Consider the following 166,068-nt stretch of genomic DNA (forward strand, 5'->3'; position numbering starts at 1 on the left):
GGTCTCGTCGCCGCCCGGGAGGAGCAGCACCACCCCGCTCACCGCCGCCGGCTCCGGGCCGAGTGTCCTGCCCAGTCGGGCGCTGCGAACCGGCGTCGCTTGCTGTGCCATGACAGAACAGTGTCAGAAGCCCGGGGGGTACGACACGGGGCGGGGCGGTCACCGTTACGTATCGGCGGATTCGTACAGCGGGCGCTCTACGCGCGTAGGAGTTAGAGTGCGTAAATGACGAGCCAGACTGACCGGAGGGGGAACCCCCCGAGCCCGGACCAGATCCGCCGGGCACCCAAGGTTCTGCTGCACGACCACCTCGACGGGGGGCTGCGCCCCGGCACGATCGTCGACCTCGCCCGGGACACCGGGTACACCGCGCTCCCCGACACCGACGCGGACCGGCTGGGCGTCTGGTTCCGCGAGGCCGCCGACTCCGGTTCGCTGGAGCGGTACTTGGAGACCTTCTCGCACACCGTCGGCGTCATGCAGACCCGCGAGGCACTCACCCGGGTCGCCGCCGAGTGCGCCGAGGACCTCGCCGCGGACGGGGTCGTCTACGCCGAGGTGCGGTACGCCCCGGAGCAGCACCTGGAGAAGGGGCTGACCCTCGAAGAGGTCGTCGAGGCCGTAAACGAGGGCTTCCGTGAAGGCGAGCGCAGGGCCAGGGCCAACGGCCACAGGATCCGCGTCGGCGCCCTGCTCACCGCGATGCGGCACGCGGCCCGTGCCCTGGAGATCGCCGAACTCGCCAACCGCTACCGGGACCTCGGGGTCGTGGGCTTCGACATCGCGGGCGCCGAGGCCGGGTACCCGCCCACCCGTCATCTCGACGCCTTCGAGTACCTCAAGCGCGAGAACAACCACTTCACCATCCACGCCGGCGAGGCCTTCGGGCTGCCGTCCATCTGGCAGGCCCTGCAGTGGTGCGGCGCCGACCGGCTCGGGCACGGCGTGCGCATCATCGACGACATCCAGGTCCACGAGGACGGCACGGTCAAGCTCGGACGGCTCGCCTCCTACGTCCGGGACAAGCGGATCCCGCTGGAGCTGTGCCCCAGCTCCAATCTCCAGACCGGGGCCGCGTCGTCGTACGCCGAGCACCCGATCGGGCTGCTGCGGCGCCTGCACTTCCGGGCCACCGTGAACACCGACAACCGGCTGATGTCCGGCACCAGCATGAGCCGGGAATTCGAGCACCTTGTCGACGCGTTCGGTTATTCGCTCGACGACATGCAGTGGTTCTCCGTCAATGCGATGAAATCAGCGTTCATTCCTTTCGATGAACGACTCGCGATGATCAATGACGTCGTCAAGCCCGGATATGCCGAGCTGAAGTCCGAATGGCTGTTCCAGCAGACCGCCTCCACCAGCGGTTCTGTGGCCGAGGAGAGCTGAGCGGGAAAATCTGCGGGTGTGGAATGCGGGCGGGTGTTCACCATCCGTCCGCATTTCGATGTTTGCGGTGGGCGGGCTCCCGTGTTTACGTTCGTGGACCGCTGACATCCCGTAAACCCATTTCGAGGACGCATTTCATGAAGCAGTCTGCTGCCAAGACCCTCGGTGTCGCCGCCCTCGGTGCCGCCTTCGCCGCCGCCGGCGCGGGTGCCGCGAACGCCGCTCCGGCGGTCCCGGACGCCACTCAGGCGCTCGGCTCCGTCTCCCAGGGGCTCCCCACCGAGAACGTCACCAAGGCGCTGCCGGGCGCGGGTGAGGCGCTGACGCAGGCCCAGCCGGCGCTCGCCACGGGCGTCTCGGCCGCGCAGCCCGCCGTCGAGAAGGTGCTCTCCGACGGCCCGACCGGGCCCCTCGCCGGTCTCCTCGGCGGCCTGCCGGTCGGCCAGGTCCTGCCCGGCAGCGGCACCGGCCTCAACGGTCTGCCGATCGGCTGACCCGCCGCTCCTCGTACGCGCCGGTGGGGCGCACCCCCGAGATCTCGGGGGTGCGCCCCACCGGCGTCCGTGCACAGGGGTGTCACCAGGCGGTCTGGGCCTTGTCCTCCGAGGGGAACAGGATCCACAGGGCTATGTAGAGCAGGAACTGCGGGCCCGGCAGCAGACAGGACACCAGGAAGATCACGCGCATCGTGGTCGCGGAGGTGCCGAAGCGCCGTGCCAGCGCGGCACACACTCCGCCGATCATGCGGCCGTTGGTGGGGCGGGCGAGGCGGGACATTGCGGCTCCTTCGTGAGCGTCGGGGTCGGGTCCGGGTGACCCTCTCCAGCTGTCTTCAACGCTACGGAGACGAACGCCACAAAGCGTCGCTCTACGGTGCGATCCCGACCCTGGGAATCGTCGGGGTCCTACCCTGAGCCGGCTCCTCCTGGCGGACGGTGGTGCGCCGGTGCCGCTCGGTCCTGCGGCGTAGCGAGTGGCGCGCCGCCGGCACGATCACGAGGTGCGCGAGGGCGACGCCCGCGGTGTTCAGGAACAGGGAGTCGATGTCGACGACCTGGCCGGGGACGCTGGTCTGGAACAGCTCTATGCCCAGGGAGATCAGCGCGCCCGCGACACAGGTGCGGATCAGGGAACCGACGGGCGACGCCCACAGCCGGCCGTGCACCATCGGGAGCAGCAGACCGAGCGGGGCCAGCAGCGCGAGCCCCTCGCCGATCCGCAGGGCCGCCTCCCGCCCGCCGAGGGCGAGGTCGGCGCGGATGCCGGCGAACGGATGCAGATTGGCCGGGACGACCCAGGGCACGTCCAGCGGACGCAGCGTGAACCAGGCGACGAACGCGAGGTGTGCGACGAGGAGGACACCTCCTGCCACACGGACGCGAAGGGCGGCATTGCCGCCTACGAAGCCTTGACGCTGCACGATCCCCTAGACGCCCCGCTCGGCACGATCGGTTCCGGAACGCCCGAGGTACCCGGGTGAGGGCTGCGCCACACGGGGTGGCCGGACCCGCGTCAGCCGCCCGTCACCTCGGTCGACGGCGGCTGGTGGCTGCTCGGCTGGGAACGGACCTCGTCCGTGCAGTCGTAGCGGCGCAGCGGTGCGGTCGTGGGGCCGCCGAGGATGACGGAGCCGTCGCCCTCGGCCGCGGCCGAGTCGGAGAAGGTGCACACGACCTGGGCGAGGGCGTACGCGGAGAGCTCGGCGGGCGGGGTGCTCAGCCGGAGCGTGTCGTCGGGGTCCTTGGGGCGCGGCCCGCCGACGGTCATGCCGCCGCGGACGTACGTCTGGTAGCCGGCCTCCCGCTCGGCCGCCGACGGGGTCTCGGCGAGCTGGTCGAGGAGCCCCTGCGCGACCAGCACCCGCCGCTGGGAGTCGGCGGTCCCGTCCGGAACCCTCAGGCTCCGGTCGACCGCCACCAGCGAGGACCCGCACAGCAGGAACACCTGCACGGCAAGACCGTGCGAGGACGGCTCCGCGGCGCCCGGCTCGGACAGCGAGCACCGCACCCGTGAGGGCGCGGGACCGAAGTCGGTGGGCACCTCGGTGGGCCGGATCCCGCACCCGGCGACCAGCAGGGCGAGCAGCGGGAGCGCCAGCAGCCGCGGCACGTCCAGTCCGGCGCGCGGTGCGTCCGCCCGCCGCGTCCGTCGTCCCTCCGGGCGCATCACGCCTGTCCCTTCTTCGCCTTGTCGTCGTCCTTCTTGGCCTCCATGAGCTGTTCCGCCAGCGCCGAGGCGTCCCGGGGAAGCCGCAGCGTGAAGACGGCGCCCCCGCCGGGGGAGTTCGCCGCGGTGATCTCGCCGCCGTGGATGTGGGCGTTCTCCAGGGCGATCGAGAGGCCCAGGCCGCTGCCCTCGGAGCGCGGGCGGGAGGCGCTGGCCTTGTAGAAGCGGTCGAAGACGTGCGGGAGGACGTCCTCGGGGATGCCGGGGCCGTGGTCGCTGACCCGGATGACGATCTCGTCGTCCGCCGTGCGCACCGCCACCCGCACCGGGGAACCGCCGTGCTTGAGGGCGTTGCCGATCAGGTTGGCCAGGATCACGTCGAGGCGGCGCGGGTCGAGGCGGGCGTGCATGCCGCGCTCGGCGTCCAGCTCCACCGCGTCCAGCCACGCGCGCGCGTCGATGCACGCGGTGATCTGGTCGGCCAGGTCGACGTCGTCCAGGACCAGCCGGGCCGTGCCCGCGTCGAAGCGGGTGACCTCCATCAGGTTCTCGACCAGGTCGTTCAGCCTGCGGGTCTCGCTGACCACCAGCCGCACGGCCGGTTCGATCATCGGGTCCATCGAGCCGGACTCGGCCTCCAGCTCCTCCTCCAGGATCTCCGTCACGGCGGTCATCGCGGTGAGCGGCGTCCGCAGCTCATGGCTCATGTCCGCCACGAACCGCCGGGACGCGTCGTCGCGGGCGGACATGTCCTCGACCCGTTTCTCCAGCGCCTCGGCCGCGTAGTTGAACGTCCGTGACAGGTCCGCGAGTTCGTCGGTGCCCGACACCCTGAGCCGGGTGTCCAGCTTGCCCTCGCCGAGCCGCCGGGCGGCGACTCCCAGCCGGTGCACCGGCTTCAGTACGGTCGTCGCGGCGGCCTGCGCGAGCAGCGCGGAGCCGATCAGGGCGAGCCCGGTGGCGATCCCCAGCGACCAGGCGAGGGAGTTGAGGTCCTTGGCCTCCGGTTCGAGCGACTTGAGCATGTAACCGGTCGGGCCGCCGCCGATCACCCGGGTGCCGGCCACCAGGTACGGGGTGTCGTGGTCGACGGTCCGCTGCCAGTACAGGTGGTAGGCGTACTTGTTGGCGGAGTCGACCTTCTGCTTCTCGTTCACCGCCTCGCGCAGCGACACGGGCACGTCCTGGAGCGTGAAGCCGTCCAGGGCGCCCGAGTTGCCGTACACCGCCCTGCCGTCGGCGTCGGAGGACACGAGCAGCACGCCGAAGCGCTGGCTGCTGCCCGCCATCTGCCCCGCCGCCTGCTGGAGTTCGTCCTGCGTGGGGTTCTCCGGCAGGGCGCCCGCGCGGTTCTGCATCTCCTGCTGGAAGTCCCGCAGCACCGCGTCCTGGGCGCGGGTGAGGACCGCCTCGCGGTTGAGCCAGTAGGCGATCCCGGACGCGGACACGGCCGCGGTCAGCGCCACCAGGCCGAAGACGACGACGAGCCGCAGCCGCAGACTGGTGAAACGCAGCCCTGACCACACACCCTTACGAGCCGCGAACCAGCCGCGGAACCCCCCTTGTGCTTCGGTCACTGAGGCGTGTCCAGCCGGTAACCCACGCCCCGCACGGTACGGATGAGCGTCGGGGACGACGGCACGTCCTCGACCTTGGCGCGCAGCCGCTGGACACAGGCGTCCACCAGGCGCGAGTCACCGAGGTAGTCGTGCTCCCAGACCAGCCGCAGCAACTGCTGCCGGGACAGGGCCTGACCCGGCCGCCGGCTCAGCTCCAGGAGCAGTCTGAGCTCGGTCGGGGTGAGCTGGAGGTCCTCGCCGTTCTTCGTCACGGTCATGGCCGCGCGGTCGATGACCAGGGAGCCGAAGCTCGCCGCGTCGGTCGACTCGCGTTCCCCGCGGCGCAGCACGGCCCGGATCCGGGCGTCCAGCACCCGCCCCTGGATCGGCTTGACGACATAGTCGTCGGCGCCGGACTCCAGTCCGACGACGATGTCGATGTCGTCGTTGCGCGCGGTCAGCAAGATGATCGGCAGCTGGTCGGTGCGCCGGATGCGCCGGCACACCTCGAACCCGTCGATGCCGGGCAGCATCACATCCAGCACGATCAGGTCCGGCCGCTGCTCACGCAGCAGCTTCAGGCCGTCCTCGCCGGTGGCAGCTGTGGCAACCCGGTGGCCCTGGCGCGTGAGGCTCAGCTCCAGGGCCGTACGGATGGCGTCGTCGTCCTCGATCAGCAACAGGGAAGGCACGGGCTCATTCTGGCCCATGGAGGGGGTGCGGTACGACCTGTGGGGACAGGCAGTCCATACGGCACCCGTCCGTGGGTCCGCTGTGCAATTCCTGAGACCGGGCCCTGTGACAGGTCTGTGACAGTCGGCGGACACGGTCATGAAGGTGCGTTGGCAGAGTTCTCGGCACAGGCAAGGAACCACCGCCTGAGCAAGCCGAACACCGGAAGTCCACGACGGGGGGCGCGAGATGAACACGCTGCACAGCATCAGCACCAGCGCAGTGATCACTCGGCTGCACGACGTGAACGGGGGCCGGGGTTCCAAGGAGTCCGGTGCCGTGAGCGGGCGGGGGTGCGCTCGCGGCACCGGGCGTCAGCACACCGCGTACATGGCGGTGGTTGACACCTCCACGGGGGAATCGCACGGGGGATCGTCGTACAGGGAGGACTCGGGGGAGCGTCGCTCGCTGTCGGAGGCGGAGTTCACCGCCTACGTCCAGGAGCGCCGCGCCTCCCTGTACGCCACCGCCTACCACCTGACCGGTGACCGCTTCGAGGCCGAGGACCTGCTGCAGAGCGCGCTGTTCTCGACGTACAGGGCGTGGGACCGGATCAGCGACAAGGCCGCGGTCGGGGGCTACCTCCGCCGCACCATGACGAATCTGCACATCAGCGCGTGGCGCCGCCGCAAGCTGAACGAGTACCCGACCGAGGAACTGCCGGAGACGCCCGGCGACACGGACGCGATGCGCGGCACCGAACTGCGCGCGGTCCTGTGGCAGGCGCTCGCCCGGCTCCCCGAACTCCAGCGCACGATGCTGGTCCTCCGTTACTACGAGGGCCGCACCGACCCGGAGATCGCGGAGATCCTCGACATCAGTGTCGGCACGGTGAAGTCCAGCATCTGGCGGTCCCTGCGCCGCCTGCGCGAGGACGAGGTCCTCAGCTTCGGCCGTGACGAGGAGAACGCCTTCGGGGAGCTCGTCGCCTGAGGGTTGGGGAAAGCACAGCACGGGGGACGGGGGACCAGGGGTACCGGCTGGGGGGCCGGTACCCGTGGGGGGAACAACGGGGGAAGCACAAGAGCGGGACTGGAGGGCCGGGGGGGTCCGTCCAGTCCCGCTTTCGTGTGTGCGGTCAGCCGACCTTCATGAGCGTCGTCCCGGCCGGCGTGTCACCGACAGCGATGGCCTCGGCGGGGTCCCTGCCCTCGACGAGGTACGCGTTGGCCGTGCCTTCGGGAATGGCGCCCCCGGGATCGTCCGGGGTGTCGTCGCACTCCGCAATGCGGGCGGTGCCCAGGCGCTCGCCGACGGTGAAGTTCTTCTCCTGGGTGGGCAGATAGTCGCGGTTCTCGTACGTCACCACCCCCGCGCAGGAGCTCGCGACCTCGCCGCCCGACGAGCAGCCGACAGCCACCGTCAGCATCGCCACCGTCATGACCAGCCGTGCTCTCGTCATCAGCTTCCTTCCCGAGGTGACCGTCTTCCGGTCCTACGACGGAGAAGGCACCGTTCGCGTTCAGACCGCCGGAGTCGCCGCCGGGCGGCGGCCCGCTGCCGTGGCGGCAAGGCGGCCGAGGGCCTCGTCCTTGTCGCACGGGTGGGCGCCCAGCGCGGTCTGGCGGGCGACGATCGAGCGCTCCAGGCGCATCAGGCGCCAGCCGCGGCGCAGCAGGAACGGCACGGACTTGCGGCCCTCGCGCAGATCCCGCAGGAACCGGCGGCGGAACGTGCGCACCGGACCCCGGCTCAGGCACAGCGCGTCGCCCAGCACCCCGAGCTCCCGGCAGCGGGTGACGATCTCGGCGGCGAAGATGCCCTCCGCGATGAACAGCGGGGTCCGGCCCATCTCGACCGCCTCCTCGCCGGTGCGGGCGCTCAACGAGATGTCGTAGACCGGGATCTTCGTGCGGCCCGTGCGGCACAGTTCGACGATCGCGGCCACCGCGGCGTCCGCGTCCCACGATCCGGGGTGGTCCCAGTCGATGTCGGAACTCCCCGCCACCAGCGGCAGCGTCGGGTCGTCGCCCTCCTTGTAGAAGTCGTCGAGCCGGAGGACCGGAAGACCGGAACGGGCCGAGAGAAGGGACTTGCCGGAGCCGGAGGGGCCGCAGAGCAGCACGACTCGCGTCGGTATGGGCGGTTGGGAGCTCACGGGACACCAGTGTGAGGCATTCACCCGCTGTTCATCGACCCCGCGGGTTGGCTTTGAAGCGCGCGTCACACCTCAACTACCCTTCGTGTCGACACGCTTACCCAGTGCACGAAAAAGGTGGCAGAAACGATGGCCCGACACGCGAACCCGACCGTCCAGCGCACCCTCACCGCCCTCGCGACCGCGGGTGTCGCACTCGGCGCCGGCGCCGGGGCGGCCGCCGCGGACACCGAGCCGGTGGTCGACGTGCTGCACACCCGGCCCACCTCGCTCGGCAACATCGACCCCCAGTCAGGGCTCCGCTCCCTCACCGGCACGGTCGGCTACGTCACCGGCCCGGTCGCCGGCCTCAAGCCGAACCCGCTGGCGGGCACGGGAGTGGACCCGCTGGACAACGGGCTGGGCACCCAGCTGGCGGACTTCCAGCCGCTGACGTCGCAGGCGCTGACCGGACCGGTCGCGCAGGCGCAGTCGATCGGCAGCATGCCGGTGGTGGGGCAGGTGGCGGGACTGCTGAGCAACTGAACCGGACACACGGCCGCTTCGGCACGGAGCCGCGCCTTCCCCGGACGGAGGGAGGGCGCGGCTCCGCGGTGTCGCGGCCCGGTGTCAGTACGCGGAGCCGGACGCGCCCAGCGACCCCGTCGGGTGCCACACCGTCTTCGTCTCCAGGAACGCCGTCAGGCGGTCGATGCCCGGAGTCGCCGTCCAGTTGTCCACAGGCTGTGGACGCAGAACCCGCTTCAGGTTGTCCGCCGCCGCGATCTCCAGCTCCTTCGCGAGGACCTCGTCCGCGCCTGCCAGGTCGATCGCGTTGACGTCCTGGTGGGACGCCAGGGAGGCCGCGATCTCCGCCGTACGGCCCGAGAGGACGTTGACCACGCCTCCGGGGACGTCGGAGGTGGCCAGGACCTCGCCCAGGGAGAGGGCGGGGAGGGGGGACCTCTCCGAGGCGATCACCACCGCCGTGTTGCCCGTGGCGATCACCGGGGCGAGCACCGAGACCAGGCCCAGGAACGACGACTCCTGCGGGGCCAGGACGGCCACCACGCCCGTCGGCTCGGGGGAGGACAGGTTGAAGTACGGGCCGGCCACCGGGTTGCCGCCGCCCACCACCTGGGCGATCTTGTCGGTCCAGCCCGCGTACCAGACCCAGCGGTCGATCGTCGCCTCGACCTGCTCGGCCGCCCGGGACTTCGACAGGCCCTCGGCGTCGGCCACCTCGTGGACGAACTGCGCCCTGCGGCCCTCCAGCATCTCCGCGACCCGGTACAGGACCTGGCCGCGGTTGTAGGCGGTGGCCCCGGACCAGGCGCCGAACGCCTTGCGCGCGGCCACGACCGCGTCACGGGCGTCCTTGCGGCTCGACTGCGGCGCGTTCGCCAGCCACTTGCCCTTTGCGTCGGTCACCTCGTACACCCGGCCGCTCTCGGAACGCGGGAACTTCCCGCCGACGTACAGCTTGTAGGTCTTGAAGACGCTCAGACGGTCATTGCGCTCAGACATCGAGGTACGCCTCCAGGCCGTGGCGGCCGCCCTCGCGGCCGAAGCCCGACTCCTTGTAGCCGCCGAAGGGCGACGTCGGGTCGAACTTGTTGAACGTGTTGGACCAGACGACCCCGGCCCGGAGCTTGTTCGCCACCGCCAGGATCCGCGAACCCTTCTCCGTCCAGATGCCCGCCGAGAGGCCGTACTGGGTGTTGTTGGCCTTGGCGACGGCCTCGTCCGGGGTGCGGAAGGTGAGGACCGACAGGACCGGGCCGAAGATCTCGTCGCGGGCGATGGTGTGCGCCTGGGTGACGTTGGTGAAGAGCGTCGGGGCGAACCAGTAGCCGGAGGAGGGGAGTTCGCACTCCGGGGACCAGGGCTCGGCGCCCTCGGCCGTGCCCTGCTCGACGAGCGAGGTGATCCGCGAGAGCTGCTCGGCGGAGTTGATCGCGCCGATGTCGGTGTTCTTGTCGAGCGGGTCGCCGAGGCGGAGGGTGGACAGGCGGCGCTTGAGCGAGTCCAGCAGCTCGTCCTGGATCGACTCCTGGACCAGGAGCCGGGAGCCCGCGCAGCAGACCTGGCCCTGGTTGAAGAAGATGCCGGTGACGATCCCCTCGACGGCCTGGTCGATCGGGGCGTCGTCGAAGACGATGTTGGCGCCCTTGCCGCCCAGTTCGAGGGTGAGCTTCTTGCGGGTGCCGGCGACCGTGCGGGCGATCTCCTTGCCCACGGCCGTGGAGCCGGTGAAGGCCACCTTGTTCACGTCCGGGTGCGCGACGAGCGCGGCGCCCGTGTCGCCGTAGCCCGGAAGGATGTTGACGACTCCCCGGGGCAGGCCCGCCTGGCGGCAGATGTCCGCGAAGAACAGGGCGGACAGGGGGGTCGTCTCGGCAGGCTTGAGGACGACCGTGTTGCCGGTCGCCAGCGCCGGGGCGATCTTCCACGCCAGCATCAGGAGCGGGAAGTTCCAGGGGATGACCTGGCCGGCCACGCCGAGGGGCTTGGGCGCGGCGCCGAAACCGGCATGTTCCAGCTTGTCGGCCCAGCCCGCGTAGTAGAAGAAGTGCGCGGCGACCAGGGGCAGGTCGGCGTCGCGGGTCTCCTTGATGGGCTTGCCGTTGTCCAGGGTCTCCAGGACGGCGAGCTCGCGGCTGCGCTCCTGGATGATCCGGGCGATGCGGAACAGGTACTTGGCGCGCTCGGAGCCGGGCAGCGCGGACCACTTCTCGAAGGCCTTGCGGGCGGCCAGCACCGCCCGGTCGACGTCCGCCTCGCCCGCCTGGGCGATCTCGGACAGGACCTCCTCGGTGGACGGCGAGACGGTCTTGAAGACCTTGCCCTCGGCCGCTTCCACGAACTCGCCGTCGATGAACAGGCCGTAGGAGGGGGCGATGTCGACGACCGAGCGGGACTCGGGTGCCGGTGCGTACTCGAATGCGGATGCAGGTGCCATGGTGATCAGTCCACCGTCACGTAGTCGGGGCCGGAGTAGCGGCCGGTGGCCAGCTTCTGACGCTGCATCAGCAGGTCGTTCAGGAGCGAGGAGGCGCCGAAGCGGAACCAGTGGTTGTCCAGCCAGTCCTCGCCCGCCGTCTCGTTGACCAGTACGAGAAACTTGATGGCGTCCTTGGAGGTACGGATGCCGCCGGCCGGCTTCACGCCCACCTGGACGCCGGTCTGGGCGCGGAAGTCGCGCACCGCCTCCAGCATCAGCAGGGTGTTCGCGGGAGTGGCGTTCACCGCGACCTTGCCGGTGGACGTCTTGATGAAGTCCGCGCCCGCCAGCATGCCGAGCCAGCTCGCGCGGCGGATGTTGTCGTACGTCGACAGCTCGCCGGTCTCGAAGATGACCTTGAGCCGGGCGTCCGTACCGCAGACCTCGCGCACGGCGACGATCTCGTCGTACACCTTCAGGTATCTGCCGGAGAGGAACGCGCCGCGGTCGATGACCATGTCGACCTCGTCGGCACCGGCGGCCACGGCGTCGCGCACGTCGGCCAGCTTCACGTCCAGGGCGGCACGCCCGGCCGGGAACGCGGTGGCGACCGAGGCGACCTTCACGCCGGAACCGGCGACGGCCTCCTTGGCGACGGCCACCATGTCGGGATAGACGCAGACCGCGGCCGTGGCGGGGGCCGTCCGGTCGGTCGGGTCGGGGCGGACCGCCTTGGCGCCGAGCGCCCGGACCTTGCCCGGGGTGTCCGCGCCTTCCAGCGTCGTCAGGTCGACCATCGAGATGGCGAGGTCGATGGCGTACGCCTTCGCGGTCGTCTTGATGGAACGCGTACCGAGGGAGGCGGCTCGCGCCTCCAGGCCGACCGCGTCCACGCCGGGCAGCCCGTGAAGGAACCGGCGCAGCGAGCTGTCGGACGCGGTCACGTCCGTGAGCGGGTGTGCGGCTGATGCAGTGGTGGGCATGGTCACCAGACGAGCATATCTACGCGCGTAGCGGCTGTACACCCCGGAGTACGGGTTCTGCGGGCACCCGCAGGGCACCCGCACAGGAGCACCGACCCGGACGGCGCTTAGGATCGGCCTCATGACGACCGCACCCCCCGAGTCCAGGGACCGCATCTACCGCTCACCCATGGCGCTGATCGGCGGCTTCCTCCTCCTCGTCATCATCGGCTGGCTCGGCATCGACGCCGTCGTCTCCGGCACCGGTCGCACGCCGTGGCTCGCCCTCGCCGCGCTGATCCTCGCCGTACCGCTGGTGATCGCCTTCACCCTGCGCCCGGCCGTCTTCGCCAACGACGACCGGCTGCGCGTCCGCAACCCCTTCCGCGTGATCGTCGTGCCGTGGGGTGAGGTCGAGATGTTCCGCTCCGGTTACTCGAACGAGGTGTTCGTCAAGTCCGGCGGCAAGTACCAGCTGTGGGCGATCCCGGTCTCCCTGCGCGGCCGCAAGAAGGCGGCCCGGCAGTCGGCCCGGCAGGCCGCGGGCGGCGGCTCCGGCAGGGGCCTCGGCCTGTTCGGCGGCGGAATGCAGCCGGACGGCTTCGGCGGCCGTACGCCCGTCCCGGAGGGGCCGACCCGGGCCGAGACCGACAAGATCATGGACGATCTGCGCGAGACGCTGGAGGCGCGGGGGGCGGCGAAGACGTCCCAGGGCGAGGTTGCCGTGCGGTGGGCGTACGAGATCGTGGGACCCGCGGTGGCCGGGGCGGTGCTGCTGGCGATTCTGGTGGCTGTGGGCTGACGGCTCCCGCGGTGCGGGAGCGGTTGTCGGGCGGCTGCGGGCCCGTGGTGGCTGGTCGCGCCCCGCGGCGGAGCCGCTGATGTCACAGCCCCGCGCCCCTGAGGGACGCGGGGAACGGGGACGGGGTCAGATGCCGGCTGCCGCTGACAGGTCTCGCTTGATGGCGGTCAGGAGGTCCGTCGCCCTGGTGCGGGCCGCCGGCAGGTCGGCGTGTGCGGGGACCGGGACGACCACTTCCAGGTAGCACTTCAGCTTCGGCTCGGTGCCGCTCGGGCGGACGACGACCCGGGCGCCGGTGAGGGTGTAGCGCAGGCCGTCGGTGGGCGGGAGCTTGTCGGTGCCCTCGGTGAGGTCCTCCGCCTTGGTGATGGGCAGGCCCGCGAGTTCGGTCGGCGGGTGCTCGCGGAGCTGCTCCATCGCCCGGGCGATGACCGACAGGTCCTCCACCCGGACGGAGAGCTGGTCCGTGGCGTGCAGGCCGTGTGTCACGGCGAGGTCGTCGAGGAGGTCGAGGAGCGTGCGGCCCTGTTCCTTCAGCTCGGAGGCGAGCTCCGTGATGAGGAGGGCCGCGGTGATGCCGTCCTTGTCCCGTACGCCCTCGGGGTCCACGCAGTAGCCGAGCGCCTCTTCGTAGCCGTAGCGCAGGCCCTCCACGCGGGCGATCCACTTGAAGCCGGTGAGGGTCTCCTCGTAGGGCAGGCCCGCCTTCTCGGCGATCCTGCCGAGGAGGGAGGAGGAGACGATCGACTCGGCGAAGGTGCCCCGCGCTCCGCGGGTCACCAGGTGGGCGGCGAGGAGGGCGCCCACCTCGTCGCCCCTCAGCATGCGCCAGGTGCCGTTCTCCTCGACCGCCACCGCGCAGCGGTCCGCGTCGGGGTCGTTCGCGATGATCAGGTCCGGGTTCGTCTCCCCGGCCTTCGCGAAGGCCAGGTCCATCGCGCCCGGTTCCTCCGGGTTGGGGAAGGCGACGGTCGGGAAGTTGGGGTCCGGTTCGGCCTGTTCCGCGACGAGGTCCGGGGCGGGGAAGCCGGCGCGGGCGAAGGCGGCGAGGAGGGTGTCCTTGCCGACGCCGTGCATCGCGGTGTAGACGGTGCGGGCGGTGCGGGGGGAGTTCTCGGCGAGTACGGCGTCCGTACGGGCGAGGTAGGCGTCGAGGACGCTGTCGTCGAGGGTCTCCCAGCCGGTGTCGGGACGCGGGACGTCGTCGAGGGAGGCGATCGCGTCGATCTCCGCGGCGATCTCGGCGTCGGCGGGCGGGACGATCTGGGAGCCGTCGCCGAGGTAGACCTTGTAGCCGTTGTCGCGGGGCGGGTTGTGGCTGGCGGTGACCTCCACGCCGGCCACGGCGCCGAGGTGCCTTATCGCGAACGCGAGGACGGGGGTGGGGAGGGGGCGGGGCAGGACCGCCGCGTTCAGTCCGGCGCCGGTCATCACGGCGGCGGTGTCCCGCGCGAAGTCCTCCGACTTGTGGCGGGCGTCGTAGCCGATGACGACGAGGCCGTCGGTGCTGCCGTGCTTCTTGAGGTACGCGGCGAGGCCGGCGGCGGCCCGGATGACGACCGCGCGGTTCATGCGCATGGGGCCCGCGCCGAGTTCGCCGCGGAGGCCGGCGGTGCCGAACTGGAGGGTGCCGCTGAAACGGGCGGTGAGTTCGGTGACGTCTCCGGCCTCGATGAGCCCCGCGAGCTCGTCGCGGGTGTCCGGGTCGGGGTCCTCGGCGAGCCAGGTGCGGGCCCGGGCGATGAGATCGTCGTGCACGGTTGCGTCAGCCTCTCGTTGTGGGTCGGTGCGCGGTTTCGGGTGCGGGCCGGTGGGGGCGGGCGTTGTGCGCCCACGCGGCGGAGCCGCATATGGACACAGTCCCGCGCCCCTGGATGCCTGCGGCGGCCCGTTGCGGTCCGGCGGGGGCGGGTGTAGCGCGTGCGGTTCGGTGGGTGGGTCGGTGCCGGGGTGGGGGGTGTCCGTCCTCGGTCCGGCGGCTCGGCTGCTTTGGCGGTGCTCGGTGCCGGACGCCGGCTGCTGCGGGCGGACACCCCCCACCCCGTCCCCTCGCCGCCGTACGCGGGTGCACGAGTCCCACCCAGGGGCGCGGGGAACTGCGCGATCAGCCCCCACCGGCCCGCAGCCGCCCGACGACAACACGCGGCACCCCCTACAGCGTCAGAGCCGTCCGAGCACCTGCGCCAGCAGGGAACCCATCCGTGTCGCGCTGTCGCGGCCCGCCTGGAGGACCTCCTCGTGGTTCAGCGGCTCGCCCGTCATGCCAGCGGCGAGGTTCGTCACCAGGGAGATGCCCAAGACTTCCGCACCCGCCTCGCGCGCGGCGATCGCTTCCAGGACCGTCGACATGCCCACCAGGTCCGCGCCGATGACGCGGGCCATGCGGATCTCGGCCGGGGTCTCGTAGTGCGGGCCCGGGAACTGGGCGTAGACGCCCTCCTCCAGGGTCGGGTCGATCTCCTTGCACAGGGCGCGCAGGCGGGGGGAGTACAGGTCGGTCAGGTCGACGAAGTTGGCGCCGATGATCGGGGAGGTCGCCGTGAGGTTGAGGTGGTCGCTGATCAGGACCGGCTGGCCGGGGCGCATGCCCTCGCGGAGGCCGCCGCAGCCGTTCGTCAACACAATGGTCTTGCAGCCGGCGGCCACCGCGGTACGGACGCCGTGCGCGACGGCGGCCACCCCGCGGCCCTCGTAGTAGTGGGTGCGGCCGAGGAAGACCAGGGCCCGCTTCTCACCGATCTGGTACGAGCGGATCTTGCCGCCGTGTCCCTCCACCGCCGGCGGCGGGAAACCGGGCAGCTCGGTGACCTGGAACTCGGCGTCGGGGGCACCGAGGGCGTCCACCGCCGGTGCCCAGCCGGAGCCCATCACGAGGGCGACGTCGTGGGTCTCGGCGCCGGTCAGTTCGCGCAGGCGCGCGGCGGCGGCGTCGGCGGCGGTGTGGGGGTCGCCCTGGATGTCGTCCGGAAGAAGAGATGCGTTCACGCGGATGAGGGTAGCCGGTCTCGGCCTACGCGCGTAGATGACGGAGCTGACGGGATGGCGATCGTTGTCTTGTCGTTTCCGACCAACGGCACTCAGCAGGGGCGCTTGCGGAGTTCCATGACGTAGTCGTGGGGCGCGCCCGCGGACTCCGCCGCGTCCGCGATCTCGCCGAGGTAGCGGGCGGAGGGCAGACCGCCCTCGTAGCCGTTCAGGACGTACGTCCAGGCGTGCTCCTCACCCTCCAGGGTGTGGACCCGCATGCGTGTGCGGCGGTAGATGTCCAGGCCCACGCCTTCCCAGCGGTCCATCGACTCGTCGTCGGCGGGGGCGATCTCGTAGAGCGCTACGAACACCTGGGAGAGGGGGTCCTCGACGATCGTCGCCAGGGCGCCCTCCCAGCCCATGTGCTCGCCCCCGAAGGTCAGCCGCCACCCGTTCAGCCACCCCGTGGCGTGCATCGGCGAGTGCGGGGCGCGGCGGGTCATCAGCCGCGCGTCGAGGTTGCCGGCATAGGCGGCGTAGAGCGACATGGGTCGAGGGTACGGCAGCGTCTCTGATCAGTTTGGTGATCGCGAAGGACAGCGGAAGTCAGCTCGGCCCGCCAGTGGACCGAGCGCAGAGCGCGCCCGGCTTGCTCCTGGGCCATGCGTACGATCCGGTCGTTGACCCTCACACCCCGGGCCGGGGCGGCCGTCCAGCCCAGCCTGCGCAGCGCCATCCACGCGTTCGACGGCAGCTTCCGCCCGCCCGCATCCTCACCCGAGGCCAGCTTCTGTACATCGGCGGCATTCCAGTGCTCGGCCAGCAGTTCGGCGGCCATGCCGGACACCAGATCGGCGGCCCAGCCGACCCGCTGAGCCAGTACAGCGGCCGGTAACACCTCGCCCTTCTTCTCCACCACGCCTGTACGCAGCAGTCCACGGGCACAGGCGGTCCGGGCCGTTTCGCCCTCGCCCAACGGCAGCTTCCGACTCACCGGTCCCCCCTTTCCTGCCCGTGGTGCTGTCATCCGATCAACGACACTCACGCGAAAAGGTCACGCATTCGATCCACGCACTCTCATGCGACGTCGAGACCGGGTCCCACACGCACAACACGACACCGGCGGGCGATGCATACCTACGGATGCCGAAGGCAACAGGTAAGCCTTCCCCGGTGTCTCTCCCGTAACAGTGGCGTCTCGGGGTGCCCCCCAGGCCGTGGCACCCCGCGTCGTACGGGACAATGGAGTACGTGACTCGGATCGTGATCATCGGTGGCGGACCCGGCGGATACGAGGCGGCCCTGGTGGCCGCCCAGCTCGGCGCGGAGGTGACCGTCGTCGACTGCGACGGTCTGGGCGGAGCGTCGGTGCTGACCGACTGCGTGCCGTCGAAGACCCTTATCGCTACGGCCGAGGTCATGACGACCTTCGATTCGTCGTACGAGGAGTTGGGGATCATCGTCGCCGATGACACCCCACCTCTGGAGCAGGCCGCCCGGGTGGTGGGCGTCGACCTCGGCAAGGTCAACCGGCGTGTGAAGCGGCTCGCCCTTGCCCAGTCGCACGACATCACGGCCTCCGTGACGCGTGCCGGGGCCCGGGTGCTGCGCGGGCGTGGCCGTCTGGAGGGCATGCAGGCCCTCGACGGGTCGCGCAAGGTCGTGGTGCGGGCCGTGGACGGGAGCGAGGAGACGCTCGTCGCGGACGCCGTGCTGATCGCCACGGGTGGGCATCCCCGTGAGCTGCCCGACGCCCAGCCCGACGGCGAGCGCATTCTCAACTGGACCCAGGTCTACGACCTCGACGAGCTGCCGGAAGAGCTCATCGTGGTCGGGTCCGGTGTCACCGGTGCCGAGTTCGCCGGGGCCTACCAGGCGCTCGGGTCGAAGGTCACGCTCGTGTCGTCGCGGGACCGCGTGCTGCCGGGTGAGGACCCGGACGCGGCCGCGGTGCTCGAGGACGTCTTCCGCCGTCGGGGCATGAACGTCATGGCGCGCTCCCGTGCCCAGTCCGCCAAGCGGGTCGGGGACCGGGTCGAGGTCACGCTGGCGGACGGCCGGGTCATCACCGGCTCGCACTGTCTGATGGCCGTCGGTGCCATTCCCAACAGCGCCGGGATGGGCCTCGAGGAAGCGGGCGTCAAGCTGCGCGAGTCCGGGCACATCTGGACCGACAAGGTGTCCAGGACGACCGCTCCGGGTGTGTATGCCGCCGGTGACGTGACCGGAGTGTTCGCGCTGGCCTCCGTCGCCGCCATGCAGGGCCGTATCGCCATGTACCACTTCCTCGGCGACGCGGTGGCCCCGCTGAACCTGAAGACGGTCTCGTCGAACGTCTTCACCGACCCCGAGATCGCCACGGTCGGGTACTCGCAGTCCGACGTGGACAGCGGCAAGATCGACGCCCGGTCCGTGAAGCTGCCGCTGCTGCGCAACCCGCGCGCCAAGATGCAGGGCATCCGCGACGGCTTCGTCAAGATCTTCTGCCGGCCGGGCACCGGGATCGTCGTCGGCGGTGTCGTCGTCGCGCCGCGCGCCTCGGAACTGATCCATCCCATCTCGCTCGCGGTCGACAACAATCTGACGGTCGAGCAGATCGCGAACGCGTTCACCGTCTACCCCTCCCTTTCCGGGTCGATCGCCGAGGTGGCACGGCAGTTGCACACGCGCAAGGAGACCGAGGGAGCCTGACGGCCGAAAGCGATTCCTGCCTGGTCACAGGGAGTCGTCGACCATTCGTGCGGCATAGGCGGGGAGATTAGGCCCTATACCACTCCCCGTCCTACTGTGCGAACAACTTCGGTAATTCGGCGCATACTGCTGAAACCAGACGGTCGTTGGGGTTACTGTCAGTTTCGTGTTCGCTGCAGAACGTCGCCAATTGATCCTCGAAATGGTGCGAGCCAATGGGGCCGTGTCGCTCCGTGAGCTCGCCCGCGTCGTCCAGACCTCCGAAGTGACCGTACGGCGGGACGTGCGCGCACTGGAGGCAGAAGGACTCCTCGACCGCCGGCATGGCGGTGCGGTATTGCCGGGCGGGTTCACGCGAGAGTCCGGCTTTCCGCAGAAATCGCATCTCGCGACCGCCGAGAAGACGGCCATCGCCGATCTCGCCGCGGGTCTCGTCGAAGAAGGCGAGGCCATTGTGGTGGGGGCGGGAACCACCACACAGGAACTGGCCCGCCGGCTCGCCCGGGTTCCCGGGCTGACGGTGGTGACCAATTCCCTCCTGGTGGCCCAGGCATTGGCCCACGCCAACCGGGTGGAGGTCGTGATGACCGGCGGCACCCTGCGCGGTTCCAATTACGCCCTGGTGGGTTCGGGGGCGGAACAGTCGCTCCAGGGACTCAGGGTCTCGCGCGCCTTCCTCTCCGGGAGCGGGCTCACCGCCGAGCGCGGTCTTTCCACGTCCAACATGCTCTCCGCGTCCGTGGACCGGGCGCTGGTGCAGGCCGCGGCGGAGGTCGTGGTCCTCGCCGACCACACCAAGCTCGGCACCGACACCATGTTCCAGACCGTGCCCACGGACATCATCACCCGCCTGGTCACGGACGAGCCCCCGGCCCACGACGACCGGGCCGGCACGGAACTCCAGGCACTCGCCGACCAGGGGGTGCAGATCGCCGTGGCCGGCGCGTCGGGAGCACCGGGGGGTGATCAGGTCCCGGCGCGGCAGCAACAGCGCCGGGACGTGCCCGTACCGGGCCCCCGCCGCGGCCAGCTCCCGTCGACGGGCCCCGGCCTCCGAACGGCCACGGCCCTGAGCGACCCGACCTCGGGCGCGGAGCGGGCCCGGGTGGCGGATCTACGGCGCCGCTGAGGCGTTTCGGGGCGGCTTGAGGGACGGGGCCGTGGCCTGCGGCGGCTGTGTGGGTGGGTGCCGTGCGGGTTCGGTGGGGGCGGGTGTTGTGCGCCCACGCGGCGGAGCCGCATATGGACACAGTCCCGCGCCCCCGGATGCCGGCCTGCGAACGGCCACGGCCCTCAGCGACCCGACTGCGGGTGCGGAGCGGGCTCAGGTGGCGGATCTACGGCGCCGCTGAGGCGGCTTGAGGGGCGGGCCCGGCGGCTGAGCGGGGTGGGTGCCGTGCGGGTTCGGTGGGGGCGGGCGTTGTGCGCCCACGCGGCGGAGCCGCATATGGACACAGTCCCGCGCCCCTGAATGCCTGTGGCGGCCCGTTCCGGTCCGTCGGGGGCCATGTCGTACCACCGTCTCGGGGGACGGGGAAGCGAGGCGCCCCGCGGACCGACTGCTTCGGTTCGCGGGGCGCCTCGGGAGTCGTACGGCTGCTCAGTCCTTGATCTCGCAGATCGCGGAGCCCGAGGTGATCGAGGTCCCGACCTCCGCGGACAGGCCCTTGACGGTGCCGGCCTTGTGCGCGTTGAGCGGCTGCTCCATCTTCATCGCTTCGAGGACGACGATCAGGTCGCCCTCCTTGACCTCCTGGCCCTCCTCGACGGCGATCTTGACGATCGTGCCCTGCATCGGGGAGGCGAGGGTGTCACCGGAGGCCACCGGACCGGACTTCTTGGCCGCCCGGCGCTTGGGCTTGGCGCCCGCCGCGAGGCCGGTGCGGGCCAGGGACATGCCCAGGGAGGAGGGCAGGGAGACCTCCAGGCGCTTGCCGCCGACCTCGACGACGATCGTCTCGCGGTCGATGTCGTCCTCGGCGTCGGTGTCGGCCGGGGCCGCGAAGGGCTTGATGTCGTTGACGAACTCGGTCTCGATCCAGCGGGTGTGGACCGTGAAGGGGTCCTCGCTGCCGGTGAGCTCGGGGGCGAACGCCGGGTCGGTGACCACCTTGCGGTGGAAGGGGATGGCGGTGGCCATGCCCTCGACCTGGAACTCCTCCAGGGCGCGGGCGGCGCGCTGCAGGGCCTGTGCGCGGGTGGCGCCGGTGACGATCAGCTTGGCCAGCAGGGAGTCCCAGGCCGGGCCGATGACCGAGCCGGACTCCACGCCCGCGTCCAGGCGCACGCCGGGACCGGAGGGTGCCTCGAACCTGGTGACGGTGCCGGGGGCGGGCAGGAAGTTGCGGCCCGGGTCCTCGCCGTTGATGCGGAACTCGAAGGAGTGACCGCGCAGTTCGGGGTCGCCGTAGCCCAGTTCCTCGCCGTCGGCGATGCGGAACATCTCGCGCACCAGGTCGATGCCGGCGACCTCCTCGGTGACCGGGTGCTCGACCTGCAGACGGGTGTTGACCTCCAGGAAGGAGATGGTGCCGTCCTGGCCGACGAGGAACTCGCAGGTGCCCGCGCCCTCGTAGGCGGCCTCCTTCAGGATCGCCTTGGAGGCCCGGTACAGCTCGGCGACCTGCTCCTCGGACAGGAAGGGCGCCGGCGCCTCCTCGACCAGCTTCTGGTGGCGGCGCTGCAGGGAGCAGTCACGGGTGGAGACGACGACCACGTTGCCGTGCTTGTCGGCCAGGCACTGGGTCTCCACGTGCCGGGGCCGGTCCAGGTACCGCTCGACGAAGCACTCGCCGCGGCCGAAGGCGGCCACCGCCTCGCGCACCGCGGAGTCGTACAGCTCGGGGACCTCTTCGAGGGTGCGGGCGACCTTCAGGCCGCGGCCGCCACCGCCGAAGGCGGCCTTGATGGCGATCGGCAGGCCGTGCTCCTCGGCGAAGGCCACGACCTCGTCGGCACCGGAGACCGGGTCGGAGGTGCCGGCCACCAGGGGGGCACCGGCGCGCTGGGCGATGTGCCGGGCGGCGACCTTGTCACCCAGGTCGCGGATGGCCTGCGGGGGCGGGCCGATCCAGATCAGGCCCGCGTCCAGGACCGCCTGCGCGAACTCGGCGTTCTCGGAGAGGAAGCCGTAACCCGGATGGATGGCGTCCGCGCCCGACTCCCGCGCGGCGCCCAGGACCTTGCCGATGTCCAGGTAGCTGGTGGCCGGGGTGTCACCGCCCAGGGCGAACGCCTCATCCGCGGCGCGGACATGCAGAGCGTCCCGGTCCGGGTCGGCGTACACGGCCACGCTCGCGATACCGGCATCCCGGCAGGCCCGGGCAACGCGGACAGCGATTTCGCCACGGTTGGCGATGAGCACCTTGCGCACGATTGAGGCTCCCTCCTTGAAACAAGCCGAGTTTAGGGACTGCCGACACGGCTCTTCGACCCGTCCCCTGTGGTGACCTTCCCCACACGGAGCGTGATACGAGCATGCACGACCCGCGAAATCCCTTGTCGCACCTCGGTACGCAGGACTCCTCCCGGAAACCCTAGCCCTCCTCTGTGGTCAAGGTCTCTGTGAGAGCGTGCTGCGGACCACTCCGATTCTTTGTGGAGTCCCTACGAATGGCCCAATGATTCTTTGCCCCCGGCCCAACCCTTGTCCCACGGTTTACCCGTTAGTAGCGTTCGCGCTGTATTGAACGTACGTCGGGTATCAGGAGCGCGGCTCGAAAGTGGGTGGGGACCGGGTGATACGCAGACCGGTGGCGTGGGTCGTGGCGGTGGTCCTCCTCGCCGAGGCTCTCGGCGTGGCGGCGCTCAACTGGATCATGGGCACGCTCGTCGACGCGCAGAACATGTCGCTGGCCGGTCTGGACCCGGACGCGATGTCGATGTCCTCGAAGATCGGCGGGATCGTCTTCGGCCTCTACTTCGCACTGTGCGCGCTGGTCGCCCTGCTGGTGGCGGTCCGCGACCGGCAGCCCGCCGGGCTCGGCCGGATCCTGCTGATCAGCGCCGCCGTGGTGCACGGCCTGCTGGCCGCGGTCGCCTGGGCGCTGATCGGCTGGTCGTCGTTCCTCTTCATGCTCGTGATGCTCGGGCTGATCGTGCTCGTGCTGGTGACCTACGACGGAGGGCGGGAGCCGGCCGCGGCGGAGCCGCACGACACGCAGCCGCTCACGCCTCCGGCGGCGCCCACAACTCCGTGATGCCGACGCCCAGCTCGGCCAGCAGCCGGCGCAGCAGCGGCAGGCTGAGGCCGATCACATTGCCGTGGTCGCCGTCGATGCCCTCGATGAACGGGGCCGAACGGCCGTCCAGCGTGAACGCCCCCGCGACGTAGAGGGGTTCGCCGGAGGCGACGTACGCGGCGATCTCCTCGTCGGTCGGCTCGCCGAAGTGGACGACGGTGGAGGCGACCGCGGAGACGTACCGGCCGCTCGTCGTGTCGTAGACGCAGTGGCCGGTCTGGAGGGTGCCCGCGCGCCCGCGCATGGCCTTCCAGCGGGCCGTCGCCTCCTCGGCGTCGGCAGGCTTGCCCAGTGCCTCGCCGTCCAGGTCGAGCACCGAGTCGCAGCCGATCACCAGCGCACCCTTGACCTCGGGCTTCGCGGCTACGACGGAGGCCTTCGCCTCGGCGAGGGCGAGGGCGAGTTCGGCGGGGGTGGGGGCGGAGACGGCGTCCTCGTCGACCCCGCTCACGAGCACCTCGGGGGTGAGGCCGGCCTGCCGCAGCAGGTTCAGACGAGCGGGTGACTGGGAGGCGAGCACGAGTCGGCGGCGCGGCTGGTCGGTCATGCGGTCAGCGTAGTCCGATCAGCGCAACCCGATCACGATCATCGCGAGCACCATGGCCAGCGCCAGGAAGACGCTCAGTCGCCGAAGCATGTCCTGCGTGTCGCGCAGTTCCTTCGGCGGTTCGTTCTCGGGGTCGGACCACAGCATGGTTCCAGCGTGCGGCGATTTCGCGGGAGGCGCCTGAGTACGCGTACTCAACTTCCCGGGCTGCGGCCGGTCCGGGGGACCCGGACCGGCCGCACCCGTCCTCTAGGACGGCCAGTAGGTGCGGGTCCACGCCGTCGGACCCGGCTGGGGCAGGCGGCGGCCCGCGATCCTCGACGGGTCGGACCACGCGGCCCTGGTCTCCTCCGCGCCCGACGGCGTCTCCGTCGCCGCCGCGGCGCGGGCCCGGACCACCGCCAGGGCGGCGGCGAGCTCCTCCGGGGTGGGGTTTCCCCGTACGACCTTGATGTTCATGACGGCTCCCGGCAGGGCTAGAGGGGAATGTTGCCGTGCTTCTTCGGAGGCAGGGTCTCGCGCTTGGTGCGGAGCTGGCGCAGGCCCCTGACGACATGGCGGCGGGTGTCCGACGGCATGATCACGGAGTCGATGTAGCCGCGCTCGGCCGCGATGTAGGGGTTGAGGAGGGCGTCCTCGTACTCCTGGATCAGCCGGGCCCGGGTCGCCTCCGCGTCCCCGGCGGCCTCGGCCTCCGAGATCGTGCGGCGGTGCAGGATGTTGACCGCGCCCTGGGCGCCCATCACGGCGATCTGCGCGGTGGGCCAGGCCAGGTTGAGGTCCGCGCCGAGGTGCTTGGAGCCCATGACGTCGTAGGCGCCGCCGAAGGCCTTGCGGGTGATCACTGTGATGAGCGGGACGGTCGCTTCCGCGTAGGCGTAGATGAGCTTGGCGCCGCGGCGGATGATGCCGTCGTGCTCCTGGCCGACGCCCGGGAGGAAGCCGGGGACGTCCACGAAGGTGATCACCGGGATGTTGAAGGCGTCGCAGGTGCGGACGAAGCGGGCCGCCTTCTCGGACGCGGTGATGTCCAGGCAGCCGGCGAACTGCATCGGCTGGTTGGCGACGATGCCGACCGGGTGGCCCTCGACCCGGCCGTAGCCGGTGAGGATGTTCGGCGCGTACAGCGGCTGCGTCTCGAAGAACTCGGCGTCGTCCAGGATGTGCTCGATCACCGTGTGCATGTCGTACGGCTGGTTCGCGCTGTCCGGGACGAGCGTGTCCAGCTCGCGGTCCTCGTCGGTGATCGCGAGGTCCGCCTCCTCCGGGTAGACCGGCGGCTCGGACAGGTTGTTGGACGGCAGGTACGACAGCAGCTGCTTGACGTACTCGACGGCGTCCTTCTCGTCCCCGGCCATGTGATGGGCCACGCCGGACACCGCGTTGTGGGTGCGGGCGCCGCCCAGCTCCTCGAAGCCGACGTCCTCACCGGTGACCGTCTTGATGACGTCGGGGCCGGTGATGAACATGTGCGAGGTCTGGTCGACCATCACCGTGAAGTCGGTGATCGCCGGGGAGTACACGGCCCCGCCCGCGCAGGGACCGACGACCAGGCTGATCTGCGGGATGACACCGCTCGCGTGGGTGTTGCGGCGGAAGATCTCGCCGTACGCGCCCAGCGAGGCCACACCCTCCTGGATGCGGGCGCCGCCGGAGTCGTTGATGCCGATGACCGGACAGCCGGTCTTCAGCGCGAAGTCCATCACCTTGACGATCTTCTGGCCGTAGACCTCGCCCAGCGCGCCGCCGAAGACGGTGAAGTCCTGGGAGAACACGGCGACGGGGCGGCCGTCGACGGTGCCGTACCCGGTGACGACACCGTCGCCGTACGGGCGGTTGTTCTCCAGGCCGAAGTTGGTGGAGCGGTGGCGGGCGAACTCGTCCAGCTCGACGAAGGAGCCCTCGTCGAGGAGCAGGTCGATGCGCTCACGGGCCGTCAACTTGCCCTTGGCGTGCTGCTTCTCGACGGCACGTTCGGAGCCGGCGTGCGTCGCCTCCTGGATGCGGCGCTGGAGATCCGCGAGTTTGCCCGCGGTGGTGTGGATGTCGATCTCTTCCGGCTCGGACATCGGGATGTGGCTCCCTGCCTGCTCAAAAGGGGGGACGGTTACTCATCCGTAGAGTAGTGGTGCCCCTACGAAACAGCAGTGCGGCGTTTCACACACCTAGGGTGGCTTGCATGACGCCGCGAGATGTTTCAGGAGACGACAGCCGTTGGTCGGACCTCGACCGGCCGCCCCTCAACGCCGCCGCACTGCGACGCGGGCTGGTGCGGGAGGGCGGCCTGTGGTCCGGGATCGAGGTGGTGGCAGGTACCGGCTCCACCAACTCCGACCTGGTCGCCCTCGCCACCGCGGGCAAGGCGGCCCAGGGCGCGGTCCTCGTCGCCGAGGAGCAGACCGCGGGGCGGGGCCGGCTGGACCGGCAGTGGACCGCGCCGCCGAGGTCGGGGCTGTTCTTCTCCGTTCTGCTGACACCCGGGGACGTGCCGGTGGCCCGCTGGGGCTGGCTGCCGCTGCTGACCGGGGTGGCGGTCGCGACGGGCCTGTCGCGGGCGGCGGGCGTGGACACGGCCCTCAAGTGGCCCAACGACCTCCTGGTGACCGTGGGCGGCGAGGAACGCAAGGCCGGCGGGATCCTCGCCGAACGGGCGGGCGAGGGCGGAGTCGTCGTGGGCGTCGGCATCAACGTCACCCTCCGGGAGGACGAGCTGCCCGTCCCCACCGCGGGTTCGCTGGCGCTGGCCGGAGCGGTCAGCACCGACCGGGACCCCCTGCTGCGGGCCGTCCTGCGCTCCCTGGAGGAGTGGTACGACCGCTGGCGCGCGGCGGCGGGCGACCCGACGGTGAGCGGCCTCCAGGAGACGTATGCGGCGGGGTGCGCGACGCTGGGAAGAAGGGTGCGGGCTGAGCTGCCAGGAGATCGTTCGCTGGTGGGGGAGGCGGTGGCGGTGGATGGCGACGGCCGCTTGGTGATCGCGACGGAGGAAGGGGTGCAGCAGCCGGTGGGTGCGGGAGACATCGTGCACCTGCGACCGGCGTAGACATGGCTCAGCCAGGGGCGCGGGGAACTGCGCGACCAGCCACGACGCCCCGGCGGCCGACCGGAGAGGCAAGCCACTCACGGACCATCGGTTCCACCTGGCGGAGCGAGGACGTGAGCTGGCGCACACCTGCCGTACAGTTGAGGCCGGTCGATACCTGACCGTGACAGATCGGAAGGGCAGCAGGCGTGACCGCAGACGACACGGGCTCCGGCGCGGACGCGACCCCGCACCCGCTCGCCGTGCGTCTCGAACAGCTCATCCTCGGCGCCGAGCGGCGCTACACCCCCTTTCAGGCGGCCCGCACCGCCGGCGTCTCCATGGAGCTGGCTACCCGCTTCTGGCGGGCGATGGGCTTCGCCGACGTCGGCCAGGCCAAGGCGTTCACCGAGGCGGACGTCCTCGCGCTGCGCCGGCTCGCCGGTCTCGTCGAGGCGGGGCTGCTGAGCGAGGCCATGGCCGTACAGGTGGCGCGGTCCACCGGGCAGACCACCGCCCGGCTCGCCGAGTGGCAGATCGACTCCTTCCTGGAGGGCCTGACCGACCCCCCGGAACCGGGCATGACCCGCACCGAGGTGACGTACCCGATCATCGAGCTGCTCCTGCCCGAGCTGGAGGAGTTCCTCGTCTACGTCTGGCGCCGCCAGCTCTCCGCCTCGGCGGGCCGGGTCGTGCAGGCCGCCGACGACGAGGAGATGGTCGACCGGCGGCTGTGCGTCGGCTTCGCCGACCTCGTCGGGTTCACCCGGCTGACCCGCCGGATGGAGGAGGAGGAACTCGGCGAACTCGTCGAGGCCTTCGAGACCACCGCCGCCGACCTCGTCGCCGCGCGCGGCGGACGGCTCATCAAGACCCTCGGTGACGAGGTGCTGTACGCGGCCGACGACGCGGCCGTGGCCGCCGAGATCGCGCTGCGGCTGATCGAGACCATGGCGAACGACGAGACCATGCCCGAGCTGCGCGTCGGCATCGCCTTCGGCACGGTGACCACCCGTATGGGTGATGTCTTCGGTACGACGGTGAACCTCGCCTCCCGGCTGACCTCGATAGCTCCCCGGGACGCAGTCCTCGTCGACAGCGCCTTCGCCGAGGAGCTGATCCGGCACGGCGAGGCGCCCGCCTCCGAGGCGGAGGCGGCCGAGGCCGCGGCCACCGCCGAGAAGGAGGGCGAGGAGCCGCCGACGTACCGCTTCGCGCTCCAGCCGATGTGGCAGCGACCGGTGCGTGGACTCGGCGTCGTCGAGCCCTGGCTGCTGACCCGCCGGGACGTGGCCCCCTCCTAGCCGCCCTGCCGCACGCACAGGCCGACGATCGGCACGCACAGGCCCGGCGCGGGCGCGGGCTGGGCCGAGTGCGTGGGCCGGGGCGTGGGTGTCGACGCGGGTGGGGGCGTGGTCGCGGCTGTCGGGGGTGCGTGGGGCGGCGGTGTGCTGCTCGCCGTAGGTACCGGTGCTGGTGCCGGTGCCTGGGTGTTCAGGGCGACCGGGATCGTCGTCGGGGCCGCTGCGAGGGGCAGGGGTACGGCGGTCGCGGACCCTGCCGGGGCCGGGGACACAGCGCGTGTCGGAGTCGCGGAGATCCCGCCCATCGCCGTGGTCGACGAAGGGCTCGCCTGCGGGACGGAGCCCACGGCCGCGGCGGCGTACGTCGTCCGGTCCTTGCCGGAGCCGGAGCCGGAGCCGGAGCCGGAGCCGGTGCCTGTGCCTGTGCCCGTGTCGAGGTCCGTGTCCGTGCCGGGGGCGGCCTGGGGGTCCGGCTCCGCCGCGCCGAAAGCGCCCATTCCCGCGTCGGGGGTCAGCCGTACGAGGCTCAGGGCGCCGGCGGCCAGGGCGAGGCCGCCCGCTGCGAGCAGGACCTTGCGGGGGCGGGGCTTGCGGTGGCGGCCGCGCGGTCCGAACAGGCGGGTACCGCCGTCCTCCGCCATGCCTGTCGTCGTCATCGTCGCCGTCATGCTTCCTCCCCTGGGTGCCCGCGCCCCCTGTGCGCCAGGCGGGGCGCACGTTATGCGCTGCCGTGGGCGATGGGGGAGGAGTTGGGCGGGATGTCACTCGAACGGGGTGTCGGGCGGGCCGGCGGGAACCTTTCGCGGTGGGAGCGGGGCTGCGATGATCGGAGCGTTCTTGTTAACCCGCGTTAACCGGGAGGGTGTCATGGGTGAGGAGCGGTTCGGGGAGTTCGTGCTGGTGAGACGGCATGAGGAGGGGTATGTCGCCGAGCTGGTCCTCGACCGGCCCAAGGCGATGAACGCGGTCTCCACGGAGATGGCCCGGTCCGTCGCCGCCGCCTGCGACGCACTGGGGGGTGATCAGGGGGTGCGGGTTGTCGTGGTGAGCTCCACGCATGAGCGGGCCTTCTGTGTGGGGGCCGATCTGAAGGAACGGAACTCCTTCAGCGACGCGGATCTCGTACGGCAGCGGCCGGTGGCCCAGGGGGCGTACACGGGGGTCCTGGAGCTGCCCGTGCCGACGATCGCCGCGGTGCACGGGTTCGCGTTGGGCGGGGGGTACGAGCTCGCGCTGTCCTGCGACCTGATCGTGGCCGACCGTACGGCGGTGGTGGGGCTGCCGGAGGTGTCGGTGGGGGTGATCCCCGGGGGTGGGGGGACGCAGCTGTTGCCGCGGCGGGTGGGGGCGGCCAGGGCCGCGGAGCTGATCTTCACTGCGCGGCGGGTGGAGGCGGAGGAGGCGTACCGGCTGGGGCTGGTGGATCAGCTGGTGGAGCCGGGGGAGGACCGGGCGTCGGCCTTGTCGCTGGCGACTCGCATCGCCGCGAACTCGCCTGTGGGGCTGCGGGCGGCGAAGCGGGCGCTGCGGCTCGGGCAGGGGCTGGAGCTGCGGACCGGGCTCGAGGTGGAGGACGCGGCGTGGCGAGCGGTGGCGTTCTCGGCGGACCGGGCGGAGGGGGTGGCGGCGTTCAACGAGCACCGCGCCCCGCGGTGGCCTCCGGCGGTTTGACGGGGGTGTCTGCGGGTCCGGTGGGGGCGGGCGTCTTTGCGCAGTTCCCCGCGCCCCTGAGTGCCTGCGGCGGCCCGTGCGGCTCCGGTGGGGGTGTGTGGCGCGCGAGATCGGCCGACGGTCCGTCCTGGCGCAGGCGACTGCAACCCCTCAGGGGCGCGGGGAACTGCGCGACCAGCCACGACTCATCCGCACCCGCCCCACTACCTCACCCGGCACCCCCGTAGGCGCCCCGCTCAAGCCCAGCGCAGCGGCACCGCGGGGAACTGCGCGACCAGCCCCCACCGGCCGGCACCCGCCCGACAACCCCACCCGGCACCTCATTGGGCGCCCCGTTCTCTAACGGCCCAACCACACCCGGGCCTCCGCCCCAATCCTCCCTAGCCTGGAGTGATGGGTGAGGACATCCGGCTGGCTGCGGTCGTCGCGTTGGCTCAGGGCATGGCGGCGGCTCACGGCTCGCGGGAGGCGTGGCGGGCCGCCGCCGCTGGGGCGTGCCGTGCGCTCGGCGGGAGTTTCGCCGCCTTGTCCGTGTGGGAGCGGGAGCTCGGACGGCTCAGGGTGCTGGTGAACGTGGGGGAGCGGACCGCCGGTGAGGAGGAGTTCCCCGAGGGTGAGGCCTACCCCGTGCACCAGTTCCCGGAGATCACCGAGTTTCTGCACGAGCGGTGGGCCGGGGGCGGCGAGCCCAACGCGTGGGTGGAGACGGCGGAGGGCCCCGCGGCCGGGGGACCGCCGGGGTATGTGCACCAGCGGGTCGCCGCGCTCCGCAGGAGAGGGCGCGGGAGCTGTGTCGTCGCCCCCATCGTGCTGAACGGGCGGGCCTGGGGGGAGCTGTATGTCGCCCGGCCCACCGGTGCCCCCGTCTTCGGGCGGGAGGACGCCGACTTCGCCACCGTACTGGCCGCCGTCGTCGCCGCCGGAATCGCCCAGGCGGAGCGGCTGGAGGAGGCGAGACGGCTGGCGTTCACGGACGCGCTGACCGGGCTCGCCAATCGCCGTGCCGTCGACGCGCGGCTCGACGAGGCCATCGACCGGCACAACAGGGACGGTGTCGTCGTCAGTCTCGTCGTCTGCGATCTCAACGGGCTGAAGCGGGTCAACGACACCCGTGGGCACGCCGTGGGCGACCGGCTGCTCGAACGTTTCGGGTCGGTGCTGTCGCTGTGCGGGGCCATGCTGCCGGGTGCGCTGGCCGCGCGGCTCGGTGGGGACGAGTTCTGTCTGCTCGTCGTCGGGCCGTCCGCCGACGACGTCGTCAGGGCCGCGGACGAACTCTGCCGGCGGGCCGGTGAGCTGGAGCTGGGGGAGGGGGTGGCGTGCGGGGTGGCCTCCACCGCCGATCCCATCGGGCCGGTCCGGTCCGCCCGGCGGCTCTTCCGGCTCGCCGATGCCGCGCAGTACCGGGCGAAGGCCGAGCGTGCCGAAAGACCCGTCGTCGCGGGGCGGGGCGGGCCCGACGATCCCGTCGTACGGCTGGCCGATGCGGCTCCGTCGGGGCAGACGCCCGAGCGGCGGACGTTCCGGGGGCGGCAGCCCTGAGGCCGGTCGGCCCGGTAAGGGGCGTACCCCCTACCCAGTAGTGACATCCTGGAATTCACTGCGTACGCTCCTGAATATGGATATGCACACTGTGGTGGTGGGGACGTCCGGGGTCACCGCGTCCGACGTCCTTGCCGTGGCGCGGGACGGTGCCCGTATCGAGCTCTCCGAGGAGGCGGTCGCCGCCCTGGCCGCGGCCCGCGGGATCGTCGATGCCCTCGCGGCCAGGCCCGAGCCCGTCTACGGCGTCAGCACCGGCTTCGGCGCCCTCGCGACCCGGCACATCAGCCCGGAGCTCCGGGCGCAGTTGCAGCGCAACATCGTCCGTTCGCACGCCGCGGGAATGGGACCGCGGGTGGAGCGGGAGGTCGTACGGGCGCTGATGTTCCTGCGGCTGAAGACCGTCTGCTCGGGGCGTACGGGCGTGCGGCCCGAGGTCGCGCAGACCATGGCCGACGTGCTCAACGCCGGGATCACGCCAGTCGTCCACGAGTACGGTTCCCTCGGTTGCTCCGGTGATCTCGCGCCGCTCTCGCACTGCGCCCTCACCCTCATGGGAGAGGGGGACGCCGAGGGGCCGGACGGGGTCGTGAGGCCTGCCGGGGAACTGCTGGCCGAGCACGGGATCGCGCCCGTCGAGCTGCGGGAGAAGGAGGGCCTCGCCCTTCTCAACGGCACCGACGGCATGCTCGGGATGCTGGTCATGGCGCTCGCCGACCTGGACATGCTCTACAAGTCCGCCGACATCACCGCCGCCCTGTCGCTGGAGGCCCTGCTCGGTACCGACAAGGTGCTCGCTCCCGAACTGCACGCCATCCGGCCGCATCCGGGACAGGGCGCCTCCGCCGCCAACATGCTGGCCGTGCTGAAGGGTTCGGAGCTCACCGGGCATCACCAGGACGACGCGCCCCGCGTCCAGGACGCCTACTCCGTGCGCTGTGCCCCACAGGTCGCCGGGGCCGGGCGGGACACCATGGCGCATGCGCGGCTGGTGGCGGAGAGGGAGTTGGCGTCCGCGGTCGACAACCCCGTTGTCCTGCCGGACGGTCGCGTTGAGTCCAACGGCAACTTCCATGGCGCGCCGGTGGCTTACGTGCTCGACTTCCTCGCCATCGCCGTCGCCGACCTCGCGTCGATCGCCGAGCGGCGCACCGACCGGCTGCTCGACAAGAACCGGTCCCACGGGCTGCCGCCGTTCCTCGCCGACGACGCCGGAGTGGACTCCGGGCTGATGATCGCCCAGTACACCCAGGCCGCGCTGGTCAGCGAGTTGAAGCGGCTGGCCGTACCGGCGTCCGCGGACTCGATCCCCTCGTCCGCGATGCAGGAGGACCACGTCTCGATGGGGTGGTCGGCCGCGCGCAAGCTGCGCACCGCCGTCGACAACCTCACCCGGGTCCTCGCCGTCGAGCTCTACGCCGCCTCGCGCGCCGTCGAGCTGCGCGAGGGCCTGAGTCCGGCGCCGGCGACGCAGGCCGCCATCAGTGCCGTACGCAAGGCGGGTGTCGAGGGTCCCGGCCCGGACCGGTTCCTGTCGCCCGATCTCGCCGCGGCCGACGTGTTCGTGCGGGAGGGACGGCTGGTGTCGGCGGTGGAGGCCGTCACCGGGCCGCTGTTGTAAGGGGGCGGGCCCTGTTCGGCGTACGAGCGAACAGGGCCCTTCTGGTGGTTACTTGAGCTTGGCCAGCTGGGCGTCGATCACGGCTGTCGGCACCGGAGCCGGCTTGCCGCTGTCGAACGAGGCGAAGTTCACCGTGTAGTACGAGGAGACGGTGTTGCCGACGCGGACCACCTCGGTGTTGAGGGTGGCCGTGCCCTCGCCGTCCATGTCGGAGGCGGCGGAGAAGGCGACGGACTCGTCGCCCTTGCCGGAGGCCTTCACCGGGGCGACCTTGGTGACCTTCTGCTTCTCGCCCTCCGCGGTGATCGTGAAGCCGCCGGAGCAGGCGGCGATGGCGTCGGAGACGGACTTGACGGCCTTCTCGGCGCCGTCGCCGTCGTAGGAGGACAGGCCCACGAAGGTGATCTCGACGTCGAGGGCGTCCTCGAGCGAGGTCTTGTCCGGGGACGCGGTGGCCGTGGGAGTCTTCGTGACGGTGTAGCTCGCGCTCGCGTCCGTGTCGCCCGGCGCGAGGCCCGCCATGGCGTGGGCCAGCGGGGCGCACTCGGTCTTGTCGGTCTTCACCTCGCTCTTGGACTTCGGCAGGGAGCCGTCGTCGGCGGTGTCGACCTCGTACCCGGCGACATCGCCCTTGGCGAGGAACAGTTTCTTCAGCGCGGCCGGGCTGAGCGCCTTCGCGGCCGTGGTCGTGCTCGGTGAGACGGAGGCGCCGGCCTCCTTGGACGTACCGGACCCCTTCGAGTCGTCGTCCGAGCCTCCGCCGCATCCGGTGACGAGGGCGAGCGACAGCACGCTCACGGTCGCCGTGGCGCCTATGCGCACCCTCGATGATCTCTTCATGAGCGGACTATGAAGGGCGTGCCAAGAAACCGTCAAGCCAGTTCAAAAACCCAGCCGTTCCCGCCGTACCGAATAGACGACGAAGCCCGCACCCAGCGTGAGGAACAGGGTCCCGCCGGCGACGTACGGCGTGGTGTCGAAGCTGCCGGTGTCGGCGAGCCGGGTGTCGTCCGTGGACGTCTCCGTGTTCGCGGTCGTGACCCGTGCCTGCGTCGTGGCCTGCACGGACGGCTCTGTTCTCGCCGGGGTGTCCTGGGACGCGTTGGCGGACGGGACGAACCACAGGGCGCCCAGGAGGGTCCCCGCGGCGGTGGCGGTCAGCAACGGACGTCGAACGGATGACACGGAATATCGATCCCCTTGTGGTGCTGGCGAATTGGCCGTGTGGGGCGATGTTAGTGAAAGGCGCGGGTCACGGGAAAGTCACGGGAGCCATGGGCTTTACGCTCCGGGCATGAGCACTGAAGAGACATCACGTTTTGTACGGCTTCGGGTGGAACTCGTCGTCGAGGTCGACGACCGGGAGGCCGTGACCCGGGCCGCGCTGGCGCGGATCGCCGGGGATTCGGACATGCCGGGCGACGAGCGGGCACATGCCGAGAGCGCTGTGACGGAAGACACTGCGGAGGCCCTCGCGTACCTCGTGGACCCGTTCGACCTGGTCGGAGAGGTGCCGGGGGTCGAACTCGCCCAGGCCTCCTGGAGCAGCGAGCACATCGACTACGACCCGGATTCGCCGGACTGGGACCTCGACGACGATGATGTGGAGGAAGACGAGGAAGAAGAGGTCGTCGGCTGAGTGCGCCCGGGAAATTCGTGACCCCGGGTGGCAACCGCCGCCCGGGGTTTCGTCGTCTCAGGAGTCGCACGAACCGACAGACGCACCTTCCGTCACAGCGGACGTGGTGTGCCCCACACCTTCGGGGAAGGTGGAACGGGACGAACCGGTCGTAGCGTTTAGGTTTTATTAACGGGGACTCTCGGGGTTTCTGGGTTTCTGGGATTCGGCAACGATGGAGAAGCGTGTGATGACGGTCAGTAAGCGGCGCAGGGGCCTGACGGTCGCGTCCGCTCTGCTCGGCGGGGTGCTGATGCTCTCTGCCTGTTCCGGTGGCGATGATTCCTCGTCGGGCGGCGGCAGCGACACCTCGCAGGCCAAGGCCGACGAGGCGGCGGCCAAGAAGAGCTCCCAGGCCGAGATCAAGATCACACCCAAGGACGGCACGGACAACGCCTCCATCAACAACTCCGCCACCGTCACCGTGAGCAAGGGCACGCTCACCGACGTGACGATGACGACCACCGACGGCACGAAGGTCGCCGGCCAGCTGTCCGCGGACAAGACCAGCTGGAAGCCCGACACCCAGCTGGAGCGCTCCACGACCTACAAGGTCGCGGCCGAGGCCAAGGACACCGACGGGCTCGTCGCCCACGAGAACGCCTCGTTCACGACGGTCTCCCCGGCCAACAGCTTCATAGGCAACTTCACGCCGGAGGACGGCTCGACCGTCGGCGTGGGCATGCCGGTGTCGATCAACTTCAACAAGGAGATCACCAACAAGGCGGCCGTGCAGAAGGGCGTCACGGTCTCCTCCAGCAGCGGCCAGGAGGTCGTCTGCCACTGGTTCTCCACCGTCCGCATGGACTGCCGTCCCGACGAGTACTGGAAGGAGAACTCCACCGTCACGCTGAAGCTCGCGCTCGACGGTGTCGAGGGAGCCTCCGGTGTCTACGGCGTCCAGCAGAAGACGGTCACCTTCAAGATCGGCCGCAACCAGGTCTCGTACGTCGACGCGAAGACCAAGCAGATGAAGATCACGCACAACGGCACGGTCATCAAGACCATCCCGATCTCGGCCGGCTCGCCGGAGAACAAGACGTACGAAGGCGTCATGGTGATGTCCGAGAAGTTCAAGGAGACGCGCATGAACGGCGCGACCGTGGGCTTCACCGACGACGACGGCAAGGGCGAGTACGACATCAAGGACGTGCCGCACGCCATCCGGCTCACCAACTCCGGCACCTTCGTGCACGGCAACTACTGGGGCGCGAAGTCCGTCTTCGGCAACGTGAACACCAGCCACGGCTGCGTGGGCCTGTCCGACACCAAGGGCGCCAACGACAAGGGCACGCCGGGCTACTGGTTCTACACGAACTCGATCGTCGGTGACGTGGTGGTCGTGAAGAACACCGGCGACAAGACGGTGGCCCCGGACAACGGTCTCAACGGCTGGAACCTGAGCTGGGCGGACTGGAAGGCGGGGTCGGCGGTCTGACGTCCGACTGCTGACACGGATCGTTCGAGGGCGCTCACCCGACGGGGTGGCCGCTCTCGGCTTTTCCAGGGCTGATGACAGGTTCGTCCAGGGTCGTTCCTGGCTCCCGGACAGCCTTCTCATGCAGCTCTTATTCGGGGCTTATGGAGTCATCACGCGCCGTACCTAGCTTGCGGCCATGTTCTTCACCTACCTGAGGCGCGAACTGCGCCGCCGCAGAAAGGCGGCCCTCGTCGTCGCCTCCGGGCTCGCGCTCGGGATCGCGCTGGTCATCGTGGTCAGTTCCGTGTCGTCCGGCATGGGGAAGGCCCAGGACAAGGTCCTGCAGTCGCTGTACGGGCTGGGCACCGACATGACCGTCACCAAGGCCGCCCAGCCGCAGGCCAGTTCCTCGGACCGGCCGCGCTTCCGGTTCGACGCGCAGGACAACGGGTCCGACGCGGAGCAGAGCAGCGACCGCGTGATGGTGCAGGGGTTCCAGACCCTGTCCGCCGCCACGGTCACCAAGGTCGACGGGCAGACCGGTGTCTCGGACGCGGTCGGCGGGCTGAGTCTCCAGGTCATCAAGATCAACGGCCAGTTCACGCGCGGCCAGTTCCAGCAGAACGGCAACGGGGGCGGTGAAGGCGGCTTCGGCCGGAACGGCGGCGGCACCGGCCAGCCGCAGGGTGAAGTGCGGGGCGGCGGCGCCGACTTCGACGTCAACAACTACTCCGTCTTCGGCACCGACGTCACCAAGGCGGCCCTCGGCCCGCTGACCTCCTCCAAGATCACCAGCGGCCGTACGTTCAAGGCGACCGAGGCCGATGCCAAGGTCGCCGTGCTCGACTCCGCGTACGCCAAGGAGAAGAAGCTCAAGGTCGGTTCCACCGTCACCATCAAGAGCGTCAAGTTCAAGGTGATCGGCATCGCCACCGCGGACAGCGGGGACGCGGCGGCCAACGTCTACATCCCGCTCACCCAGGCGCAGACCCTCAGCGACTCGAAGAACAAGGTCACCACGATCTACGTCAAGGCGACCGACTCCCAGAAGATCGACGCCGTCAAGTCGACGATCCAGAAGAACATCTCGGGTACGACGGTGACGACCTCGGCGGATCTGGCGGACACGGTGTCGGGGTCGCTGTCGACGGCGTCCTCGCTCGCCACGAACGTCGGCAAGTGGCTGTCGATCGCCGTGCTGGTGGCCGCGTTCCTGGTGGCCGGTCTGCTGACTTCCTCCGCTGTCTCTCGCCGGGTGCGGGAGTTCGGCACGCTCAAGGCGCTGGGGTGGAAGTCGGGACGGGTGACCCGGCAGGTCGTCGGTGAGGCGATGGTGAACGGGCTGCTGGGCGGGGCGCTGGGCATCGCGCTGGGCCTGGCGGGCGCGTACGTCGTGACGGCCGTCAGCCCCACGCTTCAGGCGCAGTTGGGCGGTGGCGGTGGTGGCACGGGTGCTCCCGGTGGCGGAGGCGGCGGCTTCGGCGGTGGGTTCGGCCGGCAGGCGGCCGCCAAGACGCTGGACGTCTCTCTGACCGCTCCGGTCAGCCTCACGACGGTGTCGATCGCGGTCGCGCTGGCCGTGGCCGGCGGTCTCATCGCCGGGGCGTTCGGCGGCTGGCGTGCGTCCCGGCTGCGGCCGGCGGACGCGTTGCGCCGCGTCGAGTAGCGGACGTCGGCTGTGGCCTCTCGGCCGCGGCGCAGTTGGGCGAGGTCACCCCACCCGAGCCGTGCCTGCCTGCTGCCGGGTGGACGCCTGCTGTGGTGGGAGGGGCTGCCCGCGGTCACGCGGGTTCTGCCGCACCGCGGCCTCGCCGCCGGTTCCCGCATACGGGCGACGCGACCGCACCCACCCGGGGGCGCGGGGCTGTGTCGATGTGCGGCTCCGCCGCGCGGGCGCGACCAGCCCCCACCGACCCGCACCGACACCAACCCGCAGAACCCCGAACCCCACCACCCCAGGAGCCCACCATGTACGAACTCAGAAGCGTCACCAAGCGCTACTCCCGAGGCAAGGACACCGTCGACGCGCTCGCCGGTGTGGACCTCACCATCGCCGACGGGGACCGGCTCGTCATCCAGGGCCCTACCGGCGGTGGCAAGTCCACCCTGCTCCAGATGCTCGGCGCACTGGACAAGCCCACGGCGGGCGAAGTCGTCCTGGACGGCACCGACCTGGCCAAACTGTCGGAGGCCAGACTCACCAAGGTCCGCAGCGAGAACATCGGCTTCGTCTTCCAGTCCTTCAACCTCATCCCCACCCTCACCGCCCAGGAGAACGTGGAGACCGCCCTCGTACCCCTCGGTGTGAAGGCGAAGGAGCGGCGGGAGCGGGCGGCCGAGGCGCTCACCTCCGTCGGGCTCGGGGAGCGCCTGAGGCACCTGCCCTCCGAGTTGTCCGGCGGGCAGCAGCAGCGCGTCGCCATCGCCCGTGCCCTCGTCAAGCAGCCGAAGGTGCTCCTCGCCGACGAACCCACCGGCAACCTCGACGAGTCGATGCGCGACGAGATCATGGACGTACTCGAACGCATGTGGAAGGAGCTGGGGCTGACCTTCATCATGGTCACCCACGACTCCGCCATCGCGAAGAAGGCCCCCCGCCTCGCCACGATCCGCAAGGGCAGGATCACCGTGAAGGAGAACGCCGCCCCCTGACCGGGCGAGCGAGCGCGAGCAGCCTCAACTCCCCCTGAATCCGGCAGTCTTGTAACAGACTTTGCTGTCGGGGACTTGTCTATTGAGGTCGTGATCACCCCTCGGCATACTTCGAGCACCGGGGGGTGCACGTATACGCGTGCGAGTCTCCCCCCGCCCGGGTGAACGGGGAATTCACCCGGTCCTTCTGCAAGGGGGAAACTTGCGCAGACAAGTGAAAAAGGCATGCGCCGCCACGATCGCCACGGCGGCCGCGGTAGCGCTCGCGGCGGGCATGACCAGCCCGGCGTCGGCGGACGCGCAGCAGACGGCGAACGTCGCACAGGCCAACAAGGCACAGCTCTCGCCCCAGCACCGCATCACCCTGATCACCGGTGACCGCGTCGTCGTGGACGCCAAGGGCCGCGTCGTGGGCCTGGAGCCCGCCAAGGGCCGCGAGCACATACCGGTTCAGCTCCGCAAGGCCGACGGCCACACCTACGTGCTGCCGTCCGACGTCGTCCGCCTGGTGTCGAGTGGCAAGCTCGACCAGCGGCTTTTCGACATCACCGAGCTCAACAAGGCCGCCACCCGCAAGTCCCAGAGCAAGGGACTGAAGGTGATCGTCGGCTACAAGGGCGCGGCGAGCGCGGCCAAGAACGACGTCCGGGACGCGGGCACGCTCCGCCACTCCCTGACCTCCCTGAACGCCGACGCGGTGCAGACGCCGAAGGAGGACGCGCCCGAGCTGTGGGACGCGGTCACCAACGGCGACAAGACCGCCTCCGGTATCGCGCACGTCTGGCTCGACGGCGTCCGCAAGGCCAGCCTCGACAAGTCCGTGCCGCAGATCGGCGCGCCGACCGCCTGGGCCAAGGGCTACGACGGCAAGGGCGTCAAGATCGCCGTCCTGGACACCGGCGTCGACGCGACCCACCCGGACCTCAAGGACCAGGTGATCGCGGCCAAGAACTTCTCCACCTCCGCCGACGCGACCGACAAGTTCGGCCACGGCACCCACGTCGCCTCCATCGCGGCCGGTACCGGCGCGAAGTCGAACGGCAAGTACAAGGGTGTGGCGCCGGGCGCCAAGCTGCTCAACGGCAAGGTGCTCAGCGACGACGGCTACGGCGACGACTCGCAGATCCTGGCCGGCATGGAGTGGGCCGCCGAGCAGGGCGCCAACGTGGTCAACCTCAGCCTGGGCGGCGGCGACACCCCGGAGATCGACCCGTTGGAGGCGGAGGTCAACAAGCTCTCCGCCGAGAAGGGCATCCTCTTCGCCATCGCCGCCGGCAACTCGGGTCCGGAATCCGTCGGTTCGCCGGGCAGCGCGGACGCCGCGCTCACCGTCGGCGCCGTCGACGACAAGGACAAGCTGGCCGACTTCTCCAGCACCGGCCCACGCACCGGCGACGGTGCGATCAAGCCGGACGTCACCGCGCCCGGCGTCGACATCACCGCAGCCGCGGCCAAGGGCAGCCTCATCGACCAGGAGGTCGGCGAGAAGCCGCCCGGCTACCTCACCATCTCCGGTACGTCGATGGCGACCCCGCATGTCGCGGGCGCGGCGGCGATCCTCAAGCAGGAGCACCCGAACTGGGGCTACGCCGAGCTGAAGGGCGCCCTGACGGGCTCCGCCAAGGGCGGCAAGTACACCCCGTTCCAGCAGGGTTCGGGCCGCATCCAGGTCGACAAGGCCATCACGCAGTCCGTGATCGCCGACCCCGTCTCGGTGAGCTTCGGCAACCAGCAGTGGCCGCACACCGACGACAAGCCGGACACCAAGCAGGTGACGTACCGCAACCTCGGTACGAAGGACGTCACGCTGAAGCTGTCGTCGACGGCCATCAACCCGAAGGGCCAGGCCGCTCCGGCCGGCTTCTTCAAGCTGGGCGCCACCACGGTGACGGTCCCGGCGAACGGCGGCACGGCATCCGTCCCCCTCACCGTCAACACCAAGCTGGGCGGCACGCTCGACGGCGCCTACTCGGCGTATGTGACGGCGACGGGCGGCGGCCAGACCGTGCGTACGGCGGCGGCGGTGCAGCGGGAGGTCGAGTCCTACGACGTCACGCTGAACGTCCTCGACCGCGACGGCAAGCCGGCCAAGAACTACAGCGCGGACCTGTACGGCATCTCGGGCCTCGCCAACGGCAAGTGGTACTCGCCGTACGACGAGGACGGCTCGGCCACCGTGCGCGTGCCCAAGGGCGGTTACGTCCTCAACTCCGCGTACTTCGTGGACCCGGAGGACTTCAGCAAGGGCGCCGACTGGCTGGTCCAGCCGAAGCTGAACGTCACGAAGAACACGACGGTCACGCTGGACGCGCGCAAGGCCAAGCCGGTCGACATCACCGTGCCGGACACGGCCGCCAAGTCCGAGTTCGCCTCCCCCGGCTTCCAGATCGACACGCCCGACGGCGGTTACGGCTTCGGCTGGTTCCTGGACTCGTACGCGGGCTTCCGTACCGCGCACTTCGGTCCGCAGGTGACCGACGGCTCGCTCACCGAGCAGTTCGACGGCCACTGGAGCAAGGGCGCCACCGAGCAGTACGACACCGTCGCCGGCGGCAAGGTCAAGCAGTTCGCCACCGGTTACACCAAGCACTACAAGGCGAGCGAGCTGGCCAAGGTGAAGGTCGGCCTGGGCGCTGCCGCCAGCGGCAAGAAGGGCTCGATCAACGCCACGGGCTGGCTGCCCGGCTCCTTCTCCGCCTCCTCGATCGGTATCCAGCAGACCCTGCCGGGCACCCGCACCCTGCACCTGTCCACTCTCAGCGGTGTCAAGTGGGAGATGGACTTCGAGCAGTCCGGTGGCGTCGACCAGGACGGCTTCCCGGTCTCCGAGGCGTACTACACCCTCGGTGCCGCGCAGTCCTACAAGGGCGGCAAGTCGTACGGGAAGACCTTCAACACCGCGGTCTTCGGTCCGCATCTCAACGCCGACTTCGGTCTGTACCGCGACGGCAACGAGATCTTCGGCTTCCTCCCGCTGTTCGCGGACGGTCAGGGCCACGCCGGTTCCTCGGTGTTCACCTCGGTCAACACCACGCTGTACAAGAACGGCGTCAAGGTCGGCTCGAACGACGACCCGCTGTTCGGCGAGAAGACCTTCAAGGTCCCGGCCGGCCAGGCCAACTACAAGCTGACGACCTCGGTCAAGCGCAGTGTCAAGGTCGCGGCGGCCTCCACCCGGATCGACGCCAGCTGGACCTTCGCGTCCAAGAAGACGGGCAACCTCACCAAGCTGCCCGCCTCCACGGCCCGCTTCAACGCGGCCACGGGTCTGGACAGCAAGGTCGAGGCCGGCAAGACGGTCAAGATCCCGGTGACCGTCGAGGGCGCCGCCAAGGGCTCGAACCTGAAGTCCCTCGCGGTGTATGTGTCGTACGACTACGGCCAGACCTGGAAGAAGGTCACGGTCTCGGGCGGCAAGATCACCGTGAAGAACCCGGCGAAGGGGAAGGCCATCTCCTTCCACGCCAAGATCGCCGACAAGAAGGGCAACAAGTCGACGATCTCGATCTACAACGCGTACTACGGGAAGTGACCTGTAGCAGGCGGTAGGTGAAGGGCCCGTCGGAAGCACTGCTTCCGGCGGGCCTTCCGCGTACCGTCAGCCCGCCTTCAGCCCGCCGTCCAGGGCCGCAGCTTCTCCGGGTTGCGTACCGCCCAGATCCGGGTGACCCGGTCGTCCTCGACATCGAGGGCGAGGACCGCCTCGACGGTGTCGTCCACCTGGACCACCAGGCCCGGCCGGCCGTTGACCGTGCGTTCCAGGAGGGCCAGTTCGGGGGCGCCGGTGACGAGGCCGGCCAGGAAGCGGGCGATCGGCTCACCACCGTGCAGCGGCACGGGCAGGGCGGTGACGACGCCGCCGCCGTCGCTGGTCGCCACGGCGTTCGGGTCGAGGAGCCGGACGAGGGCGGCGATGTCCCTGGCCTGCCAGGCCTCCTTGAAATTCCTCACCACGCCCGCATGACGGGTCGGCGGGGCCACGGGGGGCCGCCCCTCGCGCACGCGCCGGCGGGCCGAGACCGCCAGTTGCCGGCAGGCCGCCGGGGTACGGCCCACGATCTCGGCCACGTCGGCGAACGGGTAGCGGAAGACGTCGTGCAGGACGAACGCCACCCGCTCGGCCGGAGTCATCGACTCCAGCAGCACGAGGAAGGCCATGCCGACCGACTCGTCGAGGGTGACCCGGTCGGCCGGATCCGCCGGGGTGCCGGCCCACTCCACGCTGTCCGGCAGCGGCTCCGGGAGCCACTCACCGACGTATCTCTCCCGCCGTGCCCGCGCCGAGCCGAGCACGTCCAGGCAGATGCGCCCGGCGACCGTGGTCAGCCAGCCGGCCGGCGACCTGATCGCCCGCTGCTGCTCGGGTGACATGGCGTACCAGCGGGCGTACGTCTCCTGCACGACGTCCTCGGCGTCCGCCAGGGACCCGAGGAGCCGGTACGCGAGATGGATCAGCCGACGCCGCTCACCCATGATCGCGCGCAGGGCCGGCTCGGACGGTGTGTTCATGGCGATTCCCTCCTTTGCCGGTACGACGGGACAGCGCCCCGGAATGTGACGTCCTCACATTCCACGCGGCCATCCCGTCCTACCGGTGAACAACCCGACGAGGGAGGAGCACCATGAGCGACCTGAGGACCATCGCCGACCGTGTCGAGATCCAGGCACTGCCGGGCGAGTTCACCGACGCGGGCATGATGCGGGACTACGACCGCCTGGCGGCCCTGTTCGCCGAGGACGGCGTGCTGCGGATACCCGCCGCCGACGTCGAGTTCACCGGCCCCGGGGAGATTCGCGAGGGGATCGAGCGGCTGCGGGGCGTGTGGGAGTACTTCGTGCAGACCGTGCATCCGGGAGTGGTCCGGGTCGAGGGCGACAGCGCGTACGGGCGGGCGTACATCGCGGAATTCGGGCGGATGCGCGACGGCAGCTCGCACGGCAACCACGCCCTGTACCACGACCGCTACCGGCGCACCCCGGACGGCTGGCGGTTCACCGAGCGCTCCTACGAGATCCGCTACCTCGACACCACCGCGCTCACGGGCGCCCCACCGGAGCCAGGACTGACCGTGCCCCTTCCCGCGTCCGGGCGGTGACGACCGTCGGTCTGCGCGGCGGCGACCTCCGACCCTGATCCGGCTCCCCGGAAGAGCAGCTTCCGGGGGCCGCCCGTGTTTGAGTGGCCGTATGACCACACAGACCGTCGAGTACATCCGCTACCGCATCCCGGAAGACCGCTCGGCGGAGTTCCTGTCCGCCTACACGCACGCCTCGGTGCAGCTGGCGGCGGCCCCGCAGTGTGTCGACTACGAACTGGCGCGCTGCGAGGAGGACTTCGAGCACTTCGTTCTGCGTATCACCTGGACCTCCACCGAGGACCACCTGGAGGGCTTCCGCAAGTCGGAGCTGTTCCCGGACTTCCTCGCCGAGATCCGGCCGTACATCGAGAACATCGAGGAGATGCGCCACTACACACCGACGACGGTCCGCGGCCGGGGCGCCGCCGTCCCCACCCTGTTCGCGTGGGCGGGCGGTGCGGAGGCCTTCGGCCGGCTCACCACGGTGTTCTACGAGAAGGTCCTGGCCGACGACCTCCTGGCCCCGGTGTTCGAGGGCCTGGCCCCCGAGCACGCCGAGCACGTCGCCCTGTGGCTCGCGGAGGTCTTCGGCGGGCCGACCGCCTACTCGGAGACCCAGGGCGGCCACGGACACATGGTCGCCAAACACCTGGGCCGCGACATCACCGAGCCGCAGCGCCGCCGCTGGGTGAACCTCATCCAGGACGCCGCCGACGAGGCCGGCCTGCCCACCGACCCGGAGTTCCGCTCGGCGTTCCTCGCCTACGTGGAGTGGGGCACCCGGCTCGCGGTCCACTTCTCCGGACCGGACGCCAAGCCGCCCGCGGAGCAGCCGGTGCCGCAGTGGAACTGGGGGGCGGCACCGCCGTACCAGGGCTGAGGGGCCGGGGTCAGGAGCGCGCGGACTCGCCCGCCCGGGTCGCGTCCGCGCCCCAGCTCGCCAGCAGCCGCAGCGCCTCCGCGGAGGGTGAGCCCGGTTCCGCGTGGTAGGTGATCAGGGCCTGCTCGGTGCCGTCGGACAGGGGAAACGACTCGAAGTTCAGGGTCAGTTCGCCGACCAGCGGGTGGCGGAGCTGCTTGACGCCGAAGTTCTTCTCCTTGACGTCGTGCGTGGCCCACAGACGCCTGAACTCCTCGCTCTTGACGGAGAGTTCACCCACGAGGGCGGACAGCTGCGGATCGTCCGGATGGCAGCCCGCGTCCATGCGCAGATAGCTGACCACGTCGGTCGCCTTCTGCTCCCACGGCACGAACAGCTCGCGGTACTCCGGCCGCAGGAACACCAGCCGGGCCCAGTTGCGCTCCTGCACCGGCAGCTCCGACCAGTCCCCGAAGACCGCCGCCGCCATCCGGTTCCAGGCCAGGATGTCCGAGCGCCGCCCCGAGACGTACGCCGGGACGTCCACCGAGTCCAGCAGCTGACGGATCGACCCGCGCACCTGCTCGGTCCGCGCGGTCGGCTTCTTCTTGTGCTGCTTGGGCTTCGCCAGATGCGTGAGGTGCGCGTGTTCGGCGTCGGTCAGCCGCAGCGCGCGGGCGATGGAGCCGAGGACCTCCGTCGAGACATTGCGCCCGTTGCCCTGCTCCAGGCGGGTGTAGTACGCCACGGAGACGCCCGCCAGCTGGGCCAGCTCCTCGCGGCGCAGTCCCGGCACCCTGCGGTGCCGCCCGAAGTCCGGCAGCCCCACGTCCTCCGGCTTCAGCCGGGCCCGCCGGGTGCGCAGAAACTCGCTGAGCTCGGCACGCCGGTCCAGTGAGCCGCTTCCGGGCAGTTCCTCGGCCGTGTCGGCCATGTCGTCCATGGCTTCAAGTATTCACGGTCGTACGCTCACCATCCTGTCCCCGCCAGTAGTAGGACCAGTGGACGTACGCAAAGCTGTGGCCTGGGTGGACCGTGATGCGTGGGGCACTCTGTACAGCGTGCCCGGACGGATGGACAGAAGGCAGCCGGGCACGAACCCCCTCGCTAGGAGAACCCCCGGCATGACCACTGTCGCCGCATACGCCGCCCCCGCCGCGAAGGCTCCCCTGGAGCGCACCACCATCGAGCGCCGGGCGGTCCGCGAACACGACGTCCTGATCGACATCAAGTTCGCCGGTATCTGCCACTCCGACATCCACCAGGCCCGTGAGGGCTGGGGCGAGGCCATCTTCCCGATGGTCCCGGGCCACGAGATCGCGGGCGTCGTCTCCGAGGTCGGCCCTGGCGTCACCAAGTACCAGGTCGGCGACCGTGTGGGCGTCGGCTGCATGGTCGACTCGTGCGGTGAGTGCGAGAACTGCAAGGCCGGCATCGAGCAGCACTGCACCCAGGGCAACGTCCCCACGTACAACGGCATCGGCAAGGACGGCGAGCCCACCTACGGCGGCTACTCCGAGAAGGTCGTCGTCGACGAGAACTACGTCGTCCGCATCCCCGAAGGCCTGGCCCTCGACGAGGCCGCGCCGCTGCTGTGCGCCGGCATCACCACCTACTCCCCGCTCAAGCAGTGGGGCGCGGGTCCCGGCAAGAAGGTCGCCGTGATCGGCCTGGGCGGCCTCGGCCACATGGGCGTCAAGATCGCGCACGCGCTGGGCGCCGAGGTGACCGTCCTCTCCCAGTCCCTGCGCAAGAAGGACGACGGCGTGAAGCTGGGCGCCGACCACTACTACGCGACCAGTGACGAGAACACCTTCAAGGAGCTGGCCGGCTCCTTCGACATCATCCTCTCCACGGTCTCGGCGCCTCTCGACTTCGGCGCCTACCTGAGCCTGCTCAAGACGGGCGGCGCGCTGGTCAACGTCGGCGCCCCCGAGGAGCCGATCGCTCTCAACCTCTTCTCCCTCATCGGCGGCAACAAGACCCTCGCCGGTTCGATGATCGGCGGCATCGCCGAGACCCAGGAGATGCTGGACTTCTGCGCGGAGCACAGCCTCGGCGCGGAGATCGAGCTGATCGCCGCGTCGGAGATCAACGAGGCGTACGAGCGAGTCGTCAACAGCGACGTCCGCTACCGCTTCGTGATCGACACGTCGACGATCTGACCCGCACGGTGTGAACGACGGTGTTAACGAAGGGCCCCGGTCTTGTGCCGGGGCCCTTCGGTGTGCGGTTGTTCGGTGGGGCGGCGGGGTCTTTCAGCGTGCGGCCGCCTGCTGGAACCCGTCGGCGTGCGGCCCTCCGTCCGCCCGGGGCACTTCAGCGTGCCGTTGTCCCACGGAACGTGGGAGAGGGCTTCCGCCGGAGTCAGGGTGCGCCCTCCGCCGGGGCGGATCAGTGCGCGACCCGGTCCTCCGCCGGGGCGGATCGGGCGTGCGGTCTTCCGCCGGGGTGGATCAGCGTGCGATTCCCGCCGCAGCGGGGGAGAGTCGGTGGTCCATCGGGGGTTCACTCCTGGTGGGAGAGGACGCGGACGCCCGTCAGTGGGTGGTCCTCCGTGAGGGCAGGCCGACGTGCGCCCCCCGGCGGCCGCCCGTCAGCGTACAGCCGTCCGTCTCCCCAGCAGCCACAGCAGGTACGGTCCCCCGACCAGCGAGGTCAGTGCGCCGACCGGGATCTCCAAGGGCGGCAGCAGGGTCCGGGCTAAGGCAAGCCTTACCTTAACTGTTCCCGGAGTATGGTCTGAACGAGGAGGTAGCGATGACCGTTCAGCTGAACCACACCATCGTCACCGCACGCGACAAGCACGCCTCGGCCCGCTTCCTCGCCGACATCCTGGGACTGAGGGTGGGCCCCCGCTACGGGCCCTTCGTCCCGGTGGAGATCCCCAACGGCGTGACCCTCGACTACCTGGACACGACCGACGAAATCACGCCGCAGCACTACGCGTTCCTCGTCTCCGAGGACGAGTTCGACACGATCCTCGCCCGGATCCGGAACGCGGGCCTGACGTACTGGGCGGACCCCTTCCACCACCGCCCCGGCGAGATCAACCACAACGACGGGGGCCGGGGCGCCTACTTCGACGATCCGGACGGCCACCGACTGGAAATCCTGACGCGGCCGTACGGCAGCGGGGGCTGACGTTTCCGGGCCAGGCCCCGGGCCACTGCCGTTGCCACAGCGCGGAGAGGTGCTCGGCGTCGACAGCGGGCGTCATCGGCACAGGTGGGCCGGGAGGCCGGCCTCGGCCGGGTGGGCCGGAACCGCGACTCCACTCGTTGGCGTGACGCACGAGTGGAGTCGCCGGAAAGGCCGGGCGTGGATCTGCCCTGCGCCGCGCCAGGGGTGCGCCCCCTAGCCGGTGGCGCACCCGCTGCCTGTTTGCCTTACGGAGTGCCGTTGGCCGCGAACGTCCACACCGCGCGGCTGCCGGGGCCGACCGTGAGGGTCGAGTGGCCGAGCCGCTCCACGTGCTGGTCCTTCACGGGCCGGTTGAGCGACATCTCCACCCGCTGGAAGCCCGCTTGTTCGCGCGGGACGGCGTCGAGCCGGATCGTGGTGCCGCCGCCCTGCGCGATGACGCCGCCGCCCGGCACGGTCTTGACGGCGAACCCGCCCGCCCGCAACAGCGGCACGGTGTCGGCGAGGTCGCCCTCGGTGACCGCGATGCGCACGGAGGTCACGTCACGCATCAGGTGGGTGCGGTAGTCGTCGGACAGGACGCGCTCCCGGCCGACGTCACCGGGGAAGCTCGCCGGCTCGGTGTTGCTGCGGGGATCGGCGAAGTACTCCGGCCGGTACTCCATCGCCCAGGCACCGAAGGCGTCGTACTCGGTGGTGGTGAGGATGGCGTCGAACCACGGCACGGGCACACCGTCACCCAGGTCCCGGGTCTGCAGGAACTCGATGGGGTCGGCGACCCCCTCGCTCTTCAGTCGTTCGGTGACCGTCGCCAGGTCGCCGTCCCGTTCGGTCGACAGGCCCAGCCCGGCGGAGCCGAGGGTGCCGTCCTGGCCGGCGATGTCACCGACTCCGAACAGTTCGAGATAGGTCTCGCGGCCCATCAGGTAGCGGCCGGTCCAGGTCTGTCCGCCGGTCCCGGTCGTGGTGCGGACCTGCAAGTTGGCGAAGTCCCTGAGGTAGTCGGAGTGTTCGATGGCGTCGGCGGTCTCCCGGTCGAAAACCCCGTAGGAATGGTTGTAGAACAACAGCTGCCGGTCGGACGAGGACGGGCTGTCCTCGGCCTGTGCCGTCCCCACAGCACCCCCCATCGCTCCGGCGAGGGCCACAGCGAGCACGACGATCATCCGTAATATCCGCGGAATCATCATGCGGGCGATCGTAGGTCGGGAAGGCGGCGGGCGCGGTTCTTTTCCAACAGGGCCGAAATGCTTGACAGATCCGGGGTTCGGCGAGGTGGTGGACGGGACCCCTCGTCAGGACGGGGCGGCGATACCGGTCTCCGGCTCGTCGCCGCCCGGATCCTGTGACGGCTCCTGGAGCTGCTCGCGCACGTAGTCCCAGATCACCGCGATCAGCGCGGAGACCGGTACCGCGAGCAGACTCCCCACGATTCCGGCGAGGTTGCCGCCCAACGTCACCGTCAGCAGGACCACCGCCGCGTGCAGGCCGAGCCCCCGGCTCTGGATCATGGGCTGGAACACATTGCCCTCGAGCTGCTGCACCACCACGATGATGGCCAGCACGATCAGCGCGTCCGTCAGACCGTTGGACACGAGCGCGATGAGAACCGCGACGAAACCGGCGAAGAAGGCACCGATGATCGGCACGAACGCGGAGACGAAGGTCAGCACCGCCAGCGGGAGCACCAGCGGTACCCCCAGGATCCACAGACCCAGGCCGATCAGGACGGCGTCGATCAGGCCGACGGCCGCCTGGGAACGCACGAAGGAGCCCAGCGTGTCCCAGCCGCGCGCGGCCACGGTCGGGACGTCGGTGGAGAGCCGGCCGGGCAGCTGACGGGCGAGCCACGGCAGGAACCGCGGGCCGTCCTTGAGGAAGAAGAACATCAAGAACAGCGCCAGCACGGCGGTGACCAGGCCGTTCACCACGGTGCTCACGCCCGTGACGACAGCGCCGACCATGCTGCCGAGACCGTCCTGCGCTCGGGAGACCGCGGAGTCGAAGGCCTTGTCGATCTGGGCGTCACCGATGTTCAACGGCGGCCCGGCGGCCCACTCGCGCACCTTCTGGACGCCGTCGACCACCCCGTCGGTCAACTGGCCGGACTGGGACGCCACCGGCACCGCGATCAGTGCCACGATCCCCGCGGCGACCAGCAGGAACAGCACGGTCACCGTCGACGCGGCCACAGCGGGCTTCCACCCGCGGCGCAGCAGGAAGCGGGTCGGCGGCCAGGTCAGCGTGGTCAGCAGCAGACCGATCACGAGCGGCCACACCACCGACCACATCCGGCCCAGCACCCACAGGCTCACCGCGAGCATCAGCAGTATGAGCAGCAGCTCCGCGGAGGCCCGCGCCGACGTGCGCAGCGCTGCGCGGGTTCTCGTAGAACTCAAGTTCGCAGTCACGGGGGCACCCTATGGGTACTCACGCCACACCGGCACCATGGCTGCGTCAGCGGCCGGCCGTGGAATCGCCCGGCACCCTCGCGCGTTGAGGGGGAGTGGGCAGGGGATGCCGGCGGTCGGCCGGCCGAGCGGCCCGAGCGAGCAGATATGGGAGGACAGCGATGGCTGCGCAGACACAGAGGGCCGTGCTGGCGGGCGGATGCTTCTGGGGCATGGAGGAACTGATCCGCCGGCTTCCGGGTGTCACGGCGACCCGGGTGGGATACACCGGCGGCGACGTGCCGAACGCCACGTACCGCAACCACGGCACGCACGCGGAGGCCATCGAGATCCTCTTCGACCCCGAGCAGACCGACTACCGCACGCTCCTGGAGTTCTTCTTCCAGATCCACGACCCGAGCACCAAGAACCGCCAGGGCAACGACATCGGCCTCAGCTACCGCTCGGCGATCTACTACGTGGACGACGAGCAGAAGCGGATCGCCGAGGACACGATCGCGGACGTCGACGCCTCCGGTCTGTGGCCGGGCAAGGTCGTCACCGAGGTGGAGCCGGTGGGCCCCTTCTGGGAGGCCGAGCCCGAGCACCAGGACTACCTCCAGCGCTACCCGGACGGTTACACCTGCCACTTCCCGCGGCCGGGATGGCGGCTGCCCGCCCGCGCGGAGGGCTGACCGCGAGGCGGGTCGGCGGCGCTGCTCCGCGGCCGAGACACCGTCACCGCGCTGTCACCGTGCCTCGCGCCGCCGAAGAAGATACGTCGCGGTCAGCGCGACGGCACGGTCCCCGTCGTACGACAGCTCCACGAGGGCGCGTACGGCCGTAGCGCCCGGGATGTCCGCCAGCGCCTGGGTCAGCCGGGCGCGGGCGGGCGCCTCGGTGGCCTCGTGGGAGAGGCGGTCGACGAGCCCGGTGGCGATCCGGTCCGCGGTCGCGGTGTCGCTCGCCAGCACACTCAACGCGTCGGCCGCGTCGGTGTCGTTCGGCCCCGCCACGATCATGTCGATGAGCGCGGGAACGGCATCGGCCACGCCGCGTGTCCCGAGTGCCAGTGCCGCCTGGCCGCGGACCAGGGCGTCGGGGTCCGCGAGAGCCTCACGCAGCCCGGCGGTGGACTCCTCGCCGGGAATCTCGGCCAGGGACCGGGCGGCACGGTCCCGTACCGCGGCCGACGGTGAGCCGAGGCCCTCCACCAGCAGTGCCGTGCCGCCGTCGCCGGATCGTGCCAGCGCCCATCGAAGGGCTCCGGCGACGTTCGGATCGCTCTCCCCGAGAACCGCCTCGACCAGGGCCTCCACCGGCACGCGGATCTCGTCGACCGAGGACAGGGCGGCACGCTGACGGGCGGCGGCGCTCTTCGACCCCAGCGCCCGAAGCATCACGACGACCTGGAGTACGTCCTCCCAGCCCGCGGGTTCCGCGGCATCGATCCGGCGCAGCCGCGTGAGCAACTCGGTCTCGGCGGCGATGCGTTCGCGCGTCTGACGGATGAGGTCGTCGACGAGCGCCGAGGGGGCGAAGCCGGGATCGTCGAGTGCGCGCCCGATCTCGCGCAGCGACAGTCCCAGCGACCTGAGGCTCTCGATGTGGAAGATCCGGCGGATGTCGTCGCCGGAGTACTCCCGGTAGCCGGAACCCGTACGACCCGAAGGGCGCAGCAGGCCGAGCGACTCGTAGTGCCTGAGCATGCGGGCACTGACCCGGGACCGTCGCGCCACCTCACCGATCAACACGCCCTGTCATCCCTTCTCGCCGTCCCCGCCGAGGGCCACTGCGCGCTTCGCCTCCTCGATCGCGAACTCGAACCCGGCATCAGGGTCGCGCAGCAGCCGTTCCGTGGCGAACGCGTGCGTGCGCACACGCCGGTCGGAGGCCGTCGCCGCCGCACGCAGAACCGGCAGCACGACCTCACCCAGCGCGACCAGCGCCCTGCTGAGACTCAGCTGCGTCTCCCGCTCGCCACGGCCCAACTGCGTCGCCAGTACGGCGGCCAAAGCGGACTTCTCGCCTTCCGGCACCAGCACGACCGCGGTCCGCCAGGCACTGCGCGCCACCTCGTCGTCGCCGTCGGACAGGAGCGCCCTCGTGATCGCCGGCCACGCCCGCCGGTCCCCGATCTTCGACAGCGTGTGCAACGCCTGGCTCCGCGCCTGTGCCCGCTGCGAGCCGACTTCGCGCAGGAGCGCGGGGAGCGTCACGGACACGGGGTGGCGGGTGAGGGCCCAGGTGAGCATGTCCCGGACGAAGAACTCGGGCTCGACCGCGCACCGCTCGACGAGCGTGTCGACGAACCGCGGATCCGGCGCCGTCCCGACCGCCAGCGCCGCCCGCAGCCGCACGGACGAACGAGGGTCCTCCAGCCCCTGGACCGCCCGCACCGCTTCCTGCCCCTGCTCCGTCATGGCCACCGAGACCACCTCCTCGACAAGCAGTGAAGGCCTTGTCACGGTGTCAAGGTCAATGGCGTAGGTGGGTCAGAAGTTCGTCCTCGACGGGATGATAGGGGCGTTCCTCGGGCAGCAGCCGGGTGGCGGAATCCAACTCGCCGCGTTTGACCATGGCGTGGATGTCGTGGGCGAGTGGGGTCACGTCGCGGATGGCGATCGTCCACTCGTCCGCATAGCGCCGTGAGGCCTCGCCGGAGAGGCCCAGTTGCAGGGAACGGTACGGCCGGGGCTGGAGCTGCAGATCTCGCTCCGGGTCCCACTGCACGCGAGCCGGCGCGCGCTTCAACTGACGCTGCCAGGTGGCCCGGTCGGGATGTGTGCCGCGAACGTAGCCCGACAGGCACGCGTTGGTCAGCGCCCACTCGAACCCGGCACGGCTGATCTCGACCGCGAGAACGGTCTCCTGCCCCTCCTTGGTGCCCCAGCCGCAGCGGTACATCATCCACAGGAACGACGGTTTGATCCACGTCATCCTGTCGCGCTTCCATGCGGCGGGGAAACGACCCTCCTGGACGGCGGGCAGGCCGATTTCCGGGGAGTACGCCTGGTAGACGGTGATCGTGGATTCCGAGTAGGCCGCACGGATCCTGTGTTGCGGTTCTTCCATGGCGTACAGCGTGGAGTCGGCCGGTCCACTCGGCCACTGATTTACGACTCAGCCTTGGCCACACCGATCGGGCAAGAGACACCCGTCCCGCCGATCCCGCAGTAGCCCCCCGGATTCTTGTCCAGGTACTGCTGGTGGTAGCCCTCCGCCGGATAGAAGGGTCGGCCCGCCGCGGGGAGGATCTCCGTGGCGATCGTGCGGTGGTGGCCCGAGGCTGTGAGGGCCCGCTGGTAGGCGGCGCGGGAGGCCTCGGCCGCCGCTGCCTGTTCGGGGGTGTGGGTGTGGATCGCCGAGCGGTACTGGGTGCCGACGTCGTTGCCCTGGCGGAAGCCCTGGGTGGGGTCGTGGGACTCCCAGAAGGTCTTGAGGAGGCGCTCGTACGAGATGAGGGCGGGGTCGAAGACCACGCGGACCGCCTCGGTGTGGCCGGTGAGGCCCGAGCAGACCTCCTCGTACATGGGGTTCTCGGTGTGGCCGCCCTGGTAGCCGACCAGCGTCGTCCACACTCCCACCGGGAGCTTCCAGAACGTGCGCTCGGCGCCCCAGAAGCAGCCCAGGCCGAAGTCGGCGATCCCGTAGCCCTCGGGGTAGGGGCCGAGCAGTGGGGTGCCGAGGACGGTGTGGCGGTCGGGGACCGTGTACGCCGGCTCGGAGCGGCCCTGCAGCGCCTGCTCGCGGGTGGGCAGGACGGGCGTACGGCCGAACAGCATGGCGTGGGCTCCTTCGTCGGTGCGCGTCACACAGGGGTGTCCGCACCGGGAACGTTTCCGTGCCGGGCGGCATTCCGACAAGCCCGGCGTCGGTCCGAAGGCGTCGCGCCCGCCGGATCACCCCGGTACCGCCACGGCGGCGCGGTCACTGCGTCAGCGTCGCCGGACTCCCGCCGTTCGCCTCGTACCCCGCCACCGCCAGCGCCCGGTATATCGCGAACTCCGCGGCCGGGTCGGCGGACAGGGTCCAGGGCAGGGCGCCGACGTGGCCGTCGATGTGGACCAGTTGGTTCATGGCCTCCGCCCAGCGTTCGCCGCGCACCAGGAAGAAGACCAGCAGGTGGCGGACATGGGCCAGCATCGGGTCGTCGGCGCGGGCGGAGTGGACGGCGTGCAGCGCGCCGTGGATCGCCTTGGTCACGACCTCGCTCTGGTAGAAACCGCTGACCAGATTGACCTCGGGCAGGTGCTCGAAGACCGCGAACAACGGCATCGCGGCGAGCAGCGAGCCGTGCGGGGCGCGGGCGGCCGCCGCCTCCGCGAAGCTGTACGCCAGCTCCCGCGAGCCGTGCCACTTCTCGCACCAGTAGTGCAGCGCGGCCAGATGCGCCCCCATGTGGGTCGGCGCGCGGTCCAGGATCTTCAGCCACAGCTGCTCGAACTCGGCCCGGGAGTAGCCCAGTCCGCGCGCGACGGAGAGCTCGACGATGTACGGGACCGGATCGCCGGGAGCGAGCAGCGCCGCCTCGCCGCAGGCCGCCTTCGCCTCCTCCATGATGATCCGGAAGTCGTCCGTGCCCGGGGTCGAGGTCCGCCACGCCTGCTGCACCAGGAACTCCGCGTGCACGGCCGCGCCGCCCGCGTCCTTGGGCTGCTCGGCCCGCCACACCCGCAGCCACTGCCCGCCCGGCGCCTCGCTGACCCCGCCCGGCCGCTGCCGCAGCTCCAGCGAGGCGGCCCCGGCGAAGGCCTGCACGCGCTGCCAGCGCAGCTCGCCCTCCCGCTCGGTGCCCGCCAGGAGCTGTGCGGCGGCCTTGTAGTCCTGCGTGCGCTGCACCAGGTCCAGGACGTCCAGCAGATCCTGGTCGGGGCCGGGCATGCGGATGTCCAGCTCCTCCTGCCGTACGAAGCCGTAGTCCGCCGGGTCCGCGGCGTCCGGGTGGCCGGCCGGGACCTGCTCGATCCCGCCCCGCCCGCGCCGCAGGAACGGAAGCAGCACGAAGCCCAGCAGGACCGCCGCCATCAGGACCCAGAGAATCTCCATGCCCCAAGAGTTCCAGACGCCGCCGACAATTGCCCAACCCGGTCGGTGCCCTGTGGAAAACTCCACGGACCGGCCCGGACGCCCTGTGGAAAACTCTCCGTGAGCAGGCCGGGCGCCTGGGGAAAACCCTGCCGTACGGCTGTGCCGAGCCCGCCGTCCGTCATCGGTGCTCCGGGCGGACTACCCTCGGAGCCCATGAGCGACAGGCACATCAGTCAGCACTTCGAGACCCTCGCGATCCACGCGGGCAACACCGCGGACCCCCTCACCGGCGCGGTGGTCCCGCCGATCTACCAGGTCTCGACCTACAAGCAGGACGGCGTGGGCGGTCTGCGCGGCGGCTACGAGTACAGCCGCAGCGCCAACCCGACCCGTACCGCCCTGGAGGAGAACCTCGCCGCCCTCGAAGGCGGCCGCCGGGGCCTCGCGTTCGCGTCCGGACTGGCGGCCGAGGACTGCCTGCTGCGTACGCTGCTCAGCCCCGGCGACCACGTGGTCATCCCCAACGACGCGTACGGCGGCACGTTCCGCCTCTTCGCGAAGGTCGTCGCCCGCTGGGGCGTCGAGTGGTCGGTCGCCGACACCAGCGACCCGGCCGCCGTACGGGCCGCGATCACCCCGAAGACCAAGGCCGTGTGGGTGGAGACCCCCTCCAACCCGCTGCTCGGCATCACCGACATCGCCGCCGTCGCCCAGGTCTCCCGGGACGCGGGCGCCAAGCTCGTCGTCGACAACACCTTCGCGACGCCCTACCTCCAGCAGCCGCTGGCGCTCGGCGCCGATGTCGTCGTGCACTCCCTGACCAAGTACATGGGCGGTCACTCCGACGTCGTGGGCGGCGCGCTGGTCTGCGCCGACGAGACGCTCGGCGAGGAGCTGGCGTACCACCAGAACGCGATGGGCGCGGTCGCCGGGCCCTTCGACTCCTGGCTGGTGCTGCGCGGCGCCAAGACGCTGTCGGTGCGCATGGACCGGCACAGCGACAACGCCACAAAGGTCGCCGACATGCTGACCCGGCACGCGCGCGTGACGCAGGTGCTCTACCCGGGCCTGGAGGAACACCCCGGCCACGAGGTCGCGGCCAAGCAGATGCGGTCCTTCGGCGGCATGGTCTCCTTCCGGGTCGAGGGCGGCGAGGAGGCGGCCGTCGAGGTCTGCAACCGCGCCAGGATCTTCACGCTGGGAGAGTCCCTGGGCGGCGTCGAGTCGCTGATCGAGCACCCCGGCCGGATGACGCACGCGTCCGTGGCGGGCTCGGCCCTCGAGGTGCCCGCCGACCTCGTACGCCTCTCGGTGGGCATCGAGAACGTCGACGACCTGCTGGACGACCTCCAGCAGGCGCTGGCCAAGTAGGCCCGTCTCACCAGCCCGTCATCGGTGGAGTCGTCGTGGACGGCGGCTCCACCCAGGGGCGCGCGGTCAGCGCCCACACCACGAAGGCCACACTGGCGGCGAGCAGCAGCAGCCACATGATCCGGCGCGCCGCGGACCTGCGCCGCAGCATGCGTGATCCCCGCCGCACGGCGTCCCCGCACAGATCCGCCGGCACCTGTGGCGCCCCGCGCTCCATGAGCTGCCGCACGGCGGCCTCGCGCTGGGTCCGGTTCACGGGCACCTCCCGGGCCAGGACGTCCGCCTCATGACGCCGCCACCTTCGCCCCCACCACCGCCGGTGCGGGCCCACGCGGTGGGTGCAGCAGGGTCGCCGTCGCCCGGTCGCAGATCGTGCGGATGCGTTCCGCCGGCAGGCCGAGCAGGGCCGCCGCCTGTTCCTCGGCCACACCCTCGTAGAGGCGCAGCACCAGGACCAGCCGCTCCTGGGGAGCCAGCCGGGACAACGGGCTGGACGGGTGCGTGCGGCTGCCGAGCAGAACGCCGTGGCGGCGCCACGCCCCGTGTGCGAAGCGCAGGGCGAGATACTGGCGGGCCCGGTCGTAGGGATCCTCGCCGCGCAGCCGGTCCCAGCACGCGTACGTGTGGGCGAGCGCCAGCGTCAGCAGACGTCGCGCGCGCGGGTTGTCGTGCGGCGACTCCGCCGTCAGGAGCGTCGCGGTGTGCAGCAGCCGCCCGGCCGCGCCCGCCACGAACGCCTCGAACTCCCGGGCCCGCCGCGTGCTCTGGACCACCTGCCGTTGCCGCACCGCACCTCCCCGCCTGACCCGGTCTCGAAGGACCCGGTCTCATATGAGGCCCGGCGCGGCCGTCCGGTCAAGAGGCGGGGCGCTCCACACGCGCGTGCGTGCCTCACGCGTGTCTAAGAGGACTGCGCCTCCGGTCCCGGAACGCCCTGGGCCGCCATCCGGGAGGACAGCGCGGTGTTGAAGCGCGTGAGGAGCGTGCAGAACGCCTCGCGCTCCTCCGGCGCCCAGTCGTGTGTCAGCTCGGCCATCAACTGACGCCGGGAGGAGCGCACTTCCTCCAGCCGGGACTGCCCGCGCGGGGACAGCTGGAGAACCACCGCGCGTCCGTCCTCGGGGTGCGAGGTGCGCTTGACCAGGCCGGTGTCGACGAGCGGCGCCACCTGCCGGGTGACCGTCGACGAGTCGATGCCCATGCTGGCCGCGAGCGCCTTGACGCCCATCGGACCTTCCTTGTCGAGCCGGTTGAGCAGCAGGTACGCGGCGCGGTCCATGGAGTTGCGCACCTGCCCCACCCCGCCGAGCCGGGTCTGTTCGGCACGACGGGCGAAGACCGCCACCTCGTGCTGCAGGGTGTCGAGAAGACCGGTGTCACCGACGGTCGTCATGTCCATCGACATTCCAGGTGTTGTGGGCATGGCCGGAGGCTCACTTCATGAAGGGGCAGCTGAATTGGGGGACAGAGTACGCGGCCGGGAGGCAGGCCGTACCAGCGCTGCGCAAACCCGTCTCGGACGTTGGTCACAGCGCGAACAGGCGCGTGTGAACTGCGAGACTTGAGTCATGAACTACCGCAAGGCCCACCCCGTGCCGCCGGTGACGCTCGACGACGTGCGCGGCGCGCAGAAGATGCTGTCGGGCGTGGCGCGGACGACCGCGATGGAGGGCAGCCGCCATCTGAGCCGGCTGGTGGGCGCGCCGGTGCACTTCAAGTGCGAGAACCTCCAGCGGACGGGGTCGTTCAAACTCCGCGGCGCCTACGTCCGGATCGCCGGACTGCTGCCCGAGGAGCGGGCCGCGGGCGTCGTGGCCGCGAGCGCCGGGAACCACGCGCAGGGCGTCGCGCTGGCGTCCACGCTGCTCGGTGTGAGCTCCACAGTGTTCATGCCCAAGGGCGCCCCGCTGCCGAAGATCAGCGCCACCCGGCACTACGGCGCCGAGGTGCGCCTGCACGGCCAGGTGGTCGACGAGACCATGGCCGCCGCGCAGGAGTACGCGGCCGAGACGGGCGCGGTGTTCATCCACCCCTTCGACCACCCGGACGTCATCGCCGGGCAGGGCACGGTCGGCCTGGAGATCCTGGAGCAGTGCCCGGAGGTGCGCACGATCGTCCTCGGGATCGGCGGCGGCGGACTCGCGGCCGGGGTCGCGATCGCGGTGAAGGCGCTCAGGCCCGACGTGCGGATCGTGGGCGTGCAGGCGGCGGGCGCAGCGGCGTATCCGCCCTCACTGGCGGCCGGGCACCCGGTGTCGATCGAGAACCCGGCGACGATGGCCGACGGCATGAAGGTGGGGCGGCCCGGGGACGTGCCGTTCGGGATCGTGGGCGAACTCGTGGACGAGGTCCGCACGGTGACCGAGGACGAGCTGTCCGCCGCGCTGCTGCTGTGTCTGGAGCGGGCCAAGCTGGTCGTCGAGCCCGCCGGGGCGAGCCCGGTCGCCGCCCTGCTGAGCGATCCCGGCGCCTTCGAGGGGCCGGTCGTCGCCGTGCTGTCCGGCGGCAACGTCGACCCGGTGCTGCTCCAGCGGGTCCTGCGGCACGGCATGTCCGCGCAGGGCCGCTACCTGGCCGTCCGGCTGCGGCTGACGGACCGGCCCGGAGCCCTCGCGACGCTTCTCGGGGTGTTGTCAGTGGTCGACGCTAATGTCCTGGACGTGAGCCACGTCCGGACCGATCCACGGCTCGGGCTCGCGGAGGCGGAGGTCGAGCTGCACCTGGAGACGAAGGGCCCCGAGCACTGCGCCGAGGTCGGCCGAGCCCTGCGCGAGTCGGGCTACACGGTCATCGACTGAGGTCGTTGACCGAGGCCATCGACTGAGGTCGGGACCCCTTCACCCCCCTTCAGGACACCCGATTCACTCTTTCGGGCAAGTCCATTGAGAGACGCGATACATCGCGTTATGGTGTGTCTCGTGCGACCGCTCACACCGCCCGCGGAAGAAAAAGAACGGGCGCAGGAAACCGCACAAACCTAGGCTTTCCCAAGAATCCCCGACGACGTGGAGACTGATATGCCAGACGCCATCTATGCCGAAGGCCTGGTCAAGACCTTCGGAGACGTAAAGGCTCTGGACGGCGTCGACCTCGATGTCCCGGAAGGCACCGTCCTGGGCCTCCTCGGACCGAACGGCGCGGGCAAGACGACGGCCGTCCGCTGCCTGACGACCCTGCTCAAGCCCGACCGCGGCTCGGCGGTCGTCGCCGGCATCGACGTCCTCAAGCACCCCGACGACGTACGACGCTCCATCGGACTCTCCGGCCAGTTCGCGGCGGTCGACGAATACCTCACCGGCCGCGAGAACCTCCAGATGGTCGGCCAGCTCTACCAGATGAAGGCCAAGCCGGCGAAGGCCCGCGCGACCGAACTGCTGGAGCAGTTCGACCTCGCCGACGCGGCCGACCGCCCCACCAAGACCTACTCCGGCGGTATGCGCCGCCGCCTCGACCTCGCGGCCGCCCTGGTGGTCTCACCGCCCGTCATGTTCATGGACGAGCCGACTACCGGCCTCGACCCGCGCAACCGCCAACTGCTGTGGGAGGTCATCAAACAGCTGGTCTCCGGGGGGACGACCCTGCTGCTGACCACCCAGTACCTGGAGGAGGCCGACCACCTCGCCCACGAGATCGCCGTCGTCGACCAGGGCCGTGTCATCGCCACCGGGACCTCCGACCAGCTCAAGGCCCGCACCGGCGGCGAACGCGTCGAGGTCGTCGTGCACGAGCGCGAGCACATCCAGGCCGCTTCCGAGATCCTGCGCGGCTTCGGCAAGGGTGACACCACGGTCGAGGACCACATGCGCAAGCTCACCGTGCCCGTCACCGGCGGCGCCAAGCTGCTCGCCGAGGTCATCCGCGAGCTCGACACCCGGGGCATCGAGATAGACGACATCGGCCTGCGCAGGCCCACCCTCGACGACGTCTTCCTGTCACTGACGGGACACGCGGCCGAGGTCAAGGACGAGGCGAGCGACAAGGAGACCGCCAAGTGAGCATGATGAACGACTCCCTGGTCATCGCCCGACGGAACCTGATCCGCATGACCCGGATCCCCGAGATGATCCTCTTCGGGCTGATCCAGCCCATCATGTTCGTCGTCCTCTTCACGTACGTATTCGGCGGCTCGATGAAGATCGGCGACAGCACCGACCCGGACGTCTACAAGAACTTCCTGATGGCCGGCATCTTCGCGCAGACCGTCACGTTCGCGACCGCGGGCGCCGGCGCGGGCATCGCCGACGACATGCACAAGGGGCTCATCGACCGCTTCCGCTCGCTGCCGATGGCGCGCGGCGCGGTGCTGACCGGCCGTACCGTCGCCGACCTCGTGCAGACCGCCCTGACCCTGCTGGTCCTGGCGCTGGTCGCCCTGGTCGTCGGCTGGTGTCCCGGCTCCGTGGACCCGACGAACCTGGGCAAGATCCTCGGCGGCTTCGGCCTGCTCCTCCTGCTGGGGTACGCCTTCACCTGGATCGGGGCCCTGATCGGCCTGTCCGTGCGGACCCCGGAGGCGGCCACGTCCGGAGGACTGATCTGGCTCTTCCCGGTGACGTTCATCTCGAGCGCCTTCGTGGACTCCGCCCAGATGACGCCGTGGCTGCGTCACATCGCCGAGTGGAATCCGTTCAGCGCCACCGTGCAGGCCTGCCGTCTGCTCTTCGGCGACCCCGGTCTGTCCCAGTCCGAGGCCTGGCCCATGCAGCACCCGGTCTGGGCCTCGCTGATCTACTCGGTCCTGATCATCGTCATCTTCAGAACCCTGGCGGTCCGCAAGTACCGCTCGGCCACCGCATGACAAAGCCCCCGGCGCCGCCAGGGCGCCGGGGGCCCGTCAAAGGCAGACGGTCGGCCGGGGTCAGGCGTTGTAGGGCTCGGCCTTGAGGATGGTCACGGAGGCCTTCTTGCCGTTGGGCAGTTCGTACTCCGCGTTCTCACCGACCTTGTGGCCGATCACGCCGGAGCCCAGCGGGGACTGCGGCGAGTAGGTCTCGACGTCCGAGCTCGCGTACTCGCGCGAGGCGAGCAGGAAGGTCATGGTGTCGTCCTCGTCGCCGTCGAAGGCGATCGTCACGACCATCCCGGGCGCCACCGTGCCGTCCGCGGACGCCGGGGCCTCGCCGACCTTGGCCTTCTCCAGGAGCTGGGTCAGCTGCCGGATGCGGAGCTCCTGCTTGCCCTGCTCTTCCTTGGCCGCGTGATACCCGCCGTTCTCGCGCAGGTCGCCCTCCTCGCGCGCTGCCGCGATCTTCGCGGTGACTTCCTCGCGCGCGGGACCAGACAGGTACGCCAGCTCTTCCTTGAGCTTGGTGTACGCCTCCTGCGTAAGCCAGGTGACGTCTTCGCTGGTCTGGGTCACAGGTGCTCCTCGTAGGTACTGGGAATACAAAGCATCGCCCTACCCAGAAGAATGGTCCTTCACGGATGGGCGAAACCACGAGCCTAACAATTCAGGAGCCGAAGGGGGAGGACATAAGCCATCAGAAATACGTCGACGCAGGTCAGCGTCCAGGTATCGAGGGTGACCTCAGTCGGCGTGACAGCCCAGCAGCTCGGCCGTGGTGCCCGGGGCCGTCGTGCGGAGCGTGACGACCTTGTCGATGCGGGTGGCGTCACCGTCGAAACGGAAGTCGGCCCGGCCCACCTCGGTGCCGTCCGCCGCCTGGGAGCGGACCGTGCAGTAGCCGGAGGCGCCGGAGTCCTTGCGGACCTCCAGATGCACCTGGACCGCGGAGTTCGTCGCGTCGAAGGCGATCACCTCGCCGCTGATCTTGTTCTGGCCGACGTAGTGGTACGCGAAGTAACCGATCAACGCGAGCAGCAGGGCTCCGAGCACGGCGCCGGCGATCTTGAGCTTGCGGTCGGCACGCTCGTCCGAGGAGCGGCCGTAGCGACCCTCGGGCAGCCGTGTGCTCGCCGTACTCATGATCGTCTCCCTGGAAACCGGGCCGCGGAATTAATCGCCCCCCGATTCGGTCACTATAGAAGCCGCCGTTCGCACCCGAAGACACCGGGGGCGCTGACTTACGAGGATTGAGTCTTGACTGACCAGCTGCGACTGATGGCCGTGCACGCCCACCCCGACGACGAGTCGAGCAAGGGCGCGGCCACCATGGCGAAGTACGTGTCCGAGGGGGTGGACGTGCTGGTCGTGACCTGCACGGGTGGGGAGCGCGGCTCCATCCTCAATCCGAAGCTCCAGGGCGACACGTACATCGAGGAGCACATCCACGAGGTACGCAAGAAGGAGATGGACGAGGCCCGCGAGATCCTCGGCGTCCGGCAGGAGTGGCTCGGCTTCGTCGACTCCGGCCTGCCCGAGGGCGACCCGCTGCCGCCGCTGCCCGAGGGCTGCTTCGCCCTGGAGGACGTCGACAAGGCGGCCGGTGAGCTGGTGAAGCAGATCCGCGCCTTCCGTCCCCAGGTGATCACCACCTACGACGAGAACGGCGGCTACCCGCACCCCGACCACATCATGACCCACAAGATCTCGATGGTGGCGTTCGAGGGTGCGGCGGACACCGAGAAGTTTCCCGAGTCCGAGTTCGGCCCGGCGTACCAGCCGCTCAAGCTCTACTACAACCAGGGCTTCAACCGTCCCCGCACCGAGGCGCTGCACCACGCGCTGATCGAGCGCGGCATGGAGTCGCCGTACGGGGACTGGCTCAAGCGCTGGGACGAGTCGCCGATGCGCGACCGCACTCTGACCACGCACATCCCGTGCGCGGAGTTCTTCGAGATCCGCGACAAGGCGCTGATCGCGCACGCCACCCAGATCGACCCCGACGGCGGTTGGTTCCGGGTGCCGATGGAGATCCAGAAGGAGGTCTGGCCGACGGAGGAGTACGAGCTCGCGAAGTCCCTCGTCGATACCTCCCTCCCCGAGGACGACCTCTTTGCGGGCATCCGCGACAATGCCTGACATGAGCGCAAGCGCAAGCCTGGCAATGACGCACCTCGTGACCTTCGCCAAGGAGGTCGACGAGGACAAGGTCACCCCCGGCGTCCTCGGCTTCATCGTCTTCGCGGCGATGGCCCTGGCGGTGTGGGCCCTGATGAAGTCCATGAGCAAGCACATGAACAAGGTCGACTTCAAGGAGTCCCCGGACGAGGCCTCCGCCAAGGAGACCGCCGAGAGCCCGTCCGGCAAGGCCTCACCGGCCAAGGGCTGACCCACGCGGCGGCGACGGGAGGGGACGACCGAGGCCCCTCCCGTCATCGGCCGTGCCCGGCCCGGCGACAGCAGGTCGATGGCCGTCCAGGAGCTGTGCGAGGCGGGTGTACGACGGGTGTGGCGCGCGCGTGACCCCCTGGGGGCGTGGTTACCACTCCAGGGCCGGTCCGGCACCGGCCCCCGCGGGGCCCGCAGGGCAGACCCACCGTGCGCGTCACCCCCCGCGGGGCCCGCAGGGCAGGCCCACCGTGCGCCTCACCCCCCGCCGGGCCCGCAGGGCAGACCCCCTGCGCCTCACCCCCGCGCTGGGGCCACCTCCACCCCCATCACCTCCCGTGCATGACGGTTCGGGACCATTCCCAGACGCCATGCCTGCCACCCCGTGTCCAGGTTCACCCCGCGCTCCAGCAGCAGCCCGTACGCCCCCACGTAGTCGTCCAGCTTCTCGTCCCGGGCGCCGTGCTCCCGGCGGCTCAGTTCCGCCAGCTCCTCCTGGGCGACCGCCGCGCCGATCTCCACGCCGCCCGGTGCCGCGTACGGCAGCAGGGTGCAGCGCAGGAAGCGGGCCCAGTCCTCGCCCCGCTGGTCGCCGTAGGAGGCGAACAGGGCCACCGCCTCGTCGCACAGCGCGAGGGCCTGCGGGGTACGGCCGTTACCCGCGTCCACCACCGCCAGTTCCAGGCAGGTCCACGCCTCGCCATGGGCGACGCCGATGCGCTGGAAGTCGGCGCGGGCATCCACCAGAAGCTGGCGGGCGAAGCCCGAGTTGCGCAACGAGCCGGTCTGCGCGGCCCGTTGGTCACGGGTGGCACGGGCCGAGTGGTGCCGGGCGCAGGCCAGGCCGTAGACGTCCCGCATCCGGGAGAACATCGTGCGCGAGCGCTCCAGCTCGCGGACCGCGAGGTCCAGGCTGCCTGTCTCCTCCAGCGCCTGGCCCAGGTAGTACACCGTCCACGCCTCGCCCCGCGCGTCCTCGTTGTCGCGGTGCCGGGAGGCCGCCTGGCGCAGCCCGTCCACCGCCGCCGACGGATCCCCGGCGACCAGGCGGGCCCGCGCCAGCTGGGTCAGCGCCCACGCCTCGCCTCGCGCGTCGCGGGTGCGGCCGTACAGGTCGAGGGCGGTTCTGAGTTCCGACTCCGCGCGCGGTACGTCGCCCATGCGCAGGGCCAGCTGGCCGAGCTGGAAGTGGGCCCAGGCCTCGCCGTGGACGGACTCGCCCGCGCGGTGCAGGACCAGGGAACGGGTGAGGAGGTCCAGGGACTCGGCCACCCGCCCGCGGTCGCGTTCGACGGCTGCCAGGGCGTGCATGGTCCAGGCACGGTCCGTGGCCAGTTCGGGAGGCGACTGCAGGGCCAGCGCCTCCTGGAGCCTCGCCGCCGCCTCGGTCAGCTGGCCCTGGTGGTGCAGGGTGATGCCCAGGGAGCACAGGGCACGCGCTGCCCCCGCGTCGTGATGGGCCTCCATGTAGAGATCGACCACCGAGGTCAGGGTGGTACGGGCCTTGTCCAGCTCACCCAGCTGGCGGGCGGCGATACCGGTGCGCCACTGCACCGAGCGCACCAGCAGCCCCTGGTCCACCGCCTGCGCCAACTCGCTGATCTCGCCGAGCCGGTAGAGGTCGCCGCGCAGCAGGCAGTAGTCGCACAGCGCGCCCAGAAGGTTGAGAACCGCCCCCTGGTTGACGCCCTCCGCGTGCCTGAGCGCCGCCGTGATGAAGCTCGACTCGTCGTCCAGCCAGCGCAGTGCCTCGTCGAGGGAGGTGAAACCGTGCGGGCTGAAACGGTCCGAGCGGGTCGACATGTTGCCGTCGACCAGGCGCAGCACAGAGTCGGCGAGATCGGCGTAGTTGACGATGAGGCGTTCCTGCGCGGCCGTGCGCTCGGCCGGCTCCTCCTCGTCCACCAGTCTGGCCTGGGCGAACGCGCGGACCGAGTCGTGGACGCGGTAACGGCTGCCGCGGACGTGGTCGATCAGCCCCGCCCGGGCCAGCGCCGTCAGATGCCGGGTCGCCTCCGTCTCGTCGGTGGCCAGCAGCGCGGCGGCCGCGGCGGCGCCGAGCGAGGACCGGCCGGCCAGCGCGAGCCGCCGCAGCAGCCGGCGGGCCGGCTCCGACTGGTCCGTGTAGCGCAGCCACAGAGCGCGTTCCACGGGCCCGACCGGGCCGTACGCGCCCAGATCCGCGGCGAGTTGGCGCGGGGAGCGGGGGCCCAGGGACGAGCCCGCGATGCGCAGGGCCAGGGGCAGGCCGCCGCACAGCTCCCTGATCCGGTCGGCGGACTGGGCGTCGTAGGGGCCGGTGGCGGACTGCGCGGCCGCGCCCAGGAGCTCCTCGGCGCCCGCCGCGTCCATGGCCTCGACCGTAAGCTCGTGCACCTGGGCGGCGAGGTCCGACGGCAGGCCGAGCGGCTCGCGCGCGGTGACCAGGACCAGGCTGTCGGAACGCTCCGGGACGAGCGTGCGGACCTGCTCGGGGTCCGAGGCGTCGTCCAGCACGATCGTCACGGGCAGGCCGGTCAGATGCTGGTGGTACAGCTCGCTCAGCCGCTTGACCTGCTGGTCCGGGGAGGAACGTTCACGGAACAGCAGCTGTTCGCGCGGGGCGCCGAGCCGGTTCAGCAGATGCAGCAGCGCGTCCCGGGTGGAGAGCGGGGACTCGTCCGGGTTGTCGCCGCGCAGGTCCACGACGCAGGCGCCGCGGAAGTAGTCCTTGAGATCGTGCGCCGCCCGCACGGCCAGTGCCGTACGGCCGCTGCCGGGCGGTCCGTGCAGCACGACCACCGTGGGCCGGGTCTCGGTGGTCGCGCGCGAGGCCTGCACCCACTGCCGGATACGGCCCATCTCCGTCCGCCGGTCCGCGAACTCGCCCATCCGCTCGGGAAGGTGACCGAACGACTGCTCCAGCACACTCCTCCCGCGGGCCGCCGCGCTCTTGTCGGTGCCGCGCAGCCGCGGGCCCGCCTTCTTCGGACCGGTCGACGCGCTCAGCACCCGCTGCTGGTCGAGGAAGGGCCGGATTCCCCGTACCTCCAGGGCCGTCAGCCACTGCAGCCGCAGCTGTTCCGGGCCGCCGGGCTGGCCGAGGGCGCCCGCCCGGTGGTGCGCGGCCGGCAGATGCGAGCCGGCCACCTTCACCACGGTCGCCGCCGCACCCACCACCCCTACGACCACGCCCGCGCCCAGCGCGGTGCCCGCGTCGGTGCCGAGCGCCAGGTCGGCCACGGCGGCGGCCAGCGCGGCGACCGCGGCCACCAGCAGCGGAGTCCCGGACGCCTCCTTCGCGTACCGCTGCCCGAAGCTGAGCTGACCGGCCTGCGCCTCGTCCAGCGCGCGGGTGTAGGCCTCGTACTCCTCGGCGGACGTCTGCGCCATCGCGTCCAGCGATCCCCGGGCCCGCGCGAGCAGCACGGCCCCGTCGACCCGCCCGCCCGACCGCCGCACCTCCTCCTCGACGGCCCGCCCCAACAGCCGTTCGGCTTCCGCCCGATGACTGTCCCGCATGTCACTTCCCCCTCCGGCGGACAACGGCTTTCTTGGTCAAGTGTGCTGCGGACGGGGCACGGGGGCGAGAGGGCAAAGGCGCCCCGTCGTCGTGAAGGGTTGGTGAATCGAGGCTGTGGGCTGCCTGTATGGCTATCGTGATCACAGACATCACGGGGAAAGACGGGGATCACATGACTGCGGAGAACAACGCGCCGACGGGCCCGCCGCAGGGGCCCCACCAACAGCCGCGCTGGGCCTGGTGGGTTGTCGGGATCGTCGTACCGGTCGTGGGAATCCTCGTCACGGTGCTGTTGAGCCGCCAGGGTTCGTCGAACGACGACAAGGGCGACACCGGTGCCGGCGGAGCCGGGAGCGTGCAGTCGGCGCCCACCACGCCGCAGTCCGGCAGCTCGCCGTCGTCCGACTCCGCCGAGGAGGGGCCCGCGAAGAGCGCGCCGGCCGACCGGGTGCGGTTCGGCCCGGCCGTCGTGGAGGCCGACACCACCAACTCGGGGTCGTACATCGAACTCGACACGTCCCCGCCGATCGTGTCGGGCACGGACATCAAGGGCGGCGACATCATCTTCGGGGCGTCCATCGGCGACCCGAACCTGTTCGTGCCCGGTTCCGCCTCCAACCTGGCGCCCCTGCCCGGCTCGGGGGCCGCGCCGACGGCCGAGGAGTGCGCCGAGAGCGTCGACCGCAACGGCACCTACACCGCGGAGGTGAAGCGCGGTGACCGTTTCTGCCTGCTGACCGACGGGGGCCGGGTCGCCTACCTCCGCGTCGTCACCGCACCGAGCAGCGGCACGGGAAAGCTCGACGTCACGGTGTGGGAGACGCCTGACGCCTGACTCCGGGGTACTGCGGCAGGATGGACACCATGCCGAACCGACTGGCCCACGAGACGTCCCCCTACCTTCTCCAGCACGCGGACAACCCCGTCGACTGGTGGCCCTGGTCGGCCGAGGCCTTCGAGGAGGCCCGGAAGGCCGACAAACCCGTCCTGCTGAGCGTCGGGTACGCGAGTTGCCACTGGTGTCATGTCATGGCCCACGAGTCCTTCGAGGACCGGGAGACCGCCGACTTCCTCAACGCGCACTTCGTCAACATCAAGGTCGACCGCGAGGAACGCCCCGACGTCGACGCCGTCTACATGGAGGCCGTGCAGGCCGCCACCGGGCAGGGTGGCTGGCCCATGACCGTGTTTCTGACCCCGGACGCCGAGCCCTTCTACTTCGGCACCTACTTCCCGCCCTCCCCCCGTCAGGGCATGCCCTCCTTCCGGCAGGTCCTGGAAGGGGTCCGGGCCGCCTGGACCGACCGGCGGGACGAGGTCGCCGAGGTCGCCGGGAAGATCGTGCGGGACCTCGCCGGGCGGGAGATCTCCTACGGCGACTCGCAGGCCCCCGGCGAGGAGCAGCTCGCCGCGGCGCTGCTCGGGCTGACGCGGGAGTACGACGAGCAGCGCGGCGGGTTCGGCGGGGCGCCGAAGTTCCCGCCGTCCATGGTCGTGGAGTTCCTGCTGCGGCACCACGCCCGCACCGGCGCCGAGGGCGCTCTGCAGATGGCCCGGGACACCTGTGAGCGGATGGCCCGCGGCGGTATCCACGACCAGCTCGGCGGCGGCTTCGCCCGCTACTCCGTCGACCGCGACTGGATCGTGCCGCACTTCGAGAAGATGCTGTACGACAACGCCCTGCTGTGCCGCGTCTACGCCCACCTGTGGCGGTCCACCGCCCGCGACGGAGTCGCTGATGAATGCAGCGACCTCGCCCGCCGGGTCGCGCTCGACACCGCCGACTTCATGGTGCGGGAACTGCGCACGAACGAGGGCGGGTTCGCGTCCGCCCTGGACGCCGACAGTGACGACGGGACCGGCAGGCACGTCGAGGGCGCGTACTACGTGTGGACGCCGGAGCAGTTGCGCGAGGTGCTCGGGGAGCAGGACGCCGAGGTCGCGGCGCAGTACTTCGGCGTCACCGAGGAGGGCACCTTCGAGCACGGGCAGTCCGTTCTGCAACTTCCGCAGCAGGACACCGTGTTCGACGCCGAGGCGATCGAGTCGATCAGGCGGCGGCTCCTGGACGCGCGTGCGGAGCGCCCCGCGCCCGGCCGGGACGACAAGGTCGTCGCCGCGTGGAACGGGCTCGCGATCGCCGCGCTCGCCGAGACGGGCGCCTACTTCGACCGGCCCGACCTGGTCGAGGCCGCCGTATCGGCCGCCGATCTTCTCGTGCGGGTGCATCTGGACGAGCAGGCCCGGCTGTCCCGTACCAGCAAGGACGGTCAGGTCGGGGCGAACGACGGAGTGCTGGAGGACTACGCCGATGTCGCCGAGGGCTTCCTCGCGCTCGCGTCGGTGACCGGGGAGGGGGTCTGGCTCGACTTCGCCGGGTTCCTGCTCGACCACGTGCTGACGCGGTTCACCGGGGCCGAAGGGGCGCTGTTCGACACCGCCGACGACGCCGAGCGGCTGATTCGCCGGCCGCAGGACCCGACCGACAACGCGGTGCCCTCCGGGTGGACGGCCGCGGCGGGGGCGCTGTTGTCCTACGCCGCGCAGACCGGGTCCGAGCCGCATCGCGCGGCCGCGGAGAAGGCACTCGGGGTGGTGAAGGCGCTCGGTCCCCGGGTGCCGCGGTTCATCGGGTGGGGGCTCGCGGTGGCGGAGGCATACCTCGACGGGCCGAAGGAGGTCGCGATCGTGGGGCCGGCGCTGACCGACGACGCCACAAAGGCACTGCACCGTACGGCACTTCTGGGGACCGCCCCCGGTGCCGTGGTCGCGGTGGGGACTCCGGACAGCGACGAACTCCCGCTCCTCGCCGACCGGATCCTCGTCAACGGCGAGCCCACCGCCTACGTCTGCCGGCACTTCACCTGTGAGGCGCCTACGACCGACGCGGAGGCGTTGCGGGCGGCGTTGGGCGGCTAGCCTCCGCCAGGGCGTTCGCCACGATCGCCTCCAGTTGTTCGTGGTGTGCGCCCTTCCAGTAGGCGCGGCCGCACTCCTGGCACTGTGCGAAGACGTCGTACGACCGTTCCGTGCCGCCCTCCAGCCGGTCCGCCACCTGCTCCTTGGTGGCCTCGCGGAGCAGGCCGTTGCAGGCTGTGCAGCGGGTCCAGGGGCGTAGTTCGGGGCGGAAGCGGTCCAGGACGTCGCGGAGTTGGTCCTCGGGGCGGGTGCTGTAGACGAAGGCGCCCGCCCAGAGTTCCCTGCGGTGCAGCAAGCCCCGGTCGCGGCTGAGCAGGACCCGTTTCTCGGTCGCCGAGCGGGTGGCGAGGGCGGGGTCGCCGATGTCCAGTGACTCGTACGCCGTGTCCACGCCGAGCAGGCGCAGGCGGCGGGCGAGGGTGCCGAGGTGGACGTCGAGGAGGAAGCGCAGGGGAGCGCCGGGGATCTGCTGGGGGCGGGTGACGGCCGTGATCTCCACGCGGTCGCCCGCGGCGGGGACGTAGGACCGCGGGACCTCGCGGCCGTTGACCCTGAGGGCCCCGACCTCGGTGAGCGGGACGCCGGTGGACTCGACGACGTGGCCGAGGGAGGAGACGCCGTCGGTGGTGAGGGCGGTGGGCCCCCGGCGGCGGCCGCTCGCGACGAACACGGCCAGGCCGGGGGCGAACTCGACGTGGATCTCGGGACCGTTCACCCGGTCAGGATGCCACGGCGGGGCAGTGCGGCTTCAGGGCTTTTTCGTCGGCAGGCCCTGGTCCAGGACGTCCAGGGCCTGGTCCACGAGGTCGCGCATGTCGCCCTCGAAGCCGTTCTCCGCCCAGTACATGGAGACCTCCATGAGGCCGCCGATGAGGGACATCGCGTAGACGCGGATCTGGAGGCTGTCCGCGGACAGGCCGGAGCGTTCGGCGAGGGCCTCGCGGAGCAGGCGCCCGGTCTGCGACATGCTCTCGAGCATCCGGGCGCGGACCGCGGGGACCTGGACCCCGAGGTGGGCGCGGACGCGGATCGCCTCCGGGTCCTCGGCCATGGTGCCGTCGATGGCCAGGCGCATCACGTGCCGCAGCGAGTCCATCCACGGCTCGTCAGCGGGCCGGGCGCGCAGTTCCTCGGCCAGCAGAGGGTCGTACTCGTCCGTGAGGACGATGTCCTCCTTGGTCGGGAAGTAGCGGAAGACGGTCGACGGTGAGACCTCGGCCCGCTCGGCGATCTGCTCGACGGTCGTGGCGTCGTAGCCCTGTTCCTTGATCAGCGCGTAGGTCGCGGTGCGGATCGCCTCGCGGGTCTTGATCTTCTTGCGCTCACGGAGACCCAGTTGGGGGCGGTCGGCGGGGGAGAGAGGGGAGCGTGCGGCCGTCATGGGGTTCATTGTCGGGCATCGGCCTCCTCGGCAGCCATGTCCGGGGTGGTGGGGGCCTCGGCGGGGCGGGGGGTGCCCGGCAGGAAGGCCGCGGCGAGCAGTGCGGCGACGAGGGCCGCGATCCCGCAGACCAGGAGGACGACGTCCATGCCGTGGACGTAGGCGCTGTTCGCGGAGGCCAGCAGATCGGCCGAGCCGGTGTTCTGGGCGACCATGTGTGCCGCGACCACGGACTCCCCGGCGGTGTCGGCGGCCCCGGCGGGCAGTCCGGTGACGTCGAGGCGGTCCCGGAAGGTGCCGGCGAGGAGGCTGCCGAGGAGGGCGATGCCGATCGCGCCGCCGACCTGGCGCATGGTCATCAGGAGTCCGGAGCCGCTGCCGGCGCGGTTGCGGGGCAGGGCGCTGAGGCCGCCGTTCATGGCGGGGATGAGGGAGAGGCCGAAGCCGAAGCCGGTGAGGGCGAGCCACAGCGCGACGAATCCGTAGCCGGAGTCGACGGTCGTACGGCTGCCGAGGAGCCCGGCGAAGGCCAGTACCACCAGGCCGGCGCTCACCGTGGGGCGTGCGCCGAAGCGGGCGACGATCTTGGGGGCGAGGCGGGAGGCGAGCAGCAGTCCGCCCATCATCGGCAGCAGCCGGACGCCGGTGCCGAGGGCGTCGTGGCCGAGGACGGCCTGGAGGAAGGGCGGGAGGACGAACAGCAGGCCGGTCAGGATGAAGTTCACCAGGGTCGCGGCGACGGTGTTGAAGAGGAAGCCGCGGTGGGTGAGCAGGGTCATGTCGAGCATGGGGCGCCGGACGCGCCGTTCGCGTACGACCAGCCCGGCGATCAGGACGACGGACGCCGCGAGGATGCCGAGGACCAGCGGGTCGCCCCAGCCGCGGGTGGGGGCCTCGATGATCGCGTAGACGAGGGCGCCGAGGCCGCTGACGGTGAGCGCGGCGGAGGGGGCGTCGACCTTGGGGGAGGACGGGTCGCGGGTCTCGGGGAGGAGGAAGACGCAGGCGGCGATGCCGATCGCGGCCATCGGGACGTTGACCAGGAAGACCGAGCCCCACCAGAAGTGGTTCAGCAGCCAGCCGCCGATGATCGGGCCGAGCGGCAGGCCGAGCGCGGAGGCGGCGGAGACGATGCCGACGGCCTTGGTGCGTTCGTCGGGGGCGAAGAGCGTGGGCAGCACGGAGAGCGCGAGCGGGGTGACGAGGGCGCCGCCGACGCCCATCACCGCGCGGGCGGCGATCACCGCGTTCACATCGCCGGCCAGTGCGCCGACCAGTGATCCGGCGAGGAAGATCGCGAGTCCGGTGATCAGCATGCGGCGCCGTCCGAACCGGTCGCCGAGCAGGCCCGCGGGGAGCATCAGGGCCGCGAAGACGACGACGTAGGCGTCCGCCATCCACTGCTGCGCGCCGGTGCTCGCGTCGAGGTCGGCGGCCATGGTCGGCAGCGCCACATTGAGGATCGTGAGGTCGAAGCCGAGCGTCAGCATGCTCGCGACGAGGGCGGCCAGGGCCCACCAGCGACGGGGGTCCGGAGTGAAGGTTTCCATGAAATGAGAGTAACTCTCAAAAGTTAGACACTGTCAATCGGGTTCGGCATGCAAAATCGGCATGCAAAAAGGGCCACGGCTCGGAAGCCGTGACCCTCGAAGGGCGCGGAACGGTCTACGGGTGCTGGTACGCCACCAGCGAGATGCCGATGTAGTGGACGGCGAAGGCGGCCACGGTGAGGGAGTGGAAGACCTCGTGGAAGCCGAACCAGCGCGGTGAGGGGTTCGGCCGCTTCAGGCCGTAGATCACACCGCCCGCGCTGTAGAGCAGGCCGCCGATGACGACCAGGACCAGGACCGCGACGCCGCCGGCGCGCATGAAGTCGGGCAGGAAGAAGACGGCGGCCCAGCCCATCGCGATGTAGCAGGGGGTGTAGAGCCAGCGCGGGGCGCCGACCCAGAAGACCCGGAAGAGGATGCCGGCCACGGCGGCACCCCAGATGCCCCACAGCAGCAGCCGCCCCTTGCTGCCGGGCAGGAGCAGCATGGTCAGCGGGGTGTAGGTGCCCGCGATGATCAGGAAGATGTTGGCGTGATCCAGCCGTCGCAGGACGCCGTCCATGCGGGGGCTCCAGGTGCCCCGGTGGTACAGCGCGCTCACGCCGAACAGCAGGCAGGCGGTCAGGGCGAAGATCCCGCAGGCGATCCGGCCTCTGGTGGAGTCGGCGAGGGCGGTGAGCGCCAGCCCCGCGACCAGTGCGGCCGGGAACATGCCGAGGTGCAGCCAGCCGCGCAGCTTCGGCTTGATGGGCTCGGCCAGGTGCTGGGCGTGCTGCTTGATCTGGTGGGGCAGGGAGGGCGTTTCGGCGTCGTGGGCGGGCGGCGTCATGCCCGGCATCGTACCTACGGGACCGTAGGTTACGCGTGAGTACGGCCTGACACCGGCCAAGAGTGGCCATCGTCTCACGGGAGTTGACCAGTAAAGAAACGGTCGAATGAACGCTACGTGTGCGCAAATAAACGCGCTGTGCCCAGAGAAAGCGTGGCGATCCTCACTCCGCTCACCTGTGATGCCCTCTGGACAGATGGGCGCTTCAGTCGGATGATCAAATGAGTGCGGTCGGCACCGGATGAGCGCCAAGGTCACCACCTGAAGGCACGAGAAGCATCCGGGTCGCAGCCCCCACGGGGCCTCCAAACAAAAAATCCCTCATCTAGGAGCAATCGTGGCGCGCGACATCGCGGCTCCCCCCGTCATCCCCACCCAGCACAAGGAACTGATCTCGTGGGTGAACGAGATCGCCGAACTGACCCAGCCGGACAGCGTGGTCTGGTGTGACGGATCCGAAGCGGAGTACGAGCGCCTGTGCGAGGAGCTCGTCGCGAAGGGCACCTTCAAGAAGCTCGACCCGATCAAACGCCCCAACTCCTACTACGCGGCCTCCGACCCGACCGACGTCGCGCGCGTCGAGGACCGCACCTTCATCTGCTCGGAGAAGGAGGAGGACGCGGGCCCGACGAACCACTGGAAGGCACCGGCGGAGATGCGGGACATCTTCACCGGGGACAAGGGCGTCTTCCGCGGTTCGATGAAGGGCCGGACGATGTACGTCGTCCCCTTCTGCATGGGCCCGCTCGGCTCCGACCTCTCCGCGATCGGCGTCGAGATCACCGACTCCGCCTACGTCGCGGTCTCCATGCGCACGATGACCCGCATGGGACAGCCGGTCCTCGACGAACTCGGCGAGGACGGCTTCTTCGTGAAGGCCGTCCACACCCTCGGGGCGCCGCTGGAGGAGGGCCAGGAGGACGTTCCCTGGCCGTGCAACTCCACCAAGTACATCTCGCACTTCCCGGAGTCCCGCGAGATCTGGTCCTACGGCTCGGGCTACGGCGGCAACGCCCTGCTCGGCAAGAAGTGCTACGCCCTGCGCATCGCGTCGGTGATGGCCCGCGACGAGGGCTGGCTCGCCGAGCACATGCTCATCCTCAAGCTCACCCCGCCGCAGGGCGAGTCCAAGTACGTCGCCGCCGCCTTCCCGAGCGCCTGCGGCAAGACCAACCTCGCCATGCTGGAGCCCACGATCTCCGGCTGGACCGTCGAGACCATCGGCGACGACATCGCCTGGATGCGGTTCGGCGAGGACGGCCGCCTCTACGCCATCAACCCCGAGGCCGGCTTCTTCGGCGTCGCGCCCGGCACCGGTGAGCACACCAACGCCAACGCGATGAAGACCCTGTGGGGCAACTCGGTCTTCACCAACGTGGCGTTGACGGACGACAACGACGTCTGGTGGGAGGGCATGACGGAGGAGACCCCGGCCCACCTGACGGACTGGAAGGGCAACGACTGGACGCCTTCCTCGGACGTCCCGGCCGCCCACCCCAACGCGCGCTTCACCACCCCCGCCGCGCAGTGCCCGATCATCGCGCCCGAGTGGGAGGACCCCAAGGGCGTGCCGATCTCGGCGATCCTCTTCGGCGGACGGCGCGCGAGCGCGGTGCCGCTGGTGACGGAGTCCTTCGACTGGAACCACGGCGTCTTCCTCGGCGCAAACGTGGCCTCCGAGAAGACCGCCGCCGCCGAGGGCAAGGTCGGCGAGCTGCGCCGCGACCCCTTCGCCATGCTGCCGTTCTGCGGCTACAACATGGGCGACTACATGGGGCACTGGGTCGACGTGGCCAAGGACAAGGACCAGTCGAAGCTCCCGAAGATCTACTACGTCAACTGGTTCCGCAAGAACGACGAGGGCAAGTTCGTCTGGCCCGGCTTCGGCGAGAACAGCCGTGTCCTGAAGTGGATCGTGGAGCGTCTGGAGGGCAAGGCCGAGGGCGTCGAGACCCCGATCGGCATCCTGCCGGCCAAGGACGCGCTCGACACCAAGGGCCTCGAACTGGCCGACTCCGACCTGGAGTTCCTGCTCACGGTCGACAAGGAGGTGTGGCGGGAGGAGGCGTCCCTGATTCCCGAGCACCTCAACACCTTCGGCGACCACACCCCGAAGGAGCTGTGGGACGAGTACCGGGCGCTGGTGCAGCGCCTGGGCTGATCCCCCGTAAACCCCCGCGGCCGGCCCCCGATGGGAGCCCTGACCCGTGATCGTCACGGGCCGGCCGCGGGTGGCGGCACGAGGGCCGTGCAGGCCCTGAGTCACGAAACAGCCCCGCACAACGGCGTGCGGGGCGTGCTGCCGGCTACACCCCGTGGGGGCGCCCGAGTCCAACACCTCCGGCCCGGATGTCGCGGGCGGCGGCTCCGGCCAGGCACCGTCAGCCACGGCACGGTCGGCGTCCGCCCGGCCACAGACATCGCCGGAGTCAGCTCGACTCCGGCACGGTTGACGTCAGCTCCGACTCCGGCACCGCCGGCCGCAGCCCGAGAGCGACCTTGCCGACGGCCGCCCGGGTTCGGATATCGCTGGACGTGGCCCGGCACCGCCGACGGCGGCTCGGACTCCGACATGGCGGGTGGCGGCCCCGGTACAGGCACCGCCAGCCCCGGACTTCGGCGTCCGCCCCGGCGTCGGCGTCGCCGGCGTCAGCACCGTCGAGGGCGGCTCCCGCCCCGACCCCCGCCGACGCCGGCCGCCGCCCCCACTCCACGCTCTCCCCCCGACACCGCCGCCCCCGGCCCCCACCCCACCCACGTCACGCGCTGATCCCGTTGTGGCCGCCCCGGTCCTCCAGGTACCTGGTGTGGGTTTCCTGGCGGCGGGCCTCCGTGTCGCGCAAGGCCGCCGCCAGGCGGTCCGCGTCCTTCTTCATGAGGCCGAGCTGCTGCTCCAGATGGAGTTCCGGGGACTCCGTTCCCGGGGTCATCCTCGTCCACCAGCGGGTCCGGGCGAAGCTGTCCACGGCCTCCGGAAGGTCTCGGCGCACGATCCGGGACAACGCGTGGACGCCCTCCGGATCGTGGGCCAGGAGTTCCCTGGACCAGTTGTGGTCCAGCAGCGCGGCCAGGAGTTCCGTCAGTTCACGCAGCCGGGCCGCCGCCGTGACCGACAGGTCGATGTCGGTCAGATAGGCGCGGACCTTCTCGAAGTCCCCCCGCACCTCGTCCAGTTGGGCCGACGGGTCCGGCAGGCCGGGCGGCGCGGGGCGTTCCGGCGGGGCGATCAACGCGCCCGCGCCGTAGAGCCCGGCCACGACCACGGGCCAGTAGGGACCCGCCACCCCCGCGAAGGTCAGCACCAGGCCGGCCAGGCCGCACGCGCTTCCCGCGATGTTCTTGCGGGACTCCAGATACCTACTGATAGCCACGGATCTCCTCGAAGGCACCGTCCAGTGAGCCCTGCCGGGCGTCGAAGAGGCGGCCGCCGGTCAGGTCGGCGATGTGGGCCAGCTCGGACCGGTCGGAGTCGCCGAAGAGGATGGGGAAGACCGGGATCCGCCGCCCGGCGGGGGTCAGGTTGTCCCGGTAGAAGTCGTCGAAGTCCCCGGCGTCGACGCCCGCCGTGTTCTCGCCGTCCGTCATCAGCACGATCGACGTGAACGTGTCGCGGTCGGCGTCGAGATGGCCGTACGCCTTCTCCAGCGAGGTGTAGATCGCGGTGTCGCCGTCGGCGGAGAGCGCCGAGGTGTCCTCGCGGATCGCGTCCAGGCCGGTCTGCGGATCCGACGGCTCGACCACATGCGTCCGTACGCTCTTCACCTCCGAGCCGAACGGCATCAGCGTGACCTCCTCGCGTTCGCGGAAGTCGCCGGTGAGGTCGGTGAGGGCCGTCTTGAGGCGGTCCAGGCGGTCGCCCTCCATCGAGCCCGAGGTGTCCAGGACGTACACGGTCCTCGACGGGCGGCGCAGCTCGTTCTCGTAGGAGTCGAGCAGGCCGTCGGCGACGGAACGGGTGCCCGGGAAGGGCAGTTCGCGGCGACGGGTGGTGTCCAGGCCGCTCGCCGGCGGGACCGAGGCGACGACCGGGCGGCGGTGGGTGCGCTCGGTGATCAGCCGCTGGACCTTCTCGGTGCGCAGGTCCTCCGTCACCCGGCGGACGTCCTCGCGGGTCCGTGTGCTCGTGGACTTGAGCGTGGTGAGCGGATAGTCGGCGGTGATCACGCCGTCGCGGGGGCGGATCACGGTCAGGCCCGGGATGCCCTTGAGGACGGACTCGTAGTTGAGCAGGGCGTCGACGTCGCCGCGCCGGTCGTACGTTGCGGCCAGCCAGCCCGAAGATCCCGAGGTCAGCTTCTGGCCCTTGAAGAACTCCTTCAGCCGGGGCGTGGCCTTGTCGACATCGGCGTCGGTGAGCGCCGACTGGGCGCCGGAGAGCGCGGAGGCCACCGAAACCAGGGTGGCGAAGCCGGAGTTGGAGCGGGCCGGATCGGTCATGCCGTACGTCAGTTTTCCGTCCTGGACGGCCTGCTCGACCTGCGCCCAGGTGACGTCCGCGGGCTTCCAGCCGAGCGTCCTCGCCGTCGCCGACTTCACCCCGATCGCGACCGGGCTCGACATGACGGGCGTCTCGGAGACCACCTTCGCGGCCGCCTCGGGGCGCAGCCGGAGGTAGTCGCTCGAGGACAGCCACAGGGCGTCGTACTGTCCGTCGGTCGTGCCCTTGGCCAGCATGTCCACGGCGTCCAGGGTGCCGATGTACGTCGGCCGGACCTTGATACCGGTGTCCTTCTCGACCCGGGCCAGAACCGGGGCCATGTCGCTCAGTTCGCTGGAGGCGAGGACACGGAGGGTGCCCGGCTCGGCGGGCCCGGGGACACCGGGCGTCGAGAGGCCGCTGATCCCGTCCTCCTGTGCCGTGCAGGCGGTGAGCAGGCCGAGCGCCGCTAGGCAGGCGGCCAGTGCGTGCCGTCTCATCCGAGGCCCCCCTCCAGCGCGCCCTGCGACCGGCTGCGCTCCAGGTACCCGCTGGCGTGCTGGAGTTCGGAGGTCAGTGACTCCACGGTCGCCGCCATCACCTCGGTCGCCTGCACCTTGTACGTGTCGATCGCGTCGAGGGTCCGGTAGATCTGCTGGAAGGCGGAGCGCAGGGTCTCGGCGCCGACCGCCGGGTCGGCGGCGATGCGCTGGATCTCCCCGCTCTGGGTCGCGAGCATCTCGGCGTTGCCCCGGATCAGGTCCTCGGTGGTCCCGCGCAGCGCGTTGACCTGCTCGACGACCTTCTTCTGGTTCTCGAGCGCGGAGGCCAGCATCACGGAGATGCGCAGCGCCGACACGGTGGTCGTGGCCGCCCGGTCGACGCCCTTGATCAGCTCCTCGTTGTTGCGGCGTACGACGTCCATGGCGAGGTAGCCCTGCGCGCAGACGGCGAGCTGGGTGAGCAGGTCCTGGTGCTTCTGCCGGACGGGGAAGAGGACGTCGGCGCGGAGCGAGTCGGCCGCCTCCGGATCTCCTGCGGCGGCGATGTGCCGCTCGACGGCCGTGTCCAGGGCCTCGGTCAGCACGACGTACTCCTGGAGCTTGCCCATGGTCTCCCACAGGCGGATCCGCTCGGTCTCCAACGCGGCGTTGTCACGGCGGAGTTCGTCCTGGCCGCCGCGCAGCGAGCCCACGATTCTGTTCAAGGTGCCTTGTGCAGAGGCGTACTTGGCCACGTGATCGCGCAGCCTGTTGCCGCCGGGGAGCCGGGACAGGAACCTGCGGCCCTTGGCAGCGGACAGGTCCCGGGGGTCCAGGTCCTCGACCACACGCCGCAGTTCGACGAGCGAGCCCGCCACCAGGGACTGCGCGTCCCCGCCCTTGTCCGGCAGGCTGCGCACGGTCCGCTCCAGCATCCGGTTGGACTGCGCGGCGGCGCTGCGCATCTCGCCGGCACCGAGCCCGGTGATCTCACCGACCTTGCCGGCGAACTCGGGCGAGCGGGCGTCGAGCGCCGCGAGCCCCTCGACGTACGCGGAGGCCTTCTCGGCCATGTCCGTGCGCACGGAGTCGTCGACGGGGACGAGCCCGCCGGCCTTCTCACGGGGCACTGGTGCGACGGCCTCGGGAGGCGTCAGGACGAAAGTGTCGTCGTTCATGGATGTCATGGCTGGTTCCCCCGTCATCCGCGCGCCCGTCGCGCCAGCTCGTGCAGCACCGCGGAGGTGGGCACGGGCGCCTGGCGGACGCCGGTCAGTTCCTGCTTGAGGTAGGTGGCGGCCGCGGCGAACCCGGTGGCCTCGCCCTGTGGCCGGAACCCGTGCCGGACCTCCAGCTCGCGCAACCGCCGGTCGGTGGAGAGGAGCCCGGCGAGGGCCTGGCCCTTCTCGGTCAGCGGTACGACCGTGTGGTCGCTGTTGGCCGTGGTGTCCGGGTAGAGGACGACCAGGTCGTCGGGGCGCTGCCCGTCCGCGAGGAGCGAGGCGACCTGGGACTCGTAGACCAGGACGAGCGGGTTGCCGGCGCCGCTGACGAAGTCCCGGAACGCCGCGTCCGTGCTGGACTGCTGGGCGCCCTGCACACTGACGAGCCTGTGCAGCAGGGGAGTTGTCCTTTTGACCTCCGCCTCGCTCACGACGACCTTGCCGCCGTTCGCCACACAGGAGGCGGCGGCGAGGTAGAGGGCGCCGGAGCTGGAGGTCTCCGGGTCGGTGCTGGAGAGGTAGAGGGTGCCGGTGAGCTCCCCGTACCTGTCCGCCCCCTTGAGCTGCTGCCAGGTGCGGTCCTTGCGTGCCGCATCGAGGTAGGCGGCCATCTTGAGTGTGCCGCGGTGCTCCGCGTCCAGCGTGGCCAGGCCGTTGCCCGCGAGGACCTCGGCGGCGCTCTTGTGCGCCACGACGACGAGGGGCGAGTAGAAGGGGCGGGGGAGGGTCCCCCGTACCTTGTACTTCGCGGCGAGCTCGGTGGCCGGGGCCTGGCTGGACGGGAAGGCGAGGTCGTACCCGTCGAGGTCGAGGCCCTCCATGGCCCAGGACCCGGAGGTCTCGGCCTTCACGGTGTAGCCCCTGGCGGCGAGGGCCTTCACCACGTCGGGATCGGCGAAGAACTCGGCCTTCTCCGATCCGATCACTCCCTGCACGGTCTTCGTTGCCGTGCCCTTGTCGTCCGCTTCCCGGCCCGCTACGACGGCTGCCACCACGCCGCCGATCAGCAGGACCGCGAGGACGATCCCTGCGATTCGTCTCACACGGGGAGCGTGCTCGCGGAACCCAACATTCCCCGGCGAACAGGGTGAACGGAAGGTGTAGCACCGGTCCCGACTCGGCACGGGCCGGTGAATGCGCCCCCGCAGGGGCGCGGGGAACGGCGCGACGAGCCACGACGAACCCCGCACCCGCAAGCCGACAGGAACCCCTACGGCGAACAGGCGCCCCGGTCAAGCCGACGAAGTGCGTGGCACCCGGTCCGCACGTCACTGCGGGAGCGCGCGGACCGGGGCCGATCAGGGAGCCGTAGGGCTCAGTGGGGGGCGAGTTCGCGTGGGCCGGCCAAGGCGGCGGTGTGTGCGTCCATCCGCTCCGCCGCCAGGATCGCCGCCGCCGTGTCCGCGCGGGACGCCGCCACCAGCAGCGCGCGCCCGGCCACCGCGTGGGCGCGGTGGTGCAGGTCGGTGAGGTGCGGTTCCGAGCCGACCGAGGTCAGCGACGCGCGAGCCGGTGCGCCTCCGCCCCGCAGCCGGGTCACCTGCTCGGCGAGCCGCTCGGCCGCGGTGTCCAGGTCGGCGGAGGGTGCCAGCGCACGCAGCTCGTCCGTGACGGCGAGGAGTGCGGCGAGATGGCCCGCGAGCTGGATGTCCAGCTCTTCCTCGCGGGAACGGTGGGGAAAGTCGGAGGTGGGGCCGGCCATCGTGGAGTGGACCGACTTGGTGCGGATCGGTTCGTACATGGGATGGCCTCCTGTGCAGTCAGGAAACCATCCTAGCTTAGATTTCGTCTAAAGTTGAGTTGAGTGAGTGTAAAGATCGGGTCCTCGGTTTACGGCTGCCCGTACCCGTCCAGGAAGTTCCCGATCCGTCCCACCGCGTCCCGCAGGTCCCCGACCGTCGGCAGGGTCACCACCCGGAAGTGGTCGGGCTCGGGCCAGTTGAAGCCGGAGCCCTGGACGACCATGATCTTCTCCTGGCGCAGCAGGTCCAGGACCATCCGCCGGTCGTCCTTGATCTTGAAGACCTTGGGGTCGAGCCGCGGGAAGAGGTACAGCGCCCCCTTCGGCTTCACGCAGCTCACGCCGGGGATCTGGGTCAGCAGCTCGTACGCCACGTCCCGCTGCTCGACCAGCCGCCCACCCGGCAGCACCAGGTCCTTGATCGACTGCCGTCCGCTGAGCGCGGCGACCACCCCGTGCTGTCCTGGCATGTTCGCGCACAGACGCATGTTGGCCAGGACGGTCAGGCCCTCGATGTAGGAGTCGGCGTGCGCGCGCGGGCCGGAGATCGACATCCAGCCCACCCGGTAGCCCGCCACCCGGTAGGCCTTGGACATGCCGTTGAAGGTGAGGGTGAGCAGGTCCGGGGCGATCGACGCCGTCGGGGTGTGCGTGGCGCCGTCGTAGAGGATCTTGTCGTAGATCTCGTCCGAGCAGACCAGCAGGTTGTGCCGGCGGGCGATGTCCGTCAGTCCCTTGAGCATGGTCTCGTCGTAGACCGCGCCCGTGGGGTTGTTGGGGTTGATGATGACGATCGCCTTGGTGCGGTCGGTGACCTTGCGCTCCACGTCCGCGAGATCGGGCATCCAGTCCGACTGCTCGTCGCAGCGGTAGTGGACGGCCGTACCGCCGGACAGCGACACGGCGGCCGTCCACAGCGGGTAGTCGGGGGCCGGTACGAGGACCTCGTCGCCGTCGTCGAGCAGGCCCTGCATCGCCATCACGATCAGTTCGGAGACGCCGTTGCCGATGAAGACGTGTTCGACGTCGGTCTCGATGCCGATGATCTGGTTGTGCATGACGACGGCCCGGCGCGCGGCGAGCAGGCCCTTGGCGTCGCCGTACCCGTGGGCCGTGGACACGTTCCGGAGGACGTCCTCCAGGATCTCGGGCGGCGCCTCGAACCCGAAGGCGGCGGGGTTGCCCGTGTTCAGCTTGAGGATGCGGTGCCCGGCCGCTTCCAGGCGCATCGCCTCCTCGAGAACCGGGCCCCGGATCTCGTAACAGACATTGGCGAGCTTGGTCGACTGGATCACCTGCATGTCTGGGAGCTTACGGCCCGGTAACGCTTGACGCGTCGTGTTTTCCGCCACGCGAGACGCGGCGATTTGGACTGTTATCGCCGGTAGCTGTCGCAGCTGCCACATCCGTCTCTACAATCCGTCGCCATGTCGAGGCCAGTCGAATACGAGTCCGGGGCGCCGAACGTCTATCAGCCGCGGCCCGCGGAGGCCCCGGCGTACGAGGAGTACACGGATCCCGCGGCCGCGCACGGCTGGCAGAACGCGTACGACGCGACGGCCGAGCTCCCTCGGATCGAGCGCCCCGGCCCGGAGCTCGCCGACCGGCAGCCGAGCGGTCCGCATTCCGCCGGCCGGGCCGCCCGGCGACGGGCCGCCCGCGGCGGCGGCCGGCGCTCGCGCCGGGTGGTCCTGGCCGTCGGAGCAGTGGGGGCGGCGGCGCTGGTCGCTGGGCTGTCCCTGTCGGGCTCCTCCGCCGAGTCCGGGGCGGACCCGGCGCGAGGTACCGCGTCGGCCTCCGCACAGACGGACGGCGCCACGGACCCGGCCTCCTCCACCCCACCGGCGGCTCCGGGTGCCACGGCCTCCGGCGGGGTGGCAACCGGCGCCGGCGCACCGGACGCGAGCCCGTCCTCGGACGCGTCCGAGGGCCCGCGGACGAGCGGGAGCCCGTCGGCCCGGGCCTCCTCCAGCGCCTCGCCCACCCCTTCGGCCAGCTCTGCCACGGCCGGCGCCGACGGCCCGGGGAACTCCGACGGCAAGGGACGCGGACAGGGCAGTACGAAAAAGCCCAAGTAGCCGTACGACTGGGTAAGTTGATCCCGTTGCACGGGCAGCGGGGTGTTCGCCCTGTCCCGGATGTGCAGGTGTCGTCCGTCGAGGGGCGCGGGCTCGGCACAGGTTCTTGTCCAAGTGACCACCCTTCTTCACAATGTCCATGACAAACTCACGGGCGGCCGGAAGATTTCCGGTCGCCCAAGTCGCAAGAGGGGACCCCCACATGAGAAAGCCTCTCGTCGCCGCGCTCAGCGCCCTGGCCCTGGCCGGGATAGGCGCGGCACCCGCCGTCGCCGCCGAACCCACGGCCCGGAGCGTGGGCAAGAGCGTGGACACCGACACCCCCGTCTCCGTGGTCCAGAACCTGGTCACGTCCGCCACCGACACCCTGTCCCAGGTCACGGCACCGTCGCCCCAGCTCAAGGCCGTGACCCTCGCCGGGACCGTCTCGCTCAGCAACTGTTCCGGCTCGGTCATCCGGTTCCCGAACTCCCTGGACACCGCTCCGGCACTGGTGCTCAGCAACGGGCACTGCCTCACCACCGGCTTCCCCGAGCCCGGCGAAGTGCTCACCAACCAGGCGTCCAGCCGGACCTTCGGACTGCTCAACTCGTCCGGTACCAAGGTCGCCACCCTGCGCGCCAGCAAGCTCGCCTACGGCACCATGACCGACACGGACGTCTCGATCTACCAGCTCACCAGCACGTACGCGTCGATCAAGAGCGCGTACGGCATCTCCCCGCTCACCGTGCAGGACACGCACCCGACCGCCGGGACCGCCATCACGGTGGCCTCCGGGTACTGGAAGCGGCTCTACAGCTGCAACATCGACGGGTTCGCGTACCGGCTGAAGGAGGGCGACTGGACCTGGAAGGACTCGGTCCGTTACACCTCCGCCTGCCAGACCATCGGCGGCACCTCGGGCTCGCCCGTCATCGACCAGGCCACCGGCAAGGTCGTCGCCGTCAACAACACCGGCAACGAGGACGGCGAGCGCTGCACGGAGAACAACCCGTGCGAGGTCGACGCGAACGGCAACGTCACCGTCCGCGAGGGCATCAACTACGCCCAGGAGATCTACAACATCCCGGCCTGCTTCACGACCGGCAACCAGCTCAACCTGAGCGCGAGCGGCTGCACCCTGCCCAAGCCGTAAGCCCCGGCCGGTAGGGCGCGAGGCGTTCCGTCACATGGGACTGCGACGGACCGCCCGCCCCGCCAGTACGTCCGTGCGCCGGCCGTCCTCGATCACGAACCGTCCGTCGACCAGGACGTGCGGGATGCCGACAGGGAGCCTGCGCGGGTCCTCGAAGGTCGAGCCCGGGGCCACCGTCTCCGCGTCGAAGAGGACCAGGTCGGCCCGGTAGCCCTCCTTGATCAGCCCTCGGTCCGGCAGGCGCAGCCGGGACGCCGGGCGCGAGGTGAGGTGGGCCACGCACTCCTCCAGGGAGAGGACGCCCAACTCCCGCACGTACGTGCCGAGATACCGCGGGAACGTGCCGTACGCCCGCGGATGCGGCTTGGCGCCCTGAAGGATGCCGTCCGAGCCGCCGGTGTGGCCCGGGTGCCGCATGATCGTGCGGACGTTCTCCTCGTGGCCGACGTGCTGGAGGATCGACGGGGCCAGCCGGTCGGCGAGCAGGAGCCGGCGGGCGGTCGCCCAGGGGCTCTCGCCGCGAGCGCGGGCCGACTGCGCGACCGTACGGCCGACGAAGTCCGCGAGGGCCGGGTCGCCGACGCCCGAGATCTCGATGGTGTCCCACTCGATGGGCACCCCGTGGCAGCCGTCCGCCCCGACGACCTCCATGTGGTGCCGGATCCGCTCGGCCGTGTCGTCGTCCGCCAGCCGCTTCAGGACCGCCTCGGGCCCGCCCTCGCCCGCCCAGCTCGGCAGCAGGGCCGCGAGGGTCGTGGCGCCGGGTGTGTAGGGGTAGGTGTCCAGGCTGATGTCGGCGCCCGACGCCAGCGCCTCGTCCAGGAGGGCCACGAGCTCGGGCGCCCGGCCCTTGTTCACGCCGAAGTTCATGGTGGCGTGGGCCAGGTGGAGCGAACAGCCGGCCTCCCGGGTCAGGGCGACCATCTCCTCGTACGCCTGCAGGGCTCCCGCGCCGTACGAGCGGTGGTGCGGGCAGTAGTAGCCGCCGTACTCGGCCACCACCCGGCACAGTTCGGTGAGTTCGGCGTCCTTGGCGTACATGCCGGGCGTGTAGGTCAGGCCCGACGACATGCCGACCGCGCCCTGTTCCATGCCCTCCGCGACCAGCCGGCGCATCCGGTCCAGCTCCTGGGGCGTCGCCTCGCGGTCCTCCCAGCCGACGACGAGCGCGCGGACCGTGCCCTGGGGGATCAGATAGGCCGCGTTGACGGCGATCCCGCGGTCGAGGCGGTCCAGGTACTCGCCCACCGACCGCCAGTCGAAGTCGATGTCGTCGCCGTGGCCGTTCCACCCGGCGATGGCGCGGCGGACCTCCTCCAGGGTGCGGTCGTCGACCGGGGCGTACGACAACCCGTCCTGGCCCAGGACTTCGAGCGTGACGCCCTGCGCGGCCTTGGCGCTGTGGTCGGGGTCGCGCAGCAGGGCCAGGTCGCTGTGGGCGTGCATGTCGATGAAGCCGGGGGAGAGGACGAGTCCCTCGGCCTCCACCTCGCGCCGGGCCTTGGGGCGTTGGCAGCCCGCGGCGGCGGCCTCCTTGAGGATCGACACGATCCGGCCGCCGTCGACGACCACGTCGGCGCGGTACGACGGGGCGCCGCTGCCGTCGACGACGTCCGCGTCCCGGATGACGAGCTCTTCCATCGCCGGGCTCCCTTCGCGTCTCAGAAGAACGTGCGGATGTATTCGACAACCGTGCCGTCGGTCTCCGCCACCGGGATCAGCTGCCACTTGTCGAAGGACGTGCACGGGTGGGAGAGGCCGAGGCCCAGCCAGTCGCCGACCTTCAGGTCGGTCCCCGGGGCGGTGGCCAGCCAGGCGTGCTGGTCGGAGAGGGCGGTCACCTCGATGCCGGTGGCCGGGCGCTCGGTGCCGTCCCGGCGGACCACCTGCGGGAAGGGCAGGTCGAGGTCGTGGGCCGCGTCCCGCTTGCCCGCGTTGGCGAAGGCCTGGCCGGGGGAGGGGCGGGAGACGATCTGCGTCCACAGCCGGAACGCGGGCTCCAGGGCGCCCTCCTCGGGGATCCGGTTGAAGGGGGTCACCTTGCGGTAGTGGCCGTCGTCGTGCGAGACGTAGGCCCCGGAGCGCAGCAACTTCAGTACCGGGAAGGAGAGTTCGGGGATCCCGGCGAAGACGTCGGCGACCGCGTCGAACCAGGCGCTGCCGCCGGCGCTGATCACGATCCCGTCGGGTGCCGCCGCGTCGAACCGGCCCGCCTTGTCGAAGTCGACGGCCAGCGCCACGAGTCGGCGCAGCCAGGCGTGGACGCGCTCCGGGTCCGCGTCGGGGACCTCGCCCTCGTATCCGGCGACGCCGACGAGCCGCAGTGTCCCGGTGGCCGCGACCGCGTCGGCGACGGCCGCGCACTCCGCCTCCGTGCGGACGCCGGTGCGGGCACCCTCGCCGGCGGCGAGTTCGACGACGACGTCCAGGGGGCGGCCGGTGCCCCGCAGGGCCGCGTCCATCAGCTCGACTCCGCGGACGGAGTCGACGTAGCAGATGAAGCGGAAGGTCTCGTCGTCCGCCAGCTCGCCGGCGATCCACCTCAGGGCCGCCGGGTCCACCAGTTCGTTCGCGAGGAAGACCCGCTGGACGCCGTACGCCCGCGCGACCCGCACCTGGTGGGGCACGGCCAGGGTGATGCCCCAGGCGCCGTGCTCGATCTGACGCCGGAAGAGCTGGGGGGCCATGGTCGTCTTGCCGTGCGGGGCGAAGGCGAGGCCGTGACGGACGGCGTACGTCTGAATGAGCGCGAGGTTGTGCTTCAGGCGCTCGGCGGACAGGGCGAGTACGGGGGTCGTGAAGCCGTCGGTGAAGAGGTTGCGGCGCTGGGCGGTCAGTTCGGCGACGGTCAGACCGTCCGCGTCCGGCGGGAGGCCCTTGAAGCGGTGGTCGACGCGGTCCTCCGCGAGACGGGCGAGCGCTTCGGTACCGGACACGAGGCCTCCCTGAAGGGGTGCGTTGCACTCTCTGCAACGTTCATTGCGTATATCGCTCACCGCTGTCTAACATCCAGGCGAATCCCGGGTCAATGAAGGAGCTACGACCATCGTGAATGCCCCCGACGCCGTGGACGTCGTCGCGCTCGGCGAGTCCATGGTCACGTTCCTGCCCAGCCGGCCCGGACGACTCGCCGACGTGCCGTCCTTCGACCGGGCGATCGGGGGCGCGGAGTCGAACGTCGCCTGCGGGCTGGCCGCCGCCGGTCACGCGGTGCGGTGGGTCAGCCGGGTCGGGGCGGACGGCTTCGGGGATCACCTGGTCGAGACGATCGGAGGGTACGGGGTCGACACCTCCGCGGTCGGCAGGGATGCCTCCCGGCCCACGGGGGTGTACTTCCGTACGGCGGGGGACCGGGCGACCGATGCGCATGAGGTCGCCTACTACCGGGCGGGGTCGGCTGCTTCGGCGATGTCCGCGGCGAACGTGGATCTGTCGGTGGTGCGGGCGGCTCGGGTGCTGCACCTTTCGGGGATCACGGCCGCGCTGTCGTCCGAGTGCCTGGAGTTGCTGCGTGAGCTGACGGCACCGGGGGCGGACCGGCCGCTCGTGTCCTTCGACGTCAATCACCGGGCCGGGTTGTGGCGTGACGCCGACGGGCCCCGGGTGCTGCTGGAGCTGGCACGCCGGGCCGACCTCGTGTTCGTGGGGGAGGACGAGGCCGAGGAGGCGTGGGGGGTGACGGGCGGGCCGTCGGGGATTCGGGCGGTGCTGCCCGAGCCGGGGGTGCTGGTGGTGAAGCAAGGGGGTCTGGGGGTCACGGCGTTCGTGTCGTCCTCGGGTGGGTGGGGGCAGGGCGCCGCGGCCTGCGGCGGGGCCACACACCGACACGGGTCCGCACCCCTGGCGGCGGCCACCGGCCCGGGGTCGCAGGATCACGGACCTTCCCCGGATCATTCGCAGCCCGCCGACAGCCGTCCCTTCGCCCTGACCCCGGGCGGCCGTGCCGTCAGGGGCGGCTCCCGGTCCACTCGGAGCGGCACCCCCCAGGCGCGGGCCGGCGACACTCGCCCCCGGCCGGCCGCAGCGCCGGGTGTCTTCGTGCCGGCCCTCGCCGTGGACATCGTGGCCACCACCGGTGCCGGCGATGCCTTCGCGGCGGGCTTCCTCTCCGCCACCCTGCGCGAACTCCCCCTGAAGAGCCGCCTGCGCCACGGTCACCTGTGGGCCGCCGCCGCCCTCACCACCCCCGGTGACCTCGCGACACCCCCCGACCGCGACACCACCGACCGGCTGGCCGCCCTCGACGACGACACGTGGGGGACACTTCGACTCGGCCCCGGCCGGACGCAGGCCGACAGGGCCCCGGAGGAGGTACGCACCCCATGAGCCAGACCGTCGACCGAGCACTGAGCATCCTGCCGCTGCTCGCCGAGGGCCCCGCCGACCTCGGGCAGGTCGCCGACCGCCTCGGCGTCCACAAGTCCACCGCGCTGCGACTCCTGCGCACCCTCCACGAACACGGCATGGTCTACCGGCAGTCCGACCAGCGCTACCGTCTCGGTGCCCGCCTCATCGCCCTCGCCCAGGAGGCGATGGAGAACCTCGACATCCGCGAGATCGCCCACCCCCACCTCGTACGGCTGAACGAGCAGTGCGGTCACACCGTCCACCTCGCCGTATACGAGGAGGCCGAGGTGCTGTACATCGACAAGGTAGAGAGCCGGTATCCGGTGCGGATGTACTCGCGGATCGGCAAGCCCGTCGCCATCACCGTCGCCGCGGTCGCCAAGCTGCTGCTCGCCGATCTGCCCGAGGCCGAGCGGCGCACCCTCGCGGACACACTGGAATACCCCCTGTACACGGCCCGTTCGACACCCAACGCCCCCGCTTTCCTCAAGGAGTTGGAGCGGGTGCGCGAACAGGGCTGGGCCACCGACCTCGGTGGCCACGAGGAGTCCATCAACTGCGTCGCGGCCCCCGTCCGCGGCGCCGACGGCAGGGTCGTCGCGGCGATGTCGGTCTCCGCGCCCAACGTCGTCGTCACCGCCGAGGAACTCCTCACCCTCCTCCCCCAGGTCCGCCGTACGGCCGATGCCATCAGCGGCGAGTACTCGGGCAGAACGACAGCCAAGGAACCCGGATGACGGACAAGATCGCGCTCACCCCCCGTACCCACACCACCCCGCCCGCGAAGTTCTCCCACGGAGTACGGAAGGGCAACATCCTCCAGGTCGCCGGGCAGGTCGGCTTCCTGCCCGCCGAGGAGGGCAAGCCGCCCACGCCCGCCGGGCCCACCCTGCGCGAGCAGACCCTCCAGACCCTCGCCAACGTCAAGGCGATCCTGGAGGAGGGCGGCGCCTCCTGGGACGACGTGATGATGATCCGCGTCTACCTGACGGACGTGGACCACTTCGCCGAGATGAACTCGATCTACAACACCTACTTCGAGGAGCAGAGCCTCACCGCCCCGCCCGCCGCCCGGACCACCGTCTACGTCGGTCTGCCCGCCGGGCTCCTCATCGAGATCGACGCGCTCGCCGTCCTCGACTGACGGTCCCTCGACTTCCGCACCTCCCGCACCTCCCGCACGTCCTGCACGGCACGGCACCCCTCGGGGTGCCGTGCCGCGATCCCCCCTGCCCGAAAGCTCCATGTACTTACGAAGAGGACCCCCATGTCACTACCGCTCGCCGCGGCCACCGAGACACCCCCGCACACCGGTGGCCTGCTCCTCCTCATCGACGGCACCGCGGGCCTCCTCACGGTCGCCGCCCTCGGTATCGCCCTGCTGCTCTTCCTGATCATCAAGGTGAGACTCCAGCCCTTCGTCGCCCTGCTCGGCGTCTCCATAACCGTCGGCCTGCTCGCCGGTCTCTCGGTCACCGAGCTCTTCGGCACGGTCCAGAGATCGGACGCGGTGTCCACCATCGAGTCCGGGATGGGCGGCATCCTCGGCCATGTCGCGATCATCATCGGCCTGGGCACGATGCTCGGGGCGATCCTCGAAGTCAGCGGCGGCGCCGAGGTGTTGGCGTCCCGGCTGCTCAGCCTGTTCGGCGAGAAGCGCGCCCCGCTCGCCATGGGCCTCACCGGCCTGATCTTCGGCATCCCGGTCTTCTTCGACGTCGGCATCTTCGTTCTCGCACCGATCGTGTACGCGGCGGCCAAGCGCAGCGGCAGGTCGATCCTGCTCTACTGTCTGCCGCTGCTGGCGGGCCTGTCGATGACCCACGCCTTCCTGCCCCCGCACCCCGGCCCGGTCGCCGCCGCCGGTCTGCTGCACGTGGATCTCGGCTGGGTCATCCTCATGGGCATCGTCTGCGGCATCCCCGCGGTGCTGGCCGCGTGGGCCTACTCGGCGTGGGTCGGCCGCCGCATCTTCGTCGCCGTGCCGCAGGACATGGTGGAGGCGGCCGCGGAGGCGAAGCAGGCGGTGATCGAGGAGCAGCGGTCGCAGGGCGTCGTACCGCGCGAGGACCCCGTACCGCTCGGCACGGTCCTCGGCATCATCGGTACGCCCCTGGTTCTGATCCTCGCCGCCACGTTCTCCTCGATCGCGCTCGACCCCTCCACCGGCCGCTCGGTCATCGAGTTCTTCGGCAGCCCCTTCGTGGCGCTGACCATCGCCCTGCTCCTCGCCTACTACCTGCTCGGCATCCGCCGCGGCTGGTCCCGCAGGTCCCTGGAGACGGTGTCGACCGCGTCCCTCAAGCCGGTCGGCAACATCCTGCTGGTCGTCGGCGCGGGCGGTGTCTTCGGCGCGGTCCTCAAGGCCAGCGGGGTCGCCCAGGCGCTCTCCGACACCTTCAACGACGTCGGCCTGCCCGTGCTCGTGCTGTCGTACCTGATCTCGGTGGTGCTGCGGGTCGCCCAGGGCTCGGCGACGGTCGCCATCGTCACCACGGCGGGCATCGTGGCACCCCTGCTGTCGGAGGGCCACCACTCCCAGGCCTTCGTCGCCCTCGTCATCATGGCCATCTCGGCCGGCTCCATCTTCGCCTCCCATGTGAACGACGGCGGCTTCTGGATGGTGGCCAAGTACTTCGGCATCAGCGAGCGGGACACGTTGAAGACGTGGACCGTGCTGGAGACGGTGCTGTCGGTGGCGGGGTTCGCGGTGGCCGCGGTCCTGAGTGTGTTCATGTAGGCGGTCCGGCCCCATGTAGGCGTCCGATAACGATGTAGGGGCCGACTGTGTCCGCCACAGGATCGTCGACCATACTGCCCGCTGTGGAGCAGCGCATAGGTTCGAGCAGCCAGCCCCTGGAAGGCGCCGGATTCGACCCGGCCTTCATCCCCGGGCTCACCCCACCCGCGTCCGGCGAGGCGGAGGAGACCGAGGCGGAGGAGGCCGTGGAGGCCGACGAACCCGCGGCGGAGGCGGCGTCCTCTCCGGCTTCGGCCCCCGAGGAGACCGAAGCCGAGGAGGACGCCGCCGACGGGCCCGTCTTCGAGGCCTCCGACCGGCGCGCGAGAATCGTCGCCGACCACAAGGGCGTACGGCTCTCTCTCGACGACCAGGCCTGCGAGTTCCGCTGGGACGAGATCGGCGCCGTCGAGACGGAGTCCCCGCGCTTCGGCAAGCGGTTCACCATCACGGTGCACACCCCCGACCGGCGCTGGTACCCGATCGAGATCGAGGCCGGGTCGAGGGCGCGGTTCACCGAGTGGGACGAGCAGCTGGACGCCGTCCTGGACGCGTACTTCGAGGACGAGACCCCGGAGCCGGAGAAAGAAGAGGCCGAGGAGACCGACTAGGGGCCCCTAGCAGTACTGGGCCTGCTTCCCGATGGACCGGTACATGCAGTCCGAGTTCTCCAGCAGTTGCAGGACCGCGTCCCGGTTCCTGGACGTCTCCCGCTCGATCACCTCGTCGGGCGGGTAGAAACCGCCACCGGAACTCGACGACGGATACATCTCGAAGGTGTACGAGAAGATCTTGTGCGTGCCCCAGAGGTAGTCGTCGATCGACCCGTCGGTGATGTACAGGTCGCTGGCCTGCTCCGCCGTGTACCCGTTGCTCGCGGCCAGCTTCTGCCCGATGGTCCTGAACACGGCGTTGTCGTCCGCCGTCATCCCGGTCGCCGTGTCGGAGTACGTGTACCCGTAGGGCCACAGCACCAGTTCGCTGTACGTGTGGAAGTCGATGTTCGACTTGATCTGCTGGACGCCGCCGACGACCCGGCTGCGCACGAAGTCGGCGACCACCTTGACCTCGGGCGCCGACTCGGCGGCCGGACCCCGGTAGGTCTCGGACGACGTCGACCCGGACGAGCCGCCGCAGCAGCCCCAGCGGTAGGCCCAGTTGCGGTTGAGGTCCGTACCGACGGCCGACGAACCGGAGTTGGGCTGCCGGTTCTTGCGCCACGAGCGGTACGAGCCGGTGGCGACGTCGTACTCGCCGCCGTCCGGGTTGAGGTCGGGGACGATCCAGATCTCCCGGTTGTTGACCATGTTCGTCACCCGTGAGTCGCTCCCGTACCCCGCGCCCAGTTCGCGCAGCAGGTACAGGGCCATCTCCACCGTGAGGTGCTCGCGGGCGTGCTGGTGGTGGGTGAACAGCACCTCGGGCTCGGCCTCGTCGGTCCCCACGTTGTCGCTGATCTTGATGGCGACGATGTTCCGGCCCTGGTACGAGGTGCCGATGACCCGCTTGCTCATGATGTTCGGGTAGGCGGCGAGGCGCTGGTCGATCTCGGCGTTCATCTCGGCGTAGTTGTGGTAGCGCGAGTCGGCCGAGGGGAAGTCGTAGAGCCGGGCCTCGCCCTCCGCGGTCCGTGACGGAACAGACCCCGACTCGGAGACCTCGTACCCGAGTCGGCGCAGCTGCTTGATCTGGTCGGCTCTTCCGGAGACCACTACGGTCTCCTCGTCGGCCTCGTCCACGGTCACGCCCGTCTGCTGGATCGCCGTACGGGTCACGGGTGTCGAGTGCTGGTGGATCTCGTACTGGCGGACGTCCTCGGTGCTCGGTGCCGCCTTCGGGGCGCTGTCGGCGCTCGCGGAGAGCGGGGCCGCGAGGGCGAGGGCCAGAACGGCGGCGAGGGCGGCGTGGCGGGTGCCGCCGCGGGCGCCGGAACCGCGTATGCGAAGTCGCATGAAGTCTCCTGTGTTCTCCGGGGTTTCCGGGATCTCCGGAAGTGGGGGAGTGGAGCTGGGTTGGTTCAGCGACGTGCTGCCGGTGCGGGTGTGCCGCTCATCGCGGGCGTGCTCATCGTGGGCTTGTGGCATGAGCAGGTCAAGAGTCAATAAGGGCGCGATGGCGTGAACTGTGCGCCGGTCCTTCACCGCACGCCCTCTTGCCGTGCCGCGATCTTTAGGGTTTCTTGACCTTCATGGCGGACACCACGGACAACACAGTGACCGGTGCCGGTGAGGCGAACCCGCAACTCCGCAAGTCCAGTTGGCGGTACATCGGCCCAGGGATCGTCGTCGCCGCGACCGGCGTCGGCGCCGGTGACCTGGTCGCCACGCTCATCGCGGGCAGCAACTTCGGCTACACCCTGCTGTGGGCCGCGGTGATCGGCTGCCTGGTCAAGATCTCCCTCGCGGAGGCGGCGGGCCGCTGGCATCTGTCCACCGGCCGGACCCTGTTCGACGGCTGGGCGAGCCTGGGCCGCTGGACCACCTGGTTCTTCGCCGCCTACGTGGTGATCTGGGGCTTCGTGTACGGCGCGGCGGCCATGTCGTCGAGCGCGCTGCCGCTCCAGGCGCTGTTCCCGGACGTGATGGACCTCGAATGGTGGGCCATCGCCTGCGGTCTCGTCGGCCTGGTCTTCGTCTGGTTCAACAAGTACGCCGTCTTCGAGAAGGTCATGACGGTCCTGGTGGGCGTCATGTTCGTGGTGACGGTGTACCTGGCGATCAGGGTCACCCCGAACCTGGGCGACGCCTTCGCGGGCCTGCTGCCCGTCCTGCCCGACGAGAAGGACTCCGTCCTCAACACCCTCGGCCTGATCGGCGGCGTCGGCGGCACGATCACCCTCGCGGCGTACGGCTACTGGGTCAACGCCAAGGGATGGACCAACACCGGCTGGATGAAGGTGATGCGCCTGGACAACCGGGTCGCCTACATCACCACCGGCATCTTCGTCGTCGCCATGCTCTTCGTCGGCGCGGAACTGCTGCACAGCTCCAACGTGGCGATCGCGAGCGGCGACAAGGGGCTCGTCCAGCTGAGCGACATCCTGGAGGACGAGTACGGCTCGGCGACCGCCAAGTTCTTCCTGATCGGCTTCTTCGCCACGTCCTTCACCTCGCTGATCGGCGTCTGGCACGGCGTGAGCCTGATGTTCGCGGACTTCGTGGCGCGCTACCGCGGCCGCGAGGGCGCGTCGGGCTCCGGCCAGGAGGTCGCCTCCGGCTCCCGCGAGCGCTCCTGGCCCTTCCGGGCGTATCTGCTCTGGCTGACCTTCCCCCCGATGGTCCTGCTCTTCCAGGGCCAGCCCTTCCGCCTGGTCATCCTCTACGGCGTCCTCGGCGCGGCCTTCCTGCCCTTCCTGGCCGGCACGCTGATGTGGCTGCTGAACACCTCCCGCACGCCCAGGGAGTGGCGCAACGGCTCCCTCAGCAACGCGATGCTGGCGATCGCGGGCCTGCTGTTCCTGATCCTGTGCGTCAAGCAGATCTGGGACCAGCCCTGGTCGGAGTTCTTCTAACTGCCGCTCCACCACAGGGCGTCGAGCGCCATCTTCCGCATCTGGGCGATGGTCAGCGCGGGGGTCTCACGGGTCGCGGACTCGTTCTGGGTGCCGGCGTTGAAAGCGCTGATCACCACGCGCTTGCCGTCGGCGCGCATGGTGTCGACGGTCCACATCACCTGGTGACCCCGGTCTCCGGGGCCCTGCTTGACGGCGACCCGGGTGCCGTCGGGCAGGGTCTCGGAGTCCGAGCCGAAGAGGTCACCGGCCGAGTCCAGCATGTCGGGCTGCACATTGACCTGGACCATGCTTTTGCCCTTGCCGTCGTCGACCACGGCGTAGGCGTAGTCGCCGTCGTCGCTGCTCCTGCCGGTCACCTTCAGTCCCTTGGGCAGCAGGGCCAGGAGATGGGTGCGGGCGTGCAGGTCGGAGCCGGGGAGTTCCGGCTCGGGGAGGGGCGCGGGGAGAGCATTGGCGATGGGACGCCACTCCTTCGCCGCCGCCAGCCGCGTCAACCGGGCCGGGTCCAGCGGGGGATCGGTCCGGGTGACGGGCTTGTCCTTCTCGGCGGCCGCGTTCCACTCGCTCACGGCGATGAGCTGCCCGGTCGGGGTGACCAGCTCGGCGGTCCAGAGCTTGGTGTCCACCCGGCGGTCGGGATACTCGTACCTCTGGAGCACGGTGACCACGGAGCCGTCGGCGAGCCGACTCGTCTTGCAGGCGTCGTACGGGATGTACGCCCGGTCGGGGCACTGGACCGCTTGCCGGGCCTGCGTACCGCCCGGCTGCACCCGGCCCACGCCGACCTCGATGGCCGCGGCGCCCCTGCCGTCGTCGAGGACGAGCCCGGCGTACGGCGCCGGCACCTTCAGGCCGTCGGTCGGCTCGGTGCCCCGCCCTCGCTCCTCGCTGAAGTCGCCCTTCGGCAACAGGCTCTTGAGGGTCTTGATCATCTGCTCGCCGGTCGCGGGCGTGGCCGTCACGCTCGGCTTCGGCTTGGCGGAGGCCGTCATGGACGACGGCACGGCCTCCGTCGCCGTACCGCCCGGCCGCAGGACCAGCGCGCCGCCCACGCAGGCGAGCACGACGCTCGCGGCACCCCCCGCGACGGCGGCCCGCCGCACGAACCGCTTGCGCCGGCCGAGCACCGCGCCGCGTGCGGCCAGGGCCGTGCGGTCGGTGTCGAACCCGCCGCCGGTCTCGTGCAGGGCGGCGGAGAACCGCTCCTCGAAGGGGTCTGTGTGCTGGTCTGCGGGCATGGGAAACCACCGTTCCGGGTCGGACGAATCGGTTGGACGAATCGGTCGGACGAAAGCGAAGTCGGAGGGCCGTCCGGTCAGGGCCGGGCGTAGGCGCCGATGTCCTCGCCGAGGAGCCCGCGCAACTGCTTGAGGGCTCGGGTACAGCGCGTGCGGACGGCTGCGGCACTGGAGTTGAGGACACCGGCGGTCTCCTCGATGGAGCGGTCCTCCCAGTAGCGCAGGACGACCACGGCCCGGTCCTTGGCGGGCAGCCGGGCGAGGGCGTCGAGCAGCGTCAGCCGCAGGGGCGTGTCCACACCGACGGCGGCCACCTCCGGCAGGACGTCGGTCGCGCGTTCACCGCTGCTGCGGCGGCGCCGATGGGTCAGGAACACCCGGACCAGGACGGTCTGCGCGTACGCCGCCGGGTTGCCGACGTGGGAGATCCGGCTCCAGCGGACGTAGATCCGCCCGAGCGCCTCCTGCACCAGGTCCTCGGCGAGATGAGTGTCACCCGCGGTCAGCAGACACGCCGACCGGTACAGATGTCCGGCCCGGGCGGCGGCGAACTCCGCGTACTCGTCCGCGCGGGCCTGTCTCATGTGTTTCCCCCTGGTGCTGTGCGCCCGGCTGTAAAGAGGTCCTCACTTCACCGACGCGGTGGGGCGGGGAGAATGTTTCACATGACCTGCGAGCAGTCCACGACGCAAGGGAACGGATGCCGATGACGACCCCGCCGCCGCCGGGCTTCGGCCCGCCACCGCCCCCCTCGGCCTTCGCCTCTCCGCCGCCCCAAGAGGTGTCCGCGGGACCGGAGTTCATGGCCGTCGACCGCCACAACTCCATCGTCGTCGACTCCGCGGGCGTCGCCTTCGAGGACCACGGCCACTCGGTCGAGTTCTCCTGGCACGAGATCCGCAGCGTGCACTACAAGGCCGGCCCGAACGGCAAGACCTTGATGATGGCCGTCGTCCACCTCGACGGCCGCTTCTACGAGTGCGTCGTCGACGCGAAGGGCCGGGACCCGCTGGGCCGGTGGTTCGCCCAACTGGCTCCGGTGCTGGGGTATTACCGGCCCATGGGCTGAGTTGAGCGCCGATTACTGGCCTCTGTCAGGCAGTCCGGGGCGTTGTTCACGACGGAAGGCGAGGCGCTGCTACGACTCCTCTGCAGCACGGAGTTCACGCTCTCCAATCGCGCGACGCACGAGGTGAATCAACTCGGAGTTGACGGAGCGATCGTCTGCTGCGGCCAACTCTTTGAGATCGGCGTAGAGATCATCAGGGATGCGAAAGGTGAAATTGACCATGATGACCTCAGTATGAGGCTACATTGAGGTCATGTCACGCTTCCGCATGTACCCGACGCCACAGCAGGAGCATGTGATGCTCGACCACTGTGCGCACGCCCGGTACGTGTGGAACCTCGCAGTCGAGCAGCACTCTCACTGGCGCAGGGGCAGGAGAGCCGCTCCCGGTTTCGCCGAACAGTGTCGACAGTTGACGATGGCGCGGCACGAGAACGAGTGGCTGGGGGCCGGGAACGCCCGAGTCCAGCAACAGGCACTCAAGGATTTCGCCAAAGCCAAGCAGGCTCGATTCACTTCCGGTTTCGGTGAGCCGACCTGGCGCAAGAAGTTCAAGCACGAGGGATTCCGGGTAATCGGAGCCGACCGTGTACCAGCCCCGTGCGGGGATGAGAACGCGCAGTTGAACGCACGGGACGAGCTGGTGGTGTCCCGCGCCGTGGTGGTGCAGAGGCTCAACCGGCGCTGGGCACAAGTGAAGGTGCCGGGCTGCGGCTGGGTGCGCTTCCGCTTGAGCCGCGCTGAGGTGCCGCAGGTGAAGAGCTTCCGGGTCACCTCCCGTAATGGCCAGTGGCATGCCGCCTTCGCGGTCATCCCGGAACCGGTCGAGGCGCCCGGCACGGGTGAGGTCATCGGTATCGACCGGGGGGTCAAGATCACCGCCGCCCTGTCGGACGGCCGGAGGCTCAACTGCCCGCAGCTCACCGTCAAGGAGAGGGCGCAGATCCGCAAGTGCCAACGGCGGGCGGCCCGCGCTCCCAAAGGAAGCGATCGGAAGGCCGGCGAGTACGCCAAGGTCGCCAAGCTCAAGGCTCGTGAAGCGAACCGGCGTAAGGACTGGTGCGAGAAGACCAGTACCGCGCTGGCCCGTACCTATGGCCTTGTGCGGTTCGAGAAGCTGAACATCAAGAACATGACCGCCTCCGCCAGGGGAACGGTCGATCAGCCTGGCGAGAATGTGAGGCAGAAGGCCGGAATGAATCGGGCGATCCTCGCCCAGGGCTGGGGCCTCCTCCGTCGGCGCACGGAAGACAAGGCACCTGGCCGGGTGGAGGACGTACCGGCCCCGTACACGTCTCTGCGGTGCAGTGCCTGCGGCTGGATCGAGAAGAACTCGCGCAAGAGCCAAGCCGAGTTCGTCTGTGTGTCCTGTGGGTTCACCTGCAACGCAGACACCAACGCAGCAGTCAACGTCGCGGCAGGACAGGTCGAAAGACCCGGGCGCTCAGCCCGTGCCGGGGGGACGACACGGCCAAACCGTCGGTCGAGCGTCCGTGAACCTCAACTCATCTGGGTTGGAATCCCCTTCTCTTAAAGGGGGGGAGGATGTCAAAGTGCTCAGGTAGTCACGCAGTGAAGTCGACCGGGTGCGCCGGAGTGATCCGTCGGACCCACGGGCATGGGATACGGGGAGCTGCGCGTGCCAACTGCCATCGCAGTGACCGGCGCCGACATGGCGCTGCCGGCGCAGGACGAGCGGACCCTGCCCGCCGTCGTGCTCGACGGCCTGGACCGGCAGCCGCTCGACCACTCGCTCGCCGCCCTCCAGACGCTGATCGACCAGCACGGCCATGTCGTCGTCGTGTACTCCCGTGCCGTGCCCCCGGCGGTGGACCAGCGGCTGCGCACCGTGCGGTCCCTCCTGGAGAGCGACCGGATCGCCCTGTTCCAGCCCGACCTGCCACCCCTCGCGACCGCAGCCCTGGCCCGCCAGTTGAGGCAGCTCGCCTCCTGCGACCTCAGCCCCGGCGTGCTCGCCTCGGCGGGCCGGCTGCTCACCCACTACCTCCACGCGGGCGCGCTCCTCGGCTCCGTGGCCAAGCTCGACCGGGTCCCCGTCGGGCTCAAGTCGCACGCCAAGTCCTGGGTGCCGGGCAGCCAGTTCGCCGTGCTCGCCCACCCGCAGCCGCAGCTCGTCAGGCTCGCCCCGGACGCCGCGCTCGCCGGCCCGGAGTTCGCCACCTCGATGCTCGTCGCCCGCGGCCAGCTCCAGTCCGACTGGGTCTCCGGGAGCCTCGCCACGTCCTGGCGGATCCAGGGGCTGCGCGAGACCCCGCTGCCCGCCGAGTCCGCCACGTGGTGGGGCACCTGCAAGCTGATCGAGTTCTGCACCTTCCTGCCCGACCTGTCCGTCCTCTACCAACTCGTCACCTCGGTACGGCAGAACATCTGTCACTGGTGCGGCATCGACGTCATCGGCGACCGCTGCGTCTTCTGCTCGGCCACCGCACCCGTGACGCCCGCCTCCGCGCAGCAACAGCAGCAACAGCACGCCCAGCACCAACTGCCCGCCGGGTGAGCCGCACCGGATCGCCCCGTCCCCGATTCCGCTCGACCGAGCCCCCCAACGAGGTTGTACGGTTCAATGAACTCCCGTCAGCGCCGCGGCGTGATACTCCTGCTCCTGTCGGTCCTGGGCGCCCTCGCGGCCTTCGCCGGCGTGCTCTCCGTCATCGACGACGTGAAGTCCAAGGTCGGCCCCGAGGTCACGGCGTACGAGGTCCGCAAGAGCATCCCGCCGTACACCCGGCTCACCGCGGACCAGTTCAAGAAGACGGAGATGCCCGAGCGCTGGCTGTCGGCGAACGCGGTCACCGATCTCGCGGACATCCGCGACAAGATCGCCGTGACCACCCTCAAAGCGGGCTCGCTGCTGCAGAGCGACATGATCGTCGATCAGCCGGCCCTGCAGCCCGGGCAGCAGGAGGTGGCCATCATGATCGACGCGGCGACCGGCGTCGCCGGCAAGATCACGGCAGGCTCCGCGGTCAACGTCTACGCCACCTTCGAGGGCCAGCGCGAGGGTGACCCCGACCTGTCCAAGGTCATCGTGACGAACGCGCGGGTCCTCGACGTCGGGGAGATCACCGCCCTGGAACCCGACGCCGACAGCCGCACCCGCGAGGCCACCGACGCCGTCCCCATCACCTTCGCGCTCTCCGCCCTCGACGCCCAGCGCATCACGTACGCCGAGTCCTTCGCCAAGCGCGTCCGGCTCGCCCTGGTGGCACCGGGCGAGACCGGCACCATCCCGGAGCAGGACCGCACGTACGAACTCGCGAAGGACAAGTGAGAGGCCGCCATGCCCACGAGGATCCTTCCGGCCGTCGGCGACGCGGACGCGGTCCGCTCCCTCACCACGCTGCTCAGCCAGCTCCCGGACGCCGAGCCCGTCGCCCCGGTCACCGACTCCACGCAGCTCATCGACACCCTCGCGCGCCTGGCCTCCGAGTCGATCGACGAGCTGCCCGAGGTCGTGGTCGTCCACGAGCGCATCGGTCCCGTGCCGGCCCTGGAGCTGATCCGTGAGGTCGCCCTGCGCTTCCCGGCCGTCGGCGTCATCCTCGTCACCTCCGACGTCAGCCCCGGCCTCTTCCAGGCCGCCATGGACTACGGCGCCCGCGGCCTCATCGCCCTCCCGCTCGGCTACGAGGAGCTCGCCACCCGGGTGCAGGCGGTCGCCCAGTGGTCCACGGGCGTACGGCGGCACCTGGGCGCCGTCACCGACGTGTTCACCGGCGTCGGCGGCACCGTCGTCACGGTCAGCGGCGCGAAGGGCGGCGTCGGCGCCACCACCACCGCCATCCAGCTCGCCCTCGCCGCCCAGGCCTCCGGCCGCACCACCGCCCTGCTCGACCTGGACCTCCAGACCGGCGACATCGCCTCCTACCTGGACGTCCAGTTCCGCCGCTCGGTCGTGGACCTGGCCACCATCACCGACATCTCCCCGCGCGTCCTCGCCGACGCCGTCTTCCCCCACGACACCGGCCTCGCCCTGCTGCTCGCCCCCGGTGAGGGCGAACGCGGCGAGGAGGTCACCGAGCGCGCCGCCCGCCAGATCGTGAGCGCCCTGCGCTCCCGCTACGAGGTCGTCGTCGTCGACTGCGGGGCCCAGCTCAGCGGGGCCGGCGCGGCGGTCGTGGAGATGGCCGACACGGCCCTGCTGGTCACCACCCCGGACGTGGTCGCCGTACGCGGTGCCAAGCGTGCCGTGCGCATGTGGGACCGCCTCCAGGTCCGCAAGGCCGAGGAGACCACCGTCGTCGTCAACCGCCACAGCCGCGGTACGGAGATCCAGCCCCCGCTCATCCAGAAGATCACCGGCACGGGCGTCGCGGCGACCGTGATCCCGGCGAACTTCAAGGAGCTCCAGGGCGCGGTGGACGCGGGCCGGGTGCACGAACTCGACGCCAAGGGCACGGTCAAGCAGGCCCTGTGGACGCTCGCCGGTGAACTGGGCCTGGTCAAGGGCACGGAGACGAACTCCCATCGCAACGGCGGCCGGGAGCGCGGCGCGCTGACCTTCCGGCGACGCAAGGAGCTCGGCAGATGAGCCCGCGCCGGGACGAGGGGCAGGTGACGATCGAGTTCCTCGGGATGACCCCGCTGATCCTGATCACGCTGGTCCTGATGTGGCAGTTCGTACTGCTGGGGTACACGTTCTCGCTCGCGGGGAATGCTGCGGACGAGGCGGTACGGGCCGCGACGGCGGCGGCGCCGGGGGAGCGGGAGGCCGCGTGCGAGCAGGCGGGACTGGACAAGCTGCCGGGCGCCTGGAGCGGCCGGGTGAACTGCAGCACCGGCGGCGGCTATGTCACGGCCGATGTCCACCTCGACGTCCCCGTCCTGTTCCCGGGTGCGATCGCCTTCCCCTTCCAGGTCGACGGACACGCGGGCGCGGTGGAGGAGGACAGGGACTGAGATGTCGTACTCCCGCAAGAGCACTCGCGACCGAGGCCAAGTGGCCCTCGAATACCTCGGCTTCATCCCGATCCTGGTCCTCGTCGCCATGGCGGGCGTCCAGATCGGGCTGATCGCCTACACCGCCCAGCAGGCCGGTACGGCGGCCAGGGCCGGGGCGCGGGCCGCCTCGCTGGACCTGAGCGCGCAGGACGGCTGTGTGAACGCGATCAGCGACTGGCTGTCCGTCGACTGCGCCGAGGGCGGGGGCGGCGACTCGGTCACCGTCACCGCCACCGTCCAGATCCCGTCGATCGTCCCCGGCTGGAGCTTCGACCCCGCCGTCAAGACCGCCACCATGCCGCTCGACCACTGAACGAGGTACCCCATGAGTCTGCGGTCCCGTATCAACACCCCCGAGGAGAACGGCAGTCGGGGCGAGGACGGCCACCTGGTCTCCTCCTACCGGGCCAAGCTCCTCGAGGAGATCGACCTCGCGGAGATGAGTGCGCTGGCGGCGGCCGAGCGCCGGGCCCGCCTGGAGCGGGTGCTCGGGCACATCATCAGCCGTGAGGGTCCGGTCCTGTCGACCGTCGAACGCTCGCAGCTGATCCGGCGGGTGGTCGACGAGGCGCTCGGCCTCGGGATCCTGGAACCGCTGCTCGAAGACGCCTCCATCACCGAGATCATGGTCAACGGCCCGGACTCGATCTTCGTCGAACGCGGCGGCCGCGTCGAGCAGTTGCCGCTGCGCTTCCCCTCCCACGACCAGCTGATGCAGACCATCGAGCGCATCGTCTCCACGGTCAACCGGCGCGTGGACGAGACGAACCCGATGGTCGACGCGCGCCTGCCGTCCGGCGAGCGCGTCAACGTCATCATCCCGCCGCTCTCCCTGACCGGTGCCATCCTCACGATCCGCCGCTTCCCCCGTTCCTACACGCTGCAGGAACTGGCCGGCTTCGGCTCCCTCGACGAGAACATGCTGTACCTGCTGGCGGCCCTGGTGCAGGCGCGCTTCAACATCATCGTGTCGGGCGCGACGGGCACCGGAAAGACGACCCTGCTCAACGCGCTGTCCGGGCTCATTCCCGAGGGCGACCGAATCATCACCATCGAGGACTCGGCCGAACTCCAGCTCCAGCAACGGCACGTGGTCCGGCTGGAGTCGCGGCCGCCGAACGTGGAGGGCCAGGGCCGGGTCACCATCCGCGACCTGGTCCGCAACTCGCTGCGCATGCGCCCCGACCGGATCGTGGTCGGCGAGGTGCGCGGCGGCGAGTCCCTGGACATGCTCCAGGCGATGTCGACGGGCCACGACGGCTCCCTCGCCACGGTCCACGCCAACAACGCGGAGGACGCGCTGATGCGGCTGAAGACCCTGGCCTCGATGTCGGAGGTGGAGATCCCCTTCGAGGCGCTGCACGACCAGATCAACAGCGCGGTCGACGTGATCATCCAGCTCACCCGGTTCGCCGACGGCGCCCGCCGGATCACCGAGATCGCGCTGCTCGACAGCCACGGCAGCGAGCCGTACCGGCTGGTCACGGTGGCCCGCTTCAATGCCCAGCCCATGGCGGCGGACGGCAAGATCTACGGCCGGTTCGAGTACTTCCCCCTTCCGCGCCGTACCGTCGACCGCCTCTACATGGCGAGCCAGCCCACCCCCCAGGCCTTCGGGGTGGCCCAGTCCGCGGCCCAGTTGGCCATCCGAGAAGCCAGGTAGGACCCACCCCCATGGACCTGCAGACCCTCGTCACGCTCACCATCGGCGCCACCCTGCTGACGTGCGCCCTCGCCGTCGTGGGCCTCCACTTCTACGCCAAGGGGCGGGCGCAGCGGGCGGCACTGGTCGACCGGCTGTCGGCCGCGGGTCAGGTGCCGTACACCGGCCGCCGCCGGCACTTCCGCGACCTGGACCGCAGGTTGCGCCGCACCCGGCTCGGCCGGCAGCTGGAACTGCGGCTGGCGGCGACGGGTCTTGACGTGACGCCGGGCGAGTTCTTCGCTGCGATGATCGGGCTCGTCGGGGGCCTGTGGCTGGTCGGGCAGGCGGCCCTGGCGCCCTTCTTCGGCCCGCTGGCCGGCCTCGCGGGCGTCTGGGCTGCGGTGCAGTTCCTCAACTGGCAGCGCCAGAAACGCATCGAGAAGTTCATCAACCAACTCCCCGAACTGGCCCGCATTCTGGCCAACGCCACCCACGCCGGTCTCGCCCTGCGCACCGCGATCGGCATGGCGGCGGAGGAACTGGAGGCACCGGCCGGGGAGGAACTGGCCAATGTGGCCAACCAGTTGGCGGTGGGCGTGCCGATGGAGGACGCGCTCGACGAGATGGCGAAGCGACTGCCGTCCAGGGAGCTGGTGGTCCTGGTGACGACCCTGGTGCTGTCGAGCCGGGCGGGCGGCCAAGTGGTCAGCGCCCTCAGGAACCTGACCGAGACACTGGAGGAACGCAAGGAGACCCGGCGCGAGGTCCGCACCCAGCTCTCCCAGGTGAGCATGACGTCGTACGCGGTCCCGGTCCTCGGCGTCGGCTCGCTGTTCCTGATGAACGGCGTCAAGGACGGCGCGCTGGAACGGATGACGGGCTCACCGCTGGGCCAGGGCGCGGTGATCATCGCGTTCGCCCTGTACGCGGTGGGATTCATCCTGATCCGCCGCCTGTCGCGGATCGACGTCTGAGGAGGGGGCGGCTGTGATCGGTCTCGGACTGGCCCTGTTGATGGCCGTGAGCGTGTGGGGCGTCTTCGCCGGCATCCGCATGTACCGGGCGGAGGCGAAACTGCCGAGCGACCTGGTGCTGGCGCTGGAGGTCGGATCGACCCGCACCGGCGCGGTCGACTCCCTCATCGACCGCATGGGCATGCGGTACGCGCCCGCGGTCCTGCGGCTGATGGGCCCCAAGCAGGTGGCGAAGTACCGCCGCAAGATCGACCTGGCGGGCAACCCGGGCGGCCTGACCATCCACCGCTACGCGGCCCGCAGGGCGGTCTACGGCTTCCTCGGCGCCCTGGGTTTCCTGGTCTTCCTCCTCCGCGGCCAGATCCTGGTGGCCCTGCTCCTGCTGGCCTTCGGGGCGTTCTGGACGGAGGTCGGCATCTGGTCTGCGATCCGGGTCAGGAAGGACGTCATCGAGCGCACGCTCCCCGACTTCCTGGACGTGCTGGCGGTGGTGGTGAGCGCGGGTCTGGGCTTCCGCCAGGCGCTGGACCGGGTGGCCTCCAAGTACGAGGGTCCCTGGGCCGACGAACTGCGCATCACGCTGCGCCAGATGGACCTGGGCATGAGCCGCCGCCAGGCCTTCGCGGAGCTGCGCCGCCGCAACGACTCCGAACAGGTCGCGATGTTCGTGACGGCGCTCCAGCAGGGCGAGGAGCTGGGCGCTCCCATCGTGGACACCCTGGTCTCCCTGGCCAAGGACATGCGCCGCACGGACGCCCAGAACGCCCGCCGCAAGGCCGCCCGCGCCGTCCCCAAGGCCACCATGATGATCACCACCTTCATGGTCCCGGCCACGATGCTCCTGCTGGCCGCGGGGCTGCTGCTCGGCTCGGGCACCGACTTCGGCACGATCACGGGGAAGTAGGGGACCGAGCGATGTCGACGACGGGTGCGCACAGGAGCACCGACCCCGCCGAAGGCCGGGTGGGGCCTTCCGACGTGCCCGCACTGGACATCCAGGTCAACGCCCTGCAGGCCATGTGCCGCCAGGTCTTCGGCTTCCGCCTGGCGATGATCGCCCTGGCCGCCCCCGCCGCCCTCCTCAACGCCGGCCCCGGCCTAGGCACCCGCCTGGTCGGCGCGGCGGTCGTCGTCACCTTCATGGTGTCGTACGCCCTTTTCAGGGACTGGGAACGCTTCGGCCCCCTCCTCCTGCGCCACCCCACCCTCCTGGCCGCGGACACCCTCTTCGGCAGCCTCCTGCTGATCTCCGCGGGCCCGGACACCACCCTCGCGTACGTCAGTGTCTGCACTCCCCTTCTCGCCGGCATCGCCTACAGCTGGCGGGGCGCGGCGGTCTTCGCGTCCCTGCAGTCCCTGATCCTGCTCCTGGCCCAGACAGCCCTCCCACACCCGAACACGACTCCCGCCGACGTCCTTCTGCTCCCGGGTTTCTGCGTGATCACGGGCGCGGTCGGCTCCACCCTGCGCAACCTCCTGCTCCGCTTCGGCACCGCGACCCAGGCGCTCACCGCGATGAAGGCCCGCCTGGCGGTGACGGAGGCGGTCGGCGAGGAACGGGCCCGGCTGGCACGGGAGATGCACGACTCGGTGGCGAAGACCCTGCACGGCGTGGCCCTGGCGGCGGAGGGCCTGGCGGCGTCGGCGGCCGCCCCAGCCCCGGACCCGGCCCTGCTCAGACAGCAGGCCGAGCTGGTGGCCCGAGCGGCCCGCAGAGCGGCGACGGAGTCCCGCGAACTCCTCACCGACCTGCGCCGGGACCCGGCCCCCACGACGGACGTACTCGAAGAACTCGCCACCCGCACAAGGAACTTCAGCGCCCGTACGACCCTCCAGGCGACCTACCGGGCCCCCACCCACTCCCACCCCGCGCTCGCCGTCCCGCACCCCGTGGCCCGCCAGCTCCTCACCATCACCGAGGAGGCGATGGAGAACGCCCACCGGCACGCCGAGGCCACGCGCGTCGACGTCACGGCGGACGTGGACCCCGACCACGAACTGCTCAGCATCAGCGTCCAGGACGACGGCCGCGGCCTTCCCCCGGACACCACCCTCGACGCACTGCGCCGCTCCGGCCACTTCGGCCTGGTCGGCATGGTGGAACGCGCCGAGTCGGTGGGCGCCCGTATCCACATCGGCGGGGGCACGGACGCGAAGGGCACGGAAGTGCTCCTGCAACTGCCCTTGCCACCCCCGGGGGCGGACCGATGACAGCCGGACCGGTGACGGTTGGACCGATGACAGCCGGGCCGGTGACGGTTGGACCGGTGACTGCCGGGCCGGTGACGGTTGGACCGGTGACTGCCGGGCCGGTGACGGTTGGACCGGTGACTGCCGGGCCGATGACAGCCGGGCCGGTGACGGCTAGACCGGTGACAGCCGGACCGGTGACTGCCGGACCGACGACCCCCGCACCCCACCCCGAGAGGAGGCCGTGACATGCCGGACGACGACCCTCAGCATCCCACCCCACCGATCGCGCTGTTCCCGACGGCCCCGGCCACCCCCGTCCGGATCGTCGTCGCCGACGACAACCCGGTGGTTCGAGCGGGCCTCACCGCCCTCCTCACGGGCCGCCCGGACATCACGGTCGTGGCGGAGGCGGCGGACGGCCGCGAGGCGTACGAGGCCGCGAGCCGGCACCGCCCGGACGTCGTCCTCCTGGACGTCCGGATGCCGGGCGTGGACGGCATCTCGGCCCTCCCGTACCTCGTACCGATCGCCCCGGTGCTGATGCTGACGTACAGCGGAGAACCGGAGACCGTCCAGGAGGCGCTGCGCCGGGGAGCCGACGGCTACCTCGTGCACGGCGAGTTCACGGCGGACCAGCTCGTCCTGGCCGTACGGGACACCGCGCGGGGCCGCACCCACCTCACGCCCACCGCGGCGAGCGCCCTGCTGGCGCAACTACGCAATGCGAATGCACACGTAGATGCCCATCTTCCCTTCCCCGCAAAGCCGATTGCCATAAAAGCCCTTTCGCAACTGCAACCATCTGTGGGACAGTCGTCATCGGACAGGTCGCGTTTCCAACTCAGCGCGAGGGAGGCGGAGATCATGGACCTCATCGCATCCGGCATGACCAACCAGCAGATCGCCGCCGCCTGCTTCATCAGCGAGAAGACGGTCAAGAACCACATCAACCGCATCTTCGCCAAGCTCCACAGCACGAGCCGCTCCGAGGCCGCCGCGAAGTGGCTGGGCACGGCCCCGAGTTCGAGCCGAGGGGTGGGGTGAGCCGTGTCCATGCGAGCTTGGGCCCGGATTTGGGCCCAGGGACCCTGCGCCGACCGGGATCCGAAGGTCTACGTTCCGGTGGTCGATGGCGGCGACACCGAAGGGTCTCACGATGAGCAACCGGTTCAACGACGACAATGGTCAGACCGCGGTCGAGTACCTGGGCATCATCGCGGTGGTGGTGGCGATCGTGCTGGCGATCACGGGGACGGACATCGGCCAGGCCATCTACGACGCGATCGTGGACAAGATCGACGAGGTCATCGGCGCCTGACGCGGACCCCTCGGCACGACGACGCAGGGCAGGCTTTCCCCATCTACATCACGGTGGTGGCGGGCCTGCTCTTTCTCGCGTTCGCCTTCCTGGCGGTCGGTCAGGCCGGGGCGAACCGGAACGGCGCCCAGACGGCGGCCGACGCGGCGGCGCTGGCGGCGGCCCTGGACACGCGGGACAAGCTCACCGACAAGTGGGTGGAGAACGTCCTCGATCCGACCAAGTGGCGGGACATCTTCGACGGCCTGGGGGTGCCGTTCGACGGCTGTGGACGCGCGGACCAACTGGCTGCGCAGAACGACGCCACGGTCACCTGCACGGCGCTGTCGGGGATGCCCCCGGGCTACGAGGTCGAAGCGACGACCAACAAGACCGTCGGTGATTCCATCGTCCCCGGCACCGAGAACAAGAGGTCGGTACAGCAGGCCACTGCCGTGATCGAATCGGCCTGCACATTCGAACTGCCGGGAGTGGACGCCGACGCGGATGCGGACGCCGACGCGGACGTGCTGCCGACGCTCAAGTGCGACGAACGCGACTGGACTCTGGACCCGACGGATCTCAAGGATCTCCCGAAGCCCGAGGATCTCTTCGACGTGCATCTGGCCGACTGACAAACCAACCACGAGTGGTGAAGGAAGCGCAGTGATGAGCATTCGGTTCACGGCGAAGGCCCGCAGGGGGATGGTCGCGCTGACGATCGCGGCCGGTCTGGCCGTCGGCGTGGCCGGCTGCGGCGGTGGAGGCGACGACAAGAAGCCGGAGGCGTCCGCGTCCGCATCCAAGAGCGGCAGGCCCGGCGCGAGCACCCAGGAGGGCACGGACGAGCCCGTCGCCGAACTCAAGGGCGAGGACGGGCTGGTCCTCCAGATCGCTTCCGTGCAACGGGACTCCGGCGGATTCCTCACGGTGAGCGGCGAGATGAAGAACGACGGCGACAAGGCGGCCCGCGTCTCGGTACGGACGGCGGGCGACGAAACCGAGATCATCAGGCACGGCTCGTCACTGGGCGGAGCGACCCTGGTCGACTCCAAGTCCAAGAAGCGCTACTACGTCCTGCGCGACACCGACGGCCGGCCCCTGACGACGACGGGCATGCCGAGGATCGAGGCGGGCGCGTCCATCCCGGTGTTCATGCAGTTCCCGGCCCCCCCGACGAACACCACCGACGTCACCTTCCAACTCCCCACCTTCGCCTCCGCCACCATCCAGATCTCCGGGTGAGGCACCCCATGACCACCGCTCCCCGCCTCGCCCTCACCCTGACCACGGCCACGCTCCTCACGGCCGTGTTCCTCCCCGCCGCGCAGGCCGACGACGGCCCCAGCGTGCCGCCGGGCACCGAGCCCTCCGCCACCGCACCCGTCGAGGTGGACCCCAACGACCCGGACCTGAAGCTCCCCGAGGGCGCCACCCTCGCCGAGCCGAAGGTCCTGGACATCAAGCAGGTCGTGGAGGACCAGAGCGGCGACGAACGACGTGAAGACACCAACGCGGACGTGAAGTTCGCACTCCAGGCAGAGGTCCTGTTCGGCAAGGACAGCGCGAAGCTGAACGGCGAGGCGAAGGCCCGTATCTCCGCGATCGCCGCGGAGATCAAGAACCAGCACGCCACCCGGATCCGCGTCTTCGGCTTCACCGACGACCTCGGCAGCTACGCCCACGGCCGCACCCTCTCCCGTCAGCGCGCCAACGCCGTACAGGACGTCCTGGACCAGGAGTTGAAGGACTCGGGGATCACCTACGAGGTCCGCGGCTATTCCGAGGACTACCCGATCGCCTCCAACTCGACGGAGTCGGGCCGCAAGAAGAACCGACGGGTCGAGGTGTCCTTCCCCCGAGGGGAGAACTGACCGACCGGGATGGTGGGCCACTACTCACCAGGTCACCGGCAGCTCGTAGACGCCGTACACGATGCCGTCGTCCTTGAAGGGGATCTTGTCGAGGTCGGTGGCCCGGCGCAGGGTGGGGATGCGGCGGAAGACGGTCTGGTAGACGACCTGGAGTTCCAGGCGGGCCAGGGGTTGGCCCAGGCACTGGTGGATGCCGAAGCCGAAGGCCATGTGGCGGCGGGCGTCGCGACGGACGTCGAGCCGTTCGGGGTCCGGGAAGACGTCGGCCTGCCAATTGCCGGTGGCGCCCGGCATGATGACGCCTTCACCGGCGCGGATGGACCGGCCGCCGACCTCCAGATCCTCCAGGGCGAGTCGGCGCTGGCCGTTGTGGACGACGGTCAGATAGCGCAGCATCTCGTCGGCGGCGGACGCCAGGACCTTCGGGTCGTCGCTGTCCCGGACGACGGCGAGCTGGTCGGGGTGTTCCAGGAACGCGAGGATGCCCAGGGCCAGCATGTTGGCGCTGGTCTCGTGCCCGGCACCGAGCAGCAGGACACCCAGCATGGTCGCGTCGTGGTGGGTGAGATCACCGGTGCGCACCCGGGAGGCCAGCTCGGAGAGCATGTCGTCGGCGGGGTCGGCGAGTTTCGCGTCGATCTGCCCGCCCAGGTACTGGTAGATCTCGCCGAAGGCGGCCCGAACCGCTTCGGCGGTCACGTCCCGGCGGAGCGCCACCTTGCTGTTGGCCTGGAAGAAGTCGTGGTCCTCGTACGGGTCACCGAGCAGCTCGCAGATCACCAGCGACGGCAGCGGGAGCGTGAGTGCCTCGACCAGGTCGACCGGCCTGGGCCCGGCCAGCATCCGGTCGATCAGGTCGTCGGTCATCCGCTGGACGGCCGGGCGCAGGGCCTCGACACGTTTGACGGCGAACGAGCCGGTGACCATCCGGCGGATGCGCGCGTGGTCGGGGTCGTCCATGTTGAGGAAGGACGGCGGGTTCTTGGCCGCGGTCTCCCGGAAGGCCTCGTTCAGGTACGGGAAACCCGGCCGGGTGGTGTCGACGCTGAGGCGCGGGTCGCCGTACAGGGCCCGCTGGTCCTCGTAGCGGGTGACGAGCCAGTGCACGCTGCCGTCCCACAGCCGGACCCGGGAGACCGGCTCCTCGGCGTGCAGTCTCATCATCGCCGCGGGCGGAGCGAACGGACACCCGGCCGCCCGGGGCATCGGGAAATCGGGAACGGCCTCGTCCTGCGTGTCGGCAGGGGTGTGGGTCATGACACTCCTCGGCGGGGGGGGAGGAGGAAGCCGAGGACATCGAACCCCGCCAACCTGACAACTCCCCGTCAGACGGCTGACGGCCGGCTGATTGGCCGGATCCGGAGAGGTGCCTGTGCCCAGAAGACACGGAGAGGCGGGGCCGCCTCGTCGAACCTGGTCACACGCCTACGCATCGGACCTTGTTCCCGCACAACCTGTTCATGTCATCCACGTCCGAGGTCACGACGACACGAGGGCCGGAGTACCCGAGCGCGGTAGCGGCCACCACCGAGTCGATCGCGTATTTGTGGCCGTGCAGGTTGGCATTACGCAGTAGGTCAACGGCACGCCACGTGATGGAGTCCGTGACCGGCAGGATCTCCAGCCGCGACACGTGCCACCGGAGGCGATCCATGCGGATCTTGGGACGCCATGCTTCGATCAGTGTGAGGTTACTCAGCGCTACGAGCGTGTCCTTGGCCTGCGCTGCCCGGATCAGCCCGGTGACGTACGGGTCGTTGTCCATGAACCTGCTGAGCCCCTCGCTGTCGAGAAGCAGTACGCCATGGCTCAACTGGCTTTGGGGGCGCGCCACTGCGGACCGGTTTCCCTCTCGTCATCCTCGGCGTCCCGCTCGTTCGCCGCCATGGTCTCGGCCTCACGAAAGATCTCAGCGGCCCATTCACGGACCTCAGGAGAGGGCGGGCCGATCTCCGTCTCCTTGGCCTGGAGCAGCTCCTCCAGCAGATCACGCTGTATCTGCCGCTCGACAGCCGCGCTCACATAGGCGGAGAAGCCCCGGGCCCCCACGCGAGCCTTCACCGCCGCGATTCGACCGGCGGGCATGGAGACACTGACCTTCTGCGCGGGCCCATCGTCCTGGCCGTACCGCTCCTTGTCGCCCATGAGGGGAGGGTAGCAAACGGTGTGGCAATCCGGGGGAGTGAGTGCTCCGGGATCCGTGATCAAGAGGCTGCCATCACCCTGGGGACTGAGCCGAGGTCGGGATGTCAGGTGCGTTTGCACAGTTCACCTCGCTGGACATCCAGCGGGCAACCGAAAGAATGACTTCGTTGACTTCGGTCGACGCATCCGTGACATCGGAAAGTTCCGTAGAGACGTCGACTTCCAGCGTGTAGTTCGCACTCTCCTTCCCTCCATCGCTTACCCGACATGGAAAGTAAACGTCAACGCGACCGCTACGCCCCTTCTCGATGATCACATCGGGAGAAAGTTTGATATACTTTTTCGATCCTTTATTGATTTCCGCTGCCACATATGAAAATTCCACCAGGGACCAGGACGAACCGATACCCAGTGTTTTCTCTTCGCTGCGGTCGCCAACGGAACAGAACCAGCGCTCAGTGTTGCTCTTCCAGGCGCCCCCGTCCTTCTCGCCTCCCCACTCCAATGCTCTCTTCCTCAACTCCTGGGGGGTGCGGGAAGCGGATCCCATACTGGAGGAAATGGCTGAAGTTCCGGTCAGCTTTTCAAGGGCCGTTTCTGCTGAGGGGCTGACGGCACCATCGCAGAGTTTCTCGGCTTTCGCAGATTCTTCTTTATTTGAGCCACTCGAGCACCCGGTAGCCGTCAGGGTCAGCACTGCAACGATCGGAAGACTCAACGCCTTAATGGGCGAAGAGGAGAACTTCAGAGCCCATTTGTGTCCCATGTGAATCTCAACTCTTCGCGTACTGGGCGCCGTCATAGTACGAGCCCTTCACGTTGTTCCACATTTCGGCTTTCTCGCTCTCCGTCGTCGCATGTTCGGTAGCGTAAGTTTTCACCGGCACAAGGGATGTCGTAAGGCCGGCATCCATGTACTCCTGCCTCTCCATCCGGCGCTCGCCGTCCTTCTGGTCCTCGTACCGCTTCGCTTCCTCCTCGGCGGACGCGTTGAAGGAGTTCCCGAAGTAGGTGTTCGCGCTCTCCTCGGCCACACCCATCACCAGGGGTACCGCGATCGCGCCGGCTCCCATGGTGGGGACCGCGACGAGTCCCACGCCGGCGCCCACGGCCATGCTCGTGGCGGCTGTCTTCCAGGCTGTGGACTCCGCGATCTCCTTGTTCTTGGCGTCCAGGTCGTCGCCGTACTTCTCATCGATCGCATCCATACGCCCCTGGTCCAGGATGCCGTGCACGGTGGCCCCGACGCTTCCCACGATGCTCGCGTCCGTGCTTGACGTGTTGGGGGCGGCGAGCTGGCCTGAGGTGTAAGCCTGCTGGGCCACGGAGAGTGCCGCGTGGCTTTCCTTGTCCTGAGCCAAACCGTAGAGGAAGTTACCGGCTTCCCGCGAGGTGATGTCCAGGCGGTCCCGCCCCTGAGCCGGGAACCGTTCGTCCTTGTCGATGAGTCCGCCCGCGTCCCCGATGTCCGCGACCTCGTAGTTGAGGTCGTCCATGTACGCGGCGCCCATCCTGGTGACGCTGTCCTGGAGGCCGTCGCGGTCGTTCACCAGATCTGAGTCCGCGCCGTAGCGCTTGACCACCTGCTCCATGACCTCGGTCGCGCCGTCCATGCCGCGGTTCGGATGCGAGGGGTGGGTGCCGTACGGCTCACCCAGCGTCGCGGATTCCAGCGCGTGTCCGAGGGAGTCGTAGCCGCCAATCTTGTCGCGGTCGCCGCCGAACGCTGTGTCATGGGGCCAGGCTCGGGCTTTGGTGTCCTCGCCACCGCCGACCAGATAGTCGAAGTGCTTATCGTCGGAGAGGAACTTGGCCGATGCCTCGGGGTTGTGGCCGAGGGCTTCGAGGAAGCCGGTCATCGGGTCGTTGCCGCGGTCGTTCTCGGAACCGAAGTTGAGGTCACCGCTGTTGAAGTTTCCGGTCCAGAGCCTGTCCAGACCCAGGCCGTGGTTCGCGTCCCCGTCGTTCCAGGGCTTCTCGGTCTTGATCAGGGCATCGCCGTAGCTCTGCAGGAATGCGTTGTCGTACTCCCCGTGACGCATCAGATTGCTCATGACCTGGAAGCCGTACGGGTTGCCCGCGTCGTCGATCTCGAGCCGCTGTGGCCCGAGTTCGATCATGTCCCGTTTCCATTCCGTCATGGCCTTGCTGTCGGAGTGGGTTGCGGTGCCGAGGGTGGTGCCGAGCTGGTGCTGGAGGTCCTTGAGGAGTTTTTCGCGTTCGTCGCTGCGGTTGTAGGCGCCGCCGTATGGGTCGGCCATCTCGGACCAGAAGGCCAGCCCGAGGCTGGTGGCGAACTTCTCGGCGAACCTGTCGTCCTTGCTGTGCTCCTTGAGGAGTGCGTTGAGCTCGGTCAGCTCCTGGTCCGACATATCCTTGCCCGGATCTCTCCAAGGCGGACAAGACGCTCACGCAGTTGGTGAGAAAGCTCGTTCCGGTCGTGGCCAAGGCCAACAGCTGCTGATTCGGAAACGTGCGTACGTGGATCTGCGGCGTTCGGCCCCCTCCACGTGACGGCGGCCCCGCTTTGTCAGAAGGTGCTCTTCACCACTGACTTGGTCACGGACGGGCTGCGCGACCAAGCCCCGTACGGACTGCTACGCCGTGGCGAGTTCACACCACACGAGTTTGCCTCGGTTGCCGTGTCAGGACAGTGGCTGCCATCCCCACAGGTCGGCGCAAGCCCGTACCAGCGCCAGCCCCCGCCCTTCTTCTGCTTCCTCGGAGAGGTTCAATGCGCCCGGTGGCTCGGGCGGTTCGGGGTCGGTGTCCCAAGCGCCGATCCTCAGGACGCCCGTCGACCAGGTGATCCGGAGGGCAGCCGGCCCCTTCGTATGGCGTACGGCGTTGGAGACCAGCTCCGCTGCGAGCAGCTCAGCGGTGTCGACCAGACGGATCAGGCCGTGCATCGTCAGGATCAGGCGAAGGGTACGGCGGCTGATGGTGACCGCTCTGGGGTCGTTCGGGATGTACAGCGTGTATTCCCAAGGGGTGTTTTCAGACATGCGGCAACTCCGCTTTCGCGCCAGGAGGGTCGGAGAGCTGCGGAGTGTCCGGCGGTGGCATTGCCGCAGCCGTCGTGGCAGGACGGAGCGGTGCGCTTCCGGGATCCGGTGATTCCGCAGTGTGTGCGTCGCGTCACCGAAAGTAGACCTAAGATGTCATCCGCGACAAGGTGATTGCGTGATCCGGACTCGAACGGGTCTGTACAGCAGGTGCATTGAAACGAGGAGTGAGCCATGGTCCTGAGGCGGGAACCCACCGCACGTCACCTGCGCCTGGCGGCCGAGCTGCGCAGGCTCCGTGAAGCCGCAGGGCTCTCCGCCACTGAAGCCGCAGCGCTGCTTGGAGTGAACAGAGTCCAGATGAGCCACATCGAGTCGGGGCTCACGGGTGTGAGTGAGCAACGACTGCGCCGACTGGCATCTCACTACGCCTGTACGGACGGGGACTTGATCGATGGCCTGGTTGTGATGGCCGTCGACCGGACTCGCGGCTGGTGGGAGGAGTACCGAGGTCGGCTTCCCTCGTCGTTCCTGGACATCGCCGAGTTGGAGCATCACGCCACCTATCGGCGTGACGTCGAGTTCCTTTTCATCCCGGGCCTGCTCCAGACACCTCACTACGCCCGTGCCGCGTTCTCCTCCAGGGTTCCTGAGCTTCCCCAAACAGAACTGGAACTGCGCGTACAGCACCGACTGGAGCGGCAACGGATCACCGTGCCCTACGAAGCGGTGGTGCACGAGGCGGCACTGCGTATCAGGCTGGGTGATCGTGCCGCCTCACGCCACCAACTCGCTCATGTGCTGGAGCGCTCCGAAGCCGATCACATCACTGTGCGGGTGATCCCGTTCGACTTGGACGGCTTCGGTGGGACGTGGTCCACCGTGATGCTGGCCGGCGGAGCCGTGCCCAGACTTGATACCGCTGTTCGCGATGCGCCGCACGGTACCGCGTTCGTTGATTCCGAAGCGCAACTCCACGTCTTTCGAACGCTTTTCCGTAGAATGAAGGGTGCGTCACTCGACCCCGAACGGTCCCGTGACTTCATTCACGGACTGGCCAAGGAACTGTGAGGTACCGCATGGCACCCTTTGGCAACTGGCGTAGGTCGTCCTACTCAGGCGGCGGCGACGGCAACAACTGCGTGGAGATAGCGAACTTGCCGACAATCGTTGCCATCCGAGACTCCAAGGACCCGGCCAGGGCGACGATCGCTGTCCCGGCCGGTGCTTTCGCTCCCTTCGTCGCCGCTTTGAAAGCTCGCGCTACCAGCGACTTCGCGCCGTTCTGAGTTCGATCACTCTCCACTGACGGCTACTCCTGGGGCGGCCACTGCCCCTGGGGCGGGGTGGGCTGTTGCTGGTACGGATTGGGCTGCTGATGTGAGACCGGCTGGTGGTACGGGTTCTGCTGCGGGTTGGGCTGCTGGCTGTACGGCGGGTAGCCAGCGGAAGTGCCAGGGTCGGCGGGTCCGCCGCCGCTGTTCCTGCTGCGCCTGGATCGCTTCACGATCAGGAGGGTGACCAGGCCGACGACGGCCAGTGTCGCGACACCGATGACAGCCCAGATGATTAGGGCCTTCTGGTCTGCCTTCTTCTGCTCATCCTCGGACGCACCGAGCGCGGGGGCGACGGACTTCTTTTTGAGGGACTCGGGGACGGTCAGCGGACCATACTTCGAACCGCCCGGGATGTTGTCCTTGAGGGCGGCGAGGGGCTGGATGATGCCATAGCCGTACTTCTCGTCCGGGAGAGGCAGGCCCTTCTCGGCGTTCGGCAGCGCCGCTGTCTTTACGAGGCGGTTGGCGATCTGACCTGCGGTCAGATCAGGAAACTTGGACTTGAGCAATGCTGCAGCCGCGGACACAAATGCCGTCGCATCGGAGGTGCCGGTTCCGGAACGGATCGTATCGTTGCCGGGCCAGCCAGCGCTTACGATATGAGTCGCAGGGGCGGACAAGAGAACTTCAGGGCCGTAATTGGACCCTTTCCAGATGTTTCCGCCGTTATCCACGCCGCCCACGGTCAGCACGCCGGGGTAATTCTTCGGATAGGTGACGGTGTCGCCCTTGCCTTCATTTCCCGAGGCCGTCACGATCAACACGTCATGTTCGAGAGCGTAGGTCACAGCTTCACGGTCTTCAGGGAAAGTCTGATCGCTCGAGATGGACATGTTGATGATTGAAGCGCCTTGGTCTACGGCATACCGGATCTCATCGGCGAACCCGCCACTCCTGTCTCGGATCGGAAGAATCTTGGATTCGGGTGCGAGTCCCATGACGCCATCCGCTGCGTTCTGACCGTGCCCATGGCCGGCGATCACTGAGGCCATTGCCGTGCCGTGTTCAGGCTCTCCGTCACCGGCATTGGGGCTGGGATCATCATCGCCGTCCGTGAAATCCCTGCCCTTGAGCACGTTGCCCTTCAAGTCCACGTGCTCTGGGTTGACCCCGCTGTCGATAACGGCAACGGTTACGCCACGACCCTTGGTGATTTTCCATACCGATTCAGCGTTGAGGGCATCGAGTGCCCACTGGTTACGCCTGGTCTGGTCGGCAGAGGCGGCCGGAGTCGCTGTCAGGATGAGTGCGCCAGTCAGTGCCGTGACGCTCAGTGCACGCGCCATTCGCGTAAAGGCCATTCTTCCGTCCGTCCTCTTCCCATACCGAACGTGGGCGTGACTCAGAAGCCACGCCCACGCATCCTGTCACGTGCCGGTAGTGGGCACTCGGCGCATGGCAACTACTCGATGACGCGAGGCGCTGCGTTGGTCTTGGGGGCCCAGGTCTCCTCGTCCTCGACGAGATAGTCGGGGCGCTCGCCCTCGCGCCGCTCTTCATCCTTGCCGCGACCGGCGCGAGCGCCGGGGGCGCCCGCGATGCCGCCCTTGCGGACAGCGCTGACAGACCGTCCTGCCGCACCACGACTGCTGTGCAGGCCCGAGCCTCCGGCAGTGCCCCTGCCTGCGCCCGCACCGGTCTTGGGTGTGCCGCCAACCACGCCGCCACGAGCCGTGCCTCCGACACGGCCAGCACCCCCTGCGCCGACAGCACCAGCGCGACCCGCCATGCCCGCAGCGCCCGCCCGACCGGCCAGCCCTCGAGCAGCACCGGCTCCAAACGCCCCGCCGACCGCACCACCGACCATGCCGGCACCGCCGCCCGAGCCGCCGCTGCCAGCTGATCCACCGCCGACCGCACCGGTGCTTCCGATGGGGGACGTTCCGGTGCGGCCACCGGAAAAACCGTCAATCGCCGTGCCGGTATTCTGCGTCGGTTCTGCCGGTTTATGCACTCCGCCAGTCACCCCTGAAGGCGGAGTAACGGACTTCGATCGGCTGATGGTGCTCGTTGTGGCCGATTGAGTTGTGCCCGATGACACGCTTTGGAGACTTCGGGAGGAGCGCGCTGGGGGCATGACCACTGGTGTCGGTGTGATGCCGCCGGGGTCCCCCGGGTAGTCATCGCTCTCATCGTGGGGAGACTGCCGCTTGTTCCACGACCCCATAGCCTTGGCCTGCGAGTTGTAAGACGCCCCCAACGTCTCCATCTTCGCCGCCATGGCCAGCTGCGCCTCCCGCCCCGCCGACAGGTCGTCTTCGTTGCGGTCAAGGACCTCCTGTGCGCCCTTTCCGGCGGCGATGTCCTTGTCCGTGCCCTCCCCGCTGCGGGTGAACCCGTCCCCCGCGCTGTTGAACAAACTGGAGACCCTGCCCGGCTTCTCCATCGCCATGACCTCGGGCTGGACCTTGCCAAGAATGGCGGCGGCATTCGCCATCGCCAGAGCCGTGTGCCCGGCGTACTTCGAGGTGTCGCCGATGCTCTTGCTGACCTGCTTTGCCTTTGCGGCGAATCCGTCGGCGGCGGCCCCCTTCCAGTGTTCCTGGATGCGGGCGACCTCCTTCTCGAAGTCGCGCTGGATCGTGGTCAGTTGGGCCTGTACGCCCTTCCAGCCCGTGACGACGTCCTCCACGAGGTCCGGTCTGGCGTGGCGGACCATGGCCTTCATCTCGTCCATGTTCTTGCCGCCGGAGAAGGGTGTCGTGTGCTTCTCGTTGAAGCACATGTTCATCTCGACGTAGTCGTAGTCGATGTACTTGTCGCCGTCAGCCACGGTTGTGCGCCCCCTCGATCACTGCGTACCCGCGTTCGGGAAACTCGCCTGCGCCGCGTAGTCCGAGTCCTGGTACGCCCCGTGCGTGTACTTCGTCTTGCGCCCGAACTCGTCCATGACCGTGTTGAGATACTTCACGACGTCCTCGATGTACGTCTTCATCTCGTTGTGGGCGTCGGCGAGTTTGTGCGCCTCGTCGAATCCGGTTCCGAGGGCGCCTTCGGGGAGATACGTGTTGGTCGCCGTATCCGTGTTCGCCTTGCCGAGATCGCTCAGTACTTGGTTCAACGCGGTGACGGTCTTCTCGAGTTCGTCGAGATCGACGCTCACTTCTTCGGCCATGCCCAGCTCCCCGTTTACTTCGCTGCGTCACTCGGGGTCGGTGTACGTGTCATGCTCGCGTCACGACGGACGGCGGACGCACCCGCTCCGACCTGCCCCAACTCTACTGTCGACCACAGACAGAACGAACATCACAACGTTCCGTCACGAGACCCCGATGAACTCAACCCACCTTGTCCACAAGCAGGATTCAAGGCGGCGCGCGCACCGCCCGCCCCGTCGGCAAAGGCAAGCGCATGGTGCGCTGTCGGCATGGGCAACGCCCGTCCCACCCGGTTGGACCCGCGCACGATCACCTCCCGATCAGGCGGCAGGGTCGAAGGCATCCAGTGTCCCGAGGACAACAACCGGAACCGGAGCCCCGGCATGACCACGGCTACTCAAACGGGCCGTCGGTGTCGGCAAGTACACCCTCGACCGGGTGTGCAGGGCCATCGTGTGACACCGAGGTGATTCCTAGCCTCATCGGTATGACTGACAACAAGAACCCTCATCCCGAAGGAACTTCGCGGCGCCGGGCCTTAGGGGGCCTCGCCGGTGTGGCCGGTGCCGCCGCACTCGCCACAGGTACAGGTGCGGAAACCGCGCACGCCACACCTCGCCCGTCTCGCGTACGGACGTACGTCCTCGTCCACGGCACCCACAGCGCCGGCGCGTTCTGGACGGCGATCGGCAGGGAGCTCGCGCTGCGCGGGCACCGGGTCATCGCCGTGGACCAACCCCTGCACGGCACCGAGAAGTTCATCCCGAAGGCGTACCAGGCACAGGACCTGCGCGCCCTCGCGACCGAGCCCTCGCCGGTCGCTGCCCTCACCCTCGACGACTTCGAGCGGCGCGTCACCGGAGCGGTCCGCCGGGCCGCACGACTCGGCGGCCCCGTGATCCTGGTCGGCCACAGCATGGGCGGTGCCTCGGTGAGCCGGGTCGCCGACGCCGTACCCGAACTCCTCGACCACATCTGCTACATGGCCGCCTTCTGCCCGAGCCGCACGATGCCCTCCATGGACGCCTGCACGGCCTCCCCGGAGGGGCAGCACGCCATCAGCCCGGTGGGCCACATGATCGGCGACCCGGACAAGCTGGGCGTACTGCGCCTCAACTGGCGTACGGCCGATCGCAGTGCCCTAGCTACCTTCAAGGAGATGATCTGCGCGGACTACTCGGACGTCGAGTTCCTGCGCGTACTGGAAGGCATGCAGACGGACGAGTCGACGACGGCGTACGGCAACCGGGCGGTCGGCCGGGCGGCCACCTGGGGCCGGGTCCCGCGCACCTATCTCCGCTTCGGCAAGGACAGGACCGTGGCCACGCAACTCCAGGACCGCATGATCGCGGAAGCCGACGCCCTCACCCCGCACAACCGCTTCACGGTCCACGACTTCCCGACCGCCGGCCATCTCGGCCCGGCGGACCCGTCCCCCGTGGTCAACGTCCTCCACGGTCTCGGTGCGAGTACCGGCCGGAATCCACGGACTCTGTGACGGAATCTCCCACGCCTGGAGCTGCAACGCCGGAATCGCTGAACCGCAGAACAGGGCCGCGTTCCGGAATTGCAACGCGACGGGCTGCTGAATCAACACCGAATGCCGTGTCGGGGCTGGTCGAGCGCAATCGGCTGCCCGACCAGCCCCGAGGCGTCGTGGTGATATGACGACGTGATGGACGGCGCGCGGCTGCGCCGCGGACAGCCCTCCCTGCACGTCGGGCAGGCGAAGCAAGCACGTCCGCCCGCCGCTACTCCACCGAGATCTCCACCCGCACCCCCACCCGCACCCCCCACCCCTCCATCACCCCCGCCCCCGCCTCCAGCACATGCCGTGACCGCACCCGCGGCAGTCCCAGTCGTCCGGGCTTCATGGTCCGTACGGCGATGACCCGGAGGCCGCGGTCGAGGTAGGCGACATCGATGGGTATCCGCATCCGGAAGGTGTGCACGCTGCCCGCGGGGGAGAGCAGGAGCGCGCCGTCCACGGAGTCCCGTCCGAGCAGCCCCCGGGTGCGGGCCCGGTAGGAGGTCGCGATCTCCAGCGGTACGGAGAATCCGGCGCGCTCCCCGTGCACCACCAGGCTGCCTCGCCCGTCCCGCCAGCGTCCCATCGCCGAGCACCTCCCAGCTGTACCGTGGCGGCCCATCCTCCACCGCGTTCCCAGGTCAGGTGTCCGATGCGGAAAATCGTCCTGATGATGTCCATGTCCCTCGACGGCTACATCGAGGGCCCCGACCGCGACATCAGCTGGCACAGGGTCGACGACGAGCTGCACGCGCACATGAACGCCACGGTCGCCGGGATGGGCGGGCTGCTCCACGGCCGGGTCGTCTACGAGCTCATGGCCGACTACTGGCCCACCGCCGACGCCGACCCCGAAGCCCCCGCATCCGTCAGGGAGTTCGCCCCGATCTGGCGTGACCTCCCCAAGGTCGTCTACTCCCGGACCCTCACGCACGTCGACTGGAACTCCACTCTCGTCCGCGAGGTCGTACCGGAAGAAGTCCGGGCGCTGAAGGAGCAGCCGGGCGGTGATCTCTCCCTGGGCGGGGCCGGCGTGGCGGAGACCTTTCTGCGGTACGGCCTCGTCGACGAGCTGCGGATCTACGTCCACCCCGTCCTCATCGGCCGGGGCAAGCCGCTCTTCCCGGACGCCGACACGCTGACCTCCCTGCGGCTCGTCGAGTCGCACACCTTCGGCAACGGCGTCGTACTGCTGCGGTACGAGCCGGAACACGAGAAAGCGTCAGACGGCACGGCCCCGTAAAGGAGTTGTCCGTTCCCGCTGCGGTGGGTAGGAAGGCGGCATGACCGGACTCGGCGCTGTGTTCCGTCCTCAACTCCCTCCCGAGCGGCTGCGGGCCCTCGCCCGGCTCGCCGACGACTCGGGGCTCGAAGAGCTCTGGCTGTGGGAGGACTGCTTCCGGCAGGGCGGGATCTCCACCGCCGCTGCCGCCCTCGCGTGGACCGAGCGGGTGCGGATCGGCGTCGGGCTGCTCCCCGTGCCCCTGCGGAACGTCGCCATCACCGCGATGGAGGCGGCCACGCTGCACCGGATGTTCCCGGGACGCGCGGTCCTCGGCGTCGGCCACGGTGTGCAGGACTGGATGGGGCAGGTGGGAGCGAGGGCGGAGTCGCCGCTCACTCTGTTGCGCGAGCATCTCCTCGCGCTGCGGGCCCTGTTGGCGGGGGAGCGCGTCACCACGCGGGGGCGGTACGTCTCGCTGGACGACGTCGCCCTCGACTGGCCGCCCGACGGCCCCGTCGAGGTGCTCACCGGAGCCACCGGCCCGCGCACCCTGCGCCTCGCGGGCGAGGCCGCCGACGGCACGGTGCTCACCGCCGCCACCCCGCCCGAGGGGGTCCGCCGGGCCCGGCGGCTCATCGACGAGGGACGGGAGAAGGCGGGGCGGACGGATCCGCACCGGGTCGTCGTCTATCTCCTCACCGCCACCGGACCCGGCGCGGCCGCCCGGCTGCGCGCCGAACTCACCGACGAGGGCGTCGCCGACGTCCCCGACCTCGGTGTCGCCGGGGACGCGGACGCCGTCGCCAAGGCCGTCCAGCGGCTCGCCGACGCCGGCGCCGACACGGTCGTCCTCCAGCCGACGGCGGACGAACCCGACCCGGAGGGCTTCCTACGGTTCGCCGCGCGCGAAGTCAGGCCGCTGGTGTCCTGACTCCCACCGGGTGTCCTGACTCCCGCCTGGTGCCTTGACTTCCACCTGGGCGCACCGGCCGAACGAGCGCCGAAAAAATGAGCGGCGCCCACCCGCACCCCCCTGCGACGATCACTCCCATGACCTCCCACCGCACCCGCACATTCGAGGACCTCGTCGCCGAGGGCGCCGCCGTGCCCACCGAGGGCTGGGACTTCTCGTGGTTCGAGGGGCGGGCCACGGAGGCGCGGCCCTCGTGGGGGTACGCGCGCTCACTGGCCGGACGGCTGGCCGGTGCCGCCGCGTCGCTGGACATCCAGACGGGCGGCGGCGAGGTCATGGACTTCGCCCTCGGACAGGGCGTCAGGACACCCGTGCTCGCCGCGGCCACCGAGGGCTGGCCGCCGAACGCCGCCAAGGCGACCGCTCTGCTGCGCCCGCGCGGCGTCGTGGTCGTCGCCGTACCGGAGGACGCGCCGCTGCCCTTCGCCGACGACACCTTCGACCTGGTCAGCAGCCGGCACCCGGTCAACCCCCAGTGGGCGGAGATCGCGCGGGTACTGCAGCCCGGCGGTACGTACTTCGCCCAGCACGTCGGCCCGCGCAGCGTCTTCGAGCTCGTCGAGCACTTCCTGGGCCCGCAGCCCGCGGCGCAGAGCTCGGACCGCCACCCCGACCGCGAACGCGCCGCCGCCGAGGCCGCCGGACTGGAGATCGTGGACCTGCGCGCCGAGCGGCTGCGGATCGAGTTCCACGACATCGCCGCCGTCGTCCACTTCCTGCGCAAGGTGGTGTGGATGGTCCCCGGTTTCACCGTGGCGCCGTACGAGTCCCGACTGCGGTCCCTGCACGAGCGGATCGAGACCGAGGGTCCCTTCGTGGCCCACAGCAGCCGCCACCTCGTCGAGGCCCGCAAACCGCTCGGCTGAGACGCCCCCGCCCGCAACAAGTCCCCGCAAAGCGGACAATGTGCGCATCCTCGGCCGGTCCGCCCCGCATATCCATGGTCTTCACGAGGTTTCCACATCGTTATCCCAGGCGGCTCGCGTCCGGGCCATGACTGACGTAAATTCAAGAAGAGGCAATTCGCGTCAGCAAAGCTGCGCGGTGGCACCGCGCAGAGGAGGGGGCTGCGCGGTGCCGCGCCCACTTCCCGGCGTCAAAGAAACGTTCCGACCCGGAGTCACCCACGCGGGCGATGCGCCACGCCCCCATGATTCCGCCGCGATTCGGCCACGAAACCCCCATGAACAGGGCTTCGACCCACCACCGCGCCGTCGCCGTCCGACTCCGGAGAGTAGTTGTGGCACGCCGATGCACACACCATCCCTCACGAAGGGTTATGGTGGAAACCCCCCCTCGGGCCGGTCCGTCTCCCCCCCACGGACCGGCCCGTTTTTTGTGGCCGGGACACGGTCGGGAGACGCGCGAGAGATGCCTGCGAGACGCGCATGAGTCGGGCGGCCGGGGTACCCGCCAAGGCGCGGCTGCACCGACAGGGGCTTCGCGGCACGGGCGCGACCGGTCCCCGACGGCCTGCCACCGCCCACGCGCCAGAAGGCCCCGTGCAGTTGGCAACCGGAAGCCACCGGTACGCTCTAGCGGCGGGGACCGCCATCTCAGAGGGGCTGACTTTCACGTGAACCTGCGCGACAAGCTGCGTGGCCTGCTGGTCAGGCTCTACGCACGCCGGGTGGAAGGCCACCTGGACCACGCCCAGGTGCCCAAGCACATCGGCGTCATCGTGGACGGCAGCCGGCGCTGGGCGAAGGCCGCCGGTTCCAGCCCCGTCGACGGTCACCGCGCCGGCGCGGAGAAGATCGAGGAGTTCCTCGGCTGGTGCAGCGAGACGGACGTCGAGGTCGTCACCCTCTGGCTGCTGTCGACGGACAACTTCAACCGCCCGCCGGAGGAGCTCGGCCCCCTCCTCGGCATCATCGAGGACGTCGTGCGCACCCTCGCCGCCGACGGCCGCTGGCGCGTCCACCACGTCGGCACCCCCGACCTGCTGCCCTCCCCGATGCAGACGGCGCTGAAGGAGGCGGAGGAGTCCACCGCCCACGTCGACGGAATACTGGTCAACGTCGCCATCGGCTACGGCGGCCGCCAGGAGATCGCCGACGCCGTGCGTTCGATGCTGCTGGACGCGCACGACAAGGGCACCTCGATGGAGGAGCTCGCCGAGGCCGTCGACATCGACATGATCGGCCGTCATCTCTACACCGGCGACCAGCCCGACCCCGACCTCGTGATCCGCACCAGCGGCGAGCAGCGGCTGTCCGGATTCATGCTGTGGCAGACCGCCCATGCGGAGTACTACTTCTGCGAGGTCTTCTGGCCGGCCTTCCGCAAGGTCGACTTCCTGCGCGCGCTGCGCGACTACGCGGCACGCCACCGCCGCTACGGCGGCTGACAGGCGCCCCACCGAAGAGCGCCCGTCTACCCCGTTTGGGGCGCAAGTAACAAGGAGTTCACCAGCGCGCCGTCGTCCGCATTGGCATGGCAGCGCATGTTCGAGGGCATAACCCAGTCAGGTCGATGCCCGAACCACGGGTGTCGGATCTCAGCGGGCGGCACGGGGCCGTCCGCCCGGGAGGCCCTTTGCACCAGCTCGACCGTGCGGTCTCAGCACGGAAGAAGCAGTGGAGGGCCGGTTCCCGGCCCGTGCAAACGGGCCGTCGACCGGTCCAGCTCCACTCCGTCGCTCCCCGACCTCATCCGAGGGGGTACGTCCTTCCGTGGTGACCAGCACAAAGCGCCACAAGCCAGACCGGCGCACTTATGTCCTCGACACCAGTGTTCTGCTGTCGGACCCCAACGCCCTGAGCCGCTTCGACGAGCACGAGGTCGTGCTCCCCATCGTCGTGGTGACGGAACTGGAGGCCAAGAGGCACCATCCCGAGCTCGGATACTTCGCCCGGCAGGCCCTGCGCCTGCTCGACGACTTCCGGGTCCGGCACGGTCGTCTGGACGCCCCCATCCCGATCGGGGACCTCGGCGGAACCGTCCGTGTCGAGCTCAACCACTCGGACCCCAGTGTGCTGCCCAGCGGCTACCGGCTGGGGGACAACGACTCCCGCATCCTCGCTGTCGCCCGGAACCTGCAGGCCGAGGGGTTCGACGTCACCGTCGTCTCGAAGGACCTCCCGCTCAGGATCAAGGCGTCCTCGGTCGGTCTGCTGGCCGAGGAGTACCGCGCCGAACTCGCCATCACGGGCTCCTCCGGCTGGACCGGGATGTCCGAGCTGACGCTGCCCGGCGAACAGGTCGACATCCTCTTCGAGGAGGGGCACGTCTACGCCCCCGAGGCCGCCGAGCTGCCCGTGCACACGGGGCTGACCATCCACTCCGAGCGCGGCAAGGCGCTCGGCCGGGTGTCGCCCGACGGCAACATCCGTCTGGTGCGCGGCGACCGGGAGGCGTTCGGCATCAAGGGCCGCAGCGCGGAGCAGCGCATCGCGCTGGACATCCTGCTCGACCCGGACATCGGGATCGTGTCCATGGGCGGCCGGGCCGGCACCGGAAAGTCGGCGCTCGCGCTGTGCGCGGGTCTGGAGGCGGTCCTGGAGCGCCGCCAGCACCAGAAGGTCATGGTCTTCCGTCCGCTGTACGCGGTGGGCGGGCAGGAACTCGGCTATCTGCCGGGCTCCGAGGCCGAGAAGATGGGCCCCTGGGCGCAGGCGGTCTTCGACACGCTGTCCGCGGTCACCAGCCGCGAGGTCATCGAGGAGGTCACCGCGCGCGGCATGCTCGAGGTCCTGCCGCTCACCCACATCCGCGGCCGCTCGCTCCACGACGCGTTCGTGATCGTGGACGAGGCGCAGTCGCTGGAACGGAATGTGCTTCTCACCGTTCTGTCCCGAATCGGCGCGAATTCACGGGTCGTTCTGACCCATGACGTGGCCCAGCGGGACAATCTGCGGGTCGGTCGCTACGACGGTGTGGTCGCCGTGGTGGAGAAGCTGAAGGGGCACCCGCTCTTCGCCCACGTCACGCTGACGAGGTCCGAGAGGTCCCAGATCGCGGCGCTTGTGACCGAAATGCTGGAAGACGGCCAGATCTGATAGAACCAGGGGAAAAGCGGGCCCAGTTGGCGCCGTCCGGAAAGGCCAAGAGCCTAGCCGGGCGGCGCCTTCGTGCGTCGCCGTTTCTCGAAATCCCTGGGGCCAAACGGGATGTGAGCTTTCACACGCAACTCAGAATTGCCACCCGGTGTCCAGTTGCGGCAGAGTCTCACTCCTGTCAGGCCCCGCATACGACACATCTGTACCCCCAGCGGTACGGCACCACAGCACCACCACCAACTCCACAGCGTCGTCGTATGCCGCCCGCGCACCATGCGGCGCTCCCCGTGAGGGAGTTGCCCACCGGGCCCGTGCCTCCCGTGACCCCGCAGTTGGGAGGCCAGTGTCTAGGGGCACGATTGCGTCCGCCAGGGTCACCGAAGCGGGCGATGCTGGAAGGAAAACCGTGTGAGCCCGATTTCGGTCCGGGGATTCGCAGTGGCCTCAGCCACCGCGGTCACCGCTGTCGGAAGCGTTGTCGGAGTTGCCTCCGGCAGTGTCGCGCAGCCGAACGACGCCGAGGCGATGGCAGCCGACACGACGACGCTCCTGGCGGACATCCCCGCGGGTGAGCAGGCTCAGGTGCAGACCGCGTCCCTCACGCAGCAGGCCGACACTCAGGCCATCGCCGCGGACGCGAGCGCCAAGAAGGTCGCGGAGGAGTCGGCGCGCAAGGCCGCCGCCAAGTCCGCGATCGAGAAGAAGGAGGCCGCCGAGAAGGCGGCCAAGGAAGCCAAGGAGCGCGCCGAGGCCAAGGAGAAGGCCAGCCGGAGCTCCTCCAGCTTCCCCGTGCAGAGCTCGTACACGGTCGACCAGATCCAGGCGATGGCTGCCTCGATGGTGCCGAGCGGGCAGTTCCAGTGCTTCAGCAACATCGTGGACCACGAGTCCAGCTGGAACTACCGGGCCGTCAACGCCTCCTCCGGTGCCTACGGTCTCTTCCAGGCCCTGCCGGGCTCCAAGATGTCGTCGGTCGGCTCCGACTGGCAGACCAACCCGGCCACCCAGATCAAGTGGGGCCTCAACTACATGGACAGCCGGTACGGCAGCCCCTGTGAGGCCTGGTCGTTCTGGCAGGCCAACCACTGGTACTGAGCGCGCCCGGCACTCAACCCCGCGAAGCCCCTCCCCGTCCTAGGGGGAGGGGCTTTTGCCCTGTACGGTCGGACCGGACGACTCCCGGGGGGAGTGGTGGGGAGAGACGGGGGAAGAGGACGGATCATGTCGCGAGTGCCAGGGTGGATCGGTCGGCTCGGTGCCCGACTGACCGATGTGGGAGAGCGGCTGGACGAGCGCCGCGCCGAAGTGGCCCGTGAGGAGGCCGAGGCCGACTCTTCCGAGCCGCCCCGGCGCACGCCGGGCAAACCGGCCAGGACCGCCTCCCGCCCGCCCGTCGTGCTGGTCCCCCGCCCCGACCCGGCGCAGGCCGTGCCGTGGGGCGTACGGGTCGCCGCCGAGGCCGGCTGGCGGCTCCTGGTCCTGGCGGGCACCGTCTGGGTGCTGATGCGGGTCATCAGCTCCGTACAGCTCGTCGTCTTCGCCTTCGTCGTCGCCCTGCTCATCACCGCGCTGCTCCAGCCGACGGTGGCCCGCCTCATGCGGCACGGCGTCCCGCGCGGCCCCGCCACGGCGCTCACCGCCATCCTCGGCTTCGTCGTGATAGGGCTGATGGGCTGGTTCGTGACCTGGCAGGTCATGGAGAACATCGACGACCTCTCCGACCAGATCCAGAGCGGCATCGACGATCTGCGCAACTGGCTCCTGAAGAGCCCCTTCCACGTCACCGACAAGCAGATCAACCAGATCGCCAAGAACCTGCGGGAGGCGGTCGGCGCCAACACCGACCAGATCACGTCGGCGGGCCTGGAGGGCGTCCAGGTCGTCGTGGAGGCCCTCACCGGCATCCTGCTGACCTTCTTCTCCACCCTCTTCCTGCTCTACGACGGCCGGCGCATCTGGGAGTGGACGCTGAAGCTGGTCCCCGCGGCCGCCCGTCCCGCCGTGGCCGGCGCGGGCCCGCGCGCCTGGCGCACCCTGACCGCCTACGTCCGCGGCACGGTCCTGGTGGCCCTCATCGACGCCGTCTTCATCGGCATCGGCATCTACTTCCTCGACGTTCCCATGGCCGTCCCGCTGGCCGTCTTCATCTTCCTGTTCTCCTTCATCCCGCTCGTCGGCGCGGTCGCCTCGGGCGCGCTGGCGGTCCTCGTCGCGCTGGTCACCCAGGGCGTGTTCACGGCGGTGATGACCCTCGCGGTGGTCCTCGCCGTCCAGCAGATCGAGGGCCACATCCTGCAGCCGTTCATCCTCGGCCGCGCGGTGCGCGTCCACCCGCTCGCGGTCGTCCTCACGGTCGCGACCGGCGGCATGGTGGCCGGCATCGGTGGCGCGGTGGTGGCCGTACCGCTGGTCGCGGTGACGAACACGGTGGTGAGCTACCTCAAGGCGTACGCCGAGGAACAGTCGGCGCCGCCCGAGGCCGAGGCCGAGGACGAGGTCGTCACAGCGGGAGAAGGTCAGGCGGAACCGCCTCCGGAACCTGAAAAACCTGCCCCTGATTCGGTCAATTGAGCGCCGAACACAGTGTTTTGAACAGTCCGGGAAATCAACTTCCGTCAACTAGGGGCAGGTAGGAAACCAGCCCTCGGAATATGCGCCCGGACTGATACACCTTCCCTCCTCAGCGCTACGCGTCAGGCGTGTGTGCGAAATGGCGGGGGGTGTGATGTCGGGGCACGAACACCTGGCACAGGCCCTGGCCGCGTGCGGCCGTGACGGCTTCACCGGAGAGCTGCGGATCACCGGCACGCCCGGCGGCGCCTTCCACTTCGGGGACGGCCGGGTGGTCGCCGCGGAGTCGCCCGGCGCACCGGGCCCGGAGGCGCTGCTGCTGCGCTCGGGGCGGGTCAGCGGCGAGGAGTGGGCCGAGCTGGTGCGCGAGTCCGGCGGCTCGCGCTGGCCGGCCACCGCGCTCATCGCGCACGGCTACGCGGGGGCCGCGCAGCTGCGGGTGGTGTGCTCGCTGGCCCTGCACGACGCCGCGTTCGCGATGGCCGCGGGCCGGGTGGAGGAGTGCGAACGCCTCCCCACCGCGGAGCCGTTCGCGCAGGTCCCGCTGGGTGAGCCGCCCCTCAGGCTGCTCCAGGACGCGGTCCGCAGACTCGCCGCCCTGGCCGCCCTGCCGCACCCCGTGCACCCGGACCGGGAGCGTCCCGTGCGCTCCGGCACGGGCAGCGCGGCCGGGGCCCTGCGGCACGAGCTGCTCACGCAGGCCGACGGCCGCAGTACGGCCCGCGACCTCGCCTTCCGGGTCGGGCGTGGGGTCTACACCGTGACGGTCGAGATCGCCCGCATGCTCGACGAAGGGCTCCTGGTGTGCGCGGGACCGCCCGCACCCGTCGCGGTCCGTTCCCTCCCCGAGGGCGACGAACTGAGGCCCCGCAGGCCCCCGCCCGAGGAGCGGCCCCCGGCCCCGGCGAGAACCGATCTGCCCCGACGAAAACCCGGCGGCTTCTTCCGGCTCAGAAACGGGACGTCCACATGAAAAAGCCGATCAGACGCGAACAGAATTAGGGGAGTGGAATTCATGGATCACCAAGCGCTGGCGCTCGAAATGCGCGGGCTGCGCGAACAGGTCACCGGAATCACGGACACCGCGCTGGCCGCCGCGGACGGGCTGCTCATCGCCGCGGACACCGCCGACTCGATCGACCCGGAGGGCCTCGCCGCGCTCGCGGCGGCCGGCCTCGGCCTTGCCCGGCGCACCGCCGGGGCGACCGCCCGCGGCACGCTGCGCCGGACGGTGACATACGGCAGCCACGGCTGCGCCGCCTTCTACGCCGTCGGGGACACCGCCCTGATGGTCGTGCTCGGCGACGAGGGCCTGGACGTGGACCACCTGCACCGGGCGACCCAGCCGACCCTGAACCGGATCGGCTCGATCCTCACCGACAAGGCGTCCGGAAAAGCACCAGAAGGAGTCTGAAGGGATGGCGACGAAGCGTATGACCCCAGGTTTCTCCGACCAGGTGATGGGCCTGGTCAAGTCCCTTCGCACCGATGCCCCCGACTGCGTCGCGTCCGGTGTGGTCGACATGTCCACCGGCATGCTGCTGTCGTACGAGACCGTCGAGAGTCACCCGCCGGAGGTACTGGACCTCCTGGCGGGTGCGACGCTCGACCTGTTCCAGGGCCGTACGGTCGTGATGATCGAGGACGTCTTCAAGGAGCGCCGCGGGGTCAGCAGCGACAACCACTTCTTCCAGGAGATCCTCGTCAACAGCGAGAACCTCACGCACCTGTTCGTGCGGCTGGTCGAACAGCAGGACGTCGTGGCCGTCGTGGTCTGCCGCAAGTCGGTCAACGTCGGCATGCTGTTCGCCCAGGTCCGGCGGGTGGTGAAGGAGTACAGCCTCTGAGCGGACACCCGGCTGCGGGCGGTTACTCCGTCCGCAGCCCGTCCGGCCGCATCAGCCTCAGCAGCGGCGGCAGACTCAGCAGCGTCACCACGAGGACGACCCCGGCACCCACACCGGTCATCGACAGCACACTCGGCCAGTCCACGCGGACCGTCGTGCCCGTCATCTTCAGCAGGACCGCGCCCAGCGTCAGCCCCACCACCGAGGCCAGCAGCAGCCCCAGCGAGATCGGGATCGCCGTCTGCCACAGCACCGACAGACTCAGGGTGCGCCGCCGGGTGCCGAAGGCGACCAGCGCCGACAGCAGCTTCTTGCGCTCCCGCAGCTGCTCCAGCTGGGAGACCAGCAGGCTCGCCCCGATCAGCGCGAGGACACAGGCGGCGCCCACGAACAGGCCGGTGCGGATGGAGGAGTAGCGGTCGTTGCTCTCGGTGGACACCCAGGTCATGGGCTCCTCGTACGGGTTGATCCGGACGGCCGTGTTGCGGACGTGGTCGCGCGCGTCCGGCAGCGAGTCGTCCACCCGCACATAGATCTCTCCGCGCACCCCCGCGGCGGCCTGTGCCGGGAAGGCGCCCGGGGTGAGCAGGATTCCGCCGCGCCGGTAGCCCGTCGGGTCGGCGATGGACTCCGCCTGCTTGACGCCCTTCGGGACCGTCCAGGCGACCGAGGTCTGCTTCTCCGCGGCCTCGGAGATGTCGAACCAGAGCTTCTCGCCGGGCCGGGCCGTCACGTTCGACGCGTCGTCGGCGTTCTGCCTGTCGGTGTCGCCCTCGCCCGCCGCCGGCGCGACATGCGAGACGAAGATGTCGCCGTCGCGGCAGGAGGGCAGCTTGGCCACCTCACGCAGGGACGTGCAGTCGGCGACGGTCACCCGGGCCCAGTTCGCGTTCTCGCCCGAGCCGTCGTTGACGAAACCCTCGCCGAACGCGTACACCTTCCGGACGCCCTTGGTCGCGGCCAGTTCCTTCGCGGTCGCCGCGAGCGCCTTCCCCTTCGGGACAGTCACCTGCATCTGCGCCCGCGAGATGTCGTAGCCGGTGTCCTTCGTGTAGTCGCTCGAGGTGCCCGCGAACAGCATCTGCAGGGCGATCGCCCCGGCCACCGCGACCGCGATCCCGTTGACCATCCGGGCGGCCGTGCCGCTGCTCAACTGGAGCCTGCGTACGGCCAGTTGCCAGGACACCGCGCCCGCGCCCAGCCGGGCCACGACCGCCTCGACGATCCACGGCAGCAGAGCGGTCACACCGACAAGGAGCAGGATGACACCGCCGCTGACGAGGTACTGGTTGAAGTCGCCGCCGTCCCGGCCCTGTCCGACCATCGGGTACAGCATCCCGAGCCCGGCCAGCGGCAGCAGCAGCCGCCACCACAGCCGGCGTCGCGCGGGCTTCGCCGTACGCACCACGCCGAGCGGCTCGATCACCACGCCCCGCAGGGCGAGCAGCGTCACCAGCACGGCCGCCGCGGGCACCGCGACCGCGACCAGCAGGGCCAGCAGCGGCGAGGGGTTGAGATAGCTCGGGAACACGCTCTGCCCGAACACCTCGACGGAGCCCGCCACTTCGCGGCCGATCAGGAAGAACCCGGTGCCGAGCACGAGACCGAGCACCGAACCCGCCAACGCCTCGCCGGCGGCGATCCGCCGGGTCGAGCGGCCGTCGGCACCCACCAGACGCAGGGCCGCGAGCCGCCGGTCGCGCCGCTCGCCGCCGAAGCGCGCGGCCGCGGTGATGAACACGGCGACCGGCATCAGGAGCACCACGAAGACGACCAGGACCAGCAGCACCAGCACCGGGTCGGAGTCCGACTCGGTCGGGTTCGGGTTCCCGTACTTGTCGATCCGGCTGATCCCGGCGCCGTTGATGTCCTGGGCGGCGAGCCCCTCGGCCCCGCGGTAGAAGGCGAGTTCGTGGGAGCCGATCAGCCCGCTCTCGTCGATCGTCCCGGCGATCCGGTTCGGCAGCCGCTCTCGCAGCAGCTTGCCGTCCTCGGATTCCAGCAGTTTCTTCAGCGCGGGGGAGACGACCATCTCGCCGACCGCGGGGAACTTCGCGACCCCGGGCGGCAGGGGCGCCTTCGGCCCCTCGGGCTCCAGGTCCCGGCCGCGGATGTCGGTGTCCCGGAAGGTGGTCGACGCGTTCCCCGACAGCAGGGTGTTGTCGGCCTTCTTCATGTCTTGCCCGTAGTTGATGTCCGCACGGGCGTCGCCCCGTTCGTGCCGGACCGCCAGCGCGTTCGGCAGCGCGGTGGTCAGCAGCAGCAACGCCACCCCGAGCCCGACCCCGACCGCGGTCAGCAGCGCCCGGACCCACCCCTCGCGCCCGCCCGCGAAGGCGAACCGAATCCCCATGGAGAGGTCTCTCCACCACTGCCTCACGCTCATACGACCCGCTCCATGTCCCGGGACTTCCCGTCCCGTACGACGATCTCGCGGTCGGAGTAGGCGGCCACCCGTGCCTCGTGCGTGACGAGGACGACGGCCGCGTTGGTGGAGCGGGCGGCCTCGGTGAGCAGGTCCATGACACGCTCGCCGTTGAGGGAGTCGAGGGCGCCGGTGGGCTCGTCGGCGAACAGCACGCGCGGGTTGGTCACCAGGGACCGGGCCACGGCCACGCGCTGCCCCTGACCGCCTGAGACCTCACCGGGCCGCTTCTTCCTCAGGTCGTCGACCTCCAGGCGCTCCATCCAGCCCAGAGCCGCCTTCTCGGCCTCCTTGCGGGAGGTGCCGTTCAGTCGCAGCGGCAGCGCCACGTTCTCCACACAGGTCAGCTCGGGGACGAGCTGCCCGAACTGGAAGACGAACCCGAACTCGGAGCGCCGCAGAGCGCTGCGCTCGGTGTCGTTCATCGTCGCCATCTCGCGGCCGTTGTACATGATCGAGCCCGAGTCGGGCGTGACGATCCCGGCGAGACAGTGCAGCAGGGTCGACTTGCCGGACCCGGAGGGGCCCATGACGGCGACGACCTCGCCGGGGTGGATGGAGAACTGGGCGCCGTCGAGCGCGACGGTCGGACCGTAGGTCTTGCGCAGCTCGTCGGCGACGAGCAGGGAACCGGCCGGGGTCACTTGACCACCACCTCCGCGAGCTTGTCGAGACGTGCGGCGGTCAGCTCCAGCCAGCGCAGGTCTGCTTCGAGATGGAACAGGGCGTGGTCGCAGATCAGCTGGTCGGCGAGGTCACCCTTGCGCTTGCGGTCGGTGAGGATGCGCATCATCCGCAGATGCTCGGCGCGCTGGTTGTCGAGGATGTCTCCGGCGTCCCGGTGCGTGAGCAGCGCGAGGACGACCTTGGTGTACAGCGTGGACTGGAGATACGGCTCGGGCTTCTCGGGCGTGGCGAGCCACCGCTGTACGTCGGTGACCCCGGCCTCCGTGATGGCGTAGCGCTTGCGCTCGGGGCCGTCGCCGGGTTCGACCCCGTCGACCTCGACGAGGCCGTTCTTCAGCAGCCGCGACATCGTCGAGTAGACCTGGCCGTAGTGCAGTGGCCGGTCGTGACCAAACTTCTCGTCGAAGGCCCGCTTGAGGTCGTAACCGTGGCGGGGCCCGGACTCCAGGAGCCCTAGGAGGGTGTGACCGATGGACATGAGGAGGACTGTACATGCGGTGTATACCCCTCGTGTATACGCGCAGTGTGCAGTCGCGTCCGGGGCGTGTGGAGCCGCAGGTGGGGGCCGATTGTCACGGTTCTGCTACACGCGCTCAAGGGCCATGGGTGTCCCGGCCGTCCCGGGCGTCCCGGCCGTCCTTGGGTGGCCGTCCCCGGCGCGGCAGCGGGCCGGCGTCACCGGGCAGGCGGCCGGCCTCCTTCAGGGCCCTGCGCAGCAGGAACTCGATCTGCGCGTTCGCCGACCGCAGTTCGTCCCCGGCCCACCGCGCCAGCGCCTCGTACACCAGCGGGTCCAGCCTCAGCAGCACCTGCTTGCGCTGCTGAGGCCGCCGCTCGGGGGGGTCCCCCTCGAAAGGTGCCGTCACTGGTAGAGCGTCCCGGTGTTGAGGACCGGCTGCGGGGCGCGGTCGCCGCACAGCACCACCATCAGGTTGGACACCATCGCCGCCTTGCGCTCCTCGTCCAGTTCCACGATGTCCCGCTCGGTGATCCGGGCGAGCGCCTCCTCGACCATGCCGACCGCGCCCTCCACGATCTGCCGCCGGGCCGCGACGACCGCGCCGGCCTGCTGCCGCTGGAGCATCGCCGAGGCGATCTCCGGCGCGTAGGCGAGGTGGGTGAAGCGGGACTCGATGATCTGTACGCCGGCCGACTCCACGCGCGCGTGCAGCTCGGTGGCGAGCTTCTGGGTGATCTCGTCGGCGTTGCCGCGCAGCGAGAGCCCGTCCTCCTCGTGGGCGTCGTAGGGGTACTCGATGGCGATGTGCCGTACGGCCGTCTCGGTCTGGGTGGCGACGAACTTCACGAAGTTGTCGACCTCGAAGGTGGCCTGCGCGGTGTCCTCGACCTTCCACACCACGACCGCGGCCAGCTCGATCGGGTTGCCGTAGGCGTCGTTGACCTTGAGGACGGCGGTCTCGTGGTTGCGGACCCGGGTGGAGACCTTGGTCCGGGAGGTGAAGGGGTTCACCCAGCGCAGGCCGTCCTGGCGGATGGTGCCCTTGTAGCGCCCGAAGAGCTGGACGACCCGGGCCTCGCCCGGCGCCACCGTGTTCAGGCCGCGCAGCGAGATGAGCGCGGCGATCAGCACGAGGACCCCGCCGACGGCGAAGCCGGGGCTCTCCCCGCTCGCGGCGAACAGGAAGACGGCGATCAGCAGCCCGGCCAGGCCCAGCAGCAGCACGAGCGCGCCGCCGATGCTGTGCGCGGCCACCTCGCGTACGCGTGGGGCAGGCATGTCGGGTGTGTCGGCGATGGGTGCGGAGTCTTGCGCGGACATAGGGGTCCCCCGTCTAGCTCGGTTATAGCAAAGTGATAGCACTTTACCCCGTCCTGGCAACCTTGACACCCTCTCGGAGGTCTGGTTCCGAGGAGGCGGGTGCTGATTCTCACGCCCGCCCGGGACCTGATCGAAGGCGCTGTGTCATATAGACCGGTGTTAGCTTTCTGAGCTGACCTGAGCCACGAACCGGTGTGGCCGCCGATGAGGAAGCGGAGCGAGTCGACCCATGGGACGAGCGGAAGAGAGAAGAGCACGTCAGCGCGGTGGCCGCCGCGCGGCGCCGCCCACGCGCTCGTCCGGGACGCCGAGCGACGGCATCGTGACCGGCGGCAGGGCCGCGGCGCGCAGGGCGGCGCAGGGCAAGAAGGGCGCGAAAAAAGGTAAGAGCGGCATACGCCGGCTCTTCACCTGGAAGAAGATCCTCGGCACCTTCCTCGGCTTCTGCCTGCTCGGCATCGGCGCCTTCATCGTGATGTACATGATGATCTCCGTGCCCAAGGGCAACGCGAAAGCTCAGGAACAGAGCAACATCTACAAGTACAGCGACGGCTCGGTCATGGCCCGCGAGGGCGACACCAACCGCGAGATCGTCGACCTCTCCGAAGTGCCCAAGCCGGTTCAGCGCACCTTCGTCGCGGCGGAGAACAAGACCTTCTACACGGACGTCGGCATCGACCTCAAGGGCACCGCGCGCGGTCTCATCAACACCCTGTCCGGCAAGGGCAAGCAGGGTGGCTCCACGATCACCCAGCAGTACGTCAAGAACTACTACCTCGACCAGGACCAGACCGTCACGCGCAAGCTGAAGGAACTGGTCATCTCGTTGAAGGTGGACCGCACGACGTCCAAGGACAAGATCCTCGCGGGCTACATCAACACCAGCTATTACGGCCGCGGCGCCTACGGCATCCAGGCCGCCGCCCAGGACTACTACCGCGTCGACGCCCAGAAGCTCAGCGTCGCGCAAGGCGCCTATCTGGCCGCGCTGCTCCAGGCCCCGAGCCAGTACGACTGGGCGGTCGCCACGCCCACCGCCAAGAAGCTGGTTCAGGAGCGCTGGAACTACGTCCTGAACAACATGGTCGAGCAGGGCTGGCTGGACAAGACCGAGCGCGCGGGCATGAAGTTCCCGGTGCCCAAGGAGCCCAAGGCCGCCCCAGGCCTCGAGGGCCAGAAGGGCTACTTCATCAAGCTCGCCAAGCAGCAGCTCGAGAAGCAGCTGGTTGCCAAGGAGGGCATCACCCAGGACGAGGCGGAGGCCCGGGTCGAGAACTCGGGTTGGACCTTCACCCTGAACATCGACAAGAAGAAGCAGGCCCAGCTGGAGAAGGCGGTCAAGACCCAGCTGACCAGCCAGCTGAACCCGAAGAAGCGGCCGGTCGACAAGAACGTCCAGGCCGGTGCCGCCTCCGTCGACCCCAAGACGGGGAAGATCGTCGCCCTGTACGGCGGCACCGACTACACCAAGCACTTCTACAGCAACGCCAACCGCACCGACTACCAGCCCGCGTCGACCTTCAAGCCGGTCATCCTCGCCGCCGCGCTGGAGAACGGCTCCGAGACGCAGGGCGGCAAGACGATCGGCGCGAACACGATCTACGACGGCACCAGCAAGCGTCAGGTCGTCGACAGCAACGGCGACAAGGTCGGATTCGCTCCCGAGAACGAGGACGACGGGAACTACGGCAAGGTCACCGTGCAGACGGCGATGGACAAGTCCATCAACTCCGTCTTCGCGCAGATGGGCGTGGACGTAGGCATGGACAAGGTGCTGGCGACGGCCACCAAGCTCGGCATGGACACCGGCAAGCTGAGGCCGCTGCCCGCCTACACCCTGGGCACCATGGGCGCGAGCCCGATCCAGATGGCCGCTGTCTACGCCACCCTCGACAACCACGGCAAGCAGGTCACGCCGACCATCATCAAGTCGGCGGAGCAGGGCGGCACCGAGTTCCAGATGCCCGACCCGATCGGCGAGCAGGTCATCAGCCGGAAGGCCGCCGACACGGTGACCTCGGTGCTGACCGGTGTGGTCGACGACGGTACGGCCAAGAAGGCCGTCCAGCAGAACCCCGCACGTGACGGCCGCAAGGTCGCCGGCAAGACGGGTACCTCCGACGACAACAAGTCGGCCTGGTTCACCGGCTACACCCCGGACCTGGTCACCTCGGTCGGTCTGTTCGGCGAGGACTACAAGACCCACGGGCAGAGCAAGCTGTACAACACGGCCGGCCTCGACCGCGTCAACGGCGGTGGCTTCCCGGCGCAGATCTGGGCGGCGTACACCTTCGGCGTCGCGGCCGAGAACACCAAGTTCGACCTCGACACCGACCAGGGCGCCGCGGTCCAGCCGACGTGGACACCGAAGCCCTCGGTGACCCCGTCGGAGACTCCCTCGGAGACGCCCTCGGAGACCCCGTCGGAGACTCCCTCGGAGACGCCGTCGGAAACCCCGTCGGAAACCCCGTCGGAGACGCCGTCGCCGAGCGCGCCGACCGGTGAGCAGAGCACTCCCGTCGAGACGTCGACCTCACCACTGAACCCGTTCGACCCGAACGACGACCAGTAGCGAACGAGAGAGGGCGCCCGGTGATCACCGGGCGCCCTCTCTCGTTTCCTAGCTCCTGTTGAGCTCGAACCACACCACCTTGCCGGTGCTGAGCCGGGTCGCTCCCCACCGCCGGGCCAGCCGGTTGACGAGGTACAGGCCCCGGCCGCCCTCGTCGGTGGCCCGCGCCTGCCGCAGCCGCGGCAGTTGCGGCACGTCGTCCCCGACCTCGCACCGCAGCACATCCGTGCGCAACAACCGAAGCGTCACCGGCCGCGTCGCGTACCGGACCGCGTTGGTCACGACCTCACTGACCAGCAGCTCGACGGAGTCGGTCATGTCCTCCATGCCCCAGCGGGACAACGCCCGCCGCGCGAGCCGCCGCGCACGGCCCGGGGCCGCGTCCTCCGGCTCCAGGAACCAGTACGCCACATCGCTGGGCGCGATCCCGTCGAAGCGGGCCGCGAGCAGCGCGATGTCGTCGTCCCGGTCGCCAGGACCGAGCATGTCCAGCACCTCGTCGCACAGTGCCTCCAGCGGCGGCGGATGATCCGGCCCGGTGAGCTGCGCGGTGGCGGCGAGCTTCTCGCGCAGCTGCTCTATCCCGGTCCACACGTCCCGCAGCCGGGACTCGACGAGCCCGTCGGTGTACAGCAGCAGCGTCGCCCCGGCCGGCGCGTCCAGCTCCACGGCCTCGAAGTCCACGCCCCCGACACCGATCGGCGCGCCCGGCGGCACCCGGAGCACCTCGGCCCGGCCGCCCAGATGCAGCAGCACCGGCGGCGGATGACCGGCGTTGGCGATGGTGATCCGGTGCGACACCGGGTCGTACACGGCGTAGAGGCAGGTCGCCATGCGGTCCGTACCGAGCCGCTGGGCCTGCTCGTCGAGGTGGTGCAGCACCTCCTGCGGGGGCAGGTCGAGCCCGGCGAGCGTCTGCGCGGTCGTCCGCAGCTGGCCCATGATCGCCGCGGACGTCATGGAGTGCCCCATCACGTCACCCACGACCAGCGCGACCCGGCTGCCGGGCAGCGGGATCGCGTCGTACCAGTCACCGCCCACCCGGGCCGTCTCGGCGGCCGGCAGATAGCGCGAGGCCAGCCGTACGCCGGTCGGCCGCGGGAGCGTCTCGGGCAGCATGGTGCGCTGCAGCTCGTCGGCGATGTACGCCTCACGGCCGTACAGGACCGCCTTGTCGATGCCCAGCGCGCTGTGCGTGGCCAGCTGGGCGGCGACGAGCAGGTCGTCCGGGTCGAAGGGGATCCGGTCGGGGCGGCGCAGGAACAGGGCGGCGCCGATGACCCGCCGCCGGCCGCGCAGCGGGGCGAGAATCGCCCGCCGACCGGTCGGTACGGCGAACTCGCAGCCTTCGCCGAGCAGTTCCGGCAGCGCCGCATGGGCCGCGGGGGTGTCCGTGAAGACCGGCCGCACCCCGCGCAGCACCTCGGCGAGCGCGCTGCCCGGCTGCACCTCGCACAGTTCGGTGCCGAGCGCGTCCAGCTCGGTCGGATTCTCCGGCACCGGCACCGGCAGGATGCCGTCCTCCAGGTCCCGCTCCTGCTGCGGGATGCGGTCGCTGCGCCGCAGCCGCAGCACGAGGGGGCCGGTGGGCCGCTCGTCGCCGACGGGCAGCGGATCGCGCAGATAGACGAGGATCGCGTCCGAGAAGGTCGGCACGGTCGCCCGGCACAGACCCATCACGATCTCGTCCAGGTCGATGCCGCGGGCGATCCGACGGGTCGCCGCGCCCACGAAGCGCAGCCGGTCGCCGTCGCGCCGCATGGGCGTGGGCCGGCCCGGGGCCAGCCCCTGCCCGGTACGGCGTTCGTCACCGCTCGGGAGCGGCCGCTCGTCCCCACCGCCCGGCTGGACCGGCACCCCCTCGGGGACGGGCCTCGGGCGGTGCGTGTCCGGCTCCGCGGCGGCCGGCTGGGAGTGCTCGGGGCCGGTACCGGCCGGGTTCATGCCCATGTCCTTGTGGTTGCCGGTCCTGCCGGTCGTGCCGCTGCCTGCCTGGACGACGGGTGCCGCCTCCGGAGCGGAGTCACCGGAGCGCGCCTGGACCGGTAGAACGGTCGGTGCCTCGACGCCCTGGGCGGGCGGTGGCGCCGGGGAACGCAGGAGCGCCCCGCGGGGGTCCGTGGGGTCGACGCCCGGCTGGGGGCGTTCGAAGGAGGTCGGGTGCTCCGTCACGCGTGTCGAATCCGTCCGTCCGGGGCTGCGCGCCGTACGCGCAGTGGGTCCCGCCGAAATCCCGATACCCGGAATACGTGTCCCAGGAACGGAATTCCCGTGTGGTCAGGGGCTGTTCCTGCGTTTTTGGTCAACCTTCCGAGGTCCGTACCGGTGTTGCCCTCGTACCCCACGCTCACGTCCTGCCGCCCCTCGGTGACGATCGGTCAAGCCCAGTGCCCGCTCCGGTAGTTGCCACTGCGCACTCTTGCGGAGGACGATCCTACGTTTGCAGCCCGGGGGCGCATCAAGGGTCTCATGAGGACAAGTGCGCGGGAGTACGGTCCCAGTCTTCCGGAAGGAGCGGGACAGTCCAGGACGGATCGGGCCGCCAGTCGGGCCAGCCGTCCGAGAACGGCGGGCCCCAGGCGCGGATCACCTCCACCGCGGAGCGCCCCGCCGACCTGACCTGTTCGGCCAGGTCCGGGCCCATCAGCCCGTCCCGCTGGGCCTGCGCGAACTCGTCCTCGTCCCGCCACTGCCAACTGCGGTCCGGATCCACGGTGATGTCCAGGAAGTGGTCCTCGGAATCCACACCCCCGGCCCAGCGCGCCAGCGGCTCCTCGAGGTTCACGTACCAGTTCTTGAACCGCCAGCCCGGCTCCCAGAACAGCCACACCGACCACGGCAGTCCCGGCCGCGCCAGCTTCAGCACCCCGGTGCCGAACCAGCGGTCCCGCTGCACGGCACGCGGCTTGGTGTAACGGGACTCCAACGGCTCGGCGTGCACCGGCGTCCCGTCGGCCAGCACCGGCCGCACACACTCGGTGCCCGGCGCCAGCCACACGGCGAGCAGGTCCTCGTCGTCGCGAACGACGGTGACCGGGCGGGCGATGTGGAAGTGCGCGCCCGCGTTCTCCCGGTAGCGCCACAGGATGTGACTCCCCGGCTCCCAGAAGTGCGCCGACGTACCTGCTTCCACCGCTCTCACCGCTCCACCGTCTGCCATGCACAGATATTAGGTGCCATAGGCATACGACGCTGCGGTGCGCGTCACGGTTCACGCCGACGGCGGGAAAGGTTACGGCCGTGTCATCCGCAGGACATCCAGCGCCTCGTCGAGCTGCTGCTCCGTCAGGTCGCCGCGCTCGACGTACCCGCTCTCCACCACGACCTGCCGGATCGTCTTCCGCTCGGCCAGGGCCTTCTTGGCGACCTTCGCGGCCTCCTCGTACCCGATGTACTTGTTGAGCGGGGTGACGACGGAGGGCGAGGACTCGGCGTACTTCCGGGCCCGTTCGCGGTGGGCCACGATGCCGTCGACGGTCCGGTCGGCGAGCAGCCGGGAGACGTTGGCGAGCAGCCGGACCGACTCCAGGACGTTCTTCGCGATGACCGGCAGCATGACGTTGAGCTCGAAGTTGCCGGCCGCGCCGGCGGTCGCGACGGTCGCGTCGTTGCCGATCACCTGGGCGGCGACCATCAGAACGGCCTCCGGGATCACGGGGTTGACCTTGCCGGGCATGATCGACGAACCGGGCTGGAGGTCGGGCAGGGAGATCTCCGCGAGGCCGGTCATGGGCCCGGAGGACATCCACCGCAGATCGTTCGCGATCTTCGTCAGGCCGACCGCGATGGTCCTGAGCTGCCCGCTGGTCTCGACGATGCCGTCCCGGGCACCCTGCGCCTCGAAGTGGTCCCGCGCCTCGGTGAGCGGCAGCCCGGTGGTGCGGGCGACCTCCTCGATGACGGCGGCGGAGAAACCGGGCGGGGTGTTGATGCCGGTGCCGACGGCGGTACCGCCGAGCGGCAGTTCGGCGAGCCGGGGAAGAGAGGCCCGCAGCCGCTCGATCCCGTAGCGCACCTGTGCCGCGTATCCGCCGAACTCCTGACCCAGCGTCACCGGGGTGGCGTCCATGAGATGGGTCCGCCCGGACTTCACGACGTCGGCGAACTCCTCGGACTTGCGGGTGAGGGCGTCGGCGAGGTGCTGGAGCGCGGGGATCAGGTCCCGGGTGACGGCGGCGGTGGCGGCGATGTGGATGGAGGAGGGAAAGACGTCGTTGGACGACTGGGAGGCGTTGACGTGGTCGTTGGGGTGCACGTCACGGCCGAGCCGCTCGGTCGCCAGCGTCGCGATGACCTCGTTGGTGTTCATGTTGGACGAGGTGCCGGACCCGGTCTGGAAGACGTCGACGGGGAAGTGCGCGTCCCAGTCACCGCGGGCCACCTCGTCGGCCGCCTCCTGGATGGCCTCCGCGATGTCCTTGTCGAGCACGTTCAGCCGCGCGTTCACCGTCGCGGCCGCCCCCTTGATCCGGGCCAGCGCCTCGATGTGCGCCCGCTCGATCCGCTGCCCGGAGATCGGGAAGTTCTCGACCGCCCGCTGGGTCTGGGCCCGCCACCTGGCGTCCACCGGGACCCGGACCTCGCCCATGGAGTCGTGCTCGATACGAAACGCCTGTTCCTGCTGCTCGTCGGCCACTGCCGATCACCTCCGTCTTGGACAGCGTCTGCCCCCGTGGCACCTATTCCTGCCGCACCCACCGGTCCGGAAACCGCCGCAGGCCCACCTAAGGCGCGTCACCGAGCGCGCGGACACCACCGGAACCCAGCGGCTACCCGCACCCGACCCACCCATCACCACCCGGCACGTCCCCGACGCCCGCCGTCCGGCGGACTCTGAGCGCAGCCGTTGCTCTTGCCCGCCGGCCGGGCCGGTTCAGTTCCACCCGGTCAGGCCGAACCGGGGCGGGGCGCAGGTCCGGTGGGGTGGAGGGGGCGCAATCCATCCCTGGCGTCCTGCGGGAGCTGCGCTCGCTGCGGCGCTCGCAGGGGGATGCTGAGGGGCCGGGCCGGCCGGGCCGGGCTTTGGAAGGAGCCGTTGCCCGTGTGCTCGCTCGGCGGCACCGCTCAGCCCGTTCGGCGACGGGGCGACGCCGTTGCACCGAACGGGGCGTGGGCGCAGGCGCGGGGGGTTCGAGGGGCGTCGTCCCTCCCCGCCGCCCGCGGCAGCCCCCGGCGGGGTCGAAGGGGCGGCTGCCCCTGGGGATGGGACGGGTAGGGGCGGCGGGGGCGAGAACCCTCCCCGCCGCCGCCGAAGGGCGCTACGCCAGGCCAGGTCCGCGCACCGGGATCGTCGTGAACGTCGGTGCGGGTGCCGGGTCCTGGAAGAAGTCGTTGCCCTTGTCGTCGACCACGATGAACGCAGGGAAGTCCTCGACCTCGATCTTCCAGACCGCCTCCATGCCGAGCTCCTCGTACTCGACGACCTCGACCTTCTTGATGCAGTCCTGGGCGAGCCGGGCGGCCGGGCCGCCGATGGAGCCGAGGTAGAAGCCGCCGTGCGTGCCGCACGCGTCGGTGACTTGCTTGCTGCGGTTGCCCTTGGCCAGCATCACCTTGGAGCCGCCCGCCGCCTGGAACTGCTCGACGTAGGAGTCCATGCGGCCGGCCGTCGTCGGGCCGAAGGAACCGGACGCATAGCCCGCGGGCGTCTTCGCCGGACCCGCGTAGTACACCGGGTGGTCCTTCAGGTACTGCGGCATCTCCTCACCCGCGTCCAGCCGCTCCTTGATCTTGGCGTGCGCGATGTCACGGGCCACGACCAGCGGGCCGGTGAGCGAAAGCCGCGTCTTCACCGGGTACTTGGTGAGCTCGGCGAGGATCGAGTCCATCGGCTGGTTGAGGTCGATCTTGACGACGTCACCGTCGGACTCGAGGTGCTCGTCCGTCGTCTCCGGCAGGAACCGCGCCGGGTCCGTCTCCAACTGCTCCAGGAAGACGCCCTCGGCAGTGATCTTCGCGACGGCCTGGCGGTCGGCCGAGCAGGACACGGCGATGGCGACCGGGCAGGAGGCGCCGTGCCGGGGGAGGCGGACCACGCGGACGTCGTGGCAGAAGTATTTGCCGCCGAACTGCGCCCCGATCCCGATCTTCTGCGTCAGCTCGAAGACCTTCTCCTCCAGCTCCTTGTCCCGGAAGCCGTGGCCCAGCTCGGAGCCTTCCGCCGGGATCTCGTCCAGGTAGTGCGCGGAGGCGTACTTCGCGGTCTTCAGCGCGTACTCGGCCGACGTACCGCCCACGACGATCGCCAGGTGGTACGGCGGACAGGCGGCCGTACCGAGCGAACGGATCTTCTCCTCCAGGAACTTCATCATGGAGGCCTCGTTCAGGACGGCCTTCGTCTCCTGGTACAGGAACGACTTGTTGGCCGAGCCGCCGCCCTTCGCCATGAACAGGAACTTGTACGCGCCGCCGTCGGTGGCGTACAGCTCGATCTGCGCGGGGAGGTTGGAGCCGGTGTTCTTCTCGTCCCACATGGTCAGCGGGGCCATCTGCGAGTAGCGCAGGTTGAGGTTCAGGTACGCGTCGTAGATGCCCTTCGACAGGGCCGCCTCGTCACCGCCCTCCGTGAGGACGTTCTGTCCGCGCTTGCCCATGACGATCGCCGTGCCGGTGTCCTGGCACATCGGCAGGACGCCCGCCGCCGCGATGTTCGCGTTCTTCAGCAGGTCCAGCGCCACGAACTTGTCGTTGCTCGACGCCTCGGGGTCGTCGATGATCCGCCGCAGCTGGGCGAGGTGCGCGGGCCGCAGGTAGTGCTGGATGTCGTGGATGGCCTCGGCGGCGAGCTTGCGCAGCGCCTCCGGCTCCACCTTGAGGAAGGTCCGCCCGTCGGCCTCGAAGGTGGAGACACCCTCGGAGGTCACCAGCCGGTAGGGGGTGGTGTCCTCTCCCATGGGGAGCAGATCGGTGTACGCGAACTCAGGCATCTCAGCCCATTCCTCACTCTGCGGGTCGACCACCCGCCTCCGTCGGCGGGCCCCACCAGCCTAGAACCTGTCCAGGGACGGAAGTTTGTGAGGTAAGGCTCAGTGAGGTCCCGTGCGCAGGCCAAGAGTTGTCCACAGGGGTAGTCGCGATCTATCGCGTTTGGGTACGCTGCTGTCGTGGACCTTCAGAAGCCCGACCTTGCCCGGCACGCGGGCCCCGCACCCTCGGGCCCCGCGCCCTCTGGCCCCGCACCCGCGGTGGCCGACCTGCGTGCCTCGGACGCCGACCGCGACCGTGTCGCCGACATGCTGCGCGAGGCCCTCGCCGAGGGCCGCCTCAGCGCGGACGAGCACGCCGAGCGGGTCGAGGGGGTGCTGAGCGCCAAGACGGTGGGCGAGCTGGAGGTCTTCATACGGGACCTGCCGGCGGCCCATGGGCGCCGTACCGCCCCCGCCTGGTCCCCGGCCCCCAACCGTCCGACCGACGCGATTCCCCCGGACCCGGACGACAACGTGGTGGCGGTCTTCAGCGCCGCCGTCCGCAAGGGCCGCTGGCGCGCGGGCCGCCGTATCCACGCCTACGCGATCTTCGGCAGTGTCGAGATAGACCTCAGCGAGGCGATCTTCGAGTACCGCCAGGTCGTCATCAAGGCGTTCTCGCTCTGCGGCAGTGTCGAGGTGCGGGTCCCCGAGAACATCTCGCTGCGCGGCACGGGGGTCGGTGTCCTCGGTGACTTCCAGGTGGACACCCTGGACTCGGCCGAGCCGGACGCGCCCGTGGTGTACGTCGACGGCTGGGCCGTCCTCGGCAGTGTCGACGCGAAGCCGAAGCGGGGCAAGCTCGTCGCGGACATCCTCGATCGGGTTCAGCGCGCGGTCGATCGCAAGGTCGACAAGAGTTTGCGCAAACACCTGGATCGTTGACGCTTGTGAATCGGGGTGCGTCCGCAGCGGAAGGATCCGTCCGAGGGTGGCTCCCGGAGGCGCACGCGACCCCCCGGGATCCAGCGGTTCGGGACTCAGTGCATAGGCGCGCGTACAGCGGGTAGGGCTTGCTCCATCGTCTCTCGCTCGCGAAGCCGTCGTCAGGAGTAGACCGTGCTGCAACCGCCGCATTCGTCCCTGCAGGTAGCTGCCGTTCCTGCCCAGCGGGTGCCAGTGCGGGACAGGGACCAAGACGCTCCATGGCACACCGAGGCGGTGTGCCGGCGCGACGAGGCCGGCCTGTTCTTCGCCCCGTCCAAGGAACCCACTGCCGCCAGGCTTTCCCGCGAGGAGGCCGCCAAGCGCGTCTGTGCCCGCTGTCCGGTCATGGTCGAGTGCCGCGAACACGCCCTGCTCCAGCCCGAGCCCTACGGCGTCTGGGGCGGCCTCACCGCAGCGGAACGCCGGGTCGTGCTGGCCCGCAGGCGTCGCCGCGACATGGAACTGAAGAACGCGGCGCGGGCGGCCCGCATAGCCCAGGCGGGCTGAGTACTCGCGCAAGAAGGCGCCCCCACCGCACCGGGGGCGCCTTCTTGATCAACGGCGAGTGGACTCACCTGGGGGCGCGGGGCGGTATCGATGTGCGGCTCCGCCGCGTGGGCGCGACAAGCCACGACGCACCCGCAGCCGCCAACGCCGCACAGCCCCCGGGCTATTTGGCGCGATCGAAATCAATCGCGCTGTAGGCCCGCAGCTTGCTCAGCCGATGCTCCGAGTCGATCCGCCGAACCGTCCCCGACTTCGACCGCATCACGATCGAGTCGGTCGTGGCAGTCTCCGAGCGATACCGGACGCCCCGGAGCAGCTCCCCGTCGGTGATGCCCGTGGCCACGAAGAACACGTTCTCCCCGGACACCAGGTCGTCGGTCGTCAGCACCCGGTCCAGATCGTGCCCGGCGTCGATCGCCCGCGCCCGCTCCTCGTCGTCCTTCGGCCACAGCTTGCCCTGGATCGTCCCGCCGAGGCACTTCACGGCGCAGGCCGAGATGATCCCCTCGGGCGTACCGCCGATGCCCAGCAGCATGTCAACGCCGGTGCCCTCGCGCAGCGCGTAGATCGAGCCCGCCACGTCACCGTCGGAGATCAGTTTGATCCGCGCTCCGGCCTCCCGGATCTCCTTGATGATCCCATCGTGCCGGGGCCGGTCGAGGACGACCACGGTCACGTCCTCCGGAGTGACCCGCTTGGCCTTGGCGACCCGCCGGATGTTCACGGAGACCGGCGCGTCGATGTCGACGAAGTCCGCGGCCTCCGGGCCTGTGACCAGCTTGTCCATGTAGAACACGGCGGACGGGTCGAACATCGACCCCCGGTCGGCCGCGGCCAGGACCGCGATCGCGTTCGGCATGCCCTTGGCGTTCAGCGTCGTTCCGTCGATCGGGTCGACGGCGATGTCGCACTCGGGCCCGGTCCCGTCGCCCACGCGCTCCCCGTTGAAGAGCATCGGGGCCTCGTCCTTCTCGCCCTCGCCGATGACGACCACGCCGTTCATCGACACGGTGGAGACGAGGGCTCGCATGGCGCGCACCGCGGCGCCGTCGGCGCCGTTCTTGTCGCCCCGGCCGACCCAGCGGCCCGCGGCCATCGCGGCGGCTTCGGTCACCCGGACGAGTTCCAGGGCGAGGTTGCGGTCGGGGGCCTCGGAGGGGACTTCGAGTTCGGACGGCAGATGATGATGCTCGGTCATCGGAGCGCACCTTTCTGATACGACGACGGCCGGATGAGGGTTCGACCGTCGACTCTATCCCCAGTCCGACAAAATGAGCAGGGGACCCCACGGATGAGCGGACTGGGCACCTGCGACGATAGGGGGCGTGGCAGGTTCGAACGGCAAGCAGAAGACGGTCCGGGACATGATTCTCTCCCTGGGCCTGATCGGGATCGCGGCGGCGGTCATCTACGTGTTCATTCCGCACGACGAATCCGCTCCCGACATCAAGACGGTCGACTACCGCGTCGAGCTGCTCACGGCCCGCCGCGCGGCCTCCTACCCGGTCGCCGCGCCCGAGGGCCTGCCGGCCGGCTGGAAGGCGACCTCGGTGCGCTTCCGGGGCGACGAGTTCGACGCCTGGCACCTGGGCTTCCAGGCCCCCGGTGATCAGTACGTGCAGATCGAGCAGTCGACTCAGAAGCCGTCCGCGTTCATCGACGAGGCGAGCCAGGGCGCCGAGGCGACGAAGCAGACCCAGAAGATCGCGGGCCGGACCTGGACGCGCTACACGGGCGGCCGTTACGACGCCCTCGTGCACCAGGGCGACGGGGCGACGACGGTGGTAGCGGGCACGGGATCGCTCACCCAGCTGACCGAGATGGCGAAGTCCCTCGAGATGGCGTGAACCGCACGAGAGGGGCCCGGCCGCTCGGCGGCCGGGCCCCTCTCGTCGTGTGTCAGCCGTCTCAGACGGTGGTGACGACCTCGTCGTACGCCAGGCGCGGGGAGCGCGGGAACCAGGCGTCGGCGCCCGGCTTGCCGATGTTGACGACCATCAGCGGGGTGTGGTCGTCGTCCAGGAACTCCTTGCGGACACCTTCGAAGTCCACACCGGTCATCGGGCCGGCGGCGAGGCCCGCGGCACGGACGCCGATGATGAAGTACGCGGCCTGCAGGGCGGCGTTCAGCCCTGCGGCACCCTCGCGGGCGGGGCGCTCGCTGAAGAAGACGTCCTTGGCCTGCGGGAAGTGCGGGAAGAGCTCCGGCAGCTCCTGGTGGAACTCGTTGTCCGCGGAGAGGATCGCGACCAGCGGGGCGGTGGCGGTCTTCGGCTGGTTGCCCTCGGCCATGTGCTGGACCAGGCGCTCGCGGGCCTCGGCGGAGCGGACCAGGGTGATGCGCAGCGGGCTCTGGTTGAAGGCGGTCGGGCCGTACTTGACCAGGTCGTAGATCGCCTGGACCTGCTCGTCGGTCACCGGCTCGTCGGTGAAGGTGTTCGCGGTGCGGGCCTCGCGGAACAGCAGGTCCTGGGCGGCGGGGTCAAGAACGAGAGACATGGAGAAACCTTCTCAAGAGGTACGTGGGCCCCGGAAACGGACCGTGGACCGGTTGACGTCTCCGACCGTACGCCAATGAAGTTCAACCTTCAATCAAACTCGGGGTGTGGTGATCCGCTTCACAGACACCAGCTCTTCCGCCCGCGGCTACTCGGAGTCGCTCTCGCCGTCTTCCGACTCCTCGGCCAGTGCCGCGTCCAGCCGGGCCCGCGCCCCGTCCAGCCACCGCCGGCACACCTTGGCCAGCTCCTCGCCGCGCTCCCAGAGCGCGAGGGACTCCTCCAGCGTCGTACCGCCCGCCTCCAGCCGCCGTACGACCTCGATCAGCTCGTCCCGCGCCTGCTCGTACCCGAGCGCCTCTTCCGCCACCTTGCTGGTCATCCGCCCACCCTACGCATCGACTCGGACAGTGAACTCACCCTCGGCGACCCGCGCCCGCAGGGGCTCCGCCGCCGTCACCTCGTCGGGTGCCCGCACCACGTGCCCGTCGGACTTCTGCAGCACGGCGTACCCGCGCCGGAGGGTCGCGGCGGGGGAGAGGGCCACCACGCGCGCGTGGGTGTGCGTCAGCTCGGAGTCCGCGCGGTCCAGCAGATGACCCAGGGTGCGGCGGCCGCGGTCGGCGAGGGCGGCCACATGGTCGGCGCGCTCGTCGATCATCCGGTGCGGATCCTCTATCGACGGCCGCGCGAGCGCCTGAGCGAGGCCCCGCTCCTCCCGCTGGAGGAAGGACTCGACACACCGCCGGGCACGGTCCCGCAGCGCGCGGACCCGCTCGTACTCCTCGCCGACATCCGGTACGACCTTCTTGGCCGCGTCCGTCGGCGTGGAGGCCCGCAGGTCGGCGACGTAGTCCAGCAGCGGGGTGTCCGGTTCGTGCCCGATCGCCGACACCACCGGCGTACGGCAGGAGGCGACCGCCCGCACCAACTGCTCGTCGGAGAACGGCAGCAGATCCTCCACGCTGCCCCCGCCGCGCGCCACGATGATCACGTCCACGTCGTCCAGCGCGTCGAGTTCCTTGACCGCCTGCACGACCTGCGGGACGGCATGCACCCCCTGCACCGGCACGTTGCGCACCTCGAAGCGGACGGCCGGCCAGCGGTGCCTCGCGTTCTCCAGGACGTCCCGCTCGGCGGCCGAGGCGCGCCCGCAGACCAGCCCGACGAGCTGCGGCAGGAACGGCAGCGGCTTCTTGCGCTCCTGCGCGAACAGCCCCTCCGCGGCGAGGGACTTCTTCAGCTGCTCAAGGCGCGCCAGCAGCTCACCGACGCCGACCGGCCTTATCTCGGCGGCCCGCAGCGAGAGCTGTCCCCGCGGCGCGTACCACTCCGGCTTCGCCAGCACGACGACCCGGGCACCCTCGCCGACGACATCGGCGACGTCGTCGAAGACCTGGCGGAAACAGGTCACGCTCACCGAGATGTCGTACGACGGATCGCGCAGCGTGAGGAACACCACGCCCGCGCCCGGGCGCCGGGAGAGCTGGGTGATCTGCCCCTCGACCCACACGGCGCCGAGACGGTCGATCCAGCCGCCGATGAGGCGCGACACCTCGCCGACGGGCAGAGGCGTTTCGGGGGTCGAGTTCACAGCCATGCCGCGAGCGTAACGGCCGGGTACGACAACGCACCGTCACCGGCGGCGAACTACCGGCTGCGCTGGGCTACCAGCACCCCGAGCCCGACCAGCAACCACACCGTGCCCACCACCTGCGCCGCCCCCGACGCCTCCACGATCACCGCCATGGTGATCACCGCCCCCACGACCGGCACCAGCACATGCCGCCACCAGACCACCGGGCCGCCGCGCCTCCGGATCGCGAACCAGCCCGGCACGCTCGCGTGCAGCAGCGTGAAGGCCGTCAGGGCGCCGATGTCGACCACGGACACCAGGTGGTCCATGCCGTCGTCCCGGCGGGCCGCCCACACCGCCGCGACCAGGGTGACGCCGGCCGCGCACAGCAGGGCCACACGCGGGACGCCGGAGTCCGTCTTCGCCAGCACGCGCGGCAGGCGCCGGTCGCGGCCCATCGCGAACAGCAGCCGCCCGGCCGCCGCCTGGCCCGCCAGCGCCGCGAAGGCCGCGCCGATCGCCTTGCTGACGGCCACCAGGTCGTGCAGCCAGGCGCGACCGCACCGTGCGACTTGGCGTCCAGGGTGCCGTAGACGCCGACGGGGGCCATGGGAGCGATGATCAGCAGCCCGTAGACGACGAGGTCCCGAAAGCCCGGGCTGCGCCGCAGGCCGCCGTGCTCCTCCTCGGCCGTACGGTCCGCCGTACCCGTACCGGACATCGCGCCTCCGCCTGTGCCTCGCCCGTCCCGCCCTCCTGCTCCGTTTTCCAAGGAAGGTCACGGGCACGCGATCTTCGACCGGCCGAACGCGGCCTTACGATGGGACGCATGACCGCTTCGCCTGGCCGCCGTGTCCTGCTCGCCGCCCCCCGTGGTTACTGCGCGGGTGTGGACCGCGCCGTGATCGCCGTCGAGAAAGCCCTGGAGCAGTACGGCGCTCCGGTGTACGTCCGGCACGAGATCGTCCACAACAAGTACGTCGTACAGACCCTGGAGAAGAAGGGCGCCATCTTCGTCGAGCGCACGGAGGAGGTCCCGCCGGGCAACATCGTCATGTTCTCGGCGCACGGCGTCGCGCCCGTCGTCCACGAGGAGGCCGCGCGCGGCAAGCTCGCCACCATCGACGCGACCTGCCCGCTGGTCACCAAGGTCCACAAGGAAGCCGTCCGGTTCGCGAACGAGGACTACGACATCCTCCTGATCGGGCACGAGGGCCACGAGGAGGTCATCGGCACCTCCGGCGAGGCCCCCGACCACATCACCCTCGTCGACGGCCCCTCGGACGTCGCCAAGGTCGAGGTCCGCGACGAGTCGAAGGTCGTCTGGCTCTCCCAGACCACGCTCTCCGTCGACGAGACCATGGAGACCGTCGACGCCCTCAAGGAGAAGTTCCCCCAGCTCATCTCCCCGCCCAGCGACGACATCTGCTACGCCACGCAGAACCGCCAGCTCGCGGTCAAGCAGATGGGTGCCGAGGCCGAGCTCGTCATCGTGGTCGGTTCTCGCAACTCCTCCAACTCCAAGCGGCTCGTCGAGGTCGCCAAGCTGGCCGGCTCGCGCGAGGCCTACCTCGTGGACTACGCGAGCGAGATCGACGAGGCCTGGCTGGAGGGCGTGACCACGGTCGGTGTGACCTCCGGTGCCTCGGTGCCGGAGGTGCTTGTCGAGGAGGTCCTGGAGTGGCTGTCGCAGCGCGGCTACGGCGACGTGGAACTCGTGAAGGCGGCCGAGGAGTCCATCACCTTCTCCCTGCCGAAGGAACTGCGTCGGGACCTGCGCGAGGAGGCCGCGGCGCTGGTCGCGGAGCGCAAGGGGACCTCACAGGCGTGACCGTCAGTCGTCCGTCGTAACGTAGGGCCATGCAGATCTTCGGCTTGGACATCGGCGGATCCGGGATCAAGGGCGCCCCTGTGGACCTGGACAAGGGCGACCTCGCCCAGGAGCGTCACAAGGTGCTCACCCCGCACCCGGCAACGCCCGACGGCGTGGCCGACGGGGTGAAGCAGATCGTGGACCACTTCGGGTGGACCGGCCCGGTGGGGCTGACCTTCCCGGGCGTGGTCACCGGCGGATCCCACATCCGTACGGCGGCCAATGTCGACAAGAGCTGGATCGACACCGACGCGCGCGCGTTGTTCAGCGACCGGCTCGGCGGGCTGCCGGTGACCGTGGTCAACGACGCGGACGCGGCGGGCGTCGCCGAGATGAGCTTCGGCGCGGGCAAGGACCGCAAGGGCACCGTCATCCTGCTCACCCTGGGCACCGGCATCGGCAGCGCGGTCTTCGTCGACGGCGTCCTCGTCCCCAACACCGAGCTGGGCCACCTCGAACTGCACGGCCACGACGCCGAGACGAAGGCCTCCAGCAAGGCCCGCGAGGTCGAGGAACTCACCTGGGAGCACTGGGCCCACCGCGTACAGAAGTACCTCGCCCACGTCGAAATGCTCTTCTCGCCCGAGCTGTTCATCATCGGCGGCGGCGTCAGCCGCAAGTCCCAGAAGTTCCTGCCCCACATCGAGGGCATCAAGGCCGAGATCGTCCCGGCCCAGCTGCAGAACAACGCGGGGATCGTGGGGGCGGCGATGCGGGCGGTGCAGGAGTAAGGGGGCCCGCCCCCGGCTGAGCCGGCGCCTCCTGTGGACCGGCACGGTGCGGTCGGCTGTCGGTACCGAGTGACCGGCAGTCAGGGGCCTCGGGCCGAGGGCATCCCGAGAGCCCCGCGCGTCGCCGGTGCCGCCCCGGCGTCAGGGCGAGCGGTCGCGTACCAGGTGGATCCTGTGGACCGGCGCGGTGTGGTCGGCGGCTGGCTGTCGGCACCGAGTGACCGGCAGGCAGGGGCCTCGGGCCGGGCCATCCCGAGAGCCCCACGCGTCGCCGGTGCCGCCCCCGGCTGTGCCGCCCGAGTCGGCCGCCCCGGAGTGGTTCCTCGCACCCTCGGCCCCAGTCGGCGCGTCAGCGTGAGCGGTCGCGTACCAGGTGGATCCTGCGGGCCAGTGCGATGAGGCCGGCGGCCAGGGTGCCGGCGTAGAGCCAGCCGGCCTGGGTGGCCAGGGCGGTGAACAGGCCCATCAGGCGTCCCGAGGTGCCGCCGCCGCTGTCGGCGACCGGGACGAGCCCCACGGCGAAGGCGATCGGGACGACGATCGGAGCGGTCAGCAGGTCGCCCCGGCGCAACCAGACCGACGTCAGCACACTGACCGGCACGAACAGGAAGCCGTACGTCGTGAGCGACGAGCCGAACAACAGGGAGACGAGGCAGCCCAGCACGAACATCAGCGCGCAGCAGAACAGGCCGGCACCGAGCCCGGTGAGCCGGGGATTCGGCAGCCGCCGCAGCCGCCGCAGCGTCCGGACCACCGGCGGCGTGGGTCTGCGGACCACCGGTGGCCGTCGCTCGCCGCGGGCCTGCGCGGGCAGCGGCGCTCCTTGGGCCGGTCGTCGCGTTCCGTTGTGCGGGGGTCGTGTCCTGTGTTGCTCCACTGGACCAACCTAGGTCTGTTTATGTGCGGAATCGCTCGTCGGACACGCCGTGGGAAAGACCTTGGCCATGCGTTCGAGAGGGCCGCCGGAGCGTGCTGCCGCACGCCGTAGACTGGTGGATCGGCCCCCTGGCCGCCCAGTCTCCTCACGTCTCCTCTCACGTACGGGAAGTCGCAACGTGTCGCTCACGATCGGAATCGTCGGCCTGCCGAATGTCGGCAAGTCGACCCTGTTCAACGCCCTGACCAAGAACGACGTGCTGGCGGCCAACTACCCGTTCGCCACGATCGAGCCGAACGTCGGCGTGGTCGGCGTCCCGGACGCGCGGCTGGCGAAACTGGCCGAGATCTTCTCCTCCCAGAAGATCATTCCGGCCACCGTCGACTTCGTGGACATCGCGGGCATCGTGAAGGGCGCCTCCGAGGGTGAGGGCCTGGGCAACAAGTTCCTCGCGAACATCCGTGAGTCGGACGCGATCTGCCAGGTCATCCGCGCCTTCAAGGACGAGAACGTCGTCCATGTCGACGGCAAGGTCTCGCCCAAGGACGACATCGAGACGATCAACACCGAGCTGATCCTCGCCGACCTCCAGACCATCGAGAAGGTCCTGCCCCGCCTCCAGAAGGAGTCGCGGATCAAGAAGGACATCGTCCCGAAGGTCGCGGCCGTGGAGGCGGCGAAGGAGATCCTGGAGAAGGGCGACACCCTGTTCTCCGCGGGCATCGTCCAGGGCTCCGGCAACGAGGAGCTGCTGCACGACCTGCACCTGCTGACCACGAAGCCCTTCCTGTACGTCTTCAACGTCGACGAGGACGAGCTGGTCGACGAGTCGTTCAAGGAAGAGCAGCGCGCCCTGGTCGCCCCCGCGGAGGCGATCTTCCTCAACGCCAAGCTGGAGGCGGACCTCGCCGAGCTCGACGAGGAGGACGCGATGGAGCTCCTGGAGTCGGTCGGCGCCGAGGAGCCGGGCCTGGCCACCCTCGCCCGCGTCGGCTTCAACACCCTCGGCCTGCAGACCTACCTCACGGCAGGCCCCAAGGAGTCCCGCGCCTGGACCATCAAGAAGGGCGCCACCGCCCCCGAGGCCGCCGGAGTCATCCACACCGACTTCCAGAAGGGCTTCATCAAGGCGGAGGTCATCTCCTTCGACGACCTGGTCGAGACGGGGTCGGTGGCCGAGGCCCGCGCGAAGGGGAAGGCGCGGATGGAGGGCAAGGACTACGTCATGCAGGACGGGGATGTCGTGGAGTTCCGCTTCAACGTGTAGCGAATCCGCAGGTCAAAGGGGCTCGGCTCTCCGGAGTCGGGCCCTCGGCTTTTCTCCCCCCGGGACCCGGTCGCGTCACCACCCCACACATGGGCCATGACCCCGTGGGTAGTCGGGCCGTGGAACACGAGCGGGAGCAGCGCTGCCCCGCGCCTTCGACGTGCCGATCGGAGCAGCCATGACTGATCACTCTTCCAACGGCGCCGCCCCCGCCGTGCAGCTGGCCCTGCGCGCCGTCGTGGCCGGCGACGCGGACGAAGCCGAGCTGGACACCCTTGCCGGCAGCGAGGTCCTCGTGCCCACCGCCGACGCCGCCGCCGCCCAGGACGGGGTTCCCGGAGAGGTGACCCTGCCCGTCTACCAGGTGGAAGACGGCACCGAACTGGTGCCGGTGTTCACCACACGGACCCGCATGCAGCATGCCCTCCCGCAGATCACCGAGCACCAGCAGGTGACCCTCGGCGTCCTCGCCCACCGCTGGCCGTCCGAGAAGCTCGCGCTGGTCATCGACGCCGGAACACCGGAGGAGCTGGCACTGACGGCTCAGGGCGTCAAGGAGTTGCTCGACCGCGACGTCGCCTGAGCAGCGCGGTCACGTCCGAGTCCCGTCCGAGTCACGTCGGGGCTTCGCCTCGGTGATGGTGTCGGGGGCGAGGGTGCGGGTGACGAGGGCTTGGACGGTGTCGGTGAGGCGGACGTGGTGGTGGTGGGCGTAGGCGGTGAGGAGGTGGGCGGCTTCGCTGATGGTGGTGTCGGCGTGCTGGGCGATCATGCCCTTGGCGATTTCGAGGGTGGCTTTTGCGGCGAGGGCGCTGTGGACGCGGGTGACGACGTCGTGGGTGGGGGTGGGTTCGGTGGTCCAGTGCATGAGGGCGAGGGCCGCGGAGTCGGCGAGGGCCTGGGCGAGGTGGGTGTCGTCGTCGGGGAGACGGCCGGGGGCTCGGCGCAGGAGGGTGAGGGTGCCCACGGGGCGTTTCTGCAGGCGCAGGGGGATGGCCTGAAGGGCGTGGTAGCCGGTGTGGGTCATCGCGGTGGCGAGGTGGGGCCAGCGGGTGTGTTCGGTGGTGATGTCGGGGACGCTGACGGGTTCGGCGATGCGGTAGCTGTCCATGCAGGGGCCGTGGCCGCTCTGGGTTTGCAGGAGTTCGGTGAAGGCGGCTTCCTCGTTGGTGGAGGCCATGGTGCGCAGGCTGCCGCGGGCGTCGGCGATCATGACGGCTGCGGCGTCGATGTCGAGGAGGTCGTGGCAGGCGTGGACGAGGTGGTGGAAGAGGTGCAGGGGGTCGAATTCCGCGGTGTAGGTGTCCGTGAGGGCGAGGAATGCCTGCGTCAGTTGTCGCTCGCGGTTCATGGGTGCCTCCCCGGCGCTGTGGTTGGGGGTGCCGGCAGGGGGTGCGGGCCGTTCAGTCATCGTGGAGGTCCGTGGTGCGCGCGATGATGGCTTTGGCGAGCTGGGTGGCGGTGCGGCCCTGGGTGAAGGCTCGGGCGCGTAGGCGCAGGAGTGCTTCTTCGGCGCTGACGCCCAGTTGCATCATGATCATTCCGGTGGCCTGGTGGACCTCCTCCCGGTCCGATTCGGCTCCTGACAGCCATGCGACGACTCCTTCGAAATCCTCGGCTCCCCGGTCCAGTGCCAGCACCGCCAACGTCACCGCGTCAGCGACCAGCAGTGCTCTGCGAAGACGATCGCTGCTCAACGAACCCGGCCTGTCCCGGTAGAGATCAAGAGTGCCCAGTGCCGACCCGGTGCTCGCCAGCGGCAGTGAGAACACCGCCTCGACGCCGGCTTTGGTGGCCTGCGGGCAGAACAGCGGCCAGCGGCGGCTGTCCGGAGCACGTGTCAGATCCGTCGCGAACACGGGGGCACGCAGACGGGTCGCCTCCCGGCACGGTCCCTCGCCGAGGGTGAACTGGATCTCCGCCAGGTGCGCGGAGACGTCGTTGCTGGCACACAGCACCACGCCGGTGTCCGCGTCGTCGCCGAGCATCGAGATGGACAGCCCCGACACTTCCGGGATCAGCGCGACGCAGTTACGGCACAGGGCGGCGGGCATCTCGGACGGAGACAGGCCGCTCATCCCGGCGATGAGTTCGCCGGTGATACGAGACCGCTCGAGGTTGGTCCCCTGTTCGGCGTCTCCGCCCCCCAGGAGGTCGTCACCCGGCAAGTCCCTCACCTCCCGTCCACTGCGCGCAACGGTTCCACCGGATCTTGGCACAGGCAAGTGGCTACGGCCCACAACCGGTCCAGGTGAGGCAGCGAGGGTGCCGGCGCCGAAGGGCTGTCGCGCGCGGGGAACGGCGTGCCGACCACTTTTCAGGGGCGTAGCGTCCTCGTAGGGGCAAGTGCGGGTACACGTTCGGGTACACCAAGACGCTGGAGGTGCCTCGTGACCAGCGCGGGTGATCTGGCCGCCGGCGACCACGGCGATCTGGACGCCGTGTTCGCGCAGACGGTGCGCCGAACCGGCGCGTCCATCGGTGCCCTGTACCTGCTCACCCCCGATGAGCGGCTGCTGAGTCTGGACGTGCTGTGCGGGGCGCCCCCCGAATTCGCCGCACCGTGGGCCAGGGTGCCGACGGCCTCTCCGGCCCCGGTGGCTGTCGCGGTCCGTGAGAACCGCCTGGTATGGGTGGGCAGCCAGGAGGAGATGGTCCGCGCCTACCCCCGTACCGCGTTGGTGCTTCCCTACCCGTTGGCCCTGGTCGCCGCACCGGTGGTCGGTGTCCGGCCGTGGGGGACACTGCTGCTCATGTGGCCGGCCACCCGACCGCCGTACATGACGGCACGCGAGCAGGGGCACATCACGTCCAGTTGCCGGCGCCTGGCCCGGCTGCTGGAGGACGCCGTCGCGCACGGAAACGCCCCCTCCGGCGAGGGCCGGCCCCGTGTCGTGTCCCTCGGGCGCCGGCCCGAGAGCCCGGCGATGGCCGCCGCCGACTTCGCGGAGCGACTGCCCGGCGGAAGCTGCGCGCTGAACCTCGAGGGGCAGTTCAGCTACCTCAGTTCCGGCGCCTGTGAGCTGCTGGGCTGCGAAGCCGGCCGACTGCTGGGCACCCTGCCGTGGCAGTCCTTGCGCTGGCTGGACGACCCCGTCTACGAGGACCGCTACCGTGCCGCGGTGCTCAGCCGCGAGCCCGTCTCGTTCACCGCGTGCCGCCCACCGGACCAATGGCTGGACTTCCATCTCTACCCGGACGCCAGCGGCATCAGCGTCCGCATCGTTCCCAGCGGTGCCGAGCCCCTGCCCTCCCCGGCGCCCGCCCGCAGTCACCGTACCGGCGCACCGGCCGACGCGGGCCGGCTGTACCAGCTCACCCACCTCGCCGCGGGACTGACCGAGGTCGTCGGAGTCCAGGACGTCATCGACCTGGTCGCCGACCAGGTCATGCCCGCCTTCGGAGCCCAGGGCCTGGTCCTGTCCGCCGCCGACGCCGGCCGGCTGCGGATCACCGGACACCGCGGCTACGACCCCGACGCCATCGAGCGCCTCGACGGGCTGCCCCTCGACACCGACTTCACCCCGGCCGGGCATGTCCTCGACAGCGGCATCCCGGCGTTCTTCGCCGACCCGGAAGAGATGCGCCGCATCTATCCGCAGGCTCCGCGGGCCAGCGGGAAGCAGGCGTGGGCCTTCCTGCCTCTGATCATCTCCGGCCGGCCCGTCGGCTGCTGTGTCCTGTCCTACGACCGGCCGCACCCGTTCCCCGCCGAGGAACGCGCCGTCCTGACCTCGCTCGCCGGGCTCATCGCCCAGGCCCTCGACCGGGCCCGCCTCTACGACGCCAAACACGACCTCGCCCACGGCCTTCAGCAGGCACTGCTCCCGCGCGCCCTTCCCCACGTCACCGGTCTGCGCGTGGCCGCCCGCTACCTGCCCGCGACCCGGGGCATGGACATCGGCGGAGACTTCTACGACCTGATCCGCCTCGGTGACACCGCCGCCGCGGCCGTGATCGGCGACGTCCAGGGACACAACGTCGCCGCCGCCGCCCTGATGGGCCAGGTCCGCACCGGCGTCTACGCGCACGCGACCCTCGGCACGCCCCCGGACCAGGTTCTGGCCCGGACCAACCGGCTCCTGACCGACCTGGCCCCCGAACTCTTCAGCAGCTGCCTGTACGCCCACTTCGACTTCGCCCGCCGAAGCGTCTGTCTGGCCAGCGCCGGACACCCGCCACCCCTGCTGCGCCTGCCCGATCGCACGACCCGGCCCGCCGTCGTCCCGCCCGGACCCCTCCTGGGCATCGACCCCGACGCCGACTTTCCCCTGACCGAGATCCCGCTGACCGAGGGCCTGATGCTCGCCTTCTACACCGACGGCCTGGTCGAAACACCCGGGGTCGATCTCGACGAGTCCATCGCCCACCTCGCGCAGCACCTCGCCCAGGCCGACGAGCGTGACCTGGACCTGCTCATCGACGACCTGCTCAGGAAGTCCGGCACCGCCGGGCAACGCACCGACGATGTCGCGGTCCTTGTGCTGCAGGACGTGCCGCACGACAGATCATGAACCGGGATCCGGGCGGTCGGCACGCTTCGGCCGGACTCTGCGGGGAACTCGCCGGTCCGAAGGATTTCCAAGGTGAGCGAGGTGTCCTGGCATGTCCAATCCGCAGCAACCAGAACAGCGACGCAGCCAGAAGGGCGGCGGCACGCCCCAGCAGAGCGGCGAACTCAAGGCGGGCCGGCCCGAGACGGAGACCGGCCGCGTCCACGGCACGGACAAGGGAGACAAGGGCGGCGGGGAAGGCGGCGGGGTGCCGCCGGACCAGCAGCCCGAGCACCCGTGAGTCCGTGAGTTCTCCTCGTCCGGAGGACCTGGCTGGAGCCGCGTCGTCGGCGATGCGGCTCCAGTCGGCGCTCGCTAAGCGCCGTCCCCGTCCCGCTCTTCGACGCTCTGCCGCGTGTCGGTGGACCGTGCGGCGGCCAGCGCCTGGTCCAGTGCGGCGCGGACCTCGTCGGACAGCTTTCCGGTGTGGACCCAGTCCACGATCTCTTCGGCGACCTGCCGCAGTTTGATGTTGGTGTGCTGCGACACCTGTCGCAGCACTTCGAAACCCTGGTCGGACCGCATGCCGCCCAGTCCGATGACCACGCCGATCGCATGGTCGATCACGGCGTGGGAGACGATGGCCTCCTGCAGCTGGCCGATCTCCGTCTGCAACTCGCTGATCTTGTTCAGGAGGCTTTCCCGTCCCGGAACAGAGTGGACACCGGTCCGTACGGGGGTGCCGTTCAGCGGGTTATCCATCGTGATCACATCCCAGATCCCGGGTCTCCCGCCCGGGTCATCGACGCCGGAGCCGAACAGTGAGGACGACACTTCGACTATTACCCCGGGACGCCGCTTCTGTGCATCTCTGATCAGGGGACCGGCGTGATCATCGTTGGGTGTCACCCGACTGCCAGCGGACGTTCACTCGGCACTCGTACGTCCTGCACGGCGAAGCCGCTTCGCACCCTCGCCGGGATGCGCCGCAGGGAGATCCTCAGGTCCTGGTCGGGAACGGTGTAGTCGAGGCGGGCGAGGCGGATCGCGAGGGCTTCGAGCAGCCCGATGGTGAGGCCCTCGCCGGGGCAGCGGTGTCCGGTGCGCGGCTCGCCCCCGCCCTGCGGGATCAGTTCGTCGCGCTCGACCGGGTGTTCGAGGAACCGCTGCGGCCGGAAGGCGTACGGATCGCCCCACAGCTTCTCGTCGTGGTTCTGGCCGAAGACGTCGAGGAGCACCATCCCGCCGGCCGGCACCGAGACGCCTCGCCAGGTCAGGTCACGGGTGGCGAGGCCGCCGAGGAACGGCGCGAACGGATAGAAACGGCGAACCTCGTGCACGAACGCGGCGGCATGGGCGGTGTCGCCGTCGCGCAGCCGTTCGCGCTGTTCGGGCCGCAGATGCAGGGCGTGCGCCGTATAGGAGGCGAACCAGCAGACCGCGACGGTGGGGCGGATGACGTTCAGCAGCTCGACGGCGGCCGTGTGGGGGTGGAGCAGTTCGCCTCCGACCTCGCGGTGCTCGCACACAGCGGCGAGCACCGACCCCTCGGGGGCGCCGGCGCGGCCCGAGCGGACGTCCTCGACCAGCCGGGCGAAGCGGTCCTCCTGGCGGCTTCGGGCCCGCCGCGCCCGCCAGTGCCGTGGTCCGGCGGTGGCGAAACCGTCCACCATCGCGACCAGGTCGCGGGCGAGGTCCTCCACCGCGCTGTCCTCGTCTGAGCTGTCATCGTCGAGCGGAATGCCCGCCCAGCGGCACACACCGCGGGTGAGCACCACGCTCGACGCGTCGAAGAGCACGATCTGTTCGCCACCGCTCCATTCCCGTACGGCGTCGTCCCAGGCGGTGGTGACGTGCTCGACGAGGCCGGCGATCCGGTCGGGCTGCAGCAGCGGCAGGAAGAACTCCTTGCGGGCCTGGTGCGCGGCGCCGTCGAGGGTGTGGACGGCGTCATGGCCGAACAGGGTGCTCAGGACGGGCTCCGGCAGTGCGCCGCCGCGGCGCACGTTGTCTTCGTCGTAGAAGAACCGCACCGCCTCCGGCCCCCGCACCACGAGCGCGGGCTTGCCCATCACACGCGTGCGTGCCACGCCGTCGGGGTGCTCACCCAGGAGGCCGGGCAGCCAGGAGTAGCCCTGGACGAGCGCCGGAAGGGAACGGTCGATCACAGGCGAGGTCGGCATCTTCATGGGCGCCGGGTGCCCACACCCGAGGCCCGAACACGTGCGGCCGGTCGCGAGTGGTGCGGTGTGATCTCGCCGGTGGGGAGCGTTTCGGGCCAAGGCCCCCGGGGACACGGAGGGCGGAGGCCGCGTCGCATGCGGGTTCGGCAATGAGCCTGCGTTCAATGCGTCCGCCACTGTGTCGGCCTGCCGCGATCGCGACAGGCCGACAGAGCTGTGCCGTCTCACGGCCACCTTACGGTCGGTACCCCGCTCCCTGGACCGCCACAGCACCGTCCGCGCCGCCCGCCCGAGCGGTGGGAGGATGCGGGAGGGCAACGGAGGGGCGGGAAACGTGGGGCGTGGCGAGCGGGACACGGTCGCGAGGGGAGCGCGGCTGTACGAGGCGGCGCGGACGGTGGCCGGTGACCACCGAAGGGCGGTGGAGGCGGCACGGGCGGCGTTCCAGCCGATCCACGACGCGGCGGTGAAGCGGGAACTCGACGCCATCCCCGTCGCCCGACTGCAGGACGTCACCGAAGGGCGGCTGCGGCTGGGCAGTGTCGAGAAGAGCGGACTGCGCACCGTGAGCAGTGTTCTCGAAGCGGGCCCCTACCGGCTGCGGCAGATTTCCGGCGTCGGGCAGCGCACCGTCGACCAGATGCTCGCGGCCGCCCGCCGGCTCTCCGAGGCCGTGCACGAGACCGTGGCCGTCCACATCGACGTGGACCGGCCGGAACCGGCCACGACCGCGCTCGTCACGGCCCTGCACGTACTGGTCGAGGCCGGCCCCGACGCCCGCCGTGCCGTGGACCGGGCCGCCCTCCTGTCGGAACGGCTCGGTCCACTGCTCGCCGACGCGGGGCCCGCCACCAGTCGCATCCGCATGTTCCTGACCGGCCCGGAGAAGAAGGCTCGCGCGTCGGCCGCGGTCACCGGGATCCGGTCACTGGTGGACGAGGCGGACCGGGCGGACCTGGCCGGGCTGTTCGCCCAGGCATCCGTGGACCTGCTCCGGGGGCCCTCGACCGACATCGCGGCCTGGGTGGACTTCGAACTCCGCTCCGCCGAGTACTACAGCCTGCTCGCCGAGATCTCCGGGCGGCCGCCGGACGCGGCGGCCGCCGAGGGGTTCCTGCCGGACGAGATCGCCGAGAGGGTACGCGGCCAGCGTCTCGACGACGCGCACCGGCGGGTCTCCCTGCGCGGGTACCAGTCGTTCGGCGCGCGGTTCGCGCTCGCGCAGCGCAAGGTGATTCTCGGCGACGAGATGGGCCTCGGGAAGACCATCCAGGCGATCGCCGTGCTGGCACACCTGGCCGCCGAGGGACAGAGCCACTTCATGGTCGTCTGCCCGGCGAGCGTCCTCGTGAACTGGACGCGGGAGATCGAGGCCCGCAGCGCCCTGCGGGTCATGGTGCTCCACGGCCCCGACCGGCACGAGGCGTTCGCCGACTGGAAGGGGCGGGGCGGGGTCGGGGTGACCACCTTCGACGCGCTGCGCGGTTTTCCTGCGCCGGGCGACGGGGAGGTCGGCGTGCTCGTGGTGGACGAAGCGCACTCCGTGAAGAACCCGAAGGCCAAGCGGTCCCAGGCGGTCGCTCTGTGGGCGGAGCGCTGCGGGCGCACTCTCCTCATGACCGGAACGCCGATGGAGAACCGGGTCGTGGAGTTCCACAACCTGGTCCGGATGCTCGACGGCGACCTCGCGGACTCCCTCGGCGAACGGGACGCGTTCGCCGGATCGGTCGCCTTCCGCAAGGCCGTGGCCCCGGTCTACCTGCGGCGCAACCAGGAGGACGTACTGACGGAACTCCCGAGTCTGCAGCAGACCGACGAGTGGGAGGAGCTGAGCGCGTCGGACGAGGAGGCGTACCGGGAAGCCGTGCGCGCGGGCAACTTCATGGCGATGCGCAGGGCCGCGTACCTGCGCCCCGAGAAGTCGGCCAAGCTGGACCGGCTCCGGGAGATCGTTCAGGAGGCGGGGGAGAACGGACAGAAGACGGTGGTCTTCTCCTATTTCAAGGACGTCCTGACCGTGGTGAAGGAAGCGCTGACGGCCCGGAACACCGAGGGCGTGCCCCTGTTCGGTCCGCTCACCGGCAGCGTCCCGGCCGGGCGGCGGCAGCAGATCGTCGACGACTTCGCCGGTGTTCAGGGTCCCGCGGTGCTCGTGGCGCAGATCCAGGCAGCGGGCGTCGGCCTCAACATGCAGGCCGCCTCCGTCGTCGTCATCTGCGAACCGCAGATCAAGCCGACCATCGAGCACCAGGCGGTGGCCCGGGCTCACCGTATGGGTCAGGTCAGGCCGGTGCGTGTGTACCGGCTCCTCGCCACCGGGGGCGTCGACGAACGCCTGGTGAAGCTGCTGGAGGCCAAGACGCGCCTCTTTGACGCGTACGCCCGCCGCAGCGCCGTAGCCGAGGCATCCCCGGACGCGATCGACGTGTCGGACACCGAACTGGCCCGCCGGATCGTCGAGGAGGAACAGGCCCGCCTGGGCATGACGGACGACAGGCTCACAACAGCGGAGTGAACCGCCCTCCCGCCGGCCACACAAGGACCGCCGACCCACCCCGCTCCCTCCCCACGTGGGGGCGCGTGGAGCGCGTGAGGTTGGCAGACCGTCCTGGCGCAGGGTGACTGCAGCTCCCCAGGGGCGCGGGGAACCGCGCGACCAGCCCCCACCGGCCGGTAGCCGCCCGACAACCGCACCCGGCACCCCTATAAGCGCCCCGGCCAAGCCCAGCGCAGCGGCACCGCGGGGAACCGCGCGACCAGCCCCCACCGGCCGGTAGCCGCCCGACAACCGCACCCGGCACCCCTATAAGCGCCCCGGCCAAGCCCAGCGCAGCGA

At 70.1% G+C, this 166,068-nt stretch carries 162 protein-coding genes and 2 pseudogenes (1 of these 164 running past the window's edge); 80 read left to right on the forward strand and 84 right to left on the reverse strand.

The genetic code is table 11. The features are described from left to right. Positions 1 to 111, reverse strand: partial view of a dienelactone hydrolase family protein gene (locus ACZ39I_RS12590; protein ID WP_467244501.1) — the beginning only. Its footprint begins 645 nt before the window's first position; 111 of the gene's 756 nt are visible here — the first part of the coding sequence; its start codon is at positions 109 to 111; the stop codon falls past the left edge of the window. Between the two features lie 114 nt (positions 112 to 225). Between ACZ39I_RS12590 and ACZ39I_RS12595 the strand changes: the two genes are divergently transcribed. Both ACZ39I_RS12595 and ACZ39I_RS12600 read left to right on the forward strand, forming a co-directional pair. Then, a complete protein-coding gene (locus tag ACZ39I_RS12595; RefSeq protein ID WP_393600461.1) occupies positions 226 to 1,389 on the forward strand; it encodes an adenosine deaminase in 1,164 nt (387 codons plus the stop codon). Between the two features lie 137 nt (positions 1,390 to 1,526). Beyond that, the gene (locus tag ACZ39I_RS12600) at positions 1,527 to 1,883 is read left to right on the forward strand and encodes an ATP-binding protein (protein ID WP_352389034.1); all 357 of its coding nucleotides are present in this window, start codon (positions 1,527 to 1,529) and stop codon (positions 1,881 to 1,883) included. 82 nt (positions 1,884 to 1,965) lie between these two features. On the opposite strand, the gene ACZ39I_RS12605 is transcribed toward ACZ39I_RS12600, so the two are convergent. From ACZ39I_RS12605 to afsQ1, 5 genes are all read right to left on the reverse strand, one after another. Continuing rightward, positions 1,966 to 2,166, reverse strand: coding sequence for a PspC domain-containing protein (locus ACZ39I_RS12605; protein WP_123762707.1), 201 nt, complete (start codon positions 2,164 to 2,166; stop codon positions 1,966 to 1,968). Positions 2,167 to 2,257: 91 nt separating this feature from the next. After that, on the reverse strand, positions 2,258 to 2,809 hold the full coding sequence (locus tag ACZ39I_RS12610; RefSeq protein ID WP_467244502.1) for a VanZ family protein: 552 nt from the start codon (positions 2,807 to 2,809) through the stop codon (positions 2,258 to 2,260). Between the two features lie 92 nt (positions 2,810 to 2,901). Next, positions 2,902 to 3,555, reverse strand: coding sequence for a hypothetical protein (locus ACZ39I_RS12615; RefSeq protein WP_467245100.1), 654 nt, complete (start codon positions 3,553 to 3,555; stop codon positions 2,902 to 2,904). Beyond that, a complete protein-coding gene (locus tag ACZ39I_RS12620; RefSeq protein WP_467244503.1) occupies positions 3,555 to 5,132 on the reverse strand; it encodes an ATP-binding protein in 1,578 nt (525 codons plus the stop codon). The genes ACZ39I_RS12615 and ACZ39I_RS12620 overlap by 1 nt, the downstream gene beginning before the upstream one ends. Then, positions 5,129 to 5,806 (reverse strand): two-component system response regulator AfsQ1, encoded by a 678-nt coding sequence (afsQ1, locus tag ACZ39I_RS12625; RefSeq protein ID WP_037718821.1) that lies wholly within the window; start codon positions 5,804 to 5,806, stop codon positions 5,129 to 5,131. The genes ACZ39I_RS12620 and afsQ1 overlap by 4 nt, the downstream gene beginning before the upstream one ends. Positions 5,807 to 6,035: 229 nt before the next feature. Here afsQ1 and ACZ39I_RS12630 point away from each other — a divergent pair, with 229 nt between their 5' ends. Beyond that, positions 6,036 to 6,779, forward strand: coding sequence for a SigE family RNA polymerase sigma factor (locus tag ACZ39I_RS12630; RefSeq protein WP_352389031.1), 744 nt, complete (start codon positions 6,036 to 6,038; stop codon positions 6,777 to 6,779). 145 nt (positions 6,780 to 6,924) lie between these two features. On the opposite strand, the gene ACZ39I_RS12635 is transcribed toward ACZ39I_RS12630, so the two are convergent. Together ACZ39I_RS12635 and ACZ39I_RS12640 are read right to left on the reverse strand one after the other, a co-directional pair. Further along, positions 6,925 to 7,248, reverse strand: coding sequence for a DUF6281 family protein (locus ACZ39I_RS12635; protein WP_467244504.1), 324 nt, complete (start codon positions 7,246 to 7,248; stop codon positions 6,925 to 6,927). Between the two features lie 60 nt (positions 7,249 to 7,308). Next, positions 7,309 to 8,013 (reverse strand): uridine kinase, encoded by a 705-nt coding sequence (locus tag ACZ39I_RS12640; protein WP_467244505.1) that lies wholly within the window; start codon positions 8,011 to 8,013, stop codon positions 7,309 to 7,311. A 60-nt stretch (positions 8,014 to 8,073) separates the two neighbouring features. Here ACZ39I_RS12640 and ACZ39I_RS12645 point away from each other — a divergent pair, with 60 nt between their 5' ends. Beyond that, positions 8,074 to 8,469: a hypothetical protein gene (locus tag ACZ39I_RS12645; protein WP_352389028.1), complete on the forward strand. Its 396-nt coding sequence runs from the start codon at positions 8,074 to 8,076 to the stop codon at positions 8,467 to 8,469. Positions 8,470 to 8,553: 84 nt separating this feature from the next. Here ACZ39I_RS12645 and ACZ39I_RS12650 read toward each other — a convergent pair whose 3' ends face one another. The 3 genes from ACZ39I_RS12650 to deoC are packed head-to-tail and all read right to left on the reverse strand — an operon-like array spanning position 8,554 to position 11,850. After that, on the reverse strand, positions 8,554 to 9,450 hold the full coding sequence (locus tag ACZ39I_RS12650; protein WP_467244506.1) for an aldehyde dehydrogenase family protein: 897 nt from the start codon (positions 9,448 to 9,450) through the stop codon (positions 8,554 to 8,556). Continuing rightward, positions 9,443 to 10,885 carry an aldehyde dehydrogenase family protein gene (locus tag ACZ39I_RS12655; RefSeq protein WP_467244507.1) on the reverse strand — a complete coding sequence of 481 codons (1,443 nt, stop codon included), beginning with the start codon at positions 10,883 to 10,885 and terminating at the stop codon, positions 9,443 to 9,445. Before ACZ39I_RS12655 ends, ACZ39I_RS12650 begins: the two co-directional genes overlap by 8 nt. Positions 10,886 to 10,890: 5 nt before the next feature. Next, entirely contained in the window at positions 10,891 to 11,850 is a 960-nt protein-coding gene (deoC, locus tag ACZ39I_RS12660; RefSeq protein WP_352389268.1) for a deoxyribose-phosphate aldolase, read from the reverse strand. 121 nt (positions 11,851 to 11,971) lie between these two features. Between deoC and ACZ39I_RS12665 the strand changes: the two genes are divergently transcribed. Further along, a complete protein-coding gene (locus ACZ39I_RS12665; RefSeq protein ID WP_467244508.1) occupies positions 11,972 to 12,631 on the forward strand; it encodes a PH domain-containing protein in 660 nt (219 codons plus the stop codon). Between the two features lie 126 nt (positions 12,632 to 12,757). Here ACZ39I_RS12665 and ACZ39I_RS12670 read toward each other — a convergent pair whose 3' ends face one another. From ACZ39I_RS12670 to ACZ39I_RS12685, 4 genes are all read right to left on the reverse strand, one after another. After that, a complete protein-coding gene (locus ACZ39I_RS12670; RefSeq protein WP_467244509.1) occupies positions 12,758 to 14,389 on the reverse strand; it encodes a phospho-sugar mutase in 1,632 nt (543 codons plus the stop codon). Positions 14,390 to 14,791: 402 nt separating this feature from the next. After that, complete coding sequence (locus ACZ39I_RS12675; RefSeq protein ID WP_352389023.1) at positions 14,792 to 15,616, reverse strand: purine-nucleoside phosphorylase; 825 nt, start codon at positions 15,614 to 15,616, stop codon at positions 14,792 to 14,794. Positions 15,617 to 15,708: 92 nt separating this feature from the next. Next, on the reverse strand, positions 15,709 to 16,146 hold the full coding sequence (locus ACZ39I_RS12680; RefSeq protein WP_467244510.1) for a gamma-glutamylcyclotransferase family protein: 438 nt from the start codon (positions 16,144 to 16,146) through the stop codon (positions 15,709 to 15,711). Beyond that, positions 16,101 to 16,517, reverse strand: coding sequence for a hypothetical protein (locus ACZ39I_RS12685; RefSeq protein WP_467244511.1), 417 nt, complete (start codon positions 16,515 to 16,517; stop codon positions 16,101 to 16,103). The genes ACZ39I_RS12680 and ACZ39I_RS12685 overlap by 46 nt, the downstream gene beginning before the upstream one ends. A 323-nt stretch (positions 16,518 to 16,840) precedes the next feature. On the opposite strand from ACZ39I_RS12685, the gene ACZ39I_RS12690 reads away from it, so the two are divergent. Together ACZ39I_RS12690 and ACZ39I_RS12695 are read left to right on the forward strand one after the other, a co-directional pair. Continuing rightward, positions 16,841 to 18,289 carry an NAD(P)H-quinone dehydrogenase gene (locus ACZ39I_RS12690; RefSeq protein WP_467244512.1) on the forward strand — a complete coding sequence of 483 codons (1,449 nt, stop codon included), beginning with the start codon at positions 16,841 to 16,843 and terminating at the stop codon, positions 18,287 to 18,289. Positions 18,290 to 18,455: 166 nt separating this feature from the next. Beyond that, positions 18,456 to 19,418: a DeoR/GlpR family DNA-binding transcription regulator gene (locus ACZ39I_RS12695; protein ID WP_467244513.1), complete on the forward strand. Its 963-nt coding sequence runs from the start codon at positions 18,456 to 18,458 to the stop codon at positions 19,416 to 19,418. Positions 19,419 to 19,889: 471 nt separating this feature from the next. Here the strand turns inward: ACZ39I_RS12695 and ACZ39I_RS12700 are convergent, their stop codons facing one another. Next, positions 19,890 to 21,662: an acetyl/propionyl/methylcrotonyl-CoA carboxylase subunit alpha gene (locus ACZ39I_RS12700; RefSeq protein WP_467244514.1), complete on the reverse strand. Its 1,773-nt coding sequence runs from the start codon at positions 21,660 to 21,662 to the stop codon at positions 19,890 to 19,892. A 364-nt stretch (positions 21,663 to 22,026) separates the two neighbouring features. Between ACZ39I_RS12700 and ACZ39I_RS12705 the strand changes: the two genes are divergently transcribed. Continuing rightward, on the forward strand, positions 22,027 to 22,488 hold the full coding sequence (locus ACZ39I_RS12705; RefSeq protein WP_352389019.1) for a hypothetical protein: 462 nt from the start codon (positions 22,027 to 22,029) through the stop codon (positions 22,486 to 22,488). On the opposite strand, the gene ACZ39I_RS12710 is transcribed toward ACZ39I_RS12705, so the two are convergent. From ACZ39I_RS12710 to ACZ39I_RS12725, 4 genes are all read right to left on the reverse strand, one after another. After that, positions 22,457 to 23,077: a nucleoside triphosphate pyrophosphatase gene (locus ACZ39I_RS12710; protein ID WP_352389018.1), complete on the reverse strand. Its 621-nt coding sequence runs from the start codon at positions 23,075 to 23,077 to the stop codon at positions 22,457 to 22,459. The two genes, ACZ39I_RS12705 and ACZ39I_RS12710, sit on opposite strands and share 32 nt — an antisense overlap. Positions 23,078 to 23,095: 18 nt before the next feature. After that, a complete protein-coding gene (mmpB, locus tag ACZ39I_RS12715) occupies positions 23,096 to 23,224 on the reverse strand; it encodes a morphogenic membrane protein MmpB (RefSeq protein WP_352389017.1) in 129 nt (42 codons plus the stop codon). Between the two features lie 102 nt (positions 23,225 to 23,326). Then, on the reverse strand, positions 23,327 to 23,536 hold the full coding sequence (locus tag ACZ39I_RS12720) for an acyl-CoA carboxylase subunit epsilon (RefSeq protein ID WP_352389016.1): 210 nt from the start codon (positions 23,534 to 23,536) through the stop codon (positions 23,327 to 23,329). Positions 23,537 to 23,553: 17 nt separating this feature from the next. Next, positions 23,554 to 25,146: an acyl-CoA carboxylase subunit beta gene (locus ACZ39I_RS12725; RefSeq protein ID WP_451472443.1), complete on the reverse strand. Its 1,593-nt coding sequence runs from the start codon at positions 25,144 to 25,146 to the stop codon at positions 23,554 to 23,556. A 110-nt stretch (positions 25,147 to 25,256) separates the two neighbouring features. Here ACZ39I_RS12725 and ACZ39I_RS12730 point away from each other — a divergent pair, with 110 nt between their 5' ends. Beyond that, entirely contained in the window at positions 25,257 to 26,120 is an 864-nt protein-coding gene (locus ACZ39I_RS12730) for a biotin--[acetyl-CoA-carboxylase] ligase (RefSeq protein WP_467244515.1), read from the forward strand. 188 nt (positions 26,121 to 26,308) lie between these two features. After that, positions 26,309 to 27,403, forward strand: coding sequence for an adenylate/guanylate cyclase domain-containing protein (locus ACZ39I_RS12735; RefSeq protein WP_352389013.1), 1,095 nt, complete (start codon positions 26,309 to 26,311; stop codon positions 27,401 to 27,403). Here the strand turns inward: ACZ39I_RS12735 and ACZ39I_RS12740 are convergent. Continuing rightward, positions 27,400 to 28,071, reverse strand: coding sequence for a hypothetical protein (locus ACZ39I_RS12740; protein ID WP_467244516.1), 672 nt, complete (start codon positions 28,069 to 28,071; stop codon positions 27,400 to 27,402). The genes ACZ39I_RS12735 and ACZ39I_RS12740 overlap by 4 nt on opposite strands. 199 nt (positions 28,072 to 28,270) lie before the next feature. Here ACZ39I_RS12740 and ACZ39I_RS12745 point away from each other — a divergent pair, with 199 nt between their 5' ends. The 3 genes from ACZ39I_RS12745 (at position 28,271) to hutH (ending at position 32,237) form a co-directional block, all read left to right on the forward strand. Next, positions 28,271 to 29,074 (forward strand): enoyl-CoA hydratase/isomerase family protein, encoded by an 804-nt coding sequence (locus ACZ39I_RS12745; RefSeq protein WP_467244517.1) that lies wholly within the window; start codon positions 28,271 to 28,273, stop codon positions 29,072 to 29,074. Positions 29,075 to 29,467: 393 nt separating this feature from the next. After that, complete coding sequence (locus ACZ39I_RS12750; protein WP_467244518.1) at positions 29,468 to 30,616, forward strand: GGDEF domain-containing protein; 1,149 nt, start codon at positions 29,468 to 29,470, stop codon at positions 30,614 to 30,616. An 82-nt stretch (positions 30,617 to 30,698) separates the two neighbouring features. Continuing rightward, positions 30,699 to 32,237, forward strand: a complete 1,539-nt coding sequence (gene hutH / locus ACZ39I_RS12755) for a histidine ammonia-lyase (protein WP_467245101.1) — start codon at positions 30,699 to 30,701, stop codon at positions 32,235 to 32,237. Between the two features lie 48 nt (positions 32,238 to 32,285). On the opposite strand, the gene ACZ39I_RS12760 is transcribed toward hutH, so the two are convergent. Together ACZ39I_RS12760 and ACZ39I_RS12765 are read right to left on the reverse strand one after the other, a co-directional pair. Next, a complete protein-coding gene (locus tag ACZ39I_RS12760) occupies positions 32,286 to 33,077 on the reverse strand; it encodes a hypothetical protein (RefSeq protein ID WP_467244519.1) in 792 nt (263 codons plus the stop codon). 42 nt (positions 33,078 to 33,119) lie between these two features. Next, positions 33,120 to 33,422 (reverse strand): hypothetical protein, encoded by a 303-nt coding sequence (locus tag ACZ39I_RS12765; RefSeq protein ID WP_467244520.1) that lies wholly within the window; start codon positions 33,420 to 33,422, stop codon positions 33,120 to 33,122. Between the two features lie 109 nt (positions 33,423 to 33,531). Between ACZ39I_RS12765 and ACZ39I_RS12770 the strand changes: the two genes are divergently transcribed. From ACZ39I_RS12770 to ACZ39I_RS12790, 5 genes are all read left to right on the forward strand, one after another. Further along, positions 33,532 to 33,876, forward strand: coding sequence for a hypothetical protein (locus tag ACZ39I_RS12770; RefSeq protein ID WP_352389009.1), 345 nt, complete (start codon positions 33,532 to 33,534; stop codon positions 33,874 to 33,876). A 214-nt stretch (positions 33,877 to 34,090) separates the two neighbouring features. Next, entirely contained in the window at positions 34,091 to 35,353 is a 1,263-nt protein-coding gene (locus ACZ39I_RS12775; RefSeq protein ID WP_467244521.1) for a L,D-transpeptidase, read from the forward strand. A gap of 178 nt (positions 35,354 to 35,531) precedes the next feature. After that, on the forward strand, positions 35,532 to 37,001 hold the full coding sequence (locus ACZ39I_RS12780; RefSeq protein ID WP_467244522.1) for an ABC transporter permease: 1,470 nt from the start codon (positions 35,532 to 35,534) through the stop codon (positions 36,999 to 37,001). Between the two features lie 302 nt (positions 37,002 to 37,303). Beyond that, positions 37,304 to 37,987, forward strand: a complete 684-nt coding sequence (locus ACZ39I_RS12785) for an ABC transporter ATP-binding protein (protein WP_467244523.1) — start codon at positions 37,304 to 37,306, stop codon at positions 37,985 to 37,987. Between the two features lie 214 nt (positions 37,988 to 38,201). Next, entirely contained in the window at positions 38,202 to 41,519 is a 3,318-nt protein-coding gene (locus ACZ39I_RS12790; RefSeq protein WP_467245102.1) for a S8 family peptidase, read from the forward strand. 77 nt (positions 41,520 to 41,596) lie between these two features. Here the strand turns inward: ACZ39I_RS12790 and sigJ are convergent, their stop codons facing one another. Next, positions 41,597 to 42,496, reverse strand: a complete 900-nt coding sequence (gene sigJ, locus ACZ39I_RS12795) for an RNA polymerase sigma factor SigJ (RefSeq protein ID WP_467244524.1) — start codon at positions 42,494 to 42,496, stop codon at positions 41,597 to 41,599. Between the two features lie 113 nt (positions 42,497 to 42,609). On the opposite strand from sigJ, the gene ACZ39I_RS12800 reads away from it, so the two are divergent. Both ACZ39I_RS12800 and ACZ39I_RS12805 read left to right on the forward strand, forming a co-directional pair. After that, entirely contained in the window at positions 42,610 to 43,083 is a 474-nt protein-coding gene (locus ACZ39I_RS12800; protein WP_467244525.1) for a nuclear transport factor 2 family protein, read from the forward strand. Between the two features lie 91 nt (positions 43,084 to 43,174). Further along, positions 43,175 to 43,945, forward strand: coding sequence for a group II truncated hemoglobin (locus tag ACZ39I_RS12805; protein WP_403659631.1), 771 nt, complete (start codon positions 43,175 to 43,177; stop codon positions 43,943 to 43,945). 10 nt (positions 43,946 to 43,955) lie between these two features. Here ACZ39I_RS12805 and ACZ39I_RS12810 read toward each other — a convergent pair whose 3' ends face one another. Beyond that, positions 43,956 to 44,858 (reverse strand): helix-turn-helix domain-containing protein, encoded by a 903-nt coding sequence (locus ACZ39I_RS12810; protein WP_467245103.1) that lies wholly within the window; start codon positions 44,856 to 44,858, stop codon positions 43,956 to 43,958. 190 nt (positions 44,859 to 45,048) lie between these two features. Between ACZ39I_RS12810 and ACZ39I_RS12815 the strand changes: the two genes are divergently transcribed. Continuing rightward, complete coding sequence (locus ACZ39I_RS12815) at positions 45,049 to 46,089, forward strand: NAD(P)-dependent alcohol dehydrogenase (RefSeq protein ID WP_467244526.1); 1,041 nt, start codon at positions 45,049 to 45,051, stop codon at positions 46,087 to 46,089. A gap of 431 nt (positions 46,090 to 46,520) precedes the next feature. On the opposite strand, the pseudogene ACZ39I_RS12820 reads toward ACZ39I_RS12815, so the two are convergent. Continuing rightward, positions 46,521 to 46,628 (reverse strand): annotated as a pseudogene (locus ACZ39I_RS12820) (iron chelate uptake ABC transporter family permease subunit); the annotation flags it as partial. Positions 46,629 to 46,684: 56 nt separating this feature from the next. On the opposite strand from ACZ39I_RS12820, the gene ACZ39I_RS12825 reads away from it, so the two are divergent. Beyond that, entirely contained in the window at positions 46,685 to 47,068 is a 384-nt protein-coding gene (locus ACZ39I_RS12825) for a VOC family protein (RefSeq protein ID WP_467244527.1), read from the forward strand. A 245-nt stretch (positions 47,069 to 47,313) separates the two neighbouring features. Here ACZ39I_RS12825 and ACZ39I_RS12830 read toward each other — a convergent pair whose 3' ends face one another. Further along, positions 47,314 to 48,234 (reverse strand): DUF5829 family protein, encoded by a 921-nt coding sequence (locus ACZ39I_RS12830; protein ID WP_467245104.1) that lies wholly within the window; start codon positions 48,232 to 48,234, stop codon positions 47,314 to 47,316. A gap of 129 nt (positions 48,235 to 48,363) precedes the next feature. Then, positions 48,364 to 49,467: an AI-2E family transporter gene (locus ACZ39I_RS12835; protein ID WP_467244528.1), complete on the reverse strand. Its 1,104-nt coding sequence runs from the start codon at positions 49,465 to 49,467 to the stop codon at positions 48,364 to 48,366. Positions 49,468 to 49,640: 173 nt separating this feature from the next. Between ACZ39I_RS12835 and msrA (ACZ39I_RS12840) the strand changes: the two genes are divergently transcribed. Further along, positions 49,641 to 50,153 carry a peptide-methionine (S)-S-oxide reductase MsrA gene (gene msrA / locus ACZ39I_RS12840; protein ID WP_007384349.1) on the forward strand — a complete coding sequence of 171 codons (513 nt, stop codon included), beginning with the start codon at positions 49,641 to 49,643 and terminating at the stop codon, positions 50,151 to 50,153. A gap of 54 nt (positions 50,154 to 50,207) precedes the next feature. On the opposite strand, the gene ACZ39I_RS12845 is transcribed toward msrA (ACZ39I_RS12840), so the two are convergent. From ACZ39I_RS12845 to ACZ39I_RS12865, 5 genes are all read right to left on the reverse strand, one after another. Next, positions 50,208 to 51,212, reverse strand: a complete 1,005-nt coding sequence (locus ACZ39I_RS12845; RefSeq protein ID WP_467244529.1) for a MerR family transcriptional regulator — start codon at positions 51,210 to 51,212, stop codon at positions 50,208 to 50,210. A gap of 6 nt (positions 51,213 to 51,218) precedes the next feature. Further along, complete coding sequence (locus ACZ39I_RS12850; RefSeq protein WP_467245105.1) at positions 51,219 to 51,881, reverse strand: HEAT repeat domain-containing protein; 663 nt, start codon at positions 51,879 to 51,881, stop codon at positions 51,219 to 51,221. A 55-nt stretch (positions 51,882 to 51,936) separates the two neighbouring features. Then, a complete protein-coding gene (locus tag ACZ39I_RS12855) occupies positions 51,937 to 52,533 on the reverse strand; it encodes a DUF4291 domain-containing protein (protein WP_467244530.1) in 597 nt (198 codons plus the stop codon). Positions 52,534 to 52,574: 41 nt separating this feature from the next. After that, complete coding sequence (gene msrA / locus ACZ39I_RS12860) at positions 52,575 to 53,243, reverse strand: peptide-methionine (S)-S-oxide reductase MsrA (protein ID WP_467245106.1); 669 nt, start codon at positions 53,241 to 53,243, stop codon at positions 52,575 to 52,577. A gap of 145 nt (positions 53,244 to 53,388) precedes the next feature. Further along, positions 53,389 to 54,507, reverse strand: coding sequence for a hypothetical protein (locus ACZ39I_RS12865; protein ID WP_467244531.1), 1,119 nt, complete (start codon positions 54,505 to 54,507; stop codon positions 53,389 to 53,391). 195 nt (positions 54,508 to 54,702) lie between these two features. On the opposite strand from ACZ39I_RS12865, the gene ACZ39I_RS12870 reads away from it, so the two are divergent. Next, positions 54,703 to 55,860 (forward strand): cystathionine gamma-synthase, encoded by a 1,158-nt coding sequence (locus ACZ39I_RS12870; protein WP_467244532.1) that lies wholly within the window; start codon positions 54,703 to 54,705, stop codon positions 55,858 to 55,860. A gap of 7 nt (positions 55,861 to 55,867) precedes the next feature. Here ACZ39I_RS12870 and ACZ39I_RS12875 read toward each other — a convergent pair whose 3' ends face one another. The 3 genes from ACZ39I_RS12875 to ACZ39I_RS12885 form a co-directional block, all read right to left on the reverse strand. Beyond that, on the reverse strand, positions 55,868 to 56,116 hold the full coding sequence (locus ACZ39I_RS12875) for a hypothetical protein (protein ID WP_467244533.1): 249 nt from the start codon (positions 56,114 to 56,116) through the stop codon (positions 55,868 to 55,870). 28 nt (positions 56,117 to 56,144) lie between these two features. Next, positions 56,145 to 56,648: a sigma factor-like helix-turn-helix DNA-binding protein gene (locus tag ACZ39I_RS12880; RefSeq protein ID WP_467244534.1), complete on the reverse strand. Its 504-nt coding sequence runs from the start codon at positions 56,646 to 56,648 to the stop codon at positions 56,145 to 56,147. Between the two features lie 113 nt (positions 56,649 to 56,761). Continuing rightward, on the reverse strand, positions 56,762 to 57,265 hold the full coding sequence (locus ACZ39I_RS12885) for a MarR family winged helix-turn-helix transcriptional regulator (protein WP_209440215.1): 504 nt from the start codon (positions 57,263 to 57,265) through the stop codon (positions 56,762 to 56,764). 163 nt (positions 57,266 to 57,428) lie between these two features. Here ACZ39I_RS12885 and ilvA point away from each other — a divergent pair, with 163 nt between their 5' ends. The 3 genes from ilvA to ACZ39I_RS12900 all read left to right on the forward strand — a co-directional run bounded on the left by ilvA (position 57,429) and on the right by ACZ39I_RS12900 (position 60,658). Next, entirely contained in the window at positions 57,429 to 58,658 is a 1,230-nt protein-coding gene (ilvA, locus tag ACZ39I_RS12890) for a threonine ammonia-lyase (RefSeq protein WP_467244535.1), read from the forward strand. A gap of 219 nt (positions 58,659 to 58,877) precedes the next feature. Next, complete coding sequence (locus ACZ39I_RS12895) at positions 58,878 to 59,855, forward strand: ATP-binding cassette domain-containing protein (RefSeq protein WP_467244536.1); 978 nt, start codon at positions 58,878 to 58,880, stop codon at positions 59,853 to 59,855. Positions 59,856 to 59,860: 5 nt separating this feature from the next. After that, positions 59,861 to 60,658, forward strand: coding sequence for an ABC transporter permease (locus ACZ39I_RS12900; protein WP_467245107.1), 798 nt, complete (start codon positions 59,861 to 59,863; stop codon positions 60,656 to 60,658). A gap of 60 nt (positions 60,659 to 60,718) precedes the next feature. Here ACZ39I_RS12900 and greA read toward each other — a convergent pair whose 3' ends face one another. Continuing rightward, the gene (gene greA / locus ACZ39I_RS12905; protein ID WP_352388987.1) at positions 60,719 to 61,219 is read right to left on the reverse strand and encodes a transcription elongation factor GreA; all 501 of its coding nucleotides are present in this window, start codon (positions 61,217 to 61,219) and stop codon (positions 60,719 to 60,721) included. A gap of 168 nt (positions 61,220 to 61,387) precedes the next feature. Further along, the gene (locus ACZ39I_RS12910; protein ID WP_467244537.1) at positions 61,388 to 61,786 is read right to left on the reverse strand and encodes a DUF4307 domain-containing protein; all 399 of its coding nucleotides are present in this window, start codon (positions 61,784 to 61,786) and stop codon (positions 61,388 to 61,390) included. Between the two features lie 135 nt (positions 61,787 to 61,921). On the opposite strand from ACZ39I_RS12910, the gene mca reads away from it, so the two are divergent. Further along, positions 61,922 to 62,782, forward strand: a complete 861-nt coding sequence (gene mca / locus ACZ39I_RS12915; protein WP_352389259.1) for a mycothiol conjugate amidase Mca — start codon at positions 61,922 to 61,924, stop codon at positions 62,780 to 62,782. Further along, positions 62,775 to 63,032 (forward strand): hypothetical protein, encoded by a 258-nt coding sequence (locus ACZ39I_RS12920; RefSeq protein WP_403659673.1) that lies wholly within the window; start codon positions 62,775 to 62,777, stop codon positions 63,030 to 63,032. Before mca ends, ACZ39I_RS12920 begins: the two co-directional genes overlap by 8 nt. 296 nt (positions 63,033 to 63,328) lie before the next feature. Here ACZ39I_RS12920 and ACZ39I_RS12925 read toward each other — a convergent pair whose 3' ends face one another. Continuing rightward, complete coding sequence (locus ACZ39I_RS12925; RefSeq protein WP_467244538.1) at positions 63,329 to 66,532, reverse strand: tetratricopeptide repeat protein; 3,204 nt, start codon at positions 66,530 to 66,532, stop codon at positions 63,329 to 63,331. 173 nt (positions 66,533 to 66,705) lie between these two features. Here ACZ39I_RS12925 and ACZ39I_RS12930 point away from each other — a divergent pair, with 173 nt between their 5' ends. Further along, positions 66,706 to 67,368, forward strand: coding sequence for a hypothetical protein (locus ACZ39I_RS12930; protein ID WP_467244539.1), 663 nt, complete (start codon positions 66,706 to 66,708; stop codon positions 67,366 to 67,368). 29 nt (positions 67,369 to 67,397) lie between these two features. Then, complete coding sequence (locus ACZ39I_RS12935; protein WP_467244540.1) at positions 67,398 to 69,452, forward strand: thioredoxin domain-containing protein; 2,055 nt, start codon at positions 67,398 to 67,400, stop codon at positions 69,450 to 69,452. Here the strand turns inward: ACZ39I_RS12935 and ACZ39I_RS12940 are convergent. The 4 genes from ACZ39I_RS12940 to trhA all read right to left on the reverse strand — a co-directional run bounded on the left by ACZ39I_RS12940 (position 69,409) and on the right by trhA (position 73,212). Beyond that, positions 69,409 to 70,167, reverse strand: a complete 759-nt coding sequence (locus ACZ39I_RS12940) for a Mut7-C RNAse domain-containing protein (protein ID WP_467244541.1) — start codon at positions 70,165 to 70,167, stop codon at positions 69,409 to 69,411. The two genes, ACZ39I_RS12935 and ACZ39I_RS12940, sit on opposite strands and share 44 nt — an antisense overlap. Before the next feature lie 33 nt (positions 70,168 to 70,200). Further along, positions 70,201 to 70,833, reverse strand: coding sequence for a TetR/AcrR family transcriptional regulator (locus ACZ39I_RS12945; protein ID WP_467244542.1), 633 nt, complete (start codon positions 70,831 to 70,833; stop codon positions 70,201 to 70,203). A 5-nt stretch (positions 70,834 to 70,838) separates the two neighbouring features. Then, positions 70,839 to 72,383 carry an MFS transporter gene (locus ACZ39I_RS12950; protein ID WP_467244543.1) on the reverse strand — a complete coding sequence of 515 codons (1,545 nt, stop codon included), beginning with the start codon at positions 72,381 to 72,383 and terminating at the stop codon, positions 70,839 to 70,841. Between the two features lie 115 nt (positions 72,384 to 72,498). Beyond that, positions 72,499 to 73,212, reverse strand: coding sequence for a PAQR family membrane homeostasis protein TrhA (gene trhA, locus ACZ39I_RS12955; protein ID WP_467244544.1), 714 nt, complete (start codon positions 73,210 to 73,212; stop codon positions 72,499 to 72,501). A gap of 337 nt (positions 73,213 to 73,549) precedes the next feature. On the opposite strand from trhA, the gene ACZ39I_RS12960 reads away from it, so the two are divergent. Further along, positions 73,550 to 75,373 (forward strand): phosphoenolpyruvate carboxykinase (GTP), encoded by a 1,824-nt coding sequence (locus tag ACZ39I_RS12960; RefSeq protein WP_467244545.1) that lies wholly within the window; start codon positions 73,550 to 73,552, stop codon positions 75,371 to 75,373. Between the two features lie 598 nt (positions 75,374 to 75,971). On the opposite strand, the gene ACZ39I_RS12965 is transcribed toward ACZ39I_RS12960, so the two are convergent. The 6 genes from ACZ39I_RS12965 to ACZ39I_RS12990 all read right to left on the reverse strand — a co-directional run bounded on the left by ACZ39I_RS12965 (position 75,972) and on the right by ACZ39I_RS12990 (position 82,376). Then, on the reverse strand, positions 75,972 to 76,583 hold the full coding sequence (locus tag ACZ39I_RS12965; protein ID WP_467244546.1) for a hypothetical protein: 612 nt from the start codon (positions 76,581 to 76,583) through the stop codon (positions 75,972 to 75,974). Continuing rightward, positions 76,570 to 78,129 (reverse strand): substrate-binding and vWA domain-containing protein, encoded by a 1,560-nt coding sequence (locus ACZ39I_RS12970; protein WP_467244547.1) that lies wholly within the window; start codon positions 78,127 to 78,129, stop codon positions 76,570 to 76,572. Before ACZ39I_RS12970 ends, ACZ39I_RS12965 begins: the two co-directional genes overlap by 14 nt. Further along, positions 78,126 to 79,289, reverse strand: a complete 1,164-nt coding sequence (locus ACZ39I_RS12975; RefSeq protein WP_467244548.1) for a toxic anion resistance protein — start codon at positions 79,287 to 79,289, stop codon at positions 78,126 to 78,128. Before ACZ39I_RS12975 ends, ACZ39I_RS12970 begins: the two co-directional genes overlap by 4 nt. 23 nt (positions 79,290 to 79,312) lie before the next feature. After that, positions 79,313 to 80,377 carry a hypothetical protein gene (locus tag ACZ39I_RS12980; protein WP_467244549.1) on the reverse strand — a complete coding sequence of 355 codons (1,065 nt, stop codon included), beginning with the start codon at positions 80,375 to 80,377 and terminating at the stop codon, positions 79,313 to 79,315. Positions 80,378 to 80,649: 272 nt separating this feature from the next. Next, positions 80,650 to 81,075 (reverse strand): SCO4983 family protein, encoded by a 426-nt coding sequence (locus ACZ39I_RS12985; RefSeq protein WP_467244550.1) that lies wholly within the window; start codon positions 81,073 to 81,075, stop codon positions 80,650 to 80,652. A gap of 89 nt (positions 81,076 to 81,164) precedes the next feature. Then, positions 81,165 to 82,376 carry a pyridoxal phosphate-dependent aminotransferase gene (locus ACZ39I_RS12990; protein WP_467244551.1) on the reverse strand — a complete coding sequence of 404 codons (1,212 nt, stop codon included), beginning with the start codon at positions 82,374 to 82,376 and terminating at the stop codon, positions 81,165 to 81,167. A 126-nt stretch (positions 82,377 to 82,502) separates the two neighbouring features. On the opposite strand from ACZ39I_RS12990, the gene ACZ39I_RS12995 reads away from it, so the two are divergent. Then, on the forward strand, positions 82,503 to 83,153 hold the full coding sequence (locus tag ACZ39I_RS12995) for a hypothetical protein (protein ID WP_467244552.1): 651 nt from the start codon (positions 82,503 to 82,505) through the stop codon (positions 83,151 to 83,153). A 202-nt stretch (positions 83,154 to 83,355) separates the two neighbouring features. Beyond that, positions 83,356 to 84,288, forward strand: a complete 933-nt coding sequence (locus tag ACZ39I_RS13000) for a S1 family peptidase (protein ID WP_467244553.1) — start codon at positions 83,356 to 83,358, stop codon at positions 84,286 to 84,288. Positions 84,289 to 84,318: 30 nt separating this feature from the next. Here ACZ39I_RS13000 and ACZ39I_RS13005 read toward each other — a convergent pair whose 3' ends face one another. Next, positions 84,319 to 85,929, reverse strand: a complete 1,611-nt coding sequence (locus tag ACZ39I_RS13005; protein WP_467244554.1) for an N-acyl-D-amino-acid deacylase family protein — start codon at positions 85,927 to 85,929, stop codon at positions 84,319 to 84,321. 20 nt (positions 85,930 to 85,949) lie between these two features. Beyond that, on the reverse strand, positions 85,950 to 87,224 hold the full coding sequence (locus tag ACZ39I_RS13010) for an amino acid deaminase (RefSeq protein ID WP_467244555.1): 1,275 nt from the start codon (positions 87,222 to 87,224) through the stop codon (positions 85,950 to 85,952). Between the two features lie 157 nt (positions 87,225 to 87,381). Here ACZ39I_RS13010 and ACZ39I_RS13015 point away from each other — a divergent pair, with 157 nt between their 5' ends. The 5 genes from ACZ39I_RS13015 to ACZ39I_RS13035 all read left to right on the forward strand — a co-directional run bounded on the left by ACZ39I_RS13015 (position 87,382) and on the right by ACZ39I_RS13035 (position 91,986). Next, positions 87,382 to 88,614, forward strand: a complete 1,233-nt coding sequence (locus ACZ39I_RS13015) for a sugar kinase (protein WP_467245108.1) — start codon at positions 87,382 to 87,384, stop codon at positions 88,612 to 88,614. Continuing rightward, entirely contained in the window at positions 88,611 to 89,372 is a 762-nt protein-coding gene (locus ACZ39I_RS13020) for an IclR family transcriptional regulator (RefSeq protein ID WP_467244556.1), read from the forward strand. The genes ACZ39I_RS13015 and ACZ39I_RS13020 overlap by 4 nt, the downstream gene beginning before the upstream one ends. Continuing rightward, positions 89,369 to 89,779 carry a RidA family protein gene (locus ACZ39I_RS13025; protein WP_467244557.1) on the forward strand — a complete coding sequence of 137 codons (411 nt, stop codon included), beginning with the start codon at positions 89,369 to 89,371 and terminating at the stop codon, positions 89,777 to 89,779. Before ACZ39I_RS13020 ends, ACZ39I_RS13025 begins: the two co-directional genes overlap by 4 nt. Before the next feature lie 123 nt (positions 89,780 to 89,902). Further along, positions 89,903 to 91,375 carry a GntP family permease gene (locus ACZ39I_RS13030; RefSeq protein WP_467244558.1) on the forward strand — a complete coding sequence of 491 codons (1,473 nt, stop codon included), beginning with the start codon at positions 89,903 to 89,905 and terminating at the stop codon, positions 91,373 to 91,375. A gap of 83 nt (positions 91,376 to 91,458) precedes the next feature. Further along, complete coding sequence (locus tag ACZ39I_RS13035) at positions 91,459 to 91,986, forward strand: hypothetical protein (RefSeq protein ID WP_467244559.1); 528 nt, start codon at positions 91,459 to 91,461, stop codon at positions 91,984 to 91,986. A gap of 6 nt (positions 91,987 to 91,992) precedes the next feature. Here ACZ39I_RS13035 and ACZ39I_RS13040 read toward each other — a convergent pair whose 3' ends face one another. Continuing rightward, positions 91,993 to 93,327, reverse strand: a complete 1,335-nt coding sequence (locus tag ACZ39I_RS13040; protein WP_467244560.1) for a M14 family metallopeptidase — start codon at positions 93,325 to 93,327, stop codon at positions 91,993 to 91,995. A gap of 236 nt (positions 93,328 to 93,563) precedes the next feature. Here ACZ39I_RS13040 and ACZ39I_RS13045 point away from each other — a divergent pair, with 236 nt between their 5' ends. Next, positions 93,564 to 94,886, forward strand: coding sequence for an Nramp family divalent metal transporter (locus tag ACZ39I_RS13045; protein ID WP_467244561.1), 1,323 nt, complete (start codon positions 93,564 to 93,566; stop codon positions 94,884 to 94,886). Here the strand turns inward: ACZ39I_RS13045 and ACZ39I_RS13050 are convergent. Beyond that, positions 94,883 to 96,127, reverse strand: a complete 1,245-nt coding sequence (locus ACZ39I_RS13050) for a hypothetical protein (RefSeq protein ID WP_467244562.1) — start codon at positions 96,125 to 96,127, stop codon at positions 94,883 to 94,885. The two genes, ACZ39I_RS13045 and ACZ39I_RS13050, sit on opposite strands and share 4 nt — an antisense overlap. A gap of 77 nt (positions 96,128 to 96,204) precedes the next feature. Then, a complete protein-coding gene (locus tag ACZ39I_RS13055; RefSeq protein WP_403659730.1) occupies positions 96,205 to 96,711 on the reverse strand; it encodes a SigE family RNA polymerase sigma factor in 507 nt (168 codons plus the stop codon). Between the two features lie 122 nt (positions 96,712 to 96,833). Between ACZ39I_RS13055 and ACZ39I_RS13060 the strand changes: the two genes are divergently transcribed. Beyond that, a complete protein-coding gene (locus ACZ39I_RS13060; protein WP_467244563.1) occupies positions 96,834 to 97,196 on the forward strand; it encodes a hypothetical protein in 363 nt (120 codons plus the stop codon). Between the two features lie 69 nt (positions 97,197 to 97,265). Here the strand turns inward: ACZ39I_RS13060 and ACZ39I_RS13065 are convergent, their stop codons facing one another. Next, on the reverse strand, positions 97,266 to 97,418 hold the full coding sequence (locus ACZ39I_RS13065) for an Arc family DNA-binding protein (protein WP_467244564.1): 153 nt from the start codon (positions 97,416 to 97,418) through the stop codon (positions 97,266 to 97,268). A gap of 31 nt (positions 97,419 to 97,449) precedes the next feature. Between ACZ39I_RS13065 and ACZ39I_RS13070 the strand changes: the two genes are divergently transcribed. The 15 genes from ACZ39I_RS13070 to ACZ39I_RS13140 all read left to right on the forward strand — a co-directional run bounded on the left by ACZ39I_RS13070 (position 97,450) and on the right by ACZ39I_RS13140 (position 110,141). Further along, on the forward strand, positions 97,450 to 98,730 hold the full coding sequence (locus ACZ39I_RS13070; protein WP_467244565.1) for an RNA-guided endonuclease InsQ/TnpB family protein: 1,281 nt from the start codon (positions 97,450 to 97,452) through the stop codon (positions 98,728 to 98,730). 84 nt (positions 98,731 to 98,814) lie between these two features. Further along, the gene (locus ACZ39I_RS13075; protein ID WP_467244566.1) at positions 98,815 to 99,714 is read left to right on the forward strand and encodes a hypothetical protein; all 900 of its coding nucleotides are present in this window, start codon (positions 98,815 to 98,817) and stop codon (positions 99,712 to 99,714) included. Positions 99,715 to 99,780: 66 nt separating this feature from the next. Further along, a complete protein-coding gene (cpaB, locus tag ACZ39I_RS13080) occupies positions 99,781 to 100,488 on the forward strand; it encodes a Flp pilus assembly protein CpaB (protein WP_467244567.1) in 708 nt (235 codons plus the stop codon). A gap of 9 nt (positions 100,489 to 100,497) precedes the next feature. Continuing rightward, a complete protein-coding gene (locus ACZ39I_RS13085; protein ID WP_467244568.1) occupies positions 100,498 to 101,748 on the forward strand; it encodes an AAA family ATPase in 1,251 nt (416 codons plus the stop codon). After that, complete coding sequence (locus ACZ39I_RS13090; protein WP_467244569.1) at positions 101,745 to 102,116, forward strand: TadE/TadG family type IV pilus assembly protein; 372 nt, start codon at positions 101,745 to 101,747, stop codon at positions 102,114 to 102,116. Before ACZ39I_RS13085 ends, ACZ39I_RS13090 begins: the two co-directional genes overlap by 4 nt. A gap of 1 nt (position 102,117) precedes the next feature. Further along, positions 102,118 to 102,471 (forward strand): TadE/TadG family type IV pilus assembly protein, encoded by a 354-nt coding sequence (locus tag ACZ39I_RS13095; protein ID WP_467244570.1) that lies wholly within the window; start codon positions 102,118 to 102,120, stop codon positions 102,469 to 102,471. 12 nt (positions 102,472 to 102,483) lie between these two features. Then, positions 102,484 to 103,821: a CpaF family protein gene (locus ACZ39I_RS13100; RefSeq protein ID WP_467244571.1), complete on the forward strand. Its 1,338-nt coding sequence runs from the start codon at positions 102,484 to 102,486 to the stop codon at positions 103,819 to 103,821. An 11-nt stretch (positions 103,822 to 103,832) separates the two neighbouring features. Next, on the forward strand, positions 103,833 to 104,777 hold the full coding sequence (locus ACZ39I_RS13105; RefSeq protein ID WP_467244572.1) for a type II secretion system F family protein: 945 nt from the start codon (positions 103,833 to 103,835) through the stop codon (positions 104,775 to 104,777). Positions 104,778 to 104,793: 16 nt separating this feature from the next. Then, entirely contained in the window at positions 104,794 to 105,681 is an 888-nt protein-coding gene (locus ACZ39I_RS13110) for a DUF5936 domain-containing protein (RefSeq protein ID WP_398934028.1), read from the forward strand. Positions 105,682 to 105,692: 11 nt separating this feature from the next. Further along, positions 105,693 to 106,988: a sensor histidine kinase gene (locus tag ACZ39I_RS13115; protein ID WP_467244573.1), complete on the forward strand. Its 1,296-nt coding sequence runs from the start codon at positions 105,693 to 105,695 to the stop codon at positions 106,986 to 106,988. A 228-nt stretch (positions 106,989 to 107,216) separates the two neighbouring features. Next, positions 107,217 to 108,014 (forward strand): response regulator, encoded by a 798-nt coding sequence (locus ACZ39I_RS13120; RefSeq protein ID WP_467244574.1) that lies wholly within the window; start codon positions 107,217 to 107,219, stop codon positions 108,012 to 108,014. 112 nt (positions 108,015 to 108,126) lie between these two features. Then, positions 108,127 to 108,288: a Flp family type IVb pilin gene (locus tag ACZ39I_RS13125; protein ID WP_467245109.1), complete on the forward strand. Its 162-nt coding sequence runs from the start codon at positions 108,127 to 108,129 to the stop codon at positions 108,286 to 108,288. After that, positions 108,285 to 108,902 (forward strand): pilus assembly protein TadG-related protein, encoded by a 618-nt coding sequence (locus ACZ39I_RS13130; protein WP_467245110.1) that lies wholly within the window; start codon positions 108,285 to 108,287, stop codon positions 108,900 to 108,902. The genes ACZ39I_RS13125 and ACZ39I_RS13130 overlap by 4 nt, the downstream gene beginning before the upstream one ends. Positions 108,903 to 108,936: 34 nt before the next feature. Continuing rightward, entirely contained in the window at positions 108,937 to 109,512 is a 576-nt protein-coding gene (locus ACZ39I_RS13135; RefSeq protein ID WP_467244575.1) for a hypothetical protein, read from the forward strand. Positions 109,513 to 109,520: 8 nt separating this feature from the next. Then, positions 109,521 to 110,141, forward strand: coding sequence for an OmpA family protein (locus ACZ39I_RS13140; protein ID WP_467244576.1), 621 nt, complete (start codon positions 109,521 to 109,523; stop codon positions 110,139 to 110,141). A gap of 24 nt (positions 110,142 to 110,165) precedes the next feature. Here the strand turns inward: ACZ39I_RS13140 and ACZ39I_RS13145 are convergent, their stop codons facing one another. The 6 genes from ACZ39I_RS13145 to ACZ39I_RS13170 form a co-directional block, all read right to left on the reverse strand. After that, the gene (locus ACZ39I_RS13145) at positions 110,166 to 111,398 is read right to left on the reverse strand and encodes a cytochrome P450 (protein WP_467244577.1); all 1,233 of its coding nucleotides are present in this window, start codon (positions 111,396 to 111,398) and stop codon (positions 110,166 to 110,168) included. Between the two features lie 160 nt (positions 111,399 to 111,558). Then, on the reverse strand, positions 111,559 to 111,906 hold the full coding sequence (locus ACZ39I_RS13150; RefSeq protein ID WP_467244578.1) for a PIN domain-containing protein: 348 nt from the start codon (positions 111,904 to 111,906) through the stop codon (positions 111,559 to 111,561). Between the two features lie 44 nt (positions 111,907 to 111,950). After that, a complete protein-coding gene (locus ACZ39I_RS13155; RefSeq protein ID WP_467244579.1) occupies positions 111,951 to 112,286 on the reverse strand; it encodes a hypothetical protein in 336 nt (111 codons plus the stop codon). Between the two features lie 73 nt (positions 112,287 to 112,359). Further along, positions 112,360 to 113,052, reverse strand: a complete 693-nt coding sequence (locus tag ACZ39I_RS13160; protein WP_467244580.1) for a hypothetical protein — start codon at positions 113,050 to 113,052, stop codon at positions 112,360 to 112,362. A gap of 7 nt (positions 113,053 to 113,059) precedes the next feature. After that, complete coding sequence (locus ACZ39I_RS13165; protein ID WP_467244581.1) at positions 113,060 to 114,658, reverse strand: DUF6571 family protein; 1,599 nt, start codon at positions 114,656 to 114,658, stop codon at positions 113,060 to 113,062. A 273-nt stretch (positions 114,659 to 114,931) separates the two neighbouring features. Continuing rightward, the gene (locus ACZ39I_RS13170; protein ID WP_467244582.1) at positions 114,932 to 115,291 is read right to left on the reverse strand and encodes an ATP-binding protein; all 360 of its coding nucleotides are present in this window, start codon (positions 115,289 to 115,291) and stop codon (positions 114,932 to 114,934) included. 234 nt (positions 115,292 to 115,525) lie between these two features. On the opposite strand from ACZ39I_RS13170, the gene ACZ39I_RS13175 reads away from it, so the two are divergent. Next, the gene (locus ACZ39I_RS13175; protein WP_467244583.1) at positions 115,526 to 116,362 is read left to right on the forward strand and encodes a helix-turn-helix domain-containing protein; all 837 of its coding nucleotides are present in this window, start codon (positions 115,526 to 115,528) and stop codon (positions 116,360 to 116,362) included. A gap of 8 nt (positions 116,363 to 116,370) precedes the next feature. Further along, entirely contained in the window at positions 116,371 to 116,580 is a 210-nt protein-coding gene (locus ACZ39I_RS13180) for a DUF397 domain-containing protein (protein ID WP_467244584.1), read from the forward strand. Positions 116,581 to 116,603: 23 nt separating this feature from the next. Here the strand turns inward: ACZ39I_RS13180 and ACZ39I_RS13185 are convergent, their stop codons facing one another. From ACZ39I_RS13185 to ACZ39I_RS13195, 3 genes are all read right to left on the reverse strand, one after another. Continuing rightward, positions 116,604 to 117,914 carry a S8 family serine peptidase gene (locus tag ACZ39I_RS13185; protein WP_467244585.1) on the reverse strand — a complete coding sequence of 437 codons (1,311 nt, stop codon included), beginning with the start codon at positions 117,912 to 117,914 and terminating at the stop codon, positions 116,604 to 116,606. Positions 117,915 to 118,030: 116 nt separating this feature from the next. Next, positions 118,031 to 119,401 (reverse strand): hypothetical protein, encoded by a 1,371-nt coding sequence (locus ACZ39I_RS13190; protein ID WP_467244586.1) that lies wholly within the window; start codon positions 119,399 to 119,401, stop codon positions 118,031 to 118,033. Between the two features lie 18 nt (positions 119,402 to 119,419). Then, positions 119,420 to 119,743, reverse strand: coding sequence for a hypothetical protein (locus ACZ39I_RS13195; protein WP_467244587.1), 324 nt, complete (start codon positions 119,741 to 119,743; stop codon positions 119,420 to 119,422). Between the two features lie 470 nt (positions 119,744 to 120,213). Between ACZ39I_RS13195 and ACZ39I_RS13200 the strand changes: the two genes are divergently transcribed. Next, positions 120,214 to 121,224, forward strand: a complete 1,011-nt coding sequence (locus tag ACZ39I_RS13200; protein WP_467244588.1) for an alpha/beta hydrolase — start codon at positions 120,214 to 120,216, stop codon at positions 121,222 to 121,224. Positions 121,225 to 121,477: 253 nt separating this feature from the next. Here ACZ39I_RS13200 and ACZ39I_RS13205 read toward each other — a convergent pair whose 3' ends face one another. Then, positions 121,478 to 121,840, reverse strand: a complete 363-nt coding sequence (locus ACZ39I_RS13205) for a DUF192 domain-containing protein (protein ID WP_467244589.1) — start codon at positions 121,838 to 121,840, stop codon at positions 121,478 to 121,480. Positions 121,841 to 121,906: 66 nt separating this feature from the next. On the opposite strand from ACZ39I_RS13205, the gene ACZ39I_RS13210 reads away from it, so the two are divergent. The 10 genes from ACZ39I_RS13210 (at position 121,907) to ACZ39I_RS13255 (ending at position 131,871) form a co-directional block, all read left to right on the forward strand. Then, a complete protein-coding gene (locus ACZ39I_RS13210) occupies positions 121,907 to 122,497 on the forward strand; it encodes a dihydrofolate reductase family protein (protein ID WP_467244590.1) in 591 nt (196 codons plus the stop codon). 40 nt (positions 122,498 to 122,537) lie between these two features. Continuing rightward, positions 122,538 to 123,410, forward strand: coding sequence for an LLM class flavin-dependent oxidoreductase (locus tag ACZ39I_RS13215; protein ID WP_467244591.1), 873 nt, complete (start codon positions 122,538 to 122,540; stop codon positions 123,408 to 123,410). A gap of 119 nt (positions 123,411 to 123,529) precedes the next feature. Next, on the forward strand, positions 123,530 to 124,318 hold the full coding sequence (locus tag ACZ39I_RS13220; protein ID WP_467244592.1) for a methyltransferase domain-containing protein: 789 nt from the start codon (positions 123,530 to 123,532) through the stop codon (positions 124,316 to 124,318). Positions 124,319 to 125,028: 710 nt separating this feature from the next. Beyond that, complete coding sequence (locus ACZ39I_RS13225; RefSeq protein ID WP_467244593.1) at positions 125,029 to 125,802, forward strand: isoprenyl transferase; 774 nt, start codon at positions 125,029 to 125,031, stop codon at positions 125,800 to 125,802. Positions 125,803 to 126,127: 325 nt separating this feature from the next. Beyond that, positions 126,128 to 127,453, forward strand: coding sequence for a PhoH family protein (locus ACZ39I_RS13230; RefSeq protein ID WP_467244594.1), 1,326 nt, complete (start codon positions 126,128 to 126,130; stop codon positions 127,451 to 127,453). Positions 127,454 to 127,861: 408 nt separating this feature from the next. Next, on the forward strand, positions 127,862 to 128,548 hold the full coding sequence (locus tag ACZ39I_RS13235; RefSeq protein WP_352388929.1) for an aggregation-promoting factor C-terminal-like domain-containing protein: 687 nt from the start codon (positions 127,862 to 127,864) through the stop codon (positions 128,546 to 128,548). 126 nt (positions 128,549 to 128,674) lie between these two features. Beyond that, positions 128,675 to 130,024 (forward strand): AI-2E family transporter, encoded by a 1,350-nt coding sequence (locus tag ACZ39I_RS13240; protein WP_467244595.1) that lies wholly within the window; start codon positions 128,675 to 128,677, stop codon positions 130,022 to 130,024. A 154-nt stretch (positions 130,025 to 130,178) separates the two neighbouring features. Further along, on the forward strand, positions 130,179 to 130,997 hold the full coding sequence (locus ACZ39I_RS13245) for a MarR family transcriptional regulator (RefSeq protein WP_467244596.1): 819 nt from the start codon (positions 130,179 to 130,181) through the stop codon (positions 130,995 to 130,997). A 42-nt stretch (positions 130,998 to 131,039) separates the two neighbouring features. Further along, the gene (locus tag ACZ39I_RS13250) at positions 131,040 to 131,438 is read left to right on the forward strand and encodes a roadblock/LC7 domain-containing protein (RefSeq protein WP_467244597.1); all 399 of its coding nucleotides are present in this window, start codon (positions 131,040 to 131,042) and stop codon (positions 131,436 to 131,438) included. 4 nt (positions 131,439 to 131,442) lie between these two features. Beyond that, positions 131,443 to 131,871 (forward strand): hypothetical protein, encoded by a 429-nt coding sequence (locus tag ACZ39I_RS13255; protein ID WP_451472366.1) that lies wholly within the window; start codon positions 131,443 to 131,445, stop codon positions 131,869 to 131,871. 22 nt (positions 131,872 to 131,893) lie between these two features. Here ACZ39I_RS13255 and ACZ39I_RS13260 read toward each other — a convergent pair whose 3' ends face one another. The 5 genes from ACZ39I_RS13260 to ACZ39I_RS13280 form a co-directional block, all read right to left on the reverse strand. After that, complete coding sequence (locus ACZ39I_RS13260; RefSeq protein WP_467244598.1) at positions 131,894 to 134,257, reverse strand: ABC transporter permease; 2,364 nt, start codon at positions 134,255 to 134,257, stop codon at positions 131,894 to 131,896. Then, positions 134,254 to 134,940: an ABC transporter ATP-binding protein gene (locus ACZ39I_RS13265; RefSeq protein ID WP_467244599.1), complete on the reverse strand. Its 687-nt coding sequence runs from the start codon at positions 134,938 to 134,940 to the stop codon at positions 134,254 to 134,256. The genes ACZ39I_RS13260 and ACZ39I_RS13265 overlap by 4 nt, the downstream gene beginning before the upstream one ends. Further along, positions 134,937 to 135,461, reverse strand: a complete 525-nt coding sequence (locus ACZ39I_RS13270; RefSeq protein WP_467244600.1) for a PadR family transcriptional regulator — start codon at positions 135,459 to 135,461, stop codon at positions 134,937 to 134,939. The genes ACZ39I_RS13265 and ACZ39I_RS13270 overlap by 4 nt, the downstream gene beginning before the upstream one ends. Positions 135,462 to 135,576: 115 nt before the next feature. Continuing rightward, positions 135,577 to 135,849 (reverse strand): type II toxin-antitoxin system antitoxin, encoded by a 273-nt coding sequence (locus ACZ39I_RS13275; RefSeq protein ID WP_467244601.1) that lies wholly within the window; start codon positions 135,847 to 135,849, stop codon positions 135,577 to 135,579. Continuing rightward, positions 135,846 to 136,763, reverse strand: a complete 918-nt coding sequence (locus ACZ39I_RS13280; protein WP_389997604.1) for an SPFH domain-containing protein — start codon at positions 136,761 to 136,763, stop codon at positions 135,846 to 135,848. The genes ACZ39I_RS13275 and ACZ39I_RS13280 overlap by 4 nt, the downstream gene beginning before the upstream one ends. A gap of 229 nt (positions 136,764 to 136,992) precedes the next feature. Here ACZ39I_RS13280 and ACZ39I_RS13285 point away from each other — a divergent pair, with 229 nt between their 5' ends. Next, positions 136,993 to 139,335: a transglycosylase domain-containing protein gene (locus tag ACZ39I_RS13285; RefSeq protein WP_467244602.1), complete on the forward strand. Its 2,343-nt coding sequence runs from the start codon at positions 136,993 to 136,995 to the stop codon at positions 139,333 to 139,335. A gap of 48 nt (positions 139,336 to 139,383) precedes the next feature. Here the strand turns inward: ACZ39I_RS13285 and ACZ39I_RS13290 are convergent, their stop codons facing one another. The 4 genes from ACZ39I_RS13290 to ACZ39I_RS13305 form a co-directional block, all read right to left on the reverse strand. After that, positions 139,384 to 141,507 carry a SpoIIE family protein phosphatase gene (locus ACZ39I_RS13290; protein WP_467244603.1) on the reverse strand — a complete coding sequence of 708 codons (2,124 nt, stop codon included), beginning with the start codon at positions 141,505 to 141,507 and terminating at the stop codon, positions 139,384 to 139,386. A 295-nt stretch (positions 141,508 to 141,802) separates the two neighbouring features. Continuing rightward, a complete protein-coding gene (fomD, locus tag ACZ39I_RS13295; protein ID WP_352388917.1) occupies positions 141,803 to 142,495 on the reverse strand; it encodes a cytidylyl-2-hydroxypropylphosphonate hydrolase in 693 nt (230 codons plus the stop codon). 72 nt (positions 142,496 to 142,567) lie between these two features. Beyond that, complete coding sequence (locus ACZ39I_RS13300) at positions 142,568 to 143,971, reverse strand: class II fumarate hydratase (RefSeq protein WP_467244604.1); 1,404 nt, start codon at positions 143,969 to 143,971, stop codon at positions 142,568 to 142,570. A 622-nt stretch (positions 143,972 to 144,593) separates the two neighbouring features. Then, complete coding sequence (locus tag ACZ39I_RS13305) at positions 144,594 to 146,261, reverse strand: fumarate hydratase (protein WP_467244605.1); 1,668 nt, start codon at positions 146,259 to 146,261, stop codon at positions 144,594 to 144,596. 177 nt (positions 146,262 to 146,438) lie between these two features. Here ACZ39I_RS13305 and ACZ39I_RS13310 point away from each other — a divergent pair, with 177 nt between their 5' ends. Both ACZ39I_RS13310 and ACZ39I_RS13315 read left to right on the forward strand, forming a co-directional pair. Next, the gene (locus tag ACZ39I_RS13310) at positions 146,439 to 147,185 is read left to right on the forward strand and encodes a DUF1707 SHOCT-like domain-containing protein (protein ID WP_467244606.1); all 747 of its coding nucleotides are present in this window, start codon (positions 146,439 to 146,441) and stop codon (positions 147,183 to 147,185) included. A gap of 174 nt (positions 147,186 to 147,359) precedes the next feature. After that, positions 147,360 to 147,734 (forward strand): WhiB family transcriptional regulator, encoded by a 375-nt coding sequence (locus ACZ39I_RS13315; protein ID WP_164432724.1) that lies wholly within the window; start codon positions 147,360 to 147,362, stop codon positions 147,732 to 147,734. A 163-nt stretch (positions 147,735 to 147,897) separates the two neighbouring features. Here ACZ39I_RS13315 and glpX read toward each other — a convergent pair whose 3' ends face one another. Further along, positions 147,898 to 148,932, reverse strand: coding sequence for a class II fructose-bisphosphatase (gene glpX, locus ACZ39I_RS13320; protein ID WP_467244607.1), 1,035 nt, complete (start codon positions 148,930 to 148,932; stop codon positions 147,898 to 147,900). A gap of 127 nt (positions 148,933 to 149,059) precedes the next feature. Between glpX and ACZ39I_RS13325 the strand changes: the two genes are divergently transcribed. After that, positions 149,060 to 149,581: a DUF4245 domain-containing protein gene (locus tag ACZ39I_RS13325; protein WP_467244608.1), complete on the forward strand. Its 522-nt coding sequence runs from the start codon at positions 149,060 to 149,062 to the stop codon at positions 149,579 to 149,581. Positions 149,582 to 149,642: 61 nt separating this feature from the next. Here ACZ39I_RS13325 and ACZ39I_RS13330 read toward each other — a convergent pair whose 3' ends face one another. The 4 genes and pseudogenes from ACZ39I_RS13330 to ACZ39I_RS13345 form a co-directional block, all read right to left on the reverse strand. Next, a complete protein-coding gene (locus tag ACZ39I_RS13330) occupies positions 149,643 to 150,233 on the reverse strand; it encodes a malonic semialdehyde reductase (protein ID WP_403659864.1) in 591 nt (196 codons plus the stop codon). Positions 150,234 to 150,380: 147 nt separating this feature from the next. Further along, positions 150,381 to 150,614 (reverse strand): exodeoxyribonuclease VII small subunit, encoded by a 234-nt coding sequence (locus ACZ39I_RS13335; protein ID WP_352388910.1) that lies wholly within the window; start codon positions 150,612 to 150,614, stop codon positions 150,381 to 150,383. 9 nt (positions 150,615 to 150,623) lie between these two features. Beyond that, entirely contained in the window at positions 150,624 to 151,832 is a 1,209-nt protein-coding gene (gene xseA / locus ACZ39I_RS13340; protein ID WP_467244609.1) for an exodeoxyribonuclease VII large subunit, read from the reverse strand. A 50-nt stretch (positions 151,833 to 151,882) separates the two neighbouring features. Then, a pseudogene (locus ACZ39I_RS13345) lies at positions 151,883 to 152,359 on the reverse strand (amino acid permease); the annotation flags it as partial. A 269-nt stretch (positions 152,360 to 152,628) separates the two neighbouring features. Between ACZ39I_RS13345 and ACZ39I_RS13350 the strand changes: the two are divergent. Beyond that, positions 152,629 to 153,639, forward strand: coding sequence for a 4-hydroxy-3-methylbut-2-enyl diphosphate reductase (locus tag ACZ39I_RS13350; RefSeq protein WP_467244610.1), 1,011 nt, complete (start codon positions 152,629 to 152,631; stop codon positions 153,637 to 153,639). Between the two features lie 29 nt (positions 153,640 to 153,668). Then, the gene (gene ppgK / locus ACZ39I_RS13355) at positions 153,669 to 154,412 is read left to right on the forward strand and encodes a polyphosphate--glucose phosphotransferase (protein WP_451472350.1); all 744 of its coding nucleotides are present in this window, start codon (positions 153,669 to 153,671) and stop codon (positions 154,410 to 154,412) included. Between the two features lie 349 nt (positions 154,413 to 154,761). Here ppgK and ACZ39I_RS13360 read toward each other — a convergent pair whose 3' ends face one another. Further along, positions 154,762 to 155,289, reverse strand: coding sequence for a DUF6542 domain-containing protein (locus ACZ39I_RS13360; protein ID WP_467244611.1), 528 nt, complete (start codon positions 155,287 to 155,289; stop codon positions 154,762 to 154,764). A gap of 178 nt (positions 155,290 to 155,467) precedes the next feature. Between ACZ39I_RS13360 and ychF the strand changes: the two genes are divergently transcribed. Both ychF and ACZ39I_RS13370 read left to right on the forward strand, forming a co-directional pair. Continuing rightward, positions 155,468 to 156,556: a redox-regulated ATPase YchF gene (gene ychF / locus ACZ39I_RS13365; protein WP_403659882.1), complete on the forward strand. Its 1,089-nt coding sequence runs from the start codon at positions 155,468 to 155,470 to the stop codon at positions 156,554 to 156,556. Between the two features lie 178 nt (positions 156,557 to 156,734). After that, on the forward strand, positions 156,735 to 157,139 hold the full coding sequence (locus ACZ39I_RS13370) for an SseB family protein (RefSeq protein WP_467244612.1): 405 nt from the start codon (positions 156,735 to 156,737) through the stop codon (positions 157,137 to 157,139). A gap of 9 nt (positions 157,140 to 157,148) precedes the next feature. Here ACZ39I_RS13370 and ACZ39I_RS13375 read toward each other — a convergent pair whose 3' ends face one another. Both ACZ39I_RS13375 and ACZ39I_RS13380 read right to left on the reverse strand, forming a co-directional pair. Continuing rightward, positions 157,149 to 157,907 (reverse strand): GAF and ANTAR domain-containing protein, encoded by a 759-nt coding sequence (locus ACZ39I_RS13375; protein WP_467244613.1) that lies wholly within the window; start codon positions 157,905 to 157,907, stop codon positions 157,149 to 157,151. A gap of 52 nt (positions 157,908 to 157,959) precedes the next feature. Continuing rightward, positions 157,960 to 158,724, reverse strand: a complete 765-nt coding sequence (locus ACZ39I_RS13380) for a GAF and ANTAR domain-containing protein (RefSeq protein ID WP_467244614.1) — start codon at positions 158,722 to 158,724, stop codon at positions 157,960 to 157,962. A gap of 222 nt (positions 158,725 to 158,946) precedes the next feature. Here ACZ39I_RS13380 and ACZ39I_RS13385 point away from each other — a divergent pair, with 222 nt between their 5' ends. Together ACZ39I_RS13385 and ACZ39I_RS13390 are read left to right on the forward strand one after the other, a co-directional pair. Next, positions 158,947 to 161,070 carry a SpoIIE family protein phosphatase gene (locus ACZ39I_RS13385; protein WP_467244615.1) on the forward strand — a complete coding sequence of 708 codons (2,124 nt, stop codon included), beginning with the start codon at positions 158,947 to 158,949 and terminating at the stop codon, positions 161,068 to 161,070. Positions 161,071 to 161,161: 91 nt separating this feature from the next. Next, entirely contained in the window at positions 161,162 to 161,350 is a 189-nt protein-coding gene (locus ACZ39I_RS13390; RefSeq protein ID WP_451472345.1) for a hypothetical protein, read from the forward strand. Between the two features lie 74 nt (positions 161,351 to 161,424). On the opposite strand, the gene ACZ39I_RS13395 is transcribed toward ACZ39I_RS13390, so the two are convergent. Beyond that, on the reverse strand, positions 161,425 to 161,811 hold the full coding sequence (locus ACZ39I_RS13395) for an ANTAR domain-containing protein (protein WP_451472344.1): 387 nt from the start codon (positions 161,809 to 161,811) through the stop codon (positions 161,425 to 161,427). 143 nt (positions 161,812 to 161,954) lie between these two features. Further along, the gene (locus ACZ39I_RS13400) at positions 161,955 to 163,238 is read right to left on the reverse strand and encodes a cytochrome P450 (protein ID WP_467244616.1); all 1,284 of its coding nucleotides are present in this window, start codon (positions 163,236 to 163,238) and stop codon (positions 161,955 to 161,957) included. A gap of 328 nt (positions 163,239 to 163,566) precedes the next feature. Between ACZ39I_RS13400 and ACZ39I_RS13405 the strand changes: the two genes are divergently transcribed. Then, entirely contained in the window at positions 163,567 to 165,747 is a 2,181-nt protein-coding gene (locus ACZ39I_RS13405) for a DEAD/DEAH box helicase (protein WP_467244617.1), read from the forward strand. Positions 165,748 to 166,068: the final 321 nt, after the last annotated feature.

Source organism: Streptomyces sp. NPDC024687, from assembly GCF_055559055.1.

Bases quoted from the DNA above. Each gene is read 5' to 3' on its own strand.
- ACZ39I_RS12990 (WP_467244551.1), bottom strand. From the start codon at position 82,376: ATGCAGGTGATCCAGTCGACCAAGCTCGCCAATGTCTGTTACGAGATC.
- ACZ39I_RS13255 (WP_451472366.1), top strand. From the start codon at position 131,443: ATGGCGACGAAGCGTATGACCCCAGGTTTCTCCGACCAGGTGATGGGC.
- deoC (WP_352389268.1), bottom strand. From the start codon at position 11,850: ATGCCCACCACTGCATCAGCCGCACACCCGCTCACGGACGTGACCGCG.
- ACZ39I_RS13030 (WP_467244558.1), top strand. From the start codon at position 89,903: ATGTCACTACCGCTCGCCGCGGCCACCGAGACACCCCCGCACACCGGT.
- ACZ39I_RS13055 (WP_403659730.1), bottom strand. From the start codon at position 96,711: ATGAGACAGGCCCGCGCGGACGAGTACGCGGAGTTCGCCGCCGCCCGG.
- ACZ39I_RS12720 (WP_352389016.1), bottom strand. From the start codon at position 23,536: ATGAACATCAAGGTCGTACGGGGAAACCCCACCCCGGAGGAGCTCGCC.
- ACZ39I_RS13195 (WP_467244587.1), bottom strand. From the start codon at position 119,743: ATGGCCGAAGAAGTGAGCGTCGATCTCGACGAACTCGAGAAGACCGTC.
- ACZ39I_RS12865 (WP_467244531.1), bottom strand. From the start codon at position 54,507: ATGGAGATTCTCTGGGTCCTGATGGCGGCGGTCCTGCTGGGCTTCGTG.
- ACZ39I_RS12855 (WP_467244530.1), bottom strand. From the start codon at position 52,533: ATGGAAGAACCGCAACACAGGATCCGTGCGGCCTACTCGGAATCCACG.
- ACZ39I_RS12925 (WP_467244538.1), bottom strand. From the start codon at position 66,532: ATGCGGGACAGTCATCGGGCGGAAGCCGAACGGCTGTTGGGGCGGGCC.
- ACZ39I_RS13145 (WP_467244577.1), bottom strand. From the start codon at position 111,398: ATGACCCACACCCCTGCCGACACGCAGGACGAGGCCGTTCCCGATTTC.
- mmpB (WP_352389017.1), bottom strand. From the start codon at position 23,224: ATGCTGTGGTCCGACCCCGAGAACGAACCGCCGAAGGAACTGCGCGAC.
- ACZ39I_RS13270 (WP_467244600.1), bottom strand. From the start codon at position 135,461: ATGTCCATCGGTCACACCCTCCTAGGGCTCCTGGAGTCCGGGCCCCGC.
- ACZ39I_RS12775 (WP_467244521.1), top strand. From the start codon at position 34,091: ATGGAGAAGCGTGTGATGACGGTCAGTAAGCGGCGCAGGGGCCTGACG.
- ACZ39I_RS13000 (WP_467244553.1), top strand. From the start codon at position 83,356: ATGAGAAAGCCTCTCGTCGCCGCGCTCAGCGCCCTGGCCCTGGCCGGG.
- ACZ39I_RS13185 (WP_467244585.1), bottom strand. From the start codon at position 117,914: ATGGCGCGTGCACTGAGCGTCACGGCACTGACTGGCGCACTCATCCTG.
- ACZ39I_RS13150 (WP_467244578.1), bottom strand. From the start codon at position 111,906: ATGGACAACGACCCGTACGTCACCGGGCTGATCCGGGCAGCGCAGGCC.
- ACZ39I_RS13250 (WP_467244597.1), top strand. From the start codon at position 131,040: ATGGATCACCAAGCGCTGGCGCTCGAAATGCGCGGGCTGCGCGAACAG.
- ACZ39I_RS12870 (WP_467244532.1), top strand. From the start codon at position 54,703: ATGAGCGACAGGCACATCAGTCAGCACTTCGAGACCCTCGCGATCCAC.
- ACZ39I_RS13220 (WP_467244592.1), top strand. From the start codon at position 123,530: ATGACCTCCCACCGCACCCGCACATTCGAGGACCTCGTCGCCGAGGGC.
- ACZ39I_RS13165 (WP_467244581.1), bottom strand. From the start codon at position 114,658: ATGTCGGACCAGGAGCTGACCGAGCTCAACGCACTCCTCAAGGAGCAC.
- ACZ39I_RS12600 (WP_352389034.1), top strand. From the start codon at position 1,527: ATGAAGCAGTCTGCTGCCAAGACCCTCGGTGTCGCCGCCCTCGGTGCC.
- ACZ39I_RS13095 (WP_467244570.1), top strand. From the start codon at position 102,118: ATGTCGTACTCCCGCAAGAGCACTCGCGACCGAGGCCAAGTGGCCCTC.
- xseA (WP_467244609.1), bottom strand. From the start codon at position 151,832: ATGGCTGTGAACTCGACCCCCGAAACGCCTCTGCCCGTCGGCGAGGTG.
- ACZ39I_RS12760 (WP_467244519.1), bottom strand. From the start codon at position 33,077: ATGAAGAGATCATCGAGGGTGCGCATAGGCGCCACGGCGACCGTGAGC.
- ACZ39I_RS12815 (WP_467244526.1), top strand. From the start codon at position 45,049: ATGACCACTGTCGCCGCATACGCCGCCCCCGCCGCGAAGGCTCCCCTG.
- ACZ39I_RS12780 (WP_467244522.1), top strand. From the start codon at position 35,532: ATGTTCTTCACCTACCTGAGGCGCGAACTGCGCCGCCGCAGAAAGGCG.
- ACZ39I_RS13015 (WP_467245108.1), top strand. From the start codon at position 87,382: ATGGTCACGTTCCTGCCCAGCCGGCCCGGACGACTCGCCGACGTGCCG.
- ACZ39I_RS13125 (WP_467245109.1), top strand. From the start codon at position 108,127: ATGAGCAACCGGTTCAACGACGACAATGGTCAGACCGCGGTCGAGTAC.
- ACZ39I_RS13020 (WP_467244556.1), top strand. From the start codon at position 88,611: ATGAGCCAGACCGTCGACCGAGCACTGAGCATCCTGCCGCTGCTCGCC.
- ACZ39I_RS13025 (WP_467244557.1), top strand. From the start codon at position 89,369: ATGACGGACAAGATCGCGCTCACCCCCCGTACCCACACCACCCCGCCC.
- ACZ39I_RS13305 (WP_467244605.1), bottom strand. From the start codon at position 146,261: ATGCCTGAGTTCGCGTACACCGATCTGCTCCCCATGGGAGAGGACACC.
- ACZ39I_RS13160 (WP_467244580.1), bottom strand. From the start codon at position 113,052: ATGGGACACAAATGGGCTCTGAAGTTCTCCTCTTCGCCCATTAAGGCG.
- ACZ39I_RS12900 (WP_467245107.1), top strand. From the start codon at position 59,861: ATGAACGACTCCCTGGTCATCGCCCGACGGAACCTGATCCGCATGACC.
- ACZ39I_RS12800 (WP_467244525.1), top strand. From the start codon at position 42,610: ATGAGCGACCTGAGGACCATCGCCGACCGTGTCGAGATCCAGGCACTG.
- ACZ39I_RS13090 (WP_467244569.1), top strand. From the start codon at position 101,745: ATGAGCCCGCGCCGGGACGAGGGGCAGGTGACGATCGAGTTCCTCGGG.
- hutH (WP_467245101.1), top strand. From the start codon at position 30,699: ATGCACACTGTGGTGGTGGGGACGTCCGGGGTCACCGCGTCCGACGTC.
- ACZ39I_RS12830 (WP_467245104.1), bottom strand. From the start codon at position 48,234: ATGATCGTCGTGCTCGCTGTGGCCCTCGCCGGAGCGATGGGGGGTGCT.
- ACZ39I_RS12615 (WP_467245100.1), bottom strand. From the start codon at position 3,555: ATGCGCCCGGAGGGACGACGGACGCGGCGGGCGGACGCACCGCGCGCC.
- ACZ39I_RS13370 (WP_467244612.1), top strand. From the start codon at position 156,735: ATGACTGATCACTCTTCCAACGGCGCCGCCCCCGCCGTGCAGCTGGCC.
- ACZ39I_RS13120 (WP_467244574.1), top strand. From the start codon at position 107,217: ATGCCGGACGACGACCCTCAGCATCCCACCCCACCGATCGCGCTGTTC.
- ACZ39I_RS13210 (WP_467244590.1), top strand. From the start codon at position 121,907: ATGCGGAAAATCGTCCTGATGATGTCCATGTCCCTCGACGGCTACATC.
- ACZ39I_RS13215 (WP_467244591.1), top strand. From the start codon at position 122,538: ATGACCGGACTCGGCGCTGTGTTCCGTCCTCAACTCCCTCCCGAGCGG.
- ACZ39I_RS12655 (WP_467244507.1), bottom strand. From the start codon at position 10,885: ATGGCACCTGCATCCGCATTCGAGTACGCACCGGCACCCGAGTCCCGC.
- ACZ39I_RS12750 (WP_467244518.1), top strand. From the start codon at position 29,468: ATGGGTGAGGACATCCGGCTGGCTGCGGTCGTCGCGTTGGCTCAGGGC.
- ACZ39I_RS13155 (WP_467244579.1), bottom strand. From the start codon at position 112,286: ATGGGCGACAAGGAGCGGTACGGCCAGGACGATGGGCCCGCGCAGAAG.
- ACZ39I_RS12910 (WP_467244537.1), bottom strand. From the start codon at position 61,786: ATGAGTACGGCGAGCACACGGCTGCCCGAGGGTCGCTACGGCCGCTCC.
- ACZ39I_RS13285 (WP_467244602.1), top strand. From the start codon at position 136,993: ATGGGACGAGCGGAAGAGAGAAGAGCACGTCAGCGCGGTGGCCGCCGC.
- ACZ39I_RS12805 (WP_403659631.1), top strand. From the start codon at position 43,175: ATGACCACACAGACCGTCGAGTACATCCGCTACCGCATCCCGGAAGAC.
- cpaB (WP_467244567.1), top strand. From the start codon at position 99,781: ATGAACTCCCGTCAGCGCCGCGGCGTGATACTCCTGCTCCTGTCGGTC.
- ACZ39I_RS13140 (WP_467244576.1), top strand. From the start codon at position 109,521: ATGACCACCGCTCCCCGCCTCGCCCTCACCCTGACCACGGCCACGCTC.
- ACZ39I_RS13280 (WP_389997604.1), bottom strand. From the start codon at position 136,763: ATGTCCGCGCAAGACTCCGCACCCATCGCCGACACACCCGACATGCCT.
- ACZ39I_RS13205 (WP_467244589.1), bottom strand. From the start codon at position 121,840: ATGGGACGCTGGCGGGACGGGCGAGGCAGCCTGGTGGTGCACGGGGAG.
- ACZ39I_RS12930 (WP_467244539.1), top strand. From the start codon at position 66,706: ATGACTGCGGAGAACAACGCGCCGACGGGCCCGCCGCAGGGGCCCCAC.
- ACZ39I_RS12945 (WP_467244542.1), bottom strand. From the start codon at position 70,833: ATGACGGCCGCACGCTCCCCTCTCTCCCCCGCCGACCGCCCCCAACTG.
- ACZ39I_RS13350 (WP_467244610.1), top strand. From the start codon at position 152,629: ATGGGACGCATGACCGCTTCGCCTGGCCGCCGTGTCCTGCTCGCCGCC.
- sigJ (WP_467244524.1), bottom strand. From the start codon at position 42,496: ATGAACACACCGTCCGAGCCGGCCCTGCGCGCGATCATGGGTGAGCGG.
- ACZ39I_RS12975 (WP_467244548.1), bottom strand. From the start codon at position 79,289: ATGAACGACGACACTTTCGTCCTGACGCCTCCCGAGGCCGTCGCACCA.
- ACZ39I_RS13050 (WP_467244562.1), bottom strand. From the start codon at position 96,127: ATGCCCGCAGACCAGCACACAGACCCCTTCGAGGAGCGGTTCTCCGCC.
- ACZ39I_RS12725 (WP_451472443.1), bottom strand. From the start codon at position 25,146: ATGTCCGAGCCGGAAGAGATCGACATCCACACCACCGCGGGCAAACTC.
- ACZ39I_RS12810 (WP_467245103.1), bottom strand. From the start codon at position 44,858: ATGGCCGACACGGCCGAGGAACTGCCCGGAAGCGGCTCACTGGACCGG.
- ACZ39I_RS12985 (WP_467244550.1), bottom strand. From the start codon at position 81,075: ATGTACGAACCGATCCGCACCAAGTCGGTCCACTCCACGATGGCCGGC.
- ACZ39I_RS13075 (WP_467244566.1), top strand. From the start codon at position 98,815: ATGGGATACGGGGAGCTGCGCGTGCCAACTGCCATCGCAGTGACCGGC.
- ACZ39I_RS12740 (WP_467244516.1), bottom strand. From the start codon at position 28,071: ATGACGGCGACGATGACGACGACAGGCATGGCGGAGGACGGCGGTACC.
- ACZ39I_RS12970 (WP_467244547.1), bottom strand. From the start codon at position 78,129: ATGAGACGGCACGCACTGGCCGCCTGCCTAGCGGCGCTCGGCCTGCTC.
- ACZ39I_RS13200 (WP_467244588.1), top strand. From the start codon at position 120,214: ATGACTGACAACAAGAACCCTCATCCCGAAGGAACTTCGCGGCGCCGG.
- ACZ39I_RS13245 (WP_467244596.1), top strand. From the start codon at position 130,179: ATGTCGGGGCACGAACACCTGGCACAGGCCCTGGCCGCGTGCGGCCGT.
- ACZ39I_RS12635 (WP_467244504.1), bottom strand. From the start codon at position 7,248: ATGACGAGAGCACGGCTGGTCATGACGGTGGCGATGCTGACGGTGGCT.
- ACZ39I_RS13105 (WP_467244572.1), top strand. From the start codon at position 103,833: ATGGACCTGCAGACCCTCGTCACGCTCACCATCGGCGCCACCCTGCTG.
- ACZ39I_RS13335 (WP_352388910.1), bottom strand. From the start codon at position 150,614: ATGACCAGCAAGGTGGCGGAAGAGGCGCTCGGGTACGAGCAGGCGCGG.
- ACZ39I_RS12690 (WP_467244512.1), top strand. From the start codon at position 16,841: ATGGAGTACGTGACTCGGATCGTGATCATCGGTGGCGGACCCGGCGGA.
- ppgK (WP_451472350.1), top strand. From the start codon at position 153,669: ATGCAGATCTTCGGCTTGGACATCGGCGGATCCGGGATCAAGGGCGCC.
- ACZ39I_RS12770 (WP_352389009.1), top strand. From the start codon at position 33,532: ATGAGCACTGAAGAGACATCACGTTTTGTACGGCTTCGGGTGGAACTC.
- fomD (WP_352388917.1), bottom strand. From the start codon at position 142,495: ATGGCAGACGGTGGAGCGGTGAGAGCGGTGGAAGCAGGTACGTCGGCG.
- ACZ39I_RS13065 (WP_467244564.1), bottom strand. From the start codon at position 97,418: ATGGTCAATTTCACCTTTCGCATCCCTGATGATCTCTACGCCGATCTC.
- ACZ39I_RS12785 (WP_467244523.1), top strand. From the start codon at position 37,304: ATGTACGAACTCAGAAGCGTCACCAAGCGCTACTCCCGAGGCAAGGAC.
- ACZ39I_RS12995 (WP_467244552.1), top strand. From the start codon at position 82,503: ATGTCGAGGCCAGTCGAATACGAGTCCGGGGCGCCGAACGTCTATCAG.
- ACZ39I_RS12895 (WP_467244536.1), top strand. From the start codon at position 58,878: ATGCCAGACGCCATCTATGCCGAAGGCCTGGTCAAGACCTTCGGAGAC.
- ACZ39I_RS12680 (WP_467244510.1), bottom strand. From the start codon at position 16,146: ATGTCGCTCTACGCCGCCTATGCCGGCAACCTCGACGCGCGGCTGATG.
- ACZ39I_RS12950 (WP_467244543.1), bottom strand. From the start codon at position 72,383: ATGGAAACCTTCACTCCGGACCCCCGTCGCTGGTGGGCCCTGGCCGCC.
- ACZ39I_RS13085 (WP_467244568.1), top strand. From the start codon at position 100,498: ATGCCCACGAGGATCCTTCCGGCCGTCGGCGACGCGGACGCGGTCCGC.
- ACZ39I_RS12645 (WP_352389028.1), top strand. From the start codon at position 8,074: ATGGCCCGACACGCGAACCCGACCGTCCAGCGCACCCTCACCGCCCTC.
- ACZ39I_RS13400 (WP_467244616.1), bottom strand. From the start codon at position 163,238: ATGAAGATGCCGACCTCGCCTGTGATCGACCGTTCCCTTCCGGCGCTC.
- ACZ39I_RS13070 (WP_467244565.1), top strand. From the start codon at position 97,450: ATGTCACGCTTCCGCATGTACCCGACGCCACAGCAGGAGCATGTGATG.
- ACZ39I_RS13260 (WP_467244598.1), bottom strand. From the start codon at position 134,257: ATGAGCGTGAGGCAGTGGTGGAGAGACCTCTCCATGGGGATTCGGTTC.
- ACZ39I_RS13330 (WP_403659864.1), bottom strand. From the start codon at position 150,233: ATGTCTCTCGTTCTTGACCCCGCCGCCCAGGACCTGCTGTTCCGCGAG.
- ACZ39I_RS12665 (WP_467244508.1), top strand. From the start codon at position 11,972: ATGACGACCGCACCCCCCGAGTCCAGGGACCGCATCTACCGCTCACCC.
- ACZ39I_RS13390 (WP_451472345.1), top strand. From the start codon at position 161,162: ATGTCCAATCCGCAGCAACCAGAACAGCGACGCAGCCAGAAGGGCGGC.
- ACZ39I_RS13180 (WP_467244584.1), top strand. From the start codon at position 116,371: ATGGCACCCTTTGGCAACTGGCGTAGGTCGTCCTACTCAGGCGGCGGC.
- ACZ39I_RS13060 (WP_467244563.1), top strand. From the start codon at position 96,834: ATGACGACCCCGCCGCCGCCGGGCTTCGGCCCGCCACCGCCCCCCTCG.
- ACZ39I_RS12605 (WP_123762707.1), bottom strand. From the start codon at position 2,166: ATGTCCCGCCTCGCCCGCCCCACCAACGGCCGCATGATCGGCGGAGTG.
- ACZ39I_RS12730 (WP_467244515.1), top strand. From the start codon at position 25,257: ATGACGCCGCGAGATGTTTCAGGAGACGACAGCCGTTGGTCGGACCTC.
- ACZ39I_RS12825 (WP_467244527.1), top strand. From the start codon at position 46,685: ATGACCGTTCAGCTGAACCACACCATCGTCACCGCACGCGACAAGCAC.
- ACZ39I_RS13135 (WP_467244575.1), top strand. From the start codon at position 108,937: ATGAGCATTCGGTTCACGGCGAAGGCCCGCAGGGGGATGGTCGCGCTG.
- ACZ39I_RS13040 (WP_467244560.1), bottom strand. From the start codon at position 93,327: ATGCGACTTCGCATACGCGGTTCCGGCGCCCGCGGCGGCACCCGCCAC.
- ACZ39I_RS12920 (WP_403659673.1), top strand. From the start codon at position 62,775: ATGCCTGACATGAGCGCAAGCGCAAGCCTGGCAATGACGCACCTCGTG.
- ACZ39I_RS12745 (WP_467244517.1), top strand. From the start codon at position 28,271: ATGGGTGAGGAGCGGTTCGGGGAGTTCGTGCTGGTGAGACGGCATGAG.
- ACZ39I_RS13175 (WP_467244583.1), top strand. From the start codon at position 115,526: ATGGTCCTGAGGCGGGAACCCACCGCACGTCACCTGCGCCTGGCGGCC.
- ACZ39I_RS12595 (WP_393600461.1), top strand. From the start codon at position 226: ATGACGAGCCAGACTGACCGGAGGGGGAACCCCCCGAGCCCGGACCAG.
- ACZ39I_RS13170 (WP_467244582.1), bottom strand. From the start codon at position 115,291: ATGTCTGAAAACACCCCTTGGGAATACACGCTGTACATCCCGAACGAC.
- ACZ39I_RS12650 (WP_467244506.1), bottom strand. From the start codon at position 9,450: ATGTCTGAGCGCAATGACCGTCTGAGCGTCTTCAAGACCTACAAGCTG.
- ACZ39I_RS12935 (WP_467244540.1), top strand. From the start codon at position 67,398: ATGCCGAACCGACTGGCCCACGAGACGTCCCCCTACCTTCTCCAGCAC.
- ACZ39I_RS13100 (WP_467244571.1), top strand. From the start codon at position 102,484: ATGAGTCTGCGGTCCCGTATCAACACCCCCGAGGAGAACGGCAGTCGG.
- ilvA (WP_467244535.1), top strand. From the start codon at position 57,429: ATGAACTACCGCAAGGCCCACCCCGTGCCGCCGGTGACGCTCGACGAC.
- ACZ39I_RS13375 (WP_467244613.1), bottom strand. From the start codon at position 157,907: ATGAACCGCGAGCGACAACTGACGCAGGCATTCCTCGCCCTCACGGAC.
- ACZ39I_RS12885 (WP_209440215.1), bottom strand. From the start codon at position 57,265: ATGTCGATGGACATGACGACCGTCGGTGACACCGGTCTTCTCGACACC.
- mca (WP_352389259.1), top strand. From the start codon at position 61,922: ATGGCCGTGCACGCCCACCCCGACGACGAGTCGAGCAAGGGCGCGGCC.
- ACZ39I_RS13045 (WP_467244561.1), top strand. From the start codon at position 93,564: ATGGCGGACACCACGGACAACACAGTGACCGGTGCCGGTGAGGCGAAC.
- ACZ39I_RS12710 (WP_352389018.1), bottom strand. From the start codon at position 23,077: ATGACCGACCAGCCGCGCCGCCGACTCGTGCTCGCCTCCCAGTCACCC.
- ACZ39I_RS13240 (WP_467244595.1), top strand. From the start codon at position 128,675: ATGTCGCGAGTGCCAGGGTGGATCGGTCGGCTCGGTGCCCGACTGACC.
- trhA (WP_467244544.1), bottom strand. From the start codon at position 73,212: ATGACGCCGCCCGCCCACGACGCCGAAACGCCCTCCCTGCCCCACCAG.
- ACZ39I_RS13395 (WP_451472344.1), bottom strand. From the start codon at position 161,811: ATGGATAACCCGCTGAACGGCACCCCCGTACGGACCGGTGTCCACTCT.
- glpX (WP_467244607.1), bottom strand. From the start codon at position 148,932: ATGACCGAGCATCATCATCTGCCGTCCGAACTCGAAGTCCCCTCCGAG.
- ACZ39I_RS12850 (WP_467245105.1), bottom strand. From the start codon at position 51,881: ATGACGGAGCAGGGGCAGGAAGCGGTGCGGGCGGTCCAGGGGCTGGAG.
- msrA (WP_007384349.1), top strand. From the start codon at position 49,641: ATGGCTGCGCAGACACAGAGGGCCGTGCTGGCGGGCGGATGCTTCTGG.
- ACZ39I_RS13005 (WP_467244554.1), bottom strand. From the start codon at position 85,929: ATGGAAGAGCTCGTCATCCGGGACGCGGACGTCGTCGACGGCAGCGGC.
- msrA (WP_467245106.1), bottom strand. From the start codon at position 53,243: ATGCTGTTCGGCCGTACGCCCGTCCTGCCCACCCGCGAGCAGGCGCTG.
- ACZ39I_RS12630 (WP_352389031.1), top strand. From the start codon at position 6,036: ATGAACACGCTGCACAGCATCAGCACCAGCGCAGTGATCACTCGGCTG.
- ACZ39I_RS13115 (WP_467244573.1), top strand. From the start codon at position 105,693: ATGTCGACGACGGGTGCGCACAGGAGCACCGACCCCGCCGAAGGCCGG.